This is a genomic window from Shewanella psychropiezotolerans, from assembly GCF_007197555.1.
Lineage (GTDB): Bacteria > Pseudomonadota > Gammaproteobacteria > Enterobacterales > Shewanellaceae > Shewanella > Shewanella psychropiezotolerans.
The window spans coordinates 3,166,339-3,397,024 of sequence record NZ_CP041614.1 but is presented as its reverse complement, the minus strand read 5'-3'; the positions used below and the strand labels follow the sequence as shown (position 1 = coordinate 3,397,024).

199 protein-coding genes, 17 tRNA genes and 12 pseudogenes (2 of these 228 running past the window's edge) are annotated in these 230,686 nt (G+C 45.1%); 146 read left to right on the top strand and 82 right to left on the bottom strand.

The annotated features are described in order from the left end of the window. Both FM037_RS15070 and FM037_RS15065 read left to right on the top strand, forming a co-directional pair. Nucleotides 1-777: the 3' portion of an outer membrane protein OmpK gene (locus FM037_RS15070; protein WP_229380902.1), read on the top strand. Its footprint begins 18 nt before the window's first position; 777 of the gene's 795 nt are visible here — the last part of the coding sequence; its start codon lies beyond the left edge, outside the window; it ends in the stop codon at nucleotides 775-777. Between the two features lie 238 nt (nucleotides 778-1,015). Then, a complete protein-coding gene (locus FM037_RS15065) occupies nucleotides 1,016-2,260 on the top strand; it encodes a malic enzyme-like NAD(P)-binding protein (protein WP_144046664.1) in 1,245 nt (414 codons plus the stop codon). Between the two features lie 315 nt (nucleotides 2,261-2,575). Here the strand turns inward: FM037_RS15065 and FM037_RS15060 are convergent. The 14 genes from FM037_RS15060 to FM037_RS14995 all read right to left on the bottom strand — a co-directional run bounded on the left by FM037_RS15060 (nucleotide 2,576) and on the right by FM037_RS14995 (nucleotide 6,071). Then, nucleotides 2,576-2,652, bottom strand: a tRNA-Val gene (locus FM037_RS15060). A gap of 20 nt (nucleotides 2,653-2,672) precedes the next feature. Then, nucleotides 2,673-2,749, bottom strand: a tRNA-Met gene (locus FM037_RS15055). 44 nt (nucleotides 2,750-2,793) lie between these two features. Beyond that, nucleotides 2,794-2,870 (bottom strand) — tRNA-Met (locus FM037_RS15050). Between the two features lie 44 nt (nucleotides 2,871-2,914). Further along, a tRNA-Met gene (locus tag FM037_RS15045) sits at nucleotides 2,915-2,991 on the bottom strand. A 44-nt stretch (nucleotides 2,992-3,035) separates the two neighbouring features. Next, nucleotides 3,036-3,112: transfer RNA gene (locus tag FM037_RS15040), tRNA-Met, on the bottom strand. 44 nt (nucleotides 3,113-3,156) lie between these two features. Next, nucleotides 3,157-3,233 (bottom strand) — tRNA-Met (locus tag FM037_RS15035). Between the two features lie 44 nt (nucleotides 3,234-3,277). Beyond that, nucleotides 3,278-3,354: transfer RNA gene (locus FM037_RS15030), tRNA-Met, on the bottom strand. A gap of 44 nt (nucleotides 3,355-3,398) precedes the next feature. Then, nucleotides 3,399-3,475, bottom strand: a tRNA-Met gene (locus tag FM037_RS15025). Between the two features lie 193 nt (nucleotides 3,476-3,668). Next, nucleotides 3,669-3,745 (bottom strand) — tRNA-Met (locus FM037_RS15020). Between the two features lie 44 nt (nucleotides 3,746-3,789). Continuing rightward, nucleotides 3,790-3,866: transfer RNA gene (locus FM037_RS15015), tRNA-Met, on the bottom strand. A 194-nt stretch (nucleotides 3,867-4,060) separates the two neighbouring features. Then, nucleotides 4,061-4,137: transfer RNA gene (locus FM037_RS15010), tRNA-Val, on the bottom strand. Nucleotides 4,138-4,301: 164 nt separating this feature from the next. Then, nucleotides 4,302-4,378, bottom strand: a tRNA-Val gene (locus FM037_RS15005). A gap of 7 nt (nucleotides 4,379-4,385) precedes the next feature. Then, nucleotides 4,386-4,462: transfer RNA gene (locus FM037_RS15000), tRNA-Met, on the bottom strand. Between the two features lie 232 nt (nucleotides 4,463-4,694). Then, complete coding sequence (locus FM037_RS14995; protein WP_144046663.1) at nucleotides 4,695-6,071, bottom strand: MATE family efflux transporter; 1,377 nt, start codon at nucleotides 6,069-6,071, stop codon at nucleotides 4,695-4,697. Between the two features lie 32 nt (nucleotides 6,072-6,103). Between FM037_RS14995 and FM037_RS14990 the strand changes: the two genes are divergently transcribed. Beyond that, entirely contained in the window at nucleotides 6,104-6,739 is a 636-nt protein-coding gene (locus FM037_RS14990) for a riboflavin synthase subunit alpha (RefSeq protein WP_144046662.1), read from the top strand. A gap of 29 nt (nucleotides 6,740-6,768) precedes the next feature. Here FM037_RS14990 and FM037_RS14985 read toward each other — a convergent pair whose 3' ends face one another. Together FM037_RS14985 and FM037_RS14980 are read right to left on the bottom strand one after the other, a co-directional pair. Next, nucleotides 6,769-6,969: a CPXCG motif-containing cysteine-rich protein gene (locus tag FM037_RS14985; protein WP_041419882.1), complete on the bottom strand. Its 201-nt coding sequence runs from the start codon at nucleotides 6,967-6,969 to the stop codon at nucleotides 6,769-6,771. A 104-nt stretch (nucleotides 6,970-7,073) separates the two neighbouring features. Further along, complete coding sequence (locus FM037_RS14980; protein ID WP_144046661.1) at nucleotides 7,074-7,805, bottom strand: pteridine reductase; 732 nt, start codon at nucleotides 7,803-7,805, stop codon at nucleotides 7,074-7,076. Nucleotides 7,806-8,611: 806 nt separating this feature from the next. On the opposite strand from FM037_RS14980, the gene thrS reads away from it, so the two are divergent. From thrS to rplT, 4 genes are all read left to right on the top strand, one after another. Then, nucleotides 8,612-10,540: a threonine--tRNA ligase gene (gene thrS / locus FM037_RS14975; protein ID WP_144046660.1), complete on the top strand. Its 1,929-nt coding sequence runs from the start codon at nucleotides 8,612-8,614 to the stop codon at nucleotides 10,538-10,540. 3 nt (nucleotides 10,541-10,543) lie between these two features. After that, entirely contained in the window at nucleotides 10,544-11,086 is a 543-nt protein-coding gene (gene infC / locus FM037_RS14970; RefSeq protein WP_144046659.1) for a translation initiation factor IF-3, read from the top strand. Nucleotides 11,087-11,170: 84 nt separating this feature from the next. Beyond that, nucleotides 11,171-11,365, top strand: a complete 195-nt coding sequence (gene rpmI / locus FM037_RS14965) for a 50S ribosomal protein L35 (protein ID WP_005503401.1) — start codon at nucleotides 11,171-11,173, stop codon at nucleotides 11,363-11,365. 17 nt (nucleotides 11,366-11,382) lie between these two features. Continuing rightward, nucleotides 11,383-11,742, top strand: coding sequence for a 50S ribosomal protein L20 (gene rplT, locus FM037_RS14960; protein ID WP_144046658.1), 360 nt, complete (start codon nucleotides 11,383-11,385; stop codon nucleotides 11,740-11,742). A gap of 149 nt (nucleotides 11,743-11,891) precedes the next feature. Here rplT and trxB read toward each other — a convergent pair whose 3' ends face one another. Beyond that, a complete protein-coding gene (trxB, locus tag FM037_RS14955) occupies nucleotides 11,892-12,845 on the bottom strand; it encodes a thioredoxin-disulfide reductase (protein WP_144046657.1) in 954 nt (317 codons plus the stop codon). 147 nt (nucleotides 12,846-12,992) lie between these two features. Continuing rightward, complete coding sequence (ald, locus tag FM037_RS14950; RefSeq protein WP_144046656.1) at nucleotides 12,993-14,108, bottom strand: alanine dehydrogenase; 1,116 nt, start codon at nucleotides 14,106-14,108, stop codon at nucleotides 12,993-12,995. A gap of 180 nt (nucleotides 14,109-14,288) precedes the next feature. Here ald and lrp point away from each other — a divergent pair, with 180 nt between their 5' ends. From lrp to FM037_RS29980, 7 genes and pseudogenes are all read left to right on the top strand, one after another. After that, entirely contained in the window at nucleotides 14,289-14,795 is a 507-nt protein-coding gene (lrp, locus tag FM037_RS14945) for a leucine-responsive transcriptional regulator Lrp (protein WP_144046655.1), read from the top strand. A gap of 183 nt (nucleotides 14,796-14,978) precedes the next feature. Beyond that, a complete protein-coding gene (locus FM037_RS14940) occupies nucleotides 14,979-17,477 on the top strand; it encodes a DNA translocase FtsK (RefSeq protein ID WP_144046654.1) in 2,499 nt (832 codons plus the stop codon). Nucleotides 17,478-17,546: 69 nt separating this feature from the next. Next, nucleotides 17,547-18,172 (top strand): annotated as a pseudogene (lolA, locus tag FM037_RS14935) (outer membrane lipoprotein chaperone LolA). Between the two features lie 16 nt (nucleotides 18,173-18,188). Beyond that, nucleotides 18,189-19,520 (top strand): replication-associated recombination protein A, encoded by a 1,332-nt coding sequence (locus tag FM037_RS14930; protein WP_144046653.1) that lies wholly within the window; start codon nucleotides 18,189-18,191, stop codon nucleotides 19,518-19,520. Continuing rightward, nucleotides 19,513-19,887 (top strand): fluoride efflux transporter CrcB, encoded by a 375-nt coding sequence (gene crcB, locus FM037_RS14925; protein ID WP_144046652.1) that lies wholly within the window; start codon nucleotides 19,513-19,515, stop codon nucleotides 19,885-19,887. Before FM037_RS14930 ends, crcB begins: the two co-directional genes overlap by 8 nt. 18 nt (nucleotides 19,888-19,905) lie before the next feature. Then, nucleotides 19,906-21,192, top strand: a complete 1,287-nt coding sequence (serS, locus tag FM037_RS14920) for a serine--tRNA ligase (protein ID WP_144046651.1) — start codon at nucleotides 19,906-19,908, stop codon at nucleotides 21,190-21,192. A 110-nt stretch (nucleotides 21,193-21,302) separates the two neighbouring features. Further along, the gene (locus FM037_RS29980) at nucleotides 21,303-21,425 is read left to right on the top strand and encodes a hypothetical protein (protein WP_265575336.1); all 123 of its coding nucleotides are present in this window, start codon (nucleotides 21,303-21,305) and stop codon (nucleotides 21,423-21,425) included. Between the two features lie 148 nt (nucleotides 21,426-21,573). On the opposite strand, the gene FM037_RS14915 is transcribed toward FM037_RS29980, so the two are convergent. The 6 genes from FM037_RS14915 to punR all read right to left on the bottom strand — a co-directional run bounded on the left by FM037_RS14915 (nucleotide 21,574) and on the right by punR (nucleotide 24,843). After that, on the bottom strand, nucleotides 21,574-21,909 hold the full coding sequence (locus FM037_RS14915) for a TusE/DsrC/DsvC family sulfur relay protein (RefSeq protein ID WP_144046650.1): 336 nt from the start codon (nucleotides 21,907-21,909) through the stop codon (nucleotides 21,574-21,576). Further along, a complete protein-coding gene (gene tusB, locus FM037_RS14910; RefSeq protein WP_144046649.1) occupies nucleotides 21,906-22,187 on the bottom strand; it encodes a sulfurtransferase complex subunit TusB in 282 nt (93 codons plus the stop codon). Before tusB ends, FM037_RS14915 begins: the two co-directional genes overlap by 4 nt. Then, nucleotides 22,187-22,543: a sulfurtransferase complex subunit TusC gene (gene tusC / locus FM037_RS14905; protein ID WP_144046648.1), complete on the bottom strand. Its 357-nt coding sequence runs from the start codon at nucleotides 22,541-22,543 to the stop codon at nucleotides 22,187-22,189. Before tusC ends, tusB begins: the two co-directional genes overlap by 1 nt. Further along, a complete protein-coding gene (tusD, locus tag FM037_RS14900) occupies nucleotides 22,543-22,932 on the bottom strand; it encodes a sulfurtransferase complex subunit TusD (protein WP_144046647.1) in 390 nt (129 codons plus the stop codon). The genes tusC and tusD overlap by 1 nt, the downstream gene beginning before the upstream one ends. A 141-nt stretch (nucleotides 22,933-23,073) precedes the next feature. Beyond that, entirely contained in the window at nucleotides 23,074-23,736 is a 663-nt protein-coding gene (locus FM037_RS14895; RefSeq protein WP_144046646.1) for a Bax inhibitor-1/YccA family protein, read from the bottom strand. Between the two features lie 204 nt (nucleotides 23,737-23,940). Beyond that, nucleotides 23,941-24,843, bottom strand: a complete 903-nt coding sequence (punR, locus tag FM037_RS14890) for a DNA-binding transcriptional activator PunR (RefSeq protein ID WP_144046645.1) — start codon at nucleotides 24,841-24,843, stop codon at nucleotides 23,941-23,943. 130 nt (nucleotides 24,844-24,973) lie between these two features. Between punR and punC the strand changes: the two genes are divergently transcribed. The 3 genes from punC (at nucleotide 24,974) to FM037_RS14875 (ending at nucleotide 27,843) form a co-directional block, all read left to right on the top strand. Further along, complete coding sequence (punC, locus tag FM037_RS14885) at nucleotides 24,974-26,233, top strand: purine nucleoside transporter PunC (RefSeq protein WP_144046644.1); 1,260 nt, start codon at nucleotides 24,974-24,976, stop codon at nucleotides 26,231-26,233. A 121-nt stretch (nucleotides 26,234-26,354) separates the two neighbouring features. Continuing rightward, nucleotides 26,355-26,445, top strand: a tRNA-Ser gene (locus FM037_RS14880). Nucleotides 26,446-26,988: 543 nt separating this feature from the next. Next, nucleotides 26,989-27,843 (top strand): META domain-containing protein, encoded by an 855-nt coding sequence (locus tag FM037_RS14875; protein WP_144046643.1) that lies wholly within the window; start codon nucleotides 26,989-26,991, stop codon nucleotides 27,841-27,843. 160 nt (nucleotides 27,844-28,003) lie between these two features. Here FM037_RS14875 and FM037_RS14870 read toward each other — a convergent pair whose 3' ends face one another. Then, complete coding sequence (locus FM037_RS14870; protein ID WP_144046642.1) at nucleotides 28,004-31,225, bottom strand: efflux RND transporter permease subunit; 3,222 nt, start codon at nucleotides 31,223-31,225, stop codon at nucleotides 28,004-28,006. 3 nt (nucleotides 31,226-31,228) lie between these two features. Beyond that, on the bottom strand, nucleotides 31,229-32,419 hold the full coding sequence (locus FM037_RS14865; RefSeq protein ID WP_144046641.1) for an efflux RND transporter periplasmic adaptor subunit: 1,191 nt from the start codon (nucleotides 32,417-32,419) through the stop codon (nucleotides 31,229-31,231). 438 nt (nucleotides 32,420-32,857) lie between these two features. Between FM037_RS14865 and FM037_RS14860 the strand changes: the two genes are divergently transcribed. Continuing rightward, on the top strand, nucleotides 32,858-33,232 hold the full coding sequence (locus tag FM037_RS14860) for a cation transporter (protein ID WP_144046640.1): 375 nt from the start codon (nucleotides 32,858-32,860) through the stop codon (nucleotides 33,230-33,232). Between the two features lie 8 nt (nucleotides 33,233-33,240). Here FM037_RS14860 and FM037_RS28565 read toward each other — a convergent pair whose 3' ends face one another. Then, nucleotides 33,241-33,390, bottom strand: a complete 150-nt coding sequence (locus FM037_RS28565) for a hypothetical protein (RefSeq protein WP_185976831.1) — start codon at nucleotides 33,388-33,390, stop codon at nucleotides 33,241-33,243. Between the two features lie 694 nt (nucleotides 33,391-34,084). On the opposite strand from FM037_RS28565, the gene tssB reads away from it, so the two are divergent. From tssB to FM037_RS14730, 29 genes and pseudogenes are all read left to right on the top strand, one after another. After that, a complete protein-coding gene (tssB, locus tag FM037_RS14855; protein ID WP_144046639.1) occupies nucleotides 34,085-34,573 on the top strand; it encodes a type VI secretion system contractile sheath small subunit in 489 nt (162 codons plus the stop codon). Between the two features lie 88 nt (nucleotides 34,574-34,661). Further along, the gene (locus FM037_RS30555; RefSeq protein WP_229380901.1) at nucleotides 34,662-34,808 is read left to right on the top strand and encodes a hypothetical protein; all 147 of its coding nucleotides are present in this window, start codon (nucleotides 34,662-34,664) and stop codon (nucleotides 34,806-34,808) included. Then, complete coding sequence (tssC, locus tag FM037_RS14850; protein WP_229380900.1) at nucleotides 34,784-36,136, top strand: type VI secretion system contractile sheath large subunit; 1,353 nt, start codon at nucleotides 34,784-34,786, stop codon at nucleotides 36,134-36,136. The genes FM037_RS30555 and tssC overlap by 25 nt, the downstream gene beginning before the upstream one ends. Nucleotides 36,137-36,140: 4 nt before the next feature. Next, nucleotides 36,141-36,566 carry a type VI secretion system baseplate subunit TssE gene (tssE, locus tag FM037_RS14845; RefSeq protein WP_144046638.1) on the top strand — a complete coding sequence of 142 codons (426 nt, stop codon included), beginning with the start codon at nucleotides 36,141-36,143 and terminating at the stop codon, nucleotides 36,564-36,566. A 1-nt stretch (nucleotide 36,567) separates the two neighbouring features. Beyond that, nucleotides 36,568-37,911: a type VI secretion system baseplate subunit TssF gene (tssF, locus tag FM037_RS14840; protein ID WP_229380899.1), complete on the top strand. Its 1,344-nt coding sequence runs from the start codon at nucleotides 36,568-36,570 to the stop codon at nucleotides 37,909-37,911. Then, entirely contained in the window at nucleotides 37,797-38,333 is a 537-nt protein-coding gene (locus FM037_RS29545; RefSeq protein WP_229381260.1) for a type VI secretion system baseplate subunit TssF, read from the top strand. Before tssF ends, FM037_RS29545 begins: the two co-directional genes overlap by 115 nt. Further along, on the top strand, nucleotides 38,297-39,304 hold the full coding sequence (gene tssG / locus FM037_RS14835) for a type VI secretion system baseplate subunit TssG (RefSeq protein ID WP_144046637.1): 1,008 nt from the start codon (nucleotides 38,297-38,299) through the stop codon (nucleotides 39,302-39,304). The genes FM037_RS29545 and tssG overlap by 37 nt, the downstream gene beginning before the upstream one ends. Nucleotides 39,305-39,315: 11 nt before the next feature. Next, nucleotides 39,316-40,665 carry a type VI secretion system-associated FHA domain protein TagH gene (gene tagH, locus FM037_RS14830; protein WP_144046636.1) on the top strand — a complete coding sequence of 450 codons (1,350 nt, stop codon included), beginning with the start codon at nucleotides 39,316-39,318 and terminating at the stop codon, nucleotides 40,663-40,665. Then, a complete protein-coding gene (gene tssJ, locus FM037_RS14825) occupies nucleotides 40,665-41,138 on the top strand; it encodes a type VI secretion system lipoprotein TssJ (protein ID WP_144046635.1) in 474 nt (157 codons plus the stop codon). The genes tagH and tssJ overlap by 1 nt, the downstream gene beginning before the upstream one ends. A gap of 2 nt (nucleotides 41,139-41,140) precedes the next feature. Beyond that, nucleotides 41,141-42,474, top strand: a pseudogene (gene tssK / locus FM037_RS14820) (type VI secretion system baseplate subunit TssK). Nucleotides 42,475-42,478: 4 nt separating this feature from the next. Continuing rightward, nucleotides 42,479-43,264, top strand: coding sequence for a type IVB secretion system protein IcmH/DotU (gene icmH / locus FM037_RS14815; RefSeq protein ID WP_144046634.1), 786 nt, complete (start codon nucleotides 42,479-42,481; stop codon nucleotides 43,262-43,264). Nucleotides 43,265-43,273: 9 nt separating this feature from the next. Next, a pseudogene (gene tssH, locus FM037_RS14810) lies at nucleotides 43,274-45,492 on the top strand (type VI secretion system ATPase TssH); the annotation flags it as partial. 51 nt (nucleotides 45,493-45,543) lie between these two features. Further along, entirely contained in the window at nucleotides 45,544-45,858 is a 315-nt protein-coding gene (locus FM037_RS30550) for a hypothetical protein (RefSeq protein WP_456114962.1), read from the top strand. Then, entirely contained in the window at nucleotides 45,858-47,417 is a 1,560-nt protein-coding gene (locus tag FM037_RS14805; RefSeq protein WP_144046633.1) for a sigma-54 interaction domain-containing protein, read from the top strand. The genes FM037_RS30550 and FM037_RS14805 overlap by 1 nt, the downstream gene beginning before the upstream one ends. Next, complete coding sequence (vasI, locus tag FM037_RS14800; RefSeq protein WP_185976830.1) at nucleotides 47,417-48,055, top strand: type VI secretion system-associated protein VasI; 639 nt, start codon at nucleotides 47,417-47,419, stop codon at nucleotides 48,053-48,055. Before FM037_RS14805 ends, vasI begins: the two co-directional genes overlap by 1 nt. Nucleotides 48,056-48,060: 5 nt before the next feature. Next, a complete protein-coding gene (tssA, locus tag FM037_RS14795) occupies nucleotides 48,061-49,461 on the top strand; it encodes a type VI secretion system protein TssA (protein WP_144046631.1) in 1,401 nt (466 codons plus the stop codon). 18 nt (nucleotides 49,462-49,479) lie between these two features. Then, nucleotides 49,480-53,043, top strand: coding sequence for a type VI secretion system membrane subunit TssM (tssM, locus tag FM037_RS14790; RefSeq protein WP_144046630.1), 3,564 nt, complete (start codon nucleotides 49,480-49,482; stop codon nucleotides 53,041-53,043). Nucleotides 53,044-53,138: 95 nt separating this feature from the next. Further along, on the top strand, nucleotides 53,139-54,434 hold the full coding sequence (locus FM037_RS14785) for a type VI secretion system ImpA family N-terminal domain-containing protein (RefSeq protein ID WP_144046629.1): 1,296 nt from the start codon (nucleotides 53,139-53,141) through the stop codon (nucleotides 54,432-54,434). Nucleotides 54,435-54,680: 246 nt separating this feature from the next. Next, a complete protein-coding gene (locus FM037_RS14780) occupies nucleotides 54,681-55,199 on the top strand; it encodes an Hcp family type VI secretion system effector (protein ID WP_144046628.1) in 519 nt (172 codons plus the stop codon). Nucleotides 55,200-55,516: 317 nt separating this feature from the next. After that, nucleotides 55,517-57,706: a type VI secretion system Vgr family protein gene (locus FM037_RS14775; RefSeq protein WP_229380894.1), complete on the top strand. Its 2,190-nt coding sequence runs from the start codon at nucleotides 55,517-55,519 to the stop codon at nucleotides 57,704-57,706. Further along, nucleotides 57,706-58,584 (top strand): DUF4123 domain-containing protein, encoded by an 879-nt coding sequence (locus FM037_RS14770; protein WP_144046627.1) that lies wholly within the window; start codon nucleotides 57,706-57,708, stop codon nucleotides 58,582-58,584. The genes FM037_RS14775 and FM037_RS14770 overlap by 1 nt, the downstream gene beginning before the upstream one ends. After that, nucleotides 58,574-62,071 (top strand): toxin VasX, encoded by a 3,498-nt coding sequence (locus FM037_RS14765; protein WP_144046626.1) that lies wholly within the window; start codon nucleotides 58,574-58,576, stop codon nucleotides 62,069-62,071. Before FM037_RS14770 ends, FM037_RS14765 begins: the two co-directional genes overlap by 11 nt. 108 nt (nucleotides 62,072-62,179) lie before the next feature. Next, the gene (locus tag FM037_RS14760) at nucleotides 62,180-63,199 is read left to right on the top strand and encodes a hypothetical protein (protein ID WP_144046625.1); all 1,020 of its coding nucleotides are present in this window, start codon (nucleotides 62,180-62,182) and stop codon (nucleotides 63,197-63,199) included. 101 nt (nucleotides 63,200-63,300) lie between these two features. Further along, entirely contained in the window at nucleotides 63,301-63,585 is a 285-nt protein-coding gene (locus FM037_RS14755; RefSeq protein ID WP_077751538.1) for a type VI secretion system PAAR protein, read from the top strand. Nucleotides 63,586-63,814: 229 nt separating this feature from the next. Then, nucleotides 63,815-64,927, top strand: coding sequence for a sterol desaturase family protein (locus FM037_RS14750; RefSeq protein ID WP_144046624.1), 1,113 nt, complete (start codon nucleotides 63,815-63,817; stop codon nucleotides 64,925-64,927). A gap of 15 nt (nucleotides 64,928-64,942) precedes the next feature. After that, on the top strand, nucleotides 64,943-65,428 hold the full coding sequence (locus FM037_RS14745) for a hypothetical protein (RefSeq protein WP_144046623.1): 486 nt from the start codon (nucleotides 64,943-64,945) through the stop codon (nucleotides 65,426-65,428). A gap of 26 nt (nucleotides 65,429-65,454) precedes the next feature. After that, the gene (locus FM037_RS14740; RefSeq protein WP_144046622.1) at nucleotides 65,455-67,443 is read left to right on the top strand and encodes a DUF6531 domain-containing protein; all 1,989 of its coding nucleotides are present in this window, start codon (nucleotides 65,455-65,457) and stop codon (nucleotides 67,441-67,443) included. A 60-nt stretch (nucleotides 67,444-67,503) separates the two neighbouring features. Further along, nucleotides 67,504-67,675 (top strand): annotated as a pseudogene (locus FM037_RS29530) (transposase); the annotation flags it as partial. 270 nt (nucleotides 67,676-67,945) lie between these two features. Beyond that, complete coding sequence (locus FM037_RS14730) at nucleotides 67,946-68,251, top strand: antibiotic biosynthesis monooxygenase family protein (RefSeq protein ID WP_144046621.1); 306 nt, start codon at nucleotides 67,946-67,948, stop codon at nucleotides 68,249-68,251. A 211-nt stretch (nucleotides 68,252-68,462) separates the two neighbouring features. Here the strand turns inward: FM037_RS14730 and FM037_RS14725 are convergent, their stop codons facing one another. Together FM037_RS14725 and FM037_RS14720 are read right to left on the bottom strand one after the other, a co-directional pair. Beyond that, nucleotides 68,463-69,716, bottom strand: a complete 1,254-nt coding sequence (locus FM037_RS14725; protein WP_144048970.1) for a Y-family DNA polymerase — start codon at nucleotides 69,714-69,716, stop codon at nucleotides 68,463-68,465. Nucleotides 69,717-69,851: 135 nt separating this feature from the next. Next, the gene (locus FM037_RS14720; RefSeq protein WP_185977076.1) at nucleotides 69,852-70,286 is read right to left on the bottom strand and encodes a LexA family protein; all 435 of its coding nucleotides are present in this window, start codon (nucleotides 70,284-70,286) and stop codon (nucleotides 69,852-69,854) included. Nucleotides 70,287-70,768: 482 nt separating this feature from the next. Between FM037_RS14720 and FM037_RS14715 the strand changes: the two genes are divergently transcribed. After that, on the top strand, nucleotides 70,769-71,413 hold the full coding sequence (locus FM037_RS14715; RefSeq protein ID WP_144046619.1) for a two component system response regulator: 645 nt from the start codon (nucleotides 70,769-70,771) through the stop codon (nucleotides 71,411-71,413). A gap of 55 nt (nucleotides 71,414-71,468) precedes the next feature. On the opposite strand, the gene FM037_RS14710 is transcribed toward FM037_RS14715, so the two are convergent. Continuing rightward, nucleotides 71,469-74,261: a two component system sensor kinase gene (locus FM037_RS14710; RefSeq protein ID WP_227992824.1), complete on the bottom strand. Its 2,793-nt coding sequence runs from the start codon at nucleotides 74,259-74,261 to the stop codon at nucleotides 71,469-71,471. A 129-nt stretch (nucleotides 74,262-74,390) separates the two neighbouring features. Next, the gene (locus FM037_RS14705; protein ID WP_144046618.1) at nucleotides 74,391-74,945 is read right to left on the bottom strand and encodes a protease inhibitor I9 family protein; all 555 of its coding nucleotides are present in this window, start codon (nucleotides 74,943-74,945) and stop codon (nucleotides 74,391-74,393) included. A gap of 221 nt (nucleotides 74,946-75,166) precedes the next feature. On the opposite strand from FM037_RS14705, the gene FM037_RS14700 reads away from it, so the two are divergent. The 43 genes and pseudogenes from FM037_RS14700 (at nucleotide 75,167) to FM037_RS14510 (ending at nucleotide 107,609) form a co-directional block, all read left to right on the top strand. Further along, complete coding sequence (locus tag FM037_RS14700) at nucleotides 75,167-75,568, top strand: hypothetical protein (protein WP_229380893.1); 402 nt, start codon at nucleotides 75,167-75,169, stop codon at nucleotides 75,566-75,568. After that, nucleotides 75,565-77,040 carry an EscC/YscC/HrcC family type III secretion system outer membrane ring protein gene (locus tag FM037_RS14695; RefSeq protein ID WP_144046616.1) on the top strand — a complete coding sequence of 492 codons (1,476 nt, stop codon included), beginning with the start codon at nucleotides 75,565-75,567 and terminating at the stop codon, nucleotides 77,038-77,040. The genes FM037_RS14700 and FM037_RS14695 overlap by 4 nt, the downstream gene beginning before the upstream one ends. 1 nt (nucleotide 77,041) lies before the next feature. Further along, nucleotides 77,042-77,422, top strand: coding sequence for a hypothetical protein (locus FM037_RS29525; protein WP_229380892.1), 381 nt, complete (start codon nucleotides 77,042-77,044; stop codon nucleotides 77,420-77,422). Continuing rightward, nucleotides 77,341-78,246, top strand: a complete 906-nt coding sequence (sctD, locus tag FM037_RS14690) for a type III secretion system inner membrane ring subunit SctD (protein ID WP_229380891.1) — start codon at nucleotides 77,341-77,343, stop codon at nucleotides 78,244-78,246. The genes FM037_RS29525 and sctD overlap by 82 nt, the downstream gene beginning before the upstream one ends. A 10-nt stretch (nucleotides 78,247-78,256) precedes the next feature. Continuing rightward, nucleotides 78,257-78,448, top strand: coding sequence for a hypothetical protein (locus tag FM037_RS14685; RefSeq protein ID WP_144046615.1), 192 nt, complete (start codon nucleotides 78,257-78,259; stop codon nucleotides 78,446-78,448). A 94-nt stretch (nucleotides 78,449-78,542) separates the two neighbouring features. Then, nucleotides 78,543-78,860 carry a hypothetical protein gene (locus tag FM037_RS14680; protein ID WP_144046614.1) on the top strand — a complete coding sequence of 106 codons (318 nt, stop codon included), beginning with the start codon at nucleotides 78,543-78,545 and terminating at the stop codon, nucleotides 78,858-78,860. A gap of 132 nt (nucleotides 78,861-78,992) precedes the next feature. After that, nucleotides 78,993-79,565 (top strand): type III secretion system translocon protein SseB, encoded by a 573-nt coding sequence (gene sseB / locus FM037_RS14675; RefSeq protein ID WP_144046613.1) that lies wholly within the window; start codon nucleotides 78,993-78,995, stop codon nucleotides 79,563-79,565. A gap of 40 nt (nucleotides 79,566-79,605) precedes the next feature. After that, nucleotides 79,606-80,406, top strand: coding sequence for a secretion protein EspA (locus FM037_RS14670; RefSeq protein WP_144046612.1), 801 nt, complete (start codon nucleotides 79,606-79,608; stop codon nucleotides 80,404-80,406). A gap of 10 nt (nucleotides 80,407-80,416) precedes the next feature. Further along, nucleotides 80,417-80,887: a SycD/LcrH family type III secretion system chaperone gene (locus FM037_RS14665; RefSeq protein ID WP_144046611.1), complete on the top strand. Its 471-nt coding sequence runs from the start codon at nucleotides 80,417-80,419 to the stop codon at nucleotides 80,885-80,887. Continuing rightward, entirely contained in the window at nucleotides 80,877-82,337 is a 1,461-nt protein-coding gene (locus tag FM037_RS14660) for a type III secretion system translocon protein (protein ID WP_144046610.1), read from the top strand. The genes FM037_RS14665 and FM037_RS14660 overlap by 11 nt, the downstream gene beginning before the upstream one ends. Before the next feature lie 12 nt (nucleotides 82,338-82,349). Beyond that, nucleotides 82,350-82,952, top strand: a complete 603-nt coding sequence (gene sseD / locus FM037_RS14655) for a type III secretion system translocon protein SseD (RefSeq protein WP_144046609.1) — start codon at nucleotides 82,350-82,352, stop codon at nucleotides 82,950-82,952. A gap of 116 nt (nucleotides 82,953-83,068) precedes the next feature. Next, nucleotides 83,069-83,452 carry a type III secretion system effector protein SseE gene (gene sseE / locus FM037_RS14650; protein ID WP_144046608.1) on the top strand — a complete coding sequence of 128 codons (384 nt, stop codon included), beginning with the start codon at nucleotides 83,069-83,071 and terminating at the stop codon, nucleotides 83,450-83,452. Between the two features lie 42 nt (nucleotides 83,453-83,494). Then, complete coding sequence (locus tag FM037_RS14645; RefSeq protein ID WP_144046607.1) at nucleotides 83,495-83,674, top strand: hypothetical protein; 180 nt, start codon at nucleotides 83,495-83,497, stop codon at nucleotides 83,672-83,674. A gap of 76 nt (nucleotides 83,675-83,750) precedes the next feature. Then, nucleotides 83,751-84,233, top strand: a complete 483-nt coding sequence (locus FM037_RS14640) for a CesD/SycD/LcrH family type III secretion system chaperone (protein ID WP_229380890.1) — start codon at nucleotides 83,751-83,753, stop codon at nucleotides 84,231-84,233. Between the two features lie 52 nt (nucleotides 84,234-84,285). Next, a complete protein-coding gene (locus tag FM037_RS29520) occupies nucleotides 84,286-84,720 on the top strand; it encodes a hypothetical protein (RefSeq protein ID WP_229380889.1) in 435 nt (144 codons plus the stop codon). Then, nucleotides 84,674-85,354 (top strand): hypothetical protein, encoded by a 681-nt coding sequence (locus FM037_RS29515; RefSeq protein WP_229380888.1) that lies wholly within the window; start codon nucleotides 84,674-84,676, stop codon nucleotides 85,352-85,354. Before FM037_RS29520 ends, FM037_RS29515 begins: the two co-directional genes overlap by 47 nt. A gap of 38 nt (nucleotides 85,355-85,392) precedes the next feature. Then, nucleotides 85,393-85,857 carry a type III secretion system chaperone gene (locus tag FM037_RS14630; RefSeq protein WP_144046606.1) on the top strand — a complete coding sequence of 155 codons (465 nt, stop codon included), beginning with the start codon at nucleotides 85,393-85,395 and terminating at the stop codon, nucleotides 85,855-85,857. 4 nt (nucleotides 85,858-85,861) lie between these two features. After that, nucleotides 85,862-87,220, top strand: coding sequence for a hypothetical protein (locus tag FM037_RS14625; protein WP_144046605.1), 1,359 nt, complete (start codon nucleotides 85,862-85,864; stop codon nucleotides 87,218-87,220). A 428-nt stretch (nucleotides 87,221-87,648) separates the two neighbouring features. Then, the gene (locus FM037_RS14620; RefSeq protein WP_144046604.1) at nucleotides 87,649-88,347 is read left to right on the top strand and encodes a helix-turn-helix transcriptional regulator; all 699 of its coding nucleotides are present in this window, start codon (nucleotides 87,649-87,651) and stop codon (nucleotides 88,345-88,347) included. A 10-nt stretch (nucleotides 88,348-88,357) separates the two neighbouring features. Beyond that, on the top strand, nucleotides 88,358-88,573 hold the full coding sequence (sctF, locus tag FM037_RS14615) for a type III secretion system needle filament subunit SctF (protein WP_144046603.1): 216 nt from the start codon (nucleotides 88,358-88,360) through the stop codon (nucleotides 88,571-88,573). Nucleotides 88,574-88,598: 25 nt separating this feature from the next. Then, nucleotides 88,599-88,916 carry an EscG/YscG/SsaH family type III secretion system needle protein co-chaperone gene (locus tag FM037_RS14610; protein ID WP_152829817.1) on the top strand — a complete coding sequence of 106 codons (318 nt, stop codon included), beginning with the start codon at nucleotides 88,599-88,601 and terminating at the stop codon, nucleotides 88,914-88,916. Continuing rightward, nucleotides 88,897-89,289, top strand: a complete 393-nt coding sequence (gene sctI, locus FM037_RS14605) for a type III secretion system inner rod subunit SctI (protein WP_144046601.1) — start codon at nucleotides 88,897-88,899, stop codon at nucleotides 89,287-89,289. The genes FM037_RS14610 and sctI overlap by 20 nt, the downstream gene beginning before the upstream one ends. Then, nucleotides 89,286-90,008 carry a type III secretion system inner membrane ring lipoprotein SctJ gene (gene sctJ / locus FM037_RS14600; protein WP_144046600.1) on the top strand — a complete coding sequence of 241 codons (723 nt, stop codon included), beginning with the start codon at nucleotides 89,286-89,288 and terminating at the stop codon, nucleotides 90,006-90,008. Before sctI ends, sctJ begins: the two co-directional genes overlap by 4 nt. 30 nt (nucleotides 90,009-90,038) lie before the next feature. Then, the gene (locus tag FM037_RS14595; protein ID WP_144046599.1) at nucleotides 90,039-90,722 is read left to right on the top strand and encodes a type III secretion system domain-containing protein; all 684 of its coding nucleotides are present in this window, start codon (nucleotides 90,039-90,041) and stop codon (nucleotides 90,720-90,722) included. Beyond that, complete coding sequence (locus tag FM037_RS14590; RefSeq protein ID WP_144046598.1) at nucleotides 90,719-91,378, top strand: type III secretion protein; 660 nt, start codon at nucleotides 90,719-90,721, stop codon at nucleotides 91,376-91,378. Before FM037_RS14595 ends, FM037_RS14590 begins: the two co-directional genes overlap by 4 nt. Before the next feature lie 58 nt (nucleotides 91,379-91,436). After that, nucleotides 91,437-92,465 (top strand): TyeA family type III secretion system gatekeeper subunit, encoded by a 1,029-nt coding sequence (locus FM037_RS14585; protein ID WP_144046597.1) that lies wholly within the window; start codon nucleotides 91,437-91,439, stop codon nucleotides 92,463-92,465. 96 nt (nucleotides 92,466-92,561) lie between these two features. Further along, on the top strand, nucleotides 92,562-92,945 hold the full coding sequence (gene sicP, locus FM037_RS14580; RefSeq protein ID WP_227992822.1) for a chaperone SicP: 384 nt from the start codon (nucleotides 92,562-92,564) through the stop codon (nucleotides 92,943-92,945). Nucleotides 92,946-92,980: 35 nt separating this feature from the next. Further along, nucleotides 92,981-94,246, top strand: coding sequence for a type III secretion system effector BopA family protein (locus FM037_RS14575; RefSeq protein ID WP_144046596.1), 1,266 nt, complete (start codon nucleotides 92,981-92,983; stop codon nucleotides 94,244-94,246). Next, on the top strand, nucleotides 94,234-96,984 hold the full coding sequence (locus FM037_RS14570) for a hypothetical protein (RefSeq protein WP_144046595.1): 2,751 nt from the start codon (nucleotides 94,234-94,236) through the stop codon (nucleotides 96,982-96,984). The genes FM037_RS14575 and FM037_RS14570 overlap by 13 nt, the downstream gene beginning before the upstream one ends. A 99-nt stretch (nucleotides 96,985-97,083) precedes the next feature. Further along, on the top strand, nucleotides 97,084-97,446 hold the full coding sequence (locus tag FM037_RS14565; protein ID WP_144046594.1) for a type III secretion apparatus: 363 nt from the start codon (nucleotides 97,084-97,086) through the stop codon (nucleotides 97,444-97,446). Beyond that, nucleotides 97,443-98,509: pseudogene (locus FM037_RS30450) on the top strand (FHIPEP family type III secretion protein). Before FM037_RS14565 ends, FM037_RS30450 begins: the two are co-directional and overlap by 4 nt. Further along, on the top strand, nucleotides 98,485-99,498 hold the full coding sequence (locus tag FM037_RS30155) for an FHIPEP family type III secretion protein (protein ID WP_324617060.1): 1,014 nt from the start codon (nucleotides 98,485-98,487) through the stop codon (nucleotides 99,496-99,498). The pseudogene FM037_RS30450 and the gene FM037_RS30155 overlap by 25 nt, the downstream one beginning before the upstream one ends. A 100-nt stretch (nucleotides 99,499-99,598) precedes the next feature. Next, nucleotides 99,599-100,927 (top strand): EscN/YscN/HrcN family type III secretion system ATPase, encoded by a 1,329-nt coding sequence (locus tag FM037_RS14555; RefSeq protein ID WP_144046593.1) that lies wholly within the window; start codon nucleotides 99,599-99,601, stop codon nucleotides 100,925-100,927. A 12-nt stretch (nucleotides 100,928-100,939) separates the two neighbouring features. Next, nucleotides 100,940-101,341, top strand: a complete 402-nt coding sequence (locus FM037_RS14550; RefSeq protein WP_144046592.1) for a hypothetical protein — start codon at nucleotides 100,940-100,942, stop codon at nucleotides 101,339-101,341. Next, complete coding sequence (locus FM037_RS14545; RefSeq protein WP_144046591.1) at nucleotides 101,334-101,771, top strand: hypothetical protein; 438 nt, start codon at nucleotides 101,334-101,336, stop codon at nucleotides 101,769-101,771. Before FM037_RS14550 ends, FM037_RS14545 begins: the two co-directional genes overlap by 8 nt. Before the next feature lie 49 nt (nucleotides 101,772-101,820). Then, nucleotides 101,821-102,345 carry a hypothetical protein gene (locus FM037_RS29510; RefSeq protein ID WP_229380887.1) on the top strand — a complete coding sequence of 175 codons (525 nt, stop codon included), beginning with the start codon at nucleotides 101,821-101,823 and terminating at the stop codon, nucleotides 102,343-102,345. Between the two features lie 32 nt (nucleotides 102,346-102,377). Beyond that, on the top strand, nucleotides 102,378-102,698 hold the full coding sequence (locus tag FM037_RS29505; RefSeq protein ID WP_229380886.1) for a hypothetical protein: 321 nt from the start codon (nucleotides 102,378-102,380) through the stop codon (nucleotides 102,696-102,698). A gap of 86 nt (nucleotides 102,699-102,784) precedes the next feature. Beyond that, nucleotides 102,785-103,435, top strand: a complete 651-nt coding sequence (gene sctR / locus FM037_RS14535; protein ID WP_144046590.1) for a type III secretion system export apparatus subunit SctR — start codon at nucleotides 102,785-102,787, stop codon at nucleotides 103,433-103,435. After that, nucleotides 103,432-103,701: an EscS/YscS/HrcS family type III secretion system export apparatus protein gene (locus tag FM037_RS14530; protein WP_144046589.1), complete on the top strand. Its 270-nt coding sequence runs from the start codon at nucleotides 103,432-103,434 to the stop codon at nucleotides 103,699-103,701. Before sctR ends, FM037_RS14530 begins: the two co-directional genes overlap by 4 nt. A gap of 2 nt (nucleotides 103,702-103,703) precedes the next feature. After that, nucleotides 103,704-104,504: a type III secretion system export apparatus subunit SctT gene (gene sctT / locus FM037_RS14525; protein WP_144046588.1), complete on the top strand. Its 801-nt coding sequence runs from the start codon at nucleotides 103,704-103,706 to the stop codon at nucleotides 104,502-104,504. Between the two features lie 15 nt (nucleotides 104,505-104,519). Beyond that, nucleotides 104,520-105,569 carry an EscU/YscU/HrcU family type III secretion system export apparatus switch protein gene (locus tag FM037_RS14520; protein ID WP_144046587.1) on the top strand — a complete coding sequence of 350 codons (1,050 nt, stop codon included), beginning with the start codon at nucleotides 104,520-104,522 and terminating at the stop codon, nucleotides 105,567-105,569. Nucleotides 105,570-105,685: 116 nt separating this feature from the next. Further along, a complete protein-coding gene (locus FM037_RS14515) occupies nucleotides 105,686-106,492 on the top strand; it encodes a substrate-binding periplasmic protein (RefSeq protein ID WP_227992820.1) in 807 nt (268 codons plus the stop codon). Nucleotides 106,493-106,688: 196 nt separating this feature from the next. Beyond that, nucleotides 106,689-107,609, top strand: a complete 921-nt coding sequence (locus FM037_RS14510; protein ID WP_144046586.1) for a manganese-dependent inorganic pyrophosphatase — start codon at nucleotides 106,689-106,691, stop codon at nucleotides 107,607-107,609. A 281-nt stretch (nucleotides 107,610-107,890) separates the two neighbouring features. On the opposite strand, the pseudogene FM037_RS14505 reads toward FM037_RS14510, so the two are convergent. From FM037_RS14505 to FM037_RS14470, 8 genes and pseudogenes are all read right to left on the bottom strand, one after another. Then, a pseudogene (locus FM037_RS14505) lies at nucleotides 107,891-108,279 on the bottom strand (Tn3 family transposase); the annotation flags it as partial. Nucleotides 108,280-108,331: 52 nt separating this feature from the next. Further along, entirely contained in the window at nucleotides 108,332-109,960 is a 1,629-nt protein-coding gene (locus tag FM037_RS14500; RefSeq protein ID WP_144046585.1) for a hypothetical protein, read from the bottom strand. 417 nt (nucleotides 109,961-110,377) lie between these two features. Then, nucleotides 110,378-111,616: a hypothetical protein gene (locus FM037_RS14495; protein ID WP_144046584.1), complete on the bottom strand. Its 1,239-nt coding sequence runs from the start codon at nucleotides 111,614-111,616 to the stop codon at nucleotides 110,378-110,380. A 667-nt stretch (nucleotides 111,617-112,283) separates the two neighbouring features. Continuing rightward, nucleotides 112,284-114,704: a Lon protease family protein gene (locus tag FM037_RS14490; RefSeq protein WP_144046583.1), complete on the bottom strand. Its 2,421-nt coding sequence runs from the start codon at nucleotides 114,702-114,704 to the stop codon at nucleotides 112,284-112,286. Nucleotides 114,705-115,050: 346 nt separating this feature from the next. Then, a complete protein-coding gene (locus FM037_RS14485) occupies nucleotides 115,051-118,191 on the bottom strand; it encodes an efflux RND transporter permease subunit (RefSeq protein ID WP_407695598.1) in 3,141 nt (1,046 codons plus the stop codon). A gap of 12 nt (nucleotides 118,192-118,203) precedes the next feature. After that, entirely contained in the window at nucleotides 118,204-119,517 is a 1,314-nt protein-coding gene (locus FM037_RS14480; protein WP_229380885.1) for an efflux RND transporter periplasmic adaptor subunit, read from the bottom strand. Then, nucleotides 119,517-120,863: a TolC family protein gene (locus tag FM037_RS14475; protein ID WP_144046581.1), complete on the bottom strand. Its 1,347-nt coding sequence runs from the start codon at nucleotides 120,861-120,863 to the stop codon at nucleotides 119,517-119,519. The genes FM037_RS14480 and FM037_RS14475 overlap by 1 nt, the downstream gene beginning before the upstream one ends. Before the next feature lie 298 nt (nucleotides 120,864-121,161). Then, nucleotides 121,162-121,422 carry a hypothetical protein gene (locus FM037_RS14470; RefSeq protein ID WP_229380884.1) on the bottom strand — a complete coding sequence of 87 codons (261 nt, stop codon included), beginning with the start codon at nucleotides 121,420-121,422 and terminating at the stop codon, nucleotides 121,162-121,164. 560 nt (nucleotides 121,423-121,982) lie between these two features. Here FM037_RS14470 and FM037_RS14465 point away from each other — a divergent pair. Continuing rightward, a complete protein-coding gene (locus FM037_RS14465) occupies nucleotides 121,983-122,903 on the top strand; it encodes a sensor domain-containing diguanylate cyclase (RefSeq protein ID WP_144046580.1) in 921 nt (306 codons plus the stop codon). Nucleotides 122,904-122,965: 62 nt separating this feature from the next. Here FM037_RS14465 and FM037_RS14460 read toward each other — a convergent pair whose 3' ends face one another. Beyond that, complete coding sequence (locus tag FM037_RS14460; RefSeq protein WP_144046579.1) at nucleotides 122,966-123,859, bottom strand: LysR substrate-binding domain-containing protein; 894 nt, start codon at nucleotides 123,857-123,859, stop codon at nucleotides 122,966-122,968. Between the two features lie 122 nt (nucleotides 123,860-123,981). On the opposite strand from FM037_RS14460, the gene FM037_RS14455 reads away from it, so the two are divergent. The 4 genes from FM037_RS14455 to aspA all read left to right on the top strand — a co-directional run bounded on the left by FM037_RS14455 (nucleotide 123,982) and on the right by aspA (nucleotide 127,389). Further along, entirely contained in the window at nucleotides 123,982-124,428 is a 447-nt protein-coding gene (locus FM037_RS14455; protein ID WP_144046578.1) for a cupin domain-containing protein, read from the top strand. Further along, the gene (locus FM037_RS14450) at nucleotides 124,425-125,327 is read left to right on the top strand and encodes a dihydrodipicolinate synthase family protein (protein WP_229380883.1); all 903 of its coding nucleotides are present in this window, start codon (nucleotides 124,425-124,427) and stop codon (nucleotides 125,325-125,327) included. The genes FM037_RS14455 and FM037_RS14450 overlap by 4 nt, the downstream gene beginning before the upstream one ends. 142 nt (nucleotides 125,328-125,469) lie before the next feature. Beyond that, on the top strand, nucleotides 125,470-125,724 hold the full coding sequence (locus tag FM037_RS14445; protein ID WP_144046577.1) for a hypothetical protein: 255 nt from the start codon (nucleotides 125,470-125,472) through the stop codon (nucleotides 125,722-125,724). A gap of 219 nt (nucleotides 125,725-125,943) precedes the next feature. Further along, nucleotides 125,944-127,389 (top strand): aspartate ammonia-lyase, encoded by a 1,446-nt coding sequence (gene aspA, locus FM037_RS14440; RefSeq protein WP_144046576.1) that lies wholly within the window; start codon nucleotides 125,944-125,946, stop codon nucleotides 127,387-127,389. Nucleotides 127,390-127,501: 112 nt separating this feature from the next. Here the strand turns inward: aspA and FM037_RS14435 are convergent, their stop codons facing one another. From FM037_RS14435 to FM037_RS30150, 3 genes and pseudogenes are all read right to left on the bottom strand, one after another. Then, nucleotides 127,502-128,932: a sensor domain-containing diguanylate cyclase gene (locus tag FM037_RS14435; RefSeq protein ID WP_185976829.1), complete on the bottom strand. Its 1,431-nt coding sequence runs from the start codon at nucleotides 128,930-128,932 to the stop codon at nucleotides 127,502-127,504. A gap of 204 nt (nucleotides 128,933-129,136) precedes the next feature. Beyond that, nucleotides 129,137-130,123, bottom strand: coding sequence for a substrate-binding domain-containing protein (locus FM037_RS14430; RefSeq protein WP_144048963.1), 987 nt, complete (start codon nucleotides 130,121-130,123; stop codon nucleotides 129,137-129,139). A gap of 303 nt (nucleotides 130,124-130,426) precedes the next feature. Continuing rightward, nucleotides 130,427-130,897 (bottom strand): annotated as a pseudogene (locus FM037_RS30150) (RES family NAD+ phosphorylase). 122 nt (nucleotides 130,898-131,019) lie between these two features. Between FM037_RS30150 and FM037_RS14420 the strand changes: the two are divergent. Both FM037_RS14420 and FM037_RS14415 read left to right on the top strand, forming a co-directional pair. Beyond that, complete coding sequence (locus FM037_RS14420) at nucleotides 131,020-131,691, top strand: protein-disulfide isomerase (protein WP_144046574.1); 672 nt, start codon at nucleotides 131,020-131,022, stop codon at nucleotides 131,689-131,691. A gap of 235 nt (nucleotides 131,692-131,926) precedes the next feature. Then, nucleotides 131,927-133,078, top strand: coding sequence for a flavin-containing monooxygenase (locus FM037_RS14415; RefSeq protein ID WP_144046573.1), 1,152 nt, complete (start codon nucleotides 131,927-131,929; stop codon nucleotides 133,076-133,078). A gap of 52 nt (nucleotides 133,079-133,130) precedes the next feature. On the opposite strand, the gene FM037_RS14410 is transcribed toward FM037_RS14415, so the two are convergent. The 3 genes from FM037_RS14410 to FM037_RS14400 all read right to left on the bottom strand — a co-directional run bounded on the left by FM037_RS14410 (nucleotide 133,131) and on the right by FM037_RS14400 (nucleotide 137,631). Further along, complete coding sequence (locus FM037_RS14410) at nucleotides 133,131-134,801, bottom strand: sensor histidine kinase (protein WP_144046572.1); 1,671 nt, start codon at nucleotides 134,799-134,801, stop codon at nucleotides 133,131-133,133. Nucleotides 134,802-135,006: 205 nt separating this feature from the next. Continuing rightward, nucleotides 135,007-137,268: a TonB-dependent receptor gene (locus FM037_RS14405; RefSeq protein WP_144046571.1), complete on the bottom strand. Its 2,262-nt coding sequence runs from the start codon at nucleotides 137,266-137,268 to the stop codon at nucleotides 135,007-135,009. A 72-nt stretch (nucleotides 137,269-137,340) separates the two neighbouring features. Beyond that, nucleotides 137,341-137,631, bottom strand: a complete 291-nt coding sequence (locus FM037_RS14400) for a hypothetical protein (protein WP_144046570.1) — start codon at nucleotides 137,629-137,631, stop codon at nucleotides 137,341-137,343. Between the two features lie 439 nt (nucleotides 137,632-138,070). Between FM037_RS14400 and FM037_RS14395 the strand changes: the two genes are divergently transcribed. The 5 genes and pseudogenes from FM037_RS14395 (at nucleotide 138,071) to FM037_RS14375 (ending at nucleotide 147,814) form a co-directional block, all read left to right on the top strand. Further along, the gene (locus FM037_RS14395) at nucleotides 138,071-139,561 is read left to right on the top strand and encodes an oligopeptide:H+ symporter (RefSeq protein ID WP_144046569.1); all 1,491 of its coding nucleotides are present in this window, start codon (nucleotides 138,071-138,073) and stop codon (nucleotides 139,559-139,561) included. 246 nt (nucleotides 139,562-139,807) lie between these two features. After that, the gene (locus tag FM037_RS14390) at nucleotides 139,808-140,851 is read left to right on the top strand and encodes an efflux RND transporter periplasmic adaptor subunit (protein WP_144046568.1); all 1,044 of its coding nucleotides are present in this window, start codon (nucleotides 139,808-139,810) and stop codon (nucleotides 140,849-140,851) included. Further along, nucleotides 140,851-143,951: pseudogene (locus FM037_RS14385) on the top strand (efflux RND transporter permease subunit). Before FM037_RS14390 ends, FM037_RS14385 begins: the two are co-directional and overlap by 1 nt. 616 nt (nucleotides 143,952-144,567) lie before the next feature. After that, nucleotides 144,568-145,278 (top strand): LysE family translocator, encoded by a 711-nt coding sequence (locus FM037_RS14380; protein WP_144046567.1) that lies wholly within the window; start codon nucleotides 144,568-144,570, stop codon nucleotides 145,276-145,278. 682 nt (nucleotides 145,279-145,960) lie between these two features. Further along, complete coding sequence (locus FM037_RS14375) at nucleotides 145,961-147,814, top strand: restriction endonuclease (RefSeq protein ID WP_144046566.1); 1,854 nt, start codon at nucleotides 145,961-145,963, stop codon at nucleotides 147,812-147,814. A 143-nt stretch (nucleotides 147,815-147,957) separates the two neighbouring features. Here FM037_RS14375 and FM037_RS30140 read toward each other — a convergent pair. Continuing rightward, nucleotides 147,958-148,152, bottom strand: a pseudogene (locus FM037_RS30140) (putative quinol monooxygenase); the annotation flags it as partial. A gap of 126 nt (nucleotides 148,153-148,278) precedes the next feature. On the opposite strand from FM037_RS30140, the gene FM037_RS14370 reads away from it, so the two are divergent. After that, complete coding sequence (locus tag FM037_RS14370; RefSeq protein ID WP_144046565.1) at nucleotides 148,279-148,557, top strand: hypothetical protein; 279 nt, start codon at nucleotides 148,279-148,281, stop codon at nucleotides 148,555-148,557. 135 nt (nucleotides 148,558-148,692) lie between these two features. Beyond that, entirely contained in the window at nucleotides 148,693-149,040 is a 348-nt protein-coding gene (locus FM037_RS14365; protein ID WP_144046564.1) for a hypothetical protein, read from the top strand. Between the two features lie 116 nt (nucleotides 149,041-149,156). On the opposite strand, the gene FM037_RS14360 is transcribed toward FM037_RS14365, so the two are convergent. Next, entirely contained in the window at nucleotides 149,157-149,495 is a 339-nt protein-coding gene (locus FM037_RS14360; RefSeq protein WP_144046563.1) for a winged helix-turn-helix transcriptional regulator, read from the bottom strand. A gap of 181 nt (nucleotides 149,496-149,676) precedes the next feature. On the opposite strand from FM037_RS14360, the gene FM037_RS14355 reads away from it, so the two are divergent. From FM037_RS14355 to FM037_RS14340, 4 genes are all read left to right on the top strand, one after another. Further along, nucleotides 149,677-150,105: a YybH family protein gene (locus tag FM037_RS14355; RefSeq protein WP_144046562.1), complete on the top strand. Its 429-nt coding sequence runs from the start codon at nucleotides 149,677-149,679 to the stop codon at nucleotides 150,103-150,105. Nucleotides 150,106-150,443: 338 nt separating this feature from the next. Continuing rightward, the gene (locus FM037_RS14350; RefSeq protein ID WP_144046561.1) at nucleotides 150,444-151,091 is read left to right on the top strand and encodes a beta/gamma crystallin domain-containing protein; all 648 of its coding nucleotides are present in this window, start codon (nucleotides 150,444-150,446) and stop codon (nucleotides 151,089-151,091) included. A gap of 158 nt (nucleotides 151,092-151,249) precedes the next feature. Beyond that, the gene (locus FM037_RS14345; RefSeq protein ID WP_144046560.1) at nucleotides 151,250-152,002 is read left to right on the top strand and encodes an SDR family NAD(P)-dependent oxidoreductase; all 753 of its coding nucleotides are present in this window, start codon (nucleotides 151,250-151,252) and stop codon (nucleotides 152,000-152,002) included. A gap of 136 nt (nucleotides 152,003-152,138) precedes the next feature. After that, nucleotides 152,139-153,278: an FAD-dependent monooxygenase gene (locus FM037_RS14340; protein ID WP_144046559.1), complete on the top strand. Its 1,140-nt coding sequence runs from the start codon at nucleotides 152,139-152,141 to the stop codon at nucleotides 153,276-153,278. 1,136 nt (nucleotides 153,279-154,414) lie between these two features. On the opposite strand, the pseudogene FM037_RS14335 reads toward FM037_RS14340, so the two are convergent. Both FM037_RS14335 and FM037_RS14330 read right to left on the bottom strand, forming a co-directional pair. Next, nucleotides 154,415-155,706, bottom strand: a pseudogene (locus tag FM037_RS14335) (tyrosine-type recombinase/integrase). Between the two features lie 180 nt (nucleotides 155,707-155,886). Then, nucleotides 155,887-156,189: a hypothetical protein gene (locus FM037_RS14330; protein ID WP_144046558.1), complete on the bottom strand. Its 303-nt coding sequence runs from the start codon at nucleotides 156,187-156,189 to the stop codon at nucleotides 155,887-155,889. A 227-nt stretch (nucleotides 156,190-156,416) separates the two neighbouring features. Between FM037_RS14330 and FM037_RS14325 the strand changes: the two genes are divergently transcribed. Further along, on the top strand, nucleotides 156,417-158,012 hold the full coding sequence (locus FM037_RS14325) for a DUF3369 domain-containing protein (RefSeq protein WP_144046557.1): 1,596 nt from the start codon (nucleotides 156,417-156,419) through the stop codon (nucleotides 158,010-158,012). Nucleotides 158,013-158,024: 12 nt separating this feature from the next. Here the strand turns inward: FM037_RS14325 and FM037_RS14320 are convergent. Then, a pseudogene (locus tag FM037_RS14320) lies at nucleotides 158,025-158,500 on the bottom strand (hypothetical protein). Between the two features lie 261 nt (nucleotides 158,501-158,761). On the opposite strand from FM037_RS14320, the gene ccoN reads away from it, so the two are divergent. The 11 genes from ccoN to ttcA all read left to right on the top strand — a co-directional run bounded on the left by ccoN (nucleotide 158,762) and on the right by ttcA (nucleotide 168,929). Beyond that, on the top strand, nucleotides 158,762-160,189 hold the full coding sequence (ccoN, locus tag FM037_RS14315; RefSeq protein WP_144046556.1) for a cytochrome-c oxidase, cbb3-type subunit I: 1,428 nt from the start codon (nucleotides 158,762-158,764) through the stop codon (nucleotides 160,187-160,189). Between the two features lie 12 nt (nucleotides 160,190-160,201). Then, nucleotides 160,202-160,828, top strand: coding sequence for a cytochrome-c oxidase, cbb3-type subunit II (gene ccoO, locus FM037_RS14310; RefSeq protein WP_077751443.1), 627 nt, complete (start codon nucleotides 160,202-160,204; stop codon nucleotides 160,826-160,828). 13 nt (nucleotides 160,829-160,841) lie between these two features. Beyond that, nucleotides 160,842-161,006, top strand: a complete 165-nt coding sequence (locus tag FM037_RS14305) for a cbb3-type cytochrome oxidase subunit 3 (protein ID WP_144046555.1) — start codon at nucleotides 160,842-160,844, stop codon at nucleotides 161,004-161,006. Continuing rightward, a complete protein-coding gene (gene ccoP / locus FM037_RS14300; protein WP_144048962.1) occupies nucleotides 161,006-161,974 on the top strand; it encodes a cytochrome-c oxidase, cbb3-type subunit III in 969 nt (322 codons plus the stop codon). The genes FM037_RS14305 and ccoP overlap by 1 nt, the downstream gene beginning before the upstream one ends. 110 nt (nucleotides 161,975-162,084) lie before the next feature. After that, complete coding sequence (locus FM037_RS14295) at nucleotides 162,085-162,564, top strand: FixH family protein (protein ID WP_144046554.1); 480 nt, start codon at nucleotides 162,085-162,087, stop codon at nucleotides 162,562-162,564. Nucleotides 162,565-162,703: 139 nt separating this feature from the next. Next, nucleotides 162,704-165,091: a heavy metal translocating P-type ATPase gene (locus FM037_RS14290; RefSeq protein WP_144046553.1), complete on the top strand. Its 2,388-nt coding sequence runs from the start codon at nucleotides 162,704-162,706 to the stop codon at nucleotides 165,089-165,091. Continuing rightward, nucleotides 165,088-165,282, top strand: a complete 195-nt coding sequence (gene ccoS / locus FM037_RS14285; RefSeq protein WP_144046552.1) for a cbb3-type cytochrome oxidase assembly protein CcoS — start codon at nucleotides 165,088-165,090, stop codon at nucleotides 165,280-165,282. Before FM037_RS14290 ends, ccoS begins: the two co-directional genes overlap by 4 nt. Then, entirely contained in the window at nucleotides 165,279-165,971 is a 693-nt protein-coding gene (locus FM037_RS14280) for a sulfite exporter TauE/SafE family protein (RefSeq protein WP_144046551.1), read from the top strand. The genes ccoS and FM037_RS14280 overlap by 4 nt, the downstream gene beginning before the upstream one ends. A 55-nt stretch (nucleotides 165,972-166,026) precedes the next feature. After that, nucleotides 166,027-166,776 (top strand): electron transport transcriptional regulator EtrA, encoded by a 750-nt coding sequence (etrA, locus tag FM037_RS14275; protein ID WP_144046550.1) that lies wholly within the window; start codon nucleotides 166,027-166,029, stop codon nucleotides 166,774-166,776. A gap of 162 nt (nucleotides 166,777-166,938) precedes the next feature. Continuing rightward, nucleotides 166,939-167,871 (top strand): universal stress protein UspE, encoded by a 933-nt coding sequence (gene uspE, locus FM037_RS14270; protein WP_144046549.1) that lies wholly within the window; start codon nucleotides 166,939-166,941, stop codon nucleotides 167,869-167,871. A gap of 107 nt (nucleotides 167,872-167,978) precedes the next feature. Further along, complete coding sequence (gene ttcA / locus FM037_RS14265) at nucleotides 167,979-168,929, top strand: tRNA 2-thiocytidine(32) synthetase TtcA (protein ID WP_144046548.1); 951 nt, start codon at nucleotides 167,979-167,981, stop codon at nucleotides 168,927-168,929. A gap of 106 nt (nucleotides 168,930-169,035) precedes the next feature. Here the strand turns inward: ttcA and FM037_RS14260 are convergent, their stop codons facing one another. Together FM037_RS14260 and FM037_RS14255 are read right to left on the bottom strand one after the other, a co-directional pair. Then, on the bottom strand, nucleotides 169,036-169,662 hold the full coding sequence (locus tag FM037_RS14260; protein ID WP_144046547.1) for a DUF2987 domain-containing protein: 627 nt from the start codon (nucleotides 169,660-169,662) through the stop codon (nucleotides 169,036-169,038). Beyond that, nucleotides 169,640-170,467: a glucosaminidase domain-containing protein gene (locus FM037_RS14255; RefSeq protein WP_144046546.1), complete on the bottom strand. Its 828-nt coding sequence runs from the start codon at nucleotides 170,465-170,467 to the stop codon at nucleotides 169,640-169,642. The genes FM037_RS14260 and FM037_RS14255 overlap by 23 nt, the downstream gene beginning before the upstream one ends. Before the next feature lie 144 nt (nucleotides 170,468-170,611). On the opposite strand from FM037_RS14255, the gene yvcK reads away from it, so the two are divergent. Beyond that, nucleotides 170,612-171,523: a uridine diphosphate-N-acetylglucosamine-binding protein YvcK gene (yvcK, locus tag FM037_RS14250; protein ID WP_144046545.1), complete on the top strand. Its 912-nt coding sequence runs from the start codon at nucleotides 170,612-170,614 to the stop codon at nucleotides 171,521-171,523. An 83-nt stretch (nucleotides 171,524-171,606) separates the two neighbouring features. On the opposite strand, the gene FM037_RS14245 is transcribed toward yvcK, so the two are convergent. From FM037_RS14245 to FM037_RS14230, 4 genes are all read right to left on the bottom strand, one after another. Further along, on the bottom strand, nucleotides 171,607-172,800 hold the full coding sequence (locus FM037_RS14245; RefSeq protein ID WP_144046544.1) for an amino acid aminotransferase: 1,194 nt from the start codon (nucleotides 172,798-172,800) through the stop codon (nucleotides 171,607-171,609). A gap of 473 nt (nucleotides 172,801-173,273) precedes the next feature. Next, nucleotides 173,274-173,359 (bottom strand) — tRNA-Leu (locus tag FM037_RS14240). Nucleotides 173,360-173,441: 82 nt separating this feature from the next. Continuing rightward, nucleotides 173,442-173,515, bottom strand: a tRNA-Cys gene (locus FM037_RS14235). Nucleotides 173,516-173,600: 85 nt separating this feature from the next. Then, nucleotides 173,601-173,676, bottom strand: a tRNA-Gly gene (locus FM037_RS14230). A gap of 404 nt (nucleotides 173,677-174,080) precedes the next feature. Between FM037_RS14230 and FM037_RS14225 the strand changes: the two genes are divergently transcribed. Then, nucleotides 174,081-175,382 (top strand): phosphatase PAP2 family protein, encoded by a 1,302-nt coding sequence (locus tag FM037_RS14225; RefSeq protein ID WP_229381201.1) that lies wholly within the window; start codon nucleotides 174,081-174,083, stop codon nucleotides 175,380-175,382. Nucleotides 175,383-175,577: 195 nt separating this feature from the next. Here the strand turns inward: FM037_RS14225 and FM037_RS14220 are convergent, their stop codons facing one another. Further along, a complete protein-coding gene (locus FM037_RS14220) occupies nucleotides 175,578-177,014 on the bottom strand; it encodes a glyceraldehyde-3-phosphate dehydrogenase (RefSeq protein WP_144046543.1) in 1,437 nt (478 codons plus the stop codon). A 202-nt stretch (nucleotides 177,015-177,216) separates the two neighbouring features. Between FM037_RS14220 and FM037_RS14215 the strand changes: the two genes are divergently transcribed. Further along, nucleotides 177,217-178,065, top strand: coding sequence for a DUF2989 domain-containing protein (locus FM037_RS14215; protein WP_144046542.1), 849 nt, complete (start codon nucleotides 177,217-177,219; stop codon nucleotides 178,063-178,065). A gap of 243 nt (nucleotides 178,066-178,308) precedes the next feature. Next, entirely contained in the window at nucleotides 178,309-179,319 is a 1,011-nt protein-coding gene (gap, locus tag FM037_RS14210; protein WP_144046541.1) for a type I glyceraldehyde-3-phosphate dehydrogenase, read from the top strand. A 588-nt stretch (nucleotides 179,320-179,907) separates the two neighbouring features. Here the strand turns inward: gap and FM037_RS14205 are convergent. Further along, nucleotides 179,908-181,347, bottom strand: coding sequence for a transporter substrate-binding domain-containing diguanylate cyclase (locus tag FM037_RS14205; protein ID WP_144046540.1), 1,440 nt, complete (start codon nucleotides 181,345-181,347; stop codon nucleotides 179,908-179,910). Between the two features lie 296 nt (nucleotides 181,348-181,643). On the opposite strand from FM037_RS14205, the gene FM037_RS14200 reads away from it, so the two are divergent. The 3 genes from FM037_RS14200 (at nucleotide 181,644) to bfr (FM037_RS14190) (ending at nucleotide 183,648) form a co-directional block, all read left to right on the top strand. Beyond that, nucleotides 181,644-182,336 carry a tRNA/rRNA methyltransferase gene (locus FM037_RS14200; protein WP_144046539.1) on the top strand — a complete coding sequence of 231 codons (693 nt, stop codon included), beginning with the start codon at nucleotides 181,644-181,646 and terminating at the stop codon, nucleotides 182,334-182,336. Nucleotides 182,337-182,693: 357 nt separating this feature from the next. Next, complete coding sequence (bfr, locus tag FM037_RS14195; protein ID WP_144046538.1) at nucleotides 182,694-183,164, top strand: bacterioferritin; 471 nt, start codon at nucleotides 182,694-182,696, stop codon at nucleotides 183,162-183,164. 1 nt (nucleotide 183,165) lies between these two features. Then, a complete protein-coding gene (gene bfr / locus FM037_RS14190) occupies nucleotides 183,166-183,648 on the top strand; it encodes a bacterioferritin (RefSeq protein ID WP_144046537.1) in 483 nt (160 codons plus the stop codon). Nucleotides 183,649-183,785: 137 nt separating this feature from the next. Here bfr (FM037_RS14190) and FM037_RS14185 read toward each other — a convergent pair whose 3' ends face one another. The 3 genes from FM037_RS14185 to FM037_RS14175 form a co-directional block, all read right to left on the bottom strand. Then, nucleotides 183,786-183,995, bottom strand: a complete 210-nt coding sequence (locus tag FM037_RS14185; RefSeq protein ID WP_144046536.1) for a hypothetical protein — start codon at nucleotides 183,993-183,995, stop codon at nucleotides 183,786-183,788. A gap of 348 nt (nucleotides 183,996-184,343) precedes the next feature. After that, nucleotides 184,344-184,736, bottom strand: a complete 393-nt coding sequence (locus FM037_RS14180) for a glycine zipper family protein (RefSeq protein WP_144046535.1) — start codon at nucleotides 184,734-184,736, stop codon at nucleotides 184,344-184,346. Between the two features lie 245 nt (nucleotides 184,737-184,981). Further along, on the bottom strand, nucleotides 184,982-185,257 hold the full coding sequence (locus FM037_RS14175) for a hypothetical protein (protein WP_144046534.1): 276 nt from the start codon (nucleotides 185,255-185,257) through the stop codon (nucleotides 184,982-184,984). Nucleotides 185,258-185,395: 138 nt separating this feature from the next. Here FM037_RS14175 and FM037_RS14170 point away from each other — a divergent pair, with 138 nt between their 5' ends. Beyond that, nucleotides 185,396-186,556: an ABC transporter substrate-binding protein gene (locus tag FM037_RS14170; protein WP_227992809.1), complete on the top strand. Its 1,161-nt coding sequence runs from the start codon at nucleotides 185,396-185,398 to the stop codon at nucleotides 186,554-186,556. Between the two features lie 22 nt (nucleotides 186,557-186,578). On the opposite strand, the gene FM037_RS14165 is transcribed toward FM037_RS14170, so the two are convergent. Then, entirely contained in the window at nucleotides 186,579-187,937 is a 1,359-nt protein-coding gene (locus FM037_RS14165) for an NAD(P)/FAD-dependent oxidoreductase (protein ID WP_144046533.1), read from the bottom strand. Nucleotides 187,938-188,028: 91 nt separating this feature from the next. Beyond that, entirely contained in the window at nucleotides 188,029-188,583 is a 555-nt protein-coding gene (locus FM037_RS14160; protein ID WP_144046532.1) for a GNAT family N-acetyltransferase, read from the bottom strand. Between the two features lie 236 nt (nucleotides 188,584-188,819). Here FM037_RS14160 and FM037_RS14155 point away from each other — a divergent pair, with 236 nt between their 5' ends. After that, on the top strand, nucleotides 188,820-190,523 hold the full coding sequence (locus FM037_RS14155) for a dipeptidyl-peptidase 3 family protein (RefSeq protein ID WP_144046531.1): 1,704 nt from the start codon (nucleotides 188,820-188,822) through the stop codon (nucleotides 190,521-190,523). Nucleotides 190,524-190,694: 171 nt separating this feature from the next. Then, the gene (locus tag FM037_RS14150; protein ID WP_144046530.1) at nucleotides 190,695-191,762 is read left to right on the top strand and encodes a hypothetical protein; all 1,068 of its coding nucleotides are present in this window, start codon (nucleotides 190,695-190,697) and stop codon (nucleotides 191,760-191,762) included. A 162-nt stretch (nucleotides 191,763-191,924) separates the two neighbouring features. Here the strand turns inward: FM037_RS14150 and FM037_RS14145 are convergent, their stop codons facing one another. Together FM037_RS14145 and FM037_RS14140 are read right to left on the bottom strand one after the other, a co-directional pair. After that, nucleotides 191,925-192,620, bottom strand: a complete 696-nt coding sequence (locus FM037_RS14145; protein ID WP_144046529.1) for an SDR family oxidoreductase — start codon at nucleotides 192,618-192,620, stop codon at nucleotides 191,925-191,927. A gap of 115 nt (nucleotides 192,621-192,735) precedes the next feature. Then, nucleotides 192,736-193,083 carry a hypothetical protein gene (locus FM037_RS14140; RefSeq protein WP_144046528.1) on the bottom strand — a complete coding sequence of 116 codons (348 nt, stop codon included), beginning with the start codon at nucleotides 193,081-193,083 and terminating at the stop codon, nucleotides 192,736-192,738. A gap of 247 nt (nucleotides 193,084-193,330) precedes the next feature. Between FM037_RS14140 and FM037_RS14135 the strand changes: the two genes are divergently transcribed. Together FM037_RS14135 and FM037_RS14130 are read left to right on the top strand one after the other, a co-directional pair. Next, nucleotides 193,331-193,534 carry a hypothetical protein gene (locus tag FM037_RS14135; protein ID WP_144046527.1) on the top strand — a complete coding sequence of 68 codons (204 nt, stop codon included), beginning with the start codon at nucleotides 193,331-193,333 and terminating at the stop codon, nucleotides 193,532-193,534. Between the two features lie 235 nt (nucleotides 193,535-193,769). Then, a complete protein-coding gene (locus FM037_RS14130; RefSeq protein ID WP_185977034.1) occupies nucleotides 193,770-194,804 on the top strand; it encodes an oxidoreductase family protein in 1,035 nt (344 codons plus the stop codon). Nucleotides 194,805-195,123: 319 nt separating this feature from the next. Here FM037_RS14130 and FM037_RS14125 read toward each other — a convergent pair whose 3' ends face one another. Further along, complete coding sequence (locus FM037_RS14125) at nucleotides 195,124-195,636, bottom strand: hypothetical protein (protein ID WP_144046526.1); 513 nt, start codon at nucleotides 195,634-195,636, stop codon at nucleotides 195,124-195,126. A 732-nt stretch (nucleotides 195,637-196,368) separates the two neighbouring features. On the opposite strand from FM037_RS14125, the gene FM037_RS14120 reads away from it, so the two are divergent. Next, nucleotides 196,369-197,427, top strand: a complete 1,059-nt coding sequence (locus FM037_RS14120; RefSeq protein ID WP_144046525.1) for a tyrosine-type recombinase/integrase — start codon at nucleotides 196,369-196,371, stop codon at nucleotides 197,425-197,427. A gap of 230 nt (nucleotides 197,428-197,657) precedes the next feature. Here the strand turns inward: FM037_RS14120 and FM037_RS14115 are convergent, their stop codons facing one another. Next, complete coding sequence (locus tag FM037_RS14115) at nucleotides 197,658-200,237, bottom strand: M1 family metallopeptidase (protein WP_144046524.1); 2,580 nt, start codon at nucleotides 200,235-200,237, stop codon at nucleotides 197,658-197,660. Nucleotides 200,238-200,429: 192 nt separating this feature from the next. After that, nucleotides 200,430-201,146 (bottom strand): RluA family pseudouridine synthase, encoded by a 717-nt coding sequence (locus FM037_RS14110; protein ID WP_144046523.1) that lies wholly within the window; start codon nucleotides 201,144-201,146, stop codon nucleotides 200,430-200,432. Nucleotides 201,147-201,484: 338 nt separating this feature from the next. Between FM037_RS14110 and FM037_RS14105 the strand changes: the two genes are divergently transcribed. Then, nucleotides 201,485-201,880: a hypothetical protein gene (locus FM037_RS14105; protein WP_144046522.1), complete on the top strand. Its 396-nt coding sequence runs from the start codon at nucleotides 201,485-201,487 to the stop codon at nucleotides 201,878-201,880. Between the two features lie 95 nt (nucleotides 201,881-201,975). On the opposite strand, the gene FM037_RS14100 is transcribed toward FM037_RS14105, so the two are convergent. Both FM037_RS14100 and FM037_RS14095 read right to left on the bottom strand, forming a co-directional pair. After that, nucleotides 201,976-203,871 (bottom strand): S8 family peptidase, encoded by a 1,896-nt coding sequence (locus tag FM037_RS14100; protein WP_144046521.1) that lies wholly within the window; start codon nucleotides 203,869-203,871, stop codon nucleotides 201,976-201,978. A 576-nt stretch (nucleotides 203,872-204,447) separates the two neighbouring features. After that, complete coding sequence (locus tag FM037_RS14095; RefSeq protein ID WP_144046520.1) at nucleotides 204,448-204,999, bottom strand: GNAT family N-acetyltransferase; 552 nt, start codon at nucleotides 204,997-204,999, stop codon at nucleotides 204,448-204,450. A gap of 464 nt (nucleotides 205,000-205,463) precedes the next feature. Between FM037_RS14095 and FM037_RS14090 the strand changes: the two genes are divergently transcribed. Both FM037_RS14090 and FM037_RS14085 read left to right on the top strand, forming a co-directional pair. Further along, on the top strand, nucleotides 205,464-205,787 hold the full coding sequence (locus tag FM037_RS14090) for a hypothetical protein (protein ID WP_144046519.1): 324 nt from the start codon (nucleotides 205,464-205,466) through the stop codon (nucleotides 205,785-205,787). Nucleotides 205,788-205,801: 14 nt separating this feature from the next. Further along, nucleotides 205,802-206,758, top strand: a complete 957-nt coding sequence (locus tag FM037_RS14085) for a sensor domain-containing diguanylate cyclase (protein WP_229381200.1) — start codon at nucleotides 205,802-205,804, stop codon at nucleotides 206,756-206,758. 345 nt (nucleotides 206,759-207,103) lie between these two features. Here FM037_RS14085 and FM037_RS14080 read toward each other — a convergent pair whose 3' ends face one another. Beyond that, a complete protein-coding gene (locus FM037_RS14080; RefSeq protein ID WP_229381199.1) occupies nucleotides 207,104-208,843 on the bottom strand; it encodes an AMP-binding protein in 1,740 nt (579 codons plus the stop codon). A gap of 545 nt (nucleotides 208,844-209,388) precedes the next feature. Between FM037_RS14080 and FM037_RS14075 the strand changes: the two genes are divergently transcribed. Next, nucleotides 209,389-210,999 carry an ABC-F family ATPase gene (locus FM037_RS14075; RefSeq protein ID WP_144046518.1) on the top strand — a complete coding sequence of 537 codons (1,611 nt, stop codon included), beginning with the start codon at nucleotides 209,389-209,391 and terminating at the stop codon, nucleotides 210,997-210,999. A gap of 180 nt (nucleotides 211,000-211,179) precedes the next feature. On the opposite strand, the gene FM037_RS14070 is transcribed toward FM037_RS14075, so the two are convergent. The 3 genes from FM037_RS14070 to FM037_RS14060 all read right to left on the bottom strand — a co-directional run bounded on the left by FM037_RS14070 (nucleotide 211,180) and on the right by FM037_RS14060 (nucleotide 213,710). Next, entirely contained in the window at nucleotides 211,180-212,520 is a 1,341-nt protein-coding gene (locus FM037_RS14070; RefSeq protein ID WP_144046517.1) for an SPFH domain-containing protein, read from the bottom strand. After that, nucleotides 212,513-212,818 carry a methanolan biosynthesis protein EpsI gene (locus FM037_RS14065; RefSeq protein ID WP_144046516.1) on the bottom strand — a complete coding sequence of 102 codons (306 nt, stop codon included), beginning with the start codon at nucleotides 212,816-212,818 and terminating at the stop codon, nucleotides 212,513-212,515. The genes FM037_RS14070 and FM037_RS14065 overlap by 8 nt, the downstream gene beginning before the upstream one ends. A gap of 100 nt (nucleotides 212,819-212,918) precedes the next feature. Next, the gene (locus FM037_RS14060; RefSeq protein WP_144046515.1) at nucleotides 212,919-213,710 is read right to left on the bottom strand and encodes a ceramidase domain-containing protein; all 792 of its coding nucleotides are present in this window, start codon (nucleotides 213,708-213,710) and stop codon (nucleotides 212,919-212,921) included. 163 nt (nucleotides 213,711-213,873) lie between these two features. Between FM037_RS14060 and FM037_RS14055 the strand changes: the two genes are divergently transcribed. After that, nucleotides 213,874-214,626 carry a helix-turn-helix domain-containing protein gene (locus FM037_RS14055; protein ID WP_144046514.1) on the top strand — a complete coding sequence of 251 codons (753 nt, stop codon included), beginning with the start codon at nucleotides 213,874-213,876 and terminating at the stop codon, nucleotides 214,624-214,626. A gap of 448 nt (nucleotides 214,627-215,074) precedes the next feature. Here the strand turns inward: FM037_RS14055 and FM037_RS14050 are convergent, their stop codons facing one another. The 3 genes from FM037_RS14050 to FM037_RS14040 all read right to left on the bottom strand — a co-directional run bounded on the left by FM037_RS14050 (nucleotide 215,075) and on the right by FM037_RS14040 (nucleotide 216,828). Continuing rightward, on the bottom strand, nucleotides 215,075-215,602 hold the full coding sequence (locus tag FM037_RS14050) for a type II secretion system protein (protein ID WP_144046513.1): 528 nt from the start codon (nucleotides 215,600-215,602) through the stop codon (nucleotides 215,075-215,077). 462 nt (nucleotides 215,603-216,064) lie between these two features. Continuing rightward, the gene (locus tag FM037_RS14045) at nucleotides 216,065-216,445 is read right to left on the bottom strand and encodes a hypothetical protein (RefSeq protein ID WP_227992805.1); all 381 of its coding nucleotides are present in this window, start codon (nucleotides 216,443-216,445) and stop codon (nucleotides 216,065-216,067) included. 68 nt (nucleotides 216,446-216,513) lie between these two features. Continuing rightward, nucleotides 216,514-216,828, bottom strand: a complete 315-nt coding sequence (locus FM037_RS14040) for a monooxygenase (RefSeq protein WP_144046512.1) — start codon at nucleotides 216,826-216,828, stop codon at nucleotides 216,514-216,516. Between the two features lie 150 nt (nucleotides 216,829-216,978). Between FM037_RS14040 and FM037_RS14035 the strand changes: the two genes are divergently transcribed. Further along, nucleotides 216,979-217,869, top strand: a complete 891-nt coding sequence (locus tag FM037_RS14035) for a LysR family transcriptional regulator (RefSeq protein WP_144046511.1) — start codon at nucleotides 216,979-216,981, stop codon at nucleotides 217,867-217,869. Between the two features lie 336 nt (nucleotides 217,870-218,205). Then, on the top strand, nucleotides 218,206-219,696 hold the full coding sequence (locus FM037_RS14030) for an amidohydrolase family protein (protein ID WP_144046510.1): 1,491 nt from the start codon (nucleotides 218,206-218,208) through the stop codon (nucleotides 219,694-219,696). A 245-nt stretch (nucleotides 219,697-219,941) separates the two neighbouring features. Here the strand turns inward: FM037_RS14030 and FM037_RS14025 are convergent, their stop codons facing one another. Further along, nucleotides 219,942-220,835 (bottom strand): LysR family transcriptional regulator, encoded by an 894-nt coding sequence (locus FM037_RS14025; protein ID WP_144046509.1) that lies wholly within the window; start codon nucleotides 220,833-220,835, stop codon nucleotides 219,942-219,944. A 135-nt stretch (nucleotides 220,836-220,970) separates the two neighbouring features. Between FM037_RS14025 and FM037_RS14020 the strand changes: the two genes are divergently transcribed. From FM037_RS14020 to FM037_RS14010, 3 genes and pseudogenes are all read left to right on the top strand, one after another. Continuing rightward, nucleotides 220,971-222,227, top strand: coding sequence for an adenylosuccinate synthetase (locus FM037_RS14020; protein WP_144046508.1), 1,257 nt, complete (start codon nucleotides 220,971-220,973; stop codon nucleotides 222,225-222,227). A 496-nt stretch (nucleotides 222,228-222,723) separates the two neighbouring features. Further along, nucleotides 222,724-223,844: pseudogene (locus tag FM037_RS14015) on the top strand (PQQ-dependent sugar dehydrogenase). 285 nt (nucleotides 223,845-224,129) lie between these two features. After that, the gene (locus tag FM037_RS14010) at nucleotides 224,130-224,309 is read left to right on the top strand and encodes a hypothetical protein (RefSeq protein WP_144046507.1); all 180 of its coding nucleotides are present in this window, start codon (nucleotides 224,130-224,132) and stop codon (nucleotides 224,307-224,309) included. Nucleotides 224,310-224,711: 402 nt separating this feature from the next. Here FM037_RS14010 and FM037_RS14005 read toward each other — a convergent pair whose 3' ends face one another. Next, entirely contained in the window at nucleotides 224,712-225,350 is a 639-nt protein-coding gene (locus tag FM037_RS14005; protein ID WP_144046506.1) for a CatB-related O-acetyltransferase, read from the bottom strand. A 135-nt stretch (nucleotides 225,351-225,485) separates the two neighbouring features. Between FM037_RS14005 and FM037_RS14000 the strand changes: the two genes are divergently transcribed. Next, complete coding sequence (locus FM037_RS14000) at nucleotides 225,486-226,418, top strand: LysR family transcriptional regulator (RefSeq protein WP_221937513.1); 933 nt, start codon at nucleotides 225,486-225,488, stop codon at nucleotides 226,416-226,418. Nucleotides 226,419-226,698: 280 nt separating this feature from the next. Here FM037_RS14000 and FM037_RS29485 read toward each other — a convergent pair whose 3' ends face one another. Further along, complete coding sequence (locus tag FM037_RS29485; RefSeq protein WP_229381196.1) at nucleotides 226,699-227,961, bottom strand: UvrD-helicase domain-containing protein; 1,263 nt, start codon at nucleotides 227,959-227,961, stop codon at nucleotides 226,699-226,701. After that, nucleotides 227,958-229,655 (bottom strand): UvrD-helicase domain-containing protein, encoded by a 1,698-nt coding sequence (locus tag FM037_RS29480; RefSeq protein ID WP_229381195.1) that lies wholly within the window; start codon nucleotides 229,653-229,655, stop codon nucleotides 227,958-227,960. Before FM037_RS29480 ends, FM037_RS29485 begins: the two co-directional genes overlap by 4 nt. Nucleotides 229,656-230,564: 909 nt before the next feature. Between FM037_RS29480 and FM037_RS13990 the strand changes: the two genes are divergently transcribed. Then, nucleotides 230,565-230,686: the 5' end (the start) of an NAD(P)/FAD-dependent oxidoreductase gene (locus FM037_RS13990; protein ID WP_144046505.1), read on the top strand. It continues 1,495 nt past the right edge of the window; 122 of the gene's 1,617 nt are visible here — the first part of the coding sequence; its start codon is at nucleotides 230,565-230,567; its stop codon lies off the right edge, out of view.

The following is a 230,686-nucleotide window of genomic DNA, read 5'->3' as shown; positions in this document are numbered from 1 at the left end:
TCAACGAGTGCTTCGGCAGAACTCTGGAGCAATACAGAAGTACAATTACAAGCTTTTGGCGAATTAGAGCGAGTGGGTACAGGAGGGACCGCCGATACTACCATTATTACTTTTCAGCACGCTGGAGGCTGGGAATACGGAGATAACTTTTTCTTCGTGGACTACAGTCGCTACAAGGTAAATAACAATGCTAACTTTCCTGTCGATGATAGCAGTGAATTTTATGGCGAGTGGTATTCAAACTTTAGTTTAGGGGCCATTACCGGTAATGACCTCTCTTTTGGTCCAGTAAAAGACATAGGACTAGTGGCTGGTTTTAACTTTGCCCCTGAAGTTGACAGTATGTGGGTATTGCCTGGGGTTAGGTTTTCATTAGATTTGCCAGGCTTTGCTTTTGCGCAAATAGATGTCACAGGTTACATGCATCAAGGTGGTGGTAGCGCCTCCTCTCCTGTTTTTACCGTCGTTGATGAAGACTCAAGCTTTATGGTTGATTTCGCATGGGCATATCCTTTCAAACTAGGTTCAACAAGTTGGAGCATAGAAGGGCACTTAGAATACATCGATGGTCGTCAGCAAACCAGTAGCTTTGGCACTACAGATCTGGAATATTGGATTTTATTCCAGCCGCAGCTTCGATTAGATTTAGGTGAAGTTTTAGGTACCAAAGCAAACCAGCTGTTTGTTGGTATTGAGTACCAATATTGGAAAAACAAGTTAGGTGAGAATGGTACCGATGATAATACTGCGCAATTTTTAGCCGTATGGCGATTCTAACTAATCAGTCTATAGGCTTTAGCACTGTAGAATGGCGCTAGAGCAAGTTCGTTGTATCACAACTTGGGTTCTGATTATAAAACGATCATAAATTCAGATGGTTAGAAAACAGTGGTCTGCCACTGTTTGCTAACCATCGATATGGGCAATGATGATTTCAGTAAAAATAAACTCAATTACCTCTAAATGCATTGTTAGCTGAATTTCATCCACACATTTATATACTTAAAGGTTACTTATGAGCGATTTAAAACAACGTGCGTTAGATTATCATGCCCTTCCGACTCCAGGGAAAATAGCTATTGAAATAACCACTAAGGCCGAAACTAGCGAAGACTTATCGTTAGCCTATAGCCCAGGTGTTGCTGAACCATGTCGGGAAATAGCCGATAATATTGAAAATGTGTACAAGTACACAGGCAAGGGAAATACTGTAGCAGTCATTTCGAATGGTAGTGCTGTTTTAGGATTAGGTAACTTAGGGCCTATGGCTTCAAAGCCTGTGATGGAAGGTAAGGCGCTATTGTTTAAACGTTTCGCTAATATTGATTCTTTCGATATAGAAGTGACCCATGAGACTCCTGAGGAGTTCATTAACACAGTTGCAAGTATTGCTGACACCTTTGGTGGTATCAATCTCGAGGACATCAAAGCCCCTGATTGTTTCATCATTGAGAAAGCTTTACAGGAGCGCTGTAGCATCCCGGTGTTTCATGATGATCAACACGGAACGGCCATCGTGACATCGGCAGCATTGCTCAATGCGTTAGAGATTCAAGATAAAGATATTGCTCACGTTGTGATTGTTTGTTTAGGTGCAGGGGCTGCGGCAATTGCCTGCATGGAGTTGCTGATTCAATGTGGTGCTAAGCGTGAAAAAATTTATATGTTGGATACCAAAGGGGTTGTTCATTCTCAAAGGACAGATCTCAATGAGTACAAGACTCGGTTTGCTAATAATACGGATAAACGCACTCTTGATGATGTCATCGATGAAGCCGACGTATTTATAGGCGTGTCAGGGCCTAATCTACTCTCTAAAGAAAAGTTATTAAAAATGGCCGAAAGGCCCATTGTATTTGCGTGTTCAAATCCCGATCCAGAAATAAAACCTGAGCTTGCCCATTCAGTCAGGGACGATCTTATTATGGCTACCGGTCGCTCTGATTATCCCAACCAAGTGAATAACGTATTGTGCTTTCCATTTATCTTCAGAGGGGCGTTGGACGTTAGGGCTCGAGAAATAAACCAAGAGATGAAAATCGCTGCGGTGCACGCAATACGCGCTTTAGCGAAAGAACCAGTACCTGAAAGTGTTCTTAAGGCCAGTGGCGAAAGTGCTTTAACCTTCAGCCGTGATTACATCATTCCACGTCCAATGGATCCCAGATTGTGTAACAAAGTCGCTAAAGCCGTCGCGCAAGCTGCTATAGACTCAGGGGTGGCGTCTCTGCCGATGCCAGAGCATTATAATGATTGGTAGCATGTAGTCGTTTAATGTACATGAAAAAGCTTTATCTTTATAGGTGGAGCTTTTTTTATGCTTATTATTTGCTGGAGGCTCATCGTTCAGGCCCCAAAAAACAGTTTTCGCCGGCTGTATCTCTTTCTGGATAGTGACTCAAGGGAGCTGGATTACTTGTATAAGGGTAGGGCAATGACTTTGTTACTTCGAGTCGGACAAGGGAAAGAGTTTTAAGGAGTTGAATTCGAACTATTTTATGTCGTTTGATCTTGTGTGAGGATGGTTTAAATACTAGGTGAGTAAATAAGTGCTTTGTTATGGTTGACTAAAGAATGGTACAACCGAGTGGATTCGAACCACCGACCCCTACCATGTCAAGGTAGTGCTCTAACCAACTGAGCTACGGTTGTATTATGTCTTTTTAAAGAATTGGTTGCGGGAGCTGGATTTGAACCAACGACCTTCGGGTTATGAGCCCGACGAGCTACCATACTGCTCCATCCCGCGTCCGATAAACGCCATAAGTTATTTTAATTCTACTTATAAAGAATTGGTTGCGGGAGCTGGATTTGAACCAACGACCTTCGGGTTATGAGCCCGACGAGCTACCATACTGCTCCATCCCGCGTCCGATAAACGCCATAAGTTATTTTAATTCTACTTATAAAGAATTGGTTGCGGGAGCTGGATTTGAACCAACGACCTTCGGGTTATGAGCCCGACGAGCTACCATACTGCTCCATCCCGCGTCCGATAAACGCCATAAGTTATTTTAATTCTGCTTATAAAGAATTGGTTGCGGGAGCTGGATTTGAACCAACGACCTTCGGGTTATGAGCCCGACGAGCTACCATACTGCTCCATCCCGCGTCCGATAAACGCCATAAGTTATTTTAATTCTGCTTATAAAGAATTGGTTGCGGGAGCTGGATTTGAACCAACGACCTTCGGGTTATGAGCCCGACGAGCTACCATACTGCTCCATCCCGCGTCCGATAAACGCCATAAGTTATTTTAATTCTGCTTATAAAGAATTGGTTGCGGGAGCTGGATTTGAACCAACGACCTTCGGGTTATGAGCCCGACGAGCTACCATACTGCTCCATCCCGCGTCCGATAAACGCCATAAGTTATTTTAATTCTGCTTATAAAGAATTGGTTGCGGGAGCTGGATTTGAACCAACGACCTTCGGGTTATGAGCCCGACGAGCTACCATACTGCTCCATCCCGCGTCCGATAAACGCCATAAGTTATTTTAATTCTGCTTATAAAGAATTGGTTGCGGGAGCTGGATTACTTTTTATAAAAGCAGGGCAACGACCTTCGCCTTGATTTCGTAAAGAGTTGAGTCCGAGTAGCTTTTATACTGCTCCATCCCGCGTCCGATAAACGCCATAAGTTGTTTTAATTCTGCTTATAAAGAATTGGTTGCGGGAGCTGGATTTGAACCAACGACCTTCGGGTTATGAGCCCGACGAGCTACCATACTGCTCCATCCCGCGTCCGATAAACGCCATAAGTTATTTTAATTCTGCTTATAAAGAATTGGTTGCGGGAGCTGGATTTGAACCAACGACCTTCGGGTTATGAGCCCGACGAGCTACCATACTGCTCCATCCCGCGTCCGATGAACGCCATAAGTTATTTTAATTCTACTTATAAAGAATTGGTTGCGGGAGCTGGATTACTTTTTATAAAAGCAGGGCAACGACCTTCGCCTTGATTTCGTAAAGAGTTGAGTCCGAGTAGCTTTTATACTGCTCCATCCCGCGTCCGATAAACGCCATAAGTTGTTTTAATTCTACTTATTAAAGAATTGGTACAACCGAGTGGATTCGAACCACCGACCCCTACCATGTCAAGGTAGTGCTCTAACCAACTGAGCTACGGTTGTATTGTGTCTTTTAAAATTGGTTGCGGGAGCTGGATTACTTTTTATAAAAGCAGGGCAACGATCTTCGCCTTGATTTCGTAAAGAGTTGAGTCCGAGTAGCTTTATACTGCCCCATCCCGCGTCCGGTGACGCTATAAGTTGTTTTAATTCCGCTTATAAAGAATTGGTACAACCGAGTGGATTCGAACCACCGACCCCTACCATGTCAAGGTAGTGCTCTAACCAACTGAGCTACGGTTGTATAAAATTGGTTGCGGGAGCTGGATTTGAACCAACGACCTTCGGGTTATGAGCCCGACGAGCTACCATACTGCTCCATCCCGCGTCCGATTTCACTTTGTTCGTTTGGCTAGTGCCTTGGAACGAGCGCTATAGTAGGAGTATGGTGCTTAGGTTGCAAGTAAAAAGATACATTTATTGATTAAGCGGCGATTTGCTGTGCAACATGCTCTTTTCTAGTGCGAAATAGACGAGAAAAGCCTTTGGGACTTCTCTCGGCAGTTACTTTTTAATCGGTATTTCAGCATTTTTACTTTAATTTCCCCTAAAGGGCTAGTTTACTGCGCTGGGTTATCTTCTAAAGCCGCTTTCTTGAAACCTGATTTCTGGATATAACGTAATCTTAGGGCAAATAATATTGCCGCACTTGTAAGCCCTGCTATTAATCCGATCCAGAATCCTTGAGCGCCCATGGCTGGGACCACAATATCTGTTCTGGCAAGTATGTAACCTATAACCATGCCGATCCCCCAATAAGAGACTAATGTAATATAAAGGGCACTGCGAGTATCCTTGTAGCCACGTAATGCTCCGGCGGCTACAACTTGTACCGAGTCTGATAATTGATAAAGTGCGGCAAAGAACATCAAGCTTCCGGCTAAAGTGACCACCTCGGGGTTACTATTATATAGATGGGCTATCTTTGTCCTGAAAAGCACCGTAATAATTGCAGTCAGCATGGCTAGACTGAAGGAGATGATTAAACCTACTTTAGTTATCAGTGCCGAAATCTCACTCTTATCTTGGCCTAAATAATAACCGACACGTATCGAGACTGCGATACCAATTGAAAGAGGTATCATGAATACGATAGATGAGAAGTTCATTGCAATTTGATGTCCTGCAACGACATTAGCCCCGAGTGGAGCAAGCAGGAGGGCAATAATGGCAAATAGGCTGACTTCGAAGAAAAGTGCCATTGCAATGGGAAAACCATGCTTAGTCATATCCCAAATTGTATGCCAATGTGGTTTATGGAAAGACTTAAAGGGAGCTAATTCTTTAAAACGTTTATGCAGTTGCATATAGATGACCATAGCAATCAGCATAGCCCAGAAAACTAAGGCTGTCGCAATACCGCAGCCAGCACCACCCATAGGCTCTATGCCTAAGTGGCCATAGATAAAGATATAGTTAGCCGGGATGTTAACTGCCAAACCGACAAAACCTATTACCATAGTCGGTAGTGTATAGGAGATCCCTTCGCTGCAACCTCTCAGCACCTGATAAAGAACAAATGCAGGTACGCCCCAGGCGAATCCATCGAGATATCCAATACTAAGACTCGCCAGTTCCGGGTCTAATTGCATCATGGTAAAGATGTTTTCAGCAAAACTGAGAAACAGGATCACACCTAGGCTACCAATTATGGCAATATAAGCAGCTTGAAAGGCGAGAGGTTGTATTGCTTTTTGGTTGTTTGCCCCATGATGATGGGCAAACACGGGGGTAAACGCGAGTAGTAACCCCTGAACGAATAGCAATGCTGGCAACCACAAGCTAGTTCCTATTGCAACGGCAGCCATATCGACTGCACTGACTCGACCCGCCATAACCGTGTCGATAAAGCCCATCATAGTTTGCGTCACTTGGGCTATGAGTACAGGTAGTGCGAGTTGTACTAAGCGTTTGGCCTGAAAGCCGAATTGATTCATGAAAACTGCCTTAAATACTAACGAGAGATAAAATGTTTACAGGTATAGTTCAAGCCACGTGCGAAGTGGTTGCGATAAATAAGAAAGATGGCTTAAATACGCTAGAGATCGCTATGGAACCCGAGTTACGTGAAGGGCTCATAACAGGCGCAAGTGTTGCGAACAACGGGGTCTGTTTAACGGTTACACGAATTGAAGATGATAGGGTTTTTTTCGATGTAATGGAAGAGACATTGAGTGTGACGAACCTCACAAAATTACAAGTTGGTTCACAAGTGAACATAGAACGCTCGCTTACATTTGGTCGTGAGATTGGAGGACATATTCTCTCTGGCCATATCCATACTCAAGCAAGAGTTTGTGGCCTCAGTAACACAAGCGAACATTTCAATATCGAGCTCGAAGTCGATAAAAAATGGATGAATTACATTCTTTATAAAGGCTTCGTGGGTATTAATGGTTGCAGCCTTACGGTAGGGGCGACTACCGCAAATAGCTTTATGCTGCATTTAATCCCAGAGACGTTAAAACTGACTAATCTGGATTTGCTTGAGCTGGGGGATAAGCTCAATATAGAGATAGACAGTCAAACACAGGCCATCGTTGATACCGTTGAGCGTGTGCTGGCACAAAGAGGGCTTACAGACTCATTAAATTCATCTTGTTAACTTGATGATTCGAGTTAGGTGAATCAATTTCAGTATATCTGTTCGTCACCTGAATCAATATACAACTCTATTTTATGGCGAGCCTCATCGAGGTGAAGCCTTAGATGTATTGGATTACAACAGATCCGGCAATCATCATAGTAATCTTGATCACCGCAGGTGCCATCGACATCGATATGTTGATGGTGCCCACAGTGGGGGCAACTGATTGTTTGAGTGGAAAATTTCATAAACACTCCTTATCATCCATTCGTGGAAAATGGACGGCTTAGCATGAGCTAATCAAATATTACCGCCCCTTAACTTTTTATCTTCAACATACCTAATTGATACTTTATGCTCCCATGTACCCAGTCGCTGTGCGGCCGCCATCTATAGCGATAATCTGTCCTGATATATAACTGCTATTAACTAGAAATTGAACCGTGTTTGCAATGTCTGCTGGTGAACCGCATTTAGCCAAAGGGATCTGTTTAATTATAGATTCTTGAGCATTGTTTTGACTGTTTTCTGGCCATAGAATTGCACCAGGCGCTATGCCATTGACTCTAATCTCGGGGCCCATCTCTTGCGCTAAGGATAAGGTAGCCATCTGTAACCCTGCTTTAGATATTGAGTATATCCCATGGTCTTTAAGCGGTTTTTGGCCATGAATATCGAGTAAGTTAATGATTGCTCCGTTATTTTTACTCAATAAGGGAGATAATTTCTGTGCTAGAAAGTAGGGCGCTAGAAGGTTAATGGCTAATAGACGCTGGCAGTCATTAAACTGAGTGTCTTGCAATGGGGTAGGGTAAAATTCAGATGCGTTGTTGATGAGAATTGACAGTTTGAAGCTAGTCGTAACCTTTACTAAATCATTTATGCCTTCCTCAGTAGAGAGATCGGCTTGCGCTGTAATACAAGAATCTTCCCTGGCTCGGTTCAGTTCATCACACAGTGATCTGGCTGCATCGGCAGAAGCTCCGTAGTGAATGATGACATTATAGCCACTAGAGTGTAATTTTATTGCTATCTCACGACCTATTCGTTTTGCTGCACCTGTCACTAACGCCCATTGCTTCATGTTTATCTCTCTTAGGGGGAATTGATGTTACTGCTAATAACATCTTCCCTTAAAGCTGGGGGGAAAAGCAATGTCAGCGTTATAGAATATAGTTTTAAGCAATGAAGGCGGTTAAAGCGAGGTGACTTGCTTTGTTTGTCATCCTCGCTGTAAATACCTATAGGTATACTCAAGTCTGAAGAGGCTCAGTCAGTCTGTAAGATGTAGGGGTAAGGAGGGATTTGAGTCGTTCTTAAACTGGCGGAATTTGATTCTGTAGAACCATTAGCGAGTTCCGCGTCGAGCGAAGTCACCATCATATTAAATTGTTCATCTAAGCTAGATTGAATTTCCAACACAAGTCCGCTGTGAAGGTTTGGGGAGAAACGTGTGCCCTCACTGATATTTTCCTCCACCAGAGCACCGGGAATGACTGAGAGTTGGGCGAATACAAAGGGGGGGCCTGAAGGTTTAGTCTTAGCGTAGATGTTTGCAGTAGTGCACCTGTTAGTATGAATAAATTTATCATTTTAACCTCCTGATCTTGTCTAGCTAGATTAGATGACCCTAGATTAGGTGACTTCAATGAATAAAAGGTGACAATAAAAATTTAAAATCATGACATTAGCCTTCTATTGAATACTTTGACATGACTGGCTGTACTGAGTTTTTAAGCTTGCACTCAGAGGTACAGATCTCGTAGAATTAGCCGCTTGCGCCTAAGGTGATTAAGACTCTTGTAATGGCTTACCCCATTGGCGCTTCTATTTTAACTCTATATTAGCAAGTGGCCCTACGTGGGGGTCACCACTGGATAAGGATTTTTCATGCCTGTTATTACACTTCCTGATGGAAGCAAACGTGAGTTTGCTAACCCTGTTTCTACTTTAGATGTTGCCGCCGACATTGGCCCTGGTCTTGCGAAAGCTTGTATTGCCGGTCGAGTGAACGGTGAGCTTAAAGATGCTTGTGACATTATAGACACAGATTCTGAGTTATCGATCATCACAGCGAAAGACGACGAGGGTGTACAAATACTTCGTCATTCATGTGCTCATCTACTCGGTCATGCATTCAAGCAATTATGGCCAGAAGCTAAGATGGCTATCGGTCCGGTTATTGATAATGGTTTCTATTATGATATCGATCTTGAGCACAAGCTGACCCAGGAAGACATAGATGCGCTGCAGAAGCGCATGACTCAACTTGCAAAAACAAACTATAAAGTTGAGAAAAAAGTGGGGAGCTGGCAAGTCGCCCGCGACACATTTGAAGCGCGCGGCGAAACATACAAGATGGCCATCTTGGATGAGAACATAAGTCAAGATGACCAGCCAGCGTTATATCATCATGAAGAATATGTCGATATGTGCCGCGGACCTCATGTACCAAACATGAGATTTTGTCAAAACTTCAAGTTGATGAGCGTTGCTGGGGCATATTGGCGCGGTAACTCTGATAACAAGATGTTGCAACGTGTCTATGGTACGGCATGGGCAGATAAGAAAGCCCTTAAGGTACACCTGAATCGCTTGGAAGAAGCGGCTAAGCGCGACCACCGTAAGATAGGCAAACAACTCGATTTGTATCATATGCAAGAAGAAGCACCTGGAATGGTGTTTTGGCATAATGATGGTTGGAGGTTATTTCTCGAGCTTGAGACATTCATTCGTCAAAAGCTAGGTCAGTACACCTATCAGGAAGTGAAAGGTCCGTTAATGATGGATCGTGTACTTTGGGAACGTTCCGGTCACTGGGATAAGTATTCAGAGGCCATGTTCACCACTAAGTCTGAAAATCGTGAGTACGCAATTAAGCCGATGAACTGTCCGGGTCACGTACAGATCTTTAACCAAGGCCTTAAATCATATCGCGATCTTCCATTGCGTATGGCTGAGTTCGGTTGTTGTCATCGTAATGAACCATCGGGTTCACTCCATGGCCTAATGCGTGTTCGTGGTTTCACTCAAGATGATGCCCATGTTTTCTGTACAGAAGCTCAGGTACAGCAAGAAGTCAGTGCTTGTATCCAGATGGTGTACGATACTTACGAAACATTCGGCTTTAAAAATATTGTCGTTAAACTCTCGACTCGTCCTGAGCAGCGTATCGGTGATGATGAGATGTGGGACAGAGCCGAAGAAGCGCTTAAACAAGCCCTGGTCGCCAATGACATAGAATTTGAGATCTTACCCGGAGAAGGCGCCTTCTACGGACCTAAGATTGAGTTCACATTACATGACTGCCTGGATCGTGCTTGGCAGTGTGGTACGGTTCAACTCGATTATGCGCTTCCTGGTCGTTTAGGTGCTACTTATGTTGCCGAAGATAACAGTCGACAAACGCCGGTGATGATTCATCGTGCGATATTAGGTTCACTAGAGCGATTCTTGGGTATTCTTATCGAAGAGTATGCGGGTAAATTTCCGACTTGGTTAGCGCCGATGCAAGTCGTCGTCATGAACATTACTGACAAACAGTCAGATTATGCCCATGAAGTCGTCAATTTATTAAAAGAAAACGGAATTCGTGCTTCTAAAGACTTGAGAAATGAGAAGATAGGCTTTAAAATACGTGAGCACACCTTAAGGCGTGTTCCTTATTTATTGGTCGTTGGTGATCAAGAAATGGAAAATAAGGAAGTTGCGGTGCGAACCAGAGATGGTGTTGATTTAGGCAAAATGCGGATCGAAGATTTCGCGGCCAAAATCAATAAACAAATTTCGCTCCGTAGTCTCATTTTGTTGGAGGATTAGGTCATAAAGATCAAAAAAACAGCAGGGCGCCAGGCGGCCCCGAATAGAATAAACGAACTCATCACAGGTGTACAACAAGTACGTTTGAACGGTCTTGAAGGTGAGCCTATTGGAGTAGTATCAATTAGTGAAGCACAGGAACTGGCTGATGAAGCAGGTGTAGATCTCGTTGAAATTAGTCCTAACGCTGAGCCGCCGGTTTGCCGTATAATGGATTACGGAAAGTTCCTTTTTGATAAAGCGAAAGCTCAGAAAGAACAAAAAAAGAAGCAGAAAATCGTGCAGGTGAAGGAAGTTAAATTCCGTCCCGGTACCGATGAAAACGATTATCAGGTAAAACTACGCAACCTGAATCGTTTTCTAACTGACGGTGACAAAGCGAAAGTAACGCTGCGTTTCCGTGGTCGTGAGATGGCTCACCAAAATCTTGGTATGAAACTTTTGAATCGTATTAAAGATGATTTGGCTGAGATAGCAGTAGTTGAGTCCTTCCCGAAAATGGAAGGTCGCCAAGCTGTGATGGTACTCGCACCGAAAAAGAAATAGTAGGGCCAAATAAAAGTAGCAGGGGTCTGTTAAGGTCTCTGTTCGCCTTGCGTTTTATTAATATCCCAATGCGGAGTTTTAGCAATGCCTAAAATGAAAACTGACAAGGGTGTAGCGAAGCGTTTTAAGAAAACCGCTAATGGTTTCAAACGTAAGCAAGCTCATTTACGTCACATCTTGACCAAGAAAAGCACTAAGCGTAAACGTCACTTACGTGCTAAATGTTTAGTTAGCAAAGCCGACATGCCAGCAATTGCACGTCAACTACCATACGCTTAATAAAGGAGCAATAAACAATGCCTAGAGTTAAGCGTGGTGTAACCGCTCGTGCTCGTCACAAGAAAGTACTAAAATTAGCCAAAGGTTATTACGGAGCTCGCTCACGTACTTACCGTGTTGCTAAGCAAGCAGTAACTAAAGCTGGTCAATATGCCTACCGTGACCGTCGTCAGAAGAAACGTCAATTCCGTCAACTTTGGATTGCACGTATCAATGCGGCAGCTCGTCAAAATGGTCTGTCTTACAGCCGTTTCATTAATGGTTTGAAAAAAGCCTCTATTGAAATCGATCGTAAGATCCTAGCTGACATCGCTGTATTCGACAAAGTTGTATTTACAACTTTGGTTGAGAGAGCAAAAGACGCATTAGCTAAGTAATTAGTTGATTCATCTTGATTAAAGGGACCTTTTGGTCCCTTTTTTTATGCCTGTAATTTACTCATTGAGAGTATCGGTATCAAATAACAGGCAAAAAAATAGTAGGCAATAGCCTACTATTTATAAATTATCATGTGAAATAACGCAGGTTACTTGAGTGCGTCTAAGTAACGTTCGGCGTCAAGTGCTGCCATACAACCTGTGCCAGCCGAAGTGATAGCTTGACGGTAGTGCTGATCCATCACGTCACCTGCAGCAAAAACACCTTCGATGCTTGTTTGAGTAGCGTTGCCATTCAAACCACTTTGTACCTTGATGTAGCCATGGCTCATGTCTAATTGACCTTCGAACATGCCAGTATTTGGGCTGTGACCGATGGCAATGAAAACGCCCATTAATTCAAGTTCTTTGATAGCACCATCTTTCGTGCTCTTCATCTTAAGACCAGTTACGCCCATCTGATCGCCAACAACTTCATCTAATGTGTTGTCTAAGTGAAGAATAATGTTGCCGTTTTCAACCTTATCCATGAGGCGCTTGGTTAAGATTTTTTCACTGCGGAATGTATCTCGGCGATGTATCAGGTGAACTTCAGAGGCGATATTACTGAGGTAAAGTGCTTCTTCTACAGCGGTATTACCGCCGCCGACAACGGCAACTTTTTGGTTGCGATAGAAGAAACCATCACAGGTTGCACAGGCTGAAACACCTTTACCCTTGAATGCTTCTTCAGAATTTAAACCAAGGTACATGGCTGAAGCGCCTGTTGAGATGATAAGTGCATCACAAGTGAACTCACCGTTTTCGCCCTTTAATTGAAATGGACGAACATCTAGGTTAACTTCGTTAATGTGGTCAAAAATGATTTCAGTATCAAATTTTTCTGCGTGCTTCTGCATACGCTCCATTAATGCCGGACCAGTGAGATCATCTGCATCGCCTGGCCAGTTTTCAACTTCTGTTGTGGTGGTAAGTTGACCGCCTTGCTGTATACCTGTTATTAAAACTGGCTTCAGGTTTGCGCGAGCGGCATATACAGCAGCAGTGTAGCCCGCTGGGCCTGAACCTAAAATCAACAGTTCACAGTGTCTAACTTGACTCATTCTTTTCTCCGTGCTTTTTAGCAAATTGCTGCGATTGTATGGAATTTCCTACATGGGGTAAAGTCTTGTATGACGATTCTTTTAGATTGTGCTAATCGAAAAAGGGAGCCTAGGCTCCCTTTAGTATCACAAACTTATTCTGGTGAATTAGTTGAGTAAGATCTTTGGCTCGACGAACTCAAGATTTAATGCTTCGGCGACCTCTTTACAGGTGACCTTGCCATGCATGACGTTTAGGCCATTAAGTAGGTGCTTATCCTGGAGTAGGGCTTTTCTATAACCAAGATCGGCTAGCTTAATGATGTACGGTAATGTGGCATTGTTAAGTGCAAACGTTGAAGTACGTGCCACGGCGCCAGGCATGTTCGCCACACAGTAATGAACCACATCATCTACGATATACGTTGGATCTTGATGCGTGGTCGCATGTGATGTCTCGATACAACCACCTTGGTCGATGGCAACATCGACGATAGCAGAGCCTGGCTTCATCTTAGCGATATGTTCTTTAGTCACAAGTTTAGGCGCCGCCGCGCCAGGAACCAGTACACCACCAATGACAAGATCGGCTTCCAATACATGCTTTTCGATGGCATCAGCAGTGGAGTAGATGGCTTTAACGCGATTATCAAACTGGGCATTGAGGCGACGAAGTGCTTCTATGCTACGGTCTAAGATAACGACATCGGCACCAAGGCCAACAGCCATCTGCGCCGCGTTGGTACCAACCATACCACCGCCGATGATAACGACTTTAGCAGGCTCAACACCCGGTACGCCGCCAAGTAACATGCCACGGCCGCCCATAGATTTCTCTAGCGCCATAGCACCAGCTTGGATAGACATACGACCAGCGACTTCTGACATTGGCGCCAGTAAGGGAAGGCCGCCACGGTCATCGGTGACTGTTTCATAAGCGATACAAACTGATCCACTTTTGATTAAGTCTTCAGTTTGGGGAAGATCTGGTGCCAAGTGTAAGTAGGTAAATAGCAGCTGATCTTCACGTAACATAGCACGTTCTACAGCTTGTGGTTCTTTCACCTTAACTATCATCTCAGACTTGGCAAATACTTCTGCAGCAGTGCCTAAAATCGATGCCCCAACATCGATATAATCTTGATCTGTAAAACCAATTCCGTTACCGGCGTTAGTTTCAATGAATACTTCATGACCTTTAATAGTCAATTCACGCACACTAGAAGGGACCATACCAACACGATACTCGTGGTTTTTGATTTCTTTAGGTACACCAATTATCATCTTCGAGCCTCAATCTGCATAAAAACCCATGTTATATGGGTTTAATTGTTATTTTGTCGTGTCCTGAACGTGATTGTTTCAGGAAAATCTAGTATAGTATTACTTCAGCAGTTTATGCTGCTGAACTTTTGACATACGTAGTGATAAATGTTGTTTTAGTGATAAAGCAAGGTTAAAAATATGCTTAATAATAAAAAGAGTCCTATAAAAGACTTAGATCGTATAGATCGAAACATACTTAATGAGTTACAGACAGACGGACGCATTTCTAATGTAGAGCTGTCTAAACGAGTAGGTTTAAGCCCCACACCTTGCCTTGAGAGAGTTAAAAGACTTGAGAAGCAGGGGTATATCAATGGATATACCGCATTAGTGAACCCCCATTTCTTGGGTGCTTCATTGCTGGTGTTTGTGGAAATTACACTGAATCGTGATAGTGCTGAAGTATTTGATAAATTCAATCGTGCAGTTCAGTTGTTGGACGACATTCAAGAATGTCATCTAGTGTCTGGCGATTTCGACTACTTGTTGAAAACACGTGTATCAGATATGTCGGCTTATCGTCGCTTATTAGGCGAAACTTTACTCAAGTTGCCATCTGTTTCTGACACTCGTACTTACGTAGTGATGGAAGAAGTTAAGCAAACCAATAAAGTTGCAATCAACGTTACTGCCGAAACTTTGTAGATTTGGTCGTTACGTTTCCAAAAAAGGAGCCAATCATGGCTCCTTTTTTTATTTTGAGCATAAAATGTTCACTAGTATTAATTATCATAAAGATAATGCCTTTAACTAGGCTTAATCGCTGCAAACACCTGTCATATTTGATATCTTAAGCTCACCTGTCTTTATCTTTTTATGGGTTTTCATTTGGCTAAGGGAAATAGTGTTAAAACACTCAGCGGAGTGCAGCGAATTTTAGAGGGGAGCCTCATCCTATGCTGCATGCTGGCAACATATATTCTTCTATCACTCAGCAGTTTTGACTCTTCAGATCCTGGCTGGAGCCAGTCTAACTTTGAAGGTGATATTCAGAATGTCACTGGTGCCGTAGGTGCTTGGATGGCGGATGTCTTGTTCTACTTCTTCGGATATACCGCCTATATCATTCCTATTATCGTAGCATTGACGGGTTGGCTGCTGTTTAAACGTACCCATAAGTTATTAGAAATAGATTATTTCTCAGTGGGACTCAGACTTATTGGCTTTTTGCTGATCGTGTTCAGCTTAGCGGCTTTAGGCAGCATGAACGTCAATGATATCTATGTTTATTCTGCCGGTGGGGTTTCCGGAGATGTGATCCGTGACGCCATGTTGCCTTATTTCAATCAGTTAGGCACAACACTCTTACTGCTTTGCTTCGTCGGTGCAGGTTTCACGCTCTTAACAGGGATCAGCTGGCTTACGGTTATCGATCTTACCGGGCTCAGTGCCATCTGGATTTTTAAGCTATTACGTGGATTACCCGAGCGCTTTAGCAGACGTGCGTCTGAAACCGAAGATACTCGAGGCTTCATGTCTGTGTTTGATAAGTTTAAAGAGAAACGTGCTCAGAGAGATGAGCGTGTAGAGTGGAATGATGAGCTTGATTATAAAGATCAAAATGAGCCGAGTATTCACATTAAAGAAACCAGAGTCGAAGCAGCGACACAGAGTAAAGCCAAGGATGCCGAGCTTGTCATTGAGATGCCAAATGTAGACGCTAGCATAGATACAGACACGATAGATTTTGATACTAAGGCTTCCACTGGCGCAGTGACTCAGGCTCAAGGGCAAAATACCGTAAAGCCTCAGGGTCAAGAGTTGGCAAAAATTGTCGATGGTATCGTGGTATTACCGGGTCAAAATTTAGAACACGCTAAGAAGCCGATCACGCCGTTGCCGTGCATCTCACTACTCGATGTGCCTAACAGAAAGACGAACCCCATCAGCCGTGAAGAGTTAGAGCAGGTCGGCGCCTTGGTTGAGGCTAAGCTTGCCGATTTTAATATTATCGCCAAAGTGATGGGCATCTTCCCCGGTCCCGTGGTAACACGTTTCGAACTTGATTTAGCGCCGGGTGTTAAGGCTTCTAAAATCACTAATTTATCGAAAGATTTGGCCCGTTCATTACTCGCAGAGAGCGTTCGAGTTGTCGAGGTTATCCCAGGGAAAGCCTACGTAGGACTGGAGTTGCCTAACAAGTTCCGTGAAACTGTGTTCATGCGGGATGTACTCGATAGTAAAGAATTTTCAGAAAATGAATCACATCTGAGTATGGTACTGGGTCAAGACATCGCCGGTGACCCTGTGGTCGTAGATCTAGGTAAGATGCCACACCTGCTGGTTGCAGGTACTACAGGCTCTGGTAAATCTGTCGGCGTCAACGTGATGATCACTAGCCTGCTGTATAAATCTGGCCCCGATGATGTACGTTTTATCATGATCGATCCTAAGATGTTGGAGCTTTCAGTTTACGAAGGTATTCCGCATTTGTTGTGTGAAGTCGTTACCGACATGAAAGATGCGGCTAACTCCTTGCGTTGGTGTGTGGGCGAGATGGAGCGCAGATATAAGCTGATGTCTGCCTTGGGCGTACGAAACCTCAAAGGCTATAACGCAAAAATTAAAGATGCTAAAGCTGCGGGTACTCCGATATTTGATCCTCTGTGGAAATCATCGGATAGCATGGAGCCTGAGGCACCAGAACTAGAAAAATTACCTTCAATTGTGGTCATAGTGGATGAATTTGCAGACATGATGATGATTGTCGGCAAGAAGGTTGAAGAGCTAATAGCACGTATTGCTCAGAAGGCGCGTGCCGCAGGGATCCATTTAATTCTCGCAACCCAGAGACCTTCGGTGGATGTGATCACCGGTCTTATTAAGGCAAACATCCCAACCCGAATGGCGTTTCAGGTGTCTAGTCGAATTGATTCTCGTACCATTTTAGATCAACAGGGCGCAGAAACGTTACTGGGTATGGGTGACATGTTGTACCTTCCTCCGGGAACCAGTGTACCCATTCGAGTTCATGGGGCTTTTATCGACGATCATGAGGTTCACGCGGTCGTCGCAGATTGGCATAACCGAGGCAAGCCTCAATATATCGATGATATTATAAATGGTTCTGTCGAAGGCGAGCAGGTGCTGCTACCTGGTGAGACCAGCGAGTCAGATGATGATACCGATGCACTTTATGATGAAGCCGTTGCCTTCGTTACGGAAACGCGCAGAGGGTCGATTTCAAGTGTACAGCGTAAGTTTAAGATAGGTTACAACCGCGCTGCGCGTATCATTGAGCATATGGAGGCTCAGGGAGTGGTCAGTTCTCAGGGACACAATGGTAATCGTGAGGTGCTGGCGCCACCTCCGCCTAGAACCTATTAATGAATCTTTGGTTAGTTAAGCTTTAACTTTGGCCTAAGGTGATAACAGAATTTGTTATAAGGAAAGATCATGAGAAAAAGAGTAACCTTATTGGTAATGGCACTGCCCTTGATGGCATCACATCTCGCCGTTGCGGATGAATCATCTGCACTTCGAGCGAAGCTAGAAGAAGTGGCCACACTTAAGGCAAACTTTAGTCAGGTCGTGACGGACATCAATAATAAAGAGATCCAAAAAGGCAGTGGCGTGTTTGCTTTAGCCTACCCGAATCAGTTCTATTGGCATCTTACTGAACCTGACGAGTCGCTGATTGTCGCCGATGGCACAGATGTGTGGATCTATAATCCATTTGCAGAGCAGGTCTCAGTGATGGATCTTAATCAAGCGATCACCGCGTCCCCATAGCCCTGCTCGTTCATAGAGACGAAGATACCTGGGCGAAGTATTCGGTGACCTTGAAAGGTGATTGTTTCGATATAAAACCTAAGAGTGTCGATGCGGGTGTCGAGTCGGTACAAGTTTGCTTCAAAGACAATACCTTGACTCAGATGGTGCTAGAAGATCAGCAGGGTAATGTGAGTTCATTTCAGCTATCTGATCAGACATCTATCACTGAAGCAGAGAAGTCATTGTTTAAGTTTACCCTGCCTGAAGATGTTGATATCGACGATCAACGCTTAAATGCCGTTAATTAACAGCTAAGAGAGATAAGTGTCCAGTTTTAGTTTCGATTTCGCCCCAGATTTCAGACCTTTGGCCGCACGTATGCGGCCCGAAGTGTTGGAACAATACATAGGTCAATCTCATCTGTTAGGTGAGGGGAAGCCACTTCGTAAAGCACTTGAAGCCGGGCGCGCTCATTCGATGTTGTTTTGGGGGCCGCCGGGGACGGGAAAAACAACGCTGGCTGAACTCGTTGCCCATTATGCCAATGCTCATGTTGAACGTATTTCAGCGGTAACGTCCGGTGTGAAGGAGATCCGCACGGCGATTGAACATGCTAAAAATGTCTCAGAGTCTCGTGGTCAAAGAACCTTACTCTTTGTCGATGAAGTACACAGGTTTAATAAGAGCCAGCAAGATGCCTTCTTGCCCTTTATCGAAGATGGAACGGTCATTTTTGTCGGCGCGACCACAGAAAACCCCTCATTCGAGATTAACAATGCCCTATTATCCCGGGCGCGGGTCTATCTGATTAAGAGACTGACTAATGATGAGATAATTCAAATTGTCAGGCAGGCATTAACTGATGATGAGCGTGGTCTTGGTAAAAGGCAGCTCAAGATACCCGATGCGGTGGCCGAAAAGCTGGCCAATGTGTGTGATGGTGATGCACGTAAAGCCCTTAACTTAATTGAATTGATGAGCGACATGATCGCCGATGGTGAGTCATTCAGCGAACAGATGATCATCGAAGTCGCTGGTCAACAGCTGGCGGGGTTCGATAAGAATGGCGATCAGTTCTACGATCTTATCTCTGCCGTACATAAGTCGATTCGTGGCTCGGCGCCTGATGCGGCGCTTTACTGGTTCTGCCGAATGTTAGAAGGGGGCTGCGATCCTCTCTATATTGCACGTAGGCTACTTGCAATTGCCTCTGAAGATATAGGCAACGCCGATCCAGTAGCCATGACCGTCGCGCTCAATGCATGGGAATGTTTTCATCGCGTGGGTCCATCAGAAGGTGAGCGCGCGTTGGCACAAGCCATCGTTTATCTCGCCAGCGCACCCAAGAGTAACGCGGTTTACACTGCGTTCAAGGCCGCCCGTCAACTGGCGCGAGAAACGGGTCAAGATGCAGTGCCTGAGCATCTGCGTAACGCACCGACTCAGTTGATGCAAGATCTTGGTTATGGTGAGGGTTACCGCTATGCCCATGATGAACCTAACGCTTATGCCAGTGGAGAGAATTATTTTCCTCAAAGACTGGCTCAGAGTCGGTTTTATTACCCAACGGAACATGGCTTCGAGAAGCGGATCAAGGCCAAATTAGAGCATCTTGCACAGCTCGACAAAGACAGTGAGGTTAAACGGTATGAATAATATTCTATTTGTTGCTTTGGGGGGATCGATTGGTGCAGTTTTTCGTTATCTGATCTCAATTTTCATGGTTCAGCTATTTGGCTCTGCATTTCCTTTTGGTACACTGTTAGTCAATATTCTGGGCTCCTTTATGATGGGCATTATTTATGCCTTGGGTCAGGTCAGTGAAGTCAGTCCTGAAATTAAAGCTATGGTTGGTGTTGGCCTATTAGGCGCACTCACCACTTTTTCAACTTTTTCCAACGAAACTCTGTTACTCATTCAGAGTGGTGCTTGGCTAAAGGCATTTTTTAATATCACTCTGAACCTTAGCCTGTGTATATTCATGGTCTATTTGGGGCAGCAGTTGGTTTTTTCTCGCATTTAACTATTAAGAATATAAAACATGTTAGATCCAAAATTTTTGCGTAACGAATTAGAAGTCACGGCTGAGCGTCTGGCCACCCGAGGTTTTATTCTGGATGTTGAGCGTCTCAGTAAGTTAGAGGAAAAGCGTAAGTCATTGCAGATGGCGACCGAAGAGCTGCAAGCGTCCCGTAACGCAATTTCCAAGTCTATCGGTCAGGCGAAAGCAAAGGGTGAAGATGTTGCGCCTATCATGGCTAAAGTTGGCGATCTTGGTACCGAGTTGGATGCAAAAAAATCTGAGTTGTCAGCGTTATTAGCAGAACTGAGCGCCATTGCGATGAGCGTGCCAAATTTACCGGATGAGTCAGCGCCTTTGGGTGCCGATGAGAGTGAGAACGTCGAAGTTCGTCGCTGGGGCACACCTAAAGAATTTAACTTTGAAGTTAAAGATCATGTCGATCTTGGTGAAGCACTCGGTGGCTTAGATTTTAAAAATGCTGTTAAATTAACGGGTTCTCGTTTTATCATCATGAAGGGGCAAATTGCCCGCATGCATCGAGCCCTGGCTCAGTTCATGTTAGATCTGCACACCGATGAGCACGGTTATACCGAGGCATATGTGCCGCTTCTTGTTAACGAAGACAGCTTGCTAGGCACGGGGCAATTACCGAAATTTGGTGAAGACCTGTTCCACACTAAACCTGCTACTGAAGAAGGACAGGGCCTCAGCCTTATCCCGACGGCAGAAGTACCACTGACGAACATGGCTCGTGACACCATCATAGACGAAGATGAGCTGCCAGTTAAGCTCACGGCTCATACTCCGTGTTTCAGAAGTGAGGCGGGTTCATATGGCCGTGACACTCGTGGTCTTATTCGTCAGCACCAATTTGATAAAGTAGAGCTAGTTCAGCTGGTTAAGCCTGAAGATTCGATGGCAGCGCTAGATGCATTAACCGGTCATGCCGAGACGGTACTGCAAAAGTTAGATCTTCCATACCGCACCGTTATTCTCTGTACCGGTGATATGGGCTTTGGCGCGAGCAAGACCTACGATATCGAAGTCTGGTTACCGGCTCAGAATACCTATAGAGAGATCTCATCTTGTAGCAACATGCAAGATTTCCAGGCCCGTCGTATGCAAGCTCGTTACAAGGCAAAATCTGCTAAGAAACCTGCATTACTGCACACGTTAAATGGTTCTGGTCTGGCGGTAGGTCGTACACTAGTGGCTGTGCTTGAGAACTATCAAAACGAAGATGGAAGCATCACAGTACCCGAAATGTTACGTCCGTATATGAATGGACTCAAAAAAATAGGCTAATATTAGCTATGGCTTCGCTTATGTCATTAAGACTGTCCTAGGTACATGGGAAGAGCGGAGCCACAACTGTTTTAAAAATCAGAAGAACAAGACAAAACAGGAAATAGCAAATGGATAGTGATAGGCGCTACTTTCAGTGGCTTAGCTATGTGGTGATCATCTGTGCTTTTGGCGGGATAATGTTCGCTACCTTTGGGGAAGCCGCGTTAATTATCCTGAAGAATATTACCTAACTTATTGATATTTAAACCTCTATAGAGCTGAGCAAGTTCGCTAGAGGTTTTTTAATGGGTAGGGAATGAGGCTAGGGGCAGTTGCTGAACATAATCCTAGCCGATTAATCTGGGTCATATCAATATCAATATCAAATCTAAGATGTAATTAGAGACATTTTGCAGGTTTTGGTAGACCCGCTATCTTCGTCGCTTGTTTCGCTGGTCCAATGGGGAATAGGGTGTACAGGTATTTGGAATTGCCTTTATCTGCACCTAGCTTCTGGCCGATGGCTTTGACCAATACACGAATCGCCGGGCTGGTCTTAAACTCTAAGTAGAAGTCACGTACGAATAAAATCACTTCCCAGTGTGCTGCTGTGAGCTCAATATCCTCACCTTGGGCGATGATCTCAGCTATCTCTTGATTCCAATCACTGACCTGCTTAAGGTAGCCTTGATGGTCTGTCTCTATTTTCTTGTCTTGATAATCTATGTGGTTCACCAAGTGATCACCTTCTTATGAATTAACGCTTGTTGTACAAATTCGTTATGGTCGATACATGGATACTCGACGAGTTGCCTAGTGAGGCCACGGGCCTGTACGTCGCTTTTAAGCAGGAAGAGCCGTTTATCTTGCAGCGCCTGCTGCCATTTATCTTCTAAGAGGGCATAAACTCCATTGCCTGAGAGTAAAAAGCTGTCAGCTTGACCCGCATAGTTAACGGCACAGCTTAATGCATTGTCTTGATTCGGTGAAGTTTGTATATGGTGTAAGATCATTAGAAAACTAAAACCTCGTCTGCTGCCTGTAACTGCTCTGTTATATTTTTACTCGTGACCCTTTCTACTGAGATGGTTAACTCATTATTGGCCAGCCCGAAACGCTGCAGTGACTCGCGACAAGCCAATACGGTTTCTATATCATAAAGATCGAGAGCCCCGAAAGTCGAGATATAATCCTTTGCCCCCGCGATTTCAGGTTGCTGCTCCGGGATGAGATGGAGTACACCTTCATCGACAAAAATTAAGCTGACTTCTTGTTCGAAACTGGCACTGAGTAAGGCGAGATCCAGCGCTTCTCTGCCATGAGGCGTGCCGTGGGGGGCGCGGCGAAAAATAATCGTTAGCTTCTTCATTAAAAACTCACCAATCGATCAGCGCTTTCTAAACCTGTGACGAGTTCACCTAGGCCACCCATAGTGAAGGGAGCTTGCATGTTCCAATGGGAAACCTGGTTTTCTTTGGCTTCAGTTTCAGAGATGATGCCTCGCCTTAACGCGGCAGAGATACAGTTAACCAAATCGAGCCGGTATTTCTCCGATAGGCTAACCCATGCTCGCGTCAGGTCGAACTCGTCCGATGCCGGGCTATTGAGGCCACTCGTATTGAAGACGCCATCTTGATAAAAGAAGACACGGATGATCTCGTGACCCGATTCGAGGGCGGATTTTGAAAATTGGTAGGCGTTATAACTGGCAGAACTTGAATAGGCTGCGCCATTGACCTGAATGATAAATTTGCTCATGGTTATACTTAAAAATAGCTGTAACGATTAAAATTACTTTAAGAAGGGCAAAAAAATAGCCCCAATAAGGGGCCATTATAACGCATTAACGCAAACTGAAACGTGTTATTTCTTTATCGATAAACACATTGCCAGATGTGATTAATCGTCATTACCACCAATGCCCATCAGGTGAAGAAGGGCAATGAACAAGTTGATGAAATCTAAGTACAGGGCGACAGTTGCACGTATGTAGTTGGTCTCACCACCGTTTACGATACGGCTAGTATCATAAAGGATGAAGCCAGTCATCAGTAAGGCAATACCCGCATTCAGTGCCATGAATACCACACCGCTACCGATGAAGATATTTGCGATACCCGCGACGATTGCGATAACAAGGCCGGCAATCAAGAAACCACGCATAAAGGAGAAATCTTTCTTAGTGGTAATGGCGTATCCAGAAAGAGTGATAAAAACCACTGAAGTTAAGCCTAAAGCCTGCATGATCAACTGAGGACCGTTTGCCATACCCGCATAATGGTTCAGGATGTAGCCAAGAGACGCACCTTGCATGCCAGTGAAGGCAAATACCCAAAAAAGGCCAGCACCTGTGTCGGCTTTTCTCAAAGTGACAAATAACAAGATTAAGCTACCAATCGATAGTCCGAGGGACATCATGGGGCTAATGGCTAATGCCATGGCTAATCCTGCACATACGGCAGAGAAAGCTAATGTCATTGAAAGTAGCATATAGGTGTTTTTTAGAAGCTTATTCACTTCCAGTGTGGAAGCTCCTGTTGAATACATTGTCTGTTGCGTCATAAATCTCTCCAGTGACCCTTAAAATCGAGTGTTGTACTTGATGCCTGTAATTAGATGATGGTTCAGTCAAAGAGTTCCATATTCTCTGATTAACCCTTATACATGTTTGCAAGTTATTGAATCATACCTTAGCTTGATAGGGGGTTAAAGTCACAAAGTACATTTTACCTCCTCAAGTGGCGAATAATGCGTGATTTGCCTTATTTATAGAAACCAATCATTGTGTAATTTTTCACTATCGCCTAAATATTCGAGTACCCAAGACATGGCTGGAGACTTATTTGCGCCATTCCAAGCAAGGCAACATGGGCTTGGGGTCCTAGGTTGCTCTAAATCTTTGAGTATTAAAGAGCCGGTTTTGATAAATGGTTCGGCAAAGTGCAGTGGCATATAACCTATGCCCAGACCTTCACGGAAACAGTTTATTGCTCTTATCCAATCCGGGACCACTAAGCGACGCTGGTTATTTAACAACCAGGTCATGCGTTTAGGAATTTCACGAGACGTATCTTCAAGACAAATAGAAGGGTATTGACGTAGCTCATCATCGGCTAATGGTCGATCGATCTTAGCCAATGGGTGATGCTTACTGACTAAAAAGGCCCATTGTATTTCGCCCATATCCCTGAAGTGATATTCGCCACCGACAGGAATCGCTGTAGTTGCACCAATGGCGATATCACTGCGACCATTAGCGATGGACTCCCAGACTCCATTGAATACTTCGATACGAATGATGAGTTCAACATTGGTGAATTGTCGATAAAAATCGGCGATGAGTACACTGATCTTGTCTGCACGGACAATATTATCGAAGGCAATAGATAATGTAGGTTGCCAACCATTAGCGATACGTTTTGTATCATCTTTCATCGAGGCCATGTTTGTTAATAGAATACGAGTCTGTTTAACGAAATGTTCACCCGCTAAGGTTAAGCTGACACTACGATGATGGCGTTCAAATAAAGTGACGCCTAATTCTTCTTCTACCTGTTTTACCGCATAGCTGACAGCCGAAGGTACCTTGTGCAGTTTATTTGCCGCGGCGGTAAAACTACCTACCCGTGCGACCATATCGATCAATTGCAGTGATTGTTCAGAAAGCATACCCGCATTTCCTTGCTGTGATTTTTTTTGAAGGCTGATATCAAAATTAAACGTTTCACTTCAATATTGCAAGTGATTAGACTGCGCAGCCAATGTAATTATCTTTAGTTTTTATTAGTAGTAATATTTTATGAATTCAGTAAATAATACCAAGTACTTCTTTTTTCTATCTTACTTAGCTTTGCTCAGCATGCTAGGTTTTATTGCCACCGATATGTATCTTCCTGCGTTTAAAGCGATTGAAAACACCATGCAGGCATCGCCAGCGCAAGTTGCCAGCACACTCACGAGTTTTCTCGCCGGTTTGGCCATTGGTCAACTATTGTATGGTCCATTAGTCCTACGTATTGGCAAGCGTAATTCCTTGTTAGTCGGTTTAGCCATTTTTGCGGCTGCCAGTTTCTCAATAGCATCGAGTGAAACAGTATTCGCTTTTAATGTGTCACGCTTCTTTCAAGCCATAGGAGCTTGTAGCGCTGGGGTGATCTGGCAAGCTATCGTCATAGAAAAATACGATGCAGCCAAGGCTCAGCGGGTATTTTCGAATATCATGCCTCTAGTGGCGCTTTCACCGGCTTTAGCCCCCTTATTAGGTGCATTAGTATTAGAAAGCACGGGGTGGCAAAGTATTTTCATGATTTTAACTGGGCTGGCCGCCTTTCTTATGTTAATGACACTAATATTTGTGCCCAAAGAAGCAATTGAAAAGCATAAGGCAAGTCAGACTCGCGCTATTTCTAATTGGGGTCTGCTAAATAATACCAAATACTTGGGGAACGTGATCATCTTCGGAGCTTGCTCCGGTGCATTCTTTGCCTATCTAACCGTGTGGCCAATTGTCATGGAGCAACATGGATTCGCTACCAAGGAGATTGGACTGAGCTTTATTCCACAGACGGTTATGTTTATCGTTGGTGGTTATGCCAGTAAAATATTAATAAGGAAAATAGGGACTGAAAAAACACTCTCAGTTCTACTCACGGTATTTGCCCTATGTGTATTAGCCATTGTGGCCAGCACACTGGTCTTTTCTGTTGATACCTTGCTACCTCTGTTAATTTCTTTCTCGGCTTTAGCGGCTGCAAACGGCGCAATCTACCCGATAGTCGTCAATAATGCGCTACAAGAGTTTACCGATAATGCGGCGAAAGCGGCAGGTCTGCAAAACTTCTTACAGATAGGTATCGCCTTCGGTGCCTCAAGTTTAGTCGCTATCTGGGCTGCTCTTGGTGAAGTCGCAATCGGATGGGGAATACTTGCCTGTGCAATTGGAGTACTTGGAGGCTATTGGTTGAGAAAACAGAACTCCTGGTCACAGGTGAAAGCACACTTTGTCACCCCTGATCCTGCGCGTATTGCGCTAAACACTGATAAAACGGATAAAAGTTGATATAAAATAGCCAAATAGCGCCAATATTGACCGTTCAATCAGGTTTAGGCCTTCTTATGATGAAAATGTGCATTTGAGGCCTTTACAAGACTGAGGTGTCACTATATTATTCGCGGCGTTCGGAGAGATGGCAGAGTGGTCGAATGCACCGGTCTTGAAAACCGGCATGGGTTTATAGCCCATCTAGGGTTCAAATCCCTATCTCTCCGCCACATTTAGAAAAGACCGCTTTAATAAGCGGCCTTTTTGCTATTTATAAAATGGTGATTGAACCCTAGGGTTCCTATTGTTCAGGTCCGCTATCTCACCGCATTCGTTTCGAACAAAGAGTCAGATAAAGCCCAGCAGAAATGTTGGGGCTTTTCGTTTATGACTCCTTTGTTCCTATTGTTTAACTCGGCTATCTCTCCGTCAGATTCAGAAAAACTCCTTATAGAAATTTTCTATCATTTTCCTTTTGTTTAAATCCTTGCTGTTAACAATACCTAGTCTCATCAGTTTAAATCGATTCATGCTAACAATTGATTGCCACTTTCTGACGTTATAGAGGTGCCACAAAAATAATACGCAACAAGTTAAAAAGATTAACATCTGTTACTGGTCATATAACTATAAGTTTTTAAAGGCTATTATATTGTTAATTTACTCTACTTTTGGCTATATTTTCTTGTTATCTCGTTTCAACTAGTCCAATGTCTAGTTTTTACAGAATGACGTGTGTTCATCCTGTAGCGGTATATAAAAGGAATTACTCAATGAAGTTTAGAATGAACAAACTCGCCTTAGCCTCTTCGGTATTGCTTTCAGCCTTTGTCTTACAGGCATGCGATAGTGGTTCTACGACTCAGACCCAAGATACAGTGACAGCTGAAAAACAAGTCACAGCTGAGGTAACCGCAATGAAAACTCTGGATATCAATGTTATCTATTTAGACCGCAGAATGTTGCCACCTAATGCAGTACTCGAGGTGACACTGGAAGATATCTCAAAAGCTGATGTTGCTTCAGATCTGATCGCGAGTCAGTCCTTAAAAGATATCGGTACACCTCCTTACGCCGTGAGTATCGAATACGATGCCAGTAAGATACAAGATAAACACAGATATAGCCTGCGTGCGACGATAAAAGTCGAAGACAGCTTAGTGTTTACATCGACCACCAGCATAGATCCTTTTGCCGAGGGCCAGACCAAGCCTATCGAGATTAAACTGGACCGAGTCGCTCGTGCAAAGACAGCGGAGTCGGATAAAAAAGCCAATGCCGAGTTTACCAATACTTATTGGAAACTGATGAGTTTGGGAGATAATCCTGCAAAATTGGGTGCTGGTGAGAAAGAACTTTTTATCCAGTTCGTAGCTGAGAAAAATGTCATCAAGGGTTTTTCTGGTTGTAATAACTTCACTGGCGCTTTCGAGGCGAATCAAGGTAAGTTAACCATGGGGCCGGTAGCGGGTACACGTAAGATGTGTATGCAAGGCATGGATCAGGAACAAGCATTCCTTAAATCTATCGGCGAGTTTGCCAGCTACAGCGTCAATGGTGAAGCACTGACAGTGAAGAGTGATAAGGGCGAACTCATCGCGATTTTCGAGTCTCGTTACATGAACTAGTTTTTGCTGGCGCATTATTGCAGCGCTAGTTAGACAAGATTAAACCCGCTTTTGGCGGGTTTTTCATTTCTGACAAATAATAGGTCTGTGAAATCAGGAATATAAAAATGCCGCTCGAAATGTCGAGCGGCATTTTATTGAGCGAACATCAATCTAAGGCCTATTTTATCAGCTCTGGTTCCATGGCGTGATCATCGTCATGCTGAACACGTGACTTGCTGCCGACTAGCTTTTTAATATCTTCGATAGCGAGATACAAGCATGGGATCAGCATCAGGGTGACCACAGTGGCAAACAGGACACCGAAGGCGAGGGAGGTTGCCATAGGGATCACCATCTTAGCTTGCATGCTGGTTTCTGTCATGATGGGCATCAAGCCGATAAAGGTGGTCAGCGAGGTCAACATGATGGCTCTGAAACGTCTGCAACCCGCCTCAAGTACCGCCGTCTTCATCGCAATTCCCACCTCTCGGGACTTGTTGATGTAATCCACCATCACCAGTGAATCGTTCACTACAACACCGGCAGCAGCAATAATACCGAATAGGGAAAGGGCGCTTAAGTCGATTCCCATGATCATATGGCCGAGCACTGAGCCTATGACGCCGAAGGGGATAACAGCCATGATCATTATGGGTTGGGAGTATGACTTCAGTGGGATGGCCAACAGGCTATAGATGATCAACATGGAGATGATAAAGTCTCTTAACTGAGTCTTAGCGCTGTCCATCTGCTCCTGGATATTTCCCGATACTTCACTTTGTACACGCGGATATTTCTTTAGCAGCTGAGGCATAAAGTTATCACGAATGTCCTGAGCCAGTTTGAAGGGCTCGGCTTGATCGGCATCCACAGAGGCCCAGACATTAATGGTACGGTTACCGTTTTCACGGCGAATGCCATTGACCCCTTGAGTGACTGTGATATTGACCACTTCTGAAAGGGGAACTTCGGCACCTTCTGGGGTGACAATCAATACTTCGCTGACCTGAGCAATGGAGTTACGCTCTCTTTCGGGATAGCGCAGCATCACCTTTATCTCAGAGCCATGTCTCAAGATACGCTGGGCTTCCAAGCCATAGAAGCTGTTACCTACCTGAGAGGCTATGTCGGCCAAGGTGAGACCCAGACCATAGGCCTGAGGCTTGAGTTTAAACTGTACCTCTTTAGCACTGGATTGACGACTGTCGTTGACATCACCGACACCTTTGAGCGAGTTAAGCTTAGCCTTGAGTTCATTCGAGGCGGCAATCAATTGTTGCTCATCTTTTCCTTCCAGGCGGAAACTGATGTCACCATCGTCACGACCACCACCGAACAAGTTATCCTGAATCTCGAATGACTTCATTCCCGGTATGAGAGGCATGGCTTGACGCCATAGCTCAGCAAGCTCGAAGGTATCTAAGGGCCTAAGCTCGGGATCCACCAGCTTGGTCATGACTTCTGCCGAAGTACGTCCCTTAAGATCGACCTGCATGTCTGAGATCATGCCTTGACCATATTGCTCTTCCAGCCGCTTATCTACATCATAGATGGCCTTCTCGATAGCCAGTGCCGCAGAAAGGGTAGCTTTCTCAGAGGCATCCACGTTCATCTCGAAGTTCACCCGAGGAAAATCATGGGGGATCTTGGGCTGTCCGATGAAGCGGATCATGCCACCGGCGTACAGCCCTGCACAGATCAGTATGAAACTGATAAACAGCATAATAACCGTATAGCGATACTTAACGGCACTGGTGAGCGCCGGGCGGTATATATTCTGAATAAAATACTGTAGACCCGTATCGACCTTGCCTTGAATAAAGTTCACGCCATTACGTAACCAATCCAAAGGATTTTTAGAGCCAGGTTTAACCTTGGTTCTAGGTTTCATTCTGGCCAAATGTGATGGCAAGATGAGCTTAGACTCAACCAAGGAAAATATCAGACACAAGATCACGATATAGCCTATGGCTTTACCGAAAGCAGAGGAGGGACCGTCATCAAGAGTCAGTGGTAAAAATGCAGCTATGGTGGTCAGTACGCCGAATGTTGCAGGCATAGCGACACGTTTTACACCACGGATGACATTTTCCAGACTCTGGCCATTTTTCTCACATTCATCGTGGGCACTCTCACCCATGACGATGGCATCATCCACCACGATACCCAGTACTAAGATGAAGGCAAACAGGCTGATCACGTTCACTGTGACATCGAGCATCGGCATAGGCATGAAGAGTAGGGTGCCGAGGAAACAAACCGGCAGACCCATCATGACCCAGAATGCCAGGCGCACCCGCAGGAATAGGGCTAACATAAGGAAAACCAGCACCGCACCAGTTTTCATGCTATCTAACATGAGATCTAAACGGCCTTCAAGATAATAGGTCATGTCTACCCAAGTCTCTAGCTTAAGCCCGTCAGGTAGCACTTGCTGTTTCTCAGCCACATAGGCTTTAACTATATCGGCTACATCTGTCATGCTTTGATCGTTTGCGGCCCCGATAAAGAAAGTGACCGAGTTTTTACCGTTAAACTTCGAATATTGAATGCCCTCTTCGAAACCGTCAATGACGGTGGCGATATCTCCCAAGAGCACATTGGTACCGTCTTGTAAGGTGATTAAGGGCAGGTTCTCGAACTCGTAACCAACGTAGGCCTGATTTTGAATTCTAAGGTTGATGTAACCGTTCTCGGCGCGGATCTGACCCGCTGACATGTTACGGGAGAAGCCGCGAACGGCTGCGGCTACATCATTGAACGTGAGCCCAAACTCTCGCAACCTGTCTCTACTCACTTCGATGGCTATCTCATAATCAAGACCGCCGTAGAAATCGGTGATGTTAACCAAGGGAAGTTGCATCAACTCATCATGGATTTTTTCACCTAGTACCTTGAGTTGTCTCGGCGTCATATCACCGTACAAACTCATATAGAGCACTTCCTGACGCAATTTAATGCGCTCGACCTTAGGCCTTTCCATGCCATCGGGGAAACTGGATATGGAGTCGATGGCAGATTTTATCTCGTCGAGTACGATTTGTGGATTGTAAGAGTCCTCTATACGAAAATAACCAGTGGCCGAGTTTCGGTTAGAATAGGTGATCACACGTTTGAGCCCCTGAACACTCTCCAGCGCCTCTTCAACTTTTATGGTGATGCCTTCCTCTACTTCTTGAGGCGCAGCGCCGGGATAGAAGGCATTAAACTCGACCCAGTTGATCTCAATCTGAGGGAAAAACTGTTTACGTATGGTGTCGGCGGTCAAGAGACCACCTAAGATGATAATGAGCATCAAGAGGTTAGCCGCGACACTGTTGCGAGCAAACCAGGCTATGATGCCAGTTTGTGTTTCTTGCTCGCCAGCCGAAGGCGCAGATGTTTGATTAGTGTCTGACATGGACTATTCCTTCTCTTCCATGGCGAGTTTCGTCTTAGACTCTTCGGAGCCATCGTCTTGCTGCAGTTTGTCTTCCGGTAGGGCAAGCTGCATGCCTTCGACTGGATAATCGAGCGCGGAGGTGATCACATTCATTCCTTGTTCGAGACCTTCGGAGATCACCACTTCTGCACCGAATTGACGGATGATGTTGACGGTTTTATAGGTGAGTTTCTTGTCATCATTGAGTACTGCAATTTGTCCGTTGACGACTAAGTGTCTCGGCAGTACGGTTACATTTCCGGCCTGAGTGCCTGCAATGTTGGCAGTAACATAGGTACCAAACCTGAGTTCACTCTTTTTTGACGCTAAACCATAAGGGTCGATGACTTCGGCGACCAGGTAAGTCATACGGCTGAGTTTATCGATAACTCCTTCGCTACGCACTATGATGCCAGTCCACTCTTGCTGCTTGCCACCTAGGTCGGCAACGAGAGTCACTTGTGCATGCTTACCTTTATTGATTAGGTATTGGATGTCTTTATCTGCCAAAGGCAAACGAATCTCGGCCTTATGGGTACTTAACACCTTGCCAAGGGGAGTTCCCATGCTGACATAGGAACCTAATCCTATGGTTCGACTTTCTATGAGGGCATCATAAGGCGCCTTGATCACAGTACGTTCGACGTTGCGAAGTGCACGTTTAAGGCCTGCTTCGGTGGATTTAAGCTTGGCTATCTCTTGGGCGAGCTGTGGTTTACGCAGGCTCAACTCCGAGGGGACGCCATCTTTAATGCGTTTCCACTCCTCTTCGGCTACCTTGCCGTAAGCTTTTTCCTGCACTAAAGTGGCTCTTGCTGAGGCCAGGTTGGCTTCGGCATCGATGAGATCGGCATCGTAATCACTGAGATCTATTTTCGCGAGAATGTCGCCTTTCTTCACGAATCCTCCACGAACGAAGCTTTCTGACAGGTAAATGATCTCGCCGTTAACTTGAGAAACCAATTCCGTTTCATACTTGGCGTTGACCACGCCGTAGGAGCTGACGGTAAAGGTCATAGGGTTGAATTCAACCTGTTTAACGGCAACTAAAGGCGTATTGTCTATCGCTTCCTTCTCTTGGGGAGGCTGTTTCAGTGCTGATATAGCAAAGAAACCACCGATCCCGAGGGATAATACGACAATAGGCAAAATAATTTGTTTTTTTGTAGCCACGAACACTTCCTCTTGTTGAAGCTTGGATTTTTATATTTTTGTAGAACAGCCTTACTATGGCTAGTCCAAATTAATACATTGGCGAAAGACTTTTTTTGACTTATATATGTTAAATGATCTGTGTCGATGTTACATGCTCATTGTGTAAATTTGTATGTCGTAATTCATGGCTATTTTATTGCCGACTAAATGTCGGCTTACTCAATGTAAATGCTGATGTTTTATTCGATTGCTGCGTTTGGTTTTATTAACACTAAACGTGTAAGTTTTTAACTTGTCTACAGGGCGCCCATTTATCGACCATAATTTGATCGACATCACTATCTCTTCATACCTGAGTGTTAGTCTGAATAGGCTAACTAAACACAGCTATCTAGTGAATAAACAGAATTTTATTACAGCATTCAATTCTGTTTATATTGAAATCGAGGGAAGGTTATGACTGATTTAGACCATAGATTTGGCGTAAAAGAGGCCAATTTAGTCGTCAGATATTTAAAGCTTGAAGGGATCACACCAGATAACAAAAACAAACTAGTCGCTAGTATTGATCTGATTATCGGTATCGACAGTGTTTCATATGATGAGTCTGCAAGGACATTAAAAATGGCCTACGATGCTAGTCATTGTGATCTGGACCTGTTTGAAAGGTTAATTCAAGCGCAGGGAGCAGACCTTTCACAGGGGATATGGACTCGGGTTAAAGAGGGATTTTATAAGTATGTCGATCAGAACGTGAAAGATAACGCAGAGCACGATCCATATTGTAATAACGCTTTACCCAAAGCTTTACCTGGCAGTAGGAAAAGATAAGACACTATTTATTTATACTCGTTAGAATCATGAAAAATTGCTACTTTCATTAATTTATCCTTGTTGGCTGCACTCTCTAAAAGAGTGCAGCTCTTTAGCTTTATTTCATCAAGCTTCATCTGTCCAAGTTTCGATTGAATGAAAGCCGCTAATACCATTTTCCATCCCCAAAAATTTGAATAGAGATTTTACTCTATTCTTCTACGTCAAAAAATTTAGGCATCGAAATCAATATCTGATTATCGAAGTTTTAATTTTATACAGCATATTATCTTAGAACAGCAATGGGCAAAGGCTTACAAGATTAATCTAAGATCTCTCGTTAAGATAATTATCTATATAATCGGACATATCAATTAGCGGTTGTCAAAATTCAACTTTCGAATGAAATATGAGCTTTACCTTTATGCTTATTATTCATAAATATTATAAAAGATAATTATTTTTAATAAAAAATACCGAGTAAATGTATTTGTTTGTATCGTTAAATCAGTCTGAATCGACTTTTTGTTACTCTGGTAACCATAATGTAAGTTATTGTTTATGAGTGATTAGCACGGGCTTTTAATCTGTTTCACTATTATCTGGAACATTCGTTCCACTTATATTGGTTTACAAAATTGCAACCTGGTTGAATTAATGTGTGTGAATTATTCTCTTGCGATTATAAATTTGTTAGTTAAAATCAGCTGATTCAATTTACTTGATTAATTTTAACTCTAGAATCCATCTTAATTAGAAAGTCAATAGGTAAAAAGAGGGGGTACCCTTAAGAAACATATTTTTTTGTAGTAAATATATAATTAATTGGAATAGGTTTTAGCCTATTATAGCCGTATATGGAGATTTAACATGGCAAAAGATGGCACAGTTGCGCCTAAAGAGCGTATCAATATCAAATATGTCCCTGCAACGGGCGATCAACAGGCAGAAATGGAACTTCCGCTGAAGATGTTAATCATCGGTGACTTTAAAGGACACCCCGAAGATACCCAGCTCGAAGAAAGAAAATCCGTTTCAATCAATAAAACTAATTTCGAATCTGTTATGAAAGAAAGTGAGCTGTCAATTAAGGCTACAGTTGCCAATAAATTGACAGATAACGAAGCTGATGAGCTGGATATCGAATTAAACTTCACTTCTTTAAAAGATTTTTCTCCCGATTCTATTGCGGAACAAATTCCGGAAATTAAAAAGCTTATCGAATTGAGAGAGGCCTTAGTCGCCCTCAAAGGGCCTCTGGGTAATATCCCTTCATTTAGAACTAAGCTGCAAGAGCTCATTGAGACCAAAGATTCTCGGGAGCAATTATTGGCCGAACTTCAAAATCTAGACAGTTAATACAAGCAGTATTATTTACTCAGATTTTATACGAGTGAAGGGATAAATAGATCTCGTCATTCGACGATCCATTTAAGGAATAAAATTCATGGAATCTATGGATAAAGCGGTTGAAAGCAACCAGGCTCTCGGTGCTAATTTACTGGATGAAGTATTAGCTCAAACTAAGATAACCCCGTCGATGAAGGCTATGATATTGCAAAGAAAGGCGTGGCAGCATTCATCAGCAATGTGATTGCCAGTCGTGATAGCAGTGAGCCGGTTAATAAAGCTCTTGTCGATAAGATGTTAGTCGAGTTGGATAAGAAGATCAGTAGTCAGATGGACGCTGTGCTTCATAATGAGACTGTGCAGCAGATGGAGTCTTCATGGAGAAATCTTAAGCTGTTGATCGATAGAACCGATTTCAGAGAAAACATCAAGCTTGAACTCCTGCATGTGACTAAGGATGAGTTACTGGATGATTTTGAGTTTGCACCGGAAACAGTGCAGTCTGGCCTCTATAAACATGTGTATTCATCGGGATATGGTCAATTTGGTGGCGAGCCCATCGCTGCCATTGTAGCTAACTACGCCTTTACGCCTTCATCACAAGACATGAAGTTGCTGCAATATGTTGGGGCGATTGGTGCCATGGCACATGCACCGTTTCTCTCTTCGGTTGCACCTGAGTTCTTCGGTATAGATTCATTCGAAGAATTGCCTAACCTAAAAGATCTTAAGTCTACTTTCGAGAGCCCTAAATACACTAAATGGCGTTCATTGAGAGAATCTGAAGATGCCAGGTATCTTGGGTTAACTGCGCCTCGCTTCTTGCTGCGTGTGCCATATGATCCTATCGATAATCCTATCGGCTCTTTTAATTACCGTGAGGATGTCAGCGAGAGTCATGAAGATTACCTTTGGGGTAACACGGCCTTTGCATTGGCCACACGTCTGACAGAGAGCTTCGCTAAATATCGCTGGTGCCCGAACATCATAGGTCCGCAAAGTGGCGGCGCAGTCGAGGACTTGCCTGTGCATGTGTTCGAGTCTATGGGGTCCTTGCAGGCAAAAATTCCAACGGAAGTCTTGATCACAGACCGCAAAGAGTTCGAATTAGCCGATGAAGGCTTTATCAGCTTAACCATGCGTAAAGGTAGTGACAATGCTGCTTTCTTCTCGGCAAACTCGATCCAGAAGCCGAAGGTATTCCCTAATACCAAGGAAGGTAAGGAAGCCGAAACTAACTATAAGTTAGGTACTCAGATCCCTTACATGATGATCATCAACCGTTTAGCGCATTATATCAAGGTGCTACAAAGGGAACAGATAGGTTCATGGAAAGAGCGTCAAGATCTTGAACGTGAACTGAATACTTGGTTGAAACAGTTTGTCGCCGATCAGGAAAATCCACCAGCAGAAGTCAGAAGTCGACGTCCACTGCGCGCGGCTAAGATCGAAGTGATGGACGTACAAGGTGAGCCGGGTTGGTATCAGGTCACCATGTCGGTTCGTCCGCATTTCAAATATATGGGTGCTAACTTTGAACTTTCCTTGGTGGGTCGTTTAGACCAGGAGTAGTGATTTGTACACCAATGACAGAACCTACTGTGTCAGCTTCTTCGAGCGACTAGGTAGCGACATAGATCTGCCCTCGACCGGGGTAGAGTCTATTGAATATGTCATTGCTTCGATAAAACGTAATATCTCCGGCCTGCTTAATACCCGGGTCGGAGAATCCCAAAGTTGCCCTGAACTTGGTTTGTTCGATTTCAACGACGCAAATTCAGGCAGCTTCGATTTGGGAGTCAGAATCAAAGCCGGCATTAAGGCATGTATCGAACGCTTCGAACCTAGGCTAACTCAGCTGGATATTCGAGTATTACACGATGATACCTGTCCTTTTAGCCTACGATTTCATATTCATGGCAAGATCAGCGTTAAATCGATAAAGGAAAAGGTCGAGATCGATCTCGTTCTCGACAGTAATCGGACCTATAGGGTGAGTTAGAGTGTCTCAAGACAAGTATTTCAGGGATGAATTAGCGTTTCTGAGGGAGCAGGGAAAGCAGTTTTCCGATCTTCACCCTCATCTTGCACGCTACCTGCACGGCAATAATACCGATCCGGATATAGAGCGTCTGCTCGAAGGATTTGCATTTTTGACTGGCAGGTTAAGGGAAAAAATAGAAGATGAGTTTCCCGAACTCACTCACTCTATGATCAACATGCTATGGCCTAATTACCTGCGTCCGGTGCCCAGCACCAGTATCGTCAGTTTCTCCCCATTAGAACGTGGCATCAGTCATAGACAAGGGATAGAGAAGGGCTGCATGTTGAATAGCAGACCTGTGTCTGGACAAGTGTGTCACTTTTCCACCTGCCGCGATGTCAATGTCTATCCTCTGCTGGTGGATAAGGTAGAGGACTTTCATTCGCGAGAAGCGTCCATCATAGATATCCATTTCACCAATTTGAGCGATCTGCCCTTAAATGAGATAGGACTCGAAGATCTTCGTTTCTATCTCGGTGGACAAAATTACAGTGCGCAGATGCTCTACCTCTGGTTGAATCATTATCTCGAGGGAATGGCTATCTGTGTCGGAGATAAGCAGTATTCTCTGCCTAAGAGTTGTTTCAAGAGTGTCGGCTTCGACAGTGGTGACGGTATCTTGCCTTATCCGAAGAATGTCTATGAAGGCTACCGAATTTTACAGGAATACCTGGCGTTCCCCGATGCCTTCATGTTCTTCGACATTTGTAAGATCCATAAATGCTTGCCAAGTGGCCTCACTGGTAATTTCTCGCTTAAATTAACCTTCTCCCGCACCTTACCTGCGGACGTGTTTATTAAGCAAGAGACGTTTCAACTCTATTGTGTGCCTGTGATGAACCTGTTTAAACATGATGCCGATCCTATCGACCTCACCGGCAAGAAGATCGAGTATCCCATATTTCCGTCTAGCCGTTCGCCGGAGAACTTCGAGATATTCAGTGTCGACAAGGTGCAGGGCTGGCTGGATTCAGACTCTGGCAGAATGCGCGGCGAAGAGCGGATTTATAGTCCGTTCGAGAGCTTCCAACACGAAGTGGAGCGGGTTAGAAATCGCGTGGCACTCTACTACCGCCTCAGGGTTAAGGAGAGCATTCGTGAAGATGGTTTCGACCATTTCCTCTCCTTCGTTAGGGGAGATGAAACCTTAAGTTTCGATGGTAACGAAGCCGTGTCGTTATCGCTGACATGCACCAACCGTCAACTGCCGATGCAATTGGGAAAGGGGATATCTGTGTCGCCACCGACAGCTCACCTAATTTCGCTACTTTTAAGAACATTACCGAGCCCAATGCATCACTGAGACCCGTGCTCGATGGCAGTATGCTGTGGACCCTTATCTCAAATTTATCCCTTAACTATTTGTCTCTGTTATCTAAAGATGCCCTGTGCTCGATCATCCGGGCCTATGACTTTAAGGCATTGATCGACCGTCAAGCTGAACGAGTGACCCAGAAGCGTCTCGATGGCATTGTTAGCATCGAATCCAGGCCAACCGAGCGAATTTTGCGGGGACTGCCTGTACGTGGTCTGCTGTCAGAAATTGTATTAGATCAAACTTGCTTCGGATCCGAGGGAGATCTCTATCTGTTCGGCACTGTGTTAAGCCGATTCTTCGCTCTCTACGCCAGCATCAATTCATTTCATGAGTTGATTGTGATCAATGCAGCCAATCAGGAACAGTACACATGGGATATTCAGATTGGCCAGCAACCTCTGATCTAGCAGATGAGAGTGAAGGGCACAAGCAAGTAGAGAATGTAAGGTCGTATAATTTTTTTCAGCTGGTTGAATTACTGCATAAATTAGAGGGGAACGATCCCGAAGAGCAATCTTGGGAGAGTTTGGGGAAACTATTTTTTACCGCAAACCCAAGTTTGGGATTTGCGCCGAGCGATGTGAGCGCAATGCACAGACATCCGGGGAACAGGGTCCAGTTAGAGACGACGTTTCTCGGATTAAACGGGGCTCAGTCACCGCTGCCCAGCTATATGCTGGAGCAACTTATTTTTGATGAGACCAATATCAAGCGTGATTTTCTGGATTTTTTTAATAATCGCTTGATCGCCTTATTTTATCGGTCCTGGCGTAAGTATCGCTATTACATACGTTTTCAAGATGATGCCGTGGATAAGTTTTCTTCACAGGTGTTTGCCCTGGTGGGGCTGGCCAATGAAGACATTCGCGGCGATACGCCGATTAACTGGTGCAAGATGCTGGCCTATGCCGGCACCTTAGCCGGACGCAGTCGCTCACCGCAAACAGTAGCCGGTATCGTGGCCCATTGTTTCGAACTCGAAGATGTGTCAATCAGGCAGTGGGAGTTTCGTCATGTACAGATCCCGGATTCCCAGCGTTGCATCTTAGGTCAGCGCAATGTGTCCTTAGGTCAGGACACCATGCTGGGGTCGAGAGTCGGCGATATTACCGGTAAGTTCGTTTTGTGTATCAAGAACTTATCGCTCGAGCGATTTAAGGATTTTCTGCCTTCGGGTAAGGAGTACAAGGCCCTGTGTAAGGTGATGGAAGTGATACTCAGAGAGCAGATGGCATTCGATTTTGAGCTGACACTCAAGACTGATGAGGTTCCGCTGTTAAGGCTCGGAGAGGGCAAGGGGGGTCAACTTGGCTGGTCATCATTTCTGGGACAGGCTGAGATTGAAAATCAGCAAGTATTGATACAAATTAGACAGTAAAGAGGGTCGAAGTGGATAAAGTAATTTCATTAAATATTGTTAATTCTCAGATGCTTGATGCGGGACTGCTCCCTTACATTCGTTTTACCAAGCAAGGCGGAGTCATAGGAAGCAGCCCTGGTGCAGATTGGCAATTAAAGCACCGTTTAAATGAAGTTAAGGCGCAGCAATGTCGCATTCTATGGCTGGATGAACAATTTTGTGTCGAAGATTTGTGTGGTGAAGTCTTCGTCAATCAATCGTCTATGCCAATAGGCCTGAATCGCATGGCTAGCCTGAATGAAAATGATGAAATCTCCATCGGTCCCTACAAGGTCAGAATATCTCTGGGGAGCGAGAACGAGCGTTCATCGGCAATGACCAAACAGTTATCTGAGATGTTTGATGAGCAAGCCTTATCGGATCTCACCCAGACGTCGGCTTTATCGGCGGGCTTGGTTGCCGAGGTGAAGCTCGCCGCCATCGACGATCCCATGCAAGCTTTGGATGCACTGGAGCAGCAGGGGAGAAATAAAGTACTGAGCTTTACCTCATTAGACCCAGAGCAGGAAACAGAGATGAGTCTGATAGACAGTCAGCTCCTGGGCTCAGATAAAGAGTTAACCATGCAGGCAGATTCCGAGTACACACAAGACTCGGCTATCGCATTGAAGAAGCATACTTATTTGGATAATTTTACCATGGACGAAAAAACGTTAGATTTATTGGAATCTGAATTACATACGGATTTTGACAAGAATTCAGTGCCATCGATTCACCCTGTGGGTAATCACCTCACCGCCGGACCTCTGTTTCGTGGTCTGGGCGTACAGCTTGGTGATGTGCGCGACAGCGAGCAGATGCAGGCCATCTCGGTGGATCTTGGGGCGTCACTTAAAGCCGCCATTTCCGGCATCTTGTCACTGCATGACACGGCCAGTCAGGGTCGCTATCAGCTGATGAACAAGAATTTGCAACCTATCGAGGATAATCCTCTGAGACTGGGTCTGAATTATGAAGACACAGTAAAGACCCTGTTTGATGATGACCGAAGCCCGGTACATCTCTCTTCAGCATCGGCAATTACTGAGAGTTTACAGTCGGTTGAGCAGCATAACCAAGCGGTACAGACGGCAATATCTGAGGCGCTGGATTACATCTTGATGGCTTTCTCTCCGGAGAAGTTGCTTAAGCGTTTCAGTCAGTACCGCAAGAGCAGCGATGCCAACCTTGAGACTGGCGATAAGTGGGCCTGGTCTATGTATGAAAAGTACTATGCCGAACTCACCTCTAATCGTCAAAAAGGCTTCGAGAAACTGTTCTGGGAAGTCTTCGAGCAGGCTTACGATCGCAAGCTGCGTGAACTTCAAAGGGATTGTTGATGAATCGCCTGCGCTTGGGTCTCATGCTTGTAGTCTTGAGTCAGTTGTTTGCATGTAGTAGCTCCAAGCCTAAAGACCTGCCGACCATACTGACCTACAGCATATTGGCTCTGGATGAGGTTAACCCAAATCTAGAGGGAAAACCGTCGCCGTTAGCTTTTCAGGTGTTCGAGCTCGAGGATGATTCCAAGCTGCTCGCTGCCGACTATGATTCGCTGATCGAAGATCATGAAGATGCGCTGGGAACCAACTATGTCGATCACAGTGATTACACCATGCTTCCGGGGCAGTTTAAGTTTATCGAGCCAAAAGCTATCGATGAAGACACACGTTATATCGGTGTGATGGCCCAATACGGCGATCCTGAGGTGTCTCAATGGAAGAAAGTCATCAAAATTAAATCAATTGGCCGTGAGTACCATCTACTGATCTTGCTTAAAGAACAGGAAGTCATACTGGATAAAGTGGAATAAACATGTCGTCAAGAAATAGAGTAATTTGGGCCGAAGGTCTATTCATCAAACCACAACATTTTCAGCAGCAGCAAAGATATTTTGAATACGTAACCGATGTGAGGTTGTCTTCGGTAAACGGATACCTCTACGGAATATCTGAACTGGAATTGAATCCCGAGTACCTGAGCTTCGGTCGTATCGCCATACAAAGAGCCAAGGGAGTGATGCCCGATGGCACTGTGTTCAACATGCCTCAGGAAGATCTGCTCCCTAATGCCCTGGAGGTCGTGGATGGATCCTTGGCCAACCAGATTGTTTACTTGGCCTTATCTCTTCGCAGCGATTCGATAACCGAGGTAGCCGAGACCTCAGAGTCCGGTAACTCCCGTTATGTGATGCGCCGTCATGAAGTGCGGGATCTCCACAGTCCTCAGGGAGACTTCTCCACCATAGAAGTGAGTCCGCTACATATGCGCTTGATGCTGGAGAAGGAAGATCGCAGTGCTTATAGTTCGGTGGCCATCGCCAAAATATTGGAAAAACGCCCCGACGGCAGCGTGGTACTCGATCCCCATTTCATTCCCTGTAACCTCAATGTTGTCGGGGTGCCATTTTTGCACCGTTTCATCGGTGAGATGGCGGGTTTGATGCGAGAGCGGGCAAAAAATATCGCTCAACGTATCGGCTCCCCTAGTCAGGGTGGTGTGGCGGATGTGTCTGATTTCATGCTACTCCAGTCACTGAACCGTATGCAGCCAATCCTGCAACATATTTCTCAACTAAAAAGCCTGCATCCGGAGCAACTCTATCAGCAGTTGGTCAGTATTTGTGGTGAATTGTTTTCATTCACCGACGACAGCCGCTTAGCCCCACATTCAGCCCCTATGATCATGATATGCCAGTACAGTCTTTCTCACTGTTGATGTCCATGTTGCGTCAGTCGTTGAGTATCGTGCTCGAGCCAAAAGCCGTGTCTCTGCAGCTACATAAGCGTAAGTACGGCCTGATGGTAGCGCCAGTTCAGGATCCGGAGCTTATCAAGGATGCCGACTTCATCCTCGCGGTTCGCGCCAAGATCCCATTGGAGGAGCTGAAGAAATTGTTTATTCAACAGACCAAGATTGCCTCAGTTGAGAAAATTCGTGAACTTATTTCACTGCAACTACCGGGTGTGGGTCTGACGCCTCTGCCTGTCGCACCTAGGCAACTGCCTTATCACGCAGGTTATACCTATTTTCAGCTAGATCGATCGAGCCCGTCATGGCAGATGCTGAACCATTCCAGTGGTTTTGCCTTCCACGTTGCCGGTGATTTCCCAGAGCTTGAGCTGCAGTTCTGGGCAATAAGGAGTTAATGCGATGAAACCCCAGAAACAATCCCTTACCGAGCAACAACTGGACGATGTCCTGTTCGATGAGGTGAGCAATATCGACGCCGATAAAGAGTATTGGTTCCAATTACGTGGCGACAACATCAATCAACTGATCGATGCGGCGTCTCCTCTGATTGGCATGGTACTCAGGGTCAGGAAACTGGCGGATTTGCAGGATGTGCAGCAGCTCTATGATAACAGTGTCGATGATATCTCTGCTATAGAGGCTGAGCTCACCGAGTCCGGTTACGATCGCGCCATCATATTAGCTTATCGTTACGTGCTGTGCTGCTTCATCGATGAGGCCGTGATGAACACGGCCTGGGGAGCCGACAGTGTCTGGGCGCAGCACTCACTCTTGACCCGGTTTCATAATGAAACCTGGGGCGGCGAGAAAGTCTTCAGTATCTTACAGCGTTTAGAGACGGAGCCAGGAACCTATCAGGAGTTGCTTGAGTTTATCTATCTGTGTTTCAGCTTGGGTTTCGAAGGCAGATATAAGGTCATGGAAAATGGACGTGAGGAGTTCGACAAGATAGTTAACCGCCTGTTTGAGACCCTAAGGAACCTTAGAGAAGAGGAGCCACAGCTGCTGACCAGCGCCACCGAACATGTGGTCAATACCCGCTTTCAGATCGGCAGACAGATGCCCATCTGGACCGTGTTTGCAGGTTTTTTTGCCATGCTGACCGTGATATTTATCTTTTATTCTGTGTCCCTTGCCAATAAGTCTGCCGGCGTGTTGGACAAACTTTATCAGATCTTAAATTAAGGACGTTTTATGATCCGTATAGAATTGAGTGCGCTCATTACTAAATTAAATCCTATCAACAAATTAGCCATGGAAGAGGCGGCTTCTTTCTGTATCAGCAGAAGAAATGAAGAGATAACCTTAGCGCATCTCTTGTACAGCCTGTTGGAAAATCCTCTGTCAGATGTGAGGGTGATACTTAAGCAAGTCGACTGTAACCTAGACGAGCTCAAGTCGATACTCGGGGAGGCCTTGCCAAGGGGCGAGAGCTTAGATACCTATCCGTCATTCTCACCTCTGTTGGTGGAGTTACTCCAGGATGCCTGGTTACTGTCAACTACGGAGCTGGGACAGACTCAGCTGAGATCCGGCGCCATTTTTATCGCAGCCCTGATGCAGTCGAGTCGTTATCTGCCGTTTGAGCTGACACATTTTTTCGCCGATATCAATCGTGAAGGCCTGCGTAAAGAGTTCAATGCCTTGACCGCAAGCTCTGCGGAGTCAGAGAGCAAATCGGAGAAATCAGCCTCTCAGCCTGTGGCTACGGCTAATTCAGCACTGGATAAGTTTACCAGCAGTTTCACTCAGCAGGCTCGTGATGAGGAGCTGGATCCGGTTTTATGCCGAGATGATGAGATCAACCTGATGATCGACATCCTGTGTCGGCGTCGTAAGAACAATCCCATCGTGGTGGGAGATGCCGGTGTGGGTAAGAGCGCTGTGGTAGAAGGACTAGCGCTGCGAATCGTCGCTGGTAAGGTGCCGGATTCACTTAAGGGTGTCGAGCTCCTATCTTTGGATCTTGGCCTGCTGCAGGCGGGAGCATCGGTCAAAGGCGAGTTCGAGAAGCGCCTCAAGGGCGTGATAGAAGAAGTTAAGCTATCGGCGACGCCCATCATACTCTTCATCGATGAGGCGCATACCCTGATTGGCGCTGGGAATCAGGAGGGGGGCGGCGACGCGGCTAACCTGCTTAAGCCCGCATTGGCCCGCGGCGAGCTGCGCACCATAGGCGCCACGACCTGGAAAGAATATAAGAAGTACTTCGAGAAAGACCCAGCCCTGACCCGACGTTTTCAACTGGTAAAGTTAGATGAGCCGACACCGGAGCAGGCCGTGACCATCATGCGCGGCCTGCACGGCGTATATGAATCGGCCCATAAGGTGCTGATACAAGATTGCGCCCTGAAAGCCGCGGCGCATCTGTCTAATCGTTACATTTCGGGTCGTCAACTGCCGGACAAGGCCATCGATGTGCTGGACACCGCATGTGCCCGCATCGCTATTAATCTTAGCTCCCCGCCTCGTCGTTTGGCTCAATTAGAGGGAAAGATACATCAGACTGAGGTCGAGGTGGCGCTGTTGACCCGTCAGCTCAATCTGGGTCAGGCCGTGGATGAGGAGTATCTGACTAAGCTTGCTGAAGATATCGCCACTGCCCGTGAAGAATACCAGCAGCTCGAGGCATCCTGGCATCAGCAAAAGGAGATAGTCGAGAAGATCATCAGCTTGAGGCAAGCCATACTCGAAGATGAGCAAGCGGGTGATTCAACACTGCGCAGCGAACTTCAGGCCACAGAGTCTGTGCTCGATGAGATGAGTAAAGAGCATAAACTCATTATCCCGCAGGTGGATGAGCAGCAGATAGCCGCCGTGATTGCCGATTGGACCGGGGTACCCGTAGCGCAGATGAATAGTGATGAGCTGCATAAAATCACTCATCTGCCCGAACTTCTGAGTGCATCGGTCAAGGGGCAGGAGATTGCCATTTCGCGCTTACACAAGAACATGCTGACGGCGCGAGCCGATCTGCGTAAGGCGGGGAGACCCAAAGGCGCATTCTTGCTTGTAGGCCCAAGTGGTGTGGGTAAAACCGAAACCGTGATTCAGATAGCCGAGCAGTTATATGGCGGCAAGCAATTTTTGACCACCATCAATATGTCTGAGTATCAGGAGAAGCACACGGTATCTCGCCTCATAGGCTCGCCTCCGGGTTACGTAGGTTTCGGCGAGGGGGGATCCTGACTGAGTCTATCAGGAAGATGCCTTACTCTATTGTGTTGCTCGATGAAGTGGAGAAGGCCCATCCCGATGTGCTCAATCTTTTCTATCAGGCATTCGACAAGGGCGAATTGGCTGACGGCGAGGGCCGTCTGATCGATTGCCAAAATATTCTCTTCTTCATGACCTCTAATCTTGGCTATCAGACCATAGTCGAGCATGCTGATGAGCCGGACGTCCTGGAAGATAAGCTTTATCCTGAGTTGGCCGACTTCTTTAAGCCAGCCCTGCTGGCACGCATGGAGATAGTGCCTTATCTGCCATTGGGTGAAGCGGTACTGAGACAGATAGTCGAGTCTAAACTCGCGTCTTTGACTGAGCGACTCGAGCTCAGATACAAGGCGCGGGTGGAATGCGACCCAGCGCTTATCGATGAGATCATCAATCGTACCGGCCGCACAGAAAATGGTGCCCGTATGCTCGAAGCCATCATAGATGGGCAGATGTTACCTCCCATCGCCCTGGCGCTACTCAATAAGCTCGCCAATAAGCAGGCCGTGAATGAGATCCGCTTGGCTTGTCATCAAGGTGAGTTTGTTGGAGAGGTCAGTTAGTGACCAGTAAGCAGTGGCTAGAGCAGACTTCAAGTCTGCTCGAATGCACCCGGGAGCATGAGTTAACGGCTCAGTTTATGCGGACGCTACAGCAGCAGCTGTGCCTGAGCGATTGTGTGTTACTCGTGCCTTCTGTGGATGGTCGACGCTTGATTTTGTCGCAATTTCGGGCCGATAAACGGCTCAAGGTGGATACGGAGGCCGACTGGGATGTGACCGATTTTAGTCATCCTTTCGCCCATGTGTTACAGACAGGCAAGCCAATGGTACTGGATTATTTTAGTCTGGCCTACTGGCGCGAAGAGGTTAAGTTTGTCCAGCTGGTGTCAGGGCTTCCCCAAGAGATAAACCTGTTGATGTTTCCCCTGATCCAGGACCAGCATGTGTCTGGCCTGCTGATTTTCGCGGTTTCGGTAGTCGAGACTAAGGAGATGCTGCAGGATCAGCAATGGCAACATTACTGCGGCGTATTTATGCGCCATTGGCAGCTGCTCAATACCGTGGCGAGTCAGTCGGGGCAAGCTAGTTTTCTTGCCGACTCATTGTCTCAAGCCAAGGATGAGATCCGTCATCAGAAGAGCCTAAAGGCCCTGTCACAGATCCTGGTGGGCGAGGCGGACAAGATGTATAAGCTGCGGGGCGAGATCTTACGCGTCTCGGGCACAGATCTGTCCGTGATGGTGCAGGGAGCAACCGGAACCGGCAAGGAGTTAGTAGCCAAAGCCATTCACGAGCATTCTCAGCGTCACGATGAACAATTTGTTGCCATCAACTGCGCTGCCATTCCGGAAAATTTGCTTGAATCTGAGCTGTTCGGATATGAGAAGGGCGCTTTTTCCGGTGCCCATGCTAAAAAGAAGGGACTGATAGCCCAGGCGAATAAGGGCACCTTGTTTCTCGATGAGATCGGCGATATGCCGCTTAACCTGCAATCTAAGTTGCTACGGGTACTCGAGTCGGGTCACTTTCGCGCGCTGGGCGCATCGAAGGAAGAACACTCTAACTTTCGCTTAGTGGCGGCGACCCATGTGAACCTTAAACAGAGAGTCGATAACGGCGATTTTCGCCGGGATCTCTATTATCGTCTGTGTCAGTTTCCCATTCATGTTCCAGCGTTAAGCGAACGTCTCGATGATCTGTCTTTGTTGGTGAATCACTTTATCAATGGCTTTAATCGTCACCACAGGCGCGAGATCACAGGGGTACGCTATGAGACGTTGCTGAAACTTAAGCGTCACAGTTATCCTGGCAATGTGCGCGAATTACGTAACATTATCGAGTACGCCTGCGCCCTGACGAGTCACCATGGTGAGTTGGAGGTGTCTGCATTACCCGAGTTTGAATCCGCTGAGTTAATCGACATCAGATGTGTCTCATCTGTTGAGGGGGACTTTGGCGATATCGAAGACCTTAGGCTAGCAGTAGCAGAATTTGAACGTCAGGTGATCCGCGACAGACTGGATAAATTTAAGGGCGACAGGGCCAAAGCCGCCATGAGTCTGGGCATGCCCAAACGGACCTTCTCGCATAAATGCTTAAAGTTGGAGATAAACGAATAATGTCACAGGTGAAGGGATGGGTCCTGACAGGGGTACTCTTGTTACCGGCTATGTGTCACGCAGAGCCACAGCTGCTCAATGATGCTCAGGTTTGCGTCAAGATCACCAGTAAACTCGAACGCTTATATTGCTTCGATCAGGTTTTTGCAACGCCTCTGATGGCACAGCAAACAGGCCTTCAGGCATCGACACATGCGGTGGAGTGGTTACGTGCCACTAAGAACGAAGAGCAGAGGCAAGCCGGTTCAAGTTTCTTTCTGGGCCGTGAAGAGGATAGCGACAATGTCTGGTTAACCGCTTCCGCCATCGGCGCAGTGCCCCCTAGGCCCATATTGATGTTGAGTTGTATCGACGGAATAAGTCGGGTGGAGTTGGTGTTATCGCACTATTTCGAGACGGGCTCGATGCTGGTAGCAGTCAATAGGGCTGCCAGTAAGGGTCAACGTTGGCAGAGTGATAATTCTGGTTATATTTTCAGAACCGGACGTGGCCTACCTGCCATCAAGGTGATGAGGACCATGTTGGCAGATAAGTCCTTGGTATTGCACTCAGATACCGAAGAGATCGATGGTTTGCTGTTCGATACCACAGAGCTTAAACAGGCGATCATGCCCCTACGAAAAGTTTGTCGCTGGTAAATAATATGTCACAACAATATCTTAAAAAAATAGTCGAGCCCATCAGTGCTGCCAATCCTGTGGGTGATCGCCTGCACGATGATGCATTATTCGATTTTGTCGAAACTCAGCTGATGAAGGTGGGTTCCCTGTCTCACAGCGAAGTGCAGTGGGGGGAGGTCGAGTCCGGGGTGATGACCTTACTTGAGACCCGCAGTAAAGATCTCAAGTTGATCACTTACCTGATGCAGTGCCTGCAACATCAGGCCAGTATCGACAGATTCAGCCTGTCATTGACGAGTCTCAATGAATTTATGAAGTGTTATTGGGAAACCTGTTTCCCAGCACCGGGTCCCAGAGGCGTGTTGCCCAGACGCAAGTACTTTGCGCAAATCGTGCAGCGCACGGCTAAAGCCGGTGAAAATCTGGATAGCCAATTTAGCGATCCCGAGAGTAAAGAGCAACTGCTGATCTGGTTGAGTGAATTAATGGACACGGCCGAGAAGCTGGAGCTGCCAATCGATGTACTCGACGGGCTCAAGGTGCGTCTGACTCGCCAATTTGAACAGGGTGAATCTAAGGCGGTGGTCAATGCCGTGAGTCAAACCGCTTCGACAACTTCAGTGGCTCAAGTCATGGCGCCTAAGTTGGAAATAGATTCCAGCAACGACAAGGCGACCAAACAGACCTTACTCAAGGTGGCTGATTTTATCAGTGAATTTGAAACCGGAACTGGGCTCAGCCTCAAGATTCGCCGGTTTGCCACTTGGTTTTCCGTGGCGAGTGCCCCCGAGAATGCCAATGCCGACGGGGAAACCAGTTTGATGCCGATTGCCGCCGACAGGGTCAGTGAATACCTGAGCCAATTAGAGAGAGGTGCAGATCTGGCTTTGCTGAGAAGGGTGGAGTTAAGCCTTACTCTGAGTCCGTTCTGGCTTGACGGTCATCATTTGAGTGCCCGCATCGCGGTGGCTCTGGGTCAGACGCCGTGGGCCAAGGCCATTCATGAAGATACCGCGGCATTTGTCGACCGGTTACCTAAGTTATTGAACATGTCGTTCAAGGGCGGCTTGCCTTTCGCCAGTAAGGACACTAAAGCCTGGCTTGAGCAAGGTTATGGCCGAACAGCGGCCAATGGCGGCGGGCAGGGGTGGGAGCTGCAAGGTAATGAGGTGATGGAATTAGCCGAGTCCGGCGGTTTGTCGGTGGCTTTTGCCAGCCTCAATGACCATCTGCAGCGGGCATCTGAGCCAAGAGACAATTTTTATCTGCGCCTGTTGGCGGCAGATCTTAAGAGCGGTCATCAACTGTCTGCTATGGCCGATATCGATTATCGGATCTTATATGAGCAGGCCAATAGCACGGCTCTGGCAGACTGGGAGCCTGGTTTAATGGCTCGCCTCAAACAAAAAGCAAATTTGGATTAAGTACAGGGAATTAAGTATATGTGGTCGAAGCTGAAATCATTTTTTATCAAGCTATTACCAGAGTTTAAATCGGCATTACCCATTTTATTGGTGGCCATTTTTGTGTTGATCAATGTAGGGATCTGGTGGGCTGGTCCTTGGTTGGAGATAGAATCCGAGCATGTGCTCGCCAGTGTCGGTTCCCGAGTGGTGGCCAGCACTATCTTCTCGCTGTCGTGTTTCGCTCTGTGGGGCTGGTTTCAATGGCGTAAGTTGAACCAATATAACGCAGATAATGAGAAGGTTCAGCAGCTTAAAGATGATCCCATCAAGGGTATGGTCGAGCGCCAGCAAGTCGAGCTTAATGATGTGATGTCAGGGCTCAAAGAGAGTCTAAACACCCGTAACTACCTCTACGCCTTACCTTGGTATTTGGTGCTTGGGGTCGAGAATGCCGGTAAAACCAGCATGATAAACCGCTCGGGGCAGAAATTTGTGTTCTCCTCTGTGATGCGGGCCTCGGGCAAGAAGTCTGAAAATCCCTACTCCTTCGACTGGTGGATCAGTGACAATGCCGTGCTTATCGACCCTGACGGCGAGTTGCTGACGCAGAAGAAGGTAGAAGGCAGTAACGAAGGCGAGATGACAAGGCGTCTGTGGACCCATTTTGTCGAGTGGCTCGAGAGTACCCGCAGCCGCAGACCCCTCAATGGTGTGGTGTTAGCGCTGGATATGGCTAACGTTATCAGCTCGGCAACATCTGAACGTAAGGCTTATGCTCAGCTGATTCGAGCCCGTCTGCGTGAGTTGATGGAGACCCTGTCTACACGTCTGCCTGTGTATATCACCTTGACTAAACTAGATTTATTACTTGGTTTCGAGCCCTTCTTTCGCCATTACACTCAGGCCCAGAGAGATGAGATCATGGGGTTTACCTTCTCACTCAATTCGGTCAACGATCTGGACAGTTGGCTCAAGGAGTTCGATGAAGACTATTCCGGCTTTATCGCGCGCATCAATGCCCATCTTCCCCGGGCGCTGTTGCAGTGCCGTGATAAGGAAGAGCGCGCGGCCATCTATAGTTTTACCCGTCAGATAGCGGGTTCTCATCAGGTGCTACAAGAGTTCTTCAGCGATGCATTGGCCAGCGATCAATTTTCTACCTCGGCCCTGGTTCGTGGTGTCTATTTCACCTCGGTTTATCAACAAGGCGTGCCAACCAATGCCTATGTCGACAGTGCTTCACGTCGATATGGCCTGAGAGAGTCAATCAACAGTGCCCAGAAGAGTGAGAACTCGACGACTTATTTCATCCAGTCACTGTTTAAACAGATCATCTATCCTGAGGCCGGTCTAGCATCGGATAACTTCAAGGTGGCGAAACAAAAACGTCGTCTGATGACCCTCTCTTTCGTGGCATGCACAATCGCCTCGGTGCTCCTCGTCGGCACCTGGCACAGATATTACCTGCTTAACGGTGAGCAGGCGGACGCGGTATTGAACAAGGTGACCGAATTTAATGAACTCAATGAGCTCTCGAGCTTCGATCTACTGGGTAAGAGCATCATACCTCCCTTAAATACCATACGTGCAGCGACCTTAGAGTTCGGCTTCTTTCGTGATAAGCCAAGATTGATCTCAGATTTCGGTCTTTATCAGGGCCATACCATAGGGCCTAAAGTAGAGGAAACCTACCTGAGGCTGTTGTCATACCGTTACCTGCCGGCATTGCTGAAACAAGTGGCCATCGACATGTCCGATGCCCCCGAGAACAGCAATGAAAAGCTGGCGATACTCAGGGTGTTTCGCATGATGGTGGACAAGAGCGGTCGTCAGGATGAATTTGTTAAGGCGTATTTTTCTAAGGTGTGGCAGAAGTCCTATGAAGGGGATCGCATCTTACAGACTCAGTTGATGGAACATCTGGATTATGCTTTGTTGCATACGGATCTGCAGGCCATGAGGCTAGCCGGCGTCATAGAGGCGGAAGATACCCTGAAATCATACGATAAGCTGATCGCTAAGACTCAGGCCGAGTTGAGCACCTTACCCATAGAACAAAGGGTTTACAGGCAGCTCAGGCAATCGGCCTCGGCGGAATTAGGCGGCGCATTGGATCTTAAACTGGCCACGGGACCGGCCTATGAGCTGGTGTTTGAAGAACGTAAAGAGATCAAAAATCATGGTGATGGGATGAAGATCCCCCGTTTGCTCAGTAAGCAAGGGTTCGAGCGCTACTTTATGCCTAAGTCTGATTCGGTGGCAGATCTGGCGTTGATAGACAGCTGGGTGCTGGGCCAGTCCGATACCACGGATTTCAGTGATGCAGATAAGATAGCCCTGAGAAACAAGATCATCAATCAATATACCTTAGACTACAAGTCATCCTGGCGCAGGGCGCTCAATGATTTCGAGTTGAAGGATTTTCGGGATATCAATCATGGAGTCATGGTGATTGATAACTTTGCCATCAGCAATCGTCCCATTAATCGCCTGCTGGATACTTTGACCACTAACACTGAGCTATTCCCCTCTATGCCGGACGATGCCAGTGCTCGCAGTGTCATCATGGAATCTCCCCGTTATCAGATAGCGGCGAAGATAGACAGTGACTTTACCGCCTTGAACCATCTACTCAAGAGTGAGGGAAAGCAGCCCGCTTACCTTGACGAGGTAATGGGGTCTATTGAGCGATTGCACGCTTATCTTAAATCGATTCAGGATGCTCCCGATGTGGGTAAGGCTGCGCTCAAGGCGGCTCAGGAACGCCTGACCCTCAACGATGCCGATCCCATCTATGCTTTAGAGCGTATTGCCACCAGTTTGCCTAAACCTGTAGATGCCATGGTGAGCAAGCTGGCCAGTGAGAGCTGGAAAGTCGTGCTCCAAAGTGCAATCAAGCATTTAGAGGTTCGCTGGTATAACGAAGTGTTCCAGGATTTTGAGCAGAATCTGGCTTCACGTTATCCATTTAACCCTCAATCGAAAAAGCAGGTCTCCATCGATGACTTCGAACGCTTCTTCGGCCCTAAGGGCACATTGAACAACTTCTATAACGACCAGATGAAGATGTTTCTCGAAGAGAACTTCGATGCGCTAAATCAATTCAGCGAAGGTGATTCGACTCTGGTGCGCAAAGAGGTGTTGCAGTCTCTGGAGCAGGCTAAGCGTATCCAGCAGGCCTTCTTCAATCCCAAGGGTAACCTGGATGTGGAGTTTTCTCTGGAGACACTACAGATGAGCCCCAACAAACGCCGCAGTGTGATGAATATAGACGGTCAATTTGTCGAGTACACCCATGGTCCACATCGTGGAGTGGCGCTGGTATGGCCCAATACGTTACGGGACTCGGCGGTGAGCAAGCTGACTCTGGTGCCGAGTAAGACAGATGCTTCGCCTCGATCCCTGGTATTTGAAGGGCCCTGGGCCTTCTTCCGTCTGCTGGACAGTGCCAGAATGTCTGGCAGTAGCTCTACCAGTATCGATTATAAGTTTGTGGTCGATAAGGGCGATGTGACCTATCGATTGCGTACCCGGGATAATGTGAATCCATTTACTTCTAAGTTACTCAGTAGCTTCGAGATCCCTAAAACTTTGTATTAATTCTTGTATTAACCCTTGTATTAAATGACGGCGGGGGAAACCCCTGCTTTTCCTGTTTATAGAGGCGAGAAGAGCTCTTGCCTGGTGGTACCTTAATGCAAAACAATGTGTGTAGAGTCAATCGTTTCAAACTGGCCTCAAATCCTAAGTCTCTCAGAGAGCAGCCTCTGTATCAGGAGATGAGAGCCGAGATCAATCGGCGTAACAATCCGCTCAGTGGGGGAACCGACTGGGACAAGGTGTGTCGTTTGGCACAGGAATTAGCCAACACCTCGGGTGCAGATCTGCTGACCTCAGCCTATTACATTAGCGCCGCGAGTAAGACCCAAGGGGTGAGCGGCCTCGCATCGGGACTGGAACTGATGTTATCCATCGTCTCTTATTCCAGTGAAATAGAGGCCATGGCGGCGGAGAAAATTGCCGAAATAATCAACTGGGCGGTGACGAAAGTGACCCCAGAGCTTAAGAAAATGGCGGCGACGCCGGCCAATGTGCGTGACTGGTATCGTTGTGAATATGCCTGCCAACAGTTATTCGAGTTACTGAAGCAGAAGCAGCCTCAGCAGGTGCCCAATCTGGATGTGCTGGGTTACGTGATTTTTGAGAAATTAGATCATATTGAGGCACTGCAACGTAGATCCATCGCTAAAGTGACGCACATCGGAGTTGATAAGACAAAAACAGCCAAAAAATCCACACCTTGGATGGTGGCGCTCTCAGGTTTATCGATTTTGACATTTGGCTGTGCAGGTGTTTACGCCGGCGTCTCTTATCAGGATGAAATTCGTCAGCAATTACCCAGCTGGTTTACTCCCATCGTCGAAGTACAGGCACCGCCAACGGTGGCTCAGCTGATCGATGAGTTATTTAATCTGCCACGGCAAGACACTTCTCTGTCTATCTATCCCGAGCAGGTGAATTATTTAATAGAGCTAGATAAGAATTTTAGGCGATTTTCGGCGGCGAGAACCAAGATGGCCAACTTAAGCCAACTCACCAGACGAGTCCCGGTGAACATCAGGCAGGTGCAAGGGGCCGCTAAAGATGTGGCTAATTATGCCAGCAGCTTGTCGCCCATATTGGCGCGGACCTATTTTATCGATGATCTGTTAAAGGATGAGGCTTATGTTCGCGCCAGTGGTGAATTGTCGCAGCTCGATACTCAGTTAAAGGCCTTATTGATCAAACGCACCTTACTGGCCCTGCAGTGGGGGAAATTAACCGCCGTCGAGTCTGAAGCCAAACTCGCTAATGAAGCTGTGGCTAGTGGAAAGGAAAGTGCTAAGGCAAGTGGCAAGAGTAGCGGGAATAACGCCACACTATTACCAAAGGATGCAAATGTATCCTTAAAGGTCATAGCAAGCGAGACCAAGGCAGAGAAACAGCATTAAGCCTAAGTATAAATAGAATAGCTGGGCCACTTTTTGCTCGCTGGGCAAGATCTTGCTCAGCATCGAGCAAGATCTTGCCCAGAAAATACAGGTAAAAACACTAAATAATGTAAAAACAACCACTTACACACTTGGCACGATACTGGCTATATGGCAGTAGGTTTAATAACAAACCCCTAGGTTTAAAGAGCCAACAGGCTCAACGAACCAAAGTAAAATCATTACTAATTTTAAAAGGAATTATCCATGCCAACACCATGTTATATCTCAATCAAAGGACAGACCCAGGGACACATTACTGCAGGTGCTTTCACCGCCGATTCTGTCGGTGACATTTTTGTCGAAGGTCATGAAGATGAGATGCTGGTTCAGGAATTTGATCACATAGTCACAGTGCCTACAGATCCACAGTCGGGTCAACCTTCAGGACAGCGTATTCATAAGCCATTTAAGTTTACTGTGGCACTGAACAAGGCCGTTCCCTTGATGTATAACTCACTCGCATCGGGTGAGAAGATCACTGAAGTTGAACTAAAGTGGTACCGCACTTCTATCGAAGGTAAGCAAGAGCATTACTTCAGCACTAAGCTCGAAGGCGCAACCATCATAGATATTAAGTGCCACATGCCTCATTGCCAAGATCCAAGCAAGGCTGACTTCACTCAGCTAGTTACTGTGTCTATGGCATACCGTAAGATCGATTGGGATCATACGACTGCAGGTACTTCAGGTTCAGATGATTGGCGTAAGCCGATCGAAGCTTAATAGCCCATTAAGTTAACTCATCAGTTGTCCCTATGTTTCGACGCAGTACTGGCTTGAATCCGTCATTTAAGCCAGTCGTTCGGATCATAGGTACGGCTAATGAGAATAAGCAGGTGCTTACATAAGCACCTGATTTTCTTTTAGCGCGTTTATTTCGGTTTTCACTTAATTTTTTAATTATTTTTATTCTCACTATTTATTTTAGTGAAGGAGATAAGTGTTAGGGAAATACACCTGCCCAAGGCCGGGTTTGTTTCCCTAACATTTATTGCAATCGGCAATTTCAATCGACATAGAGTCAGGCAAAAGCCTACTCGATGTCACTGGATACAACCCCAATAGATAAGGATATTGTCATGGCGCTTTCTGGCTCAGGTTTACGTTTCCACTTCAGTGCCCAAGGCTTGGACGAGGATAGCCTGGATGTGGTCGATTTCAACTTCATCGAGCATCTGTCGACGCCATTCGAGGTTAAGTTGACGCTATTAAGCCGATTAGACGATCTCACTGCCGAGTCTATCGTCGACCAAACAGGCTTACTCACCTGGACCTTAGATGAGTCGGTTCAGCGTCAGGTGCACGGCATTGTGAGCCAATTTAGCAAGGGCGATACCGGCCATCATCACACTCAATATCAGCTGACCTTAGTGCCGGCGCTTTCCAGACTCAAGCTCAGGCAGAACAGTCGGATTTTTCAGCAGAAAACCGTGCTGGATATTATCGCCACCTTGCTAGGTGAGATGGGGCTAAAAGATTATGCCTTCAGTTGTGATCCCAGATTCGAGTCTGAAATACGTGAATATTGCGTGCAATATCGTGAGACAGATTTCGAGTTTATCAGTCGTCTGGCGGCTGAAGTCGGTCTGTTTTACTTTTTCGAGCACACTGCAGACACGCACACGCTGATTTTCTGTGACAGCACCAGTAAATTGGCGAGCTTGGGTGCGCCTTTTCCTTACAATGCCATTAGTGGCGGAGTGATCGATGTTCCCTATGTGAACGCGTTCAGCTTTCAACATCAGATAAAGCCTGCCAGCGTCACCCTCAAAGATAACAGCTTTAAGAAGCCCCAATACAGCTTCCTGCAGACCAGCACAGGCAAAGAGTTAGATTGCCAACGTTTGGATTACGAGCACTTCGACTATCCGGGCCGTTACAAGGATGATGCCGCGGGGATCCCGATCACTCAGGTGCGTCAGGAATACCTGCGCCGTGATGCACAAGTGGCCACAGGCAAGAGCAACATCATGCAGGCCATCAGTGGTTTTAAATTCGACTTGATGGAGCACGGCGATAGCAGCCTTAATCGTGACTGGATCATTACCGGGGTTAAACATACCGGCGAGCAGGGAGCCGCAGCGGAAGAAGCCAACACTCAAAAGCCTACCCGATATCATAATGAGTTTACCGCCATTCCAGCCAGCTTACCCTGGCAAGCAAGGCCGAACCCTAAACCTCTGGTTACCGGCCCGCAGATGGCTATCGTGGTGGGGCCTGAAAATGAAGAGATATTTTGTGATGAATTTGGCCGGGTTAAGGTGCAGTTTCCCTGGGACAGATATGGTAATGGTGACGCTAGTGTTAATAAGGGGTCCAGTTGCTGGGTGCGTGTCAGTCAGGCCTGGGCCGGTGGTCAATATGGCATGATGGCCATTCCACGGATTGGTCACGAAGTTATCGTGAGTTTTCTTGAAGGCGACCCGGATCAACCTATCATCACAGGGCGTGCTTTTAACGTTATCAGCCAAGTGCCTTATCCGTTACCGGCGAACAAGACACGCACAGGTATCAAGACTCAGACCCATAAGGGCGAGGGCAGTAATGAGCTAAGATTTGAAGATGAATGTGACAAGGAAGAGATATACATTCACGCCCAGAAAGACATGAACACCTTAGTTGAAAATGATCAAGCAACACAGATTAAACATGATCAACATCTTGATGTGGATAACGAACGCTTCACCCGTATTAAGGCCAATGATCACCTGACCGTAGAAGGCGAGAGTCGCCACAATATCAAAGGCGACATGAGTTTAACCGTGGAAGGTTCGATACAGATGAAAACCGGCAGTGCCTGGATAAATGAAGCGGGCACCGAAGTGCACATCAAGGCCGGACAGAAAGTGGTAATCGAAACCAGCACGGAAATCACCCTCAAGGCCGGTGGCAGCTTCGTCAAAATTGACTCCGCTGGCGTACATCTGGTTGGCTCAGCCATCAACCTTAACTCAGGCGGCGGCGCAGGCTCAGGCAGTGGTTTTTCGGGCCAAAATGCCATATTACCCTTAGGCGTAGAAGCGGCGACTGTTGCTGAAAGTGAAAAGATGGAGTTAGCCGAGGCCACAGAGGTCGCTGGTGTGGCAGAGGCTAGTGTAGCTGTGACGCCTGCACTCAAACATAAAATAATTTCCGATCAGCAAGAAGATGCTCCCTTGACAGAGGTATGTCAAAAACAAACTGATGGTTCATGCCCTTTAACCGACTGTCCTTGTGGGAATAACGGTTAATGGAATTACATCATACTCTTCAGCTTCAAGACAAACTCGATGATGAAGAGTTAGCACATTACCTGATTGCTGATTATCACCCTGATACTGCTCACGATTTGTATGCTTATGGAGCCAGTCCGGATATTGCCCCCTTATACATAGGTACCGACTTAGCTGAGCTATTAGAATACAGCCCCTATGTGATCAGAGTTAAATCAGATGATACTCTATTGAATATATTTCACACTAAAGCTGTTTCGGGTGGCTCTTGGTCTGGTATTCTTATTTCAGCTCTGGCTGAAATTGCTTTTGATGATTTAATCACACATCTTCGACAACGATTAATTATGCAGTTTTCCGGGAATAAAAAGGGCATTCTGCACTTCCAAAATCCGGCCGTTGCTCACTACTTCTTCGGGGAGTCAGATAAACGAGATACGGCGCTTTGGATGGGGCCTATTACACATATCTCTTGGTATGCTTTTCCATATTCCGCAATCCAAGGTGTATGGTGTTCAGTCAGTAATTCATTGCCTATAAAAGCCGCAGAACTATTAAGCGATACTTCAAATTCATCTTGGATTATTACGCCATCGCAGCAAATGGCTCTTGAGATACAATATGATGATAAAACCTTGAGTCGCTTTTTTGAATCTATTTCTATTTCAGTTACTGATAACGTCGAGTGGTGTAATTATCGGCAATACCTTAATCAAGCCGAGAGTCTGGGGTTAATCGATAATACCTGTATTTATCGTTACTTAACCTTATGTCGTCAATATGGAAAGCCTGCTGAATCTCTGCTGAAATCATCATACCTGTTCAGTTTAACTGGTTCAGAAAAATTACAGTATTTAGAAAATACACTTAGAAAGGACTCTTTGTATGTCAGTTGATAAACTTAGCCCTGGGCCGGCATGTGACCCCAAGAAATTATTTATTGAAGTAACCGGACTCGATCATGGCACAGAGCATAGCATTCAATTCTATGATGATAAGGATGCTGTTCAGCAGGAGTTTCTGGAGAACAAGTTAGAAGTAGAATCACTTGAAGATACTTGTATAAACAGTTGGGACTGGAATGAGCAAAAAACGCCGATTAATGCTTGGCTAGCTATTACAGCTGATTCCGGAGTGATCAAATTACCCTTATTTACCGATATTCAAGCCAAAAAGCGCGTAGACGGCGAACAAGACTACCTGTTACATGCGGTGATGCCTCTGACCTTGCTACCGACCTATGACACATCACTGACCGCTAAAGAGCGATTAGCACCAGTGAGGAATGGTTATATTTATGTGTTTTATAATAATAAAGCTTGGCGCGAAATTGAAATACGTACCCAAGATGATGGTAGCGTCAATTTAAAAGATATCGATTTATATCAATATCGCCAAGGGCGGGATAAGCCGTTTCTTGATGAGAAGCGCATCGCAGTCGGGCTGCCACTCAAAGAAATTTGGTTACCGGCAAAGGACAACAAAAATGGAACCAGAATTCATCTAGCCTACTCTGAAGTGCAATGGAGCAGTGCACGTCTTAATGCACTTGAAAAGGACTCAGGCAAACTGACGACACGACTCGTCGCGTTTAACAGCATTAACATCGATGGCTCTGTAGATTTGCTCCATGCCGCCAGTTTACCTGAAATGAGAGCGCGTGCTCCGGAAGTTGAACTTAGTGTTGCTCATCCTATTACACTTAATCGCGATCTTTCTGGAAAGTATGCATCGGCTCTGTATCAAGATATAGAATTGGAGCAAGAGCGACTGCAAAAGGGAGGGGATTCGGCGTTACAGGTTTTTAAAGATAATAACGAGCTGCGTTTTGAATATGGTGCCAGGGAACATGTCTTACGTTCACTCATTCAAGGTCGTAACGACCCATTTGTTCAGCTAACATCTACTCCTGATTATCTTGATGATGCGAAAGCCAGAAAACTGCGCGTGCTTCCCTTAACCGATATGATTTTTATCCTTAAGCATCATGGGTCGTTAACATTATTAGCCAGTGGTTATTTACAACAAGTTCAATTGAGTGCTAGTAAAAATAAACACTTTCATAGTGCCGAACTCGTGCAGCGTTTGGTGCTTCCCAATAAAATTGGTGAAACAGAAAATCAGTTACACGAGCATAAGGATGATGTAAATACCAATTTAGGCGGAGTCTTCCACCGTACTATACGTACCATAGAGCGGCAGTTATTTCGCACTGACTTTAACCTGTTGCAACAGGCATTAGCTAGCGTTCTCGATGATCCTAGTTTTGCCATTGCACTATTAGATTTGACTTCAATGTCAGGTGTCAATGGAGGAGCAGGGCATACTGTTGTGAGTGATGCCTTGTCAGCGTTGTCCCTAGATGCAGATAAACTTGATACCCTGCTAGCTGTAGAAGAAAGGCAAAATCACACGTCTATTAATACGTTAGTGAATATTCATGACTCTAAGGCTCGCCACCCTTTACATCCTTTATTATTTATACCGAAGGATAAGGTTCCATTAGATGACGTGTATGTGCCGCCTGAGGCCGACAATGATGGCTCCGGTTTGGCCACTCCTGCCAATATTGCGCGCTGGTCGAGTGATAATTTGCTCGTTGACGAGTCGCAATTAGAGTCTATCGATTTAAATACTATCTTTGCCTCGGCTGATAACAGTGAAGGCTCATTTGGTAATTATCGACGCATTTCAAGTGTGGTGGACGGTATATTGAAAGGTTTTTTCACATCCTTGTTTACTATTCAGTCTGCGATAAACAGCGGTGCGGTAAATATAGAGTTTACTGCACTTTATGTTAACAGTCTAAGTACCTTAAAGGCCATTAACGCTAAATTCCTTGCCACGATGACTTTTGTTCCTGTTACTGGAATACCGCTGAAAGGGTATGTTGTGGGCGTCATGGGGGCAGGTATTACCTATGGTGTACCTGAAGGTAACAGTACCTATAAGTATGGTAAGCGGGCCGCGCCAGTAGCCTATGGCAGTCTTTATGATGACGGGGGTAATTTAATCGCCTCAACCAATAAAAAAGATTTCCCTAAGAATGCTAAATTAGAGAAGGTCAAATCTCGCGTAGTAATGATAGATGAGGGCAGCGATCTGGCTATGAGCAAGGCTGAGGCCCAAAGGGCGTTAAACAATACCGGTGATGGGAGTAAGAATTTAAGTAATGTTTATGAAAAGTTGCGCGTGCCCTATATTATTTCGGTCATCGAAGTCATTAACTTAGTGACCACGATAAATGCAATAAAAACTGAAAATAATGGTTGGAAAAATGTGGCTAACATTGGTAGTGCTATTGCAGATTTAAGTATTGCCCTAGTCCATGCAGCTAACATGATGAGCCACAATGCCTCGGTGCTGGCAAAGGCCAGCCAAGTTAACACGTTTAACTTCTCCCCTATGACAGTGGCTAAATTTAGTACTCCTAACGCTAGGTTTAAACTGGTGTCATCGGTAAGTCGGCTAAATGTGGCCGGGTTTGTGGCTGGTATGTTAACCGCAGTGATTTGCCTTTGGGATGCGGCTCGCCTATACAGTAATCAAGATAAAGATGCCGCTTTTGCCATGGGTATGGTAGCCATTGGCACGGGGTTATCAAGTTTTGCGAGTACTTTTATCGCATCTTCCAGTACCTTTTTAGGACTCGGTCCCATTGCTTGGTTGGGGATCGCCATCGCCATTGGCGGCGGGCTATTGTATTATTATTTTAAAGATAGCCCCATTGAAACTTGGCTTAAAAATGGCCCTTTCGGTGCGTCGCCGGCCACCTCTGGCGATTATGCATCACTGCAACAGCCACAGCAGGCATTATCGCAATTTATCAATTTAATCATGTCGGTATCGATTACGGTGTACCCTTTGGATAAGGTTAAAATAGGCCCGGATACCCGCGCAGTACTCGCAGATAAAGGCGTCACCCATGGGATTATGCTGCGCAGTAACTTGTTGCAGTTACTCAATGCCGATAAGATAAAAGTACGATTTTTTGCGCGCCAAGCCATAGCCAAAACAATTAAGCAGGTGCGCCGTTACGGGAATAGCCATTCTGTCGAAATTATCAATGTCGATACCATAAACAGTACGGTTATTGATAGCGTCACTAGCGCAGAAGGCCGAGTGTATTTTGTCGTTTTCGATAAAAAACTTCCAAAAGATGGCATGGACAATAGTTGGTTTAAAATGACTAGACCTGATTTCTATACTCATCAGCCCCATTTTATGGTTCGGGCGCAAATAGAGGTAGACGGTCAGGCGTTTCCGGCCTTACCCATTAACGAGCTCAATGTCCTTGCAGATCCCCAAGCTGCCCCCGCATTTAATGAGCAAGATAGGTATTGGGCCGATGAGTTAAATTATCCTTTACCTCGCCCCAGTTAAAAATAGTGTAATAGCCTCGCATGACTATGACTATGACTATGACTATGACTAAGTGTTAAGTGTAAGGCGAGTAAACCAGTACTAGGCACCAAAAAGAGAAACATATCAATGAAGCAGCAACCAACCAGCTCGGATAACAATAAACCTTATACGAGTACAGCCTATAACAGCCAAGAAATAACGCCGCAGGTGCCACCAAGCCCCAAGGGCTTATTACAACGCCTGTTAACTCAAGGTCAAGCGTTTAGCTTTAGACGGCCGACAAGCACTATTTCAACCAGTGCAGTGATGACTGAAACGCCCAGTCATTGGCAAACAGTACTTGAATATATCACTAAGACACAAGAGCAGGCGGGTTGGGATGAACAAAGGCTAGAGCAAGAAGCCTTGAGTAGCTGGACCCAAGCTTATATGTTTATATCTGCAGTGGGTAAGATCTGTTGTCAGTTTTTTGTACCACTTTTCATTTTAGTTATTTTAACTATGCCACTTTATGATGATAGAACTAACTTTAGCCAGGCTGTTGAAATGGTAGGTTTGTTTTTACTCTATGGTTTTCTTCCCCTAGGTCTGCTCTGGGGCCAGTTTGAGCTGATGAATCGAGGGTATTTTACACCTTGGTTTTTAAAAACCAAAAAGCAATTTAGCTTGAATCGCCAAACTGGCATGGTGACCTTGTATAAAAGTAACGGTAAGCCGCGTTTTAGCCACCCCTTTATCGAGTTCGACTGTATTTTAGTCTCGGCGCCGAGCCAGCAAGGGCTGATTAATTACGCCCTGTATTTAGTACACCGGTATAATGGTTATTCCCAAGGCATTCCTTTACATGGGTTAATGCCTAATAATCAGCAGGTGGCTGAATATCATGCCCTGTGGAATATGATCCAGCGCTATATGGATATCAGTCAACCCATGCCCGATGTATTAATTTTAGAAGCGGCCCGTGAGCGCGACATTACCACGGCCAAGTTTGACTTAGCGGGTAAACGAGATCACCCCAGCCATTACTGGCGTGAGATGAGTGATGAAGAGTTCACGAAAACGCTTGAAGCCATAAGAGATAAGCAACAAAAGTCATCTAAGCAAGGCCCAGTACTCGATATCTTTAAAAAGAGTAAGGCGGCCTAGTGCCATCCTGCTGGCTAATGCTTCTATGCTGGTTATCAGATTATCCAGCTAAAAATATGACGTACACAAGACTATTAAACATATTCAGAAGGAGTTGAGAGATGGGCAATGCAGTGAAGTTAGGCGATATGGGATTAGATCATGATGGTTTTCCACCCACGGCAGTGATTGCTGCTGCCTCGACGGTCAAGGTCGATGGCGTTCCCTTGGCGAGAAAGGGGGATGCATTAGCACCTCACGATAAACCCAATAACCCACCTCATCCCCGTGCGATCTCGGCAGGTTCAGGGACCGTATCAGCCGATGGTATGCCCGCAGCCCGCAGTGGCGATGCCGTCGATTGTGGTGGCTCGTTAGTCGGTGGCGGCACCGTCAATATTGGTTAAAGGCAAAGATTATTTTAAGTGGCTGAATAGCTCGATGGCACTCTTGCGAGTGCTTTTTATTTATGGCAGTTTTTGTGATAGCTTTTATAATAGCACTCTTATAATAGAGGCCTGCATAGGCAAGATTGAACCTTTATTCGAGAGAGTCTTATGGTGATAAACCGTTTTCCATATCATTAAATCAACGGATAGTGACGGTTTGTCATTCACATATTAAATGGATGTTTTTATGCTAAATAAGTTAGTGAAAGAGGGAGAATTACGTTTAGGTGAAGGTAGGATCAGTGGCTATATCGCGTGTTTACTCTCCTTTTTATCATTGCTAGGTGTGCTGGCATTTCATTTCCCCGAATATTTAACCACACCTGAGCTGAGACAAAATTACAGTGTGAGCTTATTAAGGCAGATTATGTTTTTTGCTTTAGTGATATCCGGGAGCCTGGGCTTACTCAATTTTGTTCGTAACAAAAATAAACGTTTAGGCATGCTTGCCTGGTTGTTTGTGATCATTGCAATAGCACTCGGTGGCCACAAAGTGGAAGTGGGGGATTTTGATGATAACACCCCTTATTTAGGCTTAGATTGGTTTATCCTGGATCTTCTGGGCTCGACTCTTATCTTTATCTTCATCGAAAAACTGTTACCCCATAAGTCTCAACAAGTCATTCTCAGGCCTGAATGGCAGGGGGATCTGAATCATTTCTTCGTTAATCATCTGGCGGTCGGCTTTGTACTCTTAGTGGCTAACCGTTTTGTACATGAAGCCTTTGGTTGGGCTATTTCGACCGATATACAAGGTTTTATATCCAGTCTTCCATTTGTACTACAGCTTTTTTCCATTATCCTGGTCGCCGATTTGGTTCAATATATGGCGCACAGGGCTTACCATGAAGTGCCTTTTTTATGGCGTTTTCATGCAGTGCACCACAGCGCTAAACATATGGATTGGTTAGCAGGTTCAAGACAGCATATTTTAGAATTGATAATCACCAGGTGTCTGGTGTTAACGCCGATATTTGTATTGGGTTTCCCTGAAGAGGTGATTGGACTCTACGTCATTATTGTCGGTCTGCAGGCTGTGTTTAATCATGCCAACGTTCAAATCAATCTAGGTTGGTTAAGGTACATCATAGTCTTACCTCAGTTTCATCACTGGCATCACTCCTCGGATAGTGCAGCAATTGACAGAAATTATGCGGCACATTTTTCGTTTATCGATTACCTATTGGGAACCGCCGTGCGTGATCAAAAAGAGTGGCCGGATGAATATGGCGTAGTAGGCGACTATATACCTGAAGGCATGTTGAAACAGCAGGCGTTTCCATTTAAAAAAAGTCGATAAACAAGGAATATGAATATGATACAAGGATCATCGATTAAAGCAGGTATTAGCCTGATAACTCTGTTACTGCTGACGGCCTGCCAAAGTGAAGTTTATGAACTTCAAGGCTGTGATGACAGCAAGTTGCAGGCGGCCCCTCCGACGCTGGAGGCTATTAATCAGATAAAGCTGGCTATGAGTGAACATCATGGCACGCTTGAATCCCTTGATGAAATGGATAAACAGGCATGGAAGCATGCAGCCGCGTTACTGAATCGTACGTTTTTCTGTGAGGCGGGTTATAGCTTAAGCCGAACGTACGAGGCTTTTTATGATGACAAATGGGAAGATGAACCTAAATATGCTCCCTTGCGCCAGTTTGATGGACTTTTCATATTAGGCGCCTATCTTATCCAAGATGATATGGATAAGGCCTTGGAACTGGGCATTATTAATCAAGCGACATACAGTGAAATTAAGCTTTGGCAGGATGCTGAATTTACTGAAATAACCTCAGATTAATAAAGGCTTGATTGGACTAAGTTGCAGTGAACATATTGGAAAGGCAGCAAAGCCTGATGAATGCATTTGATTTGAATGTACGAACGGCTAGTAGCGAAGGGCGCTTTACCCAAGCAGAGCATATCGAGATGGCCACAGGTTATGTGCTTGAGCGGCGCACCGACTTTACCCTCTCGGGCCGACTCCCTCTGCTGCATAAACGCTTCTATCATTCAGGCAGTATGATGAGTCCAGGTTTACTTGGCACCCGTTGGCGCTGTTTGTGGGACATGAGCTTGCTACTTGATGGTGAGTCGGTGACTTTTACCGATGAGCAATATAATCAAGGCGTGTACGACTTGCCTGTAGCGGGACACAAAAGCCGGGTTTCCCATCTGCCACAATGGCGATTATTGCGCCGTGGTGATGATCTGTTGATGAGGCATTTCGATGGTCTTAGTTATCGCTTTGGTCACGCCTTTGGCGATAGGCTGCTTCTTTCTCGTATTAGTGATGGCAAAGGCAATGAGCTAACTTTCACCTATCATGGCGCAGTCCTGAGTCATATTAGTTTGGCCGATGGCCGACAGATTCGGGTGGATACTGATCTGGGCTGCATCAAGCAGTTGACCTTACTTACTCCACAAGCATTACCTATCCAAACCTTGGCTCGATACGAGTATAATCCGCTTGGTTATATGACGTCTTGCCGCGCCGATCCCGGTGCTAATTTTGATTATCGTTATAGCAGAAATGGTTTTCTATTGCGCAGTTCTGACTTGAGTCTCACCTGGCTTGAGTTTGATTATGATGTAAAAGGGCGTGCCCTTGCCATACGTGGTGCAGAGGAGCGTTTCAATGCTCAACTTAGGTACGATGACGAGCAAGGTGTGGTGTATTACAAGAGTGCGCGCTACGGGATCAGGCATTATTACACAGATGAGCAAAACAATATTACCCGCATAGTCTTCTCCAATGGTGATGAAACGATCAATGAGTGGTGGGACAATTGCCTTATCGCTCAAATCAATGCCCGGGGAGAGCCTTGTCAATTTACCTATAATGACTTTGGCCAAGTGACTGCAATGAGTATCCAGGGAGACAAAACCTGGGAGTATAGCTACGATGACTCGGGGCGATTGACGCAATACACCAATTCAAAAGGTGAAATATGGTCATACCGATATGATAATAAAGGAAACCTTGTCAGCGTATCCGATCCTTTTCTTATGCAGTGGTTCTATCAATACACCAGTTTGGGCCAATTAGCTTGGATTATCTCACCAGACGCTAGCCAAACGGGCTATCGCTACAACAGATTAGGTCAATTAGTGACTATTTTATTGGCTGATGGTGGAACTGTTGTTTTTCATTATGACGGACTCGGCCGCTTAGTTACACGATGTCAGACTTTGGCCGATGGAAGTAAAGAGGGGACTCAATTCTGGCAGTATAAGTTCGGTATGCCTTATCCCTGCGCTTGGGTTGATGAAGAGGGTCAACAAACTAATTTTGCTTATGATTGTGATGGGCACTTAATCGGTGTGACGAACTCCCAAGGGCTCAAGCATGATTATGAGTATGGTGCATTCGATACCTTGATAAGTCATGTCACTCCACAAGGGCGAAGCTGTTATCAGTATAACCATGATTGTCAGCTCATCAGCGTGAGTGAAGCTAAACAAATTTCAGATTCATCTTTGTATTTTCATTCTTATCAAGGTCAAGCTGTTCAGGCGGTGGCGACTCAGCCTGTCATGTCTCAACAAAGCAGGGTTGTGTTCACTTATGATGCAGCTGGCAGACTCGAGAGTAAAACCTTAGCCGATGGCACCAGTGTGCATTTCTATTATGATGCTATCGGTCGTTTAGTGCAGCAACAAAGCCGTACTAAAGAGGGGAGAGTCGATGCCAATATCCCCCTCGAGTGTAATGACGTCGTACATCAGCTCAAGGTCCTTAGTCCGGACGTAGCGTTAACCTTTGAATATGAAAAACTTGCCCAAAACTCATGGCGCCCCAAACAAAACAGCTAAAGACTATCAAGACACCCAAAGTTTAAAAGAGCAAATCTATGAACTAGGCTTAAACCAACTTTACATAAACTCAATATTCCGGAACAGAATTGGCTGAAAATCACATCAGAGTTTACTCGGTTGTTTAAAGGCCCTGTAGGAACTTTACAGGAGCTAAGTCGTTACTGTGAGCATTTAAAGAAAACGTAGGCATGGGGCGGCTAATTGTCATAAATGGCTAGACAGCGCCTAATATATATCCGTTAAGGTTCCTTAGTGAAAGAGTGTAAACCCAGCTGAATTTCCGTTCGGTATTTTGCGTTTTCCTGATTTGACTATTTCATCTAATTTGAACTCTTCTCGACAATTCTTAATGAGTTATGCATTAAAGAGGTCTATTTATCATGCCTGATAATTGATGATATAGATAAGTCGTGGCACACTGGGTTTTACGGTAGTTTCACATGTTTCTAGTGGTTGTTTTTTATTGAAATAATTTTGGATGTCTTTATTAGGAGGGGTTATGTATATTGTCGCGAACCGTATTCCGGTGGCTGTGGATTGGCAAGATGAATTTGAGAATCGATTTCGTCAACGTGTGGGACAAATCGACCAGCAAGCTGGTTTCGTCTCCATGCAGATCTTAAAACCTGTGAGTGAAGGGGCGCCTTATGTCGTTTTCACAACCTGGCAAGATGAAGCGGCTTTTGAGGCGTGGATCCACAGTGAAGATTTTAAGTTATCTCATCAAAATCCCTTACCCAAGGAAGCCTTTACCGGCAGACCTATGATTGAAAAGCATCAGGTGGTGATATCGACTAGGGGGTGAGTTCTAAATGACGTCATTTATCTATTAGGTTAATGCGTCTAACAAGAGGTCCTAGGGAAGAGAGATATTCTGCCAGTGAATTACGCTGTTTAGTGCGGAGATTCTCTCACCTCTTTGCAAATACATTTAAACCCTGTCAATTAGGAACAAACTAGATAATTTTCGCCAGCTGGTGGTGATGTCTTAGCTCTATATATTATTTGTCAGTAGATTAGCAATTGATCTTGGGGATATCTCGCCAGCTGGTGGTGTATTGAGGCGTGAGATATTCTCGTTTCATGTGCCACTTGGTCGTGAACCCTTGTGCAGCCATAAATATAGAGTCGGAGCCGTATCTGTGATTGAGTGCATCATAGACCTTCATTAATGCCGGTTTTTTCGGTGATGCAAACAGATCCAACTGGTTATGTGACTCACTGATAAGGTCGATTAGGCCTACTCCTACCTTGTAATAACGCACACCATCTCTAAATTGTTGCTTGGCTATCTGAGTCACTATTTGGGTTATTTCACCTGTGTCATTGGTGGGATAAGCAAATCTGTGAGTGAGTTTAAAGCCTATAGGCTGCTCATCGAAAGGGGAATTGGAGGCGAAAATAAGCAGTACCGAGCACAATGAGCCTTGCTCTCTTGCCTTGCTGGTGGCGATACCGACATGTTTGCTGAGGGCTTGCTGTAGCGAGTTTGAGTCTGTGATCCGCTCTCCCATGCTACGAGTCGAAAATATCTGTTGTTTATCGGCTCTGGCTTGATCCCAATCCTTACACGGCTCACCGTTAAGCTCCCGCACCGTACGTTCCATCTCGATACTGAACTGTTTTCTGGCCAGCCCAGGTGCCATCAGAGATAGCGCATAGGCCGACTTTATTCCCATTAAATCCAGCTTCTTAGATAAACGCCGGCCTATGCCCCAGACATGGCATGGCTTTATCTGCGAGAGAATTGCCTTGCGTTGGCCTGAGTTATCTATGACACAGACTCCGTTGTAGTCTACAAGCTTCTTAGCTGCATGATTGGCTATCTTAGCTAAGGTTAAGGTTTCTCCCATGCCAACGGACACAGGTAAGCGAGTTTCCTTCCATACTGTGCGCCGCAAGGCCTCGCCATGTTTCACTAGGCAAGGTATGGCTGGATAACAGTGTTTAAACGACAGGAATGATTCATCTATGCTGTAGACATGCTGATCTGGTGCAAAACGACCAATCACCTCCATCATACTGGCGGATAGTGAGCCATAGAGCTCGTAGTTCGAGCTTAAGGCGATAATACCTAAGCGATCACACTGTGCCTTAATTTTGAAGTAAGGCTCAAATTTTGGGACCCCGGCATCGACGGCCTGACGGTTAGCGGCGACGATACAGCCGTCGTTGTTAGATAGCACCACAATAGGGCGGCCACGCCACTCGGGACGAAATACCTGCTCGGCACTACAGTAAAATGAATTAGCATCGACGAGGGCGAACATCATATCTCCTCTGTGTGAGTTGATTCTGCTGGCCCATTAACTCTGGTATAAGTTCTGGTACAAGTTATTGTATTAGTTTCAGTACTCGTTCTGGTGCTATAACTCACTCTGTAACGACACTGGCATCAATAACTTTCATCGGTTAAAAGTCGGCTCGACGGCTGCGTCATTCATCAGCAGAGGACTCGGCCGATGGCAGCGAATTGAACGTACTACGATACCTTCGACACTGAATTGGTCGTACTCATGTATGACCACTGGCTGATGTTCATCATTAGCAGAGAGTAACATTCTTCTTTTTGTGTCAATAATTTTGCAGACAAAACTGCCATTGTAATTTGCCACTATCACGTCCTGATCTTGTACCTTGACGTGTCTGTCGACGATGAGAATATCACCATCGAATATACCGACATTTTGCATCGAGCATCCGCTTGCTTGGCCGATGAAAGTGGCACTGGGGTGCTGGATAAGTAATTCATCTAAGCTTAAAGGAAGCTGTTTATAGTCTGTGGCTGGACTCTCGAAGCCGGTTATTCCCGCACTGGCTGAGATTGGGATCATTTTTATCATGGTCGCTTTACCCTGTACTGTATATTTATACAGTTGTAAGTCTAGCAGTAATCCAGGCACTGGCAATCTTTTTCGGGATGATGGTGGCAGAACGTTAAAGTAGGATTGTCGTTTAATCTGGCTCGTGGGGAGAAACGGCTGATTTTAAGCACTTTTTGTTAATAGGGTTAGATTGGATCTGCCTGTGAACCTCGTATATTTGGTGGATAACGCTTGAGTGTCGACAGAGGCATCTTAGCCCGCATTCGGATTAAGATGTGCTGAAAGGAGACTGCAACTGGGTTTGGCGTGTTTTATGTATCAGTATTTTAATGAGCTTAGTATCCGTTTTATTGACGGTGATAAAGCACAATCTACTGTGTACTAAGTCTTGACAAGCCGACTGAAAGCCCTTCAATATGCAGATCATTGTGATCAAGATCAGTTTACTGTTATCTACATAATACAGGTAACTCGAACTCTCTTCTGGAGGTAAGCTTATGACGTTTGGCCAGTACAAGGCGATAAATATATTGGTAGTAGACGACCACTCGTTAATTTTTGATGGATTATGTAGCTGCTTAGCCCCATATTCCGAGTTGAATTTGGTGGGATTTGTTGAAGATGGCTTGGCTGTGTATGAGCAATGTTTAAAGTTAACACCCGATCTGGTGTTTATGGATCTTAAATTACCGGGCATGAGTGGTTTCGATGTTATCCGTCAATTACGTCAACGTTGGCCGGAAATGATGATAATAGTGCTGACGGCCACCGTTGAAGAGAAGAGTGCCCGTGAAGCATTGGATGTCGGAGCCAATGGTTATGTACTTAAAAACAGTCCGAAAAGTACCTTATTAGCGGCAATTAAATCTGTCAGTAAAGGCAAGACTTTTATCGATTCGAGTCTGGACGAGCAACAAGTTGAAGCCCTGATTGGTGCCGTCGATGGTGATATCCCTATGTTGACTCCGAGGGAACAACAAGTGCTCAAGTTGATCTGCGAGGGGCGTCGCAACCGGGATATCGCGGAGGATTTAGTCATAGGTTTGAAAACGGTTGAAACCCATCGAATGAATTTAATGCGCAAACTCAACGCACACAATGTGGCCGAATTGATGCGTTGGGCTCAGAGGTTGGGCTCTTAATTCTGCTTTTGTGATTGTACGGCTGATACTAACCCAGTATCAGCGTGCAATCATCTTATGTGTTTGTCTCGCAATTTAATGCCTGAATGAGCGCTTCTAGGGGCGCAAACTCCTCCAAACTTAAACAGGCTTCGGCTTCAAGGGCGACCTCTAAGTCGGCAGCTGCTTCAGAAATATCTTTTATTCCCGCTAGGCCCGCGCTGCCTTTAATCGTATGCAGTACATCGCTGAGGGGTTTCCATTCGTCTTGATTAATATGCAGTTTGGCTTGTTCGCCCATATCCGTTAAATGAGCGGCCAGTCGCTGATTAAGATCCGTGTGGGAGACATCGATCATCGGCGTGTCGATATCGGTATTGATGATCAGGGGCATATCGCGATCCAGTTGCAGATCTGCCGCCTCTTCAAGTGCCATATTTAACTGCTTCAATGACACAGGCTTAGTCAAATAGCTGTTCATTCCAGCGGCTCGAATGGTGTCATGCTCCATAGGGTTAGCATTTGCCGTGAGAGCAAAAATAGGGCATTCGGTGTCCAGAATATCTTCACTTTCACGCCATTTTCGTGTGGTTTGATACCCATCGAGTCCCGGCATGCGGATATCCATCAATACCAGATCGAAGATATGGCGCATTCCTTTTTGCAATGCCGCCTCACCGCTGCTGACACTGAACACTTGTTGGCCCAACTCGAGTAACATCTTGCCGATAATATCCCGGTTAGTATCTACATCATCCACCAGCAGAATTTTTAGCTTCCAGGGGAGCAGGGCCAGCGTATGGCTGCTTTGTTTGCGAGGCAAGTCGTGACGTATCTCGTGTAGACGTTGCCATAGGCGGGCGGGCAGGTGAGTAAGCTCAGGGTTATCTAGCTCCTCATTATCACCCTCTATAGGTTTAGCTCCCCATAATGCTAATTGTTTATGCAGGGCAAGTGGTGCTGTGATGGTATCGTCTGGCAAGACTAAGGGGGCTGTGGCTTGAGACAGGGGCAGGTCTAACACAAAGGTGCTGCCCTTGCCTAAGGTGCTAAACATGGTTAGCTGACCTTGCATTTTCTTGGCGAGTTTAGCCGATATGGGCAAGCCAAGGCCTGTGCCCGGTTGGTGGTGACAGCTTTGAGCAAAGGGTTCGAATATGCGTTGCTGATCTTGAATGTTTATGCCATCCCCCGTGTCTTCAATGCTGAAATAGAGATGATTTTCAACAACTTCTATACGCAATAAAATATAACCTTCTTCCGTGAATTTGGCCGAATTCCCCAGTAAGTTGACTAAGATCTGCCTCACTCTTAAAGGGTCCAGTAGTGCTTTTTCCGGCACATTGGCGTTAACGATGCATTCGAGTGAAATAGGCTTGTTCACAATTCTGCTCTGTATGGTGATCATGGCGTTGTCGGCCAGTGTCAACACGGGATAGAGCTGATAATTTAACTCAATTTGATCGGCTTCTATGCGAGAAAAGTCGAGCAAGTTGTTGATAATGGCTAATAGGGAATTCGCACAGTTATAGGCTGTGTCTCTGAGATCCATCTGCTTAGTGGTGAGCTCGGTATTACGCAGCAGCTCCAATGAGCCGGTTATGCCATTGAGTGGGGTGCGGATTTCGTGACTGATGTTGGTTAAATGCTCAGTCTTACGTTTATTGGCCTTTTCCGCTTCCAGGGTGGCAATGGCCAGCTCATGGGTTCTTGTTTCGACCTTCTTTTCGAGTACATCATAATTTTCTTTGACCGTATCCAATAAGTGATTATAGGCCTTGGCTATCTGACCTAATTCATCTTTTCTGTCTACGGGGAGGCGCCGCTCTAAGGTCGGTTGGCTGTCACTGTTAATTATGCTGACAAAATGACCAATAGGTTTGGCAAAATTGATGCGTAGCACATTGAGCAGGACGAAAGACATAAAGGCCAGAGAAAGGAGTGACCAGGGAAGTTCCGCGAAGAAGGGGGTTAAGGCCATATCTTTCAGAAAATCATTTGATATCAATGTGATTTGCTGCCATCCAGGGCCATGAATGTGATTTTTAATCACATAGTATTCACCTAAGGGATGTAGAACTCGCTTCTCATTATCTGGGTGGCTGCTGTTAAACTGGTGTTTTAAGGTGTTGATGGTCTCAGGTGACAAGGCCAACATAGATTTAGAGAATAGTTCACCTTCCGGTGTCATGAAAAAACTGACATCCCCAGGCCCTAATGAATTATTGAGATCCATCACTGAGACCAGGTTTATCCCAAAACCTACCTGGGGAGCGTCAGGGTTAGCCGGATCACTGGAATAACTGAATATGAGGTGATAATCACCGGATCTTTTATCAAGAATGGGCGCTCCCCAACGATAACCATCGAGGGATTTTTTACTCGTCAGTTGTTTTATCTCTTCGAGCCTTATCTGAAAATATTCTTCGTCTGCATTGGAGTCCGCATAAATAGAGATCCCTTTATGAGGCTTATAGATGAAGCTATCTAAATATCTGTGTTGGCCCGCATTACCAAAAGTCTGGGCAATCCACATGCTTAAGGTGTCATTTTCTTTATTAGGGTTTTCTGCCAGAGGAAAATAATGAGCGACTATTCCTTGGGCATTGATCTCATTCATGGATGAGAATTGATGTAACTGCTTATCGAGTTGACGAGCATCATAGCGTGCATCGGAAAATAGGGTGTTACTTACCTGAGATCTTAAGTCACTTAGCTCACCGTAGGCGATTTGAGCTCGGTGGAGGGTTCGGGAAAAGGTGTTGCTGTAAGCTTGGTATTCAATCATGAGCCAGAGACTGACGAGGACGGCGGTAAATGATACTGTGAGTTTGGTGACCAGTGAGGCTTTCCATTTAATCTTCATCATCTTCTTCCATCTGTTGCCAGCGGCAATCATAAGTTATTGTTAGAAAGTACCGTAAAAACAGAGTACTTGCATCGAATATTTGTTATTTCCCACACTAGGCATAGTTGACTCTGTATAGGGTTACTGATATCAGCTTGAGTCAAGTTTGCGAGATTGGCTATCAGGTGAACGACTGAGAGAGTCATTGATGATATGTATATTGACGTTTTGATTGGGCATGATGCCGACAACGCCCTGCTCATTGGCTATGGCGGCTATGGTTCCTGCAACATGGATGCCATGGGCATTATTATGTCCGGGGTCATCTTCCTCTACATAATCCACATCAGCGCGCAAACTCAGCGCCTGCACGCTTTCTTCATTCAGTTTGGCGGTGTAACCATTACTGCGGCCTATGCGTATTATCTCTTTTGCTGAGACACTGTTTAAGGCTCGATGTTGAGAGAAAACCTCATTGATGCGTGGCTTGTAAGCCAATATGTTGGCTGTAGATCTTGTTTCCGTCGAGCTGCCGGCATTTCTAAATTTTACGATGTAACGTTTAGGCAGAGGTGAGTGTGGCTTAGCATCCGAGTCGAAGGAGTGTTTATCTTGCATCACGTCGGGAGAGGCATGAATATTGGCGGAGATCAGCATAGATAATGCCGACAGGCTTATCGCCATTTTTATTGTGCTTGTTGTCATAGTTATCTTCTATTTGTGTTAGCGCATGTGGTTTTAAGCCAAGCTTTAAAAACCCTGTGACCCGTCATACTAGTTTTCTTCTGCCGTTTTCATATCAGGTGAACTACTGAGTTGTGCCTGCCATCTCCTCAAACCTATTTGTCCCGAGTGCTAGTTAAGGTGTTCACCTGATGGGCGCGAAATCCCTTCGATCACATACTGAATCCATGGAGGAGAGCAAAGTGGCTACTCAGATGATAGATAGATTAGTTAACAGTGGATTTCTCACCTCGACATTATCCCAAGAGGGAAATGCCTGGTTATTGGCCGAGAGAAAAGCCTATGTCGTGGAGCAAGAGACGTCTGCTTCTGTTGCCATAGTGCTCAATGTGTCAATTGAGATGGAACTTGACTGGATAAACCAAGCGAGCCTAGCGCTTGCGGCCTGTGAAGAAGCCCGGGATTGTGGCTTACAGTTTAGAGATAATGCCTGGTTGTTATGGCGTTATTACGATGAAAATCAAGATGATGAATTAGTTTACCAAGGGGTTGTGCTACAGCTGGCTATCGCGAGATTTCTTGAAAAAGGGCTAGTTAAACCACTCGATCGTCATCGTGGCTCTATTATCGGGAGGACAGCATGAAGAGATTTATCTGCTTATTACTACTTTTTAATTTAAGCCTGGCCCAGGCAATGCCTTTAACGGCGGTTAAATGGCAAGGCGAACCTTTCGTGATGCTCAGTCGCGGCACCGCTCTATCCTCAGTGTTGCAAGACTTCGGCAGTAATTATGGCGTACCCGTTGTGATAAGTGATCAGGTGACAGACACCTACATAGGTGAGATTCAGAACCAAGATCCTCAACAAGTGATCAAAGACCTGAGCCGACGTTACGGCTTGGTCTGGTACTACAACAGTGAGGTGTTGTACGTCTATAAAGCGAGTGAGATCACCAATGATATTTTATCCTTAAACAGCCTGTCCGCGGCTAAAGTCAGCCAATATCTGAAGTCGGCAGGTGTATTGGATGCAGGCGTTTGCAGTATCAAGCCTGTCGCAGGGATCAAGGGGCTGCAGGTGTCAGGTGTACCGGCTTGCATCACCAGTGTCACTAAGCTGACCGCGCAACTCGATGCCAGTGCCAAACACACTTCCGAGACTGGTGAGACTGTACGGGTATATCCGCTCAAATATGCATCGGCAACTGACTCCGTTTATCAATATCGCAGTCAGTCAGTGAAAATCCCCGGATTGGTAACTGTGCTGAAGGAGATGAATCAAGGTACCCAGGTGGCCAATGCTGTTGCCGGTAATGTGAGTAGTATCAGCGGCCCGGTCTTTTCCGCCGATCCTCGTCGAAATGCCATTATTGTGCGGGGAAGTGGAAGGGATATGGCGACCTATGGCTCCCTGATTAACCAGCTAGATACTAAGCCCAGTATGATCGAAATTTCCGTTTCTATCATAGATGTGGATACCTCTGATTTTAATCAATTAGGCGTCGATTGGTCGGCCTCGGCCAAGTTAGGCGGTGGCTCTGTGAGCTTCAATAGTGGCGTCAGCAGCGATAATTTCTCCACTGTCATCGGTAATACCGGCAACTTTATGGTGAGGCTCAATGCGCTTGAGAAAAACTCAAAGGCAAAAGTGTTATCCCGCCCCTCAGTGGTCACCCTTAACAATGTACAGGCTGTGTTGGATAAAAATGTCACTTTCTACACCAAATTAGAGGGAGACAAGGTGGCAAAATTGGAGTCGGTCACCACGGGGACTCTGCTTAGGGTCACCCCCAGATTGATAGAAGAATCGGGTCAACAGATAGTGATGCTAAATCTGAATATACAAGATGGTCAGCAGAGTCAGGCTGTGAACAGGAGTGAGCCTCTGCCTCAGGTACAGAGTTCAGAAATATCGACTCAGGCAAGTCTTAAGTCTGGTGAGAGCCTGCTTATCGGTGGATTTGTGCAGGACAGAGACGAAACCACTGAGAACAAGATCCCGTTATTGGGTGATATCCCCTTGTTGGGTGGCTTGTTCAGAAGTACAGATCACCACACACAAAGTGTGATGCGTCTGTTCCTTATCAAAGCGGAACCTATTAACCAAGGAGATTGATATGTCTTCAAAATACAAGCTCTTATGGTTAAACGGCCCCCTGCAAGGGCGGGAGCTATCTCTACCTCTAGGCTGCATGAGTATTGGTCCGGATGGGGATGTTCTCGCGACCTTAGTTGAGTTAAGGCAGCTGGAGCTGTTTATCGATGATGCCGGAGTACATCTTCAAAGTGAAGTGTCGACTTGGATCGATGGTAAGCCTGCTAGCAAGCTAGATCTTCTGCCATTAGGCCGGGTCATTGAGTTTGCCGGTATCGCTATGGTGCTGGGGGAGCGGACGATGTACTTAGGATGCAAGCGGTGCCTAAGCAGGTGCTGTCTAAATCGAAAATGTCCTATTGGATGCTGGTTATTGCCTCTTTGCTTACCTTCACTTTGCTGATGAGTGTACTCCTGGTACCAAGCTCACCGCCACAAACTGTGCAGACGCCGAGTCAATGGCTGTCACAACAACTGATCCAAGATGGCCTCAAAGATATAAGAGCTAGCTGGTCAAACTCAGGGATTGTCACCCTAAGTGGCTATTGCACTGACGCGCAGCAGATAACGGCTTTTTTCAGTGACTTAAAAAATTCTGGAATTTTGTTTGTCGATCACACTCAATGCGGCGATCAACTCATCACTAATGTAAAGGGAGTGCTGGCTCAAAACGGCTTTCCTGATGCGATTGTCGAACTGGGGCATGAACTGGGTAGCGTCAATATTTCTGGTGCGATTCGATCCGGTGAGGCTTGGGATAAGGCGGTTGATGGCTTTAATCGTTTACCGGGTCTGGTGAGATGGCATGTGTCCAATCAAGTGAATAGACAATTAAAACCCTTGATCGCCCAACTCAGAGAGAAACAACTGCTTAGCGGATTAATGGTGGAGCGTGTGAAAAACTCGATTGTGATCACCGGCAAGATCAGTGAGGAGAAGCAGCAGCAGGTCATGAGTGTTGCAAGGCAACTGGAGCAGAGCCACCCGAGTGGATTTAAGCTGGTGTTTCAGAATATTCCGGTACGGGACGAACTCGCCCAGATGTTAAGTGCGCCGGTTGTCAGTTTTGGAGGTAATGCTAAATCTCCCTTCATTGAACTGGGCAATGGGATGAGGTTATCGGCTGGCAGTAAATTAGATAATGGCTTCATGATTAATTACATGAATATTCATGGCCTGGATTTAACTCGCGGTGGTGAGTTAATACATATCCCATTAATTTTTTAAGGAGACACCTATGTCTAGAATCACTCAGTTGGAAGATGATATTAAGCAAGGTAATAAAAATCATGAAGGATATCGAACTCGGATGAAAGAGATGAGAGGACGAGCGGTGTTATTAAAGACTCATGGTAATGAGTCTTGCTTGGAAGCGGTGGATGCAGCTGAGGAGGTGATCGATATATTGTTCAGTCGTTATGGTCGATAAATAACGCGTGGTCAGACCAGTTTTTATTTGTATTTTATTTTTTTCGATATTTTCAATAAACAAACCTATTAATATGAGAGTCAAGGAGAAAATTATGGATATGTTCAGCGATATTAAATCAGTAATGAATGACCTTAATCAACGTAAATCCGCTTTGGGACAACAGCTTAAGGAGTTTCAAGGACTTCAGGTTGAGATTAACCAACTTGTAGAACGATCAGATAACGATGCCGATGCTATGGCGAAGTTAATAAAGTTAAAAAACGCATTTCCGGAAGGATTTGAATTCCAACAGGCTAAGGTGATGAATAAGGTTGATGAATTAGAAACTCATTTTAAAAGTTTGGAACAACAATTTAATGTGTTAGGTGAAATAGAATCTGCAGAAGGTGGTAAGGGGGAGAGGAGTTAACTGAGCAAGTGAGTGAAGCAGAGGCATTAAATAACGTTAATAATGTTAAAGCTAAGAAGGTCAGGAATTATTTATAGTGTGAACTTTTTCATTTCTTATTTAAATGATTAACAAATCAATGAGGAAATTATCATGAGTATGTCAGTAGCTAATCAAGGTACCAGTATTATTAATTCTCAGCAGCCTGAAGATATTAAAAATCAGATTGCAGCCAGAGGTGATTCAGTGCTCTCAGGCGGGATTTCAGTGCTCTATATGTTTATGAACCTGCTCTCTGAGCTGGCCGATGCTAAATATAGCCAGATGCAGCAAAAAGCCGATGTTTCCCGTCAGGCGCAGGATATGGCCAATCAAGTCGATGAAGTGATTGCCGAAGTCTCTAAGGGGGACGACAAAGCGATGGGGAAGCTCCCCGATGATGTCGTTAAATATATGCATGACAATGGTTTTACCATCGACGGTATGACAATCGATAAATACATGGCAAAGAATGATCCTAATGGTAAGGGGCTGGATAAAGGCAAGTTGCAGGCGGTGAAATCTGCACTGGAATCGGTGTCAAATCGAGCATCAGACTTTGTGTCGCAATCTCAGTTGCAGCTGCAGAAAATTATGCAGACTTACAACGTCACCGTCAGCCTACTCAACAGTATGCAGACCATGCTCGCTGAGATGAATAAATCCATCGCCCAGAACATACGATAACTCTGAGCATCAATCTGAATTTCTGTTGGAGGTAGTCATTGTGGATATTACAAATGTCTCAACTCAAGGTACCAGTATCAGCAACTCTCAGGCTCCGGAAGATGTGAAGAACCAGATCGCATCTCGAGGGGACTCAGTGCTCTCGGGCGGCATCGCTGTGCTGTATATGTTTATGAATTTGTTGTCTGAGTTGGCCGATGCAAAATATGGTCAGATGCAACAGAAAGCCGATGTTTCTCGTCAGGCTCAGGATATGGCCAATCGCGTCGATGAAGTGATCGCTCAAGTGTCGAAGGGAGATGATAAGGCCGCTGAAAAATTACCGCCTGATGTGATCAAGTATATGAGTGACAACGGTTTTAAAGTCGATGGTATGACCATTGATAATTACCTGAGCAAGAATGATCCCTCGGCGGCTTATCTTAAAAAATTGTTAGGAAAAATTGGTGAAGTGGGTCCACAGGGGATGCAGTCTGCCAGCTGGCAAGACGTAGTCAGTTATATGGATGCTAAGGGCATCAAGGTGGATGGACAAAAGTGTAGCGATTACATTTGGGGTTTGCCTGAGGTGGGACGCCGTTCCTGGCAAAATATCAGTAAAGCTCATATGCAGAAGATTGCCGATACCTTAGGTGATGCGGGTGGCTTAGATAAAGGCAAACTGCAGGCGGTGAAATCTGCACTGGAATCTGTATCGAATCGAGCCTCAGATTTCGTTTCACAGTCACAGCTGCAGCTGCAAAAAATCATGCAAACCTACAATGTGACAGTCAGCTTGCTAAACAGTATGCAGACCATGTTAGCCGAAATGAATAAGTCGATAGCCCAGAACATACGCTAAGGAGCCTAAGATGAAACAACAAGAATTTGAAGTACTTGAGCATTTTCTTCAGCGAGGCGGTTCCTTACGTATGTTGGCCGATGTGGAGCAGACTGATCTCAATATCTTATATCAATATGCATTGCAGCTGATGGCTTGCCGGGATCAACAAGGGGCAAAACGACTCTTCTATCTCCTGATGCGTATCGACCAGTGGAACTATGACTACTGTTTCTCACTGGGGATATGTTGCCAGCAGTTAGATGAACATGAAGAGGCCATCTTTTGTTTGGGACGAGCAGGCATGATCAAGGTCGATAATCCTTTGCCAGCCTACCATGCGGGATTGAGTTACCTCGCGCTAGGGAACAAAGGTTATGCCGTAAAAAGTTTCAATGCCAGTTTACGTTGGTGTCAGGGCCACCCAGAAAGTGGCGATATTGCCGCCAGTGCGCAGCAAGGTTTAGCGTCGATCACTGAGGAGAGTTCCCATGTCAATTAATAGTGTTGTCGAGCGAGGAAGCGAAAACCTTAACGGGAGTTACGGCGCGGCGCGAGCCCGGGATGTGGCAAAAGCCAGTTTACCCGATTGGTCCAGGCCTGTGATCTTAAATCAGACCGAACACACAGACTATCACCAAGGTCCAGTGACCATGAAAGAGGCGGAGAAAGCACTGCAACGTATCTTAACGCCTTTCTTCGACGGGAAAAAAAGTGAAGTGAGTGGCAATCACGGAACGGGGGGCTCCTTAGCTTCATTAGAAAAAGCCTCTATGGATGCCATGGTTCTGATGGCGGCGAATCTGAGCATATCTACTTTTGCCGATACGGCTAATTCAGCCATGAAAGCCAGCAAGATAATGACAGATACCCAAGAGTTTCTTCGTGATAAAAAAGTGAAGGAGTATCAGGAGCAGCTGGCGAAAGCGATAGAACAATCCGATAAGGCTCAGAAAGGCGGTGTTTTTGGTGCCATCTTCGATTGGATTGTGGGCGCTGTCGAAGCCATCTATGGAGCAATCAAATTAGTCGAAGGGGCATTGCGCTGCGCCGTGGGGGATGTTGCGGGTGGTGCTTTGGAAATAGCTGGCGGCGCCGCATACCTGGCTGCTGGGGTGGCGGGCATGGTTAAGGCCGCGGCGGAAACCGCCATCCTGTGCGGTGCGGACAAGGAGAAGTGCCAAAGTGTTATCGATGTTGCGGGTAAGGTGCAATTGGGCTGCGAAATGGTCGGTATGGCCTTAGACATCTTCCAGGCGGGTCGGGCTATTTCGGCAACACGTTCCATCGCCAAAGGAACCGAAACTGTGATGAAAGAGGCGGCACCTAAACTCGTGGAGGGCATAAGTAAAGGCTCATCTGAGGCCGTGACAAGTGTTGCAAAAGAGGTCGGTAAGCAGGTCGCCGAACAGGTAACAGATCAAGTGATAGCTAATTTAGGCAAGGGGCTTAAGGAAGCGGCCGAACAAGGAGGGCGTCAACTCGCCAGCGGGGTGATGGATGCCTTTAGTAAGCAGGCCATCGAGGAGCTGGTGACACGCTCAGTCGAAGCGGTGGGCAAACAAGCGATTAAAAAGGGTATCGCGGTGACCGCCGAAGAGATCACTAAACAGGTGGTTAAAGAGGTCAGTCACGAAGTGATAAAGACGGCTATCAAGGCCTGTATGTTCACCAGTCTCGATGTTATACGTGCGACGGCTGGAGCCGGAAAGGCCATTACCGAGGGCAGTATAGCCCTAGAAAAAGCCAAGCTACAGAAGCAGATTGAGGAGCTGATTTTGAAGCAAAACTTTGTCGAATTTTGTTATGACTGGTACGACAAAGCCAAGGAACAGCAGATGAAATCTGTGAAAGATCTTATTGATAAACAAGGTGATAGTTTAGATGGTGCCAGTAAGGTGATCAGCCAGACCGGTGCTATACAGGCAAGAATCGCAGGCTCAACAGTATAAGTGAGGTTTACCATGACAGACATGACAACTATTTCAGGTCAGAGTCCCATTACAGCGCCTAACACCACAGATAAACTTGATGAACTCAATGACAATTGTGGCAGTGACGGTATGGATGCTATCTCTCAGATCAACGACCTTATGTTGAAGTTAGCGGAGATGTTTAAGAAGCTGCGCAACATATTACAGGACTACAACGTCAAGCAACAAGAGTTGGGGTGGAATGTGCAAATCGCCTCGATGGATGATAAGCGCGCCGCGATAGATAAGGCCTGCGAATCTGCGATGTGGACTGGCGCCCTCGAGATTGCCGGTGGCGTGATCGGTATGGCGGGTGTCGGACTATCGAGTAAGTTTGGTGATGCGGCAACTCATATGAGTAACGCGTTTGGCAAAGGTCTGGAGGGGACTGGAAAACTTGTCGGCGCGGGGATCAGTAAGGAAGCCGAGTTGGAGCGTACTATTTCCGAGTTTAAGGCCAGTAATGCCCAGAGCTATCTTAAGGGGGCCAATGAACTTAGTGATAAGGCTAAGCAGATTTCAGAGCAAATGCGCGCCTTGATCAAAGATCTGGTGGATCTTCACGGCCGCATCAGTTCGGCCGTGCATAACTAGGTCTGCTGAGGTCAGTCCCATCATATCTGGCCTCAACTTTCGCGGCTCAGTGTGGATATTGACTCTAAGTAGTGAGTTAGTGGTTATTGATTAGTGAAACAATTAAGGAGTTCATTATGGATCCGGTCACACAATATTTAGCTCATCAGGGTATAGAGGTGAGCCCAGCTTACTTTGAAACCAGTCAATTTGAGTGGGGAAAACGTTGGGACAGTCAGCACTGGTCACTGGTTTATCGTGTCGATGATAGCACCCTCACCATTTGTGATTTTTCCAGTAAAGGCAACAATACCGGCATCAGTAGCGCCGTATCTGAGCTGATTGAGCAACTCAAGGTCATACGTCGTAAGGTTCCGCAAATTAAACAGATTCGAGGCATGGTTATTTATGATGCTGGCTTACCTGTCCAGCGACTGACACGTAAGGCCCTGCATGATGTGTTGGTGCAGCAAGGCGCAAAAGAGGTCAATCAAGACGGTAACACCTGGTTGGTGTATTAGCCGAATAATCTTGGTGTTGTAAAGACAGAGAGGTAAGCATTAATGAACTTACTTCATTTCAAGTCGGGTCAAGCTTATCTCCTTGATGGTCAAAATGGAAAAGTTTATGACCTGCAAAATCATGCAGATGTGATTCAACTCGACAGTCAATATAGTGCATATGGCCGGGATGTTGCGCCAGTGACAATACATACAACAGGTGCCTTGCCCCATTACCAATAAATTTCATGTTGATACACATTTCCTGATGATTTCCTGAGTGGTGAGCCATCAGGGAATCGATCCTTAAGGAGAACATATGAATGCTCAAGTGATTAAATCAAATATAGATTTTGACAAGTTAGAGGCGAATCTACAATTGGCATTGGTGGACCAAATAACCTTAGCCGAAATGGCAGGACTCACCAGCCAAGATTTAGAAGCGGTATATGACTCGGGCCAGAATAAATATCAAGCCGGTTTTCCAGCTCAAGCCATAGTGGATTTTACCTATTTAGTGATGCATCAGCCCTGGGATCGACGCTTCCACATGGCATTGGCATCGACATTACACTGGTTAGGCGAGTTTCAACATGCACTGACTTTCTATGGCTATGCCTTAGTCATGGATGCCTGTGATCCCGGTGCGTCTTTTCGGATCGCCCAATGCTTATTGAGTTTAGATGAGGAGTCGGCGGCAATAGAAGCACTACAAACCGCGATCACACAAAGTTTTAGCCATCCTGAACACCATGAGATAGGTGTACTGGCGCAGGAATTACTGACCAAGCTTAACCACTGATCTGGTCTCGGTGCCAGCATCACTCAATTTATTGTAATCAATGAGGTTTGTTATGAATGAGCTAGCTCAAGTATCCCTGTCTTCTTCTAGTTTAAGGGGGTTAGATCTCGTCAGCTCCTCTAAGGCTTTACCTAAGGGTGAACTTTCCAGATTTAATCCTCGCCAAGTGCCGTTACCTTCGGCTAATTCAGGGCTGACAGGAGACATTAGCACCAAGGCGCAACAGACTCGGGACGAGGCAACACTCGCCGACGCCGAGGCTAAAAAGCTAGGTGTGGATATCGCCAAATCTGGCTTTTTTGCAAAATTGGGCTCATTAGCCTTAACTGGGGTCGCTTTAGGGGTGTCGATTGCGGCGACTGCACTGACAGGCGGTGCAGGATTACCTCTGCTTATCGCCTCCGGTGTGGCATTTACCTTGGCGGTGGCGGACGCTGGCTGTGCATTTGCTGATTGGCGAAGTAAGGCGGGGGCGGAGAAGGGCTAGCCATGGGGGCGATGCTGTTGCTAATGGTGTCAATGCTCTCTTGGGTAAGATGGGGGTCGCCGATGACAAGGCGCAGTGGTGGGGCAAGGCCGTCTCTATCACCTCCCGTGTCGCGTTAACCGTAGGCACCCTGTGGAGTGCGATTATCACGCCTGCATCACTACCTGGAAGTATCGCCGGCACGGTTAGCATGGTGAACATGGCCCGTAAAAGTGCTGGGCCAGTGGTTACCGGTATCGCCGATTTAGCCAAAGAGGCACCGACGAACAAGGCCGCTAAGTTGAAATCTGAGTCACAGGAGAAAATCTTGTCGGCTAAGGGACTCGAGGCTAATGAACATCAATTTCAGGTCCAGCAAGGCAGGCAGGAGATAAGTGAACTGGGGTCACGCTTGAAAGAGAGTGAGGCCAATATCAAAGCCGCGCTGTTCGATGCCGAAATGCGGACCAAACAGAGTGAACAGCGACAAAGAAATAATAATGATCTCAGGAGTCAATTGGATAACAAAGACAACAAGATCACCGATATGGAAGCGCAACTTATGCAATTAACTGAACACTTCAGTCGTTCAAAGTCTGAGTTAAGCGATGTTATGCAGCAACTTAAAGCATTACAGCAGATATTACTTTATTAAAATAATTGTGATCTTAAATTTTAAATATAAGGAATAATATGATGAGACGTTTTAATTTATTAGTTCAAGAACTTAATAATGCTTATGGTATTGAAAATATGATCCATGATGAAGAAAATACCTGTTGGTTGACTTTTAATAGAAATATAACAGTTAGATTACAATATGTTGATGAAGGTGAACAAGTAACCCTATTAGGGATAGTTGGGGAGTTGCCTGAAGAGTGTAATGAAAAAATAGCTCTTAATTTGTTACATGAAAATTTTAATTGGATGGGAACAGGTGGCGGTACCTTATCTGTTTCGCCAGATAACAGAAAAATATATTTTGGCTATATCGAAAATATTCAAACAATGGATTTTGTTCGTTTGCAAAGTTTACTTATAAATTTTGTCGGTAATTGTGAAAAATGGCAAAAGCATATCATGGAGATGATGAATGACGGTTATGTAGAGGTTGCAAATAAACAGTCAACTGAACAATTTATCACTTTGAGGGGCTAACATCATGTTTGGTATAGGTAATATAGGAAGTAGCAGTACAATAGGCCTAGCAGCTACACAGACAGCTGACAAGCACTCCCCAGCAATAAACACGGTGAGAAATGATCTTTTGCAATCGTCTTCATTGTTAACTGGAGTGGCAATGCTTGCTGGTGGTGTGATTGGTTTAGGTTTGTGTAGTGCCTTTAATGTCGAATCATCGAAGCTTACTGCTGTTGTGGCTGGCGGTGGGGCCATAATAGGAGCTGCATTAGGCAGTTTATACACAGGCGGTAGCGAAAATGAAAATACACATGTAGATCCGGCCACTCGTTCTAGAACTGATTCAAATACTAAAAATCTTGCACTGGAGCAAACATCGGCAGCAAGGGCGCTTTTAAGAGAGCCTGATTCAATAACTGAAAACCAGCTAAGTAAAACCGCCGAAGGTTTATACAATTTGGCAAATTCGTTGAATGTGGACGATAAGAGCGCTCTTTTCAACAGGCTTATTGGTGAAGAGGGGAGCTTGAAAGGCAAATCTTCAGATCAAGCTATGGAGGTGTTAAACAGAGTCAGGAGTAAATCACCAAATGTCACAGTAATGGATAGGACCGCAGTCATTGCACTTGCAGGTGACTTAGGCGCACTGTTTGCTGATACAGGTGCTACAACAGGGGTAGAAGGAAGAACAAGTGAACAGGAAAAAACGATACGTAATGAAACATTAAAGCAGTTTCCAAACATGAAGACTGATATAGAGACAAGCAAGGCATTTGCTGACTCTAAGAATGTGGGACCTAATAAGAAACAAGAAAGATCACGTACAGATGCAAAACATGAAAGAACTGGTATACATGGTTATGGTAAAACTTCCGATAACAAAACGAAAATAAAAAATGCAAGTGAACCAGGGGAAAAGAATTATATCGCGCCTATGTCCCCTCAGAAAGCACTGATCTCAAACTCAAGGGTTAAAAATACCACAGAGCCGTTCATGGGACATATGTCTGGATCACCTCATGAAATTGTTACAACCATGAAGGTATTGAGCAAAGACGATAGTGCAGTGACGAGTAGAGCACAGGCGTCAAGGGTTGCATTATCCAATGCATTTTTGATCGGAAATGGCCTACATTCTGCGTTAGAAACACTCGAAGCAAGTATGAAATTGACAACGCCATTTTCTTACACAAAAGAGGGGCAGGAACAATATGATAAAGATAAATCTCAAGAAGGTCTTCAGCAAGGTAGTTTTTTTACCGACACCAGGAAAGGTATTAAACCTAATGATCCTCAGTCAGGTGATATGGGGGCGATAGCCTATGAAGATGCTGCGACAAAAATAGTGGTAGACGGCATGAAAGGCTTTACTAAAATCTAGCCAGTTTATTCATAGAAAATAGACTTTGGAATCCACAAGGTTGATGGGGAGCTTATTAATTAGGTTATCTCCCTTCAACATTCCATCGAGTTTAAATTTGTCATCGATAATGATATAAGCCTGAATATAAGGTAAGTGACAACCAGTGTTTACTCTTCTTAAATAAAGCGAAAGAGCTTAGGAACTGATCGACCAAATAATATCTGAATAAGACTCAGACATTGTCCATTAAGATTTATCCTCCCCTATTATCTAGTTGGAAAATAGACCCGTCGACAGAGCTAATAATACATAGAGACCTGAGTGTTTAATCCAGCTTTCATTATTGAGTTGTTAGTCTTCTAGGCGATCTCAGGTTAACACCTGATGCCAATGGACTTAGGCATGTTTCACAATGAATCATAGTTTGCAGTAAAAGGGTTATCCACATGAGTGAGATACAGATTGTTTTGTTTAGACAAGCAGGCAACATTAATTATCAAGGCAATACCTTAGCCATCGCAAGCGACCAACTTGTGGTGACCACAGGCGAAGCCAGAGTGTCTAAGGCTGATCGTGGCACTAGGCTCAATCTGTTTTGTTATCCCGGCGAATTACATGCTTTATATCACGAGGTGGTGGACTTGATCTGTCCCTGTGATGATACCAAGCCATTTAACATCATTCCCATCAAGGTTATGCCGGTATTTGCTGAGTTAAGTAATGTGATCGAGCAGCTTAACGGTAATCGCAGTCTCTTGATGAAGTTTATTTTTATCTATTGCCTGGGCATGGAAAACCAGTATTTTTCCGGGCTATTACGTTACTTCTTGGCTCATAACAACAAGATGCTCAGTTATCTGGAGAAGAATTTTATGCAGCCCTGGTCGGTGACCCGCTTCGCCGAAGACTTAGAGATTGAGGTGCGCAAACTTAATTTCTTTTTTTACAAGAATTACGGTGTTTCAGCTAAACAGTGGTTGTTGGAGCGGCGCTTGAGTTATGCCCGTCAGCAGCTTTTAGAGACTGGGAAAAAAGTCATCGATATCGCCGTGGACAGTGGTTTCAGTAGTCATTCTCATTTTACCGAGTCATTCAAGAAGCGTTATCTGTGTAGCCCCAAGATAATGCGTTCTACATTGGCTTAAGGAGGTTGTTATGGACTTAAGCGCTATCGTCAATCAGCTATCTCAGCTATCAACACGTTCGGCTCAAGAGGTACAGGCCAAGATGTCTGCAGGAGATCTTAGCGATCCGGACAAGATGATAAAGGCACAATTTGCTATGCAGCAGTATTCCAATTTTGTGTCCTATGAGAGTGCGATGATCAAGGCTGTCAAGGACATGATCCAGGGCATAATTTCCAAAATTTAGCCCAATTTATACCCGGGAGAGCATCATGAAAAGTGAAGATAAGCAGTTACTCGTAGAGGCCGCTATTGCCGCATCTAACCATGGTCTGAATAAACAAGCCTATGCCTTGTTGGCCATCTTTCCACAATTAATTCAAGACGAAGAGGACAGGCGGATCTGTACCAGCGTGATCTATTTTGCCCTCAAGGAGCAAGCTAAGGCACTGCGTGAGCTTAAATCATGTCACAGCGAAGCGGCGCAAGGCTTGCGATTCTTATTCTCGGGTGCGGGACCTATCGATGGACGCAGTGAACTGATCTGCCAAATGTTAACCGGAGGCCAAGATGGACATTCAAAGTGTTAGTCAGCTCGCTAAGGCAGCTGCAGAGCAAGCCAGTAAGCCTGATGCGGTAGAAACCGATGCAGGCTTAGTCGATAAATTTTCTCAGTTGATGCAGCTTGGTACGCCGGCCATCAGCCAGGCGGCTAATCTAGTGACTCAAGTGGGCACGAGTGACCCTTTGATGAAGGCGGCGAATATGATGCACCAGACAGGGACATCTCAGCCCTTAACTGGCGCTACAGACATGGGCGCAGCTCAGGGCATTAACCCCTCACCGGAGGCCATGCTTGCCAGTCAGATGTTGATGGGCAAAGCCATTGTTGAGGTAGATCTGGCGGCGAAAACCGCTGGTGCCTTGTCCCAATCCATTAATAAATTGGTGAATATGCAATGAAATATCTTAAGTGGTCTCTGTTATTGCTAGTGCTTATGCTCAGTGGGTGTCGGGTTGATCTGTTTCGGGATATTCCCCAGGATGAGGCTAATCAGATGGTGGCGCTCTTGATGCTAAATCATATAGATGCCGGTGCAGAAGCCGATCAAAAAACCGGTAATATCACCTTGAGGATAGAGAAAGATCAGTTTATCAACGCGGTGGAGTTGCTTCGGCAGAACGGTTTTCCTAAGCCACACTATTCCAATATTGAGGATCTGTTTCCTTCGGGCCAGTTAGTAACTTCACCGGCTCAAGAGGAGGCCAAAATGGGTTACCTCAAGGAGCAGCAACTCGAGCGAACGCTGTCGAGTATGGATGGGGTGATCAGTGCCCGAGTGTCTATAGCCGAACCTACGCCGGATACTAACAGGCAAGCACCTCAGGAAAAGTCGGCGTCGGTTTACATTAAATATTCGCCTCAGGCTAACTTATCTAATTCGGAAAATCAGATTAAGAGTCTGATCCAAAATTCGGTTCCGGGTTTAAGTTTCGAGCATATTAGTGTCTATCTTCAGGCATCGAGTTATCGTTATCAGCCTATTGTTCAGCCAACGAAACACGCAGGTTTAAGCCAGTTTTCGACCCAGCTAGAGCAGTATAAGTTACCCATAGTGATCAGTTTGTCAGGGATTTTTCTTATGAGCCTGGGCGGCATGTGGTGGATGAGGCGGAAATAACAGAGGCTGGCACAATGAGGAGTAAGCACTATGAGTCATCAGGTATCGACAATGAATGTGCCGCCGGAAACATCGATCACAGATAGGGTGAACGGCGGAATGATGAGCCAAGAGCTTAAGGCATTTAATCGACTCGTTTGGCAGCCGGTATCGAGCATGCACCCGAGTTGGTGGCAGACATTGTCTTTGAAGGGCTGGCAGGAAAAATATCAAGCCACTACAGAGCTGGCTAGGCGCATAGAGACCTTAGTCGTAAGGCGTTATGGATTGGCTGATAGGGTGTTGCCCACTCATTTGGATGTTCAGCAGCAAGCTGTGCTTGGAATGAGATTTAAAATCGAGGCCATAGTGACTGTTTTAGGTCTGTTTTATCTTAATGCTCCCGAGTATTTGTCGTTACGGATTTATCGTGATGTGCTCGCTTATGTGTTAACACCCGCTCAAATTCAACAGGCTTGGACCATCTGGCCTCAAAGGCCGACTCGGGAAATGAGGCTGCAGTCGTCTGCTATCTCCCCGGATAAGTTACTGGAACGAGCTCAAGCAGTCGGGGTGACTCTTATTGCGAAGCAATGGCAAGAGGATCCCCTCTGGTTGGCTTTGGCATTGATGTTGCCTTCTGCTCGTGTAGAGCTTTCAGACTTACAGGTCTATCAGCCAACTGGAGAGGTCGACATACCCAGATGGTTATCCAGATTGGAGCGATTATTATGAATCCATTTTTAATAAAAGTACAAACCTGCGGGCTTTCGAGGAAGGGTTCCAACTGGGTCAGTGACGCTGAGCTTGTTCGTGCCGCCTCGGTCACGACTCTGGAACAAGATGCACGACGCAGAATAGCTCAAATAATAAAAAAGGCCAGAAAACAAAGAGATGATGCACAAGAACGTGCAAAAGAGATACTAGAACAAGCCAGTGAACAGGCTGAGATGTTACGAGCTCAGTGGCAAAAAGAGGCCAAAGAGCAGGCCATAGCTGAAGCCATTGATTGGCATTTTGATGAGGCACAATTGACTCAAGCCGTGATGGATAAACTAAAAGCGAGTATAGCGGGACAGATTAAATCAGTGCTTAAAGCCTGGACTTTAGAGCAAGAGCCATCTCCCTTCTTGATCAAACGACTCTCAGATCAGGTCAGTGAACGGGTGGGACTGGAAGCGGTTTCCCTGCTGGTGGCAGCTGATGACTATGAGGCCATGGCGCAGGCCTTTGAGGGACGCATGAATGTGGAGGTATCTCCTGACTTATTGTCAGGGCAAGCCGAATTAAGCTCCACTTCCCTTACTGCCAGAGTCGATCTGGCTGAACACCTTGATCTCCTACTGGAAACATTTGTAGCCGAGTCCCGAATAAAGAGTGTCGGGACGTGAGTAAATACAGAGGATTGAGTCGATAAAAACAGGTTCTGATGAATGTTAGGAGTGAGATATGGTTAGAGTCGATGGTGCCAGCTCTGTGGATTTTCATCAACCACAGGAGTCCCATGGGATCCGTGCTCAGGTGAGCCCGGCGACGAATGTTATGGCGATGGCGGCGGCAGAGTTAGCCGAAGTTCGCGCCGAAGCGCTAGAGGAGACAATGGAAGGCTTGAGTCTGGGTCTGAGCAGCCACCTGAAAAAAATTAATCAGGGAAAAGAGCCGGAAGATCTAAGATTTGCCGCATTAGCTAACTTGATGCAGCAACTCGGTGATGAGCAATCCACCACAGTGAACAAATTAGTGGAGCAATTTGCCAGTCTGGGAGATGGTGAACGGATTTTATCGCAGCTGAAGCAATCCGGAATGGATAGCGGCAGTGTGATGTTACTCATGATGGCCTTAGTCATGTCGGGGAAACTCGGCGAGGCGGCACTCAAAAAACTTAAGCAAGCCCTGAAAGAGCTGCTGGCTCAAGAGGGGGCCGAAATTGCGTTATTTGCAGCCATGGAGGGCCTACCCCTAGATCATGCTGGTCTGCATGCCCTGACACAGATGTATCAGCAAGCCGCAAGAGGCAATGCAGGCCTGGCTAAGTGGTTTGATATGTTGAGACATCTGCCCGATCGTCGTCGAAAGATCCGTGTGTTATTGCGCGCCTTGTCGGAGCCTCTCAATGACCAGACAGCGGCTAGAAACATGGTCAAACTGGTTGCTGTGGTCGATGACCTGCGCCGTTTACTCATTTTTCTTACCTTAGAGGAACATTGCAATCTGTTGGGGCGAGCGACCCAGCTCGATGGTGATGAGGTGCTGAACATCAGCTTACAGCTTATCGAGCAAGCCTGGGTTTATCCTCAATGGCTCGAAGAGCGGATCCACCACTTACCTCTATTACCCGCCAGACGATTAGGATTTTTACGTAGATGGCGCGAATTATTGACCATAGTGCCGTTGGATTGCTTTAGGGATCCGGAACAGAAAGAGCATGTCGAAGAAGCCATGATGGGCCTGTTGGATAAGTGGTGCGATCAGGAATAGAGCAAAAAAAGCTCAGTTAAGGTGTATACCTGATATTCATTGAAGCCTAGAGGGAGCAAAATTCATACAAGTTTACCATGAACAGAGTGGGAGATAATGATGAATCAAGATGAACTGTTATTGAACCAAGTCGGTCAGTCCTTAGGCCTGCCTCTAACCTTTGACACCAACGAGCAATGCTTGTTGATGTTAGATAACAAATTAATGATTTCAATTCATTACCAGGATGAACTGTGGACCTTTTACTGCATGTTAGCCCAAGTTTCCAACCACGAGACGGCGCAATATTGGCGTTTGTGTCTGCAGCTCAACTTGGTTTTAGCGGAGCAGGGAATGGGGCGCATCAGCTATGACACAGATTCAGGATCCTTGTTGTATCTCATGAGTTTGCCCATGCCAGCAACGTCAGATTCGGTGACTGAGTTTATAGAACGCCTAGTTGATAGCTATGAAAGTGTGCAGGCAAGACTCAGTGAGTGAGCTCTTCGGTTAACATTGTGTAGGGGGAATAGAGTATGGCAATTGAAATGAATGCGTTTAACGAGGCGGCCAAATTAAATGGCCGTCTGGCACTTGCCGATAACTTAGGTGGTGCGCCGACGATTATATCCGCCAGAGAGGGGCTTAAGGAGAAGCTGCTTAGCATGCTTAATCATGTTCCTTTACTAAAAGATACCCGGGCGGTGAAAGAATATGTAAGTGGGCTATCTATCGACAACCGGCAATTGTTGGGTGTTTTTCTCCATGCGTTGGCGAGCCGTTATGGCAATGAAGTGGCGATGAATGTATCGGACAACTTAGACTTATCCGGTCATAGTCCACTGAATGCCAGGACCATTGAACGGGCCACCACAGAGGCGGATGGGCTACACTCTCTGATCAATGCTCGCCAAGCTAATCTGAGTGAGGAGTCGGGTGAATTAAGGGCGCTCGATGGCACAGATGCGTTGGTTCGTCGGCAAGTTAACTCTGGCGCTCGCACACTCTCTCATCTGGGAGAAGTGAGTCGGCCTTCAGTCATTGAACTGGATACAAACTCAGACATTCCCAAGCCTAATGTTTCGGCCTATAAACATGAATTTAGTGAGCCAGTATTAGCTGTATCCAAAGTGAATCAGTCCTTTAAATTTTTACAAACCAAAGAACTTGTAGAGCCACTTAAGCTGCCCAAGGGGCAAACTTGGTTAGCTTCTTGGGTGTACTCGGAAGCTGAGCCGATAAAGACGCTACAGCAAGAGGTGAAGGATTTTAATCGCCTTGTGAGCCGGATTAACCTGTCTGCGAGAGTCGATGAACTCAGCTTAGCTAAAGATATTCTCGCTGATCCAGTAGAGCTGTCTGTGCGTCAAAAAAGACTCGAAACTGACTTGAGTACATTGAATCAAACCTTAGTAGTTTTAAAGCAGTCGGGGTTAAATATGCCCCAGGAGTATCGGGAGCTAGTGGCCCCATTATTGGACTCAATTGACAAACAGAAGCAGGTTTGTGACGGACTGTTGGCAGCGACTAAAGCATTTTCAACAGCCTTATCGGACACGGCGGCGCTGCGTCAAGATATCGCTAAGTTTAATGCTCAGTTACCCATGAAGTTACAGGCTAAATTATCCTCATCTCAACAGCTTAGTTGTTATCAGATGTTCGCTCCTTTCATGGCTGATTCAGCCAAAGTTGGGGGAGAAAGCGACTCCCAGGTACTGGAGCTCTCTGCTGCCATGGGCAATCACCTGACTCTGTTTCTGTCCCAAGGGGGGCAAAGCAAAGTGAAAGCTTGCCCGATGTAAAAACGTTAGTGCAATGCGTATTACTGATCCAGACACAATCGGCAACCTTATCCGCTTCTCTGACGACTTCTGAACAAGCTCATCAAGAGCTAAGCGATCTAGAGTCGGCGCAACAATTTGTTAGTAAGGTGTTAGTCGAAGCGAAGAGCCTAGATGACGCTAAGATGGGGAGTCTGGCACAAGAGCTTCAACTGGAACAAAAATCCCGAGATATGAATCAAAGTGCCGTTCAGTTCACCCGCTTGCTGCGTGAAGTTCAACTGATGGATCCTCAAATCGCCGAGGCCGAGGACAACACCTATGCTTCCCTGTTGTATTTGGGGGGCCTGGAGGTGTTAGCTAAAGGTAATGCTCTGGTTTTTGATGAGCCAGTGCTGATAGACGATCTGAATCTGGCCGAAGGCATAACAGCCGAAATTATCCAGAGTGCCAATCTCCCCCATGCATCTCAGCTTGCTATAGATGTGTTACAGGCCCAGCACAAGCTAGCGTGGCATAGAGGCATGAGCTCGGTGAGTCACAGCCCGAATAATCAACAAAATATCGATTTAGACCAAGATATTGCTCGTCTAAGATTGGCGTCAGAAATAACCCAAAACAAGGCTGCCTATCTGAGTTTTTTCGCTGAACGTCAACCTATGTGTGAGGCTTATCAAACAGCCTTAGTGAGTTTGATCTCATCACTACCAGAGGGTCAGGTGAGTGAGCAGTTAGTAGTGCAGTTAGCCACTGTTAAGCTGGAGCGGGATGCAAATGGCGCTCTATTCACAGCGATAGAGGCACAGCAAAAGGTGGAAGATACCTTAGTCATTGCTGGCAATCAAAACAAACGGCTATTAGCCATGAGCCAAGATCTCACGGTTTATGTTCAAGAGATGAAAGCTGAGAGGGCCAGGATAAATTTACAGGAGTATTTAGCTTTCCTACCAGATCTGCAATCGAATAATGCACAGGTTCGTGAGTTAACCGAGCAGAAACAGATACTGACTGAACGAGTTTCCACTCGTGAGAGCTATCTTAAGGATCTATACGGATCTGATTGGAAGACAGAATTAACCGATCCACAATTGAGCTCCCCTGAATTACGAGCCTATCTCAATGAGTCTGCTCAGTTAACTCAGGTGCAGAGCAAATTGTCCACATGTGATGAGAAGTATGAGGCCTGCTTACTCCAGCTTAAGCAGAGTGCTTTGCAAGCACAAAAGCAGGGCGGCTATCCGGATCAGGGGGTCTCGACCAGTGCCGAGGCTTGGCAGAGCTGGATTGTGCAAAAATTTGTAGGCTCTTGGTCGGGCCAATATCGCCCCAGCATGGAAGCGCTGATCCTTGAACGCCAATTGGCGAAGAATAACATGAGTAATATGGGGGAAGCCTATCTTGCATTAGCCAAAACGGTAAAAGGGTCTAGTCACTCGCCTAATCCTATGTCGGCCGTGGCATCTTTGGCTTCGCCTAAGGGAATGGCATCGGCCTTTGGCGATTTGCATAACTGGTCTATGTCACATCCCATTGAAGCCAGGGAATTGGCGGGAAACCTGACCCATGCTTATCACATTATCACGGCTAATCCCGGCACTTTCGGCCAGGAGCTAGTCAATACAGTGAAAACGGTATGGCAAACGGGAACAGTTAAAAGTCAGGTCCATGATATTTTAAATGGAACGCGTGAGGAGCTGCCTGATAAGGCTAATTTCTCCATGACTCCTGAGATGATAGCCCTATTACATATGGCTCAAATGGCACCTTATGTTGCTGGAGGAGCCAAAGGTGCGGCAAATGCCGGTATAGGCGGACCCGTATTAACCCGTGTATTTAGCATGATGCTCCCGGGTGCGGGCATCGCGGCGCCGGTTGTCGGCTTGGTGGGAGGCTTACTACAGACCTGGTCTGAGGGGCAATTAGCCAAGCAGATGAGTGGTTATCGCAGCACCGAAGTTATGGTTAACGCGCTGATAAAAGGGATGCAGGCCGATGGTGGGCTTGCTGCGCGGGGTAAAGCTGTGGCCGGTTATATGGTTCAGCGTCAGGCTTTGCTGGAGGTTGGCACATTAGCCCGTGATAGTTTTGAAGTGGGTAAACTGGGGGCCATGAAACGCTTCATCTCCGATGGACTCAATTGGTGGAAACATGCGACCCCGGGGGCGAAAGTCTTCGCTGTGGTCACTACCCTTGTGGCAACTGTGGGCCTATCTGCGGCGGCCGTAGCGGCGACGCTGTTGACCCTAGGTACTGGTGGGCTGGGCATAGTGGCCGCTGTGGGCCTGGGGACTTGCGGTGCTGCCCTAGGAGGGCTCTTAGCCAGAGGTTTTCGCTCAAGCCTATTGGACAGCAATTTCCTCGGGATGGGAGATACGGCGCGCCAAGTGGAGAGAGATATGACGAGTCAGAGGATAGAGCTGGCCTTGGCACGTCTGGGGAGAAATGCTCTAACGGACGATGCCGGCAGCAGCAAGACACTAGGCGACTTGCTGTCTCTAGAGTCATCAGAGCAACAAGCCCGTTTGCGTGAGCGCATAACCGACCAGCTTGTCGCGCTTGAACCTGCGGAGCAAGCCGAAATGTTCTCTCATCTGATGACAAATCATGCCCGGATAAAAGGGGCTGATTTGGACAATATACACACTCACCAGCGTGAAAATGTGATTGAAGCAGCGCAAACACACTTGCAAGGCTTGGGCGTATCTAAGGAGGAGTTGTTGTTGTGTATGGCTGAGGTCGATAATGCCTTAGGGTCTTAATATGGTGCAATTGAAGAAGGGGATTCAGGTGTTTACCTGATCCCATTTTTGGCTTTACTGGGCGATGATGATCCTGAGAGTTAATCGAGGGAGTCTGGTATGGATCTACAAGTTACGCGTAATCTTGAGCAATTTTTCAGGCTGCTGAATCGTTGGCCGGTTCATCTCGAAGATCGTATCGAATGTCATTGGACTCCCTATGGCATCTTGCTGGAATCCGTGGATGATCGCTTATTAATGACCTCTTGGCTGTTGGAAGCTAAGGTGACACAGCTGCAACCTTGGCTCTCACGTTGGCATCCTGAGGCCTTTATGGGATTACCCCAAAGGGTGTTTATGGTTAAAAGTCGTTTGATGATCAGCTGTCTGTGTCCATCGTTTAGTCAGGCACATGATTGGTATCACCTTTGTCAGATGCAGCAAAAATTCCTGAGTAAAGTCATCACAGGAGGTCAATTATGAACCTCATCGGTCGCTGGTTAAGTAAAGCCGCAGGCAGACACGATATCATTCTCAGTGCCATGTTGATGGTGGCTGTATTTATGATGATCTTGCCACTTCCCACCGCCTTAATCGATGTACTCATCGCCTTTAATTTATGCTTATCGATCGTGTTATTGATGATCGCCATCTATATCCGTGATCCCTTAGAGTTCTCTGTTTTCCCTTCATTATTGTTAATCACGACCTTGTATCGTTTGGCACTGACCATCAGCACCAGTAGGTTGATCTTATTGCAACATGACGCAGGAGATATCGTTTACACCTTCGGTAATTTTGTGGTTGGGGGGAACCTAGCGGTAGGGATAATCATATTTGCCATCATCACCATAGTGCAATTTATCGTGATCACCAAAGGCTCAGAACGGGTCGCCGAAGTGAGTGCCCGTTTCTCTCTCGATGCCATGCCGGGTAAACAGATGAGCATAGATGGCGACATGCGCGCCGGGATTATCGACGCTAAAGAAGCTAAACGTCAACGTGCACAGGTGCAAAAAGAGAGTCAGCTCTATGGTGCCATGGACGGGGCGATGAAGTTTGTTAAGGGAGATGCCATTGCCAGCATCATAGTCATCCTCACTAATATCTTAGGGGGATAGCCGTGGGGGTGATGCAGCATAATATGTCGGCCTCGGAAGCCGTGAATACCTATGCGGTGTTATCGGTAGGTGATGGCCTGATTGCGCAAATACCTTCGCTGCTTATCTCTATTACTGCAGGGCTTATTGTCACTCGAGTGCCGGGTGAACAACGTCAAAATTTGGCTAACGAATTGGTCGCGCAGGTGGGACGCCAGCCTTCATCTTTGCAGATGGCCGGGGTGGTGATGTTTATCTTTGCGTTTATTCCCGGTTTTCCAATGCTGGTGTTTGGCCTGTTAGGCGCGGTCACCTTAGCTGCCTCCTGGTGGTTAGTTCGCAAGCAAAAGCAAGAAGGTGAGCAGGCTGAACATGCGCATTTCTCTGATAGTGCCAGTGTCAATGAGGGGGGGATGACAATATGGCGCCGGGAGCCGTGCCCTTAATGCTCTATCTGGGGGCGGATGTACCCAGTCAAGGAGTGAAAGATGCATTGCAACGTCTGCGTTGGCAGCTGTTCGAACAGCTGGGGGTGCCTCTTCCTGAGATACAGCTGCAAATCGCGAAGAAGGGTCACTCAGCGCAGTGTGACGTACTCCTGTATCAGGAGCCGGTATTGCAGCTACAGCTCGACTTGGAAGAATCTCTCTTGGTCGAGCCCATAGTGACCTTGCCCAGTAGATCCGAGACTCTCCCTTTTAGTGGTGAAGAACTTCATTGGATTAAAGGCAATGTACTCGAGCAGGCCCGCGATCAAGGCTTATCTGTCTATGGCGCCGAACAGATCCCAGCTTACATAGTCGGTAAGGTGATCGGCAGATATGCAGGTGAGTTTATTGGGGTACAGGAGACCCGTTATCTGATGGATGCCATGGAAGGCAGATATGGCGAGTTGGTTAAAGAGCTACAACGCATGCTGTCGGTGGGCAAGGTGGCTGAGATCCTTCAGCGTCTGGTGGAGGAGGGGATCTCCATTCGCGATCTGCGTACCATCTTCGAAACCTTAGTGGAATGGGTGTCGAAAGAGAAAGACATCATCATGCTGACAGAATATGTGCGTATCGCATTGCGTCGCCATATTCGTCGTAAGTTTGCCACACCGCAGGGCTGGATCTCGGTGTTGATGGTGGGAGAAGGGATCGAAAATTTGATCCGTGAGTCGATACGCCAATCCACAGCGGGATCATATTCGGCATTGGATATGGAGCAAAGTAATTTGATTCTAACTACCTTAAAGGCCCAGCTGCCTCCTCAGCAAGCTTGCGTGTTACTCACTTCGCTTGATGTACGCCGCTACCTGCGAAAAATTATAGAGCGTGAATTGTTTACCACTCCCGTGTTGTCATTTCAGGAGCTGGGTGATGACGCCGAGATTAAGGTGCTAGCCCATGTCGATCTGGTGGGTGAAGCGTTAGACGAGGCTATGGCTAGTTAGCATAAAGACAAGATATGAGTTCATTTTTGGACATTAAGCACATATAGCCTCGGTGGGTGAAGTATTACACGAGGCCATGGCCAGCTAGGAGGAATACACGATGAATCTACCCGATATCCAAGCCATGAGTTCGTTTTTAGAAACCAGCTTGTTCTCGCACGTGGAGTCGAGGCCCGTTGCCCCGGTGCGTTATTTCGGCAAGGTACAGGAGGTGGGGGCCACGGTTGTACGTGCCACTCTGCCCGGTGCTCACCAGGGAGAGTTGTGTCTTATCGGCGATGAGCTCAAAGCCGAAGTGGTGGCGGTAAAAGGCGATGAGGTGGTGCTTTCACCTTTCGATGTCACTAGCTGGTTGCAAACGGGAGCGTTAGTCGAGCCACTCGGTCACGGTCATCAAGTGTTTCTGGGCCAGGGCTTGCTGGGACGAGTGGTGGATGGCTTCGGCGCTGTGATGGATGGGTATCCATTGAGTTTAACTGAGATTCGGCCTAACTATGCCAGCGCCCCGGATCCTCTGAGCCGCAATTTGATCCATGACGTCATGCCCCTGGGGATCCGGGCTATCGATAGTATTCTCACTTGTGGTGTCGGTCAGAGGATCGGCATTTTTGCCGCAGCGGGTGGTGGTAAGAGCACCTTGCTCGGCATGATAGCGTCCCACTGCCAAGCCGATGTGATTGTGTTAGCGCTTGTGGGAGAGCGAGGACGTGAAGTGCGGGAGTTTATTGAATATAACTTATCCCCGGAAGCGAGGGCGCGAACTGTGATGGTGGTTGCCACCTCCGACAGGCCACCACTGGAGCGGATGAAGGCGACATTAACGGCGACAACCATAGCCGAATACTTTCGTGATCAAGGTAAGAATGTGCTCTTAATGGTGGATTCATTGACACGTTTTGCCCGCAGTGCTCGAGAGATCAGTTTAGCGGCTGGGGAAGCCGCGGTGTCGAATGGCTTTCCACCGAGTGTTTTTGTCAATCTGTCGGCGTTAGTTGAGCGGGCAGGACCTGCGGCAAAAGGCAGCATTACCGGAATATACACCGTATTGGTGGAGGGAGACAATATGAATGAACCCATTGCCGATGAAGTGCGCTCCTTGCTCGATGGCCATATCGTGCTATCGCGTAAATTGGCAGGAGCAGGACATTATCCCGCCATAGATATCAATGCAAGCGTCAGCCGTGTCATGGATCAGATAGTGACACAAGAGCAAACAGAGCATGCCGCCAGAGTGAGGCAACTCTTGTCATTGTATGACGAAGTTCAATTATTGATCAGAGTTGGTGAGTATGTTGAGGGCCAAGATGAAGAAACCGATGAGGCGGTGAAACGCCATAGAGACATCACTCGGTTTTTACGTCAATCCGTGAACGAATTTAGCCCCTATGAGCAGACTCAAATGGGACTCTCAGCCCTGTTAGAATCTTGAGTAAGGGGAAAAATGATGGCATCGAGTCTAGTCACTAGTGACATTGAGATGCTGAAGCGCCTACTGGTGATCCGGCAGGTTAAGCAAGATAAGCTGCGGCGGCAATTGGCACAATGTCGGCAAGTCAGCAAGCAGCAGGTCCATAAATCCTTACAGATGCAAGCCGAGCGGCATGAGTTAGTGGTTAAACTAGAGCAGCAAGTCCTGCCGCTACAAGCCCTGAGCCCTGGTGAGTTAGTGCAGTTTAAACTCATGTTGGCAAAAGGCTATCAGCAAGAACGAGCACTGGCTGAGGGGCTCGTTACGCTTAAGCACGAGGCCGATGAGTTGGCCTTAACCATGGAAACCTTGATCAAAGACATTCAACAGTTAAGCAAAGATCAGGAAAAGCTAAAGGCGGTGTTCGATGAATAATCAAATAGACATCAATAGAGTGCGAAGGATGAGCGTAACCAGTGTCGAAGCGCGTCACGAGTCCGATCCGGATATTCGTCGTCGTTTCGAATCCTGCTTGACTGGGGGCAGTAAAGGCAAAGAGAAAAATGCCTCTGGGTCGATTTCAGAGCTGACTAAGTCTCTGTTGAGCCACAATGGCGGCATCTATCGTCATGGTAGCGCCGAAGTCGTGCGCCAAGGAGAGATGCTGAGTTATAGACTGCTTAACGGGCCTATGATGGGACTGGTTATTCAAGCCAGTTATCACAGCTTGGGGATCCGATTACAGATATACCCCAAGAATCAACGTCAGTCTCGGGTGTTGACCGCTGTGTTACCTAAGCTCTCTCTGGCCCTTAAGGGGAGGCGATTTGAGATCGGTTTAGAACTGATGCCAGTCAAGAAGTGAAGCTAGATGACTAGATAGATAAATTAATGAGTGAGTGGGGGTGATATTAATGAACACTTTGATTAAAGCCGGACAAATACTGGGTCGAGGGCTAGAGCAAGCGGCTTGTCGAATCGAACTCAAGCGGGTTGGAGGAGACGGGATGTTTTGGCAGCTGCAAGGCGGTCCCCTGAATACGGGGCTTTGGTGTCCTAAACAGGACTGGAAAAAGCTTGTCCTTGCCATGACGGATATTCCGGATCCTGTTAATTTGTCGAGTGAGCTCTTGCCCTGCGTGAGTGCCGCCATGTTGGAAGGGGAGGCGTCGTGGTTGCTGGATGCTGTGGAGCCGATGCCGAGTGCGTGTGGACTTTTACCTGAAATCTATCCGGTACTCACCTTGACTCATGCCGAGGTGGGAGATATCACCTGCGTACTGATCAATTGGCCTCAGGATCAGTGGCAGAGCATAGTGACCGACTGGTCTCCATTTGCTGGGTCGTCTGCGAACTTGAGCTTAAGTTTAGTCGCGGGATTTGCGTTACAAACATCGTCTAGCCCCCAACTGCCAGCGGTGGGGGAGGTGTTTGGTTAGATGGGGATATTCGTCTCGAACGTGGTGAGGCCTTGCTCTGGTGCAATGGTCCGTTAGCAAGAGTGACGTTAGCTCAGGGAGAGCAAGGAGGCAAGTTCAGCCTGATGATAGATGAAATTATGGTGGATATGGATCTCCTTCATACGCCTGTGATTGCCGAAATAGCCAGAGTGACTCTGCCTATTTCACATCTAGGTGCCATGATGATGGGGGATAAGTTACAGGCTGAGGTGAGCCTTAACGCTGAAGTGAGACTCTGCTATCAAGACGAGGAGGAGAATATCTTGTTGGGAACAGCCAGTTTACTGCGAAGCGGAGATGATCTCTTGGCTCAAGTTGAGATTCTAGCTTAGTTACTTATTAGGTTTCAGGTCTTCACCTGATATCGAAGTGTGCCGAATCGCGCCATGATGGAACTCTAGTCATAAAGGAGGTTTCCATGGCCTTACTCGATAACCCTATTCAATTGATCATCATGTTATTTTGCCTGTCACTCTTGCCTTTGTTTGCGGTGATGGGCAGCTCATTTCTTAAATTATCCATCGTATTTTCCATGTTACGAAATGCCCTGGGTATTCAGCAGATCCCACCAAATATGGCAATATACGGTCTGGCTCTCATCTTAACCCTGTTCACCATGGCGCCGGTGGGGATGCAGATCAACGATAATTTAAAGGCGACTCCCATTGTGTTTGATTCGCCCAATGTTCTCGAACAGATAAATACTCAAGCCATCGCACCCTATCGTGACTTCTTACAGAGGAACACCAGTAAAACTCAATTGGAGTTTTTCGCTAATATCGGCCATAAGACCTGGCCTGACAAATACCAGGATGAATTGTCGAAAGATTCACTTTTCGTGATGGTTCCGGCATTCACCATGAGTCAACTTATCGAGGCGTTTAAGATTGGTCTGCTGATCTACCTGCCGTTCGTGGCGATTGATCTCATTGTGTCCAATATCTTACTGGCTATGGGCATGATGATGGTATCACCCATGACCATAGCGCTACCTTTTAAATTGTTGATATTTATCTTGATGGGGGGTTGGGAAAAGCTGATTGGCCAACTTATGGTGTCCTTCTCATGAGTGAAACTATCATAATACATTTCACCTCCGAGCTATTATGGATGGTGCTCTTGTTATCACTGCCTGTGGTGATTGTCGCCTCTGTGGTCGGGGTCATCGTGAGTCTGGTTCAGGCACTGACTCAGATCCAGGATCAAACTTTACAGTTTTTGATCAAGCTGGTTGCGGTCTGCATTACCTTGGTAGTGAGTTACCACTGGATGGGCGGCTCTTTACTTAACTATGCCAACATGACCTTCGATCAAATAAGTCATATGGGGGGCTGATTATGTTGAATCCACTGCCCATTGAAATCACTGCGCAACTGCCGGTATTGGCCCTGTGTATGATGCGTCCATTAGGAATGATGTTATTGCTGCCTCTTTTTAAAGGTGGGGCAATGGGCAGTGCGCTTATCCGTAATAGTTTGATCTTGTTGTTTGCGCTGCCCACTGTGCCGGCAATGGATGATATGCAACAGGTGATCTTACAGGCTGATACCTGGAGTTTGTTTAGCTTATATGGCAAGGAGGTGGTTGTGGGCTTCTTGTTAGGTTTTTGCGCTGCGATCCCTTTTTGGGCCATAGATATGGCGGGGTTTGTGATCGATACCATGCGCGGCGCCTCAATGTCGACGGTACTCAATCCCTTGATGGGTCTGCAATCTTCAATCTATGGTATGTTGTTTACCCAAGTATTAACTGTGCTGTTTCTTGTCTCCGGTGGTTTTAATCATCTCTTGAGCGCCATGTATCAGTCCTACAATCAACTCCCACCAGGATTCGATCTGAGTTTAACTCAGCCCTTACTGGTTTTTATTGGTCATGAATGGCAACTGATGTGCCAGTTATGCCTGAGCTTTGCAATGCCCGCCATGGTGATCATGATCTTGGTCGATGTGGCTTTGGGGTTAGTGAACCGCTCGGCCCAGCAACTCAACGTCTTCTTTCTCTCTATGCCGATCAAGAGTGCCTTAGTGCTATTACTGCTCATCTATAGTTTGCAATTTGCACTGGCTCATTATCTCGAACGTATTACCGGCGTCGAGCAACAGACAGGCATACTGTTTGGCCTCTTGTCTGGTCACTAGTTTAATGGGGGATATATGAGTGAAAAAACGGAAAAGCCCACAGAGAAGCGTCTGCGGGAAGCGAGAAATCGTGGTCAGGTGATCAAGAGTGCTGAAGTTGTCACAGGCCTGCAGATGGCCATTATTTTGGGTTACTTCCTGTTTGAAGGCCAGGGTTTAATGCAGTCATTTATCTACTTAATTAATACCACTATCAATAGCATTAACTTGCCATTGGAGACTGCTGCGGAGCAGATTGTCGGCACGTTCGTCATGATAGCCTTGCGCTTTTTAGGTGGGCTGACCTTAGTGCTGCTGTTTACCATCATCCTAGGCAATGTGGTTCAAACCGGGCCAGTATGGGCATCGGAAGCCTTGAAGCCCAGCATGAATAAGTTAAATGTGATCAATAATGCTAAGCAGCTGATCTCATGGAAAAGTGTGTTTGAGCTTGGTAAAAATCTGGTTAAGGTAATAGTGCTCAGTCTGGTGTTCTATTACCTGCTGCATCGTTATGTCAACTCCTTTCAATATCTTCCCTTGTGTGGAGAGGCGTGTGGCCTTGGCGTAATTTCGACGTTAATCACTTGGCTCTGGGGCTGCTTCTTAGGCTGTTATGTTATTTTTGGTATCGCTGATTATGCCTTTCAACGTTATAGCTTGATGAAAGAGCTGAAAATGTCGAAAGAGGACACAAAACAAGAATATAAGGACTCAGAGGGTAATCCTGAGGTTAAACAGAAACGACGTGAAACCCAAAGGGAAGTGGCATCGGGCAGTTTAGCAGCTAATGTGCAGAAGGCCACTGTGGTGGTACGTAACCCGACTCACCTGACTATCTGTCTCTATTATCAATCTGGTGAAACGCCTTTGCCAACTGTGCTGGAAAAAGCCAAAGGCCATATGGCGTTGCATATCGTGGCATTGGCGGAAAAAGCTGGTGTGCCTATTGTCGAGAACATCCCTCTGGCCCGGGCCATCTATGGTCAAGTTGAAGCGGGAGAGCCTATTCCAGAGAGCCTGTTTGAACCCGTCGCGGAACTGCTACGGGTAGTGATGGCTATACCCTATGATGATTGTGACTAAGTAATGTTGCTCAGTCGCTTTATGGGGGAGGGGAGAAAAAAAGGCTGATGTAAACTACATTTATTGATGTCGATGCGCTTTATCATTGAGCTCCAACAACTGAAGGAGGCGGTGCCATGAAATTTATTCACATGCTGGTGGCATTGACTTTGTATTTTTTTATTCCGCTACATGCATCTGCTGAAGATATTGAGGTCACCCTCTATGCCGATGCCAACTACCCACCTTACTCCTATGTGGAGGATGGAGAGTTGAAGGGGATTTATGCCAACATCATCAAGCTTGCCGTGTCCCGGATGAAAGGTTACAAGGTGACTCTGGTCGGCGTGCCATGGAAGCGTGGGTTACGCTTGATAGAAAGCGGTAAAGGTTTCGCCATCTATCCGCCATACTTTCATGTGGAGAAGAGACCCTATATCTGGCCTTATTCGCTACCTATATTGGATGAGAGAGTCATGGTCATATGCCGGGAGGACCTCTTTTTCAGGGCGCTGAGGTTGAACTGGGTCGAAGATTATTATGGGTTAGTGATAGGCATTAATTCGGGGTTCCATTTAGGTGGGGAAGCATTTTGGCAAGCGGTTAAGGATGGGAAAATCACCGTGAGCGAGGCGAAAGGGAATAGAGAGAATCTGCTTCAGCTTGGTTTGAAGCGGATAGATTGTTACCTCAACGATCGCATCTCTATTTTGTGGGGGCTCAAAAAACTTAAGCAGAGCGGCGAATATGACGAGGGAGGCAAACATACGATGTTGATGGAGGGAGCAACAGTCAGCATAGAGCAAGGCTTCTTAGGCTTTACCGATATGGATGAAGGTCGGTTTGCATTTAAAGAGGATTTCAAGAAGCAGTTCGACATCATCATCTACGACATGCGAAGAAGCGGTGAGATGCAAAAGATAATCAATGATTTCCTCCGTTAGGCCTCATCTGTTCCTATCAAATACTTTCAACACTGCTGCAATTGTCATCGACAGAGTGGACATTCTTGAACCTTGTACCTTAAGCCTGCGCTGCATTTTGGGTATAAATGCAGCGCAGGCTTACTTACTTGTCAGTTAATGTTTTTCAAACGGGATGAATTTGGTAGAATAAACGGTAATTAAAGGAGAGTTATCAATGTCAGTTTATGTAGTGGGCCATAAGATCCCAGATTCAGATTCAATTTGCGGTGCAATTGCACTCGCTAACCTGAAAAATGCAATCGATGAGCCAGCCATTGCTGCTCGTTTAGGTGACCTATCACCTGAAACCGCATTCATCTTAGAAAAGTTTGGTTTCGAGGCCCCTGAATTCAAGACGAGCTATGCCGGTGAAGAGGTATTTATCGTCGATCATTCTGAGCTGACTCAGGCCCCGGATGATATCGCCGAAGCGACGATTGTCGGTATTGTCGATCACCATAAGTTGGGTGACTTGACCACATCGACCCCGCTCGAGTGTTGGATCCGCCCCGTAGGCTGTAGCAACACCATCATCAAGATGATGTATGACTTCCATGGTGTGCCTATTCCAAAAGACATCGCTGGTATCATGATGTGTGCGATTCTCAGCGACACGGTCATCTTCAAGTCTCCTACCTGTACCACGGCCGATATCAGATGTGTCGAAGCCTTGGCTGAAATCGCCGGTATCGAAGACTTCAAAGAGCTGGGCATGGAGATGTTCAAGGTGAAATCAGCCGTCCAAGGCACACCGGTACGTGACCTTGTTATGCGTGATTTTAAAGACTTCAATATGAATGGTCATATGGTGGGTATCGGTCAACTCGAGGTCATCGACCTGTCTGTGTTTGACGACATTAAGGCCGAATTGGAAACCGATATCGCCGCTCTTAAAGCCGAAGGCGGACGTCACAGCATGTTGTTGCTATTGACCGATATCATGAAAGAAGGCTCTGAGCTGTTGATCGTCAGTGATGATGCGACTCTGACTGAACGTGCCTACGGTAAGACTACCGAGAACGGCCGCGTCTGGCTCGATGGTGTATTGAGCCGTAAGAAGCAGATTGTGCCTCAGTTACAGGAAGCACTGGCTTAAACTGATCTTTATAGACAGTTAACCGTCGTTAAGTAAACAGAATTTAAAGGCCGAAACAGCAATGTTTCGGCCTTTAATTTTGTCTGTAGAATGCCAGGTTTTAAGTAATCATCTCTAAGCCGTTATCCTAGGGTTGAGGCACAAGATGCCCGGGATCCAGCTCTGTTTAAGATACATGGATCCCGTACAAGTTCGTTGCTAGCTTTACGGAATGACACGTTTAAGGGGTTTGAAGTCCAGTGGTACGGAAACGTATGCTAAGGAATTTTAATCATCGTCGTTTAGTTGATTAAGTGGTCTAAGATGCCTTTCGTCGCTTGTTTTGCCAGCGTAAAAATAGTGACCTAGTACATTTATATGTCCGTGCCCTAATGGTGATAACCTCGCTTCATTTTCTTCTTTTATTTCAATGGTTACCTCCAAATGATCCAACGCCGGTTGCATGTAAATGGTATTCCATAAAACTACAGCATTGGTAACCAAACCTAGTGCACCAAGTTGATCTTCCAGTCCTTCTCGATACCGTTTACGGCTCTCTCCTCGTTGTCCATGGCAAATCACACGCTACAGAGTGTCGTCGTTATCCACGATTAAGTTGGGTTAAAATCCTTCGCCGGTAGTCTTCATCATCAATGTAGCTCAGTAAGTAAATGGTTTTGTTTATTCGTCCAGCTACTCTCATCATATCATCCCACTCCTGATAAATTTTTCAGGATTAGTCACTATTTTCTCTTCATTTTTTTTATAAGCCTATCGGTTTCCATATCGTTGAAAACCGACACTGTATCCATGGGTTCAGACGTGCTTAATTTATAGGCAGAGCGGGTGTTTGTGTGCTTATATTGAAGCAACATTTTCTCAACGATGATAGATTGAATTCTCGATTTATCTTTTCCTAGCCTATCCGAAATGAAGTCGGCAAGAGTTCCAATGGTCACGAAATGCTCTTTCTGGCTAACTTCCTCGCCCACATAATTTTTCTCGCTAGCATTCACGCCACTTTTAACCTGAATAACGATATCCTTTTCTTCCTCTGATAATTTTTTCAGAAGGTCATCCACTAATTGGATATAATCACGTGATGTTGCACTCAGCGGGACCTTGAGAATTTTGGGATATGCCCCAGTATTTTTATCCTGTAACTTTAGGTAACTAGAAGAGATGAGCTCTTCCTGATTGAGGCTATTAAAAAACAGTATGTCCTTTGTGAGGTCCATATCTTCCGAGGATGCAATAAATGCAGGGTCAAACTGCACTTTATCATTTAACATGGTCAATTGTTCTATTGGACGGCCTATGATTTTTTTAGTTAGGTGAGCCTTGACAGGTCTAGCTGACAAAGTAGAACTTGATGCACCAAGTCCAATATAGAGGGCGCTTCCATCACCGACCTCTGACGTAGCATCCTCTGCCATAGATATTAGATCATATTGAGAATCTGCAACATTGTGATCCATCATTATCACTTTGTTGAAGCCCTTATCTGCGCTATAGTCAACCGCTGCCTTACGCGTAGCGCCGAAACCAACCTGTCCTGACGGGTATTCCCAGCTGACTAAACCAATGCCTTTCTTACTTAATATCTCTCCCATTGTTACCTCATATAAATTAACTTCAGACTTATGTACAAAGAGATAAACAGGTCTCGAATCACTTTGGTTATACCAATACAGTTTCTCTAGGCCTCTATCGTTTTTAAACTCTTTCGGCATACCGACTGATGCCACTATTAATGGTGTTCCGGCTTGCTTATTTGGGGATATTTTCATGATGCATTTTGTAAGAGCTTCAGGTTGCTTACTTCTAGTTCGATCCGCTATTGTGCTCGTATTCGAATCATGTACCTGACGGCCATAGTACACATCTTCTAACTTATCGCTGTTATATTCATTTGCTAAAAGCTTATCAACAATAGCAGGATCATACTTCAGGCCTCCGGTGTTGTTACTTGTGACATAGCGATAACTGAAGCGTACACTCGCCTCTGGAGGTATAACACGAACATCGACGTTTTTTCCCTCTACATAGTTTTGCCAGTCTCGTTGAAACTCACTCCACTTTTTATTAACCACCTTGGGTTTATCAGCACTTTGTGCAGCCTGAGAATCCATTACATTTTGACTACGGTAATATTCAGGGTCCTCGGGAACGGTCACTTCACCACGTTTACGATTAACGAATGCCTCGTGTTGCATCTCCTTTTTACCTTGTTCATATTCAGCATCACTCATTCGGGAGGTGGACGCCGAACCAGGCGCTTTAATGACCTTTCGCTCACCATCTTTAGTCACTAACCCGATCGGCTGTGGCACTGACTGGAAACTGGTATCCCACCCCTTATCTCTTGGCATTGATTATTCCCTTTATTAACAATAAATTAACGAAAATTAAATGTGTCCGCTCGCAAATAGCGCAAACAACATGCCAATTAGGTAAGCTTTTGATTTTATGACTGACACAAAAAACGAAAACTTGAGCTGGGCAAAAAATGGCCCAGACTCGAGCAAGATCTTGCCCAGTTGGGCAATAAATGGCCTGAAATTAAGGCAGATGCTTGAACCTAGTCGTAAAAAAGAAAGGAGTTGTGACCAATGTGTAACTTATTTAAGCTGCGGCAATTGGGCGCAATTTTTAACCTAGTGGTACTAGAGCGTTACAGAGGAGCGTGGTGATAAAGCATTCTTTTAGTCAGATAATTCTCTTAAGCTGCCATCCCGGGAGCGAGGCTCGAGATGCCCGGGATCCAGCTCATCATTGTCAACGCATTCTTAAGAGGGCAGTAGGTTTGCCGCAACTTGCGCTTTGCCAAAAAATGCCTGGTCGCCTCCGCAGCCCGAGAGTTCCTTTTCCAAGACATCATTGGCCAAGCTCTTCACCTCCGCAGGTTTGGTTTTTCCAGCATTTTTATTGGTTTGGTCGCTGGCCCTTTTAAAGACACGAAACGGGCCATGACCAGGGATTCCGGGTTCACTTACACTGAATTCATTGGTCGTCGCTGCCTTTCCGGACGGTATTTTAGTGGCTACATCTAGCCATGTCTTTATTTGTTTATAGGATCGACCATGATAACCGGTGATCTGATTGAACCAGGCTTCCTCTGGGCTCTCCTCGGCGAGTCCTCTCACTTTATTATTGAAGCGTTGTGCATAGCATTTCCGTAGATCTTCAGTTTCCTGCATCGTCCCGATGCATTGGTTTTCCGGGAGCTCTCCAGATGTATTCCCACCTCGTGTGTAGCTGACTAGCTTGCTGTCGAAACTTGCTGCATAGTCTTGAAGGTGAATACTCGGACCGACCTTCATGTCCAATACAATCCCACGTTGCGTGCCACCCAGGTATGACTTGGTAAGATCAACCATATTGAATATATGTTCTATTAAGGGTCTTTCCTCTTTAGGTATTGCTTCAAGCCAACGCTGTAGTATCGAGCGCGCATCACCGAGGTGCACCTTGGGATTGTCCGCGCCTACTTCCGTATCGTCGGCGGCAAGGATATTACTCAGAGAGATGACCCTTGCATCGCCCATTTCTAACCCCAAAGTGACTTCGGTATGCTCAGAGGCACCAGCGAAGGGATGAGTGTAGATATTGACCTTGTGGCCCAGAGTTCTCCAGGAGTAAATGTTGAATTTTTCCAGGGCCCCCAAAGGATTACTGCCCAACCAAACGTAATTTATGCTCAATTGCCGACCTCCCTTTGAGACTGGGATGTGCATTTTGGCCTGCTTACCCGGTGGCTTAGGCTTAGATACGTCCTTAGCGCGTACAGCCTCACTGGATGCCGCCTGTGTGGCCTGCGAATCAATGACATTTTGATTACGGTAATATTCTGGCTTGTCAGGAACGGCCACTTCAGCACGTTTGCGATTAACGAATGCCTTGCGTTCCATCTCCTTTTTGCCTTGTTCAAACTCTGCATCACTCATTCGGGAAGTGGACGCTGGTTCAAGCGCTTTAACGGTCTTTCGCTCGCCATCTTTAGTCACTAAACCGATCGGCTGTGGCACTGACTGGAAACTTGTATCCGAACCCTTATCTCTTGGCATTGATTATTCCTTTATTAACAATAAATTAACGAAAGTTAAATATGGCCGCTCGCTGATATCGCAAACAACATGCCAACTAGGTAAGCTTTTGATTTTATAACTGACACAAAAAATGAACATTTGAGCTGGGCAAAAAATGGCCCAGACTCGAGCAAGATCTTGCCCAGTTGGGCAATAAATGGCCTGACATTAAGACAGATGCTCGAACCTAGTCGTAAAAAAGAAAGGAGTTGTGACCAATGTGTACTTATTTAAGCAGTGAGCGGCTTCGACAATTGGGCGAAATCTTTAACCTATTGGTATACCACTCAAGATTATCAAAACTCATTAAATAGGACTTAAATGAGAAATCAGTTTAAAGGTGGGGTCGTGAGAAGATGGAAGCCGGAAAAGTCTGGCTTCCATCTATTTTTTGGCTGCAGCCTAGTGTTGCTTAAGGGTTACAGAGGAGCCTGGTTAAATGACAATCCTTGAGTCGACATCCCGGTAGCGAGGCACGAGATGCCCGGGATCCAGCTCTGCTTAAGAGGCGTGGATCCCGTACAAGTTCGTTGTTCACTTTACGGAATGACCTGTTTTAAGCGAGTATTTCATTTCACGAATGACCCGCTTTAAAATGATCAGAGGCTCATTCTACGCTCGAAGCTGGAGATGTCTTCCTAAGCTCACTCAAGCGTGCCTGAGCCAGACCTAATACCGAAGCAGCTGGATGCTCATCCTGCTGCTTCGACTTAGTGCCTAGATTAATTCCGGACTCGATGCCTGTCAGCAACTCGATGGCCTGACTGACATGGTCAATAGCCCAGATATTAAATTTGCCTTTCTTGACTGCCTCGACAATATCGCTACGCAGCATCAGATTCTGCACGTTGGTCTTAGGAATGATCACCCCTTGAGTGTTAGTGCGTCCCATGATGGTACAGACATCGAAGAAGCCTTCAATCTTCTCGTTAACGCCGCCGATTGGCTGGGCTTCACCGAACTGATTCATCGAGCCTGTGATGGCTACATCTTGTCTGATTGCCTGATTAGAAAACGAAGACACTATGGCACACAGTTCGGCCATGGTGGCACTATCACCATCGACACCACCGTAAGATTGCTCGAAGGTGATATGGGTGGTGAGGGGGATCTTGGCGGTCTTACCTAGCAAGGACGCCAGGTAGGCCGATAGGATCATCACACCCTTGGAGTGTAAGCTACCGCCTAAGTCCACTTTTCTTTCTATGTCGAACACCCTGCCTTCACCGAAGGCTGTGGTTGCCGTGATGCGGTTCGGTGCACCGAACTGATGATCGGAGGTCGCGATAACAGACAGTGCATTGACCTGTCCGACGACATGATCTTCAGTGCTGATAAGTGTGGTGCCTGTGATGAAACTTTCCATTACATTGTCTTTGAGTCGGCATACGCGCATCTCATGATTGTGCAGGGCCTGTTCGACATGGCTGGCGCGGATCATGTTGGCATTGACGGCGCGAGCGCAGTAATTAGACTCTCGTAGCAGGTTGGCAATGTCGGCTGAGTGCAGGGAGAGTTTGTTCTGATCGTCGGCCTGACGAGAACTGAATTCTATGATGCGTTTTATGGCATTGCGATCACAATGCAGCATCTTGTTGCCATGCACGATACTGGAGATAAACTTGGCGTATAGGGCCTCAGATTTCTCGGTACGTGGCATTACATCTTCAAAATCTGCAGTCACCCTAAACAGTTCACTGAATTCGGGATCATAGTGCTGCAGTAACTGATAAGTCTGATAATCACCGAATAAGATGATTTTTACATCCAGAGGAATTGCCTCGGGATCCAGTGAGATGGTGCCTGACAGGGTGACTTCACGTTCGAGGGAGCTAAGGCTGAGCTTGCGCGAGCGAAGGGCCCGCTTAAGACCGTCCCACACATAGGGCTGTTCCAATACCTTGGCCGCATCTATCATCAGCACGCCGCCGTTGGCCTTGTGCAGACTGCCGGAGCGGATCAGTGAGAAATCGGAAAAGATGGTGCCTTTGAAGGTCGCATTCTCGATATAACCGAAGATGGAGTGATAATTGGGCGACTCCTCGACTATGATAGGCATCTTGCCGTCATCTTGATTGACCAGCACATTGACCTGATAGCGGCGGGGCATCTTCTTGTCTAAAGAAGCATAAGAAAGCGCCAGCTGCTCCTCGTTGTCTTCGAGAAACAGATCTAAGTTGTCGAGAATGTCCTTATGCATAGCACCAAGATAGCTCTTAACGGCCGGAATGCCGCTGTATTTCTCCTTGAGCTTGGTCATCAGGTGGCTGAGAACATCCTGAGCCACCTGCTCATCTTGCTTCTGTTGCTTGTCAGAGTATTCCTCTTCCCACACAGTAAATTGACGGATTATGACTCTGAGCTTAGATTCGAGTTCGACGATAGAGGTTTCTAAGACATCTTGCTGTTTCTTGCTCAGTGCCTTAAATGTCTCGTCGGTATGGGCTTCCTCACCGTTCATGGCCACGAGCTCATAACTGCCCTGGGCCGTGATGGTTAGGCTGATACTCGTGTCTTTGGCTTCCTTAGTGAGGCCTGTAAGTGCAGATTCCTGTCTGTTCGACAGCTGACTCTTGAGTTTCTCGGCGCTGGAGTAATACATCTCATTGTCGAACGCCAAAGGCAAGGATTTGGTTAGCTTGATGATGAACTTCTCGACATCTTTCTTGAACTCGATACCCGAGCCAGCTGACATCTTCAGCACTTTAGGCACACGGGCTTCATCGAAGTTAATTACATAACACCAGTCATGGAGACTATGACCGCGGCCGTTGGGCTCATAACGATCGAGATAACGCATCACCATGGTGCGCTTACCCAGACCATTACGGCCGATGGCGTAGATGTTATAGCCCTTGTCTGGCATGGACATGGCAAACTCGACGGCCTGTTGGGCGCGTTCCTGTCCGACAATTTCATCCAGGGGAGTTAAGTGTTTAGTAGATTTACAATCGGCCTCCAGGCCTGATAGCTCTGAACTGCGGTAAAGCTGGTCACTGCTTAGAGGGGATAACGGAGATATTGGCATAGGCAACCTCGTATATGACTCTTGATGATTTCAGTGTAGGCATGAAGATTTAAAAATTCAGTAGTTAATTTCGGCAGTTAGCGTTTTTTAGCCAATAAAGCGTTCAAGCGCTTAAATTATAGTCAGGCCGTGGATTTAAACGTCTAAAACTTACTCAAGAAAGGAGAAAAGCTATCAGTCAAAAGGCTGAAACTTGTTTATAGGGATAAGTTTATGGGGGTTGTCATCTTCTTGAGGCGCGAACTGGGTAAAGAAAATCTGAAATAAAAAAGCGGGGGACATGCCCCCGCCATTAACTCGCTAAAACTAAAAACTCTTATTGTTAAGAGCGAGTTTAAGGATGAATTTACCCATTCACTTCCTTAGCTTTTGCTTTGAAGCGATACACCAGCAAATAGAGCACGGGCAAGATGACCAGAGTCAGCAGGGTCGATGACACTATGCCGCCTATCACTACGGTTGCCAGTGGACGCTGCACCTCGGCGCCAGTACCGACATTAAGGGCCATGGGCACAAATCCAAGACTCGCGACTAAGGCTGTCATCAATACCGGTCGCAGTCGCTGACTCGCGCCTTGTTTAATTGCCTCAAAAAGCTCCAGTCCCTGTACCCTAAGCTCCTTGATGAAGCTCAACATCACCACGCCATTGAGCACGGCTATGCCCGAGAGGGCGATAAAGCCCACCGCCGCCGAGATAGACAGAGGCATGTCCCTGAGCACCAGAGCCAGTACGCCTCCGGTCAGTGCCAGCGGCACGCCGCTGAAGATGATCATCGAGTCTCTGATTGAGCCAAAAGCGCTGTATAACAGGCCGAAGATGAGCAGTAAGGTCAGTGGCACTATGATCATCAAGCGATCGGATGCCGATTCGAGTTGCTCAAAAGTGCCGCCATACTCGCTCCAGTAACCACTGGGCAGATTAAGCTCATCACCCATGAGACGCTTAGTGTCCTTAATAAAGGAGCCCAAGTCTCGTCCCTCGACATTGGCTGTCACCACCACATGACGCTTGCCGCTCTGACGATTGATCTGATTGGGGCCGACCTTGAACTTAATGTCGGCGACTTCACCCAGAGGCACATAGCTAAGATCCGGATTGAGATCTAGGGGCAGCGCAATAGGCAGGTTTTCCAGTGCCCTCAGATCTTGGCTGATATTGCCATCCATACGCACTATGAGTTTAAAACGTCTGTCCCCCTCATAGATGAGGCCAACTTGCACGCCGGACACCGCGACCTGCAGCGCTTGCTGCACATCGACTATGGTGAGACCCAGCAGGGCTAAGTGATCCCGGTTTGGCTCGATAGAGAGGGTTGGCAGGCCTGACATCTGCTCGACACGGACATCCTTGGCGCCATCGAGTTGCTGAAATAAGCCAAGGGCGCGATCGCCGGCCTGTTTGAGGATATCAAGATCGTCTCCATAGATCCTCAGGGCCACATCGGCGCGCACGCCGGCAATCAACTCGTTAAAGCGCATCTCGATAGGCTGGGTAAATTCATAATTATTCCCTGGTACCTGCTCGATATGATGACGCAGCTCATCGATGAACGCCTCCTTGGTCTTACTGGGGTTGGCCCATTCGGATCTGGGTTTGATGATCAAGATGGTATCGGCAACACTTGGCGGCATAGGATCTGTGGCGACCTCAGGTGTGCCAATTTTCGAGAACACCCGCTCCACCTCATCGAGCTCGCCGATGATCAGCTCAAGCTTCTTCTGCATTTCGATAGACTGCTCAAGACCTGTGCCGGTAATGCGCATAGCATGGAGGGCAATGTCCCCTTCATCCAGCTTAGGCAAAAACTCAGAGCCTAAACGGGTCACCTGATAAGAGGTGACCGCCATCAAGCCTATTGCAGCAAGGACTATGATGGCCGGGCGCTTGAGGGAGAAAAACAACACGGGCTCATAGACACTACGGGCCTTAGACATGAGCCAGTTCTCTTTCTCATTGACCTTGCCCTTGACGAATATCGCGATGGCGGCCGGCACGAAGGTGACCGAGAAAATAAGCGCACCAATCAGTGCAGCCACAACAGTGAAGGCCATGGGATGGAACATCTTACCTTCGACGCCGCTAAGGGCGAAGATGGGCAGGTAGACCAGCATGATGATAAGCACACCGAACACGGCAGGGCGGAACACTTCCTTGGTTGCGTCGAACACCACCTCCATTCTCTCTTCGAGAGAGAGCAGACGACCGTATTTGCGCTGAGCCATGCCGAGACGACGCAAGGCGTTCTCGACGATGATCACCGCGCCATCGACTATGATGCCAAAATCTATGGCGCCCAGACTCATCAGATTACCGGACACCCGGTTAGTCGTCATGCCAGTGATGGCGAACAACATACTCAGCGGGATCACTAAGGCGGCAATCAGCGCGGCGCGAAAGTTACCCAGCAGGGCAAACAGGACGACGATCACCAGCACGGCACCCTCGAACAGGTTTTTCTGCACCGTGGCTATGGCCTTATCGACCAGGCCTGTCCTGTCATACACAGCCTCGGCGATGATGCCTGGGGGTAAGCTGGCATTGATGATTTTTAACCTGTCACCGACCTCTTTGGCGACCACGCGGCTGTTTTCCCCCATGAGCATGAAGGCGGTACCCAGTACTGTTTCCTGGCCATCTTGTGTGGCACCGCCGGTTCTGAGTTGTTTACCGTAGAAAACCTCGGCCACATCGCCGATCCGCACCGGCGCATCGTCACGCTTGGTGATCACCACCTTGCGGATCTCCTCGAGATCTTTAAGCTGTCCGGGTGAGCGGACTAACCATTGCTCGCCGTTTCTCTCTATGTAACCTGCGCCCGCGTTGCGGTTGTTACGCTCCAGGGCGGTGATCACATCAGTGATGGTGATCTTAAAGGCTAACATTTTGCCAGGATCCGGCGCGACCTGATATTCACGCTCGAAGCCGCCCAAGCTGTTGATCTCGGTGACACCGGCAACTTTGACCAGCTGAGGGCGAATGATCCAGTCCTGAATGGTACGCAGATCTTCGGCGTTATAGGGCGTGCCGTCTTCCTTAGTCGCGCCGTCTTGTGCACGAATGGAGTAGGTGAACACCTCACCAAGACCACTGCTCACTGGTCCGAGAGCCGGCTTGGCCTCTTGGGGAAGCTCGCCACGTATGCCTTGCAGGCGCTCGGAGATCTGTTGCCTGGCCCAGTAGATGTCAGTACCTTCATCGAAGATGACCGTCACCTGAGACAGGCCATAGCGTGAGATGGAGCGGGTATACTCCAGGCTAGGAATGCCCGCCATGGCGTTCTCTATCACATAGGTCAGACGTTGCTCGGACTCAAGTGGTGAGTAGCCAGGTACGGCCGTATTTATCTGCACTTGGACATTGGTGATGTCTGGCACCGCATCGATAGGCAGTTTTAAGGTGTTGTAGACACCCAGCAGGGCGATGAGCAGGGTCATCGCCAGTACCAATAACCGTCGCTTTAAGGCGAAGGAGATGATTGTATCCATGATTATCTTCTCCTAGTGTACGTGTTTAGCGGCATCTTTCATGATGTCCGCCTTCAATAAGTAGCTGTTCTCGGTGACATACTCGACGTCACTATCCAGGCCAGCCAGCACTTCGACATATACGCCATCGCTCTCACCTAAGCTCAGCATGCGCACCTCGAAGGTATTGCCATGTTTGACGAAGACGGCGGGTTTATCCATGAAGTTCTGCAGGGCATCGACGCGCACGGCCAGGGGAACCTGCTTGATGCGGGTCTCTATGTCAGCCTGAATGTGCATACCCGGACGCCAATGGCCGTGACCGTTATCGATAACCGCACGCACCCGAGCGATGTGACCTCCCGTCATCGTCGGGGCGATATAACTGATGGTGCTGCTGGCAGATGCACTGGAGTGTGCGTCGTTTGTGTCACTCTCAGCGCCATGAGCATTGCCATGGTCATCACCTATGGAGACTCTCTGACCCAGAGCTAGTTTGCCTATGCTCTTAGGAAAGGCTGACAGGTCTATCCATACGCTGGATAGGTCGCTGATGCGGATTAAGGCGCGGTTATAAGTGTTGTCGCCCAGACTCAATAGCTGCTCGGTGACCTGGCCATTGGCCGGGCTCTTGACCGCATAGGTTTGCAAGGTGCTGGAGTTGCGCACTGTGGCGATGACTTGGCCCTTTACCACCGAGTCGCCGATACTGACGTGTAGCTGCTCAATCACACCGGCATAGGGGGCATTAACGCTAAACTGTTTGTCGGCAATCGGTGCGACGATACCAAACAGGGTGTCGATGAAGGTGAGCTGTGTCGCCTTGGCAAGCTGAGTCTGTACACCAGACAGCTTGAGCAGTCTGTCATTGATCTCGGTGCGGCCCATGAAGTTGTCGTAATGCCAATCGAAGCTTTTACCGTTAAAGTCGGCATCGACCTCGACCTCGAATGAGTGAGGCTCGGCCACACTGACCTTGCTGACCAGATAATCATCTTCGGCGATGAAACTGACTTGGTCGGTTTTACCGCCCAGACGTTTGAGTAAGATCTCGAGCTGTACGTCACCGGGCGCGACTGGCTCACCCTTATGGTAGGCATAGACCCGCATCTCAGGCGGAATACCCGATTCGGCCATAGTGATCTCGATGGCGAACGCTCCGCTTTGAAGTAATCTGCCTCCGTGTGGGCCTTCGGGAGCATGCTCCTCTTTTTCTTTCTCTTCATGGCCGTGATCGCTACTGGCCCAGGCTGAGTTAGTCGGCAGCAGACTCGATAAGCTAAATACCGATAAGGTGATGGCCGCAGCCATGAGTGCCGATGAAAGATGATTGAGTTTAAATTTCATTATCTGTGTTCCTGTGCCACTAATGGCTTGATGTTATCGAGAGTGGCGGTCATAGATTGCCCTGTGATGCGCTCGAGTTCGAGTCTGCCTTGATAGACACCGACTTTGGCCTCGATAAGCTCGCGTTGGAGGCTAAACAGCTCAGATTGAGCATCGGCTAGCAATAGCACATTGACTTGACCGGTCTGGTAGGCGGTCTGTGTGTCTTTAAGCAGTCGATTGGCTAAGGGGATCAGACGCTGCTGAAGTCGTTTCGCCTGTTTGGCGTTATTGACCATGGTCAGATGGATTTCAAGTAAGGACAGCCTGAGTTGACCCCGGGCCAGCCTCTGTTGCTCCATCGCCATCTCTTCCTTAGCGCGGGCAGCCATTATGTTGCCCTGATTCGGGTTAGATAGCGCAATGGGCATAGAGAAGTTAAACATCAAAGCGCCGTCGTCGAAACCGTCATAGCTACGGACCCCTAATCCTAAGGTGATGTCAGATTGCGCCTTCGACTCCTCCATGCGCCGTTTGGCATACATGACCCGCTCGATACTGAGCAGTTGCAGGTATTGAGGCGCCGTCTCCATGGCATTGAGCACACTCGCAGCCGTAGGAAAGGCGTGTAATGGGACAAGCTCACCGGCGACCAGAGCGAAATGTGCTTCACTTGACCACATGGAGGCTAGACCGAGTCTGGCAAGCTGAGCCTCACCGTCGAGACCATATTGAATCGCTTCTGAGCGTGATAGACGCAGGGCCATCTTGCTCACGTCAGCCTGAGTGACAGCGCCTGCCTTGGCCCGTGACTCTATCGCGCTTAAGGCTTCTTGCTCGACGAGAATACGCTTGGCATTCCAATCTTGTAGGGCCTGAAGACGCAGAACTTGATAATATCTTTGGGTTGTTTCAGCCAATATATCCAAACGTAACAGCTCATACTCGCTGAGCCTTTGACGTTCTTCGGCTTGAGCGAAATCGATTCGATGCTGGCGTTTATCACCAAGTTCGATGATTTGGCTTAAGCCTAAGGTGATTTCGGCGTTATCGACTCCCTGCATTTCGCCTGTACCCAGAATGTTTTCGACTTCCACCGAAAACTCAGGATTAGGGGTGAGCCCAGCCTGTAGAGTGAGGGCTTCATTGATCCTAAGCTCATAGGGATAGCGTTGCAGTTGGGGGTTGTGTAATAAGGTTTGTTCGAGCACCCAAGGCAGAGTAATTTCTCCTTGGGCTTGGTTTAAATCTGTTTGCGCCAGGCCTTGGTGTGAAAATAGGCCTGCAAACAGTGAAAACGCACACAGACTCACAGTGACTAGGCCACGACGGCAGGCCACGAGAGTGATCTCTTGGTATCTCTTCACGAGAGTGAACTCCAGTTATCTCAGCCAACGTAGCGCTATCGCTAGCAATACAAGCTGAGGTGACTTAAGTCTTCGTTTCATTCCAGGGGCCACAAGGCACTTAGCCTGTTGAGACATAGCGATATGCCCCTTAAGGATGAATTTCTGACTTATAAATAAGGTGAAATTATATTTCTAATATTGAAAGGAGTTCAGGCGTGGGGAGGCGGAATAGGCGGTGCGTAACTTCTATTTTGGTAGCTGACAATAAAAGGGCTTTCACCTTGGACCCGATTGAAATCGGAGACGAAGTTGTATTCTATGGGGGATGGCAAGAGGTGTGATAATCGCCATCTTGATCTGATTGGTCACTGGCTGCTCTCGTATGGGAACAAGCATGACCCGGAAGGTGACAGCAAGATTCTTGTTGCTCGATAGGCAGACTAGACACTGCGGCGGCACTTTGATCATTGTGATGAATATCAGATGCCACGCAGGTAGGGAATAATTGAGACACGAAAACCACCAGTAAGAGTACCAGTGTCAACTTAGATTGTAGGATCTGGGTTGAGGTTTTCATATCGAACAAGTATCTCTTCCTATTTTTAGCGAATAAACAAAAGGCATAGAGCAGCCGAATTAAGGCGGTATTAAAGCAGACAAAGATTTTAATATCTAGCGGCTAATCATTAAAAAAGACCGATTAAGCGTAATTAATCATGTTTGCGTGATGCAGGTCTAAAAACTAAATCAAATTGATGAATTAGCATACATCAATATTTAGTTGACGAGACTAACATTATTGAATTAAATCTGTGCAGTTAATATGCAATAAGTCAAGTGTAAACAAAGGTTAAGCTAGGGTACTTGCGGCCGATAAAGACGAGTAAGCTTACAAAAATGAAATGGTCTAATTACTTAGAAATATCGATTCTATCCTTAACTGTGTTATCAGAATGTGGTATTTGTTTGTATTGGGGTAACATATACACCTGCACCTGCACCTGCACAGAGAGTGGCTAGCGGTGTCGACGCGTTTTTCCAATAGATGTTTTAGCAGATCATGATAAGACCTGACCGTCAGCTAAATAAAAGTGAAATGGCATGATGAGAGCAAGGTGCCAAACGAGTAGACAGGGGATGGATAAATTGACCGAGATAAAAGCGCCCGATCTGTTATCGTTTCTATCGAATAACAGTCCTATGCTACAGCTGATGATAGACACCTTGCCAGTGCCTATCTTCTATAAAGATGTTGCCGGGGTTTATCTTGGTTGTAATAAGGCCTTCGAAGATTTTATCAAACTCACTAGGGAGCAGATGATAGGTCGCAGCGTTTACGAGCTGTTCGACAAAGAGCTAGCCGATGTTTACCAGCAAGCCGATCATGCCTTGTTCGATGAACCTGGCATTCAAGTCTATGAGAAACAAATTCGTTCCACAGAAGGTGACGAGTTGTTCGTTAAATTCCATAAGACCAGTTTTTTTGATCAGGATAACCAGGTTGCCGGCCTTATCGGGGTGATTTTTGACATCACCGAGCAAAAAAGGCTCGAAGCCGTATTAACTAAGCAAGCCAGCTTCGACGATCTCACCGGACTCTTTAATCGCCGTGAAGGACTGAAGCAGGGAGAGGTGATACATAAGATAGCCTCTCGCGGAGAGGGTCATTTAGCTGTGCTGATGTTAGATCTCGATCATTTTAAGCAAGTGAACGATAAACATGGTCATCAGGTAGGCGACCGCGCACTGCAGTTCGTTGCAAAAATCCTCAGAGATAACAGTCGTATGTCTGATGTGCTGATCCGCTATGGCGGCGAAGAGTTTATGATCATCATATCGGGGAGTAGCGAAGATGGTGCTGCGGCATTGGCCGAGTATTACCGGGTAAGTTTAGCCAACAGCCCCATGTTATTAGATGATGGAAAACCGCTTAGATTAACCGTTAGCATCGGCCTGTCTTACTTCCGCCATCAATCTTTAGGTCAATTGATCCATGAAGCGGATACCGCCCTATATGAAGCAAAACGTAGAAACAGAAATACTGTGTGTAGCTTCTAGTTTTTTACCTCCTGCCTATCTTAATCTCTTACGATAATACCCTGTTAGCTCTTGAGGAATGGTTAGCCTAAAGATCCCGAAAGTTGCTCGCTCAAAATGTTAGCAAATATACTAGCGGATCGCTTAGTGATCCTGTTTTGTGCCTGTAGCATGCCGACAACTCTGGGGGTGATGGCCGAACTCAAGTCAAATGACTGCAGCGGTTCTGTGCTTGATAGCGCCGCGAATGAACTCGGCAGTATGGTAAAGGAGCGACTGTTACGTACAAATGCCAGAATACGAATGATGGAGTTGAGCTCAGTGATGTTATTGACCGGGATATTATGCTCGAGAAAGTATTTATTCACTATCCTGCGGGTTTCGAAATGATTAGGTAGCAGTATGGCCTTAAGATCGTGTGCTTCACTGTTTAACAGACGTTTAGCCGAATCTGCATGGGACAGTGAACAGATGAGGCTCCATTTTTCTTTGAACAGCTCGGTAAAGGCCAGATTCTTGTAAACGGGTCCATGGGCGAAACCAATGCCGATATCCAGCTCTCCTTGTTCCACCTTAGTGGTGATCTCATCATTAGACAGCTCCTCTATGCAAAGGGAGACATTGGGACACATACTGTCGAAGGCCAGAGCCAGCTCTTGAGCATATAAGGCATTAACGGACTGGATCACCCCGACTCGCAGCGTTCCCGCCACACCTGATTTTATTTCGGCTACCGCATCTTTCATTCTATCTACGTCATTCAAAATATGGGTTATCGATGCCAGAACCAGGCTACCGGCTTCGGAAATTTCGACGCGTCTGCCCACTCGGTTAAATAATTTAGTACCGAGTTCATCTTCCAACTGTTTGATCTGATTCGACAGTGCCGGCTGTGAGATACACAAGGCGTCGGCGGCCTGATGAAAATGCTGTAGCTCAGCAACCACCTTGAAATAACGAAAATGTCTGAGTTCCATTCACGACCTATTGATAGTTTTTAGTTATCAATATGGTAATAATTAAAAGTTATTTCTGCAATCTATTATCTGCGAGGATGCTTCCAACGAAACAAGAGTCACACCAGACTAAGGAAATATCTATGACAACTAAAAAATTCAGCTCAGCAGATTTCGGTGAAACCAAGTCGAGTTTAAAAGCGCATCTGCCGCAAGTATTAGCCCATAAAGCGGTTGAGAATGACGATGTCAGCAACACTTTTTCTAAAGAGCGTAAGCATCCGGTGCATATCGTCAACTTGCCGAGTAACTCTATCAGCATGACCATCGGCGGTTTGTTGCCAGGTGATAGATCTAATCGCCACCGCCACAGCTATGAAACCTTGGCTTATATCCTCGAAGGAGAAGGTTACTCCATGATTGAAGATCAAAAAATCGAATGGCAGGCCGGTGATGTCATCTATATCCCTAACTGGGCCTGGCATCACCATGTGAATACCAACTCAACCTCCCCGGCTAAATACCTGGCCTGTGAAAATGCGCCCATGTTACAGAACCTTGGCCAACTGGCTATCAGAGAGGAAGCATGATGAATAGAACTCTCGAACTGACCGGGATCATAGGTTATCCCATCACCCCATTCTCAAACGTCACAGGCAAGGTTAATATTTTGCAGCTGCAAAGCATCATAGATGGATTAATCTCGTCGGGTTCGAGTGCCATTGCAGCATTGGGCAGTGCCGGAGAAGGGGCGTATCTGGATACTGCCGAATGGGAAGAAACGGCGTTAGCCACCATACATCATGTGGCGGATCGGGTGCCCGTCATCATAGGCATTTCTGAGCTGACCTCGTCCGATGCCGTCGCTCGGGCAGTATTTGCCGATAAGGCGGGGGCGAAAACCGTCATGGTATCGCCTATGTCGTATTACAAGCTGAGTGAAGATGAGATATTTGATCATTACCAGGCCATATCGGATGCGATTTCGGTGCCTATCATGGTCTATAACAATCCGTCGACCAGTGGCATAGACATGTCGCCGGAATTTATGTGCAAGATGGTTAACAGCATAACTAATGTCACCATGGTTAAGGAAAGCAGTGGTGACATTCGCAGGATGCATCAACTCCATATGCTCTCTAATGGCACGCTACCGTTTTATAATGGCTGTAACTATCTTGCCCTAGAGGCGATTAATGCCGGGGCCAAAGGCTGGTGCAGTGCGGCACCGATACTAATAGGCGATCTGCCTAAGCAATTGTTCGACAGCATCAAGAGTGGCGACAATGACATGGCAAGAAAGCTCTTCTACCAACAGATCACTTTTCTGGAGTTTATCGTTAAGCAAGGCTTGGCCGCGAGTATCAAAGTTGGCTTGAAACTTCAGGGAACCGATGTGGGGTCGCCTAGATTACCGCTAAAGGACTTACCGGCGAGAGAACATGAGGTCTTAAGAAGAATTCTGGTAGACCTAAATCGATTCAATTAATTCATCGCAATGATGAATTAATTGTCTATAAAATAAGATATCAACTATTAATCGACAATGCATAGCCATATGGAGCCATCAAACTAATTGATGGCTTTGAATTTGTAATGCCTTAGGGCCTCATTAGTGGAGACAATTAGCCATGCAAGCCGATCTGTTATCGACAGCTAAACTCAAAATAATCAAACAACTGCAACAGCCGGATAAGCCTAAATCTTTGCGCTATGGTACGGGCCTGTCACCATGGGTATTTCTGGTCGCATCTGAATCCTTATGGCGACATGGTGAGTTATGTGGCGTGGTCGATGATGGCTGTTGTCAGAATGCCTGCGGCCAGGCTTGTGTGTCTTATATGGATCAAGACAGAAAGTGGAGTAAAGTAAAACACAGGCGCTAAAGACAAGATGATGACGGTCTCTTATCTGTAATAGAAGCGTGAAATAAGAATGAAAATCATCAATGAAATGTTAGAGTAAATGCGCTAAATCAAAGAGGTTTTAACTATTCTACAGGGGCGATTTACCTGCTTTATACTCCCATGTTACCCTCGTCTGCGACTGATACATTTAGCTTAGAATCAGAGCTAAAACAGACCTCAAATACAAGCAGACCACAAATGACAGTAATGTACACAAGCTTCGCAGAAGGCACACGTTCAGAAACCGACCTATTAGGCTCTAAAGAGATCCCCAATGACGCTTACTACGGCATTCATACCCTAAGAGCGATAGAAAACTTTAACATTAGTAATGAGAAAATTGGCGATTGTGTCGAATTTGTCCGTGGCATGGTCAAAACCAAGAAAGCGGCGGCCATGGCCAATGCCGAACTCGGTACCATACCCAGTGACATCGCCGAGTCCATTATCAAGGCCTGTGATACCTTGCTGGCTACCGATGAGTATTACGCGCAATTTCCGGTAGATGCTTTTCAGGGCGGTGCGGGTACATCGGTCAACATGAACACCAATGAGGTCCTTGCCAATATTGCCCTGGAGCAACTTGGTCAGGCTAAAGGTGCCTACAGTCATATCAATCCCAACGATCATGTAAACAAGAGTCAAAGCACCAATGATGCGTATCCGACGGGGTTTCGGGTTGCTCTGTTTGAGCGCACCAACACAGTGCTTGAAGTGTTATCTCTACTGATCGATACCTTCCTCGCTAAGTCAGAAGAGTTTAGTGATGTGTTGAAGATGGGTCGTACTCAACTGCAAGACGCAGTACCCATGACCTTAGGGCAGGAGTTTCGCGCTTTTGGCATCACCCTTAAAGAAGAGATCAAAAGCATCAGGCGTTGTCAGGAGCTATTGCTAGAGATTAACTTAGGTGCGACGGCGATTGGTACCGGGCTCAACACCCCCGATGGATACTCGGCTTTGGCCATCGCTAAACTCGCCGAGATCACAGGTCATGCTTTTGTGCCCGCCGAAGACTTAGTCGAAGCAACATCAGACTGTGGCGCCTATGTAATGCTATCGAGCGCATTGAAGCGCTTCGCAATTAAGCTGTCTAAGATCTGTAACGATTTACGCTTGTTGTCATCGGGACCGCGTACCGGTTTTAATGAGATAAACTTGCCAGAGATGCAGGCGGGTTCGTCCATCATGCCGGCTAAAGTGAACCCTGTGATCCCGGAAGTGGTTAATCAGGTGGCCTTCAAGGTCTGTGGCAATGATCTGACCATCACAATGGCTGCAGAAGCGGGGCAGTTACAGCTGAACGTCATGGAGCCAGTGATAGGCCAATGTCTGTTCGAATCTCTGTCACTGCTGGAAAATGCCTGTTTATCTCTGAACGACAAGTGTATTAAAGGCATCACGGCAAATCGTGAAGTCTGTCAGGAATTTGTGCTTAACTCTATCGGTATCATTACCTACCTTAACCCTTTCATCGGTCATCATGAAGGCGACATCATAGGAAAAATTTGCGCTGAAACGGGTAAGAATGTCCGTGAAGTCGTCTTGGAAAGAGGTCTACTCAGCGAAGAACAAATCGATGAAATATTTTCAATCGAGAACCTGATGAATCCTAAATACAAGGCTCAACGTTTCACTAAATAACGCTAGAGTCTTTTATTTACGTGACTTTGGTTGGTTGTAGTCGATAAAAATCCCATCAATATTTTTGATGGGATTTTTTGTTGGTTGTCAGACTTGTTCCCACTAGGGACGCTCATGATCCCCATAACATGGCGTTGTTTCGTCCTGCTGATTTTGCCTGGTAGAGCGCTTGATCTGCATGCAGGAGTAATTCATCTACTGAGGTACACTCAAATTGAGTCGTGACTGCCGCGCCAAGGCTGATAGTCAAGTGGGAAGATACCGAGGACCCTGGGTGTGAGATGGCCAGATGTCTCACCGCGAGAAGTAGCCTGCTCATCATACTTTGCACATGAGAGATGTCTGTGTTGATTAATATGATCGCAAACTCTTCACCTCCGTATCTGGCGACCATATCATCATTACGGACCAGGTGTTGTGATAACGTGGTCGCCACCTGCTGAATCGCAGCATCTCCAGCTTGATGACCCAGGTTATCGTTATAGTGTTTAAAAAAATCGATATCAACCATCACTATGGCCAGAGGAAGTGCATTGCGCTGAGTCAGAGACCAGCTTAACGATAGGTGGTTCTCAAAAGCCCGTCTGTTAGCTATCCCAGTCAGCGCATCTTTAAGCGCTAAAACTTCAAGATCTTCTTTTTGCTGGTTAACAATATTAACGAGTTGGTTGAAACTGGTGATCAGTTTTTGAATCTCTAAAATATTAGACTCCCCTTTTAATGGGGTAAGTTCACCACGATATATCATGTTAACAATATTAGTGATGCCTATTGTTATTGGTCTAATAAACATTAAATTAACAATCCATTGAAGTATAAACGGTATCGTTATGAGCACTACTAATATGATCTGCAGCGTGTGATTAAAAAAAGGCGGGGGATCATTATTTATATGTCTTATATTCAATATGATTATTGCTTTTCCGGTGATATCTTTTATCACCCTCTGCCTGGTAAGGCTAAAGGCGGCATCGCCTATTGGTGCCGATATATCTGGAATGTGATCGATGTTTTGCTGTGCATTTATGTCTCCCTGAGTGATGCTCAGTTGAGAAAAATCCGCTAGTTGATGTATAAGTGACAGCCTGACTTTACGGATAAACAAGAGCATGCCGACCTGTTGACCGGAACGATCTGACTGCCTGAGTTGGCTTGAGGCAAACATAACCGGACCATAATTGGTGCTAATAAACCCCATTTTTTGCGGAACTGCGTCAGTTTGAGAGGACGTAGGATAGGTTATATTGACGATTTCAGCTGTCACCACATCCAAGGGTTCAACACTCAGGGCACGCTTTTCGACATAATCAAACCCGCGCTCCCACTGTATTTTTTTGTTTTTCCCGACAAAAATAGCACCGTCAATTTTCAATGAGGTGAAGGTATCGTCCAGGAAGTTCTCAGTAATGAATGCACGGGTGGGGTATTGGATGAATTCATAGCTTTCATCCCAAACAGCATAGTCATAATTACTGATCGCCAGCTGTTGTAATTGTTGGTCGATCATGATGTCTACCGCGTGTAATTCCCGTGTTTGTAACATGACTATTCGTTGAAGTATTTGTGGGTACTCAAAATAGTAGCGATATCCGATGAGGAGCGCAGAGAATATGCACATCAGACAAATAGAATAAATAAACGAAAATCGTCGAAGAGTCATCAGTATTGAGCAAGTGTGATAGCCTAGTCCTAAGCATAGCCAATAGACAGGGCTAGAGGTACTTTGCTAATTTTTTATGGGCTCCATTTATAAGCTTTTAGTACAAGTATCATAGTTATCTGGTGTACAAAAATTCAAAGGAGTATGGATGACTTCCTCATATCTTTGTTTTTTCACAATTTTAAGAAGTGTTAAAATTGCTTGTCTGCCCATTTCATAGGGGCTTTGACCAACATTTGCATGAGCAAGATGGTCACGTAACATGACTAACTGAGAGGGAGACGCGTCAGACATAACAATTACCAGCTCCTTCCTATTAAGTTTCCCTTTGTACGGAACCATCATTTTACGATAGAGGGCTTCATCATTCTGAGACCAACCACCAACAGCAATAAAGGAGTCTGCCTGTATTGGCCTTCCTTTCAGCACTGACTCCATCTGTTTAACTGCCCGAGTAAGCTGGTCAAAATTAAAAAAAGGTTCTCGAACTTCAGTCCATCCATGATCGTTTATGAGTAATTTTCCTGGAGGCCTTGCATATCTTTTTCCTGAAAGTGCGCTACGTATGCCCATCATTCTCAGGTTCAAATTTGGAGAATCTGGTCGTCCGGATTGAATAATAAGTGTTCCTCCATTGGGCCGTAATGTTTTTAATTGTTCTCCTAAAGCCATACCAAGCTCAAAATTGTTTGTTCCTATATACGCTAAACGTAAATTCTTATACTTTTCCAGGGTAAGATCGTTAAAATCAGAGTCATAGGTAATAACAGGAATTCCTGCTTGTTTAGCTTTTTGTAGGCTGTTTTCTGCGAGAAATTTGGATTGTGTAACGGCTACTGCGATACCATCTATACCTTCATCGATCAGTTGCTCTATAATCTTGTCTTGTATTCTTACACTTGCTTTTTCAGGCCCAAGATAAACGCATTCTACTCCTTCTATTTGGCTGGCAGCGTCTTTACAACCCTTTTTACTTTGATCAAAAAAAACACCATAAAACTTTGGAACAACAGCAAACCTAAGGTCTTTTGCACTCGCTGAAAATAATGGCAAGATGGTTAATACGATAAACATTATGAGTAATCTCGCCACACTTCCTCCTAAAAATAATGAGACTGTTAGTTCAGTTTCAATTTCAAAACTGTAGAGCGCGGTGCTCACCAGTGAGTCATGCTTAAGCTGGCTGGTTCTGTTGCAAAGCGCGTAGATTCAGCAAAGCTCCTCTTTTATTTTAGGCCAGCTATCTCATAAAACGATGTCGATATAGACATTTTACTATGAAATTATAATTAGGCCAGTAAGTAACTAGTCAACTAACTTGGCTGGTTGACGGCGTGAAAAATTAACCTCCTTGAAGCGCCAGCCTGCCGCTATAGTCTAGTTTACTGACAAGAGTCGGCTATCCATGGAAAACTCGAGTTCTACTTTGGTATTCATTATGTTACCGAAAGCGGGATGGTCGACATTGAGCAGAAAATTACGTTCACGGGTCATGATGCTTGAAGGGATGCACAGAGCCAGACTGCTCTGACTGTTTATCCATTCATCCCCAAGATCGGCGGTATCCGCCGGCGCAGGATCTTCCTGCTAGTTATGGGGTAGGGAGTCATGGTCCAGCAACATGATATCTTTTTCATCCAGCTCGATGGCAAATAGCGAGTAATGATTGATCTGCCTGGTATTATCTAAGTGAACCAATATCTCTAAGATAGCCAAAGACTCGGAGCCCGCCAGATAAACACAAGACTGGCCGCGGCTATTCCAGCGTCCTCCATAGAGTCTGGCACTCTCACCGTCGAAGGCATTGTCGGCCCATTTCTTCTTTACGATGCGGTAAGCGGTGATCATGCAAACAAAGGACTCGAGTGACTCGAGCTAAGATTTGGGTAAACTTCTCAAGACAAAGATTGAATATTGAAGACAAACTAATTAGGATCACTGCCATCTGATTTTGACCAAGACTCACGCGAATGACCCAAGAACTGTTTACCGAGCTGCCTATCTCTGATCCTGAGACTCCTTTTTCTGAGAACTCTAGCAAGGATCTGTATTTTATCTTCGATTCTCATTGTCCATGGAGCTACGGGGCCACACCTTTGGTCAACGCACTTCATGAAGCTTACCCTGAGATGAATATCCACCTGCTGCATAGCGCACATTACAATGGCACAGACAGCGCGGGCGAAGAGCAGATGGAAGAAGTGGCGAAACTTACTGGGCTTAAGTTTGGCAGAGATCACATTCGTTACGTTAACAGCCCTAAGAGTTCGCTCAAAACGGCAAACTTGATGGGATGGATGCAGAGCAAGCAGCCTAAGAAAGTATTGGCAGTGCTCAATGCTTTACAAAGGGCGCACTTCATCGAAGGTAACCCGCTAGATACTAAGCATGACTTCAATGACGTGGTTGAAAAGTTCAAGTTGTCGCCCTCAAATAAAGTCTTCAAAGATGAATTGAGCAGCGAAGCCGAATACGTATTATCGGATATCGCCGAGATCCAGGAGATGATAGGCACGAAATCATTCCCTGCACTGGTCATCACCATCGGTGATCATGGTATCTTTGTCGATCACTCTAAGTACCTGAGCAATCCACAAGGTGTGGTTACAGCGGTAGAGGAAGAGATCGCCGCGCTTAAATAGCAGCCTGTGATGACCATACTCTCGAGTCTGGAATAAATCACGATTTAAGAGAAAACCACGGTAAATACCGTGGTTTTTTATGAGTGTACATTGTGCGTTTTTTACACGCCGGCCTGAAAATCATCCAGTTTTGTTACAAAATCGTTCATCCTTTCTACGAATAGTCAGGTTCGCTTGCCATGATCTGTTAGAATACCGCGCATAATAATTTTAATAAGCAACTTATTAGGGATCCATGAAAGAATTTATCATTATTGGCGCAGGGCAGTCTGGACTGTCTATGGCATATAATTTATCGAAAAATAATAAAGATTACCTAATTTTAGACGCCAATGAGCACATTGGTGCGCCTTGGTTAAAACGCTGGGATTCGTTAAAGTTGTTTACCCCTACAGAATATAACCATCTTCCGGGGATGTTATTTCCATTTCCTAAAGGGTATTACCCCAATAAATATGAAGTGGCAGACTATTTAAAAAGTTATGTTGAAAAATTTTCTATACCCATTGAATTTAATCAAAGAATCACCTCAGTCAAAAAAGTTAATGGTATTTTTGAAATAATCAGTGCAACGGGTCGTTATCAGGCCAAACAGATCATTATTGCCACGGGTCCCTTCCATACGCCATACACCCCCCCTTGCCACGCCGATATCGCTGATAATATTATTCAATTACACAGTGAACACTACAAAAACCCCGAACAGCTGCAAGATGGCGACTGTTTAGTCGTCGGAGCCGGAGATTCAGGGGTACAAATTTTATCAGAAATTGCAGAGACTGGACGTACCGTGCATTTCTCTGGAACCGATAAAATCACGGCGATACCACAATCATTCTTAGGCAAAACCTTATGGTGGTGGTTCACAAAAATAGGCTTTTTATCGGTGACACGTTTTAGCAAAATTGGTCAATGGTTGAGTAAAGGTGTGCAACCGGTTATAGGTACCGACGTGAAGACACTGCTGGCCAAAAAGAATGTGATCCATATGGGGAGAACATTATCGGCCGACCAGACAAGTATAAAGTTTCAAAAAGGCAGCATCAGCAGTATCAAAAATATTATCTGGGCGACAGGGTTTAAACCCAACTTTTTCTGGATTGAAAATATCACTTTTGATGAGATGAACTACCCAAGTAATTATCGTGGGATCAGTGATGATGTCGATGGATTGTACTTTATTGGACTTCCTTGGTTATATACCCGAGGCTCAGCAACCTTAGGTGGGGTGTGGAGAGATGCAGAATATTTGATGATGCGTATCCTGAAAAACCAGAAAGATGATCGCGACCTTGTCACCGAAGCCTCACCATATCGACCAAATACTCCATGTGTTGTTGATGCGGTTGTTGAAGGTGTAAGAAAAGAGGTTGCAACGCTGAAATAGTGCCTATTAGCATAGTTTCAACATCGAGGCAGCTGTTAACATCGGCTGCTTTTTATATTGAGTTGTCCAACAAGGTTTGTTTGCCCTTAACATTGAACCTAATATCAAATCTGGTCCCCTGATTAAACTTACTGCTGACTTCTATCGAGCCTTTTAACCCTTGTAAAACCTGATTGTAGATGACGTGTGCGCCTAGGCCGACCCTGCCACAGTTGCGGCTAGTGGTATAGAAAGGATTGAATATTTTCTGTTTCTGCTCATCAGTTAATCCTATGCCGTTGTCCCGATATATTAAGTGAACCTCGTTATCACAGCATTCTATTGAGATATTGATAAGCCCTTTGCTAATGGCGTCCTTTGAACTGTCATCATTGCCGTCAAAGTTAAATGCGTGATGGACTGAATTGAGAATAAGATTTCTGATTATTTTCGATAGCGTACAAGGCTTACTCACTATGACTAAATTGGGGTCGCAATCTAAGATGACGCTATAGCGCTGATCTTTAACCGAATCATTGATTGAAAAAATTATCCCATCGAGATATTCCTTAACCTTAAACTCTCTCATTTTCACATCTGAAGGCTCTACGGCAACGAGTTTGAAACTGCTGACCAGCAAGGCTGCCCGGCGCAGATTTGAGGTGAGTAACTCGCAAGTCTGCTCAGTGGTGTCGATAAAGCTTTCCAGCTCTTCAGATGACAGCTCATTAGCCTTATAGGCTCGACTGATCCTTTGGACATTTTGCTCAAGAAAAGAGGTTGAGGTGACGCCGACACCTATGGGGGTATTGATCTCGTGGGCAACGCCTGCAACTAACTCACCAAGGGATGCCATTTTCTCCCGCTGGATCAGTTGATCTTGGGTGGCTGTTAGCTCTATCAATGCGCGATTTAAATTCTGATTAGCATTTTCAAGATCCTGAGTTCTATCGAGCACGGTGGCTTCTAAATTGCGCTGATAGTGTTTCAGCTCTTTTAATATCACCAGACCTTCTAAGATTAAAAAAATGACGGCAACAAGGTATGCCATCAATCTGAGCAAGTGCCAGCCCCACCATGCAAGATCCCATAATGCCGATTGCTCAAACATGATCGCAGCGGCGCCAAATAACAAACAGTGCATGCTAAAGAGCAGGTCATTAATATTATTGGTTTTTTGGTTAGTTTTTATCAGTTTAAACGCAGCAATAAAGAATCCAATGCCGCCAACAATATTGAGGCCCATAGCGGCTAGAGTAAACTTCCCATCAATAACCATGATAGGAATTAACGGCGAATATACAAGGCTAATTAGGCCAACTAAGATAGAAAGTGCCAGTGTTATCCAAGGTGCCTTGAAATTATTTGATAAGCCACCCTTAGTCAGTAAAAACGAGGAGAATAACAGGCCGCCAGCCAGAGTGGCTAAACTGTGTAGCCAAACAAATTGTTGGCCAACTTCGACGATTGCGTGAAACCCATCCAGTGTCCCCATGGCTATCATAGCGCAGGCAATTTCAATATTGTGGCTGGTTCCCCGGCCGCTTTTCTCAAAGACGATGAGTAAGAGCGCAAGAAATAGGGCGATAGCAGAGCCGAACATCTCGATAGATGAATGAGCCTCCGGCAGCGGCCAGACATAGAGTTCTAGAATTGTGTTGCTAATAATCAGTGCGGCAGCGTGAACAAATAGACTAATGCCTATGGTTAACCAAATAAACAGATGCGTTTTAGATTTATCCAATATCAAAACCAATTGCTATTAACTCATGCTTTGTCAGAAAGCCGATACCAAGCTTTATCAAGTTCACCGAGTAAATAAGAGTGACAGGTCTAGCTGAAAGTGTAGTTCAGAACCTTTGATAGTAGGCTAGCGGCTAATAAAAAAGCGAAGTCAATGACTTCGCTTTGAGGCTAGAACGCGGTAATACTCCTAAGTGTAGAGCCGATTAAAAATCGTAGTTCATGCCTATCATAAAACTACGTCCCATCAGTGGGGAGTATTCTTTCAGTAATGAGGTATGTGGCCTCGCATCTTGATTGAGTAGATTGTTGCCTTTTACATAGAACATCAAGTCGCCATCTTCCGTTCCAAGGTGATAGGTAACCGCTGTATCGACCAGGGCATAACCCGCAGTTTCTGTCTCATTTTCGGCAGTGTCTGTCTGTTTTGCATAAGCCATCACACCAAGCTCTGCATGCCAGTCCTGAAGATCAAAGTTAAGGGTTGAGCCAAAACGCATAGGTGACATAAGGGGTAAATTGCCACCATCGACCAATTTTCCACGGGTGTAATCACTGAGTAAATCCAGTGACCAGGTATCATCAAAGGGAATATTAGCCTGGGCTTCTACCGAGTAGAGGTCGGCATCGCCTTGGGTGAATTGGTACACCGGCAGATCGCCTTCTGCACCAATATCGGAGGCGTTAAGCCCAGTATCTCTTTCATAGTAGAAATCATTGATCCTGTTATAGGCCACACTCAAAGACCCGGTCCATGCTCCCTCTAATTTTCGCAAGGTTAGATCGATATTATTGGCGATCTCCTTATCGCTAGCGTCACTGTTGGGAATGACGTTACCGTTTTCAATCTTAAATTGAGAGCCCACTTCGAAGCTTTGGGTCGCATCATGTGCGCCAAAACTGTAAAGCTCTTCGGCGGTGGCTGAACGCTCGGCTCTTTCGATTGATAAGCCTAAGTTGTAGGCCGGATCGAAATCCCAGACTACACCGGCTGAAAGCGTCATATTGTTATCACTCACGCCTTCGGGCTGGTAGTCTTGTACGCCAGTTTGTAGATCCATGGTGTTAGGGTCTAAACGATAATGCTCGATGCGACCCCCAAGCTCGATACGAAAATTATCAATTTTACGCTCTTGTACGATAAACGCCGCGATGGTGTCAGTTTTGCTGTCTGGGGTCAGTGCTTCTTCCCCTTGAACTGAAAAATCTCTGTGAATGGCGTGTAGGCCCATAACGCCTTGCCATTCGCCCCAAGGCGTATTGTTAATGCTTAAGCGGGCTTCACTTTGCTTGTTAAAAAAGAAGGTATCGGCATCGCCATTTTCCTCCTCGGCATGCTGATAATCGGTATAACCTGCGTCGAAACGCAGTTTACTCACACCAGAGAATGGATCTAACAGGCCAGAGTGAAGTTGCCAGGCCGTTTTTTGCAAATCTATGGTGATGTCGGGATCACCTTCCACACCTCGGCCCGGAATACCGTAGTTAGACTCAGTGCGAGCCCCGGATATACTGATAAAGCTGTCATCCCCCGTGTATCCGACACCGGCGGCATAATCATCGAGTTTTAGCTGACTATTGGCCAAGCTACCTTGGGTGTCGCTTTGACCCTCAATGGCGTTGCCGGCAATATCGAAATCATCTGTATTGCGATGAGTGCCGTCTAGATGCCAATTGAATTGTCCGTTGCCGCCGTTTAACTCACCATTGACCGTGCGGCCATTATTGCCTGTCACATAGTGAGTGCCGAAGTTACCGGATAATTCATCGACTGATTCTTCATGAACTCGATTATTGACCACATTGACGACGCCACCAATCGCACCGTTGCCATAGAGTAGAGAGCCTGGTCCCCGCAGAATCTCGATTTGCTGCGCCGTTCCAGCTTCAGTGGTCACCGCATGATCCGCCGATACAGTCGAGGCATCGCCCACCGAAAGGCCATTTTCTAGCACTAACACTCGAGGGCCACTCATTCCGCGGATAATCGGGCGACTGGCACCGGCACCAAAATGAGAGGCTTGCACACCGGGCAGCTTCTCGAGTGTATCGCCTAAGCTAGGTTCGATATTCAGTTTCAGCTGATCTGCCGTCATCACGCTGATTGGCGTTGTGCTTTCCATGGCCGAGCGCAGAAAAGGCGATGCGGTAACGACAATGTTTTCCATCATGGCCTGCTCGAGTGACACATCTTGCGTCACAGTGCCTGTGGCTATCTGTAAATCATGATCTGCATGTCTGTAGTTGTCATCACTCACATGCAGATGCACATGACTGTTGTCGGTAAGCGTTAATTGATATTGACCTTGAGAGTCACTGGTTGTCTTGTTACCACCGTCGATACTCACATGTGCGCCAGCGATAGGCGCCCCATTAATATCGGTAATTTGACCTTGTAGCTGAGCCGCCATTACAGGTGTACAACCGCCAGCAACCGCTAGCGCTATATATGATAGAGCGTGTTTCATTGTGCCTGTCCTTATAGATAAGCAAAAAACTTTTTAGATAATTTTTAGATTAATTTTGGGTTTGCTTAAGGACTAAAAGGGAGGGGCACGTACGTTTAGGCTGCGCAGCCAAGGTAATGAAGGCTGAAGATACTGTGGAGGAGCAATAATTTCAGCTTGCTGCTGACACATTGCTGGCATGATGACCGTTGTCGGGCCAGCACTGTGATCATGATAAATATTGCTGTAAACACAGTGGGTATTATCGTGCTCAAGCGCATGCTCGACAGAATGGGCGAGGGTGATTGATTGCAGAGCAATCAGCCACAAGCCGAACACTAGCCAGAGGCTATTTTTAAGCGTCAGGGACATCCGATTTGTCATTATAGTTAACCTGATCTCCTCTTATGCTCGATTAGCTTATTAAACGATACGTTTGCTAATTCTATTTTAGTAATGGCTCAAGTTACTCTTGCTCGATAGAAATTGCAAAGCTAAAAAGTCGCGATAACTTCAAATTTCTGTTGAATAAACCGCTCCAGCAACCCAGTGTTTATCTGTCTCTATGAGAGTTTCCCCCTTGATCTCTGATTCTATCTATCGGTGCAGGGACTGCCAGCCCTGTGTCTGAAGGGGTGTAGCTGTTACAGAGAAAGGTTTTGGTTATTAACTTGTGTTACAGCATGTTACCTCTGTGTTCGCAGGTGTGCCTTTGTGACGTAGGTCACACTTTAAACCTGTGATAGTTAATTAGCTCACAATAATATTCGTCGACTCGGGGTTTAATGTTTTATTCAATTAGAAAATAGTGAACCTATCCTGCATGAAAAGTGACACGAGTATTTTCAACCAGCCTAAACCCTTCAAGATGATATTTTTCATCGAGCTGTGGGAACGGTTCGGTTACTACGGCCTGCAAGGGATCTTAGCCGTCTATTTTGTCGAGCATCTGGGCTATAGCCAGCAAGATGCCTTCGTGACCTTCGGTGCATTTGCTGCCTTAGTGTTTGGCTTAGTGGCGATCGGTGGTTATGTGGGCGATCATGTGCTGGGGACTAAGAGAACCATGATTTTGGGCGCTCTGGTGTTGGCGCTAGGTTATTTCATGATGGCCATGTCAATTGAGCATCCCGGACTTATTTTCTATGCGCTAGCCACTGTGGCCGTGGGCAATGGTTTGTTTAAGGCTAACCCGGCAAGCCTGCTGGCAAAATGCTACGAGGATAACGACAGTCGTCTCGATGGCGCATTTACCTTGTACTATATGGCGATTAATGTGGGATCTCTGGTGGCGCTGTCACTGAGCCCGGTCATTGCTGACGCGTATGGTTATGGGGTGGCCTTTGCTATCTCAGGTCTTGGCCTGATCGCGAGTCTGCTGAGTTATCTGCTGTTTCGCTATACCGTACAAGGAATCGGCTCGAAACCCGATAATCAACCACTGAGCTATATCCGCCTATTGATTGTGATGCTAGTGTCTGTGGCTGCGGTATTTTTGTGTGCCTGGCTGATGGTCAACATCATGATGGCTAATATCGTGCTGGGCTTGATTGCCATAGGCGTGATTAGTATATTTGCCAAGGAAACCTTGGCAGAGACAGGTGTCACCAGAAAGCGGATGATAGTGGTGTTTATCCTGATGCTGCAAGCAATCATCTTCTATGTTCTCTACGCTCAGATGCCGACCTCGCTCAATTTCTTCACCATCTACAATGTCGATACCCAAGTGATGGGTTTTAATATTAACCCTGTTAGTCTGCAGGCGTTAAATCCATTTTGGGTGGTCTTGTGTAGTCCCATACTCGCTTACCTCTATTTGCGCTTTGGCCAGCAGGGACGGGATCTGTCCATGCCTGCCAAGTTTACCTTAGGCATGTTTATGTGTGCCTTTGCCTTCTTGATAGTTGCTGCTGCAGGCACTTACTTTGCCGACAGCCAAGGCATGGTGTCTATGTGGTGGATGGTACTAGTGTATCTGTTTCAGAGTTTGGGTGAGTTGCTGATCAGCGGTCTGGGTCTGGCCATGGTAGCCAGCCTAGTGCCTCAACGTCTGATGGGGTTCACCATGGGCGCCTGGTTCCTAACTCAGGCGGCATCGTTTGTCATCGGTGGTTACGTTGCCACCTTCAGCGCCGCACCAGAGAACGTGACCGAGCCACTGCTGACTTTACCTATCTACATAGATCTGTTTTTGGACATAGGTCTGGTGACCTTAGTCATCGCTATCATCATGGCTTGGCTTGCACCTAAGCTGACCAGGATGATGAATGATGATCAAGTAGCCGACAGTGAAGCGCTGCAGCAGGCAAGCTAATATTGGTTATCTGGGACAAGTGCGCTCTTGCATACAGAGTCGCATACTTATCTGCATAAAATGCCTTCGACTCTTGCTGTCCGAAGGCATTTATAAATCTGTTTAAACTTAAGTGCCGGATGTCACGTTTATCTGGTTAAATGAGAAGTAACTCACTGTAATGGTTAGTGTAATTAAGTGTAAAACCAATAGATCTGACAAAAATATAGTCTAGACTTAAGTCAATCTTAATTTCAGATAAAGCCCATGAAAAATACTTCCTTGTTATTGGTCCTCTTAATTTTCCTTTTTGGTTGCGATAGCAATCAAACCAATAAAGCCAAAGAAAAAGAGATATACATTACCTCTGCGCTGGTTGAATCCCAGACTATTCTTGATTCGGTAAAACTTGTGGGAACACTTGTGGCTAAAAAGTCAGTGGTTATTACTTCAGAAGTTGATGGGCGAGTTGAAATGGTAAGGATTGCAGACAGCGAGTATGTTGAGAAAGGGGATATCCTACTTACACTCAACAATGATCTGGTAAAAGCTGAATTGGCTGAAGCGCAAGCTTACCTTAAAGATGAAACTCGTAAGCTAGATGAATATATACAACTTGGCCCCAAAGGTGGAGTAAGCCAGACCATCAAAGAGAGCCAACAGAACAGTGTGGATATAGCGCAAGCAAAACTTGATGCCGCAAGAGTCAATTTTAAGGATCACCAATTAGTTGCGCCTTTTTCAGGGGTACTGGGTTTAGGCAATATCACGGTAGGACAAAGATTGATCAAGGACGAGTCCCTAATGACGTTGGACGATCTTTCCTTGATGCAAGTGGATTTAAATATTCCCGAAAAGTATATTTCAAAACTAACGAAAGGCCTGATTATTACCACTAAAGTCAGTGCATGGCGCGACGAGACGTTCATTGGTGTCGTAGAAGCAATTGACTCCAGAGTGCAGCCACAAAGTCTTGATATAAAAATAAGAGTTTCTATTCCTAATCTTCAACAAAAGCTAAAACCTGGCATGCTTGCTCATGCAAAACTCCAGTTTCCATCGTACGACTACACAGTTTTGCCGTTACAAGCGATTGAATATGCAGGTGACCAGACTTATGTATACATCATAGATGATAAACAAATAGCTAACAGGATTGAGGTGGAGCTAGGGGATCAATTTGGTGAGCTAATGACAGTGATATCAGGCCTGAGTCCAGGTCAACGTATCGTGACAGAAGGCTTGGTGAATATACAAGACCAAGACAGGGTAAAGGAATCCACTATACCAGCATCAGAGGCGACTAAATAATGTGGATCTCTGATACTTCCGTCGAACGACCAACGATTGCGATAGTGTTAAGCATACTGTTGACCCTGTTTGGCATGGTGGCATTTCTTAAACTCCCAGTAACTGAAATGCCCGATATGGTAAGTCCTATTGCGAACATAAGTACCAAGTATAAAGGTGCCTCGGCATCGATCATAGAAAGTCAGGTCACCGCTAAACTTGAGGAGCAACTCACTGGTATTAGTGGGGTTAAGGATATCACCTCAACCAGTAAAAATGGTGCGTCGAGTATCACCATTGAATTTGAGGAAGGCGCCGATATTAATGAAGGTGTGAGCGATATTAGAGATGCTATTGCACGGGCTAAGAACTCTCTACCTGAAGATGCAGACGAGCCCACAGTATCAAAAGATGACGGAACGGGTGAACCAGCGCTATATGTCAATGTCACCTCTTCAGCGATGAATAGAACCCAGCTGACTGATTTCGTTAGTCAGAATGTTGAAGACAGGTTTAACATCCTCAATGGTGTTAGCGCGGTCGATTTATCTGGTGGCTTGTTTAAAGTCATGTATATCAAGCTAGATCCAGAAAAAATGGCAGGGCATCAGATCACAACGACCGATATCCTCGATGCTTTGAAGGCAGAGAATTTAGAGAGTCCGGCGGGCGAGGTGAGAAATGACTCCATCGTAATGCCCGTCCGTACAGAGCGTCTCTATGATGCTGAGAAAGATTTCAGGTTTCTTGTTATTGGTAAATCAAACTCTGGCACTGTGATCTATCTAAATCAAGTCGCTGAAGTTAAATTAAAGGCCGAGAGTGAAAATTCAAGCTATCGAAGTAACGGTATTTCCAGTGTGAGTCTGGCTATAGTGCCTCAAGCAGATGCGAATCCACTGGAACTTGCTAACCTGGTTCATAGCGAAGTGGCTCAGATACAAAAGTTTCTGCCAAAAGGAACCCAAATTCTTGTCGACTATGATGCTACCGTTTTCATAGAACGTTCGATTAATGAAGTATACAAAACACTGTTGATGACTTGTGCTCTGGTTATCTTGGTGCTCTATCTGTTTCTTGGTCAGGCGCGGGCCACATTGATCCCTGCTGTTACTGTTCCCGTCTCGCTTGTTGCGACATTTATCTTTGCCAGCTATTTAGGATTTTCGGTTAACTTAATAACCCTATTAGCCCTAATATTGGCGATAGGGTTAGTCGTTGATGACGCCATTGTAGTGGTTGAAAACATATATCATCACATCCAAAAAGGCCGGCCACCGTTACTTGCAGCGTATGAAGGAACTCGAGAAGTCGGTTTTGCTGTGTTAGCAACTACGTTTGTTCTGGTTATGGTGTTTCTGCCCATTGCATTTATGGACGGTATGATTGGGCGCTTGTTTACCGAATTTGCAGTAATGATTGCGGTTTCGGTCTTATTTTCAACCTTAATTGCATTAACTTTAACGCCAGTTTTAGGCGCAAAGCTGTTACGTAAAAAGCAAACAAACAATGTATTCAATACTAAAGTAGAGCAGGCATTATCAGGGCTAGAAGTGCATTATCGAAACTTGCTTAATCAGAGCTTAAAGCATAATTATAACGCACCAATTATCATCATTCTTTGCTTAGTGGCAAGTTTTATCATTGCCACTAACACTCCCTCACAGCTAATGCCTCAAGAAGACAGAGGCGTTATTTTAATTAAAGTGAATGGCCCTGAGGGGACTAGTTTTACCCGCATGTCAGATAATATGAAGAAGATTGAAAAGCGGCTATTGTCGATGCTAAATGACGGTACTATAAAGTCAATCAGTGTACAGACACCCATCTCAGGCGGTAAAAGTGGCGATCAATTTGGTTTAGCCATCTTGCAATTAGAAGATTGGGATTTACGTCAGCAAAGTGCTCAAACCATCTTAAAAATAGTAAAGAAGCAACTTGCTAATATTCCTGATGTGCGAATAAGACCTACGCTTCCAGGATTTAAAGGTGGCTCTAAAGAACCAGTACAAATCGTATTAAGTGGCAGCGATTACGCCACGCTCAACGAGTGGGCGATGGTGATGGAAACCAAGATGGAGAGCAGTCCTCTCATGACTGGTGCGTTGATCGATTACTCGGAAAAAACGCCTGAAATGATAATTAAAGTCGATAGAAAGCGGGCGGCTGAACTGGGGATAAGTGTGTCAGAGGTCTCAGATACCTTAAATGTCATGTTAGGGGGAAAACAGAGACCACTTATATTGAAAGTGGCAATGAGTACGATGTATTCGTGCGTGGCGATGAGCAAAAATTTAAATCGAGTAGTGATTTATCGAGCATATTTATGCGGACTAGCTCAGGGGAAATAGTATCTGTCGACTCTTTCACGCGTGTAAAGCGCATTGCTTCGGCGCAGAAACTGACACATATAGGAAAACGGAAATCAATAGTGATAAAAGCAGACCTGGCTGATGGAGCAAGCTTAGGTGATGCATTAACTTATGCTGAAGATCTGGCTATTGATAACCTACCTCAAGATATCAACTTGAGTTATTCCGGAGACTCTAAAGATTTTATTGATAATCAAAATAGCACCATGCTCATCTTTATACTGGCATTGTTGGTTGTTTACTTAGTGATGGCTGCGCAATTTGAAAGCTTCATCAATCCCTTTGTTGTCATGCTGACCGTGCCAACAGGCATATTTGGTGCTTTGCTGGGAATTTGGTTAACCGGTCAGAGTATTAATATCTACAGTCAGATAGGCATCATAATGCTGATAGGTATGGTGACTAAAAATGGTATCCTCATAGTGGAATTTATCGGCCAATTAAGAGATAAGGGCGAGTCGTTCGACTCTGCAATTATAGAAGGTGCGACTCGCAGATTACGACCTATCCTTATGACTGCGTTTACCACACTAGCTGGTGCCTTACCGTTATTATTGTCCAGTGGTGCTGGGGCTGAGAGTCGCATATCTGTGGGGATAGTGGTGTTTTTCGGTATGGGTTTTTCTACATTGGTTACACTAGTGGTTATCCCTACCATGTATAAATTATTGTGCAATTCAACTAAATCTCCGGGCTCTGTTAAACAAGAGATACTCGAGCTTAGAGAAAATAATACTCCGGTTAGTTAGTTCCTTAAATAGAAGTCTGGCGATTTAAGGAACTACTATGACAGAGCTACAGGGGGATAGACCTGTTCACAACATCTAATTAATCGCTATGGCTTAAGATTTTTGAGCCCGAATTTTACATCACTGGATCTTAGGACTTTGTCGAGCGATTGCAGGTGAGGGCGCTTGTCTCAACTCTTTGTCGTTCAGGACTGTTTATTGCTCATGGCTGTTTACCGTTCATGGCTTTTTACTGTTCAGGACTATCTCTTCTCTTTATAACTTGCACTCGTTGTGACAGAAGGAAGCACTAGGCTTGCGGTCTGATACTAGGTTAGTTAATCTGGAGTTCGCTGATTGCTTTAAATCAGTTGTTTCTTTAAATCAGCTTTCTAAATCGATGACCGTTACAATGTGGCGGTATTTTGAGTCAATCAAACAAGGTATCTATGATGTGCACGACTTGTATCTGCGCTAACCGCTGCCCCCGCGCGGTTAATATTTCCAGCCAAAGGCTGATGGCTTAGCTTCTACTTATTCATCACTGTTTAAGAAGCTGACCAAGTACAAGTACAATTTTTTAAACATCTGAGCGTGTCTCGGGTGGAATTGTTGCACATTTAAAAATGGAATTACCATGAATATCGATACTATTATCTTGTTCGCAGGAATTGTCTTCCTGATCGCCATTATCCCTGGACCCAATGCCTTACTGGTACTCTTTACTGCGCTGACAAAAAGTCGATTACTGGCTTTTAGCAACATTGCCGGTGTCAGCCTGGGATTCATCGTCCACGCGTTTATCTCGGCTCAAGGCATCAGTCTGTTATTGAGCCAGTCTGTATGGGCATTTATGCTTTTAAAATGGTTGGGCGTAGCCTACTTAATCTGGTTAGGCATCAGCAATATCCGCGCAGGCATCAACTTAAGCACATTGAAGCTAGCAGCTGAGCCCATCACAGAGCCAGTAGCCAAACCACAAGCCGATCTTGCCGGCGAAAAAGTAGCGGAAACTGTCGCCGCAAGCACTAAATTAAGTAAAGACAGTCGGGCTATGGCCAATGATTTTATGAAAGGCTTTCTGACTAACATGCTTAATCCTAAGATTGTCATGTTTTACCTGTCTATATTTCCGCAGTTTATCTCGCAGCAAAGCGTACTGGCCGACAGCATGATCTTAGGCCTGACTCAAGCCATCGTGGTTTCGAGCTGGTTTTTGGTGGTGATAATGATGGCTGAGAAGTTTAAATCTCTGCTGACGAATGTCAGAAACGCCCGCTGGATGAATTATGTCTCCGGCAGCATCTTCCTGGGCTTCGGCGCTAAGCTGGCAGTCACTAAGCTGTAACATGAGCTATGACCTGATATCAGCTTTATGTGAGCACTGAATAAAATAAATGAACCTTGACACCGCTATGGGTCCTGACCGTTAGGACAGCTGTTTAGGCGCAGGATTCTGTTTTACTCTGCTTAGACAAGCATGTCTAATCTCGCTAGTCCTTTCACCCGCAGCCTTCCTCTGAAGGCTGCGGGTTTTTTTTATGCATTAACTTATGCAGTCTAATTGATTTGATACTGGCACTATCAGAGATTATAGCGTTCCGCTTACCATCATATCCGTTAGTTTGTTCACCGGCTTGTAGCCTTTGGCACATGATGTTTTTTACTAATTAATTGAAATATAAAAAAAAGCGTCTTTTTGTTATGCCATTTATTTTGAATAAATGTATAAATTAGCAATCAATTATTAAATAAATAACTGGAGCCATATGCAGATACTTAACTCATCTCAGCCAACGACTATTTCCACACACACTAGTGATCAAAATGTATCGACGGTTAACCAAACCAGTTCAATTAAAAAAATTTCTGACAAGGTGGAGACGGCACGCAACAATCAAGTGCAGGATGTGATCTTCATTGGTCGTGGAAGCAGTATTGCTTATGCGTTAACTGAGGTTTGTGACCGATATGAAGGACAGCATTCAGCACAAGCACTATCCCATGAACCTCCATTAACGGGGCGAGCCATGGTCATAGGTAGCTCTGAGCCCTGGTCTAAAGAAGTACGAGGCTCTGGTTTTATCAATCATCAAAATGAGCTGATAGATACCTGGGGCAGTAAAGCACCAGAATATAGTAAGGAATATGCAGATCGCCAGCAATTTTCTGATGCGAATACCGCGCAAATTAACCGTGCGGTCAGCCTCGGTGTTCGAGAGGTAAATGACGAAGTAACCAGTGTAAAAAAAGGTGACAATGGCCTGTTTAAAGTGAGTACTAAGCAAGGCCATGAGTTTGTTGCTAAGCAGGTTATATTAGGTATTGGCGCTGGGCCACACACCAATGCTTTGGCTGAAAGTGATGATTCATCATCACTGACGCCTGCAGAACAACGCCTTGGCAATATCACTGTGAATAACAAAGAATCCCTTAAGAGTCAGGTCTTAGATTTAGATGAGTTTATGCGCTTAACAGATAATGGAGAATCGTTAAAAGGAAAAACGGTTGTCGTGCATGGCCCAAATGCTGGTATTGATGCGGTTGAAAGAGCAGGGAGTCTGGGTGCCGACATTAAATGGTTTATTCGTTCAACCTCGCCTGTACTGTTAGATGGTAATCAGCTTGAGCATGCACCAGAGGCTGCCGAAAAAAGTTTGGTTAAAGTCGATAAGGTTTCGATTTCTCCGGATGAAAACGGCAAGATTAACATTGATTTCTCTCATAATAACAAAGAGAAAACAGCGGACACTTTGAAGGCAGACTTTTATGTCTATGCACTGGGTCAAGATAGCAAGAGAGCTGGTGCTATTCATTCGGTATTAGACCCATCTATCTCAAAATACTTAGAACCCATTTATGATATCGATCAGATTTATTCCGATAAACCCTACAATACGGTACTGGGGATTCAATCTAAAAAGGCCGAATCAGAGAACGGCGTTATCATCGTGGGGGCTTCGGTCGCGCAGATGGCTGGTAATGTACAGCATACTTATTTAGAACAGGTGCGCGAGCGTATTAATGGACTGACAGACCAGCTTGATTTATCGCCAGTTGATGTTTCAAAATTACAAGACCAGTTAGCCGATATACAGGACCAGATTGATAGCGCTGCAAAAACTAAATCGGTCAGTTTAAACTCGCATGATAAGGCTGTTTATCAAGGACATGTGACCATTCTGCAACAAACGCTTTCTCATTATCAAACGGCGCAACAGGATTTAGCCAGTGCTAAAGGACCTGGCGTGCGAGACCAGGTCGAAAATGTAGTTAAAACAGAGGTCGCATCAGTTGTCGTCTCTCCGCAACTTGCTACTGTGAAAGCCTCAATAGGGGCGTTAACCAATATTATGCCGCAATATATAGCAGCAGGTGAGGTCAATTACTCCTCCGATAACAGGACTATGTTAAGAGTAAGTCTGGTCCATAATTTCCCCAAAATACCTGAGACTGCAGCAGAGCAGTTTATTCAAGACACAATCGATTTACGGGTGATGAATAAAGGGCAATTTCTAGATAGAATTGCGAGTGACTTATCACAATACACTCAAGAGTTATTGAAAACTCACGACGCTGAATCAGTCTTATCTCACTTGAGCCAGCTTAATGTGAAGCCCGAACTTACAGATGCTTTGATTGAATTACAGCAAAATAGAACCCTAGGATCTGAACAAAGACTAGAGCAGGAAAAAAACTTGAAACAGGAGCTGCTGAAATCCATTGATACTAATGCCATCCCTGCTTGGGGAACCCCTGAGCACGTTCGTTATGGTTATGCATCTAAGCTCTCTGACTTGCACCTTGAGAACAAAAATGAGACACCCATTAGTTTATTTTGGTTAGGGGAACCAATCAGTGAATTAAACGCAATACGGGTTTAATACTAGACTCGGGCTTGATGTTAAAAGCCATAATTTCTCCCTATCAACAGACGTAATGTGCAATCTCGCATAACACGTGATAAAAATAGGCTTTATGACATTTATGCTATAAGGCCTATTTTGTAAAACCATAATGTGTGGACTTAGCGAGTAACATAGGTCATTGATGGTTTGTATTGTTTATTCTCTAAAGGGGTTAAGAAACCGCTCTCTGGTTCTTGCGCTAGTAGACCTTCGAGCCGCTGCAGCAGAGTAATGAAGTGAGGCTGCTGGCAATGGTCATCGAATGCTTGCTGGTTGGAAAACTCCTCCTGAAATATAAATATATTGGGCTTTGTCGTGCTGTGATATGTAAACTCAGCTTACTGACAATATGATTAATTTAGATGATAGGCATTAATAAATGCACCTATGTGCACTAGACCAATGTTATATGTCTAATCTTCGAAACAAGGAATAAGTAAATGCAATATGAAAGGGATCAACTAGAAAATAGGTTAAAAGAAAATGAAAATAAACTAAAGAGGCTAAGCTGGTACGACTTTCCAGCCATGCTTGTGATAGGTTTAGGTTTGTTTTCAAAATTTGGAGACAACCCTGAGTCCCTTCATCCATTATTAGCAGACTCCTCGGTAGTTAATACAGCATTAGCCATCGCAGTTCCTTGGGCTGCTTTCTGTACTTTTCAGACAATTAAACTCGCGTTGGAAAACAATAAAATAAAAAAGGAACTTGGCATATAACGAGCCAATAACTGGGCAGGTAACAGCGGCCAATTTGCAGAGCCATACTCAGGTTTCTGTAATCAAGAATAAATCATTTTAAACATTAAATAACGTATTTCCTTGTAAACGGTCACCTGAAAATAACGAATGTAGGTGACACTTTATCGACGTTATTTGACATATATAAAACCTATTAGTGACTTAAATCGTTGCCCGCCGGAATCTCGTGTAGCCGTTGGAGCACAAATCACTCTTTATGTAAAAGCTGATAAGGAATTAGGTTATGCCTCTGAAGAACTGAAAAAAGTTAAAGATTTTTTGGGTGAGATAGAACTCACTTTAGGCCAAAATGTTATTTCACCTGGGGTTAAACCTGAATCAGATGTTTCTGCAGCGACTTGGAATTTTATCTCTTATCGAAATGAAAACAGAAGTGATCGGGAGGGAACGTCTTCTCACTTACTTTTCGAAGAACCTTTTTACCAAATCATCTCAGACTAATGGTATTGGGGACGATTTGTTGTTGATGACAAATTTCGTGGGCTTACGTGGGATTAGTATAGGAAAACAGCTTGTGTATCATTAATTAAAAGACATATTATGAGAACATAACTGAATCACTTACTAGTAATGTTCGCATCCCAAGCGTCTGACTTATCGACTATCAGGCTAACTATCTCCGCTAACTCTTTCCCTTTAGCGGTTAAACCATAATTGACCGTCACTGGAATCGTTGCTTGTTGCTCTCTCCAGATAAACTGCTCAGCCTCCAACAATTTCAACCTTGAGCTGAGCACTTTACTGGATACTAATGCCAGTTCTTTCTGTATTTGGCCAAACCTCATTAGCTCACATTTCCCAAGCAGATAGACAATGTGCGCTGTCCACTTAGTTGATATTAAAGATAAATACTTATCAACATTACAGTACCCCTCGGGGGCTGTGACATGTCTCATTTAGTTTTCCTCACCGCTTTAGTTTGTCCAAAATATCATTTTTTTGTGCAAAATTCCCTAGTAATCAAAAGGTAACTAGTTACTTTTTGGTTACTAATAGTAAAAAGAAACTAACTTGAGTATCGTAACTTCATTGCCAAAATATCATTATTTAATGGCGCACACAATGAAGGAAATAAAGATGAATCTAGTAAAAATACTAATACTTTTGGTGTCATTTTTTGTTGTTAATGCAAAAGCCGATGTCCCCCTTGATTACCAGAAGCCACAATCACCCGATGAGCTTCACTCTCTATTTGCTCAGTATTTTAAGGTAAAAGATCTTACAGGACTGACAACATTATTTGCAGCAAATGCGACATTTATCCTTGATAGTGATGGGGGGAGGGCGACAGGCCATGAAGAAATTTCTAAAGCACTAGCCCCTTATTTAAGTTTTGACAGTGAAATGCAGACCTTGTCTACGTCGATTCATATCAATGGCAACATCGCTTTGATTCGTTCCGAGTGGAAGCTTGCCGATAGTGATGTTAGTGGCACCGCGCTTGAAGTTATGCAGTATCAAGATAATGGGTGGGTCTACTTAATTGATAATCCAAATGGATTCTAAAAAGGACGTAATATCTATAAAACAGTAGAGAATACTTTACTCAATAGCATATCGAATAACACCGACATCCACAGTTCTGTTATTCGCTCCGATACCTTTATGTCGCTCTGTCACCTTTGTTTGGACTTTCTTTCTGAGCTGTGTTCGGTCTTGTATCTGCATTCGCTTGATATATGCCTTTGTTCTAAATTTCTGGGGGTGTCTACCTGTCCGAAAGAGAAGTTACCATACGCGAGATTTTATTCTACATTGATAAATATCAACAGGTTATCAATTACTTCGATGTGTAAGTGAATGGTTTCTTAATATAAGCGTCAATATATAAGGTAGGAATAAAAATGAGCAAAGCTCAAATTCACAATACAACATGTACACTTTTTGAAGCGCCTGTTTATGACGGTATCGAACACACTTATAGCCCTGAAGATGGTGTGATTGGCGCTACGGAAGAAGGGTTTAACGACAAAACTCAGTCTATTCGTGTAGGTAAAGATGTCTCTATTATTTGCTGGCAACACGGAGAGGGTTTAGGTATTACTCAGCAATTTTATGAAGATGAACCGGAAATTGGTAACAGTTTCGGTGAAGGTATTAGTTGTTTTTGCGTTATCCCTAATGATAACGACGTCATCTACATCAAACTTGAAACGAGTAAAAGCATAGAAGGGGTTTACACACTCCATTCTAACGTATCAGGTTCTGGCGCGTTAATTCCGGTTGTATCCAGTAGTGATGATCCCGATTTTTATCCTATCGGTAAAATGAGCCCTACACAAATTGAAGACATGTTTATCAGTGTGCAAGTCGAAAAAGGTGGGATATATCCTGCCAATGGTGCTCTGTACTTCAAACACTCAGCACAGAGTGGTGGAGTAGAAGTTGACTGGAATGCTTCTGATAATCTGTACCCTAAAAACATGTCTGTGAAGGCTGTTCCTGATGCAAAGAACTATTTCGTGTTGACGCTAGAATCTCTCCCTATCTAATCGCGAAGATCTCAGACCACCTGATTTAAATCAAGAATCCCTCGTCGAAAACCGAGGGATTTTTTGAACATAGTGCACTCAGAGTGTGAACCGATTTCACCGTGAGAAGTTGGTCAACTTGCCCTGGGAGAAATGGTTAAACCAAGCTAGGAATTTATATGTATGATTTTCAAGGTAAGCTCTACTTAATAACCGGAGCGACCAGTGGTTTGGGATTAGCCACTACCGAAAGTATTATCAATCATGGTGGCAAGGTTATCGCTACAGGACGAAATGTCACTAAGCTCAAAGAATTAGAAGAACAATATGGTTCGTGTATTTCTGTGGTTGAAAATGACTCCCGGAGTCCATCGACGGGGGTTGAACTGGCCGTAGTCGTCAAAGAGCATGGTTATCTCGACGGTCTTTGGCTAAATGCCAGCATAGATAGGCATGATACTTGTGATGAGATAACTGAAGACATTTATAAACCAGTATTGAGTGTGAATTCTAGAGGGCCAATATTACAGGTTGTGGCATTAAGTAAGTATTTGAAAAGTGATGCTTCGATTCTCGTTTCGAATTCCAGTTCTGTGTATGAAGAAGCCGCCCCAACGAGTTTATATTCAGCGTCAAAAGGTGCGCTACTAACAAGTATTCGAGTCTGGGCTAGAGAGTTAGGTCCAAAAGGAGTGCGAGTTAATGCATTGTTTTTTGGATCTATTGCAACTTCCCCCGGAAGTTTATTCCCCGAAGATGCAAAACTAGAATTTGAGCGTGTTGTCATTAATCAAGTGCCATTAGAAAGGATGGCTACAGCTCAAGAAGCAGAATCTGCTGCCTTATTTCTTTTATCAAATCAATCATCAAATATTACTGGCAGTTACATACCTGTCGACGATGGTTTGATATTGAGCCAGCAATCTATCTGATGAATAAAGCCTGATAAGAAGGATAGGGCGCTTACGCACCAACTTTTACCTAACATTCACTAATAACTATTTTTTGCGTTAGCCTACTTAGACTGACATACTCGGCCCATATAATTTATAGACAAGAATAAAACTAATGAAAATCCTTATTGTTGGCGCCGGTATCGCCGGGTTATCCCTTGCCAGGCGTCTTGATGCTACCGCACATGAATATACGCTCATAGAGCGAACTAGTTCATGGTCGTGTGATGGTGCTGGAATATGCCTTCCTGCGAATGCCGTAGCAGGTTTGGATAAGTTAGGATTGAAGCAGCAAGTCGTAGAGTCGGCTCATCAGGTTAAAACTGTCAGTTACGTTAAGCCCAATGGCAAAGTTATATCGTCTGCTTCCTTATTAGAAGAACCATTGAACCAGCAGCCATTTCTGGCATTGCCAAGAGTAAAGCTGCTCGAGTTACTGCGCCAAGGTATGGATAATAAAGTCAGGTTTGGCGTCACCATTAAGCGAATAAATCAATATGATGAAATTGCCGATGTTGAGTTCGACAATGGACACTCTGAGCTGTTTGATCTTGTGGTTGCTGCTGATGGTATAAACTCACAAACTCGTCATATGGCATTCGAGAACTCGGAATTAGAAGATCTGGGTGTGACAAACTGGCGTTTCTTGATTGAGCAAGATACTCAAGGACTAGAGCCTACATATTATTTGGGCTCAGATAACTTCTTTATGCGTTATCCTATGCCAGACAACAAAGTCTATTGCTATGCACACGTGCTAGATAAAAGTGGTGAGTTTGACTCGATAAGCGATAAGAAAGCCTGGTTGCGTAAACGTTTTTCTGGTTTCGAGAGCAAGGTTGTCTCTGCTATCGAGTCTTTAGAGGCCGATACGCCTGTTATACAAGGTAGATTAAAAGCCGTGGCTTCGCGTGATGTCTATTCGGGTAAAGTCGTGCTCATTGGCGATGCACTGCATGGATGCCCACCGACACTGCAACAAGGTGTTGGTATGGGCTTAGAAGATGTGCATTGTTTGGCTGACTTACTTAAGACTCATAAAACCACCAAAACCTTATTGCCAGAATTTAAAGCGCAACGTCTAGCGCAGATCTCCTGGGTTATCGATGAATCCAATAGAGTGATTCACCTGGCCGGAAAAGGGCGCTCATTTATCGGTCGTGTCATTCGTAACATGGTGATCCGAAAAACCGGCCCGGCTAACGTGAATGGCTGGCGCAAGCTATTACTTTGGGATAAATCTGAACACTCTTAAACATACCGATCATAAACAGGGCTCATTGTAATACTTCGATGAGCCTCTTTTATTGCGTTTTGTGAAAGCTGTAATGGTGGCAGTCTATGCTCATAAACAACTGGAATCCTAAGTGGAGTGGATCTTGAGTGCAAAGCATTATCAGCCCCTAATGTTAGATAGGTTATTTAACATAATATACATTGTGCGCACTCATGGGTGAGAGCGCCAGGATGAAGATATGGGACCTTAGAGCCTGATATCTTTTTTGTGTAATGGCCAGTAATTTGATTTAGCACTGTTTATTCAGAGCCAAGTATCAGAGCTATTAATTGATTGAGTATCTGTTCTGTATTGACTGCTATTTCAACACTCAGCTAAACACCAAGCCAAAGCTTGTACCCAGACCTTATTAAATTGAAACATAGTCTATTAGAATCCTGTTAGACCCGATAAGCAACTTAACTCTGGTTTGGTATTCAAGATGGCAAACTGTCACATTAGTTTTCATTTATGGTGTTTCGATAAAACTAGGTTAACCGCTTTGGTTTTTGTGGTTATACAATCCATTGATTCAATACTAGTTTTAATCATTTCTAGCGCGTCGCTACGTAAAATCTAACCACCAAGTACTCACAGAGTTTTAAAGTATGCACACAGCGACGCTTGGTTTTTCGAGTGATCCGTGTTGTAACTCTTTAAATCAAGCCATATGTGCTGCATGACTTGTTGACCAGATCCAGCCACTCATTCTAAGAAACCTGCGCCAATTCGATCTGTTATCCGAGCCAATTTACTGGATACTTAAATTAGGTCTAAATCCAGTTATTCGAGCTAAGCTCTAGTTTGTATACTTAGAGTCTCTTGAGCGTAACTGGGCACAGATTGGTGTGACTTTGTCTTAAAATACAGTTCTGAGAACGGCATTAGCCGATATGCATAGCCGTCAATCAGGCTCTTTACGCTGCGAACCACCAACGCTTTATTGCAAGATCTGAGATATGAGACGTTATTTGAGTGGCTGGATATAGACCCTATTTCAATTTTTTACTCAATTGCCGATAATGACACTTATCGGCATTAACTGAGCTGAAATTCTGATTGATTGGCGCTTCAGACTTATCATTTATAGCTTAAAACTTTCTCAGAAATCGGATTTATCCTATCCCTTGCAGATGATCTAATGGCTTGTTTTGCGCACTTTGGTGCCTCTCTATCTGTGATGTATGCAGATATTGGGATGTGGTATCGATACTCTCGTGCCCAGCATCGGCTTGAACATGAGATAGCGGCCTACCGTTAATATTGATGTCATGAGTGATCCCTGTGTGGCGTATGTTGTGTACACTTAGGCTCCTCATCTGCTTGGCATCTTCTGTAAAACCATCACTTTCGGCGGCGTTAGCCGCATGTTCGATGATCTTACCCACTTCGTCTCTGATTTGGCGTATTCCCAGGTTGGCATTGAGTGTGCCAGCTTCCCTTCCCCGTCCAGCGGCTTTACGACGTATAAACAAGGGATGTTGCTCCCCTGAGCTCGGGTAGTCGGGTAATTTTAAGAACTGGCGGTACTCGACTAACCCGGCAAGTAAGGCTTTCGATATCGCCACGCTACGTCGTTTCCCCCTTTACTAAGGGGGATATGAAAACTCCAAATTCCTGTTTGTTTGTCTTGCCTGAATTGACTCATCACTGGTGAGTAACCTGCCCTGGCCCCGACTTCGGAGACTCGCAGGTAGCATGAGTAGACCAGTTTTATCATAAACAGGCTTCTTTGGTGTATGTCTGGAGCATCGATGGCGAGTTTTTCGACCGTGGCAATCACGTAAGACCATTGTAATTCGGTGAAAGCCAACATATTGCTGTCTTCTGGGTTTACCCGGTACTTCTTCTTAGAGGAGAAACGGCTGTGATTCATCCAAGCTTGGGCTGGGTTGCGCTCACAGTAGTCTTCACTCATCAAATAGCTATAAAAAGAAGAGAGAATGGCTATCTTGGTCTTCAAGGCATTTTCGCTGAGCAGATAAGGTAATTCTTTACCCATGGCTTTCTTACCCACGAATGGGCGCCATGCAAAATTGGGGACTCTTTGCCCTTCTGCCTTATCGAGTTTAAATTGGGCCACATTAAAGTAGCCTATCAGCTCTAGGGGAGGATTTTGGCAATAGGCGAGATAGCGGGCAATCTCCCTGCGCGTCAACGATGCAGGTGACTGTTTCACTACGTCGAAGCACCAATGAAAAAAAGTGGTTAATTCGCTGCGGTAGGCTTTATAACTGTTTTCATTATGCTGTTGTTCGTAGAGCAGTTCTGATGCGTGTTCGAAGATTAAGCCTGCATCGCTCACCTGGTCGAGACTGATCTGAGTGATGTATTGATTGATGACACTGTTGCCTTCTTCAATGAATTTGGCTGATTCAAACAGTGGCAATACTGGGGGCATGTGCATATTTAACTCTCATTGCAAGTCCTGGTGCTTTTCTAGCAGAGGATCTAAATATCGCTAAGATATTGATCTTAACAGTGTACTTGCCATGGAGACAATATTTTATACCTAAGAATATCCCGGTTCACCACCAACCTAAGAAAATATCTCATCTGAGACTAACCCTTACTTGTAGTGACCCCATTACAGCAGCCGTTCATACTTAGTGCTGGTATTTGTTGTTGATTGACTTGTTATTTCTTTAACTTGTTCAATACTTGAATGGGATTGATATTTCGTGGGTGAGGCACATCCGGGAGAGCAGCTCAGGGCGCAGTCTTTAGTACAACTGATTTTCTTGCTACAGCACCAGAGGCACATCTGCCACACTTTCTGCTTAGACACTTGGTCCAGGCAACGAAAATCAGCGGCGCATAAGACGCCGTCTTGAATCAGCTGAGTCAGCTTTTCTGTTGATATAGACAGGTTTACCCTTTGGTTATTCATCAGCGTGTTCCTATTGTTGTTTTAATAGTAAGTCTACACGTAAATGAGAATGGTTATCAACACGAATAGAGGGATGAGACAAGTAATAGCAGGCTCGTTTCTAAGGTCTATATAAATATGGAATAAACAAATTGAGTTTTTTGTCGTCAGGTATTCACTGTTCTAAACATTGATCTACACTCAATGTATAGGGATGAAAGTTTTTTTAACATTATTGAGGTTGTCTAATGCTGATCGATATAGCAAAAAAGAGCCCCCTCTTTTCAGGCAAAAAGAAGACGCAAGAAGTTGCGTCGGGTCCGGCGTGGCGGATCCTCGTTGTCGATGATGAACCCGATGTCCATACGGTGACAAAGTTAGCGCTTTCAAGATTTAAGCTCGATGGCCGCTCCCTAGAGTTTATCAATGCATACAGTGGGGAAGAGGCAAAACAGATACTCTCTAACGAGAACAATGTTGCCATGGCATTTGTCGACGTGGTGATGGAAAGTGACCATGCAGGTTTAGAGTTAGTAAAATGGATACGGGAGGATCTTAAAAATGCTGCTATCCGTTTAATCTTGAGGACAGGACAACCCGGCCAGGCGCCCGAAGAAGATGTTATCGTCAATTACGATATTAATGACTATAAGGCCAAAGCTGAGCTAGATTCTCGTAAACTAGTGACCAGTGTCTACTCTGCTCTTCGCTCATATCGTGACATCATAGAAGTTGAAACAGCAAGAGCTAATCAAGTTAAACACCGCAAAGGGTTAGAGCGTGTTCTTCAGGCGACATCTGGACTGTTTGAGCTACGTACCTTACACAACTTTGCCGATGGCTTGTTGACACAAGTTGCTAATCTACTGAATTTAGACACGCAAACCTTATTGCTATCCTGTAATGCTATGGATGCGATGAGTGAAGACGTAAATACCGACAGTATGCATATCCTGGCTGGAACGGGGCAATTTTCCAGTCATCATGACAAACCTGTACCTGATCGTATCAAGTCCTTATTGGAAGAGGCGTTAAGAAAGAAACGCTGTCTCTATGAGGAAGACTGTTTCGTTGGATATTTTCCGGCTAAGAGTGGTTGGATTAATCTGCTCTATATGGATGGGATCAATAAGATAGACGATATGGATAAGAAGCTGGTCGACATTTTTGCGATTAATGTCGGCGTAGCATTCGAGAATCTGTTATTGAATAAAGAACTAGAAGATACACAGTCAGAGCTCATTCTACGCTTGGGCGATGTGGTCGAGAGTCGCTCGAAAGAAGCAGCTTACCACGTGAAGAGAATGGCTGAGTATTGTTACAAGTTGGCTCTCCTTTCTGGCATGCAAGTGCATGAAGCGGATTTGATCAAACACGCCTCCCCCATGCACGACATAGGTAAAATTGCGACCCCAGATGCCGTATTACTAAAACCCGGTAAACTGAATGCTGAAGAGTGGCAGATCATGCGTCAGCACCCCGAGATAGGCTATCAAATATTGGCCAACTCGGAGCGGCCTATTCTTAAAGCTGCCAGCACCATAGCGTTACAACACCACGAGAAATACGATGGATCTGGATACCCTTCGGGTTTGAAAGGCACTGAAATTCATGTGTTTGCACGTATCGTGGCTATTGCCGATGTGTTCGATGCCCTCTCTCACGCCCGCTGTTATAAACCTGCCTGGCCTATCGAAGAGGTGATGAAGGTGATGAAAGAAGGCGCTGGCAACCATTTTGATCCTGATTTACTCAAAGTCTTTATCGATAACATAGATGTATTCACCCAAGTTAAAGAGGAATTTAGCGATCAAAACGCAGAACTGGATATCACGGCGAGTTAGCGGTTAAGTCTGTTATTTACCGCTATCGGCAAGAAAGTCAAAAATGGCGACCTGTGGTTCGCCGTTTTTTGTGAAATTAACAAAGGCACGCCAAACCATATAGTTACTGCTACAAGAGCCGAATATCAGTTGACCATTATATTGCTTTTCATTAAGTTTAGACAGTTTCACTGGGATAACCCCATAAACATGTCTCTTCCTTCGATTCTCATGGTAACGTCATTAATGGCCTCAGAGCTAGCTAGCTCAATGGTTAGCGGCTTTTCACTGGGGGTGTTAAAGGGGGTGATCAAAAGTGACAAATTGATACCAGTTACTTGTTTGTTACATGAAGCCTGACTAAAGTTACATAAGCTGGTGTCTTTGACAAAAATAGAGGCTGGGAAGTCTGTTTCGGCTTGTTGTTGAGGCGAGCAGGCTGAGCATAAGAATGCCAAGATCAGTGGTGTGTAGAGGCTCAATTTAACGGATAAGTTAACACGTAGCACAAAAATTAACCTTTATATAAAAAGTAGTTACATTCTATTGCGTAGGTTGATCTAGATCAACATTTCACCACGCACAATTCCTATCTTTTTTGATATGGCTCAAGTATCATTGCTTTACCTTGTTAATAATACAATTATCGCAAGGATACACGTTGACACATCTACCGTGATTCCGTAGGAAAGCGGCATTTGTGTCTTTTTAACGGGTAAAGTCATAATTTACTCAAACTATAAGTATAAGTAATAAGCAGTGGAAGCAAAATGATGAACCATTCCCAGCCTCAAGGCGCTGATTACAATTACACCGTAGTCCGCCAATTTGCCCTCACGACTGTGTTGTGGGGAATAGTTGGTATGTCTGTCGGTGTATTGATCGCGGCACAGCTAATCTGGCCACAACTAAACTTCGATACTCCATGGTTAACATACAGTCGTCTTCGACCACTGCATACTAATGCCGTGATATTCGCGTTTGGTACTTCAGCACTTTTCGCAACATCCTACTATATCGTCCAACGAACCTGTCAAACCAAGCTATTTGCGCCTAAGTTAGCCGCATTTACGTTCTGGGGTTGGCAAGCCGTCATTCTATCAGCAGTAATCACACTACCCCTAGGTATCACCAGTGGTAAAGAGTACGCTGAACTGGAATGGCCTATTGATATCCTCATTACCTTAGTCTGGGTGTCATACGGCGCCGTTTTCTTCGGAACTATTGTCAAACGAACCACCTCACATATCTATGTGGCAAACTGGTTCTTTGGCGCATTTATTATCACGGTTGCCGTATTACACATAGTTAACTCTATGGCTGTACCGGTAAGTATGTGGAAGTCATACTCCATCTATTCTGGTGCTGTGGATGCCATGGTACAGTGGTGGTATGGTCATAACGCCGTTGGTTTCCTACTGACAGCGGGCTTCCTGGGTATGATGTACTACTTCGTACCTAAGCAAGCGGGTCGTCCTGTTTACTCATACCGTCTGTCAATTGTTCACTTCTGGGCACTGATTGCACTGTACATCTGGGCTGGTCCTCACCACCTACATTACACGGCACTTCCTGATTGGACACAATCTCTGGGTATGGCGATGTCATTGATCCTATTTGCACCTTCATGGGGCGGTATGATTAACGGTATCATGACACTATCCGGCGCTTGGCATAAATTGAGAACCGATCCTATTTTACGTTTCCTTGTTGTTTCATTGTCTTTCTATGGTATGTCTACCTTCGAAGGCCCAATGATGGCAATCAAAACCGTTAACGCACTATCTCATTATACTGACTGGACCATTGGTCACGTTCATTCTGGTGCGCTAGGTTGGGTTGCTATGGTTTCAATTGGTTCGCTTTACCATCTGATCCCTGTTCTTTTCGGACACGGTCGCATGTATAGCTCTAATCTAGTAAACGTTCATTTCTGGTTAGCAACGATTGGTACTGTTTTGTACATCGTATCTATGTGGATTTCTGGTGTGATGCAAGGTCTGATGTGGCGTGCAGTTAATGCCGACGGTACTCTGACTTATAGCTTCGTTGAAAGTATTGAAGCCTCATATCCATTCTACTTTGTCCGATTCCTCGGTGGCTGTTTCTTCTTGACGGGTATGTTCATTATGGCATTCAACGTGATTAAGACAGTAAGAGCGCCTAAAGAATCCTTGCCTGCATTAGCAGAAGCATAAGGGGTAGATCAGATGAAATTTAATCATGAGTTAGTCGAGAAAAACATCGGTCTGTTAGGTATCTTCACCGTCATCGCCATTAGTTTTGGTGGTTTGGTTCAGATAACTCCCCTGCTGTTTCAGAAAGACACTACCGAGCCTGTTGATGGTTTGATTCCTTACACAGCGTTGCAGATCGAAGGTCGTGATATCTATGTCCGTGAAGGTTGTTATAACTGTCACAGCCAGATGATCCGTCCACTGCGCGCCGAGACCGAGCGTTATGGTCACTACTCGGTTGCTGGCGAATCTGTATGGGATCACCCTTTCCAGTGGGGCTCTAAGCGTACTGGACCGGATCTTGCCCGTGTTGGCGGTCGTTACAGCGACAAGTGGCACGAAGTTCACTTGATCGATCCTCGCGCCGTGGTGCCTCAGTCGAATATGCCTGGTTTCCCTTGGTTAGCCGAGAACAAGCTAGATGGCGAATTGACCAGAAAGAAGATGGAAATTCTACTCAACTTCCACAAAGGTGGCTATAAGGGTAATGACCTTTACACCGATGAGGAGTTAGCTGGAGCAAAAGCTGCCGTCGAAGGTAAGACTGAGATGCAAGCACTGATCGCCTATCTGCAGTCCCTAGGACATGCACTGAAATAATAGGAGGTATGATATGGATTACGGAATTATACAAGGCATAATCACGATCGTTGTGATGTTTACCTTCCTGGGTATATTTGCATGGGCTTATAGCTCGCGTCGTAAGGATCAATTCGACGAAGCGGCTAATCTTGTGTTTGAAGATGAGACGAACACAAAGTCAGGAGAGAATAAGTGATGAGTACTTTCTGGAGTATTTGGATCACAGTCCTGACATTGGTTGTGATCGCAGGCTGTTTCTTTTTATTAAGAGCCGTTTCTAAAAACTACACAGGTGTTGAAGAAGGCAAGTCGATGGGCCACAACTTCGACGGTATTGAAGAGCTGAATAACCCACTGCCAAAATGGTGGAGTTATATGTTCTATATCTCTATCGTCTTTGCCTTGATTTATCTGGCCCTTTATCCGGGTCTGGGTAACTTCAAAGGTTTCCTTGGCTGGAGTAGCTCTAACCAAAGCATAGGCACAGTGAACGGCATTAAGGCCGATTCTGAAGCCGCTATTGCCTTGGCTAAAGACGAAGGTCGTTGGGTTCAGTATGATCAAGAAGTGATGCGTGCCGATGCAAAGTATGGCCCTATCTTCAAGGCATATGCTGATACGCCTCTGGATGAGCTGGTTCACAACGAAGAAGCACTGAAAGTTGGTGGTCGTTTGTTCTTACAAAACTGCTCACAGTGTCACGGTAGTGATGCTCGCGGCAGTAAAGGCTTTCCTAACTTGACTGACGGTGATTGGTTATATGGTGGCGAGTTAGCCACGATTAAGACCACTATCATGAATGGTCGTCATGGCATGATGCCACCTAAAGGTGGTTTACCTATCGAAGACAGCGAAATTAAAGGTTTAGCTGAATACGTAGTTAAGTTATCGGGTCGTGATCACGATGAGGCGCTTGCGGCTCAGGGTCAAGGTTCATTCATGAAGGGCTGTTTCGCCTGTCATGGTATGGATGGCACCGGTAATAAGATGATGGGTGCACCTAATCTTGCTAACAACATGTGGCTATACGGCGGAAGCCGTGGCGTAATCCAAGAGACCATTAAGAATGGTCGAAGTGGGGTGATGCCGGCTTGGAAAGATGTGTTGGGTGAAGAGAAAGTTCACGTTATCACAGCTTATGTATATAGCTTATCAAACAAGTAGTTACATCTAAGTAACATAAAGGCCTCGATCTCATCGGGGCCTTTTTTTTAGAGTGCTATATCACACCTTTCACGGTAAAATATTATCAATTATTTTAATAGGTATGACAGATGAACAAGCAACAACCCTGGTATAAGCAGTTCTGGCCTTGGTTCTTAATTATTTTACCCCTCTGCGCTGTCGTGGCGAGCGTCAACTTGCTCTACCTTGCCGTCGTCAACAAAGATTCCTTGGTGTCTGAAGATTATTATAAAGATGGTAAGCGCATCAATAGGGATCTGAAGAAAATCAAGTATGCTAAGCAACTCGGACTGCAGTTCGAGATGATAGTGGATGACAACACGTTAACCATCACACAGCATGGTGGTGAGCCTTATCTGGCCGCGATGAATGTCGAGTTTTTTCACCCCACCATCAAAGCACGTGATTTTACCCAAGTCGTGACTGCAGATGGCAATCAGATTTATCGGATTGCACTCGAGCAACCTATCACAGGTAGTTGGGAAGTGAGACTCGACGGCTATGACCGTAAATGGCGTATCCAGAAACGACTCGAAATAACCGATGACGGTCAATATTGGTTAAACTAGATTCGTCAGGCGTAATCAAATGAGCCGGCAAAGGTCGGTTCATTTGCATGAATAATTATCAATAAGAACCAAGTCGACTCTGTACATGATTGAATTCGACTTGATGATTGTACATTGAAGCAGGTTAATGGCAGTGATTATGAATCCCCTCGATTGTTTCCATTGTGGAGAGCCGGTATTAACGGATACACAATTCACTACCTGTATTAATGATAAAGAACAGCCTATGTGTTGTCCCGGGTGTCAGGCTGTCTCTAAGGCGATCATAGATGCGGGGTTAACCAACTATTATAAATTCCGTACCGAGCCCGGTAGCAAACAAAATGCCATAGTGCCCGAAGAACTCAGCAGCTTCTGTGCATTCGACCTCGCCGAAGTACAGGAAGATTTTGTCCATAAGGAGAGTGATACATCGACGGTGTCATTGTCGATAGACGGCATCACCTGCGCCGCCTGTGCCTGGCTTATTGAGCATAAGCTTAAGCATGTGGAGGGTATCATCAAAATCCAGGTTAACAGCACTACCGAGCGTGCTCTGGTTACCTGGTTACCAGAAAAGATAAAGCTCAGTGCCATTCTCAATCAAATCAGCGCCATTGGTTATCAAGCCGCCCCCTATCAGGTGGACGAACAAGAATTACTCAGCAAGAAAAATAGTCGGCAATACCTGCTAAGGCTAGGTTTGGCTGGCTTTGCCACCATGCAGGTGATGATGTTCGCCCTCGCCCTCTATGCAGGTTACTTCACCGATCTCGACGTCGAGTTTCGTGATTATTTCCGTTGGGTTAGCCTTATCTTTGCCGCACCTGTGGTCTTCTATTCGGCACAGCCCTTCTATTTCAGTGCCATCCGCTCCATATTTAGTGGCAGGCTCAATATGGATGTCTCGGTTTCAATCGCCATCTTAGGGGCTTATATTGCCAGTTGCATCGCGACTATTAACGCCAATGGTGAAGTGTATTTCGAGTCCGTGAGCATGTTTACCTTTTTCTTGCTTTTGGGGCGATATTTTGAACAAAATGCACGCCAAAAAGCCTCGGTAAGCTCGAGTAACTTACATAAGCTAGTGCCGTTAACCGCACACTTGATCACAGAAGGCGGTGCTAAGGATATTCCGGCTAAGGGACTCAAGGTCGGCGATATCATCTTAGTCAAACCTGGTGAAGTGGTTGCTGCCGATGGTCTTATTGTCGATGGCTGTTCTAGTCTCAATGAGGCCATGCTCACCGGCGAGCAGATGCCAGTATGCAAGTCTCTAAGCTGCGAAGTCTATGCGGGCACTATCAATGTCGAGCAGCCTATCAGGGTCGAAGTGACTGCAGTCGGTCAGGAACAATTGGTCGCTGAAATCATCCGCCTACAGGAGGCGGCATCTAACAACAAGCCAAAAGTCGCACGTTATGTGGATAGCATCTCAAACTATTTTACCTGGACCATTTTAGTCGTTGCCGCACTGACCTATGTGGTGTGGAAAATCTATTGGCCTGAAGATGCTTTCTGGGTCACATTGTCGGTGTTGGTTGCCACTTGCCCTTGCGCCTTAGCTCTTGCTACTCCCACTGCTGTTACCTGTGCGACAGGGATCTTTACCCGCATCGGCGTGATAGCAAGAACCCCCGGAGTATTTGAGAAGCTGACTCAGATCCAGCATGTGGTATTCGATAAAACAGGCACCCTCACCTGCGGCAACCTAAAGATAGAATCAACCAAGCTTCTCACCGCTACGGATGAGAAGCAGGTCCTCGCTATTGCCGCATGCCTAGAAGCGAACTCACAGCATCCCATAGCAAAAGCTTTCGAGTCATACCGTGATCCAAACTTGCGTGTTATGCAGAGTAAAAACCATATCGGACAAGGGCTCAGCGGTGAAATCAATGGTCTGAAATACCGAATTGGCAGCGCCGCATTTGTTGGTACTACTGATATCACTGATAGCACCAAGCAAGCTATTTACCTGGTCGATGAGTCACAAATCTTGGCGAAATTTTTGTTAGTCGATGCCATTCGAGGCGATGCCGCCGAAACCGTTAAGCAGTTAAAAGAGAATGGCTGTCGAGTTTCTATTGCTAGCGGAGATTCGTCGAATCATGTGGAAGAGGTAGCGAATAAGATAGGCATTGACGATGTCAACAAGGGCCTGAGTCCGGAAGGTAAGCTGCAACTGGTTCGTCAGTATCAGATCCGGTCGAATGTGGCCATGTTCGGCGACGGTATCAATGATGCTCCCGTGCTAGCCGGGGCTAATCTCTCCATTGCCATGGGCAGTGGCGCCGCGATAACGAAAAGCTCGGCCGATCTTATCTTATTAGGCGATAAACTCTCTCGTTATACGGATGCTGTCAAGGTCGCTAAGTTAGCTGACAGGATCATTAAACAAAATTTATTCTGGGCGCTGGGTTATAACCTGTTTATAATTCCCCTCGCCGTAACAGGACATGTCTTACCTTATGTTGCCGCGCTTGGTATGTCCGCGAGTTCTCTTATCGTTGTGGGCAACAGTCTCAGATTATTAAAGGTTCGTTTATGAGTATTATCTATGTATTAATCCCTATCGCCATGCTGTTTGTCTTGATCGCCATCGGCATTTTTTTCTGGGCGGTTAAATCCGAACAATTTGATGATCTCGATAGACAGAGCGTATCGATACTGTTCGATGATGATAAGCCTGTAAATACTGAGACTAAAAACAGTGAATCTAAAGACTCCACATCCTCTTGATTGATTACAATGTTACCGGCGCTTTCCTCGTCGGTTTGATGGGAGCGGGTCATTGTATTGGCATGTGTGGCGGTCTTATCGGCGCTTTTTCATCTCAGTTACCTAAGTCGAGGCACCAAAGCCAATTTGTATCTCAGCTACGCTTCATGCTTAGTTATAATTTGGGTCGCATTTTGAGCTACGCCTTGGCTGGCGCCTTGGTCGGTGGCTCTGCCAGTGCATTAGCGCTACTGTTCGATATTGATCTGTACCTGATCACTCTAAGAGTGATAGCAGGCTTAATGATGATAGCCACGGGTCTCTACATAGCTAAAATTTGGTCCGGTGTGGTGCAAATTGAGCGTGTTGGCAAGTACCTCTGGCGCTTCCTCTCCCCCCTAGCTAAACGGATTTTGCCCATTCAAACTATGCCCCAGGCGTTTGTCGGTGGTATGTTGTGGGGCTGGCTTCCTTGTGGCCTGGTCTACAGCACGTTAACTTGGGCTGTTGCGGCTAACTCTGCTCAGCAAGGCGCTATGATAATGGCGGCGTTTGGGCTTGGTACCTTACCGGCACTCTTAAGTGTCGGCATGGCGGCAAATCTGTTTGGCCGCTGGGTACAGAACCGAGCCGTCAGATTGATCAGTGGCTTGATCTTAGTGCTGTTTGGTTTACAAACTTTATACATTGCAATTGCCCAGCTTCGCTAGCTGAGTTTATTAAATTAGTTTAATATAGGACTAATTGTGACATTTGAGAAACACTATGACAGATAATAGTAAGAGTCGTCGTTCGTCAGTGCCTGGAGGTGCCATCCATTGCCATGACTGTAGTATGGCAGACTTGTGTATTCCTTTTACTCTCAATAGCAACGAACTCGATCAGCTCGATGAAGTTATCGAAAGAAAGAAGCCGATTCAAAAAGGTGAACAGATTTTCAAGTCAGGTGACCCATTAAAGTCGCTATTCGCTATTCGCTCCGGTACGGTCAAAAGCTTTACTATCACAGAGCAAGGTGATGAACAGATCACTGGTTTCCATCTGGCTGGTGATGTCATAGGTTTCGACGGCATCCACTCCCAACAGCATCAAAGTTTTGCTCAAGCCTTAGAAACCTCTATGGTGTGTGAGATCCCTTACGGCACCTTGGATGAACTCACAGGTACCATGCCTAAGTTGAGGCAACAAGTGATGCGTTTGATGAGTCATGAGATCCAGAGCGATCAGGAGATGATACTCTTACTGAGTAAGAAAAATGCCGAAGAGCGTCTCGCCGCCTTTATCAGTAATCTAGCCAATCGTTTCGGCAGCCGCGGCTTCTCACCTAAAGAGTTTAGATTAACCATGACTCGTGGTGATATCGGTAACTACTTAGGCCTGACCGTTGAGACCATTAGCCGTTTACTGGGTCGCTTTCAAAAAGCTGAACTGATAGAAGTCAAAGGTAAGTACATCACCATCATCAATTTCGACGCGCTAGCTGAGCTAGCCGGCAATCACGCCATCGCAAGATAAACGATATCGGGTAACCCGGCCCACTTTTCAGGTTACCCATCTCCTCGCCTACATTTTACTATTTAGTTTAATACCAACAATTTAGCCAAATTGTGATTAAAATCATTGCATTTTGTTCTCTTTAGCTCATTATTAATTCATTGTCTGAATTAAGGAGTGACTATGAAGGATTTAAAGAAACTCTTAGTTGTTATCGATCCAACAAGTGATGTACAACCGGCTCTCGCCAGAGCCATCGAGCTAGCCTCTCCTAATAGTGCCGATATTACGGTGTTTCTCTCTATCTTTGATTTTTCTTATGAGATGACCTCGATTCTTTCGGGTCACGAGCGAGAAGCGATGCGCCAAGGAGTCATATCTCAACGTCAGGCTTGGTTAGAAGAGCTGCTAATTGGCTATACCAACGAAAAAGTGCAGATCGAAAGTGAAGTGATTTGGCATAATCGTCCCTTCGAGAGCATTATTCAATTTGCTATCTCGGGAAATTTCGACATCATAGTGAAAGGAACACATCTTCACGATAAGCTTAAATCTGTCATTTTCACGCCTACCGACTGGCATCTGATGCGAAAATCCCCGGTACCTGTGCTATTAGTTAAAGATCATGCTTGGCCTGTTGCAGGTAAAATACTCTGCGCCGTCAATGTGGGCTCTGAAGATGATGATCATCAGACACTCAACGGCAAGATCATCGAGTATGCCAAAGACCTGGCAAAGCAATTTGATGCACAAGTACATCTTGTTAACGGTTATCCGGGAACACCGGTTAATCTTGCCATAGAACTCCCCGATTTCGATGCCCATACCTATGGAGAAACTATTCGGATGCAGCATGAGCAAAGAATCAGCTACCTGGCAAACAGTTTCGATATTTCCAGTGATTTTTGTCATGTTAAAGAAGGTCTTCCTGAAGATGTTATTCCTGATATCGCCCAGCAGATAGATGCTGAGTTAGTGATTTTAGGCACTGTAGGCCGTACCGGTTTTTCAGCGGCTCTGATTGGTAATACTGCCGAGCACGTTATCGACAGCATTAACTGTGATCTGTTGGCAATTAAACCCGATGGTTACCGCTCCCCCTTAGAGAAAGACTAAGTCGAGCAGTTATGTCAGAGTAAGAAGTCGGTCAGCTTGGTTCTAAATCTGCTCATTTTACTATATAATACGCGCCCAGAATTCAAGTGTAATTAGGCGCGTTTTTTATGTCCGACATTCTCTCAAAAACACAGCTCACCCGCATGAGTAAGCTACAAAGGAAACTACGTAGCGAAGTGGGTAAGGCGATATCTGACTATCAGATGATAGAAGAAGGTGATCGCGTGATGTGTTGTCTCTCTGGGGGCAAAGACAGCTACGCTATGCTGGATATCTTGCTCAATCTTCAGCAGAGAGCACCAATCAAGTTTGAAATCGTGGCGGTTAACTTAGATCAGAAGCAACCAGGTTTTCCTGAAGAAGTGCTGCCCAATTACCTTGATACTCTCAATGTCCCTTACCATGTCCTCGAGAAAGACACTTACTCTATCGTCAGATCTAAGATCCCTGAGGGGCAAAAGACCTGCTCTTTGTGTTCACGACTTCGTCGAGGCACCCTCTATGGTTTCGCTCAGAAAATCGGGGCGACTAAAATAGCCTTAGGGCATCACAGAGATGACATCATAGAAACCATGTTCCTCAACATGTTTTATGCTGGTAAACAGAAAGCCATGCCGCCTAAGCTGTTGTCCGATGATGGTGCTAACATGGTGATAAGGCCACTGGCTTATTCGCGCGAGAAAGATATCGCCGAATATGCAGAACTGAAATCATTTCCCATCATTCCGTGCAATCTTTGCGGCTCTCAGGAAAACCTGAAACGTGCATCGGTTAAAGCCATGCTAGAGCAATGGGATGCAGATCATCCTGGTCGAATAGAATCAATCTTTACCGCGATGCAGAATACTTCGCCTTCCCAGGGGGTCGACCGGGAGCAATTTGATTTCCTTGCACTGCAAAGAGATGCTGATGCCCCTTTGAAAGGAGATGTGGCCGAGTCTGACTTGCCAGCTTTCGATTTTCTCGATGTGGCCAATAATGGCCATATCGATCTCGATGCTGCAAGTAGAGTCACTAAAGAGCAGAAAATCAACGTCGTGAGTACTTATACTCCCTAATTCGATTCGTGCTTTAAATTGCGTCGCTAAAACTAAAAATCCCGGACTAGTCCGGGATTTTTGTTATCTGTTTACCTGATTTGAAACAGTATACCGATTGATATTATTAACCATTTGTCCATGGACTGATGACCAGGGGCTTAGCGTCAAATTTGATGTCAGATAATTTATCTATCTGCTCGCTAGATAGCCTAAGTTTGTCGGTAACAATTTGCTCTTTACCATCGATATAAACCAATGTCTTGCTATCAGGCTCAAACTCAAAATTAACCCCTGCAATATCTTGGCTAAAATAGCGCATAGGGAACCCCTGCATATCGCTGAGCATAGTGTTCATCTCAGCCTGAATTTCTTGTACTTCTTTCTGGCTATAGCTCTGCTTGGTGTTCTTAGCCCTGACTTGCATTGAGATACTGCAATTATCCGCTGAGCCTTCAATATCCAAATTCACTAACGCCCTATCTGACTTGAGTCGAGCATCATAGGGTAAGAAGATTCTCTGATCCTCTGTGATAGTCAGGGGAAAAGATTCTTTTTCCGTGGTGAGTGTGCCACTTTTAATCAGGCACCGGGATTTATCAGGCACCGAAAAAGCGATCTCAATTAATGGATAGTTCCCTTTATTAACTTGTTTAAGCCTTTGATAAAAACCTTGGTACGGTATTGATATTGGTGCTGCTTGTACCGAAGTAACAGCAACGAGTAAACAGCTAAACAGAAGGCCTTTCTTCATGATTCTCCACCAAATACTGCTTGTTTTGACGTAACATCTCCAGGAGTTCATCTATATATGCCTCCTGTCGCTCGGAATAATTAACTAATCCGTATACTAACTGATCTGCAACGGGAAGTTTGTCTTGGGCACGTAAATCTGCACGAATAGATCTCAATAATGCATACGCGGCATTGGAATTGAGGTTTTTCATATAAGATGCCACCGAGTCTGCTACGGAATCGAATACTGCAACTTCATGGCTTTTACCGGCAGTTCGTGATTGAGGCACGAGTCCACAGCCTTTCCTGAAACACCATTGGCCGAAGAAGTTGAGCCCTTGTTTGGCAAATCGAGAGCTGCCCCAACCCGTTTCATTAGCGGCTTGTATGAGTACCATAGACTCAGGGATGATGTCGGCTCTGATCAGCAGCTCACTAAGGGTCTTTTGATTGATACTTCTGGGCGAGTACTGATATTTATTGGCGATCTCTTCAATTCTGTAATGCTCGGCTTCGGTGAGGCTCAGTCCATCTTCAAGATGCTGTGAGCTTCGTAAAAGAAAATGTCGCTCATCTGAAATGATGGCGTTTTGATGTCGAATTGCCGGGCGTAGATAATCGAAGAAGGCTTGCTTCTTTTGAGCCACGTTGGCAATAGACTCAAAGTCCGGGATCAGGCTCAAAGGCTGTTCATTTTCAATTAATTTACCAAGAGTACTCTTATCAGCATCGTCAATTTTAATAAAGATAAGCCTTAAAAAAATCAAGATGACAATCACTAGACTCAGGGATACGGTAAATTTTCCGATTCTACCTGTTTTCATTTTTCTCTCTTATTTCGAAAACTGACGGCAATTATATGTCATATATCTTAATTGACAAAACCCCACACAAAACTCTAGTTGTAAGTTATAATCCTAAGCCTATGATGCGCATATTCGTTGGGTATTCAGGAAGGAAAAACCCAGATGCAAAATAACAAATTAAATCAATTTGAAAACATAGTCGCCGTTGGCGGAGGCCATGGACTGGGGCGTGTATTATCGTCTCTTTCATTTCTAGGCGCTAAGCTCACAGGGGTCGTCGCCACTACGGACAACGGTGGATCGACAGGGAGATTACGTCAACAGCAGGATTGTATCGCCTGGGGAGATCTTAGAAACTGCTTATCTCAACTTTCAAACCAGCCTTCTACCGGCTCTTTGTTATTTGAGTATCGATTTTCCGGGAAAAATGAATTGAGCGGACATAACCTGGGCAATCTTATTTTACTTGCCTTAGATCAACTCTGTGTCAGGCCATTAGAAGCGGTCAATCTCATCAGGCAGTTGCTTAACATAGAGACCAAAGTGATCCCTATGTCTGAAGAGCCTACGCACTTAGTGGCAATCGAAGCTTGTGGTAATCGCGTCTTTGGCGAAACCAGTGTCGATGGCATGGACACTCATCCTATGGCCTTATCGTTAGAGCCAATGGTGACTGCTACCTATGAGGCTTGCGAGGCCGTAAGAAAGGCTGATTTAGTGATATTAGGACCTGGCAGTTTCCTCACCAGTATTATGCCGCCCTTATTATTACCGAAATTTGCATCGGCCCTTAATCAATCGAAAGCTAAAGTCATCTTAGTCGATAACTTGACCCGTGAGCCTTCACCCTCTGCGGACTTTTCTTTACAGCAGAGAATAGACTGGTGCCACCAGATCTTAGGGCTTAAAGTCGTGGATCAGATCTTATGCCACTCAGAGGAAAGCTATCAGGATGGCATCATCTCTTATCGGCCGCTAGTGAGTAAACACCATGCGGGTTTACATGACAAAAGGGCTCTTGCCGATGCTTTGGCTAGTATGGTTGAACTAGACATAGAGAAGAATGATTTATAGAAAGGCTAAGAGCAGAAAAGGACAGCATTCGCTGTCCTTTTTGATTACATACCACTTAACTACATTTTTGTGCTAGTTAATAGTTACAGCACGGCTGCAATGGCTTTACAGATCACCGGCATATTTTCAATGGTCATGCCCGCGACACTGATGCGGCCGGAACCCACTATGTACACGGCGTGATCGTCTTTAAGTTTAGCCACCTGCTCCTTGGTTAAGCCAGAGAAACTGAACATACCATTCTGTGTAGAGATAAAGCTAAAGTCTTGTTTAACCCCTTCAGATTTAAGCGTCTCGACAAATAAGCCGCGCATTTTTGCGATACGCTCACGCATCTCTTTAAGCTCGCTTTGCCAAAGCGTCTTTAATTCACTATCACCGAGTATGGTGCTGACGATCAATGCGCCGTGAGCCGGTGGATTAGAGTAGTTACCACGGATAGTGCTCTTTACTTGGCTAAAAGCTTTAGTGACATCAGCCTGATTCTCGGCGACTACAGTTACGGCACCAATTCTTTCGTTATACAGGCCAAAGTTCTTAGAAAAAGAGTTAGCTATGATAAGCTCTGGTACCTTGTTGGCAACAATTCTTAAGCCCTGTGCATCTTCTTCTACGCCAGTACCGAAGCCCTGATAGGCGAAATCGAATAATGGCACTAAACCTTGCTCAAGGCAGAGGTCGGCTATGATGTGCCATTCAGCTTCGATGAGGTCTATGCCGGTTGGGTTATGACAACAGCCATGTAATAAGACCAGATCACCCGCTTTTGCCGTTTTGAGATCGGCAATCATGGCATCAAAATCTTTACCGTGAGTTTCAGCCTTATAATAACGATACTGTTCAATCTTGAGTGCTGCAGATTTAAAAATATTCTGATGGTTTGCCCAAGTCGGGTTACTCACCCAAATGGTGTTTGATTCTGTGTTACGCACTAAAAACTCAGCGGCCACTCTTAACGAGCCTGTGCCGCCTGGTGCTTGAGCCGTTAATGCTCGCTTATTTTTGACGACGTCATGCTCGGCACCAAACAGTAGTTCTTGTACTACACGGTTATACGCCTCGACGCCTTCGATGCCCAGATAACTTTTGCTCTTCTCTGTGACAAGTAATCTCTCTTCGGCAAGTTTGACCGACTTAAGTATTGGAGTCGAACCAGACTCGTCCTTATAAATGCCGACCCCAAGATTTACTTTCTCTGTTCTTGTATCTGCTTTAAAAGCATCGGTGAGGCCTAAAATGGGATCGGCAGGAGCAAGTTCAACCTGAGTAAATATCATGACGTCTTTCCTAAAAAGATGATGTAGGGGATTGTAGAGCCTCTTTATACCATTGTGAGTCTGGCATCGAAAGCTAGTTTTGATATTAGTAGAATAAATCGTTTTCATTTGGGGTAACAAGCAGTAAATCAAGAATAATATGAATAAAATTGATTATTTAGGTGGTTTTTTTAAGGATCGTTATATTCATATCATTGTGTTTGAACTCCGTCATACTTCAAATATTCTTTTGGAATTCTAGAGTCGAAAATCCCCAGCTGTCGTTGAGATTAATTGCCAGTTCTCAAATAAATATGGTACTCGAGCCAGATTTTGAAACAGGGAGTTGAATCTGCACGTGCCCTGCTCCTTATAAAAGAAGGGAAGAGTAGCGAGGAATTTTAAAAGCCATTAACAGGATCATCTACAAACAGTAGATACAAAAAAGCCTCAACTTTCGTTGAGGCTCATTGCCAGTTCTCATAGAGAAATGATGGTACCCGAGGCCGGACTTGAACCGGCACGCCTATTAAGCGAGGGATTTTAAATCCCTTGTGTCTACCGATTCCACCACTCGGGCAAACTCGTTGATTTTGATGATACGTATTATCGGTAGTTAATACTGTGTCTCTCGAAAGAAAACACTCATCAGAATCTAAATATGGAGGCGCGACCCGGAGTCGAACCGAGATAGACGGATTTGCAATCCGTAGCATAGCCATTCTGCCATCGCGCCAATTTGTATTATCTTCTTGTAAGATACACAGTTGATTTCAATAAAGAGTCAACTGAGCTAATGCCACACATCTTGTTTAGATGATTGGAGCGACATATCGGGTTCGAACCGATGACCTATACCTTGGCAAGGTATCGCTCTACCAACTGAGCTAATGTCGCTTACATCAATTTATTAATCTTACTTGCAGCAAGTTGTTTCTTAAGAAGCTTTCCCTTGACTGCGGAATGGCATTCTACCGATTTACTGGTGATAGTCAATCAAGAAACTTACTAAAAATGGGCTTTTTTAACTGACCGATGTTAAAACGATCATTGTGGTTAAATTTAAGCTGGATTCTGTTTGTTCAATGCTCAATTTGCAGTATCAAGCGCTAAAAACACTAGCCATCACTATAAGTACTAGTAAGGCAGAGTTAAAAATTGAGCAATAAGATCAGACAAGAAATAATATTGAAGGCTAACCATTTTTGACCCCAAAAGAATACTAGTTAAACCAATTCATTGCTAACTCCCCCACTCTATTCATTTCTGTTTAGGCAACTTACAACCAAGAGAATTTCCCGGTGACACTATTTGTAAAACACACACTGGCAGTTGCGATCGCAGCGTGCATATTCAGCACCACGGTCATGGCCAAGAGCGAGATATTGCAAACCAATACCGGAACTATTTCAGAAATAGGCGACTGGATGCAGATTATTATCCCTGCTGGTGCGATGGCAGGAAGTCTCGCTATAGGAGATACTGAAGGGGCTTGGCAGCTAACTAAAGGGCTGGGAACCTCTGCATCCATTACCCACGGCTTAAAATTCGTGTATAGAAAGATGAGACCAGACGGTACACAGCCGAACTCTTTCCCGTCCGGCCATACTTCTGCCGCGTTCGCGGGCGCGGCTTACCTGCATCATAGATACGGTGATGCTTGGGCTGTTCCAGCATATGGCGCAGCTGCATTCGTTGGCTTTAGTCGTGTTCACGCAAATAGACATTTTATGGATGATGTCATGGCTGGCGGTGCTATCTCAGTGCTCACTAGTCTCTATTTTACGGACCCTTACAATCAGTCAGATTTAATGTTTGTCCCCTCGATGACAAAAGATGGTTTCGCGATTAACGCTAGTTATGTATTTGGACGAGAGAAAAAGCCAAGGGACGGATACAGCAACCTTAGAGATAGCACTGATTACCGTAATAGTTACTCACTGTTTATCGGTGGTTCAAGTACTAAAAGAAACATTATTGACGATGGCGTGAATAATCCGTTCGATCTGTATTACTTCGGACGCGAGAACGAACCAAACACCTATGCAGCTTCTCACTTCACCTTTGGGATCGCAGACAACCAATATGTGAATCTCTCATTCACTCCTTATGAGTCGAGAACTCAGAAAGAACACAGGGAGGACGTGAAGTTTAAAAATGAGACATATCTTGCGGGCAATGAGATTGTAGTAGCTTATAGTCTATGGAATGCCACTGCTGATTATATGTTTGAGTTGTTACCGGACAGCAACTGGAAGCTTGATGTTGGTGCAGGTCTAACTACGAGCTTGCTATCAATGAGAATGGACTATGTCGTTGGTGAGCACTTAGCTGAGGCCAGTAACTTCTTTATCGCGCCATCTGTGGCAACAGAAGTTGGATACCAATTCACAGATAAACTATCTGCAAGTATTGGCTTAAGACTCACTGCTTCTTCAAGTTTGAATTCTCAAGACATATGGTCAAGCATTGGCTATAAGTTCAATAATCGATGGGCTGCTTCTATTGTTGTCGGCAGGTTCGAACAACAAGTGGAATCTAAACAGATAAATAATGACCTAGTTCTTGATTACAGTGGTTTTAACGTTAAATATTCGTTCTAGAGTCCAGCAGCGCAAGCTAATGTATTAAAGTTCTTAATAGAGGCTAATTAATCTCCCAACAAAAAATGGTACCTACTAGGGCCTTTATTTTGAGTATAAACTCTTCTCGGGACGGAATACTGAGTAGTAATAAAAAAGCCTCGTATTAACGAGGCTTTTTATCATTAAGCGTTAATCAATCGCTAGGTGATCTGATTAACAGTTTGGCAATGATTGATAGTTAAGCTCAAGCATCTTCTGCATTACACCAACAACCTGACAGCTGTAGCCAAACTCATTGTCATACCATACATAAAGAATGGCACGGTTACCGTCAGCGATGGTGGCGTGTGAATCGACCACTCCGGCATAACGTGAACCGACAAGATCAGATGAAACTATTTCTGTTGATTCAGTAAAATCGATTTGATTTTGAAGTTCTGAATGCAGTGACATGTCACGCAGGTATTCATTTACCTGCTCTTTATCTGTCTCGCTTTCAAGGTTCAAAGAGATGATAGCCATAGACACGTTTGGTGTAGGTACGCGGATTGCGTTACCCGTTAGCTTACCTGCAAGTGCTGGTAAGGCTTTAGCAACCGCTTTAGCGGCACCAGTTTCTGTGATAACCATGTTTAATGGTGCACTACGTCCACGACGATCGGCGCTATGATAGTTATCAATTAAGTTCTGGTCATTGGTATAAGAGTGAATGGTTTCTACATGGCCATTAGTGATGCCATACTTATCATTCATCGCTTTTAATATCGGGGTGATCGCATTAGTAGTACAGCTCGCCGCCGACACTATCTTATCTTCACTGAGGATATCTGACTCATTGACACCAAAAACGATGTTTTTGATCTGACCTTTCGCCGGCGCGGTAAGGAGGACTTTAGCTACGCCTTTAGACTTTAGGTGCAAACCGAGTCCATCTTCGTCTTTCCAGATACCAGTGTTATCTACCACTAACGCATCGCTGATACCGTACTTAGTATAATCCACTTCATCTGGAGAGTTGGCATATATCACCTGGATATAAGTACCATTCGCGATAAGGGCATTATTCTCTTCATCGACTTCAACAGAACCATTGAATGGACCATGAACCGAATCGCGTCTGAGCAGACTGGCACGCTTCTCTAAATCGCCCTTACGACCACCACGCAGTACGATGGCGCGAAGACGAAGTTTATTACTTACACCGGTTCTTTCTATTAACAGGCGAGCAAGTAGGCGACCGATACGACCAAAGCCGTAAAGCACAACATCTCTGGCTTCTTGAGTATCATCATGATCGATAGCAGGTGCCAGCTCACGGCTCATATAGGCTTCTATATCACTTGCATCGTCATGTTCACGCCAATAGTTGATAGCCAGTTTGCCTATATCAACTTTACACTGTTTAACGGCGAGTTTGCTTAATGCTTCTACAAAAGGAAAGCTTTCACGCAACCTCAGTTTATAGCCAACAAAACGACGTACCAGACGGTGTGACTTGATGATCTCAATGGTAGAGGCATTGAGTAGCGGCTTACCGTATAAAACGACTTCGACACCTTGATTACGATATAATTTACCAAGCAGAGGCTGCATAGCCTCTGCCATTTCGAAACGTTCTTGCCAGCTTTGTAGGTGTTTATCAGCGCTCATTTACAGATCCTTTATCTCACTTTTCCGATTTATTTTCAGAAATGATTGAGTAACAAAAAGAAAAGACCAATACTCTAATTAATAATAGGGGATAATCCCCTGTTGGTCGGCGCTATTGTAATGAAAAGTAGCCTTTCAGGCTAGCAAGATATTTTTTGTAACGCTGTAATTTTATTAGCAAAAACTTGGCTTGGAGCCTATTTTGACTAGAAATTTTGTAATAATTACATCATTTGTTAGCTTTATTGCATTTTCTTGCCTATCAGGCTGTGAAAAACAAACAGATACAGGCACCATTTGTAAAAATAATCCTGAACTTTGTAACGATCTTCATGCCGATAGTTGGTGCAGATATGAAAAAGGCGACTTAATTCGTAATAGATATAAGCTAAAGTTCACCGAATCGCCTTCCAGCAAGCAGATATACCACCAACTACTCAACTTAGAAAAGTACAATCAATGCATCGAACTGGCCGCAGGAGTACAACATATTTTGCATCCAGAGAGAACGAACGACCGACTTCGTGCTTTTGGTTTGAGTGCACAAAGCCTTTCTCAGCTTCAAGACACCACCAAGAATAGTCAAGATCTCTACCTAGCCTTCTATCACTGGACGCGCTTCAATGATCTGAAAGCTGAGAAAGTCGTGTTAGCAGCCTATAAGGCTTATCAGATAGATGACATATTATTACTGTCTCGAGTGGCCTCCTATTATCAAAAATTTGATGCCTTACAATCTAATTTAATCTATCTCCAGGTGCTTGATATCAGTGACGAGGAGAACTTTAATCCTGACTGGCTATTGGGACTGTCCAATAATTACCAGAAGCTCAATGACCTCGAGTTAACATATCTATTGGCCAGAGCAAATGTATTGATGACCAAGCAGAATGTATCGGAAGAGATGATGCTCGGATTAATCTATGGTGATAAAACCCTGCAGAGATTTTTAGATCAACAGGCCGAAGAACTTGTTGATGTGATAGAAGATGGAGAATTCTCATCCAGTGCTATTAAGACGATGCTGCTCCGTTCCCCTCCTACTCCATAAGCAAGAATTGCCCAGCCTTTAACCATTTTCTTATGGGCGCTTGCCCGTCGAAAAATGTATGCCATATTGGAAGATATTTACAAAGAACATGCTAGTTTTTGTTAAAAACATGACCAATGTAAAAATAAAAGCGAAATTGTTACGTATAAATGGCTTTTACAGGGGATATTACTTGACGGTAGCTGTCAGTTTGGTAATTTTACAACCAGAAGATAATTTTACAAATCACCAGAGGGATATCGAATGACTATCCGCGTAGCAATTAACGGTTATGGCCGTATCGGACGAAATATTTTACGTGCACTTTATGAAAGCGAAAAGGATTATTCAATCCAGATCGTTGCACTCAATGATCTTGGCGATGCATCTATCAACGCTCACCTGACCAAATATGACTCTGTTCATGGTCGTTTCAACGCTAAAGTCGATCATGACGATGAAGCCATCTATGTTAACCAAGATAAGATACTGACATTCTCAGAAAGAGACCCGTCTAAACTACCTTGGGCCGAATTAAAAATTGATGTGGTATTTGAATGTACTGGTATCTTCACATCTAAAGAAGCTGTACAAGCGCATCTTGATGCAGGCGCTAAGAAAGTCCTTATCTCTGCACCGGGTAAAAACGTAGACGCAACAGTCGTTTACGGTGTTAACAACCATGTCATCACCTCTGACATGACTGTGATCTCGAATGCTTCTTGTACCACAAACTGTTTAGCACCTATGGTTAAGCCATTAAACGATGAGATCGGTATCGAGTCTGGTTTGATGACAACGATTCACGCTTACACTAACGACCAACGTCTGTCAGATGTTTACCACACCGACCTACGTCGTGCTCGTGCTGCTGCAATGTCAATGATCCCGACTCAGACAGGTGCTGCTGCAGCCGTTGGACTCGTGCTTCCTGAGCTCGCCGGTAAATTCGATGGATTGGCAGTACGTGTTCCGACTGTTAACGTGTCTTTGGTCGACTTAACATTCATCTCGACGCGTGATACTACGGTAGAAGAGATCAATGCCATTATCGAAAGTGCAGCATCACTATCACCAATGAGTGAAGTGTTAGCCGTCAACAAGGAGCCTTTGGTTTCTATTGATTTCAACCACAACCCATTCTCATGTAACTTCGATGCTACCCAAACTCGCGTCAACGGTCGTCTTGTCAAAGTCATGGCCTGGTACGACAACGAGTGGGGTTTCAGTAACCGTATGCTAGATAATGCCGTCGCCTTGATGACTGCCAAGTAATCTAAACAAGTTTTCGAAAAAGCCAACCTTCAAGGTTGGCTTTTTTATGCCAAGATGATATGCCGTCTCGGATATGTTTACTTGTCTAGACCAGTACTTGTATATACAAATAGGCGATCTTGTTTGGCAGAACATTAAAAAGGAAGCATTTTGCTTCCTTTTTTATGAGGTAACAAACTTGGGCCTTGTTACTGCCCTCTTCTTCTCCACCCCATAAATTGTCCAAGCATCAATAACAAACCGCCACAAGTTTGATAGAAGGAATGGATAACAGGCCTAATAAGGGGCTGGTAGGTTGGGCAGTGGTAAAGCCATCGATGCGGGTTTGTGACCAATCTGACATCTTGGGCTCTGACGCTCAGTCTCTGTCTTGTGGTGTGTGAATGAATCGTTTGTGATTTGTTGGCTAGGGCTCTGCTTTTTAGCTGTATATTGACTCAGGGCGATTGCAGAATCTAGAACGCCTACTTGTTCTAGGATGAAACCTTCTGCAGCCAGGTCATCTGATAATGGTTTCTGCTCGGCTTGATTCGAGGCGATAAGATCGTTGATTCATCCTTGTTTAGCCGAAAATAACATTTAATTACATTAGAGTTTATTGAACTGGTAGCAATCCCGCCCCATGGATTTTGCTATGTACATAAGGTGATCGGCTTGATTAATCAGAAATTGGTGATCGATGTTAGCCTCTTCACAGTAGACAGCGCCTAGGCTGATACTGACCGCATGACGAATATTATTCTGGCAGTAGTGGCTACTAGTCACCGATGATTGAACTCGTTTGGCTAATTCTTGAGATTGTTCAGGTGTGAGTCCCTGAATGAAAATACAAAACTCCTCTCCTCCTATCCTGCCAAATACAGCTTCGGGAGGGAGTTGCCGTTTAATCGTCTTGACCATCGCACAAATAATGAAATCGCCGACACTGTGGCCAAAATTATCATTGATCGACTTAAATCTGTCTATATCAAACAGCAACAGAGAAAGCCCGGTCTGGTTGTCATCACAAGCCTGTTGTAACAGCTCGATAAAATAACGACGATTATAGATGTTAGTCATTGCATCTATGGAGGCGAGTCTTTGTAACTCTCTGTTTAATTGGTGCAGCTCATGGGTTCTATGTGCAACGGCTCTGCGTAGGTGAAATATATAGGCCGCCGTCAACAGGAGGATTAACGCGAAAAACATGGGTAACAAGTATTTGGGGTAAACCGTTTCTACATGGATCCATTTACGCTGTATGCGCTCAAGATCCACGGCTGAGATCTGTTTAAAACCATGTTGAAGTTCCAGCCTTAATCGGTTTTGACCTTCAGCGACCGCAGGCCTAATTAATCCGCTATAAAGATGCTTCACCGGAGAAAACTGATTAGGTCTTTGTGATGTGTATAAGTAAAAGTTGGCGACTTGAAAATCTGCTACGAAGGCATGAATCTCACCTGAAAATGCACTCTTCAGCATAAGTTCATTATTATCAAAAGCGATGAGCTTAACCTTAGGATAGTGCTTCATCATATATGTTTCTTCATAGCCCGCAAAGACCACGCCTACCCTACCCGACTCGAGATAGTTGCGTACATCTGTGCCCAATAGCTTAGATGAAAAGAATAGTTGGGTATCGATCTTGACTATGCCAGGGAGGAAGTCCAGGTAAGTTTCTCTGTGTTCGGACCAAAGCAAGCCAGCATGTACATTTGCCTCTTTAGCTTTAACTGCTTGCAATGAATCATTCCAATCTGTTAAGAGGAATGACACATCTACATCGTTGACTCTGGCATATTCCTTCCAGATATCAATGAGTAAACCTTGAGCCTCGCCATTAGTATCTATATAAGAAAAAGGTTTCCATGCCTTAGAATTGGCTATGATCAGTTGTTTTTTATGCTTGGTATTTTTAATGTCCTGATCATTTTCACTGGCGCTGGAGCACGTTGCAAGCAGGTAGTAAAATATGGCAAAGAAAAAAAGTGATTTTTTAACTAAGCAGATGTGTCGTAATCGACGACACAGTGGCAGGTTAAGGTCCATTGGCTACATCCAGTTGTAAGCGCAAAAATTCGATCGCAAGACAACGCTTGCCAAGCATCACAAAATAATAACATTAACGAGTGACTAAGGTCATCATTATGTTTGGCATATTCAAACTCGAATTTCGTATGGAAACTCAGCGTCCTGCTTCAGGTTAACATCTGCATCCAGCCTCATGTGCAAGTGGCCAAAGAGTGATTGACTCCGGAGTGTAAAATAACTCGCAGATCCATTTACTTTGGCATTAGTTCAGGTAAAAATATGCCACCGTTTATCCTCTTCAGTCTGCCTTTTATATGTCTCTTGTTTTCGTGCTCGTAGAACCTAGTCGTCCAGCCAATGTTGGCGCCGCCGCTAGGGCAATAAAAACCATGGGCTTTGAACAGCTTATTCTAGTCAATTCAAACCTACATCTCGACAAAGAGGCCCATTGGCTGGCCCATGGTGCCACAGATATATTGGAACGAACCTTAGTCGTTGACTCAGTTGCAGACATTCGAGCGCAATATGATCACTTGATAGCAACCACTGCGAGAGAGAGAGGAACTCCCAGACAATATTTAACGCCTGACGAGCTTAAAAATACAGTATTACGACAATCAGGCTCAGTAAAGAAGATTGCCCTACTCTTTGGTCGAGAGTCCAGTGGTTTGTCCAACAGTGAGCTCGAGTTATGTGATCTTTTTTCCTATGTGCCCTTGATAAACGACTATCCTTCGCTCAATCTGGCTCAGGCTGTCATGGTATACAGTTACGCCCTTAGCGAAGTCAATAATCGGCTCAACCTTAGGCAAGTCGATGCACAAGAGGGTCAACTGCAGGCCCTGAAAAATAGAACCAAGATATTGTTACAGCAGCTCGATGCCCATGATGATGTAAAACTGTCCCGCTGGTTACTCGATGGCATGAGCTTACTCGGTGACAGGGACTGTAAGATGGCGCACCAACTGCTCAATGACATTGGCAGGAAGCTAAATACCCACAAGTAAAAAGCTGGCTTACTAGGTTAAACTCCCTGTTTTTATACACTAAACGAAATAGTATTCCCCACCCTTCAAGACAAAAAACACTTCATTAACCAATGAGGTGTTTTTTGTCTTGGATATATTTGATTCGTGAATGAGAATCACTCTCCTTATTCTTATAAATTGCTTATCTTTCACAGGCCTATAATGTTTTCAAGCATAATAATTTGGTCTAGCACACAGGCTTACATTATCTATTATTTAAGTGGTAAGGACCAAGTTTCACTATGGTGGTGGCTGCTTGTTTGAATGACATCGAGCCCCATTGCTAACTGTTGGCCGACAGGGCCAACAAAATTAACGAGCTTTTGGAGAGTGCTGATGAAAGGCAAGAGTAAAGTCACCCAAGTACTGAATCAGATGTTGCTGTTAGAACTCACTTCAATCAATCAATACTTCTTACATGCCCGCATTTATAAAAACTGGGGATTAGAGGAGCTTAACGAGAAAGAATATAAAAAATCGATTCTCGATATGAAACAAGCCGATGATCTGATTGAACGTATCTTGTTTCTAGAGGCCCTTCCTAACCTGCAGCAGCTGAATAAATTGAGGATAGGTGAGCACACAGCAGAGATGATCCAGTGCGATAAAGAACTACAAGAAGAACAAATTGCGGCATTACGTGGTGCTATCGCCTTGTGTGAAACCGAAGAGGATTACGTCAGTCGGGAGTTACTCGAAGATATCTTAGAAGGTGAAGAAGATCACCTTGATTGGATCGAGTCGCAACAGTTCCTTATCGATGCCACAGGCATTGAAAATTACCAGCAAACCATGATGGAGGATTAACATGAAAGGTGTTCAGAATGTCATCAACCACTTAAACAAACAACTCACCCTTGAGTTAACCTCAATGGATCAGTATCTGGCTCATTCTAAGATGTATGAAGATTGGGGGATCAATAAACTCCATGAGAAGCTGGCTCACGAATATGAAGAGGAGTTGGAGCATGCAAAGCGCCTGACTCAACGCATATTGTTTCTGGAAGGCAAACCTGATACAGCCAGCAGGCAACCGATTAATGTTGGCGATAACGTCAAACAAATGCTGGAAAACGATCTTGCGGCAGAAAGAACCGTGGCGGAAAGCCTCAGAAAGATCATTGGGATCTGTGAGAAAGAGCAAGATTACATCAGCCGGGAAATACTCGAAGATCTACTCGATGATACCGAGATGGATCATATCTACTGGCTAGAACAACATCTTGGCCTGATAGACAAGATGGGAATTCAGAACTATGTGCAATCCCAGATGGGCAGCCAAGACAGTTAACTATCTGTATAATTAAGGAATACTGGTCACAAAGAGGTTTGAATAAAAATGGAGTATCTGAGTGCATACCTCTGGGTATGAATATCTAGATACTCCATCTTCTGTACTTATCGCAACAGAGTCAATGACGCTCAATGTTAAACGCCATACACTAATAATTGTTTAACGTTAAACCTAAGCCCATCGTCTAAGGCATAAATCGTCTGATTTATGTATCCAAGCAAGATGTCTTGCTCGGCGGGACTGACCTGTGAACAGGTCACCACTCTATACATCTCAAGGGCATCTGATTTATGAGCCAGTAGTGTCGGCACTGTGGATTGCTTTACACCCTGATAATGAGCCATTAGTGAACACTGTGACAGAATGCTTATGTTGTTTATTGCCTCTTTAAATCGGTGAGAACCCTGAGGTATTACAGAGTTAGCGGCTCTGGCCTGTGCATTTATAGAATCAGAATATTTAATTTCAAATAAGCTATCTTGAATGGACTGTGTCTGCATAAAATACCTCGAGGAATGGGATAACTCTGAGGCTATTATGTAAAAAGCTAGCTGAACCTTTGCTTAACCGTACGCTGTATCAGACTTTAGAATGAGGTCCTCATTTACTCGCTGAGCCCATAAGAAATTTACGGCATAAAAAAGCCCGCTTTGTCGCGGGATTTTTTATGCCGGTGGAGTATCTTGTCTAAATCAGTTGAGTACCGTGTAGCCTCGGTTAATCATGCAATTTTTAACCACCATCTGTTTCTCAGCTTCATGGCTGGATTCATTTTGTCTCTTAGAGCGGTTTCTTCCCAGGGCGCCACCAACCACACCTATGGCCGCACCTGTTTTAGCACCATCGGTACCTGATCCTCCGGAAATAGCGCCAGCAGCCGCGCCTAGGGCTGCCCCTTTAGCTGCACCCGATACCAAACCACCTTCTGTTTGTTTTTTCTGGGCCTGCTGTGATAGTTCAGTACACTCATGCATATCGAAAATGTAATCTTTTTCATCAACACCAGATTTATCGATAATGACATTTGAAGCAGAGGCAGTTGTGTGGAACAGGAACAAACCTGCCATTAATAATACTTTCTTCATCGGGATACCTTAATTGTAATCACAATGTTAATAGGCTACTACGATCAGTATTAGCCGTAAACAGGAAGAGAGTAAGATAAAATGACTGAATGTAGACTTAATGATATATGAGTTAATTAAGTTATATCGCCTGTATAGGAGATATAAGATCACTGAGTTTATCAGAGATATTGAGTCATTTTCTATTGCAGAATTTCAACTGGGTGCAGTTTTTAGCTTCAAGTTAACCAAAATGAGATAAAAGCTTAATACCGCTTAATTCGGACCACCTTCATCACCTCAATTTCGAATCCCGCCACTTTCTCGGTTTCTGGATAATAGGTCATATTGACGCGGTTTCCCTTAAGACATTTGAATTTCTTGGGGCGTCTGAACTTAAATGGCGCATCACAGCCCTCTATCATCACAGTATGTTGTACCCACTCTTCAACATCTCTTTGAGTATGAGAAATAATCTTTACCCCTTCTGAGTGCACTAGCTTGTCGTGTGTAGTGAGCATCTTATCTAATTGTGATTTCATTTTGTTCCCCTGTTGAGCAGTCGTTAATGATAGCAAGTACGGCGCTAATTCGCACTAAAGAGATCCAATATCAAACAGATAAATGCTGAACTAAGCTTAATAAGTAAAACCTGACAATAGACCAATAACAGGTGTTCTATGACCTCTATCAAAAATATGACCTTTCCCAGCGCTATCCTTATCGTGTTAACCCTGATATTTACGCTTCTATTTGCTAAGGAGACTCAGGCTGATCATTGGCTAAGGGTACTAACTTGGGAAGGATATGTGACTCCAGAGGACGTAGATAAGGTCAATACACTCTTAGATGAGAAGGGATATAAATATAAAATCGATATTGTCGCTCCCTATGCCCAGGGGGCGGAGCAGATGTTCGATATCATTCGTGCTAAGCAGTGTGATATCACCTTTCTCACTCTCTTCTTCATCAAGATGCAAAAAGAGAAAACGGCTAAATTGATTCAAGCCATAGATATCCACTCCCCCCGTTTAACGAATTATGCCTACCTTTATCCTAATCTCACTGGGCTGGACATGGGAATGAATAGCAAGAATCAACCCCTGTATATTCCCTGGGGCGGTGGTATATATGGTTTCTATATCGATAAAAATAAAGTGATGGAAGACGAGGTGCCTGAGTCAGTCGATGCACTCTGGCAAGATGAATGGCAAAATAAGTTCTCCTTAAACCAATCTCAGGAGTGGTATAACTTAGGTTTAGCCTTAATGAGACAGGGCCTCTCCCCCTTCTCTTTATACGAGGCATTGCTAGAGGAAGACCGCCAAGTTGTTAGAAAAATTTCTGATCCTAAGGGAGTAACGCAGCAACAGCTATCCTCTCTTTATCGAGCCGCTGGTGATTTCTGGAAAACCTCGCCTAAATTTCATAAGGATTTGCTGATTGTTAGTAGCTGGGGGCCTGAAATACACGCTGAAAATGAGAAAGGGGCTAATTGGCAGTTGATTGACTTCAAGGAAGGACACATGGCCTGGCTAGATACGATCAATTTCGTTAAGGGACTAAAAGGTAGGAAACTCGAAGCGGCGGAAATCTTTGCTAATTATTTTATTAGCAAACAGGTTCAAACTCGTGTGTCTCGAGAGCTCTCTATGGTACCAGCATCCAAACTAGCACCAGTCAATACTATGCTGGGTGATGCAAGCAAAATCCTTAAGGGAAATATGTTTGTGCCTCCCTATGATCATAGCTCCTACGAGATCATGAAAAAGATGACAAACAAAGCCAATCTAGATGCTAATCAGGATGCCAGCCAAGTGTCATTCTTTCCCTTTCATTAATACCCAGATTGGATGAGAAGAGCTAGCCATATCTGTCTCTTAGCCAGCCATAATGGTAATAAGCCCATTGACCCAAACGCCTCAGACCCGGCATAGGAAATACGGGTAAAGCCTGTCTGTAGAGAGGCAAGTCGGGAGTTTTATCACCTGCAATACTTTGGGCGAGACGAAATGCAGCCTGGGCGCTGAAGGAGACACCTGAGCCGCAATAGCCCAAGCTATAACCGACCCCATCAGCTTGGTAAACATGGGGCATATCATCCATGGCGGCCGCAATCCACCCAGTCCAATTGTATGACACCCCGACATCCGCTAAAACAGGAAAACATTGGTTGAGTGCATATTTAAGTCTTTGTGCATACACGGGGTCCGATGCATCTTTACCAAATATGGCCCCACGACCACCAAACAAGAGACGATTGTCAGGCAATAATCGATAGTAATACTTCAGAATACGGGTATCCATGGTCACTTGATGGGTTTTGAGACCCGACTCACTCAATTGCTCCGCCGTCAGAGGCTCGGTGACGATAATATTACTTAATATGGGTAAGAATTTTCTATCGACTCGAGGATTAAACTGTTTAGGCGTATAGGCATTGCCCGCGGTCACTACGCGTTTTGCAAGCAACTCTCCTTGCTCGGTGATCAATCTATGCTTACCCAGCTCCTCGATCCACTGCTCGACACAAGAATTTTCATAGATCTTAATCCCTTGAGCTTCTACTAGCTGTTTATATCCCAACACTAACTTAAGTGGATTTATGCCAAAACCATCCGCTAGCCTCAGCGCCCCATAAGCTTGCTTATGGGCCATGTACTCATTGGTGAGTTGCTTTAAGGGGATAAATTCAGCCTGACCACCAAGCTCACGGGTAATAAACTCTGCGGTTTGCTTAAGTTGCTTGAGGGCCTTGGCATTATGGGCGATTTTAAGATAGCCAGGTTGCTGGGGCTCACACAATATCCTATTATCCTTGATAAGATCACTGACGCGCTCGACGGCCTGACTAAATTCACTATAAATGCCTTTCGCCGTATCCAGTCCCCACCGGTTGGCCATCTGGCTATAACCTAGTCGGCCTGAGCCTTTGAGTACGAATCCCGCATTACGGCCACTGGCACCGAATCCTATCCGATTGGCTTCTAATACGGTGGCATGAATATTAAATTCTGTTGCTAAATAATAGGCCGTCAGTAGTCCTGTGTAGCCTCCGCCTATGATGGCAACATCGGTTTGATTGGTGCCTGTGAGTGCTGGGCTTATTTGAGGCGGCGATGCTATGGTACTTGCCCAATATGAGTCCGGCCAACTAAGGCCTCCAGGACCCGAGGCTAGAAGAGGGTCGAAATGCTTGGAGTTAATAGGGTTCTGGGCCATGTTTTTCTTTATTTGAGGTCAGTTATTGAGGAATTAAGTGGTGACAGTGCTGCAGTATATCTGAGCCAGATCTAACTCAGACCTGAAACTGTTACTTGAAAATGAGCAACATTTCACAGGCGGTGCAGTGGCAATCTGCGCCACAGATCACACAGATATAATCAGGGTGTTCCTTGGTGTCATTCCATCTATCTGGATGTTCCTTTATCAGCATAGCACCAGCCTTGGTAAAATATCTCACCGCCGAGTTGTTCGGGCTCTGCTGCCATAAATGGCTTATTCCAGCTGTCGCTCCCTGCCGTTTGGTCGCTGCTATAGAGGCACTCAGCAGCTTGCCCCCTATTCCCACACCTCGATATGGCTCGGCTACGGTATTACACTTAAAGTAACAGACTCTTTGGGGTTCTATTCCCCATGCATGGGGGGTACACCATTTATCTGTTTGCCAATTTCCCGGTGCGTAAGTGAGACGAAATCCAATCAGTTTTCCATCTTGGTGGGCGACAAAATTTGCGTTTATCTCATCCTTGATCCCTTTTCGATATAGAGTTGCTAACGATGCCTCATCCAGATAGCCGTCACCATGAACCTGATTACCCAGTGAGATAACATCTGCAAAATGCTCTGGGCTTAACGTTTGAATCATAGTGCTCTCCTGCGAACCAATCGGTTTCGGTGAATATGTGAAGATAAGCTAAACAAAAATGCGAGATAAGTACATAGTTAGTCAGATTTCGCTGTGTTTTTTCTTTTACTCATCGAATCTCCTAAGACAAGATGTGTAAAAAATTTAATACGGCGATTCCTTGTTCAGGGTTTATCAAACCAGTATTTACCTGTAACGTTAGCGCCAATAAAAACAAAAGATGGGGAAATCTTTAAATGAAAAAATCATTATTATCGTTAGCCTTGCTAACCGCGCTGTCGGCATGCTCACCGGATGTTGAGATTAGCCACACTAAACCACAGGCCAGTCAAGATACTAAGACACTAGAAGCAACTGAAGTTGTTGCGGCTACTGATAAATATCAAGCCATGCTCGACAAATTTCTAACTGTGGACATGCAAGCCGATCTGTCCAGCTTAAGTGATATCGATAAGCAGGTCCTGCGTAAACTCATCTCAGTTGCAGATGTTCTGGACAAGGTGTATCTGGAGCAGACCTATGAAAATAATGCCGAGATAAGACAGCAGATCCAAGACTCTAAATTGACGAATACTGAACAATTACTCTCTCTCTATGACCTTCACTACGGTCCCTGGGATACACTGGAAGGTGATAAAACCTTCTTCGGTGATATCACTCGCCCAGAGGGCGCCGGGGTATACCCGACCGACATGACTAAGGCTGAGTTTAATCAATGGATCCAAGACCATCCTCAGGATGAAGCGGCATTCAAGAGTGGCTATACCGTGATTAAGCGCCAAGGCGATAAACTGGTCGCCATCCCGTACAGTCAGGCTTATGCAACAGATATGCAGCAGGCGGCGCTATTGATGCGCGAGGCCGCCGCCTTAACACAAGATGCTAGCCTAAAGACCTTCTTGTCTAAGCGAGCCGATGCCTTCCTCAGCGATGAATACCGCGACTCTGAGATGGCCTGGATGGATCTTGATGGCACACTTGAAGTGGCTATCGGCCCCTATGAGACATATACTGACAAGCTGTTCGGCTATAAGACCTTTTTTGAAGCTTTTATTACCGTGCGTAACCCAGAAGACAGTGCCAAGCTCGACGTGTATAAGCAATATCTTAAGGGGATGGAGCTAAACTTGCCTATTCCTGATGAACATAAGAATTTTCAGCGTGGTTCTGAGTCACCGATTTCTGTCGTGGATCAAGTTGCTGGCGGCGGTGATAACAAGCCAGCGGTGCAAACTACGGCCTTTAATTTACCTAACGATGAATATGTGCGTGAGGTAAAAGGCAGTAAAAAAGTCATGCTCAAAAACGTACTGAATGCTAAATACAAGGCGGTGATGCAGCCGATATCAGCCTTGATCATCGCCAAACCACAGCAGTCACTGCTTATGGAACGCTACTTCTTCAATGAGACCCTGTTTCATGAATTATCCCATGGCTTAGGTCCGGGAACTATCGTCAAGGACGGCAAAACCACCACAGTTTCCGAGCAACTACAAGAGACTTACTCTAAGATTGAAGAAGGTAAAGCCGATGTAATGGGTGCGTACAACATGTTGTTCTTGATGGATAAAGATGTGCTACCTAAGTCTGAGAAAAATAATATGTTAGTCACCTACTTTGCCGGATTATTCCGTTCAATGCGTTTCGGTGTGCATGAAGCTCATGGAGCCGGTGCGGCGTTTCAATACAACTATTTCAAAGAGAAGCAGGCATTCAGTTTCGATTCCAGTACACAAAGGTATACCGTTAATTTTGATAAGATGACCCAAGCAATCTCAGATCTTGTCCGGGATGTTTGTATGATCCAAGCCTTAGGTGATTATCAACAATCTAAGGACTTCTTAGCTAAATATGCCGTTATGGCCGACGAAGTTGCCGCTTTGAACGAGAAGATGGCACAAATCCCAACCGACATCAGGCCTAACTACCCTAAGATCTAATTGGTAGGCTTTATGCTATCCGGTATTAACGCCCCATGGTTTTTGATGACCATGGGGCGTTTTATTTGCTACTTTTTTATCCAAACGTTTATTTACTGTAATACCAGTGGAGCATTTGTTAATCAAAGGTTACTATTTGATCCATATGGAATAGTTTAGGATCAGGTATTAATGGAAAAGTTACCCCAAGAAGAGACGGGTGTACGTTTTAAGCAGGCCATCGACAAGCCCAAGAAGCTCATCATTATCATCTATCAATTTATTGCGAGAATACTAGGTACAATGAGTGGCCTGCTTGGCAGGCTAACGGTAGCCCAAAAGTTATACCTGTTAGCCCTCTTTTTACTCATATTTTCTGATAATTTTGGCATGGTCGCCATAGTGACTGTGGCAGCCTTAACTCTAGAATTTTGGCCCCTTTTTGAACGAGTCTGGCACAGTTTATCGGGTAAGGCCGTGTTACTCCTCTTCTATGCCGTGATAGCCAATTTCGCCATCGCTGGGGCGGCTTCCGTGGTCAATGAAGTCGTCGGGGTATCCACTGAGCATTTCTCATACACACATAACTTTGCCATCTTGCTGTATCTACCCGCCTGGATTATCGTCATGACGGCATTGGCCATATTGATGTTACAAGTGGCTGTGCCCTTCTATTTACTCTGTCTCTTGTTGCTAAAACCCTTCGGTGTAACGGGCCTTAAACTCATTAATCACAACCATTTCAGATTCACCACCATGTTCATCCGCCTTATTTTATCCTCGGTCGTGCTTTATCATCTGATGTTGATTACGAGCCTGGACGATGAGTTAAGCCAGGATCTTAGCGATCCAGATGGTCTGGTCATGAATGAGCTTTCCGCACAAGATAAAGAAGAGTTATCTAATGAGTTAACCAACCTGCGAGAAAAAGATAAAACCGACGATGCTTCCCTAACAATCGGCCTATCTTTTAACGGCAGTGATGCGGAGAAAAAAGAACAAGTGGACAACTATGAAAATGTCCGTGAGGATTATGAGAAAATGGTCAGAAGCATGATCGCCAGATTTGCTTATCAACTCGAGTCTGACAGCCGTTCACGTTGTGCCATTGCGCCAGGTAGTAATATCGTAGAGCTCAACGATTACGAAATTGTAGAAATACGCCGTGATAAAGCTGCCGATTATGGCTATAGCTTCGAGGTGAAGAAGTGCATTTCACCCGCATTTGGACTCGATAAGGCAAAGCCAAGAGCAAACTAGCTCATCCTATGCCAATAAACTGCAACAAGAGCGCAAATATAAGGTACTAATGTCAGTTAGTACCTTATATTTTTGTTATTGACTTATGATTTTCACACCAGACACCAGACACCAGACACCAGACACCAGACACCAGACACCAGACACCATGGATACCTGGTATTACCAAGGAATGTCTTGTCCACGAAAGTCTAAAAAACCACCGGTTTGACTCATGTCTAGCCCATCTAATACCCGCTTTAACCCGGTTACCGACTCTTGAACATCGATAAGACCATTGGGGCCGCCCATTTCGGTTCTCACCCAGCCAGGATGCAGGGCAACGACTGCGATGTTATCGTCTCTTAGATCAACCGATAGACTCTTAACCACTGAGTTAATTGCGGCTTTCGATGAACGGTATATGTAGGCACCACCACTGGTGTTATCACCCATGCTGCCCATTTTAGATGATAGAATCGCAAAGATACTCGAAGATACCAGTTTGAGGTTTGCTCTGAAGGCTTCTAATATTTTTAAAGGGGCGATTGAATTGATCTCAAAAACCCTGCGCCATTCTTCCACGTCAATATCTCCAAGGGTACTGCCCTTGGGCCCATAATAGCCCGCATTATTGATCAGCAGATCTATGGGCTTACCCTGCAAATTATCGGCAAGCTGCTGTAACGCCTGATAATCGGTGACATCCAGCTGAAAAACAGACAGGGGTTCATTTTCTTCGAGCAGTTGTGTTAACTCGCCAGCTTGTTCAGGCTCGCGGCAACATGCTGTAACGTTCCAACCAGCCTGTAGATACTGTTTGACCATAGTCAGGCCCAAGCCTCGATTTGCACCGGTTATAAAGAGATGTTTAGCCATTAGTTTATTCCTTGGAAGGAGTAATGAGGAGAATCAAATGTAATTTTAGTTATAACCAGACTAATGTACACACAAATCGTAAAATACCAAGTAACTCATAGAGCTAGCTTGAAAATCAGGCCTTAATATTTGCCAGAAATTCGTCTATTAAAACCGATAATTTATCATGAAAATGTTCTTCAAAATCATCTAAGTCACTTTTGAAATGATCCAGATATTGGGCAGCCTTGTCATGACTCAATTGTTTCTGATTCACCGAATACTGCATCTCTGGCAGGGATTTATCATAGCGTGGAAGTGGTAACCAGATAATGAAGTTCGCATCAACTTGTTTGAGTTCCTGATTGGCGAAACGGCAAAAATCGGCGATATGATCTAAACCGTCGGGCCCCAGGCAGCCAGGCTCTATTCTGCATAATACCGTTAGTCTCTTCTCTTTGGGCAAGGGGGTTGTTTTAGGCATTGATATAAACCAAACATAATCGGTCTGATAATTATAACGCTTATCCACTAAAGAGTAATCCAAAGCTTGTAACATAAATCTCTGTGATTAACGGTGAGAGCCGCAAGCTATGCTGACAATCGAACCGTCGTCACACTTCTCGATTACATTAGTCAAATTGCCGACCAAGATCCCTTAATTGTCACTCCCTACTTTTCATCGGTAGTCACACACGAATATTACGATAAGTTTGGACGATACATAGAAAATGATTACAACGTATCCCAGCGCCCTTGGTGGAATGACCTGCTCAAACAGAACCGTATACATCGAAGATCCTCAACGAGACCTATCAGGTAGACTGGCATTAGCCATGCGCCAGCCCTTGTATCGAAATAACACCCTGATTGGTAGTGCAGGCATGGATATTCAGATGACCGAGTTTACTCAGCAGTTAATGAAAATATCATAGACATCAGTGACAAGGCGGAGGAAAGTGTACAGCAGATCCAAAATGTAAATCGATCAATCAATAATACCGAGCGACAGACTGAGAAGTTAAATAGTCAGATCGCTCAGTTTACGATTTAATCATTGAAGATGTTACCGGAATAGGTAGATATTGATATAGGATCTCTGCCTATCCTGTACCCAATCTCAAAGATATAAGCTATCATCGGCGGTAAATATAACTTAAGTGATTAGCCTTGGAAATTGAAGATTTTATATCACAAACAATCAGTTGTGATTCTATTATTCCTGTAGAAACCATTCAAACACTCTGGAGTGGTTATGGTGAGATAGTCCGTTATCGACTCGAAGGACAAACCTGTCCAGCCAGTATTATCGTCAAATCAATTCGTCCTCCCGAGAAGACTCAGCATCCTAGAGGTTGGAACACCTCGGCTTCTCATCAAAGAAAATTGCTCTCATACCGCGTAGAAGCAAATTGGTATCATAGCTGGTCCAAGATGTGTGATGAAGACTCTCGAGTCCCCACCTGCTATGGCTTATCATCCCATGACCAAGTCTATGCAGCAGTTGACGCCTATGATACTCACTCGACCTGCATCGAACGTGATAGTGCGGCTATTATCTTGCTTAGCGATCTCGATACCGAAGGTTTTCCCATTCGGCATCAGAGATTAACACTAGAGCAAGCTAAGGTGTGCATAGAATGGCTTGCGAATTTTCATGGACATTTCATGCAGGATTCGCCTCAAGTTAATTGGCCTAAAGGACTGTGGAAGATAGGCTGTTACTGGCACTTAGGTACCCGGGAAGATGAGTATCAAGCCATGCCAGACTCTAGCCTCAAGCAATCGGCTCACAGACTCGATGCACTATTAAACCAAACCCGTTTTAAAACACTTATTCATGGTGATGCCAAGGTGGCAAATTTCTGTTTCAGCGAGGACAGCTCACGAGTCGCCGCCGTAGACTTTCAATATGTCGGTGGAGGTTGTGGCATGAGAGATTTGGTGTATTTCATCGGCAGCTGTTTGTCTGAAGAAGAATGCAAGCAACACCATGCTTCCCTCACCCGCTTTTACTTTTTAAAACTTGATCAGGCATTAATTAACAGGTGTTCAGCAATAATGGCTAAGGATATTGAACGGGAATGGAGACCTCTTTTTGCGGTTGCTTGGGCCGATTTCCAACGATTTATTTTAGGCTGGGCACCCGATCACCACAAAAATAATGGTTTTAGCAGGTACATGACCAGTCAGGTCATTAAATAATTTCACTTAATAATCTGAATATTCAATTGGTCAAAATCATGATGAATAAAGGTGTACAGCTGAGTTATGACTAGATTAATTGGGCTCAAAAATTACCAATTTGTATCAAAGTCGACTAAACTTTGATACAAGAGAGCTAACGGATAAACGTAAATCGGCATAGCGCCAAGTGTGTCAAAGGACACTTTTCTTACTGTATCAGGGCTCTCTGCTTAGAGGATAAACTCGGCCTATAAAAATACTAGCTCATCACTCAGTTACGATACCTCCCCACCATTAGGTGTTTGTCGTAACCCGTCTGCTACTCAGATAACAATGATTAAGAGTACTGCTGATGATCTGTCGCTTTAAAGGATTCGACTTCGCTCAGCAAATTATCTATGGCTTGATCGAAACTGTCTAAACGTTCCTGCTCCATATAAGCTTTCAATTTTACGATCAGATCTTTACTCAGTTCAATATGAGACTTCTTCTGTCGCTTCTTAATCTGAGACAGTTCTTTGCGTACCATTCGCCAACCATAGTCGCTAAAATATTGATTCAAGCTCTGGTTTAATCGCGTTAAGGGATCAATTAAATTTGTCAACTTCTTGCGCTCTTGTGTGACTTTTTGTAATAACTCCACCAGCGAAATATATTCTTTGTTTTGTTTCTCATCTGCAGTCACAACACTGGCACTAAACCAATCTGACTTCTGATCTATCTCAGCCGGGTGAATAAGACGATAGATAAGAGGTAAGGCAAATGTGAGTTCATCGACTTCGAGTAACAATAATTTCCTTCCCGCTTTAGGCGACTCTCCGTGATAAAGCCATGGATGTTTGCAGCTCATCCTATTCCCTTTCATCTTGTTCTACTTTTAATTTTAATTTTGATTTTAGTTTACTCTTGTTTTTTAGAGTCTACTGCTCTGCACACCTGTTGCTTAGTAATAATGTCAAAAACAATAGTATGGTGCAACCATTATTATGTCACTAGAATCATATAACTTAAGTGATTAATCTGTTTAATTATTACTCTACGCACAGCCAATAAAATGGTTGCACCACTCTTTTATTTTACAATTCAATGCCAGTAATGCACCTAATCTATAGAAATAGAGCTGTTCGTTTTTACGGCTAATATCTCTGGTTAAGCCTTTATTAGCCGATATGTAATGATGAAAGTGTATCTATTCGGCAGCTAAATATGAATATATAAGGTTTATTGAATAGCTTAAAACTCTTTATTAGCTTGTAGCAGACATTTTCAGTATCAACTCCTGTTATAAACCGAACTTATCAATACACCACACATGCAGGTCATAATATCCTATATTCAGAATTGGTGAGATGACCGGTCATCTTTTAATGTGCTCTTAGCAAATCCAGTTAAGTCACTACTCACTATTGTGCCCATCCGTAACCCTTTCCGACTCTCGTTAAATTTCCACTTATTCTTATATCCTCCTAAGTTGGTACTAAATTCATCGCTACCAGTGATAATGACGATTATCACTGGTAGATATTGACAGCAAAAGCTATAATTTCGGCTCTGTTTCCAGGGAAAACATGCGTGATTTATCATGAATAAGCTCAGCATCAATCAGCGCCAAGTCACTAGTGATAAGAGTTTCTTCGAGGAGACGGAACTGCCGATCTCAATCTTGGATGATTTCAAGAGCGCCGCCAGTGAGACTGAATATGAAGTCGCGGCTAACACTCGCCGTGTCTATCGTTCTAGCTTCAATATATTTACTCAATATTGCCAGCATCATGGTTTGAGTAATCTGCCCGCGGACCCACGTTCGGTGATCTCATTTATAGGTCATCAGAAAGAACAAGTGCATCAAAAGACTGGCACACAATTTTCTAAGCAGACCATCACCACACGGCTGGCGGCTATCCGTTTCTATCATATTCAAGCCGGTTTTCATTCGCCAACCGAACACCCTCTGGTGATCCGGGTCATGCGTGGTTTAAGTAGAAATAAGCATAGGGTGACCACGGGTTATGATCAGCAGCCCATCATGTATGATGAACTCGAGTTACTGTTACAGACCATAGATAAACAGGGGCAAGAATTAACCAGGGCTCGAGATAAGGCCATTATTCAATTGGGTTTTCAAGGTGGGTTCCGTCGTTCTGAACTAGCGGAGATCCAGGTTAACCATGTCAACTTTCTTCGTAAAAAATTGAAAGTGAGATTGGCCTACTCTAAAAGTAATCAGCAGGGACACAAGGAGTGGAAAGACTTGCCCGAGTCGGAGCTCTTCTCGGCGTTCGGAGCCGTTAAACATTGGTTGGAAGTTTCACAATTAACCCAAGGTCATCTTTTTCGCTCTCTGTCTCGAGATGGTCAGCGGCTCAGACCTTACTCGGTAGCAAATAAAACCAGTGTCGATATCGATGATAATCCCCTCCAAGTAAACCGAGGTTTTTTGCGTGGCGATGATATCTACCAGATGATAAAGAAATATTGTGGTAAAGCGGGTTTAAGCCCAGAATTTTATGGAGCCCACAGTTTACGCAGTGGCTGCGTAACTCAGCTGCATGAAAACGATAAGGACCATCTGTATATCATGGCGCGTACCGGACACACAGATCCCCGCTCCCTGAGACATTATCTTAAACCTAAAGACTAGTCATAATCGTGCCCGCATAATTTATGCAGGCTAGAATCGACCAATAAAATGGTTACACCATTAAATAATTCTATGACTTAACTGGCTGACAAGATCGGTAGATTTAATTATAAAGTATAAGCAGTTAAAAGCTGACATAAAAAAGCGGAGCCCTAGGCTCCGCTTTGTTTCTGCTCTACTCTTTGTTTACTTAAAACTGAGTACTTAACACTTTCAGCTTCTATTAAACATTAAAGTTTTTGCAGATAACTGTCTACGCTAGCCTGTTCGCGAGTCTTTAACTTAACACAGTTTTTTACCTTTTCGTTGAGTTTGGCCAGAGTGCGCTTAAACTCAGGTGAAGTTTCAAGCTTAGGCTCGAAGAAACTATTGGTCTGCTCCAGTGCTTTGAGATCACAACCCGTACCTGTGTAGTTAGGCAACTTAGCCACTGAAAATGGCGGTAACTTAGCCTTAACGGCTTCGTAATTGCTGTACACCCAGTCTCGAAATAGGGCTTCTCGGACGGGTGTATAACTCTGACCCGTCATGATATATCTAAGATCAGGAGAGTTTAACTTATCGGTTAAGCTGTAATCCAATATGGCTTTTTGTTGTTTTGGCTCGGCAACATAACCTAAGGCTCTCATCAACTTAGTGCGTTTCTGTGGATTCTTAGTCGTCTCAAATGTTGTCTTAAACTCTTGAATTAACTTGTCATTACCAAAGTATATCGCGATCTGAAGTTGAGTACCTATCAGGTAGGCATCGACAGATTTATCACCTGCCAGGTAGGCCTGACTCGCGGTTTTAGCATCACGGATAACCGCTTTATCTTTTCCTTCAAATGCCAGGATAGCGATAAGACTAGGACGCAATTTACTTATCTCTATACTCTCACCGGACGTCGCCACCAGGCCATATTTATCGATGGCAACTTTCGCCTTAGCACTAATAAATTTAGCCCACTTGGCCTCATTGCTTTCATCGACAAAGGTCATCTTCTGGATCTGCAGATAACTCAGCGCCGAAGAGACGATTTGAGGATGGGCGTCATCGATAAATTCGCCCAAGATTGCCAAGAGATCACCGGCCGAGATGAAGCCACCGTCTAGCAGCGCATCGGCAGATGAAATAAGTGCCTTACGCTCCCTCGCCGTCAGCTTAGTTTTCGCATTGGCGAGCAAGTTAGCGAACTGCTTATCATCCAATAACCAACGGTAATATCCCATGGCATCGGCATCGGGATAGATCCAATCCGGAGTAAATTCTAGATCTAAGGTTTTCGTTTCACCGTCGAGCAATACAGTTGTCGATATTACCTTATCGCCCTTGCCATACTTAATAGATACAGGTACCACCCAGGTCTGATCCGGAGCCTTACTGCCGGCAAATACAAATCTTTGCTGAGAAAGCGTCAGTGATTGACCCTTTACATCAAGAGTGATTAACGGGTAAGAAGATTGCTCGATAAAAGTACTCAATACTTTACCCACATCTTTACCCGATGCCTTAGATAAGGCATTCCAAAGGTCATCGGCCTGGGTATTCTTAAAGGCATTATCCTTGATATATTGACGAATGCCTTGTTTAAAACTCTCCTCACCAATCCAGTTTTCTACCATGGATAAGACGGCGGATCCCTTACTGTAAGCCAGTCCTAAGCCATCCATGATATCGGCTTCAGTCTTAATAGGCTTACGAATAGGCTTAGTCGATAGTCGTGCATCCAGGCTCATGACACGGTTCTTCGATAAACGAAGGTCCGATTCAAATTCAGGATGTAGCTGATGGGTAACCTTAGCGGCCATCCAGCTGGCAAATGCTTCGTTTAGCCATAAATCATTCCACCACTCCATGGTAACTAAATTACCGTACCACTGATGGGCGAGTTCATGGGCCACTACTGAGACGGATGATTGTTTAGTATTTTGATTCGCAGTTTTTTCATCCAGAAGCAAGATATCTTCTCTATAGGTCACCAGGCCGGCGTTCTCCATGGCGCCGAATGGAAACTCAGGCACGGCAATCGAATCGAGTTTCTTATAGGGATAATCGACATCAAAATAAGATTCTAAAGCGCTAAGAATGGCTGGCATCTCTTTAACGGCATATTGGGCCAGTTCTATTTTCCCCTTGGTGGTGATCACTCGACTCGGGATTTTCATCCCCTCCAGGGTCACCTCTTCAAATTGACCCACCACGTAGGCGACCAAATAGGAGGGTAACGGCTTGGTCTGAGCAAAAACGTGAGTCGTTAACTGCCCTTCTACCTTAGTGCTTTCGACTGGAGTGTTACTGTAGACCTTCTCATTCGATGGTGCGGTAATGGTGATCTGGAATGGGATCTTATATTCAGGCTCATCAAATACCGGGAAGCTGCGACGGGCATCGCTCATCTCAAATTGAGTGAAGAGATAAGGTACACCGGCATCGACCGTCTTATATAAGCCCACAGATTGACGATTAAAAGGCGCGGTAAAATCCAGATGTAAGTTATAACTGCCAGGCTTTATCTCCTGTTCACAGATAAGATTGACTATACCCGTATCTAACATCTTGGCCGTCATTTCACAGGCTTGCTGTCCTGAGAGTTGAATGTTTGTTGCGGTATAATCGACGCCATTAAGCTGAATGATCTTTGTTTTTTCAAGTACTTGTATCTTGATATCGGTACTGCCGGAAAAATCATCTTTAGTGGGATCTAAAGCCAAGCTGACAGCTTGAGATATTGGCTTTGTTTGTTTACTCAAGACAAATTCATCTGCCTGAATGACTCCACTGCCCAATAGAGACACTGTCACCAATCCGGTGGTCATAACTCGATACATATCCATTCCCTTTTATCATGTTACTGTGCTGAAATTACTGAAGCGGTTAAACGAAAATGGTGACAAATAAACAAGAAAAATCTGGGGGTAAGCCCAGACAAAAGTCACATCGTTTAACATAATTGGCGTGATTTTAACAAAAGAGATGCAGATAAAGCTATAGCAGAAACCTAGACTTACAACTTGGTGGGATTAGAACGGACTCTTGGACTCTATTGTCATTGGCACACCGGAAACGGGGTGTTCAAAACACAAGCGAGATGCATGCAGCATCAAACGGTTAGACATAAAATATGCTTCATCCGTCGCATACAGATCGCAGCCCAAGATTGGATGGCCCAGATGTTGACTGTGTAATCTCAGTTGATGAGTGCGGCCCGTTACAGGCTCAAATTCAACCCGAGTCACTTGTCGATCTCCCGCCCTGGTATCATCGAGAAAGAAGTTATCGTTATCAGTCTGAATAAATCGTGATATCACCCGATATTGTGATTGCGCCGGCTTACCCGTAACTTGGCATAACTTCATCAGCGGGAAATTCTCAATATCCTTTGCTATTCCACAGTCTACCAAGCCTGAGTCAGACTCAAGATTGCCGTGCAGTAAGGCTGTATAACGTTTACTGACTCGCCGCTCACTGAACTGCTTGCATAACAAGGCATTAATCTGTTTGTTCATGGCGAGTAGCATAATACCGGAAGTGCCAAAGTCGAGGCGATGGATCAAAGTACAGGTCGGATAGTCCTGAACTAATCGATAATGAACGGAGTCAATATTCAGTGGATGTTTACCCGACAGGCTCAGTAAGCCGCTAGGCTTATCGATCACTAAGATATGTTCATCCCGGAAGAGGACATTAATGTCATCGAGACATTTGGGCACGATAAAAGGGTCTGTTTGTGGCTGCATAATGGCTATTGGTTACTGCTGTAGGTAAATAACATCTTAACTGGGTACGAATATTACCTAATATCGTCCCAAGACTAAAGCTTACAGCCAACAAGATATTGTCTAATTTGCGTTATAACGCTTTGCTTAAGGAAGATTTTAGATCTAGCCGAAGACGCTTACTTATGAGGTATTGTTTAATACTCTAGTTTAATTTAGGACAAATATATGGCTGCAACACCTAGCTGTATATAAGCTGAATGAATTATGTAAACCAGTTCTTTGTATGACAATCTGACTTGGCCGAGCTCATAAAGATGTTAATATCGTTATCAAATGCTTAGGTCTATGGAATCTTGATGTTAAAACCTACACTCATCATATTCAGTTTGTTATCACTGTTATTCATCTTCATGTTGTCAGCCTTTACATCCAAAGGCTACATGCTGACAACACAGCTAACCTTGAACGGTGTACAAGCGGGACCCACTGAAATTCACCTCGATAACGGTGAAACTAGCGAGTTTCCAGTGACACTGAAGGACTACAATTATATACGTTATACCTTATCGGAGAATCAGAAACAGGTCGATGTCACCGCTCAACTTATTTTCCGCCAAGGTGATTTTCGCAATACCAACACCTTGCCCAGTTTTTCTCTGATCCCCGCTGGACAAAAGGCTTCCATGGAATATAAGGCCGAAAAAAATGGGCCAAACATACATTGGACCGTTTCTGTCGCACCCACTGAGTAATACCGATTGGTATAAGACACTCGATTAGAGTAAAAAGCCCTGATTCATCATCAGGGCTTTTTATTTTCTATATTTTGGTGAGCTCAAACTGTAAATTAATGGCTGGCGGTTAAAGACAAGCCACTAAAGGTGCTGTAGCCCCTTAGCATGATGTGATACATACCAGACTGATTGACATTGAAGGAACAAGTTTCTGTGTTGCCATTCTTATAGGGGCGGCAATCGTAGGAGCTAGTGGTCGGCGCACTGCCCGCCTTCACGTACAGATCCGCATCACCATTACCACCTGTGGTACTCACGGTTAACTGTGAACCCGCCTCGATATAGACCTTGTAAGTTTGCTCTGATCCACTTCCCCCACTAATCTCTGTCACTGCAACGCCGTTTGTTAAACAATTTGCATCGGTGCAGTTTCCGCCACCACCTCCGCCAGTTGAATAGCTGGCATTAAGACTCGCATTCGAATAAGTACTGTAACCATGTACCATCACATACCATTTACCGGCTGCTGGATTATTGAAGCTACAAGACTCGTTATTTCCACCTTTATAAGGGCGACACTGATAACTGTTCAAGGTCGGCTTACTGCCCTGCTGTACATAGATATCTGCATCACCACTACCACCTGACAGATTAACAGAGAGTGAAGTAGCACCTGCAGGCACGTCGATAAAGTAGTTATTCTCTGAGCCCGTAGCACCGCTGGTGCTAACACTCTGATTATTGGTCAGCTCAGTCTCATCGACCGGGCAATTATTACCACAACCGCCACCAGCACCTTCGAGGGCAAACAATAACTCGTTCGGTGAGCCAGATTTGGCATCGGTTACCTTACCGGAGCTGGCTCTGGACGAGAGTAAAGCGTCAATCTCAGAGGGAGAAAGCGAGGGGGTTTGATCCAGATAGAGTGCTGTAACACCCGCGACATGGGGCGCAGCCATCGAGGTACCACTGATGGTGTTAGTCGCAGAGTTAGAGTTGTACCAGGCTGATGTGATGCTTGAACCCGGTGCATAGATATCTAAACAGCTACCGTAATTGGAGAAGCTTGAACGACTGTCGCTGCTGGTTGTCGAGCCAACGGTAATCGCATCCACGGCTCTGGCAGGCGAATAGTTACAAGCATTAGTGTTATCGTTACCGGCGGCCACCACGAAGGTGATTCCTGCAGCAACTGCTGCATTTACCGCATCGTCTGTGGCTTGCGATGCGCCGCCCCCTAGGCTCATGTTGGCAACCGATGGGCCCTGAGCATTATTCTTCACCCAGTTAATACCCGATATTACCCCTGAGTTGCTGCCCGAGCCACTACAGCTGAGAACCCGAACGCCCACTACGCTGACATTTTTAGCCACGCCGTAAGTAGAGCCGCCTATAGTACCGGCCACATGAGTACCATGACCGTTACAGTCGGTGGCATCGTTGTCATTATCGATAAAGTCATAACCACTGCTGGCACGGCCACCGAATTCATTATGGGTGGTCAATACGCCGGTATCGATAATATAAGCCGTGACGCCGCTGCCATCGAAATCGTAATGATAATTACCATCTAAGGGCAAGTCCCTTTGATCTACCCTATCCAAACCCCAGGTCGGACTGCCTTGATCACCCGCAGCGCTAACCATAGGGTTAATAGACATCATCTGATCTTGTTCGATGTATTTAACATTTGGATCACTGCGCAGGGCCATGATCTCTTTCTTACTACCACTGACCAATACACCATTCAGTGCACTACCGAAATTGTTCTTTACGTTTATATTGAAACGATTAGCTAACTGCTGACCTTGCTGGATGGCATAGCTCTGAATCGACATCTGATCTGAAAGGTTGAGCACACTGGGTGTGTTGAACACCACAATATAGGTATCTTTAATAGCACGTGATTGTTCGACCTCAATCATCTGCGCTTGATACTCTTGGGCTTGAATAGAGACCGATGCTAATCCTGCAGTGACCGCTATTGCTATCAGTTGTTTCTTATACATGGTTTAACTCCATTTTTATTAATTGTGCCTCAGGGGCATAATTAACCTAGTTCATTTAATGAACAGATCAAATGAGAGTGTGAAAAACAAGCACAGGATACATCTAATTTATTGTAACAATCTCTTTACATGATTGGTAATAACAAAAACCACACATTTACTAATGATTTGAAACCATGGTTTTATCATTAACAAGCTAATTAGATATTCTTAGAAGATAATTAAATAATATTGGTTGTAAGTATTTGTTTTATTATAGCGCTTATAATTTCATCATTTTAATATTACAATTATGATAACAATTTCACAGAATTAAGATATTACTTCGTTTTTACTAGACCAGTTAACCCTAGTAAGTAAAAAGTATTAATCATGTGTTTTATGATGCTTAATTTAATTTAATCCCTTGAGTTGGGGTTTTAGAGAATAATCTTAAAGATACATAAAAGTGAATCTGACACAATAAACTGAACATAAGGTACTATATTCAGTTTATTTATGACAGTGTTCCAATGAGCGCTTATAAATTAAATTTTATTACGACGTGTCTAAAAGTCGCCATTATCAACGGGTCTTTTATAAGACCTTTTCGTAATAGACTAATTCCAGATCACCCAATGGGTCTTTGTGAATGTCTTTCTTAAGAAAGCTCATCCCTAGCTTCTCCATGATCTTAATCGAACCTAGATTCTCTTCGAACGCGATGGCCGAAGCCTTGTTGATCTTATCCGGTGCAGTAACCACATCCATCACCGCCCTTGCCGCCTCAGTTGCATACCCTTTACCCCATGCAGCTTGTTTGAAACGCCAGCCAAGTTCAAGATTATCCCATGCAGGCTCATCATTAAAAAAATCCATGGGTCTCACCAATATCCAGCCCAAATAGAGGTGAGCCTCTAGAGTATCAGAAGGTTTAGCTGTCACCTTCCAGATCCCCCAACCTTCATCCTCATTGGCATAGCTTTCGAGCCTGGGGATCGAGATTCTACGAATATCTTCCATAGTAGTCTTGTGTCCGCCATTGATGTAGAGCATCACGTCTTCATCTTGATCAAGCTCGAACAAGGCTTCGGCATCCTTACGGGTCATGAAATGAAACTCGAGTCTGTCTGTATCCGGAATTCTCATGCATTTGTCCTCTCTACTCTTTTCTACTCTCTTGACTAAGCATAAAGCATTTAACACAACATTGGATTTAGCGAGCAGATAACCCAGTTTATTAATTAGAATGTCCGTCTGAGATTCCTTTCTAAAGGCAGCCAACTCCAAAATATGAAAAAAATTACCGGCCAAACACATTAACAACTTATGCACGCTTTATGCGCTAACTATTCAAAATGTAAAATATAACCCCGAGATATTTTTAACACCCATTCAAAATTATGAATATAGATTCACACCCAATACCTAAAAGGGTCAAACGACTCACTTGAAATAAGCGTTTAAGAATGGGTGTTGAGAGTGAGTACTGAGATTGAGTCATTCTATCCACTTAACAGACCAAACGGGTCGAGATAACGGCTAACTCATACTCAAATGATCAAATACAACTAAACTTAACTAGATATCTTGAGTCATGGTGAGAGAATCAAATGCCCAGTCCAACAGAGGAACTTCAACACCTGGTCGACGTCATAGCGGCAAGTGTTGCCATCGTCGAACAAAAGAAAAACAGATCAGGTAAGGGTAAACAGTTTCGTGTGGTCGCCCATAATGAACTCTTTCTGCGTATGCTTGGTAAAAATAAACCTAGAAGTGTAATTCTCAAAACTTGCCTATTGGACAGCTTAACTTCAACGAGTGTCTCACAAATTTTCAATACCTACTTACCACAAGTTTTTACCACCCTAGAACCCATAGAGATAGAGCAAACATTTGAATTAACCTCTAAGTCCCCTGGTGGCGACTATTCTTAAATCCGATGGAAAATATGCCTAATCAACCCCAGAGGGTGATGATCATAGGCATTCATATGAGTGATAAACAAGAATTACAAAATGAGATAAATAATGCTAGTACCAGATTTAGCTCAGTGATAGATGCCGCCTTCGATGGTATTATCACTATGGATGATAAACAAAGAATCCAACTATTTAATCATGCATCAGAAAATATATTTGGCTACTCTGCTAATGAAATAATAGGTAAAAGTATTACTAAACTCATGCAAAAGAAGTTTAGATCCAGTCATTCAAATTATATCAAACAATTTGCAGACTCTGACATTCAATCCAGAGACATGTTATCTCGGGTCATGATAATGGCAGTAAAAAAAGACAAGAGTGAGTTCCCCGTTGAGATAACCATATCCAAGATATCAATCAATGGGAAAATAGAATTCACCGCTATTATTCGTGATATATCTAACCGAATAGCCTTTATAGAAAAACTACAACACCAGGTAAATACAGATAATTTGACCGGACTTTATAACCGAAATTACTTTGATACTCAAATAAAAGATATTTATCATCAATATAAGCGCTTCGGTCATAGCTTCTGTGTATTGATGCTAGATCTTGATAAATTCAAAGTGGTGAACGATACCTATGGGCATCTTATTGGCGACAAGGTATTACAAGAGTTTGCTAAAAAAGCACAAGAAGTGTTAAGAGAGGTCGATCTATTAGTCAGATTTGGCGGTGAAGAATTTATTGCACTGCTGCCTAATACTCAGCTTGAAGCTGCAAAAGACGTTGCCAATCGTATTCGAAATTGTATATCCCAGCAGATGGTGTTAAGTCAAAACCATGAACCCGTCACGTTTACCGTTAGTATAGGTGTAGCCGAGATTGCTACAGATGATGATACAGAGTCGATAGTCAAACGAGCCGACGAAGGCCTCTATCGGGCCAAGAAGAGCGGCAGAAACCGAGTATCAGATTAACGTTATACGCGAGCTATAACAGTAAAAGATGAGCGCTGCGCTTGAAGTAGCTAAGAAGACGGCTTTTAGCCTATGGGTGTAAAGACGAGCGCTGCGAATAGCTAAGAAGATGGCCGTTGGCCTGTTGAAGCCAAGATGGCGGCTATGCCTGGTAAAACTAAGACGAACGCAGCCCTTTAAAGATGCTGTCATCTGACCGCCATAAGGAAATGGTCTTCCCGGACTCGTTCCGGGATCCATTCTCAGCTTTTTATCTTAATGGATTCCGGCCAACAAGAGTGCCGGAAAGACGCTAGGTGAGCGTCGTCTCGGCTTTACCAACACTGTATCATCTTCGCCTTTCAACTATTGATTCAAATCTTTATGCAGCTCTTCATACATGAGGTCGCGCATCTTAAATTTTTGGATCTTGCCGGTTACTGTCATTGGATACTCAGTGACAAACTTGATGTAGCGCGGCACCTTAAAATAAGCGATTTTCTCGGTGAGGAAGTGGCGGATCTCATCTTCTATTTCAAGGCAGCCTGGGCGTAACTTGATCCAGGCGCACACCTCTTCGCCGTATTTATCACTTTGTACGCCAAATACCGCCGCATCTAACACATCGGCATGGGTATAGAGCTTCTCTTCAATCTCTCTGGGATAGATGTTCTCGCCGCCGCGAATGATCATGTCTTTGATACGACCAACAATCTTGACGTAACCTTCATCGTCCATCTCACCGATATCACCCGAGTGCAGCCAGCCTTGGCCATCGATAGTCGCCTGAGTCTTCTCTGCATCATTCCAGTAGCTTTGCATTACGCAGTAGCCTTTTGAGCACACTTCACCCGGCTGGTTAATTGCTACTGTGTTACCAGACTCATCGATGATTTTAACTTGGGTGTGAGCCATAGCGCGGCCAACGGTAGTTACACGCTTAATAAGCGCGGCATCGATTTCGGTAATATGATTGATAGGGCTGGTTTCTGTCTGACCATAACCAATCAGCACCTGCTTCATATACATCAAATCTTGCACCCGGCGCATCACCTCTTCGGGGCATGTCGCCCCGGCCATTATGCCCGTCCGCAGTGAACTTAAATCGAACTGGTTAAAGCTATCGAGTTCCAACATGGCAATGAACATGGTAGGTACACCGTGAAGTCCAGTGCACCGCTCACTCTCAACTGCGGTTAACGTCGCCAATGGCTCGAATGATTCACCAGGAAATACAGCTGCAGCCCCTTTGGCTATACACACTAAATTACCGAGCACCATACCGAAGCAGTGATAAAGCGGCACAGGAATGCACAATTTATCTTCACTTGTGAGCTTCATGGCCTCGGCGACTAACAAGCCATTATTAAGGATATTGTGATGACTCAGTGTCGCCCCTTTAGGACTACCTGTAGTGCCAGACGTGAACTGAATATTGATGGCATCATTCGAGTTTTGACTAGCCGCAAGCGAATCTAGCCTTGCATGATCCTTATCGATTAAGGGGCGTTTTATCTGATTAAAATTAAACATGCCCGCCGATAAATCATCACCCATACGGATGACAGATTTAAGCTCAGGCAGTGCAGCTGAAGTTAACTTTCCCGGTTCACAGCTCAATAACTCAGGCGCTAACTGGTAAAGCATCTCCAGATAGTGACTGGTTTTAAATTTCTCGGCGCAGATAATGGCGCTGCAACCCACATTAGTGAGGGCATATTGCAGCTCCTCGGGTCGATAAGCGGGATTGATACACACCATGACGGCGCCAATCTTAGCCGTAGCAAACTGAGTCAGACACCACTCAATATTATTGGGAGACCAGATCCCGACTCTATCTCCAGGCTTAATGCCGAGTTCAAGCAGGCCAATGGCCAACTCATCGATATGCTGTTGATACTGCTTATAGGTCCAACGTATCTTTTGATGCCGCACCACCACAGCAAGTTTATCCGGATATCGATTAGCGATATCATCAAAATAGGTTCCTATGGTTTGCGACGCCAAAGGAGTTTCTATCGGACCTGAAAACTCACTCATGGATAAAGGAAATGACAAGCTCGGTGATGTGGGAACGTTCGGCATTGAATCGATAACATCTAACATTAAGCCTCCTTGCACAGTTTATGATTTTTAATCGTTCGCTAATAAACAACTTACTTTAATTAAATAAAATCTTAAACTTAAATTTATTCCGTTAATGTTGGAAAAGTAAAATAGCTAAGAGGACGACTGCCCAGGGAAAGTTAAGACGAAAGTTAAGACGATACCGCTAGGGATGTATGTCTTCCCGGACCCGTTCCGGGATCCATTCTCAGCTTTTTATCTTGATTCTAAAAAATTGATTCCGGCCAACAAGAGTGCCGGAAAGACGAGTTAGATGTAAATGTCGTCCCTCGTTCTATGTACTTCTAGCCACCTAGTGTCTTCTCAGCCACACCAACGAAGTACCATCTCAGCGCTTAAAACCCAATATCTTCTCAGCTTTTCAACCAAGTGACGGCTTAAAGCACATCTTCACTAGCCCAATCCACTCAAACTCTGTATAATCCGCGACCTAATTTACTCATATTATTGCACGTTGTTATTTTGGCCTGAGTTTTAAAAAGCGAGTCAATTCAAAACCTGCCTGTACACCTAGGAACATTTCTTTGATATCCACCGCGAACATCACCATGCAGTTTGGCGCTGAGCCTTTGTTTGAAAACATTTCAGCGAAATTTGGACACGGCAACCGTTATGGCCTTATTGGCGCTAATGGTTGTGGTAAATCCACATTCATGAAAATCCTCAGTGGCGCTTTAGCACCAAGCTCTGGCAACGTGTCTATCACTCCGGGTCTTAAAGTAGGTACCTTGAGCCAAGATCAGTTTGCGTTTGAGCAATACAGTGTTGTAGATACCGTGATCATGGGTGATGCAAAGCTTTGGGAAGTGAAGCAAGAACGTGACCGCATCTACTCTTTGCCAGAAATGAGCGAAGCAGACGGCATGAAGGTCGCCGAACTCGAGAGTGAGTTTGCCGAGATGGACGGTTATAGCGCCGAGTCTCGCGCCGGTGAGATCTTGCTCGAAGCGGGCATCGAAGAAGATTTTCACTTTGGTTTAATGCAGCAAGTTGCTCCAGGTTGGAAATTACGAGTACTTCTGGCACAGGCATTGTTTTCAAACCCAGATATCTTGCTACTCGATGAGCCAACCAACAACTTGGATATTCATACCATTTCTTGGTTAGCAGGCGAGCTTAATAAACGTAAGTGCACCATGATCATCATATCGCACGACAGACACTTCCTTAACTCTGTCTGCACCCATATGGCTGATATCGATTACGGTGAGCTACGTATCTACCCAGGTAACTACGAGTACTTCCTCGAAGCATCTGGCCTTATCCAAGAGCAGCTATTAGCCGGTAACGCAAAGAAGAGCGCCGAGATGGTAGAGCTACAGGACTTCGTTAACCGCTTCGGTGCCAACGCATCTAAAGCCAAACAAGCCAGCTCACGTGCTAAGAAACTTGATAAGATCAGCTTGGACGAAGTCAAATCTTCGAGCCGTATGACACCATCATTGCGTTTCGATGAGAGCAAGAAGATGCACCGTCAGGCGTTGGTTATCGAAGATCTCGGACATGGCTTCGACGATGAAACTTTATTTGAAGGCGGCGAGCTGATCCTCGAAGCTGGCGCAAAATTGGCCGTTATCGGTGAGAACGGTGTGGGTAAGACCACCCTACTTCGCTGCTTAGTCAACGAGCTGTCAAACAATCATGGCGTGATCAAGTGGTCAGAAAATGCCGCTATCGGTTATTGCCCACAAGACAGCACGGCTGATTTCGAGAATGAACTGTCACTATTTGATTGGATGTCACAGTGGCGCACGCCTAAGCACAACGACCTTTCGGTCCGTGGCATGTTAGGTCGTCTATTGTTTACCGAAGACGATGCCAACAAGAAAGCCAAGAATTGCTCAGGTGGAGAGAAAAACCGTCTATTATTCGGCAAGCTAATGATGCAAGACATCAACGTGCTAATCATGGATGAGCCAACCAACCACATGGACATGGAAGCCATCGAAGCATTAAACAATGCGCTTAAACTATTCGAAGGTACACTTATCTTCGTCAGCCATGACCGTGAGTTCGTGTCATCACTGGCCACACACATCATAGACGTGAAAGATAAGAAGCTAGTTAACTTCCACGGCACCTTCGATGAGTACCTGGCCAGCACAGCTGAAGCCGCGGCCAGAAATGCCGCTTAACGCGACTAACTAGTCGCTCATAATAGCTTCAATAAAAAACGCCGCCAGACTCGAGTCTGGCGGCGTTTTTGTTTTTGCGTATGTTCAACTTATTTTAGTATCGTAAACTAGCGCTATGCGACTTATGCAGTAACAATAGAAACGAGTTAATCAACTCGCTCAGTGATTACCTGAAAATTCTTATTGCTTACTGTCTAAACGTTTCTTAAGATTAAGTGCCGCATCGGCGGCTAACAAGCGCATAAACTCAGAGCCATTATTCAGATCACCTTGTCCGCCTCCGATCACGATTTCAGGCACTAGACGACTGTTACCTAAGCTGTTAAACAGAGCCGTTTGGATTTTTACTTCCGCTTTTAGCGTTTCATCGAAAACATATTTAGGATCCAGCGCCGCAGACTTAGCCCTTTGACGTGCTTCGGCTAATACATCCATACCCTGGGCTTCTAAGCGTTGCTGTTTCAAGATTTCGGCTTGCTCCTTAGCAAGTTCAGCTTTAACGGCCACACGTTGCTGCGCAGAAATAATTGCATTGGCTTTAACCCTTTCGGCATCAATCTGCTCCTTAATTTTCAGCTTTTCAGATTCGGCTCTCTGCTTAGCGATGGCTTGCTCACCTAAAGCAACTTCGGTGCGCGCTTGCTGTTCAGCCTTCTTCAGGTTTTGTCTTGCAAGTGCTTCATCGGCAGCGGCCTGCTTTTGTGCTTCAAGTCTGGAGTTCACTTTGCTCTCGTAATCGATATCGATAATACTCGCATCGACGACCGTGATCCCATAGGCACCTAAGATAGGTGCGTTACGCATTGGCTTGCCTTCTCGATCTTCTTTTATCTTGATGGTGACACGCTGCTGTTTACTTAAATTATTAAACTCGCCTGTTTTAGCCCGGCTGCCTGAACCAAAAATTTGCTCGGTGACAAAAATACCATTGACCAGTTGATCAGCAAAATCTTGGCTCAGTTGCCCATTACCACCCGAATAGTGTTGCTCTACTGACATCATTCTGGCTGATGCCTTCACATTCTCAGTCGTGGCACGCATCAATAGGTTTGAGATTAAGGTTTCCTGCGAACCAAATTCTTCGTGGATTTTAAGTAAACCGCGTAATGCTCCTGATTCACTGGCCGAAACATTACCCGGTAATCTAAAGCGCGCGACGCCTCTGGCATCACCTGTTGTCGTATCGAGGAAGCGAATCGGGATTAATGGTACCAATGCACTCGCCGTAGCAGCACTATCACCGGTAAAATTAATCGAGATCACTTTGTTATAGGCAGATACTGTGCCGAAAGCCTTGAAATAAGGCCCGGCTTGATTGATAACCGTGAGATTACCGGTAAATGCCGATTGGTGAACCAGACGTTCGTCCGCTTCATTCCAGGCGACCATCTGCGAAATTAATGTCGCAATGACCACCAGTACGGTGACAAATGCGGCAATTAAAATGATGTTACGACGCCCAATGCGGGCTACTAGAGAATTTGGTGTGACTTGCTGAGCTGATTGAACATTACTATCCATGTTTATTGGTCTCCATATTTAACTTCTTTTTGACAAAGTAGACGATCTCTTGTTCACTTAATTGAGCACAAAAACTACCAGACTTATGCAACTCGATAAAAGTCGCCAATATGTCTTCTTTACTTTGTATGGTTTTATCTTGGTTTTCTTGGTTTTGATTCTTTTCGATAAGCTGGGTGATTAACTCATCCACTATCGTATCTTCATCAAATAACACATTATATTCTTTAGATTTGCTGATCCGCCCTCTATGTATATTGCGATAAATCACATAAAGCGCCGCGCACAAGATGATAATGTGGAGCTATTACCGGCTTTGCCTTTCCAGCGCTAGCGTCCTCTCAACTTTCCCTCACCTCTTGGCTCCACCTGCTCACATTGTGAGCATCGTCTCCGCTTTAACAGCGTAGTGCTAACTGACGCTTTTTCAACATAACCAGAATCGAGTAACAAGCTGCAGCTGCCAGTAAATGCTTGAGAGTATGCCCACTGACGAGCTCCAGCGAACTCAAGTAGATAGCCCCGTCAAAATATTCGGTGAGTTTAGCCAACAGATAACAGCCCAGGGCAATCAGCAGATAGCGCTGATGTGACTTCTGCTGTAAAGAGTCACTGTTAAACAGCAACATCACGGTTGGCAGGGTCAAGATGGGGAGCAGTTGTATCCAATAATAGAGGCGCAGATCATCGACAAGGTACCAATAAAACACACTAACTAGACCGAGTAATATCGATGGTATAAAGACTAAACTACCTATCTTCTTGCCCAAATACTCCTTCATTAATGCGGAAAATAGCCCCATAAAGCCCAATGTCATAGGCAGTCTATCCCATAACAGAGACTGATTAGTCGGCTCAAAATGGTAATACGCTGAGCCCAGGCTCACCAATCCCACACCGATAAAGAATATCCGCCACTCTTTGTGGCTTGCTCTATTCTCAATACCATTGCACAAGCTAAACCCGAGTAAGCCTATGACCAAAAAAGGTACATTTGATATAAGATCGAGAAAGTTGGGGATCAGTAACAAACTGCGCCCATCGGCAAACTCATGGTAAGCCCTATCTTGCGCTATAACATCTAAACTAAACATCCACAAAAGAGAGCCCAGTATGATGCACAAAAGCAGGGACAAACGCCAATACAAGCGTAACTGCTGCGTTAATAATATGATCTGGCTTCTCTTCATCACATCCTCGACTACTCATTACTAAAGATAGTTATAAATGCCACAATGGACGGCATCAATTAACGGCCTTATCTGGATTCATCTTGCTCACCAGTGGCGAAATACACAACGACTTGCTATAAAGTATTAAATTAGACAACGGCCAGTATTGAAAGGTAATACCATGCGTCAGACTCGCTTGTTACTCGAGACCTTAAAGCGTGAATTGAAGAAACAACAGAAGACCTATAAACAGGTGGCCGAGGTACTGGAGTTATCAGAGGCAAGCGTGAAGCGACTGTTCGCCGAAGAGTCATTTAGCCTAGAGCGCCTCGATAGTATATGTGCACTGCTGCATCTCGAATTCGGCGATCTGGTTCGGCTAATGGAAGAGAATGTTAACTTAACCAGCGAGTTATCACATGAACAAGAAACAGAGCTGGTTAGCGATATTAAGTTACTCTTAATGGCGCATTTTCTTATCAACGGCCTGCGCTTCTCGGATATCACAGATAACTACGACATATCCGAAACCCAAGGGATCCAGCTACTGGCTAAGCTAGATAGAATGAAGATCATCGAATTACAGCCAGGAAATAGGGTGAAAATGATGATTGCGAACAATTTTCGCTGGATAGATAAGGGACCGATTCAATCATTCTACAAGTACGCTATACAACCGGAATTTCTCGACTCCTCATTTAACCTGCCGGGAGAGTTTCAGCTGTTCGTATCTGGCATGCTGACTCGAGACTCAAATGCCGAACTCATCAAGAAAATACAACGCCTCGCAATCGAGCTGGCCGAGATGAATACCAAAGATCAGTCGGCTCAGTTAGAGCAAAAGTTTGGTACCAGCCTGATGCTGGCACTGCGTCCATGGGAGCCTGAAGTTTTTCAGCAATTAAGAAGACCTCAAGCCAGGAAGCAATTTTAACCACCCAGAACTTAAGCTCAAGCAGGCTTATACAAACTCGGCTTAACTGCGAATAATCGAACCTACAACCTCATAGGTCTCGTGATACACGACCCCAAGTATCGACTCAGGCAGACACTCAAACTAGGTATACGCTTACCGCCGCTGAGAGCGTAATAAAATGGACAGTTATCAAATTCAAAGCAACTTAGAAAGGCAAAAATCACAGATGAAACGCTGTCAGCAGAAGCTGGAACAGTACCTTCTGTTCTCAATCACACAGATGCGAGAGCAAAGGCTAAAATTAAGCCAAAGTTAAACCAATTACTAGTGAAACAAAGAGCAAAGTAAATTGACTACAGATGCTGTTAACGTGTGGGTATCTAGACTCTTTGTAAACATCAGTAATAGTTGCTTATTGATGTCCTCAGATTGTTAGGGTGAGTCCTTCCCGGTGAAGACTTACGGTTCAACAGCCTTGAATCACGACTTCATAAACAGGTGCCGCTTTAGGATCGTCCTGATTGCAGGTAGTGGGATTTGTCGTACCGTAGGCTTGCTGGTACATGAAATAACATTGGCTGGACTTTATATTACTCTGGTCAAACCCAAAATAGACTTTATCGACTCCCTCAAATTCAAAGCCTAGGCTATCATCGCTGTAATTTAATCTCTTAGCAACATCGGTATTATCCAGATAACCGCATTTCAAACGAGTTTCGAATATGCCATCACCGTCAACATCTACATCGGTAAGGTCACCACGACCCGATACGGGCTGAGCCCGGTAACTGGACAGCTTAGACAAGATATACATCTGCTTATTTGCCTCCGTAACTGAGGCGCTGAATTGTTGCAACACAGCATCTTTAGCATCGGCGCTCAAGCTAATGAATTTACTGGCTGCGATGACAGCCAGAAGCCCCAATATAACAATCACGACAACAAGTTCTATAAGCGTAAATCCGCCCGACCTTGAGTACTTCTCCGAGTCCATCTAATTAACCAATACATTTAAAACATTTTCAGGAAGCTAGATTTTGCCCATAATAGGGGCAGAGTTCAAGTTATATGCCTGAAAAGCTAGAATATGTTTATACTCTCTACTTATTTATGCGATCAAAAAGGCTACCACGATTAGTTCCTTATCATGGGTTAACCACCATACAAGATTAGCCTGACAGGTTTTACCCAAGCTTTATCACTTTCCCCGAGAACTTGTTCCTGAGTGCCCGGCGAGCACAAGTATGAGACTATAAAAAGTGTGGTCTCTTTGTGAACAGCAAGAATGATGAGTGTCTGTCTTCTTTTCGGTTCTTTCAGTCATCCCTGACTTGTTCCGGGATCCAGCTTGTGCTCTTAATTCAAAGAATGGATTCCGGCCAACAAGCATGTCGGAAAGACCAGGTAGAGGTTATCGCCATACTCTACAGCACACGTAGTCTGGGTCGACCCAGCCCTAAACTTTTTGCTTCTTTAACTGCACAAAACACATCACAGACAGTAAGCTAAAGAAAGCGGGATCGCTCCAGCCTAATCCTACAAATATTCCTGTTAGCCCTGCATAGGTAGTAATAATTACGCCCAGAAGATTTGAGATCAATAAGGCTAGAAATAACTTCTTTGCAATCGCGCCTACTTCTATATCACGCAGTAACAAGCTGACGGCAGCAATACCGCCTAGAAATATCGAAGTATGCTGTGAAAGAAAATAAGCGTATTGGTCATTAATCTCGACCCCATACATGGGCCACATCAGCGCAGGTACAAAAAATAGAGCCAATGCAAAGACCGTGTATATGCCACCATGGACCGTTAAAAAAGTTTTGTTGTTCATCATATTATCCTACTCATCATTACTTACTGATTTACAAATATTTTAAAGCTCTTCTAAATGACAGGCCAGACTTACTGACTCGCCATAAAAGGAGCCTGATTAATCTGTGATAATCGAGTATTCACATCAAAAATTATGCCTCTGATGTTTGATATCTCCATCTTTTCCAATCGAGCGCTGTGCATCTTCAAGTACGCTTGAGCACTCGACTCGTCTTCAAACAGATAGATACCGCCACCAAGTTGTGAGATTTGATTTTCCGTCCAAATTTTCCAAATCATGCCAGGCTCATGATTAATTGACTCAGCCAACTCAAGCATCTGGCTCGCCATCTCATCGCCGAATGGGCCACTAAAATCAAAATCGACTTGTAGTAATTTTTTCATCTAAACTTTCCACCTAAAAACTAAATTAATTGCAAATTGGGGCTGAGAATCAAACTATTCACCAGCCTCTCAAGCTTAGGTGTCATAATACCTGTATGAATTGAACAGAAAAGTTCATAATATTGCGCATTAATGTGGAAAAAACTGACAATGAGACTCAAGACGACTCTAGATCAATGGCTAACCTTGTATGAGATCAATCGTGCCGGCAGCATCCAGGCTGCAGCGACACAATTAAACAAGAGTCACACCACGCTCATCTACGCGGTTAAAAAGCTGGAGCAGCAGTTAGGCGTTACCTTAGTCGAAGTGAAGGCCCGCAGAGCCGTGCTCACTGATGATGGCAAGTCTCTGCTTCGCAGAGCAGACTCTATGTTAGAGCAGGCCCGTGAGCTTGAAGAGATGAGTACACAACTGGGCAAAGGCATAGAGTCTGAAATAACCATCGCCATAGATCATCTTTGTGACCGTAGTTGGTTGTATCAACCAATAGCAGCGTTTTTAAAAGACAATAGCAACACCTCGATTCAAGTCGTCGAAACTTCGTTATCAAAAACATCAGACATGGTCACAAGCCAGGAAGCCGATATTTCTATCATCACCTTGCCTATTACAAACTACCCTTCGGAAGCGTTCGGCATAGTCACCATGCTTCCGGTCGTAGCCAAGAGCCATCCATTAGCTGATAAGCAGGCTTTATGCTTAGCGGATTTCACGACTAATAGCCAAATTGTAGTAAGAGATCTTGGCAGTAACTCAAAACAGGATGTAGGTTGGCTTAAAGCTCAGCAGCGTATAACGTTAGATACATTCGATCACGCATGGGAAGCCGTAGAGCAAGGCGTCGGTTTTTGCCGTATGCCTGAGCATCAGTTAAAAAAACGAGATTCGAGCAAGATCACAGTATTAAAAATAGAAAATGCCGACATGTACCAAGTCCCCTTGCACCTGACCCAGCCTAAAGGTGCTAAAACTGGCCCAGCAGCAAAATGTCTATTTGAGATATTGCTAGAGAGTAGAAAACAGAGATTAGGAATATAATATTAGAGTAGCTCTGGTCTATCACGGCAGCGTCTAGCGTGATAATGCAAAGATGACAGCTATAGGTATACAAGATAAAACATGACAAGACTATATATGTCATCAGACATCCATGGGACTGTGATATTCCCGATATCACTGAGACATCCCATTTTGAAACATTCAGGATTCATAAATATTGTGAAAATGAATTATGGTTTAATACAATATCCCACTTCAAAAAACCGTTAATCATTGTTGATAATTCAATGGCTTATATAGTATGTGGATACTGTATTATTCATTAACGAAACCTTATATGCTATTCGCCTTATTATAAAAAAACCAAGGAATACAATGTATAAAAAAACTCTTTCTCTGAGTATATTTGCCGCTTTAGTGCTCACAGGCTGCCAAGCAGATACCCAAGCCCAGCAAATCACTAAAACACAATATGATGTCATTATTTACAATGCGAATGTGATTGATGTCGAGACAGGTAAAATTCGTGTTAATGCCGTCATTGCGCTTGACGACGATAAAATTGCACTCGTCGGTGATGAATCGTTACTCGACACCAATCAAGCAACAAGAATGTTTGATGCTGAAAATAAATATGTGATTCCAGGCCTTTGGGATATGCATGTGCATTTTGAAGGTGAGAACCTGATTAAAGATAACGCTGACTTATTCCCAGTCTATATTGCTTACGGTATAACGACTGTCCGTGATGCCGCCAGCGATCTTGGTGAACAAGTTTTAGATTGGCGTGACCAAATAAATGCAGGTGAAATCTTAGGACCACAAATTTACACCGCAGGTAGAAAACTTGAAGGCATCGATTCAATTTGGAAAGGTGACTTAGAAATAGGTAACACAAAAGAGTTAAACGATGCCTTAGATTATCTAGATTCAAAACATGTCGACTTTATTAAAATGACCGCAAATACACTCCAACCGGACTTGTTTGTTGAAGGCATTAAAACATCGAAAGCACGCGGCTACAAAGTGTCGGCCCATATACCTCAAAAGGCAACGGTTGAGATGATTGTTGGTGCCGGTGTAAGTAGCATTGAACATGCAAGCTATATGCTGCGGTTAGGGATCCCCAATGAAGCCGAACTGATTGCAAAAATAAATGCCGGTGAAATAAAATCATCCGCAGCACGTAAGCTTTATGTCAGTGAATTTGATCAAACGCTTGCCAATAAACGTTATCAAGCACTTGCGGCAAAAGGCGTGGCTATCACTCCGACGCTTATCGGCGGTAAACAACTTGCTTATCTTGATGAAAATGATCACGCTGATGATGATTTCAAAAAATACTTAACCGCTGAATTTATGAGCCATTATGCATGGCGCATCGAACGTATGGGTAAACGTACGCCTGAACAAATCCAAGCAAGTAAAACCCGTTACCAATTAATTGCGAGTCAAATCCCTCATCTTGAAGAGGCCGGTGTACTTGTTATGGCAGGCAGTGATTCTGCAGCATTAAATACCTTTGTTTATCCTGCAATGGCCCTACATGAAGAACTGACTTTATTCCAGGATGCCGGGGTAAAACCGTTACAGATTCTACAGGCAGCAACAGTTAATGGCGCTAAATTTATGGGTGTCAAAGATAAAATAGCGACTGTAGAAGCTAATAAAGAAGCTGATTTAGTCATTTTAAACAGCAACCCACTTGAAGACATTCATGCAACACAAGATATCTTTGCGGTCGTTAATAATGGTCAATTACTCGAACGGGAAGTTCTGGATAAACTCCTCGCGACAGCGGCCAAGCAAAAGATTGAATTAGACGTAACACGCGCTAATGATTCAGCCGTTGATGTTAGATTATAAAAAATGGATTCCGGCCAACAAGAGTGCCGGAAAGACAGTAAGTAAGCATACCGATGCCGTCATCCCGGACCCGTTCCGGGATCCAGATTTTGATGTTGATACTACAAATGGATTCCGGCCAACAAGCATGCCGGAAAGACGAGATAGATGTTCCCGTCATACTCTACAGCACACGTAGTGCGCGTTGTCTCCGCCTTCCCCACCTCTTAGCTCCACCCGCTTACACAGTGAGCATTATCTACACTTTACCTATTCTGCAATCGAATGATCTCTTCATCGACCCATCTTAATAACTGCTTGATGGCTTTCGAGAGTATCTGGTTTTGTCGCACAATATAACCAAGGCTGGTGGTGGGAAACTCGGGTAACGGCGTCACCTTGGTCTTTAGATTTCGCTTAGTATAAATTGAAAACTCGGGCACGATCGCCACACCAAAGCCCGCTTCCGCCCAGTCTATTTGTGCATCGACACTGCCTACTTCCATAATTCGATACTTAGGCAAATTCAAAGATGGCAACGCTGAATCGAGTAAGTCTCGGGTACGGGTATCGTGACCTAACAAGATCAAGGTGGCTTCACTCTCTAAGGCCAATTCAGGCTGTAGTTTCGCCTGTTGCCATTGTGCTAGATTATCTCCTAGTGCGCACCAGTGTATCTGTTGTAACTCGGTGAAATACAGTGGCTGGCTCTCTTTTTGGGCGATCACAAAGCCCAAATCTGCTTGGGCATTTTTAACCAGTTCAGATGCTTGTGAAGAGGTGGTATTTAACAGCGAAAAATCGATACCCGGGAACTCGGCTTTGAACAGCTGAAATGGCGAGATCAAGAGTAATCTGGAAATGATGTCACTGGCCGCAATGGTCAGCGTCCCTTGGCTAAGATCGTTGATCGCGTTGAGATCCGCCTGACAGACCTGCAACTCCATCAAGGTTTTCTGGCTGGTCTGCAGTAATCTAACCCCGGCTTGGGTTAAATGAAAGGGATTGCGCTCAATGAGCTTAACTCGGGTGGTTCTTTCTAACTGCTTGATATGCAGACTGACATTAGGCTGAGTCATATGCAGCGCCGCCGCGGCCTTACCAAAATGTTGGTGCTGCGCTAAGGTGGCAAACGTTCTAAGCCAATTGAGATCAAGCATACTTTTACCTGGATATTTAAGTCATTTCACTCCTTATGATATATGAGTTACTTATCAAATTGATAATAATTATTAATTTTCCATATCCTACTCATTGGATTAGCATAGTCTCTTAATCATTCAGGAGTATGAGTTATGCCGTCTATTGTTGTTGTGGGTGCCAATTGGGGCGATGAAGGTAAAGGCCGTATCGTTGATTTTCTTGCCGTTGATGCAGCTGCAAGTATTCGTTTTCAAGGTGGTAATAATGCGGGCCATACTGTCGTCAATGATTTTGGCACCTTTAAATTACACCAGCTCCCCAGTGGCATATTCAATCCAGACTGTATTGCGGTACTCGGCCCAGGCATGGTCATCAGCCCTGCGGCATTAAGCGAAGAGATTGCAGAAGTGAAAGCGGCTGGCGTGAGTGTCAAGTTACACATCTCAGATCGCGCCACCTTATGTCTGCCTCTACACGCACTCGAAGATACTCTGGAAGAGGAGCGTTTAGGCGATGCAGCTTATGGCTCAACTCGTCAAGGTATAGCACCCGCCTATGGCGACCGTGTCATGAAGAAAGGTATTCTTGTCGGCTGGTTAATGCAACCTGAAGTACTGCTTGAGCGTATTCAATTTATGCTCGATTGGAAAATGCCACAATTAAAAGCCCTATACCCAAGCTGTGACTTCAGCCAAAGCGCTGAAGAGATGACCGCATGGTTATTAGAAGTAACGGCGCCTTGGCGTGAATTTATCTGCAACGTGACTGAGCCGCTAAAAGTCATGCAAAGCAACAAGGCTAACTTGCTGTTTGAAGCGCAACTCGGTGCAGGCCGCGACTTGGTTTATGGCGAATACCCATGGACAACCTCTTCAAACGTAACGGCGGCCTATGCAGGCATTGGCAGTGGTTTACCGGCGCTACGCCCGGAGCGAATCATAGCCGTGGCTAAATCATTTAGCTCATCAGTGGGTACAGGTACATTAGTGACCGCAATGGAAGAGCAAGATAACTTCCGTGAAGCATCCAATGAATACGGCGCAGTGACTGGTCGTCCTCGTGATATGGGTTATTTCGATGCCGTCGCAACCCGTAATGGTGTAGAGCTACAAGCCGCCACCGAAATCGCACTGACTAAGATTGACTGCCTAACAGGCATGAAAGATCTGAAAATCTGTGTATCCTACGCCGGTGAACACACACAAAACCCAATCTGGCCCCAAACCGCAGCCCTCACGCCTATTTACGAAGATATGCAAGGTTGGAGTGAAGACATCACAGGTTGCCGCACATTCGCAAGCCTACCCCAAGCCGCACAAGCCTATGTGCTTCGCATCGAAGCCTTGATGGGTGTACCAATAAAAATGGTATCAGTCGGCCCAGAGCGTGAGCAGATGATCCTTAGATAATTACTGGTAATTATCTTCTGACGGATAAATGTAGACGTCACCTTTCCCTTTCTTTGACTGTCATCCCGGACTTGTTCCGGGATCCAGCTATTATCTTTAAATTCTAAAGAAGTAGATTCCGGCCAACAAGAGTGCCGGGCCGGAAAGACGAGGCACGTGACATCTCAATTCTACCAATGCAATGTCGTCTCCGTTTTCCCGCACCTCTTAGCTCCCCTAGCTCACATCGTGAGTATCGCTTTAGCCCTAACTGCGTCGAACTGACTTTTTAACAAAAGTGCTATTGCTAAAGCCGAAGAGCCTTTATCGATCCGAACTTATCTTTTACCGCCCAACAATCATCACTCTGGTATAACTACTGTCTCAGCGGTCCAACCACCCAAACGAAAGAACTTACTAGCAAAGGGTTTTGGCCCTAGTCGATTTGTTTTTCGCTCAAACCTGCGTTATAGATAGCAATAAGCAAGCTCTCTAAACCCCGGCGCGAGGCTAGACGATGAAACATTTATCCTTAATTTTAACCTTTATTGCTGCGCTAATTGGCGTCGAGTGCCAAGCGAGTTCCAGCCCAGATTATGTGTTGGAGCAGGTCGCAGAAGGTCTAGGCATCCCATGGGGCATGGTCTTAATAGGGCCGAATATACTCTTGGTCACCGAGCGCGGTGGTCAATTAATACAGTTGGACCTTACTACCGGTCAGCGCCACAATATTAAGGGCGTGCCACAGGTTTACGCCAAGGGACAAGGCGGCTTGTTCGATATCCAGCTTGGCCCCACTAGCTCTAATATTGACTCTAATACTGACAGCAAGCAGCAATGGCTATATTTTACCTATGCAAAACCTGTCGCCGATCAGGGCCGAACCACGCTGGCGCGTGCTCAGCTCCAGGGTCAGAGCTTAATTCAATGGCAAGATCTGCTCGTGACCCAATCGGCAACGACCACCAACCGCCACTTTGGCTCACGCATGGCCTTCGATGACAAGGGCCATGTGTTTTTCTCGGTAGGTGACCGTGGACATCGTCCCAACGGCCAGGATTTGACCACCCACGCCGGCAGCATCTTGCGGCTAAACCTCGATGGTACAGTTCCTCAAGATAATCCCTTTGTAACTGATGATAATGCTTTGGACGCAATCTACAGTTACGGCCATCGTAATCCGCAAGGACTGGCTTTTGATACTAAAAACCAGCGCTTGTGGGCGATAGAACACGGACCCAGGGGGGCGATGAAATTAACCTGATTAAGGCTGGAGGAAATTACGGCTGGCCTGTGGTGTCATTTGGCAAGGAATATTGGGGGCCATTTAGTGTCGGTGAAGCCACATTCAAGGCCGGGATGGAACCGCCAATAAAAGTCTATACCCCATCGATCGCACCCTCGAGTTTACTGCTTTACTCCGGACGCGCCTTCAGCGCCTGGCGTGGTGATTTACTCAGTGGTGCATTGAAACTGACTCACTTAAATCGTGTGGTGCTCGATGGCGATCGCGCCAGCTCAGAGCAGCGACTGCTGACTGAACTTAAACAACGTATACGTCAGATTATCGAAGATGATCAGGGCTACTTACTCATCGCCACTGACAGTGGATCTATTTATCGCCTCAAACCGCGATAAAGAAAATCAGCAACTTTTGGTTTTAAAAACATGGATTCCGGCCAACAAGCATGCCGGAAAGACGAGGTTGAGGTGCCCGCTTTCCTCTACCGATTCAATGTCCTCTTAGCTTCTACAGCCTACTATCATTTTTTAAACTCAATTAAGGGATGAATAAGATAAGCCTGCGATAATAATATCAAGTCGTTAGGCGTTGTTTCGTTCTTTGGCTTGGCCGATTAAGCTTTCAGTCCTAGAGAACTGGCAACAAATAGCAAAAAATAAAAGCACCAAATCAGGAAACACATGAATCAAATTACCCTTATCGCATTAGTCACCTTAGCCATATTAATCATGGCAACTTTCATCATCATTCCAGTGACTAAGCTAATGTTCAACGTTGCAGTCACTGTCGTCCCCTTCATCATCGTCGCATTTGGGGCTTACTTCATCTACCGACGTGTCCTAAAAAGGATTAGACGATAATTAAAGCCTTTGCATAGAGTATTGTCACAGTAATCTTTACTCTAATCATGAAAAGTAAAATGAATTGATTGAAAAGCTGGGTTCCGGCCAACAAGCATGCCGGAAAAGACGAAGATGGTGTAGATGCCAGACACCTCTATTTTTGCTCGGAGCTATCAAGGACACTCGTCTACATATATATTACTGACCGCCATAGGTCAGTAATATTCCCGATATCATTCAGACATTCCCCATATCCCCATATCCCTATGGGCCACTGCGGAAATGCCGGTTATGCATGGAACTATTACCGGCTTTGCAGTTCCAGCGTTAGCTTACCAATGTGATTTTCTCTGCTTCTACAGCGCAGCGTCATCTCAGTTCTACCCAACTTCTTCGCTTTCCCGGCTCATGAAATGAGCATCATTTTAGCCTTATAAAACCCTCAATATTTCCGCTACACAGAATAGGCATAGCAGCTTGTAGTTTATCCATGGGCCAATCCCACCACTTCATCTCGAGTAACTGGGCAATAGCCTGCTCACTGAAGCGCTTCTTTATCACTCTATTGTTGGCAACAACAAGACTATAGGGCGCGACATCCTTTGTGATCACCGCGCGGGCACCTATCACTGCGCCGTCACCGATATGTACGCCTGGCATTATCATGGCTTCGCTGCCTATCCATACATCGTTACCTATGACTGTATTTCCTGCACGCTCAAAGCCACTCTTAACCCCATCACCAAATGTGTCTGTTGCAAATGGAAAGGTAGAGATCCAATCTAGTCGATGGCCTTGATTCCCCGCCAACATAAAGCACGCACCTGAAGCGATTGAGCAGAACTTGCCAATGATGAGTTTATCGACTTCACCATATACTCCAGCTTCCCAAATATCCTTAGTAGAACCATCACCAAGCAGGTAACGTACAGCAAGATCTTCGAAAGATTTACCGTGATAAAATCCTGAATAGTAACTGTGCTCACCCACCTCAATATTTGGGTTAACGATCTGCTCTTTAAGTGCTCGATACTCTAACCAGCTTGCAAATTCATTCATGACCATTTCCGCTTTTCAGTTTCCTATTTCATATGAAACGGCTTACTGAGGAGCACACAGTCTCAAATGCATCCGCAGTAAACGTTTTTATTGTAAAGAGTCTAACGAATTACTATTATTACCAGAAGTGAGTAAATGGATAATCAGAATTACCATATGGAAATAAACTGGCTAAGTTACCTCCCCCTCTACATTCATCTATGTGAAGAACGCAGCATTGCTGCGACTGCTAAACGCTTAGATTGCTCGACAGCTCATGTGAGTCGCCAGTTGGTTAAACTAGAGACACGAGTAAATAAGCAATTGATCCACAGGACTACACGCCAGTTTGTTGTTACCGCAGACGGGCAAGAGTTCTACAGAAACGCCAAAGCCCTAATGGATCACGCCGAAGAGATTGAAAGCAAAATATGTGATAGCGAATCGACTAGAGGTAAAATTAAGATCTCGGCCTCAGCCTCATTCGGGGCTAGCAGACTCTCGGCCATTGTTGCGGAGTTTAGTAAACAGCATCCACAGATAGAGCTGGAAATTTTATTTACTGAGCAGCCAATAGACTTGATAGAAGCAGGTGTCGATCTAGCGGTATACTTAACCGACACACCAGCTGAAGGCTATGTAGGACATAAGCTAAAACCTATAGTCTGTGCCCCGTACGCTCACGAAAATTACATCAAGGCTCATGGCAATATTCACCATCCGAGAGAATTAACCACCTACAATCACATCATCTATAAGAGTGAAATACTGAATCTTGATAACTGGCAGTTTGTGCATGCAAAAACCAATGAAATCTATGATGCCAAACTCACAGGTAACTTTAAAACGAATATGCTGCCATCTATGGTCGAAGCCATGTTAGCCGAATCAGGTATAGCCATGCTCGCAGACTTTGCTCTTGATAAGCTGACAGAGAATGAGAGAAGCTCGATAATAAGATTACTACCTGAGTGGGCAACCACAGGTATGCTCCCTCTGTATATCCTCTACCCAAAGAGAAAGCACCTCCCCAAGCGAACAAGCTTACTCATCGAGCACTTAAAAGACCGCTTGTCGAAAGAGCAATAAAGCGCAGTCTAATCATTCCGGGATTAGGTTCTGAACTTGGTTTAAAAGCTGGATTCCGGCCAACGAGAGTGCCGGAATGACGAAGTAAGTGAAGTTCTGTCTTTGCACTACTAATTACGTAGTGAGTATCGTCTTAGCCCCTCCAGCGCAGCGTAATCTGACCGCCAGGGGTCAGTGATATTCCCGATATCATTAGACATTCCCCATATCCCTATGGGTCAAGGCTGAAATGCCGGTTATGCAAGGAGCAATTACCAGCCAGCTTTCCCACCTTAGCTCTTCAAGCTTGCAAACTTTCCGTATATTGACAGCTGTTCGCATCTTTCATGCGATGCAGGCTACAAGCTAAAAATTCTTTACCACTTTTACTGTTGGTGCGCTTGATAAGCTTGCCTGAAATGCACTCAGGGCAAACTTGTAGCTGATGGTCACATTGTACCGATGCACAAATATGGTGGGTTTCATTACGTATCATGGGGGCGCTTTTACAGGATGTACACGCGTCTAGCTTAGTGTCACAATAATGTTTGCATAATGAGCAAGTGTAATAAAGACCGTAGCGCCCTTCTATGGGAATAAGTTTTCCTTCCTTACATTCGGGGCAAGATAAAGACTCGATATACACAGGCGCAAGATCGCTGAGATAACAGCGAACATCGGCTTCAAATTTAAGCAGTTCTTTGACAAAAACAGACTCTTTACCAAGCTCCGCTTGAACAAATACCGTCTTCTTAGCACGCGACAAGGCGACATAAAACAAGCGTCGCTCTTCGGTATAAGCATAAGTATCTAGTTTTGGCAGCAGAGCTTCTAAAATAGGATCGCTAGCTATCTTGCTTGGAAAACCGTACTTGTCATCATTCACATCAAGCACAATAACAAAGTCGGCCTGCTTACCTTTTGAACCATGGGCCGAAAAACCAGAGATCTGCAGCGGTGAATAACGCTTCTGCCAGACACTTAAATCCTTCAAGGAAGATTTGAAACGACTGATCACCATCACACTTGTAGAGTCTGCATTAGAACCAATAGCTTCAACAATGCTATTGAAAGCTTGCGCTAACCCTGTCTCTTTTGAGTTAATCAATAAACAGACTTCCGGGTTGTCACTGACGGTGTGGGTGGTCAGGGTTTTCTTAAGCTGTGCCGGGTTAGCCTGAATAAAGCTTGATGCGACCTTCTCAATCCTATCGTTAAATCTAAAGGTCTTGTCTAAGGTGACAACTCGAGTCTCGCCAAACACCCGCTTAAATTCGGTGGTTAACGTAAGGTCGCTGCCGGTAAAGCGATAAATCGCCTGCCAATCATCGCCCACACAAAATAGCGCACAACTTGGGCTTGAATCCCGTAACTGAGTCACCAACTTAGCGCGCTCTGCCGAAATGTCCTGGAACTCATCGACCATGATGTATTTAAAACGAAACCTACCGTCCGTCTTCTGATGAAAGTCACTGGCTTGCGTCATCTCAATGCCTTGACTGATCATATCTGAAAAATCTAAGGTCTTAAGCGAGCTAAGGTGCGCCTCATACTTGGTTATCACCCATCTAAACAGGTGCAGAAAGGCCTTCCACCTGACTTGATTATATAGAGTACTTTTTTTATCCCCTTATCATTATTATCACTAGCTGGCGTGACCTTAATCAGCTCAAGATCGGCTAAAGACAAGCTCGAGGCTTTAAAAAGTGACAGAAAACTCGACATTAGCCGACTGACATTGCGGTAAACGCCCAAGGCCTTTACCTGAGCAAACACCGCTTCAGGCGATATAGGTTTAAACAACTGGTTTTGTGCAAGGCCTATCAGCTCACAGCGCTCACATAACAGGGCCTCTAAATGCTGCTCTAGCTCGCCCAAGTCGGCTTGCCAACTAAAAGTCTGCAATAAACAGGTGTTATGGCGTTTATGGGTCTCAATTTTCCATTCGCGGCTAAGGTTATAAGCTATTTTATCGATATCAGGCCGGGTATTGCCTTGCTTATCTATGCCAAAATGCTCCAGATAAGCATCGAGTGCCGGAATATAAAAGTCAGGTTGATATACACTCTTTCCCGGCTCACTCACTGAAGTTCCATTTTCAGGCTGATACTTAGGTTCATACTGAAATTGTATGCCGTGAGTAAATAGGTAATTACAGATAGTGAGCTCTTGAAAGCTCTTCACCAAGTCACCAGAAAGCGCCCTTATCTCATTATTTTTAAGGTATGATCGATATTGGCCCTGGGTTTGAAAGTCCAGCTCATTGACTTGGGGATACAGATAACGACCAAAATAATCGGCAACAGGATCGGCCATTTTAGGATCGGCGACAATGGCATCGATCTGCTGATCGACAAATTGAGTAAACTTTTTCGTATCACTGGCAAGCACCGAAACTTGAGTAGAGTCGTCTAAGTAAGATTGAATAATCTCTTTACCTAAACCATGAAAAGTACTCACTTTTACCGAGTTTAGGCCAGAAATAGCGTAAACCCGCTCCTTGAGTTCGACCATGGCATCTTTGCCATAAGCCAACATCAAAATTTCATTGGGCTTAGCTAAACCTTGTTTAACCAGATACGCAGCTTTAGCCGCCATGGTGCTAGTTTTACCTGTACCCGCACCGGCAATAACTAAGGTGTTGTTTTCATCGATAACACAGGCTTGGCGCTGCAGTGGTGTTAACGGATGATTTTCTAAAGAATCAAACAGAGTCTGATAAGACTCTAACTGCTTACCCTGCCACCATTGATTGTATTTAGCCGTAAACTGCTGCGGTTGCTTAATAAACTTAGCCAGTCGGCAATTGAGCTTGGTGACATCGAAACCTAATTTTTTGAAATGCGTGGTTTGTTTAAACGAAGCCAAGCTCCCACGGTAACCTTGGTGCAAACGAGTTCTATCTGAATGGCGTAAATAACGTTGATGCAGGCCAAAGTCTTTATCGAAGCTGGCAATATCGACCAGTAAGTCATCATATGCTGCCAGTAAAGCAGGCTTACAAAACACAAGTCTGTTGTGCTTAGCGAATCTAAATAGAGATTTACTCGGGATAAGCCTGAAAAAGGTAAACTTATTGCTACCCCACACCAAAGTCTGAGTAAACCAGCCCGCCCTCACCTCAACTGGTTGTTCAATGCTGGGGTAAGTGAATAATTTACCGTCAATGGTTAAGCCTTGCTCACACAAGCTCGCCGTTCTACCAAAAAACAGCCCCTGCAGAAAACCAAATTTAACCTCATGTCGCCTAAGCTCCATCTACAACCTCAGAAATGCAAAATTCCCGAGCATATTAGCAACTAAACGCATGTGGCAATAGTACAGACAGTAGAGACCTCTCTAGAAAGAGCCCTTGAAAGAGCTCTAGTAACAGTATTAGACAAAGTGCTGGTAACAAATAGCAGAAATAAAGCCAGCAAAGCAATGAAATCGAAGGGAGATTAAATAATCACCCTACTTCCCTTGCAGGCTTCTGACTGCCACTCTCTCATAGTCATCAGCCACTCTTCGCCGTTTAGTCATGCCGGACTTGTTCCGGGATCCAGCTTTTGATCTTGATTCTAAAACATGGATTCCGGTCAACAAGCATGCAGGAAAGACGAAGTAGGTAAGCATGCTGGAATTATCTATTATTCTGTCATCCCGGACTCGTTCCAGGATCCAGTTTTGTCTTTAGGTTCTAAACAATGGATTCCGGCCAACAAACATGCCGGAAAGACGAAGTAGGTGTAGACGTCATCGACTCCTCTTTTTACGCTCTGAGCAATTGTCGACTTAGCTCTACATATATGTCTCTGACCTACATGGGTCTGTGATACTCCCGATATCATTCAGACATTCCCCATATCCATATGGGTCAAGACGGAAATGTCGATTAAGTCTGGAGTAATCGACAACCTAGCTTCTTTTTATGCCGTCTTCCCGGACTCGTTCCGGGATCCATTCTCAGCTTCAGGTCTCGATTCAAAAGCAAGGATTCCGGCCAACAAGAGTGCCGGAATGACAGTAGGTAAGAATTTAGGAATGACGAGAATCCCTTGCCCTTCATAAGCTTTAGAGAGTGCATCTGACTGATAGTCGCTGCCTTTTTAATTTCATTTTTAGCCTAGATCACGTAAACTGCGCGCCATAGATTATGAACCATATCCCCTGTTAGGTAACCACCCGATGATACGTCTAAACGAAGTCAAATTACCGTTAGATCATGACGATGATGCATTGCGCAATTTTGTGCTTAATAAACTGTCTATCACGACAGAGCAGCTTGTCGACATCCATATCTTTAAACG

Excerpts from the sequence above, each read along its gene's own strand:
- FM037_RS14500 (WP_144046585.1), bottom strand. The coding sequence starts at position 109,960 with ATGCCAAGAGATAAGGGGTGGGATACCAGTTTCCAGTCAGTGCCACAG.
- FM037_RS14035 (WP_144046511.1), top strand. The coding sequence starts at position 216,979 with ATGAGACTCAAGACGACTCTAGATCAATGGCTAACCTTGTATGAGATC.
- FM037_RS14760 (WP_144046625.1), top strand. The coding sequence starts at position 62,180 with ATGAAGCAGCAACCAACCAGCTCGGATAACAATAAACCTTATACGAGT.
- FM037_RS14730 (WP_144046621.1), top strand. The coding sequence starts at position 67,946 with ATGTATATTGTCGCGAACCGTATTCCGGTGGCTGTGGATTGGCAAGAT.
- FM037_RS14090 (WP_144046519.1), top strand. The coding sequence starts at position 205,464 with ATGCCCAGTCCAACAGAGGAACTTCAACACCTGGTCGACGTCATAGCG.
- icmH (WP_144046634.1), top strand. The coding sequence starts at position 42,479 with ATGAAACCCCAGAAACAATCCCTTACCGAGCAACAACTGGACGATGTC.
- FM037_RS14785 (WP_144046629.1), top strand. The coding sequence starts at position 53,139 with ATGCAAAACAATGTGTGTAGAGTCAATCGTTTCAAACTGGCCTCAAAT.
- sctR (WP_144046590.1), top strand. The coding sequence starts at position 102,785 with ATGGCCTTACTCGATAACCCTATTCAATTGATCATCATGTTATTTTGC.
- FM037_RS14105 (WP_144046522.1), top strand. The coding sequence starts at position 201,485 with ATGTTAAAACCTACACTCATCATATTCAGTTTGTTATCACTGTTATTC.
- FM037_RS14530 (WP_144046589.1), top strand. The coding sequence starts at position 103,432 with ATGAGTGAAACTATCATAATACATTTCACCTCCGAGCTATTATGGATG.
- FM037_RS14030 (WP_144046510.1), top strand. The coding sequence starts at position 218,206 with ATGTATAAAAAAACTCTTTCTCTGAGTATATTTGCCGCTTTAGTGCTC.
- FM037_RS14520 (WP_144046587.1), top strand. The coding sequence starts at position 104,520 with ATGAGTGAAAAAACGGAAAAGCCCACAGAGAAGCGTCTGCGGGAAGCG.
- FM037_RS14355 (WP_144046562.1), top strand. The coding sequence starts at position 149,677 with ATGAATCTAGTAAAAATACTAATACTTTTGGTGTCATTTTTTGTTGTT.
- FM037_RS14040 (WP_144046512.1), bottom strand. The coding sequence starts at position 216,828 with ATGAAAAAATTACTACAAGTCGATTTTGATTTTAGTGGCCCATTCGGC.
- FM037_RS14860 (WP_144046640.1), top strand. The coding sequence starts at position 32,858 with ATGACTGATTTAGACCATAGATTTGGCGTAAAAGAGGCCAATTTAGTC.
- FM037_RS14640 (WP_229380890.1), top strand. The coding sequence starts at position 83,751 with ATGAATGCTCAAGTGATTAAATCAAATATAGATTTTGACAAGTTAGAG.
- ald (WP_144046656.1), bottom strand. The coding sequence starts at position 14,108 with ATGATAATTGGTGTACCTAAAGAAATCAAAAACCACGAGTATCGTGTT.
- FM037_RS14665 (WP_144046611.1), top strand. The coding sequence starts at position 80,417 with ATGAAACAACAAGAATTTGAAGTACTTGAGCATTTTCTTCAGCGAGGC.
- FM037_RS14255 (WP_144046546.1), bottom strand. The coding sequence starts at position 170,467 with ATGAAAACAGGTAGAATCGGAAAATTTACCGTATCCCTGAGTCTAGTG.
- FM037_RS14050 (WP_144046513.1), bottom strand. The coding sequence starts at position 215,602 with ATGGACTCGGAGAAGTACTCAAGGTCGGGCGGATTTACGCTTATAGAA.
- gap (WP_144046541.1), top strand. The coding sequence starts at position 178,309 with ATGACTATCCGCGTAGCAATTAACGGTTATGGCCGTATCGGACGAAAT.
- FM037_RS14980 (WP_144046661.1), bottom strand. The coding sequence starts at position 7,805 with ATGAAGCAATGGGCGTTAGTGACAGGTGCAGCAAAACGAATAGGTCGT.
- FM037_RS14175 (WP_144046534.1), bottom strand. The coding sequence starts at position 185,257 with ATGAAATCACAATTAGATAAGATGCTCACTACACACGACAAGCTAGTG.
- FM037_RS14200 (WP_144046539.1), top strand. The coding sequence starts at position 181,644 with ATGTCTCTTGTTTTCGTGCTCGTAGAACCTAGTCGTCCAGCCAATGTT.
- FM037_RS14405 (WP_144046571.1), bottom strand. The coding sequence starts at position 137,268 with ATGAAACACGCTCTATCATATATAGCGCTAGCGGTTGCTGGCGGTTGT.
- FM037_RS14115 (WP_144046524.1), bottom strand. The coding sequence starts at position 200,237 with ATGTATCGAGTTATGACCACCGGATTGGTGACAGTGTCTCTATTGGGC.
- FM037_RS14345 (WP_144046560.1), top strand. The coding sequence starts at position 151,250 with ATGTATGATTTTCAAGGTAAGCTCTACTTAATAACCGGAGCGACCAGT.
- FM037_RS14360 (WP_144046563.1), bottom strand. The coding sequence starts at position 149,495 with ATGAGACATGTCACAGCCCCCGAGGGGTACTGTAATGTTGATAAGTAT.
- FM037_RS14510 (WP_144046586.1), top strand. The coding sequence starts at position 106,689 with ATGTCAGTTTATGTAGTGGGCCATAAGATCCCAGATTCAGATTCAATT.
- FM037_RS30555 (WP_229380901.1), top strand. The coding sequence starts at position 34,662 with ATGGAATCTATGGATAAAGCGGTTGAAAGCAACCAGGCTCTCGGTGCT.
- ccoN (WP_144046556.1), top strand. The coding sequence starts at position 158,762 with ATGATGAACCATTCCCAGCCTCAAGGCGCTGATTACAATTACACCGTA.
- rpmI (WP_005503401.1), top strand. The coding sequence starts at position 11,171 with ATGCCTAAAATGAAAACTGACAAGGGTGTAGCGAAGCGTTTTAAGAAA.
- FM037_RS14055 (WP_144046514.1), top strand. The coding sequence starts at position 213,874 with ATGCGTCAGACTCGCTTGTTACTCGAGACCTTAAAGCGTGAATTGAAG.
- FM037_RS14450 (WP_229380883.1), top strand. The coding sequence starts at position 124,425 with ATGATGAATAGAACTCTCGAACTGACCGGGATCATAGGTTATCCCATC.
- FM037_RS29980 (WP_265575336.1), top strand. The coding sequence starts at position 21,303 with ATGGATAGTGATAGGCGCTACTTTCAGTGGCTTAGCTATGTGGTGATC.
- FM037_RS14420 (WP_144046574.1), top strand. The coding sequence starts at position 131,020 with ATGACCCAAGAACTGTTTACCGAGCTGCCTATCTCTGATCCTGAGACT.
- FM037_RS29520 (WP_229380889.1), top strand. The coding sequence starts at position 84,286 with ATGAATGAGCTAGCTCAAGTATCCCTGTCTTCTTCTAGTTTAAGGGGG.
- FM037_RS14725 (WP_144048970.1), bottom strand. The coding sequence starts at position 69,716 with ATGTTCGCCCTCGTCGATGCTAATTCATTTTACTGTAGTGCCGAGCAG.
- FM037_RS14750 (WP_144046624.1), top strand. The coding sequence starts at position 63,815 with ATGCTAAATAAGTTAGTGAAAGAGGGAGAATTACGTTTAGGTGAAGGT.
- FM037_RS14745 (WP_144046623.1), top strand. The coding sequence starts at position 64,943 with ATGATACAAGGATCATCGATTAAAGCAGGTATTAGCCTGATAACTCTG.
- FM037_RS14045 (WP_227992805.1), bottom strand. The coding sequence starts at position 216,445 with ATGATGAACAACAAAACTTTTTTAACGGTCCATGGTGGCATATACACG.
- FM037_RS14390 (WP_144046568.1), top strand. The coding sequence starts at position 139,808 with ATGAAAAATACTTCCTTGTTATTGGTCCTCTTAATTTTCCTTTTTGGT.
- FM037_RS14755 (WP_077751538.1), top strand. The coding sequence starts at position 63,301 with ATGGGCAATGCAGTGAAGTTAGGCGATATGGGATTAGATCATGATGGT.
- FM037_RS29510 (WP_229380887.1), top strand. The coding sequence starts at position 101,821 with ATGAACACTTTGATTAAAGCCGGACAAATACTGGGTCGAGGGCTAGAG.
- FM037_RS14590 (WP_144046598.1), top strand. The coding sequence starts at position 90,719 with ATGAATCCATTTTTAATAAAAGTACAAACCTGCGGGCTTTCGAGGAAG.
- sseE (WP_144046608.1), top strand. The coding sequence starts at position 83,069 with ATGGATCCGGTCACACAATATTTAGCTCATCAGGGTATAGAGGTGAGC.
- sctJ (WP_144046600.1), top strand. The coding sequence starts at position 89,286 with ATGAAATATCTTAAGTGGTCTCTGTTATTGCTAGTGCTTATGCTCAGT.
- ccoS (WP_144046552.1), top strand. The coding sequence starts at position 165,088 with ATGAGTATTATCTATGTATTAATCCCTATCGCCATGCTGTTTGTCTTG.
- punC (WP_144046644.1), top strand. The coding sequence starts at position 24,974 with ATGAATTCAGTAAATAATACCAAGTACTTCTTTTTTCTATCTTACTTA.
- FM037_RS14630 (WP_144046606.1), top strand. The coding sequence starts at position 85,393 with ATGATGAGACGTTTTAATTTATTAGTTCAAGAACTTAATAATGCTTAT.
- yvcK (WP_144046545.1), top strand. The coding sequence starts at position 170,612 with ATGCAAAATAACAAATTAAATCAATTTGAAAACATAGTCGCCGTTGGC.
- FM037_RS14060 (WP_144046515.1), bottom strand. The coding sequence starts at position 213,710 with ATGAAGAGAAGCCAGATCATATTATTAACGCAGCAGTTACGCTTGTAT.
- FM037_RS14005 (WP_144046506.1), bottom strand. The coding sequence starts at position 225,350 with ATGAATGAATTTGCAAGCTGGTTAGAGTATCGAGCACTTAAAGAGCAG.
- aspA (WP_144046576.1), top strand. The coding sequence starts at position 125,944 with ATGACAGTAATGTACACAAGCTTCGCAGAAGGCACACGTTCAGAAACC.
- ccoP (WP_144048962.1), top strand. The coding sequence starts at position 161,006 with ATGAGTACTTTCTGGAGTATTTGGATCACAGTCCTGACATTGGTTGTG.
- sctT (WP_144046588.1), top strand. The coding sequence starts at position 103,704 with ATGTTGAATCCACTGCCCATTGAAATCACTGCGCAACTGCCGGTATTG.
- FM037_RS14895 (WP_144046646.1), bottom strand. The coding sequence starts at position 23,736 with ATGACGCAACAGACAATGTATTCAACAGGAGCTTCCACACTGGAAGTG.
- FM037_RS14125 (WP_144046526.1), bottom strand. The coding sequence starts at position 195,636 with ATGAGCTGCAAACATCCATGGCTTTATCACGGAGAGTCGCCTAAAGCG.
- sctF (WP_144046603.1), top strand. The coding sequence starts at position 88,358 with ATGGACTTAAGCGCTATCGTCAATCAGCTATCTCAGCTATCAACACGT.
- FM037_RS14395 (WP_144046569.1), top strand. The coding sequence starts at position 138,071 with ATGAAAAGTGACACGAGTATTTTCAACCAGCCTAAACCCTTCAAGATG.
- FM037_RS14095 (WP_144046520.1), bottom strand. The coding sequence starts at position 204,999 with ATGAGAATTCCGGATACAGACAGACTCGAGTTTCATTTCATGACCCGT.
- FM037_RS14460 (WP_144046579.1), bottom strand. The coding sequence starts at position 123,859 with ATGGAACTCAGACATTTTCGTTATTTCAAGGTGGTTGCTGAGCTACAG.
- FM037_RS14260 (WP_144046547.1), bottom strand. The coding sequence starts at position 169,662 with ATGAAGAAAGGCCTTCTGTTTAGCTGTTTACTCGTTGCTGTTACTTCG.
- sseB (WP_144046613.1), top strand. The coding sequence starts at position 78,993 with ATGAGTATGTCAGTAGCTAATCAAGGTACCAGTATTATTAATTCTCAG.
- tssM (WP_144046630.1), top strand. The coding sequence starts at position 49,480 with ATGTGGTCGAAGCTGAAATCATTTTTTATCAAGCTATTACCAGAGTTT.
- FM037_RS14165 (WP_144046533.1), bottom strand. The coding sequence starts at position 187,937 with ATGGCCCAGAACCCTATTAACTCCAAGCATTTCGACCCTCTTCTAGCC.
- FM037_RS14485 (WP_407695598.1), bottom strand. The coding sequence starts at position 118,191 with ATGGATACAATCATCTCCTTCGCCTTAAAGCGACGGTTATTGGTACTG.
- FM037_RS14155 (WP_144046531.1), top strand. The coding sequence starts at position 188,820 with ATGAAAAAATCATTATTATCGTTAGCCTTGCTAACCGCGCTGTCGGCA.
- FM037_RS14160 (WP_144046532.1), bottom strand. The coding sequence starts at position 188,583 with ATGATTCAAACGTTAAGCCCAGAGCATTTTGCAGATGTTATCTCACTG.
- FM037_RS14080 (WP_229381199.1), bottom strand. The coding sequence starts at position 208,843 with ATGTTAGATGTTATCGATTCAATGCCGAACGTTCCCACATCACCGAGC.
- FM037_RS14875 (WP_144046643.1), top strand. The coding sequence starts at position 26,989 with ATGAAGTTTAGAATGAACAAACTCGCCTTAGCCTCTTCGGTATTGCTT.
- FM037_RS14010 (WP_144046507.1), top strand. The coding sequence starts at position 224,130 with ATGAATCAAATTACCCTTATCGCATTAGTCACCTTAGCCATATTAATC.
- tssG (WP_144046637.1), top strand. The coding sequence starts at position 38,297 with ATGGGATATTCAGATTGGCCAGCAACCTCTGATCTAGCAGATGAGAGT.
- ccoO (WP_077751443.1), top strand. The coding sequence starts at position 160,202 with ATGAAATTTAATCATGAGTTAGTCGAGAAAAACATCGGTCTGTTAGGT.
- FM037_RS14995 (WP_144046663.1), bottom strand. The coding sequence starts at position 6,071 with ATGAATCAATTCGGCTTTCAGGCCAAACGCTTAGTACAACTCGCACTA.
- punR (WP_144046645.1), bottom strand. The coding sequence starts at position 24,843 with ATGCTTTCTGAACAATCACTGCAATTGATCGATATGGTCGCACGGGTA.
- FM037_RS14695 (WP_144046616.1), top strand. The coding sequence starts at position 75,565 with ATGAAGAGATTTATCTGCTTATTACTACTTTTTAATTTAAGCCTGGCC.
- FM037_RS14220 (WP_144046543.1), bottom strand. The coding sequence starts at position 177,014 with ATGAGCGCTGATAAACACCTACAAAGCTGGCAAGAACGTTTCGAAATG.
- FM037_RS14170 (WP_227992809.1), top strand. The coding sequence starts at position 185,396 with ATGACCTCTATCAAAAATATGACCTTTCCCAGCGCTATCCTTATCGTG.
- tssB (WP_144046639.1), top strand. The coding sequence starts at position 34,085 with ATGGCAAAAGATGGCACAGTTGCGCCTAAAGAGCGTATCAATATCAAA.
- FM037_RS14770 (WP_144046627.1), top strand. The coding sequence starts at position 57,706 with ATGGAATTACATCATACTCTTCAGCTTCAAGACAAACTCGATGATGAA.
- tusC (WP_144046648.1), bottom strand. The coding sequence starts at position 22,543 with ATGAAGAAGCTAACGATTATTTTTCGCCGCGCCCCCCACGGCACGCCT.
- FM037_RS14550 (WP_144046592.1), top strand. The coding sequence starts at position 100,940 with ATGATGGCATCGAGTCTAGTCACTAGTGACATTGAGATGCTGAAGCGC.
- FM037_RS14135 (WP_144046527.1), top strand. The coding sequence starts at position 193,331 with ATGATTACAACGTATCCCAGCGCCCTTGGTGGAATGACCTGCTCAAAC.
- FM037_RS14110 (WP_144046523.1), bottom strand. The coding sequence starts at position 201,146 with ATGCAGCCACAAACAGACCCTTTTATCGTGCCCAAATGTCTCGATGAC.
- FM037_RS14330 (WP_144046558.1), bottom strand. The coding sequence starts at position 156,189 with ATGAATAACCAAAGGGTAAACCTGTCTATATCAACAGAAAAGCTGACT.
- FM037_RS14150 (WP_144046530.1), top strand. The coding sequence starts at position 190,695 with ATGGAAAAGTTACCCCAAGAAGAGACGGGTGTACGTTTTAAGCAGGCC.
- FM037_RS29480 (WP_229381195.1), bottom strand. The coding sequence starts at position 229,655 with ATGGAGCTTAGGCGACATGAGGTTAAATTTGGTTTTCTGCAGGGGCTG.
- tssJ (WP_144046635.1), top strand. The coding sequence starts at position 40,665 with ATGAATCGCCTGCGCTTGGGTCTCATGCTTGTAGTCTTGAGTCAGTTG.
- FM037_RS28565 (WP_185976831.1), bottom strand. The coding sequence starts at position 33,390 with ATGGTATTAGCGGCTTTCATTCAATCGAAACTTGGACAGATGAAGCTT.
- FM037_RS14000 (WP_221937513.1), top strand. The coding sequence starts at position 225,486 with ATGGATAATCAGAATTACCATATGGAAATAAACTGGCTAAGTTACCTC.
- FM037_RS14375 (WP_144046566.1), top strand. The coding sequence starts at position 145,961 with ATGGTCATAGGTAGCTCTGAGCCCTGGTCTAAAGAAGTACGAGGCTCT.
- FM037_RS14400 (WP_144046570.1), bottom strand. The coding sequence starts at position 137,631 with ATGACAAATCGGATGTCCCTGACGCTTAAAAATAGCCTCTGGCTAGTG.
- FM037_RS14705 (WP_144046618.1), bottom strand. The coding sequence starts at position 74,945 with ATGACAACAAGCACAATAAAAATGGCGATAAGCCTGTCGGCATTATCT.
- FM037_RS14680 (WP_144046614.1), top strand. The coding sequence starts at position 78,543 with ATGGATATGTTCAGCGATATTAAATCAGTAATGAATGACCTTAATCAA.
- FM037_RS14145 (WP_144046529.1), bottom strand. The coding sequence starts at position 192,620 with ATGGCTAAACATCTCTTTATAACCGGTGCAAATCGAGGCTTGGGCCTG.
- FM037_RS14515 (WP_227992820.1), top strand. The coding sequence starts at position 105,686 with ATGAAATTTATTCACATGCTGGTGGCATTGACTTTGTATTTTTTTATT.
- FM037_RS29525 (WP_229380892.1), top strand. The coding sequence starts at position 77,042 with ATGTCTTCAAAATACAAGCTCTTATGGTTAAACGGCCCCCTGCAAGGG.
- uspE (WP_144046549.1), top strand. The coding sequence starts at position 166,939 with ATGAAGGATTTAAAGAAACTCTTAGTTGTTATCGATCCAACAAGTGAT.
- FM037_RS14290 (WP_144046553.1), top strand. The coding sequence starts at position 162,704 with ATGAATCCCCTCGATTGTTTCCATTGTGGAGAGCCGGTATTAACGGAT.
- serS (WP_144046651.1), top strand. The coding sequence starts at position 19,906 with ATGTTAGATCCAAAATTTTTGCGTAACGAATTAGAAGTCACGGCTGAG.
- tusD (WP_144046647.1), bottom strand. The coding sequence starts at position 22,932 with ATGAGCAAATTTATCATTCAGGTCAATGGCGCAGCCTATTCAAGTTCT.
- FM037_RS15065 (WP_144046664.1), top strand. The coding sequence starts at position 1,016 with ATGAGCGATTTAAAACAACGTGCGTTAGATTATCATGCCCTTCCGACT.
- FM037_RS14480 (WP_229380885.1), bottom strand. The coding sequence starts at position 119,517 with ATGAAATTTAAACTCAATCATCTTTCATCGGCACTCATGGCTGCGGCC.
- FM037_RS14470 (WP_229380884.1), bottom strand. The coding sequence starts at position 121,422 with ATGAAAACCTCAACCCAGATCCTACAATCTAAGTTGACACTGGTACTC.
- FM037_RS14585 (WP_144046597.1), top strand. The coding sequence starts at position 91,437 with ATGGTTAGAGTCGATGGTGCCAGCTCTGTGGATTTTCATCAACCACAG.
- FM037_RS14185 (WP_144046536.1), bottom strand. The coding sequence starts at position 183,995 with ATGGCTCATTATCAGGGTGTAAAGCAATCCACAGTGCCGACACTACTG.
- FM037_RS14465 (WP_144046580.1), top strand. The coding sequence starts at position 121,983 with ATGGATAAATTGACCGAGATAAAAGCGCCCGATCTGTTATCGTTTCTA.
- FM037_RS14870 (WP_144046642.1), bottom strand. The coding sequence starts at position 31,225 with ATGTCAGACACTAATCAAACATCTGCGCCTTCGGCTGGCGAGCAAGAA.
- lrp (WP_144046655.1), top strand. The coding sequence starts at position 14,289 with ATGCTTAATAATAAAAAGAGTCCTATAAAAGACTTAGATCGTATAGAT.
- FM037_RS14765 (WP_144046626.1), top strand. The coding sequence starts at position 58,574 with ATGTCAGTTGATAAACTTAGCCCTGGGCCGGCATGTGACCCCAAGAAA.
- FM037_RS14350 (WP_144046561.1), top strand. The coding sequence starts at position 150,444 with ATGAGCAAAGCTCAAATTCACAATACAACATGTACACTTTTTGAAGCG.
- FM037_RS14180 (WP_144046535.1), bottom strand. The coding sequence starts at position 184,736 with ATGAAGAAAGTATTATTAATGGCAGGTTTGTTCCTGTTCCACACAACT.
- FM037_RS14990 (WP_144046662.1), top strand. The coding sequence starts at position 6,104 with ATGTTTACAGGTATAGTTCAAGCCACGTGCGAAGTGGTTGCGATAAAT.
- FM037_RS14490 (WP_144046583.1), bottom strand. The coding sequence starts at position 114,704 with ATGCCAATATCTCCGTTATCCCCTCTAAGCAGTGACCAGCTTTACCGC.
- FM037_RS14660 (WP_144046610.1), top strand. The coding sequence starts at position 80,877 with ATGTCAATTAATAGTGTTGTCGAGCGAGGAAGCGAAAACCTTAACGGG.
- FM037_RS14085 (WP_229381200.1), top strand. The coding sequence starts at position 205,802 with ATGCCTAATCAACCCCAGAGGGTGATGATCATAGGCATTCATATGAGT.
- ttcA (WP_144046548.1), top strand. The coding sequence starts at position 167,979 with ATGTCCGACATTCTCTCAAAAACACAGCTCACCCGCATGAGTAAGCTA.
- FM037_RS14430 (WP_144048963.1), bottom strand. The coding sequence starts at position 130,123 with ATGTTTATCGTATTAACCATCTTGCCATTATTTTCAGCGAGTGCAAAA.
- FM037_RS14445 (WP_144046577.1), top strand. The coding sequence starts at position 125,470 with ATGCAAGCCGATCTGTTATCGACAGCTAAACTCAAAATAATCAAACAA.
- FM037_RS14305 (WP_144046555.1), top strand. The coding sequence starts at position 160,842 with ATGGATTACGGAATTATACAAGGCATAATCACGATCGTTGTGATGTTT.
- FM037_RS14020 (WP_144046508.1), top strand. The coding sequence starts at position 220,971 with ATGCCGTCTATTGTTGTTGTGGGTGCCAATTGGGGCGATGAAGGTAAA.
- FM037_RS14455 (WP_144046578.1), top strand. The coding sequence starts at position 123,982 with ATGACAACTAAAAAATTCAGCTCAGCAGATTTCGGTGAAACCAAGTCG.
- FM037_RS14610 (WP_152829817.1), top strand. The coding sequence starts at position 88,599 with ATGAAAAGTGAAGATAAGCAGTTACTCGTAGAGGCCGCTATTGCCGCA.
- FM037_RS14380 (WP_144046567.1), top strand. The coding sequence starts at position 144,568 with ATGAATATCGATACTATTATCTTGTTCGCAGGAATTGTCTTCCTGATC.
- FM037_RS14205 (WP_144046540.1), bottom strand. The coding sequence starts at position 181,347 with ATGGACCTTAACCTGCCACTGTGTCGTCGATTACGACACATCTGCTTA.
- thrS (WP_144046660.1), top strand. The coding sequence starts at position 8,612 with ATGCCTGTTATTACACTTCCTGATGGAAGCAAACGTGAGTTTGCTAAC.
- rplT (WP_144046658.1), top strand. The coding sequence starts at position 11,383 with ATGCCTAGAGTTAAGCGTGGTGTAACCGCTCGTGCTCGTCACAAGAAA.
- FM037_RS14025 (WP_144046509.1), bottom strand. The coding sequence starts at position 220,835 with ATGCTTGATCTCAATTGGCTTAGAACGTTTGCCACCTTAGCGCAGCAC.
- FM037_RS14595 (WP_144046599.1), top strand. The coding sequence starts at position 90,039 with ATGAGTCATCAGGTATCGACAATGAATGTGCCGCCGGAAACATCGATC.
- FM037_RS14575 (WP_144046596.1), top strand. The coding sequence starts at position 92,981 with ATGGCAATTGAAATGAATGCGTTTAACGAGGCGGCCAAATTAAATGGC.
- FM037_RS14780 (WP_144046628.1), top strand. The coding sequence starts at position 54,681 with ATGCCAACACCATGTTATATCTCAATCAAAGGACAGACCCAGGGACAC.
- FM037_RS14565 (WP_144046594.1), top strand. The coding sequence starts at position 97,084 with ATGGATCTACAAGTTACGCGTAATCTTGAGCAATTTTTCAGGCTGCTG.
- tusB (WP_144046649.1), bottom strand. The coding sequence starts at position 22,187 with ATGATCTTACACCATATACAAACTTCACCGAATCAAGACAATGCATTA.
- sicP (WP_227992822.1), top strand. The coding sequence starts at position 92,562 with ATGATGAATCAAGATGAACTGTTATTGAACCAAGTCGGTCAGTCCTTA.
- FM037_RS14340 (WP_144046559.1), top strand. The coding sequence starts at position 152,139 with ATGAAAATCCTTATTGTTGGCGCCGGTATCGCCGGGTTATCCCTTGCC.
- sseD (WP_144046609.1), top strand. The coding sequence starts at position 82,350 with ATGACAGACATGACAACTATTTCAGGTCAGAGTCCCATTACAGCGCCT.
- FM037_RS30550 (WP_456114962.1), top strand. The coding sequence starts at position 45,544 with ATGGAGATAGTGCCTTATCTGCCATTGGGTGAAGCGGTACTGAGACAG.
- FM037_RS14710 (WP_227992824.1), bottom strand. The coding sequence starts at position 74,261 with ATGATGAAGATTAAATGGAAAGCCTCACTGGTCACCAAACTCACAGTA.
- FM037_RS14140 (WP_144046528.1), bottom strand. The coding sequence starts at position 193,083 with ATGCCTAAAACAACCCCCTTGCCCAAAGAGAAGAGACTAACGGTATTA.
- FM037_RS14620 (WP_144046604.1), top strand. The coding sequence starts at position 87,649 with ATGAGTGAGATACAGATTGTTTTGTTTAGACAAGCAGGCAACATTAAT.
- FM037_RS14625 (WP_144046605.1), top strand. The coding sequence starts at position 85,862 with ATGTTTGGTATAGGTAATATAGGAAGTAGCAGTACAATAGGCCTAGCA.
- FM037_RS14325 (WP_144046557.1), top strand. The coding sequence starts at position 156,417 with ATGCTGATCGATATAGCAAAAAAGAGCCCCCTCTTTTCAGGCAAAAAG.
- sctI (WP_144046601.1), top strand. The coding sequence starts at position 88,897 with ATGGACATTCAAAGTGTTAGTCAGCTCGCTAAGGCAGCTGCAGAGCAA.
- FM037_RS14415 (WP_144046573.1), top strand. The coding sequence starts at position 131,927 with ATGAAAGAATTTATCATTATTGGCGCAGGGCAGTCTGGACTGTCTATG.
- FM037_RS14245 (WP_144046544.1), bottom strand. The coding sequence starts at position 172,800 with ATGATATTTACTCAGGTTGAACTTGCTCCTGCCGATCCCATTTTAGGC.
- FM037_RS14545 (WP_144046591.1), top strand. The coding sequence starts at position 101,334 with ATGAATAATCAAATAGACATCAATAGAGTGCGAAGGATGAGCGTAACC.
- crcB (WP_144046652.1), top strand. The coding sequence starts at position 19,513 with ATGAATAATATTCTATTTGTTGCTTTGGGGGGATCGATTGGTGCAGTT.
- FM037_RS14985 (WP_041419882.1), bottom strand. The coding sequence starts at position 6,969 with ATGAAATTTTCCACTCAAACAATCAGTTGCCCCCACTGTGGGCACCAT.
- FM037_RS14435 (WP_185976829.1), bottom strand. The coding sequence starts at position 128,932 with ATGTTACAAACACGGGAATTACACGCGGTAGACATCATGATCGACCAA.
- FM037_RS30155 (WP_324617060.1), top strand. The coding sequence starts at position 98,485 with ATGGCGCCGGGAGCCGTGCCCTTAATGCTCTATCTGGGGGCGGATGTA.
- FM037_RS14120 (WP_144046525.1), top strand. The coding sequence starts at position 196,369 with ATGAATAAGCTCAGCATCAATCAGCGCCAAGTCACTAGTGATAAGAGT.
- trxB (WP_144046657.1), bottom strand. The coding sequence starts at position 12,845 with ATGAGTCAAGTTAGACACTGTGAACTGTTGATTTTAGGTTCAGGCCCA.
- FM037_RS14070 (WP_144046517.1), bottom strand. The coding sequence starts at position 212,520 with ATGGATAGTAATGTTCAATCAGCTCAGCAAGTCACACCAAATTCTCTA.
- FM037_RS14775 (WP_229380894.1), top strand. The coding sequence starts at position 55,517 with ATGTCACTGGATACAACCCCAATAGATAAGGATATTGTCATGGCGCTT.
- FM037_RS14370 (WP_144046565.1), top strand. The coding sequence starts at position 148,279 with ATGCAATATGAAAGGGATCAACTAGAAAATAGGTTAAAAGAAAATGAA.
- vasI (WP_185976830.1), top strand. The coding sequence starts at position 47,417 with ATGTCACAGGTGAAGGGATGGGTCCTGACAGGGGTACTCTTGTTACCG.
- FM037_RS29545 (WP_229381260.1), top strand. The coding sequence starts at position 37,797 with ATGCACCAACCGTCAACTGCCGATGCAATTGGGAAAGGGGATATCTGT.
- FM037_RS14295 (WP_144046554.1), top strand. The coding sequence starts at position 162,085 with ATGAACAAGCAACAACCCTGGTATAAGCAGTTCTGGCCTTGGTTCTTA.
- FM037_RS14555 (WP_144046593.1), top strand. The coding sequence starts at position 99,599 with ATGAATCTACCCGATATCCAAGCCATGAGTTCGTTTTTAGAAACCAGC.
- etrA (WP_144046550.1), top strand. The coding sequence starts at position 166,027 with ATGACAGATAATAGTAAGAGTCGTCGTTCGTCAGTGCCTGGAGGTGCC.
- FM037_RS14645 (WP_144046607.1), top strand. The coding sequence starts at position 83,495 with ATGAACTTACTTCATTTCAAGTCGGGTCAAGCTTATCTCCTTGATGGT.
- FM037_RS14685 (WP_144046615.1), top strand. The coding sequence starts at position 78,257 with ATGTCTAGAATCACTCAGTTGGAAGATGATATTAAGCAAGGTAATAAA.
- FM037_RS14715 (WP_144046619.1), top strand. The coding sequence starts at position 70,769 with ATGACGTTTGGCCAGTACAAGGCGATAAATATATTGGTAGTAGACGAC.
- FM037_RS14100 (WP_144046521.1), bottom strand. The coding sequence starts at position 203,871 with ATGTATAAGAAACAACTGATAGCAATAGCGGTCACTGCAGGATTAGCA.
- bfr (WP_144046537.1), top strand. The coding sequence starts at position 183,166 with ATGAAAGGTGTTCAGAATGTCATCAACCACTTAAACAAACAACTCACC.
- bfr (WP_144046538.1), top strand. The coding sequence starts at position 182,694 with ATGAAAGGCAAGAGTAAAGTCACCCAAGTACTGAATCAGATGTTGCTG.
- tssA (WP_144046631.1), top strand. The coding sequence starts at position 48,061 with ATGTCACAACAATATCTTAAAAAAATAGTCGAGCCCATCAGTGCTGCC.